Below are 230,686 nucleotides of genomic sequence, written 5' to 3' on the forward strand. Positions count from 1 at the left end.
TTGAATAATTAATGTTCACAGCTATCGAATCTTTAGCCTCATCTGAATCTACATTAATACTGGTTTCATTAATCTCGTTCTGTACCCACAGTGCCCCCCGGGCAAGAGGTCCATCCAGCCATCCCTGAAGAACCCCTTTTTTCAATACGCTTAGCCCGCTCATTGTGACAAGTGCTTTTACTTGAGTTTGCTCCATCCCGGATTTTTTAGTTCCTTCTTCAGCGTCTCCAAGAATTCTGGCTCCGGATATCACCACTGACCCTTCCCCACTGATACCATTAATTAGCTCAAAAACATTGATATCCCGGCTTTCTCCATATATTCTAGCGGTATTTTTACTCTTTTTAATAATCCCAATTGCAGGCAGGCTTTCTACGGGAAGCAATAGTTTCAGAATAGAGGATGCTTCCGTATCTCTGGCTACAATAACATTCGTGTTGAGCCGCAGCTCATGGGATCTTTCAAAGATGTCAAAAATCCCATCAATACCGCTCTTCACTGTAGATTCGCCTAAAACTAATAGCTGCGTGTGTGCAAAAAACATCTGTCTTGCCGCCTTTTTTGAAGTCTTGCGAAAAGCACCAAAGATCGTACGGTCCGTAGAAGAATAAATAGTGACCGTGGGTTGTCCGGTGCTAGCTCCTGCACTTGTGGCTGTTGAGGATGGATTCACAATCTGAAAAGTAACATGATATTCCTCTTTATTCGGCACTTTATCCACACCTATACCGGTCACAATGCCTAAATTGTTTAACTCCCGACTGTTCCAGCAGCTTGTCAGCAACATTAAGCAGCATATACAAATAAATGAACGCATCATCCATCCGACCTTCATTTGCCACTCCCCGGCTTTCCATCATTCACCTTAAGTCGAGTATTATTTTTTTGGCTAATAAGACGCGGCCGAGTTTTCATATATTTCAAGGGCACACGCAAGATCGCGTCCTTCTGATTCTCAGCGATAAAAGGACCAAACGGAGACATATATGGAAAACCCAACGATTTCAAGCTGCACATATGAGCAACCAAAATAAAAGTAAAGATCGTTATTCCATAAAGCCCCATAAAGGCTGCGATAAACATAATGATGAAACGCAAGATGCGTATGGAAAGAGCCATATTAAAAGCAGGAGTAGCAAAGCTGGATATTCCTGTAAGTGAAACTACAATAACCATTGCAGGAGAGACAATACCGGCTTGTACGGCTGCCTGTCCTAACACTAAGCCCCCAATGATCGATACAGTTTGACCTATAGGGGATGGCATACGAATTCCTGCTTCACGTATAATCTCAAAAGTAAATTCCATCAGCATAGCCTCAATAAAAGCCGGAAATGGAACCCCCTCCCTTTGCGAAGCAAAGTTAATAAGTAGGGCTGTTGGGATCATTTCTTGATGAAAATTTAGAATCGCAATAAAGAGTGCTGGGCCAAATAACGAAATAACAAGGCAAATAAATCTCAATAATCGGATCAAAGTCGTAATATCATAACGCTGGTAATAATCTTCTACGGCATGTAAAAACATAAAAAAGGTTGTAGGTGCAATCAGCACAAACGGGGTCCCGTCCACAAAAATAGCAACTCGTCCTTCTAAAAGATTTCCTGCAACACTGTCAGGACGTTCCGTATTATATAATGTTGGGAATGGGGAAAAGGGAGTGTCTTCTAAAAATTGCTCAATGTATCCAGATTCCAGAATCCCGTCTATATCAATGCTTTGCAGCTTAGTTCTGAGCTCCTGTAAGGTATTATCATTGACGATTCCATGAATATACATAATAGATACATTCGTTTGCGTGACGTCACCTATCTTCATCGACTCTACCCAGAGATTAGGGCTTTTTATTTTCCTGCGCACTAGAGAGATATTCGTCCCAATAGATTCTGTGAAACCTTCCTTGGAGCCACGAATGGCTACTTGAGTTGTAGCGTCCGATACCGTTCTAACCTCACCGCCGCTTGTATTCCCTCTGATAGCTTCCCTTATCCCGTTGACCCAAAGAATGGTATCTCCAGAGAATAAAGCCTCAAAAAGCACATCCCAATCTTCAAGCGTCTGTTCTTCTCCGATTCCTCTCGCCACTTCTTTCATATACAAAAAGATATCTTCAGCGGATTTTACCACCGGGTGTTCTTCACTTAGTTTATCAAACGACATCGCATGCTCCACAAACTCGTTGACCCTCAATTTTTCTATTAATCCCTCAATATATACGGCAGCTACCTCAACCTGTGTGGTTATGGATTTAATTCTACGAATAACAATATCAGGGCTATGGCCAAGCCTTTCTTGAAGCTCTTTAAGATTATCGTCCAAAATAGTAGAGTTAAAGGGATCCATCATTAACACCTCCTGCTCATACTATTTGTTCTACACCGCTTTTTTATGCAACAAATGGAATCTATAACCTCGCTTAACTTGGAATATGAACACGCAAAAGGGATGTCCTTGAGCTACTATAGCTCCGTGAACATCCCCTTATACTCTTTTGAAATTAACTTATTGAAGAGACTTCAGCAACGTAACTATCTCATCCAGTTGCTTGTCCAGCGCATAAGCATCGGAGAGATAATACGTTTTAAGATCGTAGGTGAATACATGACCCGCCTTAACAGCAGGTAGGCTTTGCCAGAAGACACTGTCCAGAATGTCCAGCTTATCCTGCTCCACACCACGGCTGAAGCCTTGGAAGATATAATCAGCTTCTCCTAAGTACTCGGGCAACGCTTCGAGTGAGAGGGAAGCCCAGCCTTCTTTAAAGGCTGCCTCTTGGACAAGATCGGGTGCATGCAGCCCCAATCCGTTATATATAATCTCTCCACCACGCCCATATGACGAACCATATAAATACAGCTCTTTACCGGCAATTTCAAAGATCGCCACCTTTTTGTCAGCTGCGATCAGATCAGACAATTCCGCTTTCTTCGCTTCCAGCTTCTGATTGAAATCCTCCACCCACTTTACAGCCTGCTGCTCCTTGTTCAAGATTTTCCCGATTTCGATCAATCGTTCCTTATAGTCGTATTTGCCCCAAGGAATAAAGACCGTTGGAGCAATCTTGGAGATTTGCTCATAGGTATCTTCCTGATAAGTGATAATCAAGTCCGGTTCGAGACTCGTTATTTTCTCCAGGGACACCGTCATGTCATCGCCTACAACTTCTACACCTGTCAGCGCCTCTTTGAAATATGGATGGTTCAGGATGTCATTCCCGGCAACGGCAATGGGCGTCACGCCAAGCGTCAGAAGATCACCAATAAAGTCTTGTACCGGGATCACAACTCTTTGTGGATTGCGCGGGATCTGCACCGGGCCTTTATCGCTTTCGTATGTCCAGTATTCTGCATCAGCAGCCGGCTCAGAGCTGGCAACTACAGAATCATTATTAGTGCTTTTAGCCACTTCAGCCGACGTGCTAGCTGGAGCATTCCCTTGATTAGCTGCTTGTCCACATGCGCTCAACAGCAGCACCAGCGTAAGCATAACGGCTATCATGCTTGTTTTTCCTAACGATATTATTTTGTACAATGTAAATCCCCCTTGAGACTTTATATTATCATGATATTGATAATCAATATCATTTAGATCTTTATTTAATATACCGTCTCCGCGGGAAAACATATATACACGCTAATACATCAATTTTGTTATGGACGATTGTCAGCTTAAATTATGGCCGGTTAACAAATCTGTCTGTATCTCCAATTGGCGTTCGAGCGCAAGCCCTTCGCTGCCCCAAAATTCCTCAAGCTTCAGGTAATATATGCGTCCATTCCTGAATGCTGGAAGATTGCGCCAAACCGCACTTTTACTAATCCGTTTACGCGTCTTCGACATCCAGTCCTCTTGTCCTGATACGACCACAAACATATGGTCAGCCGCATATATTGGCATTTCCGACAGTGAGATGCATAAATGATCATTCCGCTCCAGAACATCTGACCTTACCTTGTCCGGTGGAGTTAACCCCAGCATTGGATACAGATTGTACACCCCTCGGGCTGTATGATTCCAGATATAAATACTGTTATCTTGCCTAATCTCATACACCGCTACCGTTTCACCAGATTCAATTAGTGAGGACAAGCGCTGCTTGGACAAATCTATTTTCAAATGATAGTGCCTTATCCATGCCTCTGCCCGCTCCTCTTCACCCAGCAGTCTGCCGAACAAACGAATCTGTTCCAGGCGGTCCATTTTATCACACTCTACCGTAACTAGTGGCCCCAACTTCTCCATGCATTTAAGCTGACGGGGGCTCAGATAGGTTGGTGCAATAACTAAATCGGCTTCCAGCCCAGGCCATTCCGCTTCCTCCGGACATCCCTGCAGCTCAAATGATCGTACACCCGCCAGTTCCGGCAGCAAAAGCAAGGAGTAATTCATCACATCTTCTTCAACTGCGACAGGCTTCACACCCAGCGCAAGTAAATCCCCTAAAAATTGCAACGCTACTATCCGCTTCGGTTTGGGACGCAAACGGAACTCTGTTGGGGTCATCCCGGTGACTTGCTTGAATTTGCGGCTCAGATATAGTCCATCTGTATAGCCTACTTTTTGCGAAATTTCCTGTATGGTTGCTTTGCTGGACATCAAGTGTTTTTTCGCTTTATTTACTCTTAAATGAGCTACATATTCGGTGAAGCTCCAACCCGTCTGCTTGCGGAACCATACTGAGAAATAACGAGGATTGAAGCCCATTATTCGAGACATCATCTCCCGCGTAATCTCCCTTTGGAAATTCTGGTGGATATAAGAGAGCATTCTGAAATATGAACTATCCGTAATGTCTGCTTCAGCGTCAGCCTCTACGACAAGTTGATGTAGCTGATACAGCAAGGATTGAATTCTATCTGCCTGTGCTTCTAAATTATTGGCAGCAACGTCTTCCAATTCGCTGAATAAGCGGGTTATTTTATTCGTCGTACGTATAGGTAAAATCCCATTGACCGGAAAAATTTCACGGCAAAGTCCATAGACCAATTCTTGCTCCGTGCTATTGCTTAGCCCATATACCTCATAGGAAATTGCTAGAACAGAGATAACAGTCTCTAATGGAGCATTAATTTGATATGTCGCACCTGCGCTTAGAAAAAGAATTTCACCATTTTTAAGAGATACTGTCTCTCCTTCTATGGTTATTTGAATGATAGCTTCTATTGGTGTCAGGAAGAGTGGGGACTGGGCAATTTGGGGTTTACTGATGTGACCGCCGCCGCATTGGCGTTTCCCTACCTCTTTTAACAGATAAATTCTATGAACCGGGTTATTATTTGATAGCTTCATTCCTGCTCCCTTCCAGACTGCTAGACTTAATAACCCATAAAATATAAAGCAAGCGTATAAGGTTTCTCTCCGCTCGAAATGGATAAGATCCCCTATACGCCTTATATAAAACTTCAGATTTTATGGTTTGAGAAGCCTCTATCCTTAGTGGTCGTCAACGACTCCAAGCGCTTTATTCTTCTCTTTGAACCGTTCATTGTGAGAAGATACGTAAGCGACTTTGGCCGCGGTTGGGTCTATGTACAGCTTAGCGCTATTAAGCGCCAGAGCCGCATCAGTGAAAGTACCTGCGATCAAACGAACCTTGCTTGCATAATCCACAAAGTCACCTGCTGCAAATATACCCGGAAGATTGGTCTCCAGCTTATCGGTTACATTCGCACACCACTCGCCCATATCAAGACCCCATTCTTTTAACGGACCAAAATCGCTTTTCAGACCATGATTCACAATGACAGCATCCACTTCAAACTGCTCTGTTTCACCTGTCTCTATATGACTGATCGTAACCTGATCTATCGTTTCACCATTACTGCTGTGTAATTGGCTTACTGCATATGGCGCACGGACATTGACTGAGGATTCCTTCATCCGTACAATGTTTTTCTCATGCCCGCCAAACTGTTCACGACGATGTGCAATCGTCACACTTGCAGCGATAGGCTCCAATTCATTCGCCCAATCTACTGCGGAGTTGCCTCCACCGGAGATTAGCACTCTTTTACCGCGGAACGGCTCCAGCTCTTGAACGGTATAATGAAGATTTGTCACCTCATAACGATCTGCACCTTCAATTTCAAGCTTTGCCATCTGCAGAATTCCGTAACCAATGGCCAAAATGACTGTGCGGGTCCAATGTTGTTCCCCAGTAGAAGAGGTCAGGATGTACGTTCCATCCTCTTGTCTCTCTTGATTCATAATTTGCTGACCCAGCACAATAGTCGGATCGAAGGTTTGAGCCTGCTCCTTGAGCTGACCGATTAGTTGATGACAAAGAGTTGGGGTTACGCCTCCTACATCCCAGATCATTTTTTCGGGATAAATAAGCATTCTTCCTCCGAGCTCATCCTTCGCTTCAATTAACTTTGTCTTCAAGTCTCTCATTCCGCTATAAAAAGCTGTATACATCCCAGCAGGTCCGCCACCAATAATGGTTACATCGTATAATTCCAGTTGTTTATTCATTGTGTCCCTCCAAAATTATATTCTAGTGATCCCTTCAGCTACTTAAGCTCCAAACTGCGCTTCATGCAATCGGCTGTAAATTCCGGCAGTCTGCAGCAGTTCCTCATGCTTACCTTGTTCTGCGATGCCACCTTCCGCAACGACAACAATCCGGTCCGCATTTCTGATCGTTGCAAGGCGATGAGCAATAACAAGTGTTGTGCGTCCCTCAGACAACTCTGCGAGCGCCTCTTGTATAGCGGACTCCGTTTCAGTATCCAGTGCAGATGTAGCTTCGTCCAGAATGAGAATCGTCGGATTCTTCAAGAACATCCGGGCGATGGACAACCTCTGCTTCTGACCGCCAGAAAGCTTGACGCCTCTCTCTCCGATCATTGTATCCAGCCCGGCGGGCTGAGATTTAATCAGTTCTTCCAGCTGAGCGCGCCCTGCAGCCTCCCAGATTTCTTCATCGGAAGCTCCCAATCTGCCGTAAGCAATGTTCTCACGGATAGTTCCGTCAAACAGGAATACATCTTGTTGTACAATCCCGATATGGGAACGAAGTGATTCCAACGTCATGGAGCGAATATCTATTCCATCAATAGAGATGTTGCCTTCGCTTACATCGTAAAAGCGTGGCAGCAAGCTGCAAAGTGTTGTCTTACCAGCACCGGATGGACCCACAAGCGCAACGGTCTCTCCTGCTGAAATCGATAAGTTCACATTGGTTAACACCTTTTCTTTATCACTATAAGCAAAAGCTACATCCTGGAAGGTTATATTCCCTGACAGATGAGACACTGGCTTAGCGTCTTTTGCGTCATCAACATCCGGCTCCGTCTCCAGCAGTTCAAGATAACGTTTGAAACCAGCGATCCCTTTAGGATAGGTCTCAATGACCGAATTAATCTGTTGCAAAGGTCCTAAGAAGACATTAGACAACATCACAAAGGCAATAAATTCACCGTAGGTCATCTGCTTCTGGATTACAAAATAGGTTCCGCACACAAGAACGAATAACGAGACCAGCTTCATGAGCACAAAGCTAAAGGATGAATTCCAAGCCATAATTCGGTAGGTCATTAGCTTCGTAATACGGAAGCGTTCGTTATTAACTGCAAAGCGGGAAATTTCATGATTCTCATTAGCAAAAGCTTGCACAACACGAATCCCGCTTACATTGTTCTCTACGCGTGCGTTATAGTCAGCAATGTCCGCGAACATAATGTGGAACGCTTTGGACATTTTGCGACTGAAGTACATGGATAAATAAATCATCAGCGGGACAATTACAAAGGTCAGAATCGCTAATTGCCAATTAATGCTAAGCATGATACCGAATACACCCAGCAGCGTCATCACTGCTATGAATAAATCTTCAGGACCATGGTGGGCAATCTCACCGATGTCCATCAGATCATTTGTCATCCGTGAGACCAAATGGCCTGTTTTATTATTATCGAAGAAGTTGAAAGAGAGCTTCTGTACACGATCAAACAGCTTTTTTCTCATATCCGACTCGATATTAATCCCCAGCTTATGCCCCCAATAAGTGACGACAAAATGCATAAAGGCGCTGACGATATAGATCCCCAGCAAACCGAGGCAAGAATAGAGAATCCATTTCCAATTCCCACTTGGCAGCATATCATCCACTACCCGGTTAACGGCCAGCGGGAAGACTAGTTCCAGCAGTGCAGCAGCAATAGCACAGGAGAAGTCAAGAATAAACAATCCCTTATAGGGTCTATAGTAAGCAAAAAAACGACGCAACATTGTAAAAATTCGCTCCTTCCGGTGAGTGACCATCTTCTTTCATCAAGATTTAGTACGGGCTAGCAAATACAAAAAGTATGGCGCTCCAATTACAGCAACAACGATTCCAGTGGGGATCTCAGATGGCTGTAAGATCCAGCGTCCAATGGTATCCGCTATAATGACTAGCAGTGAGCCGAGCAGCGCTGAGGTTGGCAGCATGAGCTGATGTTTGGGTCCAACTAGCCGTCGCGCCAAATGGGGGCCGACAAGTCCGACAAAGCCAATCCCGCCACTCACAGCAACACTTGCCGCAGCTAGACCAACCGCAGCGGCAAGAAGCCGGAATTGTTCTTTGGTTACAGCAGCCCCAAGTCCTACGGCTGTCTGTTCACCCAAATTAAGGACGTTCATTACCCTTGCTTTATAGATGACATACGGCACGAGAATTACGATCCATGGTAGTAAAGAAAGTACAAACTTCCAGCTTGTGCCCCAAATACTCCCGGCAAGCCAAGTAGCCACAAACTGATACTTCTCCGGATCCAGCCGAAGAGTCAGCACGATCATCGCTGCACTCATTCCAGCTGCAACCGCTACACCAGTCAGCAACAGGCGCATGGGTTTTATTCCTTCATGCCGTTTATAAGCTAAGACATAAATCAAGGCAGCAGTAATTGCCGCACCAACAAACGCTACCATAGGCAGCAGATACACCGGAGCCGCGGTTGCCGTTGGGTAAAAAGAAATTAACAGCATAACCATAATTCCTGCGCCAGCGTTAATCCCTAAGATGCCGGGGTCGGCCAAAGCATTACGAAAGACGCCCTGCATCACAGCTCCGGATACAGCCAAACCTGCGCCTATCAGAACGGAGATCACAATACGCGGTAACCGAAATTGAAACAAGATTAACTCTTGCTTATCCGTCCCTTTACCGAATAACGTATTAAGCAGCTCCATAGGTGTCAAACGTATGTATCCTGTATTCATACTAATAATAAAAGCAATAACAATCAGTACAGCTAAAATAATCATTATAACTAAGCCACGTTTATTTTTGGCGGCTTGGAAGGAATCGAATGAAGTTTTCTCTATCATTACAGTTCCCTCCTTTCTTTACGTGCAAGATAAAGGAAGAAAGGTACACCGATCAGTGCAATAATGGCTCCCAGCGGCGTTTCATTAGGGGGATTAATCATCCGCGCTGTTAAATCTGCAAATACTGCAAGCAGACTGCCTAGAATAGCTGAACATGGAATGATCCATCTGTAATCCACACCTACAAAAAAACGGGTCAAATGGGGAATAATTAGTCCAATGAACCCAACGGCTCCTACTACGGCAACTGATGATCCAGCCAGAATCAATACAATTAAAGTCCCTGCCAGCTTAACAAGCCCTGTGCGCTGGCCTAGCCCTTTAGCAACATCGTCACCTAGGCTGAGCATTGTAATCGACCGGGATAATACCATAGCTCCTATTAACGCCGCTCCTATCCAAGGGAACATGACTTTAAGCTGAATCCATTTCGTCCCAGCCACGCCTCCCGCATACCAGAAAGCCAAATCTTGCCCAATGTGAAAATATAAAGCTACCCCTTCACTCAGTGCTGACAGCAGTGCACTAAAAGCAGCACCCGCCAACACCAGACGTGCAGGAGTCAGCCCTCCCTTGGCCAATGAACCGACCCCATACACAACCCCAGCCCCTACTCCGGCACCAACGAAGGAATATAGGATCAAATACATAAACGATAGGTTCGGGAAAAATGCAAAACAAAGCGCCAGCGCAAATCCTGCGCCTGAGTTAATGCCCATCAAACCTGAATCTGCGAGTGGATTTCGGGTCATCCCCTGCATAATGGCACCCGCAACTGCAAAGCTGGCCCCTATCATGGCCCCGCCAAGTACACGGGGTAATCGTAATTCTCTAATAATCTGATGATCCATGATCTCCGGATTAAAGTGAAACACGGCTGCCCACACCACAGAAAGTTTAATATCAGCCGCTCCGAAGGAGACTGAAACAGCGATACCTAGTGCTAATAGTACCAGACCGCCAACCAAGATTAACGTGGCAGCCCAAGGACGTGAACGGAACTCTTGTATGGCTGACCCTTTATTAGGTCTAATCTTGGAAGATATCTGTTGATTCATGAATGCCACCTTATTTCTATGAAATTGATTCTCATTATCACTATGCTATTGTAAATGAGCCTTCCTAGGTTTGGCAATAGATAGATTTAATAGGAGGCATTTATTTTATTGCATTGACAGGAAATCTAGGATTTGATAAAGTTCAAATTGAAAATAATAGTGATAATGATTATCATTATTATTTATTGGTACATATATATAGGGAGGTTTATCATGCTAAAAAGAAAGACCCTCTTCCCCATCCTGGCACTCATAATGTTATTGTCTGTATTTGTGACAGCTTGCGGGGGAACGAACAATGCTTCATCTAATAAACCAACAGCAACAACAGAAGCAACTACAGCACCAAGCACTGAGCCAACGGCTGCTCCTGAGGCTTCAACTGCTGAAATGCGTAGCTATGAAACCACTAAAGGTACTGTACAGATACCTGTAAAACCACAACGGATTATTACAGATTATTATGGTGGGGAGTTGCTCTCCGTAGGAGCAAATGTAGTAGGTGTCGAACCTAGTACCTTTGATAATCCCTTCTTGAAAGACCTGCTCACAAATACACAAGATGTCGGTGCTCCAGTTAACGCCGAGAAAGCTCTGGAACTTACACCTGACCTGATCGTCGTTATGTACGATGATAACTACGATGCTTTATCCAAAATTGCTCCAACCATTCATATTCCATACGGAACCGCTACAAATATCTATGAAACTGTTAAACTGTTCGGTGACATTGTAGGTGTGCCTGACAAAGCTGAACAATTTATTGCTGACTTTGAGAAAAAGGCTGCTGAAGGCCGCGAGAAGCTTAAAGGTGTCGTAAATGAAAATGATACTTTTGGAATCTATGAGCTGACTGATAAAGGGGAGCTATGGACCTTCGGAAATAATGCTGGCCGGGGTGGACAAGCCCTTTATAACGCACTTAAGCTAAAAATGCCTACTAAGAACAGCAACGACAACCAAACGTTGCAGCTGTCCATGGAGCTATTGCCAGAATATGCAGCTGACTACATGTTCCTCACCACTTATGATCCTGACAAAAAAGGGGATAAGCTGAAAGAACTGAAGGAATCTCCAGTTTGGAACGGACTTGATGCTGCGAAGAACGATCATCTATTTTACAATGATTTTGATACCTACTACCGCTATGATCCGATTGCGATTACCGCACAGATTGATCTGTTCGTAGATATGATTCTTGAACGCAACGGTAAGAAATAAACATAGGCACATACAAAAACACCCCACTTTAGGCACTGTCTAAAGTGGGGTGTTTGGCTATACATAAGAAGTTTCTGTTGAATTTATATCATCTAGTATATTCATTATACTCATCGGCGTTATTTAGTTTTTTGTACATATACTCATCATTTTTAAGCTTATAGAGCTGCCCCATCCCCGCAAATACGAAAAACAGCACCAAAATTAATCCATACGCATAGGTGAATTCACCAATATAAAAGCAAGTGACTATCGCAACAAGGGTCAAGATCATTAATGCGACTGCAATTCTGGAAAAAATCTTTTTCAAATGGAATCCCCCCACGTTTTGTGCACCAATATTATCATATTTGGGATTAAATTGAAATCTCCTTTTGTTCTATTAAAGGAATATCGAGTAGCTGAATATGTGCCAGCATATTGCGAGTGTATATTTTGGTGTATATACGATAAAAGAGGACTTGAAATAAAAGATACGCTCCGCCTACTAACAAACAAAACCACATCGGCTCCAGAGCTGCAGACATTTCAACCCTGGAAGAACTAACAACATAAAAAGAAGACAATGCAATACCTAATGCATACGGGAGAAAAAACAGCACTTTTAAAGGGCCGCCTATAATGCGGGCCACGTCCTTAGAAGTAATTCCAATCTTGTTCAGCTTCCTGAATTTGATCCGCTCACGCTCTAAATCGGTCTGAATACTGAAATGCAGCACTATCCCGGAGGCGCCGAAAAATATTAAACCAACAAATGAAATTACGAAGATTCCAAATCGGCCAGACTCCTGTAACTGTAGATAGTCACTTATTCTAGACTTCGTAGAGAATACGAGGGCCTCTTGCCGCTCATTGCCATACCAGGACTCTGTATTGTCTTTATTATATTTGGCTAAAGCGGCATTTAACTTAGCATCTATATCCGCAGTTTTTTTCCAATCCTTAAAATTCAGGAGCTGAAGATTACCGATCGCTTGTTTATTTTCCGCTTTTAGCGCCATATAATCCTCTTCGTTTACAATGATATGAAGACCATTCATTAGATTCGGCACAGGGTTAAATACCATGTCAAATAGGATACCTTGTGAATACAGCGTATGCTTCCCGGAAGCAAGCATCAGATCAAAGGTGGGCATTTCCGGTCTTTGATTCTTCCACTCTTCTCCTTGTGCAACTATGGCCAGATTTAGAAAGTGATCTTTCTCCACATGATAATCAGTGCCGATTAATGCGTTTATATTCTGGTCCAGAAATATTTTGAAATTAAACAAGTCGATATACTCCAGCTTTTGGTGTGAAAGCAGCGGCGTGGTGCCATGATCCGTGATCTCGCTTAGTATTTTTGGTGAGATGTTATTTTTTCCGAATACTTCTGAATAGGCAATATCATATGGATTGTTTGCAATCGGAATATCCTCAGCATTCCAGGTCAAATAAAAAATAATCCCGCTTAGAGAAATCGTGATGAAAACGAGGAAGGTGATAAGAGAAAGCACTATTTTGGAACGACCAAGGGTATAGATCAAATTGGAACTAAACAGCAGGTGCTTGTGATATGCTTTGCTTGATCGCGATATAAAAAGTTTCAACCAGTCCCCAAGTCCTGACAGTAGCAAATAAACGCCTAACATACTAATCCCCAGATTTATTAACATCATGCGAGCATCGGAAGGGTTGTAATGAGTGAGCATATTATAAACGGAGATTCCCAAGAGTAAAACTCCGATGACCCCGGTGATTTTCCCATGAATCAGGTTGCGTTCTGCGGTTCTGGACTCTTTTAAAAGACGTAAAATACTGTATCGCAAAGTTAGTAGCAAATTGACTGCAATCACCACTATGTAAATCACCGCGAAGAATTTAATGGTATACAGATAACTATCCGGCGTCAGTATAAAAGCACTGTCCCCAATATTTACAAACAGCGAAACAATAAAGAAAAAAATACCGGAGAAAACTGTCCCTGTGCCTAGACCGGTAAGAATCGAAGCTAAAGCAATCATGCTATTCTCGAACAAAATGATTTTGCGGATATTGTGGCTTGTCATTCCAAGTACCATTAATAGCCCAAAGTCGCTTTTTCTGAATTTTAAAAAGGCCATTTGAGCATATACAATAAACAGAACAGCAAACACCCTTATCACCAAAAAAGGAGCATATAAATTACCTGACACCATCCCATTCACTTGATAAGGGTCATTAAAATCAGGATTACTGTACAGCGAATAAAATGTAAAAAAGATCATGACCGTAAAGCTGCTGCATAGGAAAAATAACAAATATCTTCTAAGATTCGCCTTAAATATCTGAAATGCCATTCTCCTAAAGGTCATCTTCTCCCCCTCCAATAAAGGCCAGGTTCTCCAGAATCAGATCCAAAAATGCTCTGCGCTCTTTATTCTCTCTAGCAATCTCTAGTAGAGCCTTCCCATCTTTGATAAAAAGCACCCGATTACAATAGCTGGCCGCAAAAGGATCATGTGTGACCATCACTATCGTTGCTCCTTTTAGAGTGTTGAGCTTGGCGAAGGTCTTCATCACCGTATTCGAGGATTTGGAATCCAAATTCCCCGTCGGCTCGTCCGCAAAAATCACATCTGGATGATTTATAATCGCCCTGCTGATCGCCGCCCGCTGCTGTTGCCCCCCTGAAACCATATAAGGATATTTGTCCTTCACCTCATCCATATCGAATAGCGATAACATCTCATCTGTCTTGGCATTGATATCTTCTACCTCTTGATCATCCAGCACCATGGGCACCATGATATTTTCCCGTAGGGTCAGACTATCCAGCAGATTGTAATCCTGAAAAACGAATCCCATACGCTGCCGGCGAAAAATCGCAAGCTCGTTCTTGGACATCTCACTTATACTAGTATCTGCAATTCTTACAACCCCACTATACTCCGTGTCTATTCCGCTTAGTATATTTAAAAGTGTTGTTTTCCCGCTCCCCGAGGGTCCCATAATCGCCACAAACTCGCCGCTATCCACACTAAGACTAATCCCGTTCAGCGCTCGAAACCGATTCGTTTTGCCTTTGCCTTTATATTCTTTCGAGAGATTATCTACTTGCAGTATGGACATCCTGGCACCTTCTCATTGATAGGTTTGGAGTGAGTTACATTAAATGGAATTCAATCACTCGGTATTACTATAAAGCTAAGAAGAGCGTTCGTTTGTTAGATTGCTCACAGCGTAAAAAAGCAGGATACCTCCTCTATAATTTCCGCTCCCGCAAAAAACAAAGGCAAAGAAAACCAGTAAAAGCAAGTCCACCGATTGCTGCTAATGAGAAGGAAAACGCCCTTACATAATCCGCTAGATCTGCTTCCAAAAGAGAATGCTTTAGCGAAGCGGAGAATAAAATACCGATTAACGCCACTCCTAACGAATTTGCAAAATACATAAAGGTAGTGATCAAGCCTGAACCCGTACCCGTGATCTTTGTGGGTACTGAACTAAGCGTAACGTTGACTAGAGGTGTAGTAGCCATTCCGAGACCGAAACCATATATCAATAATAGTAGGATATTACGAGGGTCTAGCAGCTGCGTAACGTCCACATTTAGCTCTAACATAAGCAGCAGACTACAGCTCCCCATCATCAGCGCTCCTATCTTAAGTACACTCATCCCCCATCTTTTGACCATTCGAGAAGAGATTAGGGAAGTCAGAAAAAAGCCTATCCCTATAGGCAAGAAAACCATACTGGTATCTTGAACACTATAGTGCAAACCAAATTGCATATAATAGCTCAAAATAAAAAAGAAAGAGAACATACTTAGATAAAGGACAAGAACGGTTGCCAGACCAGCGCTAAATGTTCGATCTCTGAAAATAGACAGATCGACTAACGGTAACGTCCCCTGCTTTCCCTTTCGATTTTCAACCCAGATAAAAGTAAACAACACGAAAAGAGCTAACATTAGACAGCCAAAAATCCACAACGGCCACCCTTGTTTTTGTCCCTCTGACAACGGATAGATCAACAGGAACAAACCGATCAGCAGTAGGAAGCTTCCAGTCCAATCAATACTGCCCGCCTGCTCAGCCCGTGTTTCAGGTACAATCGGCATTAACAGCAGGACGAGAAGTCCAAATGGCACATTGAAAAAAAATACTGTCCGCCAACCGAGATCGAACGGATTCCAATTCACAATAGTACCTCCGAGGATGAATCCGAATGCAAATCCAATGCCAATCATGGCGCCGTAAATGCCGAAAACAAGCCCTTTTTCCTTTGGCAGAAAACTGACCTGCAGCGTAGATAGAACCTGAGGTTGAATAAGCGCCGCAGCCAATCCCTGCACAATCCGAATAACAATCAGAAGTGCCGGATCTGAGGTCAGTCCGCCTAACACTGCCATGACCGTAAACCCGCTCACCCCGATCATCAACATCCGTTTTCTGCCGTATATATCCCCAAGCTTTCCGCTAATAATCAACGCCACAGCTAATCCTAGCGAAAATCCGGTAACGATAAGCTGTGCTTCCGAAAAGCTTGCGTTCAAGCTATATTGCATAGATGGAAGCGCAACTTGAATCATATAAGTATTTAATGAAATAAGTAATGTTGGCAGTAAAATAACCCCCAGCGCATACCACCTGCGTGAATCTACTTGTTGTTGTCCCATTGTATGACCACCTTTTTATCTGCAATCTATGAAATTATTATCATTTAGAGTGGTCTTTTTCTCTACCTGTTAAGGGAGGTTCACTCCTTGATAAGGGAGCAAACACAAAAAAACCTCAAGCATGCAGAAGATAACGTTCGATTCCGAACCCTATGTTCTAACACTTGAAGCTTTAAGCTTTCTGCATTTACAAATCTTCCTACAGCCTGTTTCGTTCCAAACTCTGTTGTTCGATACGTTTTAAGTATTCGCTTGGATTGCAGCCATAATGCTTACGGAAGGTCGTCGTGAAATTGCTGACATTGCTATATCCGACCGAAACAGCTGTTTTCCCTATATTCAAACCTTCAACCTCCATATACCAGAGCGCTTTCTCCATCCTTTTTATACGTACAAGCTCGAAGATCGTCATGCCAAATAATTCGCGGAAGCCTTTTTTCAGCTTGAATTCGTTGATACCTACCCGCTTAGCCAACTCACGTATAGATAACGGTTGTTCGAAATGGATTTGCACCAATTCATGTACCCGCTTCAGATTAGTAATATCATCATGCCGCAGCGTCATACTATCGCTAATAGAACCGTAACCATCAGACTCACCAAACAAAGCAATAAATTCAAGGGCTTTGCTCTCCATATATAAACGTCTCAATGTTCCATGATAGGTACAGTGGATCATTTCGGAGACACATTTTCGGATTGCCGCAGTATCTGGATAACGATCAATATTTCCACGATGATGTCTAAGCCAGGTTTCCATTTGCTGTGTCTCCGATAAATCTCCGGCGTAATTCAGCAGTTCACTAGGAGCAAACCGTATTTCCAGCAATTGATTGGGGACACCTGCTTTTTTCTCTTCATACACCTGAACATCCTCTAGAAAAAGGACATTGCCCATTTGTTTATCCGTGTAACTTTCCTTGCCGTTCCATTCGCAATAGATTTCTCCGCTTAGATTATAGCTTAGTTCAAACAACGGACAAGCTTCTTGAATGTGGAGCTTCATATCCTGTTCGTAAGTTATGTCCGTATACATAATCTCCATACCTGGACGAATCCGTGTACGGGTGACGCTTCCCTTACCAATATGTGAAGGAATAGTAAGCCGCTGTTCCCATTGGTTATGTTCAACATGCCCCTCTATCCGTTCTGTAAATTGATCAAAAAGATCATGAATTTCCATATTCAATATATTTAAAGTCATCGCAAACCTCTCCTTCTTCGCTCCTTGTATACGATGAGTTACATGATCTCTACTCTTGCTTCGTAAATGATAATTGTTATCACTTGAAAGTGTCAACATGAAACACAAAAAAGCATTGGCGGATTTTATCCTGCCAACGCTTTTTTAGTAGTAAAATAAGACCCTTCAAACCGATGGAAATGCATCCCTCCGGTATCTCAGCTCCCCCGTAACCTCCATAATCTTCGAGGCTAACAAATGCGAGGGCAGCTCGTAATCCACACAACCCAGCTTCGCGGCTGCTTCAGGCATTTCACTTTCAATAGAAGTTTCTTGCGATTCTACTAGCGTTGATTGGGCGCCAGCGTGTTTAGCAGCCAGCATCCCTTTGGCGCCATCACTTCCCATTCCGGTCATTAGGATTAAATGCTGCTGTAGACCAGTTAGTGCAGATATAGACTCAAACAAGATATCGACCGAAGGACAGTGTCCATTCACTGCAGGCTTTTTCATAAGTTTTATTCTGAGATCCTGCCCCTCCTGAATAATGGTCATATGAGAATTACCTGGAGCGATATAGACGGTTCCACCGAGCACCGATTGCTTGTCCTTGGCTTCCACCACCCGTACACTTGAGAACCGATTCAGTCGTTCCGCCAATGCTTTTGTGTACTTAGGTGGCATATGTTGAACAACCAGCAGGGGATACGGGAAGCTCGCCGGGAGCGAGGAAATTAAGATTTCTAATGCCTTCGGCCCCCCTACTCCGCATCCAATTCCCACGATCTGCTCAATAACTTCTGTACATCCACTCTTAACGTTGTTTTGTTTCTCTTGTCGAGCTTTCACTTTGGAGATGTTTATATTGTTAAGAATAAGAGTTCTTAAAGGAATTTCAGCGGCTTTCTTAATTTTGAATAATAACTCATCTTTTATGCTGTATAGACCAGGTCCATAAGATTGAGCCGGCTTGGATATGAAATCCACTGCACCATTTTGTAAAGCAGTAATGGTTGCTGTTATTCCATCCTTTGTAGCGGAGCTCAGGATAAGTATAGGTGTTGGCCGCTGAGACATTATGCTTGTGAGTGCTACCAAACCGTTCAATTCCGGCATTTCTATATCTATAGCCACGACATCGGGCCTGAGTTTTTGAACCATGCTGATCGCTTCGGATGCATTTCGAGCTACTCCAATGACCTCGAGGCTTGAATCCTCCGAAATTAGGTTCGAGATCTGTTTACGCATGGTTACTGAAGCAGCTACAACGAGCACCTTTATTTTTTGCACTACTTCTCCTCTCCTATCAATGATAATACCCTGACACTGTTTATTTAACTTTAAAAATAGATACCAGACTATTTAACTCTTCTGCTAGCTGAGCCAAAGCATTGGCGGTCGTTGCCGTTTCACTGCTGCTTGCCGCCATTTCTTCAGTTGCGGCGGATATGCTCTCAATTGAGAACATCACCTCAGACGATTGTGCGGCCTGTTCTTCACTGGCAGCTGCAATTTCTGTTACTTTATGAGCGGTATCGTTCACCATCGTAAGGATATGTTCAAAGGCTTCTCCATTTTTTTGTGAAAAAGCTACTCCTTCTACTACAGCATTTACACTGTGCTGCGTATTCTTCTGCATTTCTTTGATAATGCCCGTGATTTGTTTCGTAGCCCCACTGCTCCGCTCAGCTAACTTTCTTACTTCATTCGCAACAACGGCAAAACCTCGACCTTGTTCACCTGCGCGGGCCGCTTCTATCGCTGCGTTTAGGGCAAGCAGATTTGTTTGTTGGGCAATATCTTCAATCACCGCGATAATCTCACCAATCTTATCGGAGTCTTCCGCAAGTCTAGACATTTGTGTATCCAGTACTGCCATTCCTTGTACGGAGTTCTTAACCACGATCCCTCCATCTTGAGCGATACGCATCGTTTGATCTGAAAGCTCAGAAGCCTGTTCAGCACTCTGGGCTACTGAATTAATCGCCGCAGATAATTCTCGGAACAACTCATTCATCGTTTGTGCTGCACTAGCTTGACTCATACTTCCACTAGCTACTTCCTCTGTACTTGCTGAGATTTGCTGTGCAGCAGCTGAGACACTTTCCGCAGAAGAGGAAATGCCGCTAACAGTGCGTCTTAGGTTCAGAACCATTTCATTAACAGAATAAGCTAGCATTCCAATCTCGTCCTTAGATTCCAGATTCGACGTTTCGCTTAAATCACCATTAGCCACTTTACCTAGCAGGCGCATTACTTGATTTAGAGGCCGTGCTATGATCTGCGATATTAGAAGACCCAGACCAATACTGATGAGCAGCGCAACAATAGTAACGCTAAACGTAATCAAACGAGAGGACTGATAAAGGTCATTGGCATTAACAATCGAACCTTGAGCCTGCTTCATATTGATGTCTATTAATTTTTGCAGAAAGTTAGTCAGCTCTGTTGTGGCTGTTTGCAAATCACTTTCGCGCAAATAATTTGTATATTTCTCATTACTAATATTTGTTTTATCAATTTCAATAGTATCATCAAGACTTGTGATATAACGTTGCCAGATCTCAGGATAATCTTTCATTATCGCCAATTCTTCTTCCCTCAACGCAGTCTTGCTATATTTACCCATGATCTCTTCAATACTTTGAACGTTTTTATGTATTTTATCTTCGTATTCTTTCTTTTCTGCCGCTGTTTTAGCCATCGTGTTTATATCACGGATATTGATTCTATTTGTTAAAAATAGTTCATTCGCTTCTCCTAGATAAGCTATAGGTGTTAAGCGATTTTCGTACATGTCCACGATAGAGCGGTCCATCTTACTCAAATTCGTAATTCCATAGAATCCTACAAAGCACAATATTGCGGATACTAACAGAAATGCGGAGATTAACTTCACTGCTGTCCTTAAATTATAAAACCACTTCATTTTCCTCAGCCCCTCATTGGCGTTAGTCATTTTTTAGTAATTCTTAGGAACTATTTCATCATATACGGTAAGCAGATTAAGGTAACCGAAAAAAAATAGCGCGACCACGCAAAAATATTGCGTCGTCCCGCAAAAAAAGCGCAGACCAAAAAATCCCGCCTCACAGCACCGTGAACGGGATTTTGATCTATTTGTTTGTTACGAATTTTCATAGTGAATTGTTGAAATCGGACTCCTTCAATATGCCCAGTCGTTTAGCTTTTATTGCCGCTTCAATTCTTGATTTCACATTTAGTTTTTGGAACAGACTCGTTAAACTGTATTCCAGCGATCGTTGACTCATAAGTACAATCTCTGCTATTTCCTTGTTGCTTTTTCCTTTTGCAATCTCTGTCAGCATTTCATGCTCTTTTTTGCTTATCTTCGGGTTTGCTTGGTCAATATTAATCTCCATTCCTTTAGGTGATACTTTTCTTAACTGTTTAACTAGGGTATGAGGCAAAATGACATCTCCCCTTAAAGCACAACGCACTGCTGCAACCAACTGCTCTCTATTGGTCGTTTTTGAAATAAATCCAAACAAACCCGATTCGATCATCAAGTTGAATTTGTTTGTAATTTCGTATCCGGTGTAGATTAAGATAATCGCGTCTGCGTTTATTTTTAAGACTTCCTTCGCCAAATCAATCCCATTCCCATCAGCGATATGAAGATCAAACAGCATCACGTCAAACGTATGGCTACCCACCATGTTAAGCGCCTCATGGGCTGAATTGGCTAGGGTAACCTCCATATCTCCCTCTTGTTCCAGTATCATCTTAGTCCCTTCCATGACAGAGGGATGGTCGTCCACTAACAAAATTCGAATCATGCCTAATACACCCCTATCCCCTTATTATGCCCCATGATTAATCTGCAGGTATGGATATAAAGACAGCTAATCCCTTATTCTCTGGCGAAAGAAATCGTATGGTCCCATCCATACTGCGAACCCTTTCTTTCATCCCATAAATCCCCATGCTCTTAAGAGAATCCTCTCCTAAAAGGCTCATTCCAATTCCGTTATCTTCATAATCCAAAAGCACCTGTTGCCCTTCGCTAGCTAAGGAGATACGTACTTCTGTGGCACAGGAATGTTTAGCTGCATTAGCCAAAAGTTCCTGCACAATACGGTACAGACCTATTAGAATCTCGTCTTTTAACTTATGCCTGAAAGCGTTTGACTCAAAATAAATCTGATAGTCGTTCCGCAGCTGAGCAAATTCAAACAACGTCTCAAGTGAGGAAGCAAGCCCCTCATTGATTAATGCTGGTGGCCTAAGCTCATTGCAGATCATCCGCAGTTCATAGATAACATCGAGTAAACCTTCTGTGATCTGTTCTAGCTGTTCCTTTAGTTCCCCCGTAACGGATTTATCACTTAAAAAATTATCAAGCTTACGATACCAGATGATCTGTTCTTGAAGTGCTGAATCATGTAAATCTTGAGCCAGCCGTTTGCGTTCATTCTCGGATAAATTAAACATAAAGCGCAGCAACCATGTCGGAGCTTGCTCGGAAGCCGCTAACTCAAGGTCCTTAGTTAGATCTTCTATGAGCAAAAAATTATCAAATAACACACTAACATAACGGGTAATCGTCTTCAGCCACACTCGAACAGAACTTATTTCTAATAAAATAGACTTCTCATTAATGGATAGAATATAGCTTTTTCTTCGGAACTCTCCGATCTTAAGTGAATAGCCCCGCTCGGTCTCAATAATCTCGCATATTTTATCATGGTTATCATCAACTTCAACCATACAAATATTGGTAACCCGCAAGACCTCTCTAACTTCTTTCAGTAATCGTTGTTCCATGTGACTGATCTTCATCGCACCAAACAAATCTTGCGAGAATTGATCAAGACTCATCTGTAAGTTGAAATACCTTTCCTCGCTGTTCCGAATGATCTGCTCTGTAAGCTGTCTTTCCACCTCAATTTTTTTCCGATCACTGATATCCCTAAAGATAGAGATACATGCAACCTTACCCTTATATAGAATTGAGCTAGCTGTTACTTCTACATCGATAATAGATCCATCTGACCGCACGACCTTTTGTTCAACAGGAGCTAATATCCGATTGGGTCCATAATAGATTTCACGCATCCGATCTCTAGCCAGCGTTATATAGTCCGGGTGGGCCCAATTAAAAATAGAGGTGCCAATCAATTGATCCTCACTGCAAACTCCAAACAATCCTAAACAGGAAAAATTCACATAAAGGAATTTATATTCACTATGGAGTACTACCGCTTCAGGTGACATATCAATAAGCAGCCGATTGAGTTCCTCGCTTTCTCTAAGTTCACTCTCCATCTGGACCCTTTTTGTAATGTCTCTCGCTACGATCACAATACTAACTACTTCTCCATCCTCACCAAGAACAGGTGTACCCAAGCATTCCAGGTCTATAATGTGACCTTTGATGTGAATAAACCGATTGTAAAACATCTTACATACTTTTGTCCGAAAAATATCCAAGATCTGTTCCCGCAACACTTCTTGTTCATCAGGATGAATATACTCCAAAATAGTTGTGTTCTTTATTGAACCTACAGGAAGACCAATAATTTTCTCACAAGAGGACGAAGCAATAATGAAGTTCCCTTGCTGATCCAGAACCCCAATCATATCCTCCATATTCTCTGTAATAAGCCTGTACTCCGCCTCCCGCTGAGCCAGCCGCTTTTCCACCTCCACAGATGCAGTGATATCTCTTGCGATAACAAAGGTACCTACAATTTGATTGTTTTCATGTACAGGGATGTTTTTCATCGACCAATGGTTAACTAATCCATTCTCGCGGACAGAAGTAACCGTGTAATGCTGCAGAACTCCGCCAACCGTTTTCTCAAAATAATCAGACATCATATGCGAATTCTCTGCGCCAAATAAATTCACAATGGATAAGTTCTCTCCGAATCTATTAAAAGCTTCTCCAGTAATTTGCTCTGCCGCTGGATTGATAGCCACAATGCTGCCCTGCAGATCCAATTCACACACGATATCTGGATTATGGTCAAACAGGGATTTGTAGCGCTGCTCGCTTTTTAATAGAACCTCTTGCATCTGCTTTTTTTCCGTATGATCGATTAAGATCCCATTGAGCCGTACCACTGCCCCTGTCTCATCCATACTGGGAATAATCCTGACTTGGACCCATCGGAGTTCACCGCTGGCATGGATGATCCGATATTCACTGAGATTGCTTATTCCTTGCCCCACTGTAGTTATAATCTCTTGAATTAAAGGCCGCTCTTCTTTAGGAGCAATTCTTAGCCAAAAGTCATCTTCCTTCGCCTGTTCTGGTGAATATCCCGTGATATTGAAAATGGCATCCGATATGAATAACATTTTCCGTGATACGTAATCGTAAGACCAAATCGCCACATCGATCGTAGCAAACATCTGCTGATACAGAGAAAAGCTACTCTCTAACTGGGCTTGAGCATTTTTTTGTTCCGTGATATCTATGATGACGCCATCTATTCGACAAACCTTATGCTCTTGATTAAAAACGGGCGTGCCTATACTTTGAACCCACTTCAGCGCTTTTGCAGGTAACTGCATACGATACTCAAGATTACATAGGTGACCAGAGTATAATTTATCTATATAAGCATCAAACCGTTCAAGATCCTCACCGTACACATATTCACGTAAAAAATTGGGGTTATGCGTTAAAGCATGATCTGAACAGTCCACCCATTTCTCCAAAACATTCGACATTGTCAGCAAATTCGCTTCCATGTCAATAGACCATGAGGTCATATCCTTGTCGCCAAGTGAATGCATATTGAGATTCCCTCCACATAAAAAGCCCCCCCTTTTCGGGGCGGCTTTTTCTTCCTATTCGCTATTTCGCAAGCGTCTTTACATTTTAGCCATTATCTACTGAGCAATCTGCTCGCGGATATTCTGCAATATTTTCTTCTCCAGCCGGGATACCTGGACTTGAGAAATCCCAAGGCGACTGGCAACCTCTGACTGCGTTTGGTCACGGTAATATCGAAGATAAACAATCAGCCGTTCACGCTCGCTGAGACCTCCGATAGCCTCATTCAGTGCCAGCTTATCAAACCAGCGTTCCTGTGATTCGTCAGCGATTTGATCAATCAGTGTGATCGGGTCGCCATCATTCTCGAACACAGTCTCATGAATCGAGGTCGGTGGCTTGTTAGCTTCCTGAGCAAATACCACTTCTTCAGGGGTAACCCCCAGTGCCTCAGCAACTTCACCGATGGTAGGCAGACGGTCCAGCGTCTTAGACATTTCATCCTTCATCTTGCGGACCTTATTAGCCATCTCCTTAAGAGAACGGCTAACTTTCAAGGTTCCATCGTCGCGAAGGAAACGCTGAATCTCGCCAATGATCATCGGCACGGCATAAGTGGAGAATTTGACCTCATAGCTGAGGTCGAACTTATCAACGGACTTCAAGAGCCCGATGCAACCGATCTGGAACAAATCGTCAGGTTCATACCCGCGGTTCATAAACCGCTGCACTACCGACCAGACCAACCGGATATTGCAGCTAACTAGTGTGTCTCGGGCAAGATTATCTCCGGCCTGACTGAGCGCGATAAGACGTTTGACCTCCGCATCGTCCAAATAGGTCGGCGGAGCTTTTTTTGACTCTGCATCCATGGCTCCAACCCCTAATTGTATAAAGCTTTTTTCGAAACGATGGTTTTCTTCATTGAGATCGAAGTGCCGTGTCCCGGTTCACTAGTGACTTCAAATTCATCCATGAAATTCTCCATAATGGTAAAGCCCATGCCCGACCGCTCCAGCTCTGGCTTTGAGGTATATAGCGGCTGTTGTGCCAGCTCCAAATCCTCAATGCCCCGTCCCTGATCCTCAATGGTTAAATGTACCGTTTCGTTGTCCAGCGAAGCTGAAATAGTCACAATACCTTCCGGATCACTATCATACCCATGAATAATACAATTGGTGACCGCCTCCGACACGACTGTCTTCAGATCATTCAGCTCGTCCATTGTAGGATCAAGCCTAGAAACGAACGCCGCTACAACTACACGCGCGAATGATTCGTTCTCCGAGAGTGCAGCGAACTGCACGTTCATGAAGTTACCAGCCTTACCATTTGTCATAACGCAACCTCCAAATCCGAGAGTGCAGTGCTCTCGTCGTCATATAGGGGCATGATCTTGAACAGGCCTGACATTTCCAGAAGTCGCTTCACAGGTGCCGTTGCATCACACACCACCATTTTGCCGCCTTTACTATGGATCAGTTTATACCTTCCCAGAATTACGCCGAGACCCGAACTGTCCATAAACTGCAGATGCTTAAGACTAAGGATCAAATGCGATACCTGACCCCGCATAATCGCTTCATCCATATCCATTCTTACAAAATCGGCGGCATGATGATCGAGTTCCCCAGATAAACGGACAATCAGCACACCCCTGTGATGCTCCATTTCCACATTAGAATTCATGCTTGCCACTCTCCTCTTCGTTGCTTTGAAAACTTGGCCTTAAGAGACAGTACCCATTCTCTTCAAGGACAAGGTTTCTACGTGGCAAATCAGGAATCCTGCCTCACGACAAAACTAGAAGAAAACCCCTATGAATCTACAAAGCACATGGGCGCAATCTACAAAAAAGCTCTTTTTAATCCATGCCGAACATCGAGCCTGTTGTACGTTTAAAGAGCTTCCACCAGCCTGCTTTTGCCACAGCTTCCCCTGCTTTAAGTTCATACTCTTTAATCACTTGGGTTCCTTGGTAGACAACCAGCTTGCCTATGGACTGGCCTTCAGCCACTGGTGCCTTCACGCTTTCTGGAAGTACTAGTTCGTGACGAATGCCTTCTTGCGTCACACCTTTTTTCAAAAGAACACTATACGTCTCTTTCGCCATAATCGGCAGCTCGGACTTCACACCCTTCTCAATCTTAAGGGTACCGATAGCGTCCCCTTCTTTGTGAATAGTGTGGATCTTATATTGCGAAAAGAGATAGTCAAACATGCCCGACACTTCACTGTTCCGTGTCTTCGTGTTCGGCTCACCCAGCACAACAGCAACAGCACGCAGACCGTCTCTTGCAGCCGTAGCGGATAAGCAGAATTTTGCTTCAGCGGTATATCCTGTTTTCAGTCCATCAGCGCCTGTATAGAAACGTACAAGCTTGTTCGTGTTTACCAACCAGAATGGTTTGGTGGAATCCTTACGCAGATAATCCTGATAGGAACCGGTATATTTGATAATTCTATCATGCTTTAAAAGCTCCCGGCTAATTACCGCAATATCGTAGGCTGAGGAATAGTGATTAGCAGCTGGAAGACCGTTGCAATTGGCAAAGTGGGTATCTTTCAGACCCAGCTCTTCCGCTCTTTTATTCATCAGATCGACAAAAGCGCTCTCCGAACCCGCTATTTTCTCTGCCATTGCCACAGATGCATCATTACCGGAGGCCATAGCGATGCCTTTGAGCATCTCATCCACCGACATTTCTTCACCAGGCTCCAGGAAAATTTGCGATCCGCCCATCGATGCGGCATATTCACTCGTGCGCACCTTATCCGTCAGTTGCAGTCTTCCTTCATCCAGTGCTTCCACCGTAAGCAGCATCGTCATAATCTTCGTAATACTTGCGGGAGGCAGCTTATCATGGCTGTTCTTTTCATAAATAATAGTGCCAGTGCCTGCATCCATCAAAATCGCTGAACGCGCACCAGGCGCAAGATCTACAGCGGCAGCATTACTGCCAGAATTCTTGCTTTTTTCCTCAGCATAAGCACCTGACATCGGTCCTAGAACCGACACAACGATACAGAGCACAAGCACAGCAAAACGCATTTTTCTCACAATGGTTCCCCTCCTGAACGTTAACCTTCATATCACAGGTACTGTGTTCCAGTTTCGTCAGAAAGGGTGGAAATTATTCCATTTCCAAGTAAATAACTATAATAATTTATCGCAAGAAGTAATGATGTTGTCAATAAAAAAAAGCCCAGCAGCAGTTGCAGAGCATTTTTATTATAGGGGAGATCAAAAGTTAATTCAATTTTTAAGTATTTCCAATTTTTCCGTACTCATTTAACCCCCCTTTAAAGGAAAATGTAATATTTTAACGAATGGTATTTAAGAACTTAACTGCTTATAGAGGAGTGAATATACAGATGAACCACCTTGCAGATTGTATTGAAGCAGAAGCTAAACAGAACAATTTCTCTGGTGTAGTGCTGGTACAACAACCTGATAAAGAAGTCATCAGCAGTTGTTACGGTTATGCCAATAAGTCGGATAAGCGCGAAAACAATATTCATACTCGGTTCGGCATTGCTTCCGGGTGTAAAATATTTACCGCGATCGCTGTCTGCCAGCTGGTCGATCAGGGATTGATTTCTTTTGAAAGTAGACTATTAGATTATCTGAAAAAGGTAGATTTTCCTCTCTTTAGTCCCGACATCACCATACATCAGCTGCTAACGCATAGCTCTGGTATTCCGGATTATTTTGATGAAACAATTATGGATGATTTCGAGGATCTGTGGAAGGCACGGCCTATGTACACCTTGCGACAGCTTGAGGATTTTGTGCCGATGTTCCGAACCCTTCCCATGATGTGGACTCCTGGCGAACGTTTCCACTACAACAATGCCGGCTATATCGTGCTAGGCCTTCTGGTGGAGGAATTGAGTGGAATGACTTTTTCCGAGTATGTAGAGCAGCACATCTTTAAGCCTTGCGGAATGGAGCAATCCGGTTACTTTACGTTAGATGCCTTACCTGCTAACTGTGCACTAGGATACATAGAGGAAGAGAACGGAAACTGGAGAACCAACATCTACTCAATCCCGGTAAAAGGAGGCGCTGACGGTGGAGCTTTCGTCACTGCCCCCGACATGCAGCTATTCTGGAGCGGGTTAATCAACCATACATTATTGAGTCCAGTACTCACTTCATTATTGCTTACTCCCCATATACATGTGGATGGCGAAGGCTATTATGGTTATGGTGTATGGATTACCCTCCGCGAAGAAAAAGTGTTCAAATTTCACATTATGGGCTATGATCCCGGTGTTTCCTTCCGGTCGGCTATCTATCCAGCTAGTGGCGAGACTGTGGTCGTATTATGTAATACAAGCAGCGGGGCTTCGCAGATATTCAATAAGATTAATAATCAGTTATAAATATTGCACCATTGAGCAAAACGCAAAGCAGCGACCTTCCCGTTATGGGAGGATCGCTGCTTTGTTGTTTGTTTAAGGCCATAGCCATGACAATATTTATATTGCCTAGGCTAGTACCGTGTTACCCCATCTTTAGTAACAAGTGCAAATACCAAAGGTTGGGCAGGAACAGGTTCAGAAGTGATACGGTAGGCTTCTAACACCTTACCTTCAGCTTCCTCTACTTTCTTCTCACTGGCATCATTGATATGCAAGACTGCAAGCGTCTCGCCGATCTCTACAGCATCTCCAACCTTTTTAGAAAGTTGAATCCCCACAGCCAGATCGATTACGGATTCCTTAGTTTCACGTCCAGCTCCAAGCAGCATAGCCGCAACGCCAATTTCCTCGGCCTGAATCCCTTCTATGAATCCTTTGGTTTTTGCTTTCACTTCAATGAATCGCTTAGCCGTAGGGAGCTTCTCCGGAGAATCAATTTGCGATACATCTCCACCTTGTGCCTTCACGATTTGTTTGAACTTCTCTAGCGCACTGCCATCTTCAATATGCGTCATAAGAATCGAACGTGCCTCCGCTTCATCCTTGGCTTTGCCGCCAAGAACAAGCATCTGGCTGCCCAGAATAAGACAGACCTCCTGCAGATCCTTCGGACCGTGACCCTTCAAGGTCTCGATTCCTTCCTTAATTTCCAACGCATTTCCGATCCCGTAACCAAGCGGCTGATCCATATCACTGATAATCGCAACGGTATTGCGACCCAGATGCGTTCCAATGTCAACCATCGCCTGAGCGAGTGCTATAGAATCATCCAGCGTCTTCATAAAAGCACCGCTGCCTGTTTTGACATCCAGCACGATCGCATCCGCACCTGCTGCAATCTTCTTGCTCATCACAGAGCTTGCAATAAGGGGGATGGATTCAACTGTTGCAGTTACATCCCGAAGGGCGTACAGCTTTTTGTCTGCGGGTGTAATGTTACCCGACTGGCCGATAACGGCAGCCCCGATCTCCCCTACTTGGTCAAAGAAACGCTCACGAGCCATCTCGATAGAGAAACCACTGATGGACTCCAGCTTATCGAGCGTGCCTCCAGTGTGCCCAAGTCCGCGGCCGGACATCTTCGCTACCGGTACTCCAGCAGAAGCTACCAAGGGTGCCAGTACTACAGTTGTTTTATCGCCCACTCCGCCTGTGGAGTGTTTATCAACCTTAATGCCTGCAATTGGGCTAAGATCTACTTGATCGCCGGACATCGCCATTTCCATCGTTAGATCGCCGGTTTCCCGCGCGTTCATGCCTTGGAAATAAACAGCCATTGCCCATGCAGAGAGCTGATAATCAGGCACTTCACCTTTACTGTAGCCCTGTATTAAAAAGGAAATTTCCTCACGACTCAGCTCTCCACCATCTCTTTTTTTCTGAATAATATCGACAGCTCTCATATTACACCTGCACTTCACGGACAATTGCGCGAGCAAGTCCGATAAATTTTGGTCTAGTCAAATTAGTTACCTTCATTATCTGTTCAAACGTCAATGGCTCAAGCTCATTCACTTGTGTCATAGATTGGACCTCCCAAAAATTCATAATGCAGTACCCGAAATTACATTTTCGGAATAAAGCCCAACACCAGCTTCAGGAAACGCTCACGCACACGATCTGCAGTTTCCATAACCTCTTCATGGTTGAGCGGTTGATCCAGAATTCCCGCAGCCATGTTAGTAATACAGGAGATACCCAATACCTCGATACCTGCATGCCGGGCAACAATGGTTTCCGACACAGTAGACATGCCCACAGCGTCAGCCCCTAGATGACGAAGCATTACGATTTCAGCAGGTGTTTCGTAGCAAGGTCCCAGCAGACCTGCATATACGCCTTCTTTGAATTCGAAATTCTGCTGCGCTGCCGTTTCCTTCGCTACCTTGATCAGGCGGCGGCTATAAGCGGTTGACATATCCGGGAAGCGCACGCCCAGTGCAGGATCATTAGGTCCTATTAACGGGTTCCGTCCCGTCATATTCAGATGATCCGTAAGGAGCATAAGATCGCCCGGCGTGAAATCTGTGTTCACTCCACCAGCAGCATTAGTTACTAATAGGCTGGCTATACCAAGTTCTTTCATAACCCGAACAGGGAATGCCGTAACCTCCGGTCCATAACCCTCATACATATGAAAGCGGCCCTTCATCATCACGACACGGCGTCCTTCAATCATACCGATCAGCAGTTCTCCCTCATGCCCTTCTACAGTGGACACAGGGAAGTGAGGAATCTCATCATATGGAATGCTGATTCCATCGGTGATCAGATCTGCAAGCACACCGAGTCCTGAACCAAGGATCAATCCAATTTCCGGAGCCACCGGACATTTGTCTTTTATATAAATGGCTGCTTCTTGAATTTCTTTTTGAGTTAACATGCTATGAATGATCCTCCTTAATGAATGTTGTGGCGCAACCCACATTCTTTTATTGCAGTTTCGCTAAAAAGCTTGTCCCATACTGCGGCGCCTTCGCACCGAAATTATCAGCAATGGTTGCAGCAACATCCGAGAAGGTCTCACGAATACCCAAGCTATCTGGATGCTTAAGGCGTGGGCTGTAAATAAGCAGCGGCACATATTCACGAGTATGATCTGTTCCACTATGGATTGGATCATTCCCATGATCTGCTGAAATAATCAACAGGTCATCTTCACCAAGCGTGGATAGAATTTCAGGCAACGCCTGATCGAATACTTCCAGTGCATGACCGTATCCTTCCGGATCGCGGCGGTGTCCATATAAAGAGTCAAAATCCACCAGATTCGTGAACAGCAACCCGTTGAACGGTTGGCGAAGCTGCTCAATGGTAACTTCGATACCATGTTCATTGCTCTTCGTAGGGTAAGAAGCTGTAACCCCTTCACCTGTGAAAATATCGTTGATCTTTCCTACCGCGATAACATCTTTTCCGATATCAGCCAGCGAATTCATTACCGTTGGTTCCGGTGGTTTCACGGCATAATCATGGCGATTCGAGGTCCGTACGAACTTTCCTGGTTCGCCAACATATGGACGAGCAATAACGCGCCCTACGGAGAATTCAGGAGCCATAGTTAGCTCACGGGCGATTTTACACGCGCTGTATAGCTCTTCCAGTGGAATGATATCTTCATGTGCCGCAAGCTGGAATACACTGTCCGCAGAGGTGTACACAATCCAAGCTCCGGTCTTCATCTGCTCTTCGCCATATTCAACTAAAATTTCCGTACCGGAAGCCGGTTTATTACCGATCACTTTCCGGCCAGTTGCTGCTTCGAATTTCTCAATCAATTCTGCCGGAAATCCATCCGGATACGTATTGAATGGAACCTCAATTTTCAGCCCCATCAGCTCCCAGTGCCCGGTCATCGTATCCTTACCTACAGATACTTCCTGCATCTTGCCATAATATCCAGTTGGTGAAGCTACAGGTTCAAGCGGCGGCAGCGGAGCAATATTAGCTAATCCTAACTGCTGAAGGTTAGGCAGTTTTAATCCGGGAACACGGTTCAAAATATGGCCAAGCGTATGCGACCCTGCATCACCAAAATTCGCAGCATCTGGAGCTTCTCCGATACCTACACTATCCAAAACAATAAAACCAATTCGTTTAAATGAGGACATATTGTCTTCACTCCTTTTTTAATATAGATCGTTCGTTCATTCGTTTGCACCAACAAGAAGAAACGGCTGTACCTTCTCCCGGAAGTCAGACGCTTCCGTAGCTAGCGATACAATGTATCGCCTGTCAGGTATCCGTTTCTGCCAAAGGATAACCTGTGGAAAATTACCCATTCCCCAGTCTATCCTATAAGTATGATTCCATCATAACTATCTTACTCACAAAAAGCATCTTTGAAGCATGATCAGCGAGCTCTGGGATGATGGCTCTCATATACTTCCTTCATATTCTTACGCGCGATACCGTTATAAATCTGAGTCGTCGAAATATCAGCATGACCCAGCATTTGTTGTACGGAACGCAAATCCGCTCCACCTTCCAGTAAATGGGCGGCAAAGGAATGCCTAAGCGTATGCGGTGTAATATCCTGCTCAATGTTTGCTTCCCGAGCGTATTTTTTTATGATTTTCCAGAACCCCTGGCGGGTTAAACGCCCACCTAGGCTATTCAGGAACATGGCCGGCTCCTCCTGATGATCACGAAGCAGCTTGTCCCGCATAAGAGAAGTGTAAGCTGCTACACTCTCTGCAGCAATGGTTCCAATGGGAACCACTCGTTCCTTGCCCGAAGTCCCTGTACAACGCGCAAACTTCATGTCTATATGCACATCGTCTACGTTAAGAGAAATTAATTCAGAAACCTTTATCCCCGTTGCGTAGAGCAATTCCAGCATAGCCTTATCGCGCATCCCTTGTGCTGTACTCACATCTGGAGCAGCTAGCAGCCGCTCAACCTCCGAAACCGCAAGCACCATAGGTGGCTTCTTATCGGGCTTCATGGTTTCCATGTCCAGTGTTGGATCCTGCTCAATTAAACGTTCCTTCAGCAAATAATGAAAAAAGGCCCGCAGGGACACCGCGTTTCTGTTGAGCGTTGCAGTGGCTCTTCCCGCTCCGCGTAAGGAGCCAAGATATAACATCACATGAGATCTTCGGATTTCTTCGGGCTGCTCAACCCCCCGCTCTTCAGCAAACTCTAGAAACTGCGATACATCCCTACCGTAAGATTCCAGTGTATTCGGGGACAAGCCTTTATCTCCGGACAAATAATGTAAAAAAGGCTGCAAGTGTGACTTCATTATTTCACGCTCCTGTCCTGGCGCAGCTACTCTTAGTGTCTTCCTGCAGCACATTCAGCATGAGGCTTCAGCAGATGTGTACACAACGCTTACTCTGCATAAATCCACCCTAGCTTTCTTCGACATTCTTCTCGCTTGTTCCTGCTTCCTGCGTAGCTTTCATTCTCCGAACCAGTAATAGAAACGCAAGCGCTGCCGTGCATCCAGACCATCATCACCAACCTCGGCGTGATCAAATGCCCGAACAGCGGTGCCTTCAGGAATTCCATAGTTCTCTATCGGACTGAGCCATTCCCCTAACCAGCTCATAGCATAGTAGAGTAAATAGCTCAGAGCCACAAACATGATCATAAAATACAGCTTACGCACTGTTTTGGGCACAGAAACAATCATAAGGACGCCTCCTATTACATATAAATGAATTCTGCTCGTCCTTCATTTTATGCTCCAAAAAAGGCTGATATGTATGGCTCTAATAGACTAATCATTTAAAAAGCCCCCTCCGGTATAGGAACCGGGGAGGACTTGTGAAGTTAATTCTTAATATAAGATAACTTTAGGATGGATTTCCGTCTGTATTGTTCTTATCAGTACAGCGGTAGCAAATCCCATGGAAATCAAGTCTATGATCAAGCACTGTGAAATTAAACTCTTTCTCCAGTCGTTCTTCCAGCGGACCGAGCCAATCCTCGCGAATCTCATCCATACTGCCGCATTGCACACAAATTAAGTGATGATGATGATGCTTCGCAGTATCTGTTCGCAAATCATACCGGGCTACACCGTCGCCGAAATTGATCTTTTCTACGACATGAAGCTCACTGAGAAGTTCGAGGGTACGATACACAGTCGCAAGACCGATCTCGGGAGCTTTCTCCTTCACGAGCATAAATACGTCTTCCGCGCTAAGATGATCTTCCTCATTCTCCAGCAGCACTCTTAAGGTCGCTTCCCGTTGGGGTGTAAGCTTGTATCCTTGGGATTGTAACTGTTGCTTAATCTTGTCTATCCGTGCTTCCACCTGTCTCCCTCCCCCTTGGATAATTACCGCACCGGTCTTCAAACCACTTCTTCCATTATAGGGGGTGTCGCTTTCAGAAGTCAAACGCTTTTACTGCACAGTCAAGGTCGTCACCGCTTGTACAAGTGAAGGCGTGACCCAACGCATCATGGTTGGTGTAACCCAGGTCTCAAAACATGAAATACCCAGGATCAAAAGCGCCATCACAAATGACAATATAGTGTACATGGTAAAAGGACGAGTCACTGGCGTCCGGCGCTGTCCCATCACCCGGCTGCGGATCATCTGCAAGGAAAAAGCTATCGCAGCTGCACTGCTAACCAGCAACACAGGGATCAGCACCAGATTATGTGGAGCCACAGAGACTAACGCGAACAACATCCCATGCCAAGAATATTGACTGACCAGACAGCCAACCGTAAAACCGATCAGTACCCCTTTTAAAAAATCAAGAATCAAAATTCCCGGCAGCCCAATGACCGACAACCCAAGAATCCAGATCAGTCCGATCCATTTCAGATTCAAGGCCGCTATACTCCAGTACGAATCAGGTGCGGCTGGCAGACCTTGCTGATCAACCGTAACAAAGAAATTCCCCAGATAATCCCCCAGCTCCTGCTGCTGATCCATCGTAAGCGCACTAACGATAAGAGCTCCAAACACAACACCTACCAGAAATAATACGCCGACAAAAATATACAGAGGCGTCTGTTCCTTCATCATCAGCCGTAAATTACGCATTTGGGACGTTCCCCTTTCCGGTTACATGTTACACCATATGAGAAAACGTCCCGCGATATGACTTGTCCTTCAGGTAATGACTCTACTTTCTGGGCTGAACCACTTTACCGTACGTCCCGCCACCGCCTGCTGATAGCTCCAAAATTCCAGAGCGGGCCTGGACGATCATCGACGCCAGATCCGCACCTACAACGCTGGCAATCTCCGATTCACCACAACCATGTAAAATGTTCATCTCAGTTCCAAACGCTTGCAGTAACGCGTTCATCTTCGCCTTCCCTAACCCCGGGATAAATTCAAGCGGAACCTGATAATGATAGGATGGGCGGTCAGCAGGTACCAGCGGCGTATTGCGGTCTGCAATATCTAGGATCCGGTCAAATACACCTCTAACCAGCTTAAGACTGCCGCAATACTGGCAACGATCCGAGTTGACATAAGCCTCATCAATAATACTGCCACAGCCCCCGCAATAGCTCCGGTGGTATTTGCCAAGCCGCGGATTAAGTCCGAAATTAGCACTTACCTTCCGCCCATCTTTACGTTCCAGTGCAAGCCGTAGTTCAGCGAACGAAGGCTGTGCCAGCTCCATCACATTATACTCACGCCCTAACTTACCTAGTGAATGCGCATCTGAGTTGGTTAGAAACGTGAAATCATCCAGTTCAGAGAGATATCCAGCCATTTCGGAATCTGCACTCAGCCCAAGTTCAACCGCAGCTATGCGTTCCAGATCAAAGATGTCCGCCATACGCTCGGCAGCACAGCCGTACAAGCCCTTGTGAGGCGTGAAAATATGTGCAGGGATAAGAATGCCTCCCCGCCCGTAAATCTCATCCTGAAGCTCCCTAGCCGGAGCATACAGGCGTTGGGAACTTAGATTCACGTTCCGCATATAGCGGCTCATCCACGCACTAAAGTCAGTCATGCGTTCCACGTCCGGCATGTAAGCGAGCACATGGCACTCTTTTCGCCCAGGCTCGCGGATTTCAATCTCTGTTCCCAGAATGATCGTAGTCCCTCGGTAAGCAATGCCTCCACCTTCAGCTAATGTCATCTCTCCAGATTCCAAAGACCGCTGAATATCCCGCAGGACGCCAGGTGAATGACTATCTATAATACCGATCATTTCTAGTCCCTTGCGCTCTGCAGCTTCTTTGGCAATGCCCGCAAAGGTAAGCTCGCGGCTGCCGCTAATTTTGACAGCCTGACCTTCCGACGTTCGCCCAATATGAACATGCAAATCGCAATAGAAACTCTTCAGTTCAGTTGTTAATTCCATTGGCCTGTCAGCGTGTATAGATGCCAAGCGTACACTGCCATCATCGTTTTTGCATCCGCGATGCGCCCGTCAGCCATATATTGATACGCTTCCTCCAGGGTAAGCTCCGAAACCTCTAGAAATTCATCCTCGTCCAGTGACATGTCCCCTGGTTGAGCGTTAGTAGTCACATACAAATGAATAATCTCATCGGCGAAGCCGGGAGAAGTATAGAAAGATTTAAGCAATTTCAGATCTCCACTGTGAAATCCAGTCTCTTCCTGAAGTTCACGACCAGCCGCAACTAATGGATCTTCACCTTTATCCAGCTTCCCAGCAGGAATTTCCACCTCAGTGCGTTGCATGGGCTGACGGTATTGCTCTACAACAAGCATTTTATTGTTATTTAAAGCAAGCACCGCTACAGCGCCGGGATGCTTCACAACTTCACGTGTCGCAGTATTTCCATCAGGCAGTCTCACTGTGTCCACCTGCAAAGATATAATCTTCCCATCAAAAACAGGCTGTGTAGACAATGTCACTTCATCAAGCTCGGGTTTGCTGTGCAAATGTTGTTCTCCCATAAAGTTTCTGGTCTCCTTTTTCTCTATTGTGCATACGGTGTATTATAGCAAACTTAAAGGGAAAGAAGGAATTTCAGATGAATGAAATCTTCAGCCGTACAAGCTCATCCGCAGTGATGATGGTAGGTAAGCCGGAGGAAATAAAGGCCATCTTGGCTGGATGGATCCAGCAGTATGGGCGCGATATGCCCTTGGCATACATTCTTTCCCTGCACGATCAATCCGCAATCCTTCCGTCCAAGGCAGGATGAATTCATCCTCTCCTTTGGGACTTAGCCATACATGTTCACACAACTATAGGGGTGTCTCAAAAGCCATGAAATGGCTGCTGGGGCACCCCAGTCTTTTTGCGTCGCCCCGATTAGGGGGAATTGCGCTTAGGCCGCTGGTATTGGGCACAGGTTGATTGATTAAGCAACTAATGGGCTTACGATGCTGGCGTCAGACACAACTTGTTGGTCGCTCACGATGCTGGCGTCAGACACAACTTGTTGGTCGCTCACGATGCTGGCGTCAGACACAACTTGTTGATCGCTCACGATGCTGGCGTCAGACACAACTTGTTGATCGCTCACGATGCTGGCGTCAGACACAACTTGTTGATCGCTCACGATGCTGATATCTAGCACAAGTTGTTTGATTAGGTTGCTATTGCGCCTACCTTTGTACGCTATCGGACTCAGCTGCACTTAAACACACCTTTTCCCCACTTTTGCTATGCTATCGGACCCCAGTGACGCTATCGGCACGAAAAACACACTATATGCTCCTCTTATTAAGGAATAGCTGCGCTCGTGTCCGAAACTCTGCTCAATTGGCGATAATTTTGCTTTTAGCGTCATCTGGGTCCTTTCGCCTCAAAAGAGGGGGCGGACTTGGCGCTATCGGACACAGTTGCACTTAAACCCACCTTTTCCGCACTTTTGCTTTGCTATCGGACCCCATTGCAGCTATCAGCACAAAAAACACACTATATGCTCCTCTTCTTATGGAATAGCTGCGCTGGTGTCCGAAACTCTGCTCAAATGGCGATAATTTTGCTTTTAGCGTCATCTGGGTCTTTTAGCCTCAAGAGAGGGGTGGCATCCGGGCATTCCGGAAATTTCTACTTCGAGACTCGCCAAAAGCGGCATTAGAGGTCGCATGACTTTTTTGGGATTACCCTAAATATAGCTGCACTAAACTCCCCATAAAAAAAATACAGAGCAGCGATCCTCCGTTACGGTAGAATCGCTGCTCTGCTGTTTTATAAGGTGGTTAGCCCTTTACGCTCTCTTTTACAATATTCACAACGAGTTCAGCCACTTTAACGATATCTTCGGCTTTAATCCGTTCCTTGGTAGTATGGATATGTTCATAACCCACTGCAAGGTTAACAGTCGGAACATCTAGACCGTTGAACACGTTAGCGTCACTACCTCCGCCAGAGTGGAACAGACGTGGAGTAAGCCCCATAGAAGTAATGGCCCGCTGTGCAAGCTGCACTACCGGATCATGTTCATTAAAGCTAAAAGCAGGGTAGATGATTTCACTGCGGAATTCGCATTCTGCGCCGTATTCCCGCACAGTTGTCTCGAGCGCTTCGCGCATCGAAGCGATTTGATCGCCAACCTTCTCCTGCACAATACTGCGTGCTTCTGCATCCAGCTGGACGTGATCGCACACTACATTCGTTGGGCCGCCGCCAGCGAACTTTCCAATATTCGCTGTGGTTTCGTTATCAATACGACCCAGCTTCATGGCTGCAATCGCTTTGCTAGCGACTTGAATTGCGCTGATGCCGTCCTCTGGGTTCACGCCAGCATGAGCCGATTTTCCAAAGATTTGCATCGTGATTTTAGCCTGTGTCGGTGCTGCCACCGCAATCGCTCCAACTTCACCATTGGAATCTAGTGCAAAGCCGAAGTCAGCGTCCAAGTTACTTGGAACCATCGAACGTGCGCCCAGCAATCCAGATTCTTCACCCGCTGTAATCACGAATTGAATCTGACCATGCGGAAGCTTTTGCTCTTGGATCACACGAATGGCTTCGAACAATGCAGCAAGTCCTGCTTTATCATCAGCTCCAAGAATCGTAGTGCCATCACTTGTAATCCATCCATCTGAACCAAGTGTAGGCTTGATATTTTGTCCGGGAACAACCGTATCCATATGGCAAGTGAACAGAAGCTTTGGAGCAGCTCCTCCATTCTCAGCTGGCCAGGTAATGAATAGATTACCTGCTCCATGTCCGGTTCTTTCCTGGGAATCGTCTTCGAGCACTTCTAAACCCAGTTCGTTAAACTTACTCTTAAGGACATCGGCAATCTGCCGTTCATTTCTTGTTTCACTATCAACTTGGACAAGTTCCATAAACTCCTGAATCAATCGGTCTTGTGAAATCACTGGACTTCCCTCTCTTTCGTGAATACGGTACAATGGTTGTACGGCATTACCATCTTCATGTTAATAACTTAAACTAAATCTAAAGGAGTTACCCATGCAACGTAATAAATGGTTCAAGATATTCATCTACGTCATGTTGTTTGCCATGATTGCCTCTACACTATTTATGGTTATCGAGCCGTTCCTTGCAGGTTAAACATTGCTCAGGAAGCATTAATAATAGCGGCTAGGAACACCTTGCCGCTATTTGGCCTGCACGTTTGTTCTTAATCAGCCTTTGCCATATCACAGAAAGTATCCATCAGCTCTTCATATGGGAAATGTTTCAAGAAGTATGGAACCAGCTCTCTAGCCACCTCTTGAAGCTCAAATCGACGACCTGCACATTCCTCTAGAGAAGTTATCCCAAAATCGGTGATCCCGCATGGAATAATCCCTTGAAACCCGCGCGCCGCAATCCCCTCAGAAATGTTAAAAGCAAAACCATGACTGGTAATAAAACCTCTTCTAAATTTACTCTTATTAAACTTCACACCTATAGCACAGATCTTCTCATCGCCAACCCATACTCCGGTGTACTCCGGTTTACGATCTCCGGCAATACCGTAGGATGCCAAATAATCAATAATAACAGCCTCCAGACTGCGCAAGTACCCATGCAAATCCACTTTGCCATCTTCTCCGAGCTTAAGGATCGGATAACCTACAAGCTGACCGGGTCCGTGATATGTAATATCTCCTCCGCGATCGATTTCAAACAGCGTGATTCCTTTTTCTTCGAGCTGCTCATGATCCAAGAGAAGATGTTCAGGATGATTTTGTGAACCAATAGTATAGGTAGGCGGATGCTGCAAAAGAATAAGTCTCTCCGGCTGCTCGCCAGAATCAATGGCATGCACACTTTCTTTTTGCAGCTCCCAGGCCGTCCCATACTCCATAATAGGGTCATATGAAATCTGCAGCTTACGAATATCCGAATTATTCATACCGTCAGGTCCCCTTTTTCAGTCTCATGCCTGCACAGTTTGGCTCGTTATTATTTTAGTAAAGTTTCGTATCCGGGGTATATCCTTCAATATTATCCTTGACGCGTTGCAAGAAACGACCACAAATGACTCCGTCCAGAATCCGATGATCGAGCGACAGACAAATATTAGCCATTGATCGCACACCTATCATATCGTTAATGACCACAGGTCTTTTTACAATCGATTCAAATGTTAAAATCGCTGCCTGTGGATAGTTAATGATTGGATAAGAAAGAATGGAGCCAAACGAGCCTGTATTATTTACAGTGAAAGTCCCTCCCTGCAAATCTTCCAGGCTCAGTTTGCCTTCGCGTGTTTTTTGTGCCAATTCATCAATCTCACGAGCCAACCCAGCGACATTTTTCTGATCAGCCTTCTTAATCACAGGAGTGATAACCGAATCTTCTGTACCTACCGCTAACGAGATATTGATATCACGTTTGACAATAATTTTGTCTACAGCCCAGACAGAGTTCATAATCGGGTAATCCTTAATCGCACTCACAACAGCCTTCATCATGAAAGCCAGATAGGTTAGATTGATACCTTCTTTACGCTTGAACTCATCCTTATGTTTATTGCGCAGTGCGACCAGATTAGTCACGTCTACCTCAATCATTGTCCAAGCATGCGGAATCTCAGAGACACTTTGACGCATTCTTGTAGCAATTGTATTCCGGATTGGCGTTACATCAATCAGGTATTCAGAACTGCTGCCTCTGCCACCCTCAACTTCAATTGTTGGAATACGAGGAGATTCGCTCAAGTGTAGACCCGAATGGCGAAGTGGCTCTTCTGCCTTCTTCTCTTGGGCTTGAACGAACTGTGGAGCAGGCGGTTGTGACGCCATTGGGGCAGGCTGGCTAGCAGAAATCGAAGCTGCAGATCTAGCTCCGCCGCTTTCGAGGAAGGTCAGCACATCCTTACGGGTAATCCGACCACCCATACCAGTACCAGCAACTAAGGTCAGATCGATGTTATGTTCAGCAGCCAAAGTCTGTACCGCAGGAGAATAGCGTGCACGCATCATATCGCCAGCAGTTGAAGTCGCACTTTGTCCTGCAGCATTATTAGAGGAATTAGCTGCAACTGTGTTAGTGTTAGTCACGTTTGCAGCAGCAGATGCAGTCACAGGCACGGCTATACGACAAATGACTTCGCCGACATTGACAACCTGGCCTTCTTCCGCCAATAGTTCACCCATAACTCCATCTATCGTTGAAGGTAATTCAGCATTTACTTTATCTGTAATAAGCTCACATATTGGTTCGTATTGCTCTACCGGATCGCCCGGTTTCTTCAGCCATTTTCCGATCGTCGCCGATACTAGCGATTCCGCCAGCTGCGGCATGATCACGTCAGTCAACTTTTGGTTGTCAGACATCTTTTCACTCCTTAAAAGTTTTACGAAGCATTGACTCTTAGAAAGACTACATAGTAAAACTTGCTTCGTAAGCATATTCTTAAAGTTTTACGAAGCTTCGTCAGCATCACCTGAGTTTTAGGAAGCTTCGCATCTACTCAACAAATTAATATTGTGCCAGCCGGAGCATTTCCGCCTTCACTTTTTCTTTACTTAGCATGAAAAACTTCTCCATTGGCGGGCTGATTGGCATCGCCGGAACATCGGGACCACAAAGACGGAAGATTGGTGCATCCAGCTCGAACAGACAATGCTCAGCGATAATGGCCGCCACTTCGCCGCCAATTCCGCCTGTTTTATTATCTTCATGCACAATCAATACCTTACCGGTCTGACGGGCAGCAGCAATAATCGCATCACGATCCAGCGGTTGCAAGGTACGCAGATCAAGAATATGTGCTGTAATTCCTTCCTCGCGTTCCAATTCTTCCGCAGCCTGCATAGCAAAATGCAGCGGGAGACTGTAGCCAATCACCGTAATATCCGTTCCCTCACGCAGCAGATTAGCTTCGCCAATTGGAACGGTGTAATCCCCTTCCGGCACTTCTTCCTTGATCAGCTTGTAACACTTTTTGTTCTCAAAGAAAAGCACCGGATCAGGATCACGTACGGCTGCCTTCAGCAATCCTTTAGCATCATAAGCGGAGTAAGGCGCTACAATCTTCAATCCAGGTGTACCAAAGAAAATCGATTCTGGACACTGTGAATGATACAAACCGCCGAACACCCCGCCGCCAATAGGAGCACGAATGACAACCGGGCAACTCCAATCGTTATTTGAACGATAGCGGATTTTAGCCGCTTCACTGATAATTTGATTCGTCGCCGGAAGCATAAAGTCGGAGTATTGCATTTCAGCTATTGGTTTCATTCCGTACATAGCTGCTCCGATGGCTACACCAGCAATCGCTGATTCAGCGAGGGGTGTATCCATAACCCGCTCTTCGCCAAACTGTTCCTGTAGACCTTTAGTTGTGGTAAATACGCCGCCTTTGAGACCAACGTCCTCACCAAGCACGAACACGGAATCATCGCGCTCCATTTCTTCCTTCATCGCGAGCCTGATGGCATCGATATATTCCATTATAGCCATGGTTTATGCCCCTCCTTTGAGGTCGGAATCACTGTATACATGCAGCAGTGTGTCTTCCGGTTTCGGGAACGGAGCATTATCGGCATACTCGATAGCCGCTTTAAGCTCAAGATTGCATTCAGCAGCAAGATCTTGTTCTTGCTCGTCACTCCACAATCCCAGACCGATCAAGTAATTACGGAATCCTGCTACGCCGTCCTTCTTCCAGTTCTCATCAACCTCTTCTTTGGTCCGGTAAGCCAGATCATTATCTGAGGTGGAGTGTGGAGACAAACGGTACATCATCGCTTCAATCAGCGTAGGACCTTCACCCGCGAGGGCTCTTTCCCGCGCTTCCTTAACGACACGATAAACCTCAAGCGGATCGTTTCCGTCTACACGCACACCAGGAAATCCATAACCCAGTGCACGGTCGCTAACCTTGCCGCCTAACTGTTTATGAACAGGAACAGAGATTGCGTACTGATTGTTCTGGCACATGATAATAACCGGCAGCTTATTCACTCCGGCAAAGTTACACGCTTCATGAAAATCCCCCTGATTGCTGGAACCTTCACCGAAGGTTACAAAGGAGACGAATTTCTTCTTCTGCATTTTGGCCGCCAGAGCAAAGCCAACCGCATGAGGGACCTGCGTGGTTACAGGGCTTGACCCTGTCACAATACGCAGACGTTTACTGCCAAAGTGACCCGGCATTTGCCGCCCACCACTGTTTGGATCTTCTGCCTTAGCGAATACGGACAACATAAGTTCGCGTGTAGTCATACCCACTGAGAGCACGAAAGCATAATCGCGGTAATAAGGTAAAAAATAATCATTTTGCCGGTCCAGCGCGAACGCCGCCGCCACCTGACCCGCCTCCTGGCCTATACCGGAGACATGAAAGTTGATCTTGCCAGCGCGCTGAAGCAGCAGACTGCGCTCATCGTATTTACGAGCGAGCGACATATATCTGTACATATCGATGACCTGGCCGTCACTAAGTCCAAGCTGCTTATGTCTGTTAATCGTTTCTACAGTACCTTGGGATTCCATAAAGAGATACCTCCTTATTCATAAAGCCTGAAGTCTTACAGGAATTAAGACCAATTGTGCCCTGATCTTAAAACCTGGTACTAAGACTTGACTTGAGTATATTATAATCCCTTTCTACCCAAAAAGAAAAGCTAAGAAAAACTAAAATCCAATAGATCTTCCATCCACAGCTAACATTGCTTCTCCGATAATCTCCGAAAGGGTAGGGTGAGCATGTATAGCTTCACCAATCTCCCAAGGTGTTGCATCCAGAAGCTGTGCCAAGGCCGCTTCTCCAATTAGATCCGTCACATGAGGACCAATCATCTGCACACCAAGAATATCTCCACTGCTACGATCGGCTACAACTTTGACAAATCCGTCCTTCTGGCCATATACAATTGCCTTACCAATGGCCGAGAATGGGAACTTCCCAATCACTACATCATGTCCAAGCTGTTTAGCTTCCTTCTCGGTGTAACCCACACTTGCTACCTCAGGCCGAGTATAGACACAACGTGGTACTAAATGTGTATGATAAGGATGTAGCTTCTCACCAGATAGATGGTTAACCGCCATTATCCCTTCATGACTGGCTGCATGAGCCAATTGAAGCCCACCGATGCAGTCGCCAATGGCATAAATATGCGGCTCTGCCGTCTGCATACTAGCGTTTACAGCAATAATCCCTTTGTCAAAGCGAATGTCTGTGTTTTCCAGACCAATATTCTCGATGTTGGCCACTCTGCCTACGGATACAAGCAATTTTTCTGCCATTAGGCTTTGACTTTGCTCTCCCTTACGGGCTTCGATCGAAATTCCATCCTCCGTTACCTGGCAGGTTGCAGCATCCACTGTAGTTTCAGTCAGTACCTTAACCCCACGCTTTTTCAACAAACGTTGCAGTTCCTTAGCTATCTCTTCATCCTCTTGAGGCAGTAACTGACCTGCCGCTTCAACCACAGTCACCTGCACTCCAAAATCAGCCAGCATTGAAGCCCATTCGACCCCAATTACACCACCGCCCACAATGATGATAGAGGATGGCAGCTCTTCGAGCATGAGCGCTTCATCACTGCTAAGAATCACTTTCCCGTCTGGTTCGAGACCAGGCAATACTCGTGGACGTGAGCCCGTAGCGATAATAAGATGGCTGGAAACTACTGTTTCCATCTCCCCATCTTCCAGTTCCACAGCTACAGCACCGCTGCGCGGAGAAAAAATAGAAGGACCCGTTACGCGCCCTTTACCTTTGACAACTTGTATTTTATTTTTGCGCATCAAATATTGTACGCCTTGATGAAGTTGCTCAACTACAGCTTCTTTGCGTTTCTGTACCTTTGGGAATACCAGCTGTACACCGCTTGTCTCAATGCCATAGCTCTCGCTCTCATTGATTTCAGCATATACCTCTGCACTACGGAGCAGCGATTTACTAGGAATGCAGCCCCGATGCAGACAGGTTCCTCCCAGTTTGTCCATTTCGATGACGACAACGGACTTTCCAAGCTGTGCAGCGCGAATAGCCGCCACATACCCTCCAGTACCTCCGCCAAGTATGGCCACGTCACATGAAATTGTCATGATATGTATCCTCCAGTCATTACACGTAAGTTCATTTTACTTAGTATATTGTACTCTCTTTTTGCTCTATTACAAAACTTATAAACGTCATATGCAAATGGACTTTTTCTTGCTAAAGCGTTATCATATGGGTGAATCTAAAGGGCTAAGAGGGGTAGGAGACACTTATGAAACTGTTAATTTCACGCTTCATTGCCATCCTTATTCTTGTGTTTCCGGGCTTAATAGCAATGAAGGGCTTCCTCATGATGAAGGATGATATTTTTGATTACATTTCCATGCATGGTGATGATTCTGTAGTGCCCCACTTTGCTTGGCTGCATTTCGGTAGTGGATTGCTGCTCTTCGCAGCTGGCATGACTTTCCTTGGTGGCTGGATTCTGGCTAGGGACCGTAAGAAGAATTACGTAGGTCCAAGGTTCAAGGAGAAGCAAAAGGCGAAACAAGCCGGAACGCAGGAAACGATCTCTTAAGAGGCTATGCTAAACTTAGGATCAGCTTTTTCATCTCATCATTTATTCACCTGATCATCTGAATCTCGAATCGCACACAATCAAGCCTTAATACCCTGCTGATTGTAATTTGTACAATAGATTTCCCCACATTCAAAGCCTCCCAGCTCACCCGATCTGGTGCTCGTTATCTATCATAAATAACATAAAGGCGAGAACTTCATGGACGCAATCTGCGCTCCCTGAAAATTCTCGCCTTTTTCTTAAATTCCCGACTTATCAAGCGCCTCTTTCCGCCGCCCCTGTACCAACTCGCTGTACAGTCCGCCTTGCTTCAGCAGCTCTTCATGAGAGCCTTGCTGCAATAATCTGCCGCCCTGAAGCACAAGAATTCGATCAGCTGCACGTATCGTGCCAAGTCTATGAGCAATGACGAAGCTCGTTCGCCCTTTCATTAGCGCCTGCAGCCCTTCCTGAATCTTGATCTCGGTCACTGTATCAATACTGCTGGTTGCTTCATCAAGCACAAGCATAGAGGGGTTAGCAAGAATCGCTCTCGCAATGGAGAGCAGTTGCTTCTGCCCTTGGCTTATACCGCTGCCATCCGCCGAGAGCATCCGTTCATAACCTTCGGGCATTCGCATAATAAAAGAATGGGCATTGGCCAGCTTAGCCGCCTCTTCAACCTCTTCATCGGACGCATCCAGCCTCCCGTATCGGATGTTATCGCGGATACTCCCTTTGAACAAAAAGGAATCCTGCAATACAAAGGCCATATGACTTCTCAAGCTTTCCCGCCGAATCGAAGTGATATCTAAGCCATCCAGCGTGATTTTCCCCTGATTAGGATCATAGAAACGGGATAACAGCCCAATTAGCGTTGTTTTGCCTGCACCGGTAGGTCCAACTAAAGCGATCATCTCGCCAGGCTTCGCTACAAAGCTGATATCCTGCAGCGTGTTAGAACCTCCATCATAAGAAAAAGCTACATTTTCAAACTTCACCGCACCCTGTACAGTTTCAAGTGATTTGGCTGCACCTTCATCTTTAGCCTCGGTCTCTTCGTCCAGCACTTCAAACACCCGCTCGGCCCCTGCCACCGCTGAGAGCAAGGTATTCCACTGATTCGCTAAATCATTAAGCGGACGAGTAAACTGGCGGGTATATTCCACGAATACGATGATCACACCCACTGTAATCGACCCACGGATCGCAAGCAGACCACCAATTCCTGCAACTATGGCGAAGCTGAGATTATTAAGACCATTCATAAGCTTGGGGATGAAACCAGAAATGGACTGCGCCCAGTAGCCTGACAGCATAATTCGCTTGTTGCGTTCATGAAAACCAGAGATGACGCGTTCCTCTTGTGAAAAAGCCTTGATAATCCGTTGTCCGGATAAGGTCTCCTCAATATAACCGTTAAGCTCCCCTACATTGCGCTGACGTTCTTTAAATAATGGGCCTGTACGGCGTGTAATCCAGCGCATGCCTAACAACATCAAAGGCACTACGAGGAATGTGAGCAGCGTCAACAAGGGACTAAGCCACAGCATAACCCCTACGGTTCCTAGCAAGGTTAAGACACTTGAAAATATCTGAATAGCCGAGCTATTCAACGTAGAGCTGACGTTCTCGATATCATTGGTAAGACGGCTCATAATTTCCCCCTGCTGTCTCCGATTAAAAAAGGAAATAGGCAGACGGTGTAAATGGGAGAATAGCTCCGTACGCATCCGTAATACAGTTTCTTGAGCAATTTCGATCATCCATATGTTTTGCAGCCAAGAAGTCAGAGAATAAAAAATGTACACACAAGCAAGGCTTGTCAGAAAAACAACCCATGATCGCCCGCCGGTACCTTCCAGATAATTATCCACCGCTCTGCCAATCATGTATGGCCCCAGCAGCGCTAGCGCTGAGCTGAAGACAACCATGATCAGTACAAGAACAAGCTTGGCTTTACGCTCAGCTAGATAACTCCAGATCCGGATCAGCGTCCCTGACCAATCCTTCGCCTTTGCTTTGGGTTTGCCGCCAGATGCTGTCCCTAGACTTCGTCCCACGCCAAGTTCAAAATTCGGTTTAGGATGACGAAAAGGTTCAATTAATGCTTTGAACATGCTGCTTCGCCTCCTCTACCTGTGATTCATAAATCTTGCGGTACAGCTCGGAGCTTGCCATAAGCTCCTTATGCGAGCCTTTGCCAATTAATCGTCCCTCATCCAGCAACAGGATCAAATCGGCTGATGCCGTTGAACTGATTTTCTGAGTAATCAAAAAGGTTGTACAGGAGATATCCTTTAACGCCTCCAGCAAAAGCCCTTCCGTAACCGCATCAAGAGCACTGGTGCTGTCATCAAGGATCAACATAGCCGGTTTTCTAACAAGTGCACGGGCAATCGTTAACCGCTGCTTTTGTCCGCCGGAGAGATTAACCCCTCGTTGACCAAGCATCGTGTCATAACCATCTGGCAACCCTTTTACCGTCTCGTGAATTTGTGCAGCTCCCGCTGCTTGTTGGATTTGTTCCAGTGTGGCGTGTTCATTGCCCCATGCAATATTATCGCGAATTGATCCGCTGAAAAGCTGCAATTCCTGAGGCACATAACCTATCGATTTCCGCAGTCTGGAAATATCGATATCGGCACTTTTTTCACCGTCAATCCAAATGGTGCCGTCTGTCTCTTCATACAAGCGCGGAATCAAACTCACGAGTGAGGATTTTCCTGATCCGGTCGCCCCCATAATCGCTACTCGCTCACCAGCAGCTACTTCAAAATGAATGTCCTCCAGGACAGAGATATCACTATTAGGATACTTAAAGCAAACGCCTTCAAATTTAACGTGGCCCTGAATCGGCTCGCCTTGCAAAGTCCCGCCTTCACGAACTCCAGCTCCCGCTTCCATAACTTCTGAAACACGCTGAGAGGAGGCACGAGCGCGGGAAAACGTTACAACAAGACCAGAGATAGCTGATAACGCCCCAATTGTTCGCAAGGAGTAATTAATAACAGCAACAGTCTGACCCAAAGTAGCCTCCCCATTGGAAATGGCTATCCGTCCAAACCATAAAATCGCCAAAATCGCCGCATTCACAATAAGCATAACAAAAGGCATCGTCGTCTCAGTCAAACGCAAGGCAGACACCGTTGATCTCATCAAATTCCCGCTAAATACCGTGAAACGTTCAATCTCATAACCCATACGCACAAATACGCGGATCAAGCGAATACCCGTAAGGTTCTCCTGAATCACGCCATTAACTCCGTCTAAACGCTGCTGGACCGTACGAAATAATAAGGAAGCTTTTCTCATAATCCAGTAGAGGAAAAAAATCAACAAAGGTAACGCCACCGTCAGCAGTAATCCCAGCTTCACATGAACAACTAACGCCATAATCACACTGCCTACCACAACAAGTGGCACCCGTGTCATAAAGCGCAAGCTCATAAAAATAGTATCCTGCAGCTGTGATACATCGCCAGTCAGACGGGTAATCAGTGACGAAGTAGCAAAACGATTAAATACTTCATACGTAAAAGACTGTACCTTTTCGTACAATTTGTCCCTAAGATCGAACGCAAAGCTCTGACTTGCATGGGCAGCAAAAAAAGAACTGAGTACCCCGGCTGTAAACGCAACTACCGCGCTGCCGATCAATACACTGCCCCACAGCCATACTACAGAGGTATCTTTTTCTCGGATCCCCAAGTCAATGATTTTGGAAATGATCAAAGGCTGTGATAATTCTACCGTCAATTCAATGAGCATCATTACAAGGGCAGCTATTGCAGCTACCTTATATTTTTTGAGAAAAGAGAAAATCAAAGCCATTCGCATACCCTCTTTTTCTATTCGTACAGTGCATCCCTTAACCGAGTTGACATCGTGGAAGCCTGTCCAGTTTTCAGTATTGCTCGACGCAGTGCTTTATTACTCCGATTCAATTCCACCAAATCCGCCATCATTTCTTCCAGCAAGCTTTCAGTGTCACTGGATAAATCTCCATTCTGCTGCAAAAGAGCTAACCGTTCCTTATATTCGTCTAATCTTTCAGTCACACTTATTACTTCCTTTCCCATCTCTTATTACCTCTTATCATACCACATCCAATCAATCGCAATGTTTTCACTGGATACATCCGATCCGAATATGATACTCTAATATGGTCGCATTTTTAAGATATAATCAATGTTTTTTACGAAAGGATAGATGGAAGTGGCACAATTGTTTTTCAAATACGGAGCAATGAACAGTGGTAAATCTATTGAGATACTCAAGGTTGCACATAATTATGAAGAGCAGGGGAAATCGGTGCTCATTTTCACTCCATCCATAGACGACCGGGACGAGGTTGGTTTTATTTCTTCTCGTATTGGGCTTCGGAAACAAGCAATCCCCATCGATGAGAACACAGATATTTATAATATCGTCAGCAGTAACCAACCTAAACCACACTGTGTACTTATTGATGAATGTCAATTTCTAAGCAAGGAATGTATTCTCCAGCTAGTGCGTATCGTTGATGAGCTGGGCATTCCGGTAATGGCCTTCGGACTTAAAAATGATTTTCAGAATCAGTTATTTGAAGGCAGCAAATATATGCTGATCTACGCTGATAAAATTGAGGAAATGAAGACGATCTGCTGGTTCTGCGAGCGCAAAGCTACTATGGCTCTACGAGTAGAAAACGGCAAGCCCGTATATAGCGGCAAGCAAATCCAGATTGGTGGCAATGAAGCTTACTATCCGGTATGCCGCAAATGTCACAAGAATCCACCGCTATAGCCGTGTATAAAAAGCATCCCAAAGCCATAAAGGCTATTGGAATGCTTTTTTGATTAAGAAGATATTACCCTAAATATCTTTCTTTAAGAATATTCAAATGATGATGGTCATGTCCAATCATAATGCAGGCCTGAGCTCTCGCAGAAAGAGTAGCCTCGTTAACTATTCCCTTCCGGATCCATGCTTCCTCCGGCAGAGTTTCCATTAAGAGTAATGTCGATTCTCGAACAAGCTTGTAGTGGGCCAGCAATGCTTTTAAAGTGTGCGCTTCGAAATTGGCGGTAAGTACATAGTCTTTCTCTTCAAAACCCGGCAGTGGAGTCGTATCCCCTCTGGCGATGCACAATAAACGGTAGGACATGATTCTTCCGGTATCAGCCAGATGTCCGACCATTTCCTTGATACTCCATTTCTCCGGAGCGTAACGATAGTCCCCTTGTTCTTCCGTAAGATTCGAAATAAAAGTGAAAATCTCATCCGTCTGCTCTCTAAAAATAGTAATGATGTCTCCTTCAGCTGGCACTAAATCGACATATTTTGATAATTCTTTGAGATACTCACTGCTTTCTGGACGTCGATCCATGTCTAAACCCCTCTCATTTTGAATTTTTTTGAAAAAATAGGAGGAAAATTATACTGTAGTTGTTGTATTTTAGCTCATTTTATACGATACTTGCAATAATAGGGTTAGTTAAACTAGAAGTCATCGGGAGTGTCGGCATGCTAGATTTTATTCTTTTTATGATATTTTCAATACTAGAGACTTATGCAATGTTTTTTCTGGCTTTCAAAATCTTCAAAATTGATCTATATCATAAAGAGATGGTGTTTGCTAGTTTTATTATGGGCTTTTGTTCTTATACAATTAGGATCAACTATGGGATTTTTCCATTAGATATTTTCTCACAATTTGCACTAATGTTTTGTTTTATGTGGATGTTATTCCGGATTCATCCCTTCTACGCTTCAATATTAACCGGGATGGCCTATCAAGCTTACTCGGTGATTCAAGCCAGTATTGTGTATCTATTAAACTCTGTAATGTCCATGCCTCTAAATACTTCGGACCCGATTACAAAAAACATAATGACAATGCAGATTTTATCAGCATTAGCCGCGATTCTCATTGGTATGTATGTGGGCTATAAACGTATTGGATTTGACTTTGTACCTGATAAACCCGATGTAAAAGTCAAACCAACAACTAGTGAAAAAATATTATTCGCTCTTAATCTTCCTACAGTAATTGTCGTTACTTTATTCACCTACTTTATTGAATCTAATTTCTTTTTCTTGATCCCAATTTTCTATGGGGTAATACTATGGGGATATCTATATTTCTCATACAAAAAGGACAGAAATAACTATGAGTCATTTAGCACTTAAAATTGTTGAGGTCATTAAGAAAAGTAATCCAGAGCAATCGCATTCAATTGAAATCATGCATTATGCCCTTAGCATTATTCTGAATACTTTATTCATTATTATGACTTCTTTATGCATTGGCGGGCTCACTGGACAGCTAAAGGAAACATTCTTAGCCTTATTCAGCTTCATGCTCCTAAGAATGTCATCTGGTGGTGTGCATTTAAAATCCGCAAGAGCCTGCAATATTGTATCTATCTTTATCTGTTCACTGATCCCTCATATAACTTATCTAATACATAACCATTTGATTTGGATTAATCTTTTTTCTTTACTTGTAATGATCTTATGTGCTCCGAATCCTGATGCTAATGCCCAAATCCCCAAAGAATGGTATTTGGGTTTAAAGCTACTTTCCATAATTCTGGTTTTTTTAAATTTTCGGCTCCATTCGCCTGTCATTGGATTGGCATTTTTAGTTCAATCCTTTACAGTCATAATCCCATTACAAAGGAGGACAATCAGATGAAAAAAAACTTAGCTCGTTATGCTTCTAACATTTTAGGTACTTCTGCTACTGTTTTTGCAACAATTCTGAAACCATTTGCTCACAGCCCTGAGATTCCAAAAGAACTGCGCAAGTAATTAAACAAGGATGGGGAAACGATGCGTGTCTTACAGAAAGACGGTTCCTCTAGTGATATTCTAGAGGAAGATATATTGTATTTCTCGAATTATAAGAATACAATATTCGTCCATACGAAAGAAGGCGAATTTATTCTCCCCACCACGCTTTCCGATCTTTCCGTAGCGTATGAGGGTAAGGGATTCGAACGCCTTGACCGCAGCAATGTCGTCAATATCAACAACATAGAAGGCTATGATCCCGGGCGGAAGATTGTATGCTTTAATCAAGGTACGCAGTTCACTACTGTTTCGGAATCCAATGAACCTCGCCTTAAGAAGTATCTTGCTTCACAAAAGAAAAAACCGTCAGAATAAAATTCAGTTTTTTAATAATCCCGGCATGTTCACGCATGCCGGGATTATTTTATTAAAAATTGAAACTTTTTAGCAATTTCCTCAAAATCGCACATTATGCCATAATAATCCTCAAATGTAAAGATAAATTCGTAGGATGAATGACAGGAGACGGATCCTATTCCAAATGATACCATATAGATAAACCTATAATAAAAACAATTAATGATGGAGGATCATAATGAATTACTATTTTCATCCCTCTCCACGGCCCTCATCTCTGGAATCTATATCTGACGAGGATTTACTAAGAATCTATGAGCTAGCGATTGATGCCCATGCGTTACCGGATTTCATTGAAATTATTAAAGAGATCATGAGAAGTAGAAATCTCATAGATTCTGAAAATATATAACATCCCCTTCCCCATTAAATTCACACTGACGCATGGTACACATTTTTCTTCAGCTTCAACCAACAATAAGCTCCTTAGGTCGCCTTAAGTCAACTACATTAACATAAAAAAGGTAGAGCCTCCGCGGCCCTACCTTTTTTATATGCACATATGATGGTTAATCTGAGATAAAAATAATGCTTTATTCTGTAATTTCTGTTTTAAAAACATTTTCCAATTTGCCGCCGAGTCTTTTCTTCAAGGGAACTTTAATATCTCTGCCCAATTCTTTAAAGAAAGTTTCAACATCACATTTCACATTTTTTGCAGTTGCGATTACCGCACCATCACCAACAATGTTTTGATTCGCTTCAAGAGGAACATCAACTTCGATGTCATACTTTTTGGATAATGTCTTGATGTAACGTGCGAAGATCTCCAGCAATTCCTCGTTATTAAAATTCTCTATAGCGACTTTGCCCTTGCTGGTAAACTTCATGTTAATTTTCATTATTAATATCCCCTTTTCTGTCAAACCATTTTTAGTTGTTAGTTTATGGATCAAGATGAATAGATGGCTGCAAGAAAGGGCAACATTCATTCATTTTTGAGATCATTAGCAAAAGGCATACATTATTTATAAGCACCCTTTATTTGTTGTACTTTAAACTGAGTAAATTCTTTAAGTGCTTGTATGACCTGATCCTGTTCCTCTTCCTTCAGTTCATAAACGCACTCCCGTAGCCACTCGCCAAATAGAAAGGCTTGACGCCCTTTACGGGGGCTCTTTCTTAAGGAGTCGAGGTTACCCTCAAACTTATCGTTCAGGACATCGGTCAGATTGTATTTCTCAATCTTCTCTATTACCATTCCTGCCCCATATTCCGTTTCGTAAACTATAACTTCATTCGAATCAAAGGAAACGTACGATGTTTCTTTCCCTTCCTTCGCTCTGAATTCCTTAAGCTTGTTAAAGGCTGTCTCGTAGATGTAATCTTGAGACTGTTTGAGCTGTGGCAGCTCATATCCTTGCTTCAAGGTCTTGATATATTCAATATCTGGCATATAATCTGCCAAATGGTACATCCGATTCTTCAGATCCGTTCCAAGCGCTTCAATGATCTTGTCCAGATTGTCTTTAAGCGGAATGCTCTCTCCACGTTCGATTTTGCTAAGCTGTGAGTAACTTATACCGCTCTTTTCTTCCAGTCCTCTTAAGGTTAACCCTCTCGTCTTTCTGATGTGCCGAATGAAATTACCCAGCTCATCGGGATAGTTCTCAAAATCATTCATGGGAGTCACCTCCCTACTATCATAACACAACATAACAATTTGTGTTGGCTAATAACAATTATTCCTTGTTTTTACTTGCCTCTGAAGAGTAATTCCCAGTATTCCACGCCCAATATAACCCTATCTTTACAAAATACCGGAAAAAGACTCAGCGCTCGTCTGTAAGGATTTGGAATATGCTCGTTACTCGCCTCAGTTTTACTTTCTGCTTAAGCCCCATTCATCTACTTGGTCTTACCTTCCGCTTTCTGCTCACTTTACTCACCTGGCTCACTTGGCTCAACTAGCTCACCTTACTCACCTTGCTCACCTTACTCACCTTACTCACCTTACTCACCTTGCTTACCTAGCTCAACTAGCTCACCTAGCTCACCTAGCACACCTAGCTCACCTTACTCACCTAGCTCCACTTGGCTCACCTGACTCAACTAACTCACCTAGCTCACTCAATTCTACCTCATCGGACCGAGGAGACCTTATTAAGCTGATTTCAGCCATTCTGCTCATCTATCGGACTCAGATGCAGCTATTCATTAAAATATATTACGATTCCGGGCAAAAGTATGACAATAAGAGCTATGGAGTCCGAAAATTTGGAAAAATGGACCAAAAAGTTAAAATAGCGGCAATACAGTCCGTTACGATCCCAAACCATCGAGGCTATCTGTTAAAACAAACTTTCTTGATAAAAGTAGCTCGTCCGAGCCGAACTTACCAAGTGTGCATCGCTGTTGGCGTACTTTAGCTTTAGCGTACCTCAGCAAGCGTACTTTAGCCTGCCTCAGCAAGCGTGCCTTAACTTTCCGTTCTCCATTTTCCCTTCTCCAATCCTTTGTGTCTCACTACCTGTTTTTACTTTTACTTCGCTTTCCCCTCTGTGTACATGCGTGCGTACCCTGCACATATCCAACTAATCCAATTATCAAAAAAAACAGCCAGTCCCCATCAACCTGAGACTGGCCACAATCATTACTCCATAACACTCAGCAGGTTGAGGATCATCTGTGCACTTTCAGCACGTGTTCCGTTCTGGTTCGGTGCAAATTGACCTTCAGCCCGTCCTTGCATCAAACCAGGTCTGTACACTTCGCTGATTGCCTCTTGAGCCCACTGTGGAGCATAACCAATATCGTTGAATGCCGAAATGTTACGGCTAGCTACAGATACATTACTCTTCGCGTAAGCATATGCACGAGCCAGCATTGCAGCCATCTCCTGGCGGGAAATCTTCGCCTCCGGTTCAAACTGTGAAGCAGTCTGGCCGTTAATCACTCCAGCTTGTTTGGCTAACCCTACTGCTTCTGCATACCATTTATCTGCAGGTACATCAGCGAAACCAGGTTCCGCTTGACCTTTCAAGCCAAGCGCACGAACTAACATCGCTGTGAACTCCGCCCGTGTAACCGCACGGTTCGGATCAAATCGGTCCGCAGCTACACCCTGTACAAGCTGTTTTACCGCAAGCTGCTTCACAGCAAGGTAAGCCCAGTGATCGGACTTCAAATCTTTGAATGTTTTATCAACTTCTAAAACAACGTATTTACTAAAATGACTGACGGCAGCAGATAGATAACCATTCGTCCATGTACTGCTCATATACTCTAATTTACCCACGTCTTCGATAAAATAAATACCTAATAAGCTTCGATCTACATCTGCACCGACCTTATATGAAATCATAATCGGCTCTGCAAACTGTCTTAACGAGAAGGACTGATCATTTTGTGTGAATATGCTAAGCGACCATTCCCGCAGATCACTTTTCGCCCGCAATTGTGCACCCGCAAGTGCACTTGCACGAGCCAACAGATCCACTGCTGTATTATCAGCTACAGGTTTCAGCCGTAGCGAAATCGTACTCTTGGCAAGAGCCTCAGCTGAGATTAGCTTACTTAGTTCTGCCAGTACTGTAGCAGGAATCGTAACGGATAAATCCTGCATAACCACTCTAAGCGGTGCGCGTCCAAGCAGCTCTGCTGCATTGCCTGGCAAAAGTAATTCCGTAACCGCCCCATTAACAGAAACCACAACTTCACCTTGAGCATTCTTGCTCTCTGACAGTTGAGAAGCCGTTATGGTGACTACGCCCGTTTGTGCTGATGCCGACGGAGTTGGTGTAGCGGTTGGCGTTGGTGTCACCGCAGGTCCCGGCACCCAAGCACCCGGCGTTGATGTTGGCTCTGGACTTGGTGTTGGTGTTGGTGTTGGTGTTGGTGTTGGTGTTGGTGTTGGCTCTGGGCTTGGTGTCGTACCCGGCGAGCCCTCAGTCACTATCAGAATATATTCAGTGCTCAAACCGTTATAAACAGCGCTGACTTTTGTTGTACCAGCACTCAAAACATGAAGTTCTCCAGCCTCACTAATCATTGCAATGGAATGATCAGATGTATCAAAGATTACTCCCTCGAACAATTCTTGCTTGCTGCCGTCACTGTATACCGCCTGAACAACAACGGAGCCTTTACTTCCTTGTTCCAGCGAATCTGGCCCATTCATCGTTATTTCTGTAAGAATAGGTGTCTCATCATTTGTTACGACAAGGTTATACTCCGAGGCGAACTCCCTATAGGTTACTGAAATCACAGTGGAGCCTTCCTGATGAGCCTGAACTAAACCCTGATCATTGATCGTAGCAATATGTTCATTCAAGCTGGAATAATGAAGTCCATCTAATATTGCGGTACGTTTCCCAGATGCGTAGACAGCTTCTGTTACAGATTGGTCGACTTCTTCCGGTTTAAGCTGTCTCTTTCCCTGAAGCTTAATTGCTTGCAGCGCATCTACAGTTATCGTACTTTCAGCAAAAATATTCGGGTAACCTGCCACTGTGACTCTTATCTTAGCTGTCCCTGGCTTCAATGCAGTAACCAAGCCATTTTCATTTACAGTAACAACTGATTCTGCCGGATCAGGAACGATGGTCCAAAGCTTTGTCAGATGATTAGCCTCATCCGGCCCCACCTTAGCTTGCAATTGCAGGCTAGCCCCAGGCTCAAGCTCTACAGCAGTTTGATCCAGCGCAATGGATTCCGGAACCAATTTGCCGATTACTAAACGGTCAATCTCAACCCCGTCTACTGTTCTTGCGGTAACCGTAATCTCGTTCTTCTCAATCTCAACAGCCGTATAGATTTGCTCATCTTCGTCATATATTTTTTCCTGCCAAAAACGTGGTGTCAGCGCATAGAACTTAGGACCCGAGGAACCGCCGATAACATACCGAGTGCCTTCGCCTTCTGCAACCTGTTTACCCTCCTTCATCGGAAAAGTTCGCAAATAGATATGATCATGACCGTTCATGACCAAATCTACGTTGTGCTTATCAAAGACCGGAACCCACTTCGCTTGTACCTGCTCATTCGAATAGATGCTGCCGTACGGTCCTTGATGGAAAAAAATCACCTTCCACTTTTTATCTGTAGCGGAAAGATCCTGATCCAACCACTCGGCCTGTTCAGTAAACGGACTACCTGAATGCTCTGTATTCATAACCACAAAGTGCGTATCCTTAATATCAAAAGAATAATTCGTACCTTTTACGCTCGCCGCACCGTTTTGCGGGTTATTGAATTGCGCCAGATAATCCCCATATCCATTGGTTCCCATCACTTCATGGTTCCCGATAATCGGAACAAGTGTGGTATTCATCAGCTGCTTTTGAGCTGCATCAAACCACCAGTTCCACTGCTCTTGTTCAAAGCCCTTATCCACCATATCTCCAGCATGAACCAGCATTTCCGCATCCGGCATATATGCGTAAGCCGCTTCAATCGTATCTCCCCAAAGACCAAAACCCGCCTTAGAATCTGCTTGGGAATCTCCGATAAACAGGAATTTTGTAGAAGTGTCCTCACCACCACTTGTAACAAAAGCTCCTTGCTCACTTACATTTGACTCGCCATCACCCACACGATATACATATTCCGTTCCGGGGGTAAGCGCAGTGGCCTCCGCTTTATGAACTCGCATCGTTCCGTCATTGTTGGTGTTGTAAATTGAACTGCTGCCGGTAATTTTTATTACATTCGCAGCTTGAAAGCTTGTAAACTCCGCTTTTTTCACAAGTTCTACTACAGTATCCATGGTCAACGGTTCTGTCTGCCAAGTGAACTGGCGAGAAGTTGCTGCATCTTGGCCCATCGTAACATTAACATTACGCGGAGCTGCAGTAGCGTCATATGGAGCAACCTTGAACGTCATTACAGGACTATAGGTATTTCCTTTTACCGCCTGCAATTTAAAAGTTCCTTCTGCTGAAGTGACAAAGTCAGTAGTTAGTGTTCCACTTGCCCCTGAAGCAACACCTTGTACCTCCACTCCATCGAACAGCAGCTTTGCTCCTTCAACGACACTTCCATTCAGATCTTTTACCGCAAAAGATGCATCAAAGCCCTTCGCAAGATCATAATGGTTCCAAGTGAGCATCAACTGTGTCTTCACAACAGATTCAACAGCCGCTCCAATAAAAGAAATAGGAACCCCAGTACCCTCTGTAGAAGTTACCGATCCGGATGTATTTTCAATTACAAAAGCTTTGCTAATATCTCCAGCCAACTGCTCCTGAGTGTAGGGACCCACAAAATCATTTCGAACTGTATATTGAATTTGCCCGATGAGATCCGTATCTCCCAGATTGGAAGAATTGATATTCGTTAAGTTAAGACGCACAGTGCCCAATGCCGGATCAATGATGGACTCCACTTGTGTTTCTGATAACATATTCCCCCGAATTACCTGCAAATCTTTAACTGCAGCCGGATTAAAAGCAAACGTAAGATTTCCTTCCTTCAGCTTGCTCGCTTTCTCTGCCGTTACGTCCAAAGTGTAGGTGTTGCCGGCATATACTACTTCTGGTGTTTTGTACACATAGAACGGAGAGCCCAAATTTACTGTAAAATACCATTCTTTTATCGTCTGGTTACCGCTCAAATCGCGGATGGCAACTTTTACTTTATGACGGCCTTCTGTCAGTGGAACCTTTGGTTTATAAGTGATCTGACCTTTTGGAGGATAAAAGCCATGCTCCACTAATTGATCGTCCACATATACTCGTGTTTTGTCAGGATCGATTAAGGTCGTTCCCGGATGCACTACTGGATCATAACCATCATCCTCACCATTGACGGAAAGGGTCGGTGTAGCTGTTTTGACAATTTCGTTCACGCCGGGATATGCATCTTTAAGAATAGGAGGTGTTCTGTCCTCCTCTAGCGGGCCATAAATGGCACGAATATCATCAACGTAAATAGCTCCCGCACTCTTGTTAAGATTGCTTGTCTCCATATAGCGGACAGGCATATCCATCGTTAACGGGGTGGTTTTCCCCTTAGGAACGGATACTTCGACGTATTTCCACCCCGTCCAGTTCACACCATTTACCTGATCAGTAAAATCCACTGGCACTGCCGCATTATTGCCATCCCGAATCTGTCCCCGCAGCCAGTGCTTTTTGCCATCTCCGTAGATCCACATACTGATCTTCTCAGGATACCCCGGAATCTGAATCCGATTGGCGGTTGAGCTTGCGGCTAAATAAGCACCGGATGTGCCTGTTTTATTAACAAAATCATATTCCAGCTTCAAGGCTTTGTCCCCGTTGCGGACAAAATCCAGATCAGACACTTCCTGAATCGCCACGCTGTTAGCTGCTGCACTAGAGGCTATATATTTATCAATGCCATTCTCAAAATCCTCCAGCATTACAGGCGGTAACCCCACATTTACTTCAAAAGAGGTCTCAACGTCCCTGTATTTAGCATAAATCTTTCCGTTTTTCCCGTTCTCACTCGTCGCCTGAAACAGACCCTTCTCGTCCACGGTTCCGATCTCGCCCTCAACCCGCCATTCGAAGCTAGGGTTGTCAGCTTGAATCACTTGTCCATTACGTAGCGCCTTCACAGTTAATTGTGCAGCAGCACCTGAAGAATAAGTTTTGATCTCATCAGGAAACCTAAGCTCTGTAAGCTTATCTACAACCTCAATTTCAGCACTGCCTTTGACTGCCCCAGCCTCTACAATTACATTTCCTGTGCCGGCAGTGATTCCTCCGGTGAAGACTCCGTTCGCATCGACAGTACCAAGGTTAGCGTCCACCTGCCAATTCAGCGTACCCGAATAAGGCGCCGGATGGCCGTTCTCGTCCACTCCTGCCGCTTTGAATATAAAGCTGGAGCCTTGCAAAATACGTTCCGTATTCGGCTGCACAACCAGCTTAGAAGCCGAAGGTTGCTCAGGGGCTGTATTGACAAGCAATAAACCGTTACCGGTTTTACGCTCGTAACCATCTGAGCCCTGATTCATCATTCGGACACCAGATGTACCCGGCATTCTGGCCACAAAAGTAGAAGAACCGCCACCATCCAGATTCATGGCGTTCACTACGCCCATATCCTTCAGAATGTTGCCAAGCTCATCGGTATCTACGCCCTCACTAAAACCTGGCGATCTTCCATCCACTTCGAATAGAACGAGACTTCCATCCGCTTTTGTCCCAATGGCTGTCCGCGGATGAATTCCTAAAGGCCCTACACCTTGTTGAACTACTCCGTCTTTTACCAGCGGCCCTTCGCCGCCAATGGCTACCTTCACATCATTCCATTCTCCGCTAAGCGCAAAGGTTGCAGTAACGTTATCGCCAACCGATAACCCTTGCAGAACAGCACGGGACGTACCCTGGGCAGATAAAACCACTTTTCCTTGGGAAAGCGGCGTATTGCCTTGATTGTTGCGGATTTCAGATACCTTCAGCTTCAAGGTCTGGCCGCTTTTCACTTCTCCCTCGACAATATCTAGAACAACCTCGTCACCCTCATTGGTTGACTTTGTAGTTGTATTATAATCTTCCGTATAAAGAACCAGCTCATTTGTATTTCGGTATCGGTTGATGCTGGTCAGATTGGTTGTTTTTCCATTTATCGTCACGTTTTTGGTCAGCTTCGGCACCCCATAAATCGAGCTGCCATCTTCTTTTAAACCGAAAGTAAAAGCTGAAATCGAACTGTTCAGGATTACACCCTCATCCATAAATAACCCATTAGGAACACCCGTAGCAAAACCGGAGATTTCATAGAAATCACCATTGATTCCTGCGATCACTCGGTTTTCAGGTGAATCCGCATACGTGGCCATTTCTGTAACGCCCTTCATACCGTATACCTTTCCATCCTTCGTACCTGCCCGCAGCTCCAAATTTCCTTGTTGCGGGTTGAACTCCACTGCATGTATCTTTTGTAAACCACGTTCATTCTGGAGATCCATCCAGGTATACATCGCCCCAGGTGCAAGCTCTGTTTGGCGAACATCAATAACGGTTCCGTAGTCTGTTGCTGGTAAATCAGAGATGGAAGCGCGAACAATTGCCCCCGGTTGTAACAACGAAATCAACAAAACAAAGATAACAACAACATTAATTTGCCTTAGATACCTTCTCACTGTGTTGACATCCTCCCCACTTGGCTGTCCTAATATCGATCTGAGCTTGGACAACATCATAGGGTTAATATTAACTAGGAAGCGTAAAGGTTAGATAAAATTTACCAAGGCATACTGTTAACTTCGTCTAATCATTTCATCAAATTCATGCTTTAGCCTGTTGATAAATCTTCGGGCGGTCTGGGAGGTCTGTTTTGAAGCAGAGACAATAGCTCCTGAATATTTCGCACGGGTATCTGGTGATCGTAACTCGATGGTTTTCATGAAGGCAGAAGTCATCTCTGATATTTTTAGAAACGAATAATCCAGACCAATTGTGATGGCCAGTCCTTCTGCAACTGCATTCTCAATCGCCCGTGTGTTGTTACTTACAAAAAGCAAATTGATCGGCCCATAGCCAGATAAATATCGCTCTACATAGTCCTTAATGTAAGGATCATCGTATAAAACTAACGTCTGCCCCACTAAATGATCCGGTGTAAGGATTGAATTCAGGGCTAGCGGTGACTGTGGATGTACACCCACTACAATTTTTCCTTCCATTAACCGTTCAAACTTAACCCCCTTATATGTGTCAGGCATTCCCTCCGGTGAGACCATAAGTCCAATGTCCATTTCATCCTGAAGTACATTATCCAGAATTTCTTTGGGTCCTTTTTCAAAAATCTCTATTTTCACATTTGGAAAATCTGCCTTAAAACTAGAGATTACCTTCACCATCAGATGCATGGGTCCAGGTATCGTAGCAATTTTCAAATGACCACTTAACGTATCGCTGTAAATCTGTGCTTCTTCTTTTAATTCATTTACTTTCATCAGGACTTCATTTGCTTTGCTAATAATGGCATTTCCTTCTGCTGTGGGAACCGCCTTTTGCCCGCGCGAACGGATGAACAAAGTAACTCCCAGCTCAGCCTCCAGCATGGTAATGGACTGACTCATTGCGGATAGAGTGATATGACGATTCTGAGCTGCTTTGGTTAAAGAACCAATCTTTGCGACTTCTACAATATTCTCGCATTGCTCCAAATTCATTTGAATCACCCCTTAAGTTAATCTTTACTTAATAAATATTAAATTTACTTAAATTTTAATTAATTTAGACAAGTGTTACAATGTAAATAAGTTAGTAAGTAACCATTTTTACTATATCAACTTTCATTTCTAGTATAACTATATTTCTTGAGGAGGAAACTCAAATGACAGACAAAAGAGTAGCCGTAATAACAGGTGGAGCCAGTGGAATCGGGAAACAAACCGCCATTAAATTTGCAAGTAAAGGTGATCAAGTTGTCGTTGCCGATTTCAATCAACAATTAGGTGAAGAAACGGTAGCACAAATTATTAAAGAGGGTGGCGAAGCAATTTTCGTCAAAACAGATGTTTCCAAATATGAAGATGTCGAAGCGCTGGTTCAAAAAACTGTAGATACTTATGGAAGAATTGACGTTATGTTCAACAATGCCGGGATCGGCCGCGTCACTCCTGTACTAGACCAAGACCTTAAGGATTATCACAGTGTCATTAATGTCAATCAGCATGGTGTAGCCCATGGGATTATCGCTGCTGGTAAAAAAATGCGTGAGCTCGGCATCAAAGGTGTGATCATCAATACAGCTTCTGTATTTGGATTCCTAGCTTCCCCAGGTACATTCGCATATCACGCTTCCAAAGGTGCGGTCATTATGATGACTAAATCCGCAGCACTTGAACTTTCGGTTCATGGCATCCGCGTGCTTGCCGTTGCTCCAGGCGCTGTAGATACGCCAATTATCCAAGGATATAAAGATCAAGGAATGGTTGACCAAATGAAGAGCAAAGTAATGGGTAACAAACTAACATTACCTGAACAAGTTGCAGACACTGTATACTTGCTCTCCTTACCAGAAGCTAGTGCAATTAACGGTAGTGTTGTAATGGCTGATGAAGGTTATGCTTCATTTAAATAAAGTATAGGGTGAAAAAAATCCAAGGCTTCCCTCGAGGGAGGTCCTTGGATTTTTTTAAAAGTATTCAATAGATACACCCTACTCCCAAGTCCTCTGTTCATTAATCTCCAGCTTACGTTTAAACGCCTGCTCCAGATCAATACCAAGTTTATTGGCCAGATCAAAAATATTCCACACCACATCGTACATCTCGTATCCCAAGTTTTCTTTCCGCTCCGCATCTGGATGAAAAGATACCGACAAAACCTCTTTGGACAACTCCCCAACCTCAGTCATTAAGTACAGCATTCTCTGCTCAATGGTGCTGGTATCAAACCCTTTGATTTCACTAAACTCCTTAACATACTGTTGAAACTCTGCTGCATTCATTTCCTTACGCCTCGCTTTTTGGTATAAAGTTATGCAAAGATTAACACATCTCTTAGTCCCATCAATCTCCACTATACTTATTGACTGTTATGGGATAATAGTAAATTTCTATATCCTTCTTTATAAAACCTCTGCGTTGAGCTGCCAATAAGGTCTCGTACATATCTCTTCTGCCTACAGGATTATCCGTATGATGATAAATCTTATTCGCCCTTAAACCACGCTCACAAAAGTATTTCACAAAATCATACCCGTTCTTTAGTTCAATTCCCTCGGCGTCTTCACCTAAATCATGATCAAGCGTAAGGATGTTCACTTCATTATTTTCGAAAAGTTTAACAGCGTCTTCAAATGTTCTTGCCAAGGTAAACCCTTCTGGACAGTCTCGTAAGTCATCAAGATAAACATTTATCATATCGAACCTCATTTCTTCATGACGTCCTTATCTAGTGAACAGTATCCTCCAGCTTTATGGTACAAAAAAACACTTCGTTGAAGAAGTGTTCTTCAAAAAATTATGTATAATTTACCAAAATCCATCCCCTGAATCGAGGAATTCCATTAATTTTTTCTTAACGTTCTTTAAATCGATTGGGTTTAGTTGACCGATGTAATCAGATGAATTAAAGGAGGAGGCCTCCGCTTGGGCTACGCAATTCACTTTTGCAAATGAACTTTCCCCTAATCCGCAGTCTCTTCCTTTAAATAATGGAATTTTCCACTTATCATACTTTCCTTCAAAATTTTTTATTTTAGAGTGGGTCAATGCAACGAAAACAACAAAAATTGGTAATCCATCAATAATTTCCACTATTGCGACTGGTCTTATTTCGGTTTCTCCTGTTTTTGGATAATCTACTTCATACCAAAAAACTTGCCCGGCTTTTAGATTCATCTATTACTTCTTAAATTCCTCAAACCATTTTTGTTGGAGACGGTTATCAGAGTCAATTTTAGCCTTTCCATCAACTACATTCAAACGCGGTACTTTCGATTTGAAGTTAGGATGTTCAGACAATGAGTTAGGGATATTTTTTTTCTTTTGTACAAGACTCATACCATTTTCCTCCTCCTTCTCACACATTTTAGAATGACACCTCCCAAGCATTTTATTGCTTGGTTTAAGCATATCCGTCTTTGGTATGGTTTAGACCAGTATACCAATGCAGCTGCAAACACTGTAGTTGTGCTCTAATACTATTTAAGTCTATCACAATATTTACCATATATAAACCTTATTGTAGGGCGGTAAACATTTAAAATGTGGCATTTATAGAATGATTTTTTACAATTCAGATTATTCTATTATAACAAAAACACTCCTCTATTGGTTCTTCAAAAACCGATAAAGGAGTGAATCCAACCTTATTTACCAGCCCCTACTTCAGCCACTCTACGATTCTGAAAATGACGAATATCCGGACGCTCCAATCCTAGATGTTCACGAAGGGTACTCCCCGTATACTCAGTGCGGAACAAGCCGCGTGCTTGCAAGATGGGCACAACATGATCCACAAATTCATCCAAGTTGCCCGGCAGTACTGGTGGCATAATATTAAATCCATCGCAGCCGTACTCTTCGAACCACAATTGCATTAAATCTGCCAATTGTTCATAGGTTCCAACAAACTGCATATGTCCGCGTGCACCAAGCAAACGGCGGCCTAATTCTAATATCGATAATTTGTCCTTACGAGCCATATCCATAATCAGCTGAACCCGGCTTTTCATTCCATTTGATGCTTCTACTGGATCAGGAATCTCAGGCAGCTGTCCATCTACTGGGTATTCGGACAGGTCAAACCTCAACATGCCAGACAACATACCAACAACAGCGGCAGGAGGAATCAACTCCTGCAGTTCTTTATATTTACTTTGGGCTTCCTCTTCGGTCGCTCCAATGATCGGAGATAAGCCCGGCATAATTTTTAAGCTACCACGTTCACGGCCATAATCTGCTAATTTGGAATTGACGCTTTCATAGAAGGCCTTAGCCGCTTCAAGCGACTGCTGTGCCGTAAAGATCACCTCTCCAAAACTAGCTGCAAAATCTTGTCCTGGACCAGAAGATCCGGCTTGAATAAGTACAGGATACCCTTGAGGTGAGCGAGGAACATTGAGGGTTCCTTTTGTAGAATACCACTCCCCTTTGTATTCCACTTCTTTGATCTTCTTCGCGTCAGCAAATTGTCCCTCTTCGCGGTTGACGATTAAAGAGTCATCCTCCCAGCTGTCCCAGAGAAGCGTTGCCACCTCAACAAATTCACGTGCCATTTTATACCGAAGTCCGTGCTCTGGATGCTCCGGCTTCCCATAGTTATAAGCTTCCACATCAAGCTGGGAGGTAACAATATTCCAACCCGCTCGGCCTTCACTAATATGATCTAAAGAAGCAAATTTGCGAGCCACATTATAAGGTTCGTTATACGTGGTCGATACGGTAGCCGTTAATCCGAGTTTTTCTGTTTCTGTCGAAAGGGCTGACAACAGCGTCAATGGGTCCAGCATACCCGAAGCTGCTTGATCCGCACCCATCACATACAACAAATCCGCCAAAAACATCATATCGAACTTCCCACGCTCGGCGGTTTTTGCCAATTCGCGATAAAATTTATAATTGAAGATCTTATCCGCTCCCGATTCCGGATGACGCCAGCCATAATGATGATGTCCTGAATAATAAATAAATGCACCTAAATGTAGCTGATCTTTTCTGGTTCCCATAATGACCCTGCCTTTCGAATTCTAGAGTTCGTTAACCTTTGAATGTATCACGCCAATGCAGCCATCTTCTCTCCAGCAATCGAATTGCGGAATCCGAAAGTTTTCCTATCACTGCAAAGATTGAAATTCCAACGAATACTATATCTGTTTGCGAATAAGCTCTGGCATCCTGAATCATATAGCCTATCCCCGCACTTGTTCCCATCATCTCCGCTACGACGAGTACAAGCCACGATGCACCAAGTGATAAGCGAATACCAAGTAGAATATTGGGCATTGCAGCCGGAATAATCATTTTGCTAAGCAACTGCCATCTTGTATATTGGAAAATACGGGATACTTCAACAAGCTTGATATCAACATTACGAATTCCTAGGAAAGTGTTCAGATAAACTGGAAAAAAAGCACCTAATGAAATCATTAGTATTTTAGAAAATTCACCTACACCAAACCACAAAATGAATAACGGAATAAGGGCAAGTAATGGAATCGTCCGAAGCATCTGTAAAGATGGATCCAGTGTACGCTCTACCAACTTCCCAAGTCCTGTAGATAAGCCAAGCAGCAGTCCAGTAGCAGATCCCAATAAAAAGCCAAGCCCTGCCCGATAGGCGCTAATCCCCAGATGTCGAAACAGCTCACCGCTAGCTATTAAAGAAAAGAACTGCGCAATAATGGTAGATGGAGCAGGCAATGTCGTCGCAGAGACTAGATGGAGCGCAGCTGCCACTTCCCAAATCACCACTAGAGCTAGAGGTACAATCCAACCATGCAGTTTTTTTGGAATCCAGCTTAAACCATCGTCGTGACGCTCTATTTTATTACTGGATAGGTGATTGCTCATGATCCTTTATCTCCCCTATAACTGTCCTGCCATCTTAGCAATCTCGATTCCAACAGCTTCACTAATGAATCTGACAGTTTACCTACTACAGCAAACACGATGATCCCAACAAATACCACTGTGGTCAAAGAAAACGATCGCGCGTCATTGATTAGATAGCCAACACCTGAGCTAGAGCCCATCATCTCCGCTACGACAAGTCCAAGCCAAGCTATGCCCACAGACAAACGGATACCTAAAAAGATGTTGGGCAGTGAGGCTGGAATAATTAACTTACTCACCATCTGCCATTTACTGAATTGCAGTACTCTCCCAACATCAAACAACTTGTTGTCCACCGAACGGATTCCTAGAAATGTGTTCACGTATAATGGGAAAAATGAACCTTTGGCAATCAACAATATTTTTGAGGTTTCACCGAATCCGAACCACAAAATAAAAAGTGGAGCGATTGCTAAATGGGGCAGCGTGCGCAGCATTTGCAGCGACGGATCCAGCAAACGTTCTGTTTTGTATGAGAAGCCTACCCACAAACCCGCCGCTAAGCCAAGCCCTCCCCCTATTAAGAAACCAAGCAGTGCCCGCCAAGCAGATATGCCTAAATGTTTCGCCAGCTCACCGGACGCGGTCAAGCTAACCAGTTCCCGCCATATTTCACTTGGCCTTGGCAGCAATATAGGATTTAACTTTCCCATCGCTCCGGCTATCTCCCAAATCAGGAGTAAAGCAATTGGTAAGATAAGTCCAAACAATATATTCGTCGTTTGGATGGAAAGTCCGCGCTTCTTTACTGGATTCTTCTTATGAATTAGTGGCGAGATCACAGCTTTTTCAGCACTGAATTGCATGTAAACAACCTCTTTTCTACATCTGTGGTTTCATCCGTTACTTCAAAGGTTCCTTCAGTGCTGCTTCAATATATTGATTGTCTGTTATTTTAGAAACTTCAATCTCTTTACGAATGTTCTTAATATCAAATTGAAAATCGGCTGTCTTCTGCAATTCTTCAACAACAGCATCACTAATTGGAATGTTGATCATCTGGGAACGTTCAAACGTACCTTCGATTACCGCTGCCGGAATGTTCCGCTCAGCTGCATATCTTTCAGTCGCTTCAGCGCGATTATCTGTCTCCCAAGCTATAGCTTTGTTGGTTACTTTTAAATAAAGCGTAACTAGTTCTGGATATTTCTCTGCGAACGCTGAACGGGAGATCACAAAAGAAGGAGATAAGACACCCAATTGCTCACCATCCGTCAAAACCTTCCCTTTACCGGTCAATGCGTTTAGAGTAATATACGGATCCCATGTAGCCCATGCATCAACGCCACCGGTTTCAAATGCAGGTTGTGCTTCATCAGGCTGTAGCTGGATAATCTCAAAATCTGCTTCTTTAAGACCTGATTCCTCAATACCGCGATAAAGGAAGTTGTAAGCATTGCTGCCTTTTGTAACAGCTATCTTCTTGCCTTTCAGATCCTCCAGTTTCTGAGCAGTACTACTACCAGGTACAAGAAGAGCAACGTTATTCGTACCTTCTAATACTTGTGAGATAATCTTAATAGGAATACCCGCAGCTTGGGCTGCGATCACCGGCATGTTACCAAGAGTCGCTATGTCCAACTTATTAGAAGCGATCGCCTCTGTCATTGGGGGTCCACTTTGAAATTCCGTCCATTCTACTTTTACGCCCAGCTTATCAAATTCTTGCTCATACCATTTTTCCTCACGGGCTTTACCAAACATCCCCCCGCTGCCCTGCACGCCAATCTTAATGGTCACACCTTCATATTTGTTGGCGTCGTTCTTTCCCGCACTCTTTTCATTCGAAGCGCAGCCTGTTGCAAATACAGTCAAAACAAACATAAGAAGTAGTGAATTACGAAATAATTTCATGGATCATTTCTCCCCTTTTTATAAAAAAATGGACTCTCTTTATCTAGATACCAGCTCCAACATCGATTGCCGGTTCTTCTACTTTCTCAAACTCACTCAGAACCAGTCGACGTAATTCTTGGAATGAAGTACTGGATCTTTTTCGCGGAAACGGTAAATCGATGGGAAGAATATTGCGAATATGCCCAGGTCGGGGATTCATAATGACTACCCGCTCACCCAGGAATACAGCTTCATCCAGATCATGAGTCACAAATAACATAGTCGTCTTATTGCTCTGCCAAATATCAAGAAGTACCTCTTGCAGATGTGATCTAGTAAAAGCGTCTAGTGCGCCAAAAGGTTCATCGAGCAATAATACATCCGGATTACGGAGCAACGCCCTAGCAATAGATACTCGTTGGGCCATCCCGCCTGACAGCTCACGTGGATAGGATTTCTCAAAACCCTTTAATCGTACAAGTTCAATCAATTCATCTACTTTTTTGCGAACCTCTGGATTTTTAAGCGATAAATTTGCTGCAATATTATGCTCCACCGTCAACCACGGAAAAAGTCTTGGTTCTTGAAAAATAAATCCCTTCTCAATACTCGGACCGTCGATCTGTTTGCCATTCAGTAGAACCGCGCCGCTATAGCCCGTATCCAGTCCTGCCACAATTTTTAGCAAGGTACTTTTTCCGCAGCCGCTGGGACCTATAATCGTAATCAACTCGCCTTTTTTCACCTTCAGCTGAATATTACTTAATGCGATAACATCACCTGCAGGCGCGGCGAATACTTTATTCAAATGTTCGATAACCAGTGTTTCCTTCGACACTCCATTCACCCTTTCCGATAAATTTAAACTAAACTATACTTATGTATTTAATAGGTATTCAGAGTAAAAAAATAATGAAATCCTCTAAAGAACCTTATCCGATTATTCAACTAGGTTTAATTTACATCATCTTATCAGTGACATTCCTCACATGTCAAACATTATTTGCCAAATGGGTGTATGTTTTGTGAAGTGGGGAGGTTTTGCGAATGGCAAGGACATGGTATTAGTTATAGCCGATAGGGATTTATCTAGTTGGAGTTCAAAACTGCACAAAAAAATACCGCATATTTATTGGTTTTGGACCAATGAATATGCAGTATTTTGAGGGCTGTTCACAACCGCCATCTCTTAAGGAACCTTATGCTAAATTCTGAAAATATCAGCATTGATAATAATTCCAACTGTTACTTTCTAAACGTTCTTTCATAATCTTCAAACCGTATTTTTCTAATTTGTTTACGATCCGTTGTTCTAACAATGATTCCTTCTGATTTGCCTGATGCGTCGATGCCTACTTGCGTGTTTTCGAATCTTTTTAAATAAGAATAAGTACTCTCAAGAGAAATTGGAAACTCGGAACCCTTTGTGGTTTCAAGAAGTGGTGCAGACTGCAAATCAATACTTTCAATAAATCTCTTCTTCTCAATTTCATCATAAAATGGTTGATTTCCGTGATCACGCCACACCGCAATTTTCTCCTGCGATAACTCAAGAAGTCTATATAATTCATCCTTATTCAAGGAGAACACATCAAATACACGATACCCTTGAGTTTTTCTGTCAGAATAGTTCTTGGATGCTTTAGTTTTCCCTCCATAAGATTCCTGATAAATTACGGTTAATGCCCAGTCACCCTCAGGAAGGATATCTGCAATTACTTTTTCTGCTAACGGCTTAAGAAATTCCGCAATGTTCCCATAAGGATTACCGATTCTATCTCCTTTTGCATATAACAATTCTTCTCTGGAACCAATTAGATAATCAACTTCGTTATCATCATTTTTTAATAAAATGATCCTTGAATTTTCACCATCTACTTTTTCGTAAACAAAAACATCATCTAATTCTGCGAAGCCTCTTGACTCTGTTAAAACATCATTTAACCGACCTCGTTCACCTAATTGATGATATGTAAGAATGCTTGGGTACTTTGTTAAAGAATTAATTTTCTTTAAATCCATAAACTATTCTCCCACTTTCAAATTCACTTTATATGACTCTTGTTCTTATAAACATAAACAAAGATAGCCAAGGAATATTTTACCACTGATTACGTGTTCACGTGTTATTCCTGATGAGATTGTCATAAAGAGTTCTCCTTATTTGTTTACCAATTTAACTTTGAAGATAAGTATCATCATAATCTACGTAATTACTTTGTTGATTACGCATGAAGGTTATACGCAAAGAAGGTTCTTATATGTATTTTCAAGTGATACTCATGTAATAGAAAATCAGCAAAATAAGAATATGTAAATAGTAGTAAACACCAATAAATCTTCTTTAATAATCTGATTCAAATATTGTTTCGTTTTTATCATTTGAGAAAATAATTTTTAATTGAGCAGTCGGATTCCAAATCCTACTATCTTTTATAATTAGATATTTTCCACCTGTATATTCATACTCACGAGTCTTACTGTCAATCACCACTGAAAATGTTTTAGCATCTTTTAAAACTTGCGTATTATTAATTACAAGGCCAATTGAACCTTTCTCTAAACCACCAATAGCTATCTCATCTCGTATCATAGCCGTAGATTTAGTATAGTCAGAAGCACTACGATAAATATAAATATAGGGTAAGCTAAAAATGTAATATTCCTCGTCGTTTAGCTTTTGTATAGATACATAATCCAAATTTTCACTTTCGATAAATTGATCTAATTCTTTTTCAGTGATTGCATTCCAGCTACATCCTGACAAAAAGAAGAATACACAAAAAGATAGTATTACATATCTCAAATGAAATTTCATATTCCCTCCATAATTAAATATTACACTTAGATTATTTACATCTGTAGCTATGATTCTCCTTAATAAATTCAAGCATGTACGTATCTAAAATAACAAAGGATTTATCCTACTAACTCCACTATAACATTAAATGGAATATGCTTATCTTCTACCAAGGCAATAAATTCCGAGTTGTAGCCATTAGGTATTTATAGGTTTTATGACCATAATTTATTAGTCTGTAAGATTGTATTATCAGATGATTTTGATACCTTTAATGCGAAATGATTGAAGTTGCTTGTAAACAGTGTTACTCTATCAACGGTAAACTCAAAATCTGTACTCTTCAATACATCTTATAATAGTCACTATTTTTAGTTAAGAAAGGTAACACTATGATAAAAGTTGATAACTTATCCTTCGCATTCCCGCAAAAAGACCTATATAAAAACATTTCATTTACGCTTGAAGAGGCACAACATTGCGCTTTTATAGGAACAAGCGGCAGTGGTAAAAGTACATTGATCGATATCCTTATGGATCCAGAAAAATATTTGTTCGAAGGCACGCTAGAGATGGACCCCACCTGCAAAATCGGGTATGTAAGTCAGTTTTCGCAACTAGACAAATCTAAAGAAACAACCGTTTTTGAATATATAGGAGAAGAATTTATTAAGATACAAAATGAAATAACAGCGATTCTCACTGAAATGGAAACATCATCAGATATTGATTCATTACTCGAAAAGTATCAATTAGCTCTAGATGCCTTTGATTTAATGGATGGAAATGATTTTGAAAGCAATATTAATAAGAAACTAAATTTAGCCAACCTCTTGAAGCTAAAAGATGCTAGGGTATCTGACCTAAGTGGTGGGGAATTCAAGCTTATTCAAGTGATGAAGGAAATGCTGACTAGTCCAGACTTAATGATTATGGATGAGCCCGATGTATTTTTAGATTTTGAAAACCTAAATGCACTTAAAAATCTGATTAATGCTCACAAAGGAATATTGCTAGTTGTTACGCATAACCGTTATCTATTAAATCATTGTTTTAACAAAATCATACACCTTGAAAACATGGAGATCCAAGAGTTCGATGGGCGATATATTGAGTATAACTTCTCACTACTTCAGACGAAAATTGAGTTACAAGAAATCGCAGTCGCTGAACAAGAAGAAATAGAGAGATACGATAACATTATTGATAATCTTAGAGCGATCGCAACCTATAATTCAGAAGCATCTAGAGGGAGAGCGTTAAAAGCTCGGGTTAAGTTTCAAGAAAGATTGGAAGCGCGAAAAATTAAAGCGCCATTCGTTGATATTAAGCAACCAAAAATCAGTTTTGGTGTGGACAATGAAATTGAAGAAGACATCACTGTTTTAAATGTGAATAATTATAGTGTTTCCTTTGATGAGTTGATTTTAGAAAATGTTAACTTTGAGATGAAACCTACAGATAAAGTAGCCCTTATCGGTCCAAACGGTACCGGGAAAACGACTTTACTCCGAGATATCTTTAAAAATAATCATGATTCAATTGAAATAAATGCTGATATTAAAGTGGCTTATCTTTCTCAGCTTCAAGACGAAGTACTAAAGAATTCTAATACCATACTAGAAGACTTCATCGATGCCGGGTTTGCAACTTATGACGAGATTAGAGCACATCTTTCAAACTATGGCTTTGAAGGAGAAATTCTTACTCAAAAGATAGAATCTTTATCTGGTGGCGAAAAAAATATACTGCAATTGGCAAAAGTTTCTGCTAGCAAAGCAAACTTATTGCTTCTTGATGAACCGACAAGCCATTTAGACACCTATACACAAATCGCACTGGAGAAAGCCATTGAAGACTATAAAGGTGCGATTCTCATGATTTCTCATGATTTCTATTCTGTAGTAAATGGGATGGATTATGTACTAATCATTGACGAGAAGACGATTAGAAAAATGAGTATGCGAAAATTCAGAAAGATGATTTATGCCAGTCATTTTGATAAAGATTATTTAGAAAATGAACAAAATAAAAAAGCAGTTGAAATGAAAATAGAATTAGCTTTAAAAGACAATAATTTTGAACTTGCGAAAGGTATGGTTGACGAGCTAGAAGAGCTGATTAAGTTACTTTAAATTCCAACCTTCTGAATGAAAATGATTACAAGAACGATGAAATAAAATGTTGGTGGAAAAGTATCCACATTAAAGACACTGATGAATAGATCTCAGTGTCTTTTTACTGCATTGATTTTATTGATAGCTCATGCCGGGACAGTGGTTCACTTATTATTAAAAATCTTTCCCAACACATTTTTTGCCAAACCTCTCTTCATCTCTCTGGTTGATATAACTATAATGAAGTATCATGAGAAATTTTTATCAAAACAGTCTTTGGTCTCGCATATAATTTTATACCATTGATAACCATAATCCGATAAGTTTGGTAGGATCAATAATTTGTTACCACAGCGGATACAATTATTTTCTGATAAATTTCCGTTCTTGTAGTCCGCTAAGTAACCTTCTGCTAGTTCTACTTCCTTAATTATATTTTCTAGAGCAACATCGCTTATATCAAAAGGGGTCATATCTCCTCTATTTGCATAAATAGAGCGTGAAAAAGCTCCAAATCCACCAACCAGTTCGTGGTGATGGGTATTAATCCGTCCCCCACCTCTCTCAAATAATTTGATCATCGGTTCATATATATCCGGAAACTGTAATGCGATATTGTCGCGCGCATCAAGCAAAGAGCACCAGCGTAAATAATGTATACTTATTAATTTCATAAGCATAATATCAATTTTATTAAAATTCGGACACGTTTCTAAGAAAATGTCCCACTCATTTTCCTCCATCTTAAAACCTAATAACATATCCATACCTATGTATATACTTGCTGCTTCCTTAGAGATAAACTGTAAAAACACGCCGACTCTACGGTAATACTCTGCAATCAAATTAGCATCTGCTTCATATTCACCTCTAGACCTTACTTCTTCGTATCTTTTTTTTGAAATTCCAATGTATAAATTCGCATCAATATTCTTAATTCTTTCAACACCTGATTCGTAATAATTCATGAAGATTCCTCCGACTTAACTCACAAATGTAGTTCTCTATATTCTGATAGAAGAATTGGTTTATCTAACCAGCTCGCCCGATTGTTCTAAGCCCCTGCTTGAGTTTCACCATTTATAAGATGGCTAATCTTTAAATAAAAACAAAACCCAATAAACCATTTAGGTTTATCGGGCGAGATTTAAAAAAGTTTATCGGTTCAAAACAAGTTTATCGATTTTATACTGACTGTACCCCGCACTGCCCCTAACCCTTTCAACTAACCTTATGCTCAATCCGCAGCTTGTCGGCTACCATGGCAATAAATTCCGAGTTAGTAGGCTTAGATTTGGAGATATTAATCGTGTAGCCGAATAAATGGCTGATGGAGTCAATGTTGCCACGGGTCCAAGCGACTTCAATCGCATGGCGGATCGCGCGTTCTACGCGTGAAGGCGTGGTTTTGAACTTCTCAGCGATTGCTGGGTAGAGTGTCTTCGTAATCGCACCAAGGATCTCGATATTGTTATATACCATGGTGATCGCTTCACGCAGGTACTGATAGCCCTTGATATGCGCTGGGACACCGATTTCATGGATGATCGAGGTAATGTTAGCGTCGAGGTTCTTGCCCTTAGAGAGCGGCACTACATTCGATCTGGACGTCGACGAATAATTGTACATGTTGGAGGAGGAGCTCATGCTGCCTTGAGAGCCGACAAGCTGACGTACACGATTTGCCAGGACCTCCATATCGAACGGTTTCAAAATATAATAGGATGCACCAAGCTGTACAGCTCTTTGAGTGATGTTCTCCTGACCAAAAGCAGTCAGCATGATGATCTTCGGTTGAGGATTCAGATCCATATCACGTAGACGTTCCAATACACCTAGGCCGTCTAAATGCGGCATAATGATATCAAGAATAAGAACATCGGGAATTTTACGCGCTTCGCTAAGCATTTGAAGCACTTCTTCACCATTGTAGGCGATACCCGTTACGGTCATATCTTCTTGCTCAGAAATGTACTCGGAAAGCAAATTCGTAAATTCCCTGTTATCATCGGCCAACAACACTTCAATATTCTGCACTGGCTGCTTCCTCCTTAATTATATCTGCTATTCGAAAATAACATTTTTTTCTTGTCTCTTACGTTTTCGACATGGAGATCGAATTCCCTTCTGTCGAAAATTATTTTTCTTTATTTTTTTTCTGTGTTGGATTATAATTAAATATTTTATCTCAATGTTCGAGGTTCTTCGTAATCGTTCGACAAAAAATCTTAAGGCTAAACCGCCTTAAGATTTAATGAATACCTATTCTCCTGTTTGGTCACACCTGAATCTTGAAGCATCCATTCGATGAAGCACCCATAACCGGACTTAGGATCATTTACAAATACATGAGTTACGGCTCCGATGAGGCGGCCATCCTGTACGATAGGACTTCCGCTCATGCCTTGGACGATACCGCCTGTCTTATCGATAAGGCGTGGATCAGTGATCCGCAGCACCATTCCTTTAGTGGCTGGCGTTTGCTGATGTGCTACATGAATGATCTCAACCTTAAACCGCTCCACCTGCTGACCATCAACTACAGTTAGGATCTCAGCAGGACCTTCCTTGACTTGATCGCTCATCGCCACGGGGATCGGTTCTTTGTAAAGACTGTGCTCGGGATTGGAGCTCATTTTACCGAAGATGCCGAAGTCAGTATTGCTCTCCACATTTCCAAGCACTTGGCTTTCTTTCAAAAAATGCGCTCGTTTCTCGCCCGGATCGCCATCCTGGCTTTTGGATATGGAGGTGACACTGGACTGAACGATATGACCACTGCCTACAACAATTGGAGTACCGGTATTCATGTCTGTAATCACATGTCCCAAAGCTCCATATACACCTTGCTCGGGAGCATAAAAAGTTAATGTGCCGACACCCGCTGCTGAATCACGAATGTACAGGCCTAACCGCCACACTTTGTCATGAATGTCATACGCGGGCTTTAACTTAGCTGTATGCTCTTTACCTCCGCGTTTGAAGACAATGGTCAAGGGGTTATTCGCTTTACCAGCACGATCCACCAGCTTGGCCACCTTGGACAACTCGTCCAATTTCTCACCATTCATGGAGATCATCAGATCACCCGGCACTAAACCGCTGACCTCTCCTGGGGAAAGCTTAGTTTTCTCGGATACTTCAATCAGATGATGACCAACAACCAAAACACCTGCTGATTTCACTTTCACACCGATCGTTTGACCTCCCGGGATCACCTTAAGCTCGGAATGAATTCCTTGTGCAGTCACCTTGGCTGGTTCACCTTGCAGTGGTGCAGCAGAACTTAGATTTGTTCCCGTTATGCCCGATAAACTAAGAAAGAAGGCAAATAAAAGGCCTGGCATTAACTTCCTGAGGTTAGGCTTCAATGGCTGTCACGCTCCCTTTTGCTTCTTTCGCTTGACGAAAAAGGTGGTCGCCAATTGCGTACCTATAAGATAACCTTGCCCCCAGGCTTTTATTACTGTCAATCATTGCTCCGCTTAGCTTGTTGCAGCCTTACTTGCCTCGGCCAGATTAAGCATTTCCTGCGAGTGATGCAATGTTTTTTCGGTAATTTCTACGCCACCCAGCATCCGGGCCAGCTCCATTACACGTCCATCGTTCGTTAGGGATTCCACTTCAGTCATGGTTCTTCCATCCTCAACCTTTTTGCGGATTAAGTACTGATGGTCAGCCATACAAGCCACCTGCGGCAAGTGAGTAATGGAGAACACCTGACAGGTAGAGGACAGCTTAAACAGCTTATCTGCGATGGACTGAGCAGCTCTGCCGCTGACACCAGTATCCACTTCGTCAAAAATCAGAACTGGAATTGCATCATGGCGCGCAAAAATACTTTTCATTGCCAGCATAATACGCGACAGCTCACCACCAGAGGCGATTTTGCCAAGCGGTCTCAGGGGTTCGCCCGGGTTAGGGGATATCATAAATTCTGCGCTGTCTATCCCTTGTCTTGTGAGGCGAATACGCCGACCATTGTATTCGACTCCACGCGGGTCCTCCAGCCTGTCCAATTTGACCTGCAACGAGGTTCTTTCCATTTGAAGGTCTTTGAGCTCACCCTCCACTTGGGTGGCCAGATCAGCAGCACAAAGCTTTCGTGCTTCACTTAATTCCGTAGCTGCTTCCATTAATACAGACAGCAACGAATCGCGCTTCGCCGTCAGTTTCTCCAGATATTCATCTTTATTCTCAAGCAAATCAGTTTCCCGGTGAATTTGTTCATAATAAGCCAAAATCTGTTCTACACTTTCTCCATATTTACGTCGGAGTCCAGTGATCAAATCCAAACGATTCTCGATTTCTTCAAGTCGCATCGGATTGAACTCGATATTTTCCCGGTAATCACGAAGCTGAAAAGCAGCATCCTCTAGCTGGTAATATGAGGACTGCAGCTGTTCGAGCACTGTTCGCAGACCCTTCTCATCGTAACGAACTGCATCCTCAAGTCTGGAAATAACATTACCGATCGATTCCAAGCCTTGTCTGTCGTAAAGCAGCTCATATGCACCCGATACGGAATCCATCATTTTCTCACTGTGGGATAGTTTGACCCGTTCTTCGGTAAGTAATTCATCTTCTCCCGGTTTTAATCCGGCGGATGAAATTTCTTCAAGCTGAAAACGATATAAGTCAAGCATTTGGTATGCCTTCTGGCTGGATTCCTGCAGCTCTCGCAGCTCTTTCTCCACCTTCGCGAAGGCAGAATACCTTTCCTGAAAAACTGCCTTTAGCGGACCAATAATCGGTTCTCCGTATGTATCCAGCAGTCCCAGATGCCGTTCCGCCTTCAGCAAGTTCTGGTGCTCATGCTGGCCGTGTATATTAACCAGCTGCTCGCCGATCTCGCGAAGCATGGTAAGATTGACCATCTGCCCATTTACACGTGATGTACTTTTACCTTGAGAGGTAAGCTCGCGTCGTATAATAAGATGCTCCTCGCGCTGGGCCTCAATGCCAAGACGCTCCAAAGTCTCCCAAACGGGATGACCGCCGGGAAGACTGAAGAGCGCCTCCATCTCCGCTTTTTCACAACCATAACGAATGGAATCCGCAGAACCGCGGCCTCCAACAATCAATCCAAGCGCATCAATAATAATGGATTTACCTGCCCCGGTCTCCCCCGTAAGCACGTGGAAGCCAGGATAAAAATGCACATCTACCGCCTCAACGACGGCAAGATTGCGTATAGACAAGGTTTCTAACACTAATAGAGCACCTCCGAGAAGATGACAGGCATCTGATTAATTATAATTAAGAAATATAACCCATGATTTGTGAAATTACGGTCTTGCTGTCCTCAGGTAAACGGCAAATGATAAGGATTGTATCATCACCAGAAAGGGTTCCCATAATTTGCGGCCAGTCAATATTATCAATTAAAGCAGCGACAGAGTTAGCCGTACCTGGTAAACATTTCATCACCACAAGATTAGCCGAGGAATCGATCTGCACAAAATTATCCACAAGAACGCGCTTAAGCTTCTGAATGGGATTGTACCGTTGATCCGTTGGAAGTGAATATTTATATCTTCCATCATCCATGGGTACCTTGATGAGCAACAGCTCTTTTATATCTCGAGATACTGTGGCTTGAGTAACTTGAAAACCTGATTCCCGCAAGGCTTCCACAAGCTCGTCCTGTGTCTCGATATCCTTTTGTGTAATAATTTCACGAATCTTAATATGTCGTTGTCCCTTCATTGTTGCCTCCTGGTATATAAAAAATATGGACTCAGTTTGATTCTCCGTCGTCTTTGCCAAGCTTAATGACATGGATCGATGCTGTTGCTACATTAACATATAGAACGCCGCTGCATTCCGGATAGATCAGCAGGTAGGGAAGCAAGGTATCACGTAAGCCACTGCCAGTGAAATCCAAAGGCTTGCGTGGTCTGGAAAGGATAACTAAATATAAAGATCCTTCCTCTTTTGTCGCCACATAATCTATAAATAACCGGCTATACATCTGCGCCCCATTTACGTTGAAAGACAAGGGGATTTTTAATTTCCCTCCAACGACCTCATATCCTTCATCCTCAAGTATATCAATAGAGGGATGTGGAATAATCACTTTATTGAACGGAATTTGATCCTTCATAAAAGAACGCGGAGAACTCTGCAGCCATACATATATCCGATATATTATAAAAATCGATAATGCTACCCCAATAAACGCCATAACGACCTTGTCAGAGCTACCCGCCACTATCAATCACCTCGGTGATTTATTCGCGTGAAGCCCTGGTAAATCCTGCTTCTAAGCTATCTTTTTATAAGCTTTCCGCATAATTGATATTATTCGCTAATTCAGCAATTTACAATTAAAACGAGCACAGTAAATCCAAAAAAAGATTCAAAATATAAAGACCCGGATTTTATACCGGGTCTTTATTTTAATAAATTCAATCCCTTTGAGCAAATCTGCTCCCTCAATCTTAACAGATGAAGAGGAATTTTCAAGGTTGAACTCTTCAGACTTCCCGCTCAAAAAAAACACCCCGCTGACCATTTGAGGTTGACGGGGTGTTCATAAAGCTCTAACGGCGCGCGGAGTTTCCATGAGTAGAACTCACATTAAAAGTACCCGTAGCCTGCTTAATCACTTCATCAGCAAGGGATGGAAAGTCCTCCACTGGAATGACTGCTGCAACAGCAGCTGCCGGCTGTACGGATGATTCTTCGCCTTCTGCCACTTCTGGCGTCAGTCTCCAATGAGCAAGAAACTCAATATTGCCTTCCCCGCCTGTAATTGGCGAAAAAGTCAATCCATGGAGACCGAATCCTAACTCTGCAGCCATAGTCAGTACATTAATCAAAACCTCTTTATGGACAGCGGAATCACGAATCACACCTGATTTTCCAACCTTCTCACGTCCAGCCTCAAATTGCGGCTTGATGAGTGCAGCGATATCTGCTGGACGTTGCAGCAAGGCTTTGAGGGGTGGGAGAATTATTTTTAAGGATATAAAAGATACATCAATGCTGGCAAAGTCCGGAACAGGACCCTGCAAATCTGTAGGTGTCATATACCGGAAGTTCGTACGCTCCATAACGCTCACTCGCTCATCATTCCGCAGTGACCAATCCAGCTGGTTATAGCCAACATCAATGGCGTACACATGGCTTACACCATTCTGAAGCGCACAATCTGTGAAGCCGCCAGTGGAAGCACCAATGTCCAGCATGTTCCGACCGGTAAGATCAATATTAAATTGGCGAAGAGCCTTCTCCAGCTTTAGGCCTCCACGACTGACATACGGATGCACAGAGCCTTTAACCTTAAGGGTAGACTCCCGCGAGACCTTCATGCCAGCTTTTTCAATACGTTCCTCATCCGCGAGCACCAACCCTGCCATAATAGCAGCTTTAGCTTTCTCCCGGCTTTCATAAAAACCTTGCTCCACAAGCAGTACATCAATCCGTTCTTTACGGTGTTCCATGGTCATCTCCCGATCGTTCAAGGGTTACTAATTTCCGGCTTCCACTTAGGAAGACGAAGTCGTTTTGTAATTATAAGCACTTAGAGCCATCATGGACTTGATACGTGCACATAACGCTTCTACGGTAAGACCTGTTTGCTGACGTTGTTCTTTAATGGAGCCATGCTCCACGAAGATGTCGGGCACACCCATCAGATGTACACGAGCGTCATAAATTTCATGCTCCGCGTAGAACTCCAATACCGCACTGCCGAGACTTCCCGCTTGGCAAGCCTCTTCAATAACAACCATATTGGTTCCAGCATGAGCCAAATCCAGAAGCATGGAATTATCAAGCGGCTTCAGGAAACGCGCATTCACAACGCCCACCTGAATCCCTTCCCGCTTCAGCAAATCAGCGGCTTCTTCAGCCACTTGAACCATAGGACCACATGCCACTACAGCATATCCTTCTCCTGTACGCAGTCGTTCCCATGATCCTATAGGAAGGGTATGCAGTTCAGCGTCCATTGCCACACCTGTTCCATTAATACGCGGATAGCGGTAAGCAATTGGACCGTCATTATATTCAAGTGCCGTCTTCATCATATGACGCAGCTCATTTTCGTCTTTTGGCATCATCATAACCATATTAGGGATATGGCGCATAAAAGCAACATCGTACACACCCTGATGAGTCTCACCATCCGCACCCACAAATCCAGCACGGTCAATGGCGAACATAACATTGGCATTATGGCGGCAAATATCATGGACGATCTGATCATAGGCACGCTGCATGAAGGTAGAATACACGGTGTATACCGGCTTCATCCCTTCCATAGCCAAAGCTGCACACAAGGTTGCTGCATGCTGCTCTGCAATCCCCACGTCAATCATACGATCCGGGAATTCCTTCGCAAAAGGAAACAAACCTGAACCGCCTGGCATCGCAGGGGTAACTGCAATCAGACGCGAATCTTCACGTCCTAGCTCAATCAGTGTACTACCAAATACTTCGGTGTACATTGGAGGACCTACAGCTTTAAGTGCCTGACCTGACTCAATTTTGTAAGGGGAAATAGCATGCGATTTATAAAAATCAGTCTCAGCCGGTTTATAGCCCTTGCCTTTGGTCGTCAGCACATGCACAAGCACAGGACCCGCCACGTTATCTGCTTGATGGAAGGTGTCGATCATTTTCTCCAGATCATGTCCATCCACTGGCCCAAGATACGTAAAGCCAAGCTCTTCAAACAATACTCCAGGAACCATCATATATTTAAGACTGTTTTTTAATTGTTCAGCGGTTTTCGCTAATCGTCCACCGATGGCCGGAATCTTCTTAAGCAGCCCTTCAACCTCGTCTTTGGCACGCAAATAATGACGGTCCGAACGAATTTTGCTTAAATAATTGTGCATCGCCCCTACATTCGGAGCAATCGACATTTCATTATCGTTCAAAATAACCATCAGCTTACGCTTCTCATGGCCAATGTGGTTAAGCGCTTCAAAAGCCATCCCGCCGGTAAGCGCACCGTCACCAATCACGGCAATCACCTTGTTGTCTTCGCCTTTTAGATCACGAGCCATAGCCATCCCCATCGCTGCCGACAAAGAGGTGCTGCTATGTCCAGCCTCCCACACATCATGTTCGCTTTCAGAGCGCTTAACAAAGCCGCACAATCCCTGATATTTGCGCAGGGTATCAAAGCGATCTTGACGGCCGGTCAGTATTTTGTGGACATAGGCTTGGTGGCCAACGTCGTAGATCATTTTGTCACGAGGACTGTTGTAGCAATAATGTAAGGCCAGCGTGAGCTCCACCACCCCCAGATTAGAACCGAGGTGCCCGCCGGTTGCTGTAAGCTTCTCAATCAGAAATCGTCGAATCTCCTCTGCTAGAGTAGTTAATTCTTCGACTGACAGTGATTTCAGTTGTTGTGGATCATTTATTTGTGGAAGCAGCACGAATAGTTCCCCGCTTTCCTAGATGTTGTAAAATATATAAAAACCATTATAACACAAACGAAACGGCTGTCGAAATACAGCCGCTTCGAAAGTTCATACTTAGTGATCACGTGCCATTAAATAATCTGCAATTTCCAGCAGGCGCTGGTTGTCGTAAAAACCGCCATTCAGCACAGCATTTCGGGCTGCTTCTGTAAGCTGCTTCACCTCAGCACGAGATTCCTCCAACCCAATAAAATAAGGGTAGGTTACCTTCTGCTGCTTGATATCGCTGCCTGTTTTTTTGCCAAGCTTTCCTTCATCACCAACCAAATCAAGAATATCATCCTGGATTTGAAAAGCTAGTCCGATGCTTGTACCAAAATCACGCAGAGCTTCAAGCTGCTTCTCTGTTGCCCCTGCGATACGTCCGCCGGCTAACAACGAAAAGATAATTAAATCTCCGGTTTTATGCAGATGAATATACTTCAACTGCGCAAGATCTGTTAGTCCTTGCTCGCCTTCCATATCTGCAATCTGACCGCCGACCATGCCGCGTGGACCTGCCATTTCCGCCAGATCCTCCACTATGGATAAAACATTATCAGCAGGAATGCCAAATTTACGGGAGGCTTGTACCACACTATAAAAAGCATGGGTCAAAAGCGCATCACCCGCAAGAATAGCTGATGCTTCACCAAAGACTTTATGATTCGTCAGCTTGCCGCGCCGATAATCATCATTATCCATGGCAGGCAGATCATCATGAATCAACGAGTAGGTATGTACCATCTCAATCGCGGCTGCAACAGGCAAGGCTGCTTCACGGCTGCCTCCCAGTGATTCACAAGCAGCGATCACAAGCAGCGGCCGGAGGCGTTTGCCCCCTGCCATTAGCGAATACTTCATCGCTTGCTGTAAATTTTCTGGAACCGTCCACGCTGCGGGAAGAATAGTCTCAAGCTCATGTGAGAGCAAATCACTTATCGATGCGATGTAATCCTCCAGCGGCTGCCGCATGCTTTCACTTGCGGAGCTTCCCTCCAGATCATTCTCAAAGCGATTCATCGGCGTCCCCTTCCAGACGTGCACCAAACGGCTTTTTGCGCAGTTCTCCGTCCTCTTGGGTAATCATTTCGATCTTACGCTCTACTTGTTCCAGCTTGCTGCCGCAAAGCTGCGACAGCTTCATGCCCTGCTGAAATAAATCGATGGCCTTCTCCAGAGGAACGTCGCCGTGTTCAAGCTCACGAACGATTTCCTCCAGTCGGTCCATAGCGCCTTCAAAATCAAGTTCCGCTTCCTTCGTCATCGTCTTTGCCATCCTCCTTCATCCCCCATACTTGGCAGTTCAGCTGTCCGTCATTCATCTTTATCACCACAAGATCGCCAAGCTGCACCTCGGTCAGCGATTTGATTAAATGTTCTTCCGCCTCGTCATACACTAAGCTGTAGCCTCGCGACATAACTTTTAGCGGGCTCAGCGCATCCAGGTGACGAATCTCTGCCACATAGCGAGATCGCTTCTCCTGCAAACGAGCCTGCATAGCGCCCATTAACTCACGGCGCATACTGTCCGTGCGCTGACGTGCTGCGGAAACACTGTCGCGCGGATGGAACCGCTGCAGACTGTGATGCAGCACCGCCTTGCGCTCGCGGGAACGGCTGAGCCGTGCATCCGCCGAGCGCTGGAGCCGCTCACGCAGCATGTCCAGCCGCTGCGTGTGCTGAATCAGCGTGCGGCGCGGGCCTGCCAGCGCCAGCGAGCGCTGCAGCACCGAGTGGCGCTCGCGTCCACGCTGGGCGCGTTGTTGCAGCGCCTGGCGCAGCCGCTGCTGCAGCTGGCGAAGCTGCGCAGCTAGCTCGCCGGCATGAGGCACGGCCAGCTCAGCGGCCGCTGTGGGCGTAGCCGCGCGGAGGTCGGCGGCGAAATCGGCAATCGTGAAATCGGTCTCGTGGCCGACGGCCGAGATGACCGGAATCCTTGATGCCGATATCGCTCGCGCGACTTCCTCCTCGTTGAATGCCCACAGCTCCTCCAGCGAACCGCCGCCGCGGCCGACGATAAGCACGTCGGCTTCACCCATGGCGTTCAGCGCACCAATCGCCTTCACTATCGAAGGCGCAGCGCCTTTGCCTTGCACCAGTACGGGATAGATTACAATAGCTACCTGCGGAAACCGCCGCTGAAGCGTAATTACAATATCTCGTACAGCTGCTCCTGTTGGGGAAGTAATCACACCAATACACTTCGGGAACCGCGGCAACGAACGCTTGCGAGCTTCTGCAAAAAGGCCTTCTTTTTCAAGCTTGCTCTTCAGCTGCTCATAGGCCAGATATAAACTGCCAATCCCATCAGGCTGCATATGTGTGGCGTAGAACTGATATTGCCCATCCCGTTCATAGACGGTCACATTACCTCTGGCAATTACCCGAGCGCCTTCTTTCGGAATAAAGGGCAGCCGCTGGTTATGAGAAGCGAACATAATCGCTTTAATGCGGCTGCTCTCGTCCTTAAGTGTGAAATACATATGCCCGCTGCCATGATGTGTAAAGTTGGAAATCTCTCCGCGAATCCACACATCCGAAAGTAAATTATCCGAGTCTAGCTTCATGCGGATATAACGGTTGAGTTCTTTGATCGAATAAACCTGCCGCTCTGCCGCCATGAATCTTACCCCTATTCCAGGCCGTGACGGCGTTTAGCCGCAATCAGCGTGTTGCTCATCAGCATTGTAATAGTCATCGGACCAACCCCGCCTGGAACAGGTGTGATGTATCCGGCAACTTCTTTTGCACTTTCATAATCAACATCACCTGCGAGTTTACCGTTATCCAGACGGTTCATGCCCACATCAATGACAACAGCACCCGGCTTCACATAGGAAGCATCAATGAAATTAGCTCGTCCGATCGCTACAACCAAAATATCCGCTTGACGGCTAATCTCTTGCATATTAGCTGTACGGGAATGGCACATAGTTACGGTAGCATTTTCGCGTTGCAACAAGAGGGAAACTGGCTTTCCTACAATATTGCTACGACCAATTACAACGGCATGTTTACCTGCCATACCTGTTCCTGTACGTTTGATCAGTTCGATTACTCCTGCAGGAGTACATGGAAGAAGACTGTCGGCACCGATGACCAGGTTGCCTACATTGACAGGGTGAAAGCCGTCTACATCCTTTTCCACGGAGATTGCATCAATAACAGCCTTCTCCTCGATATGCTTAGGCAATGGGAGTTGAACCAGAATTCCGTCGATATCATCGCGTCCGTTTAGCTCTGCTACCAGTGCCAGAAGTTCTTCTTGAGAAGTGGATTCATCCAATTTATGCACTTCCGAATGGAATCCTAAGCTGATACAAGATTTCTCCTTATTGCGAACATAAACCTGAGATCCCGGGTCTTCACCTACTAGAATAACAGCCAAACCGGGCTTTACGCCGCGTTTCGCCAGTTCAGCAACCTCTTGGGCAATGCTAATACGAATTTCCTCGGATACTTGTTTACCACTGATGATTGCTGCTGTCATGTTAGTCTCTCCCCTTTTATATACTTTACTATGGTTTATAAATTAAGAATGGTCAGCTTTAATAGTATCTATCTCTTGGATCATCTTGCCGAGTACTCCGTTAACAAACTTCCCGGAATCATCCGTTCCAAAATGCTTGGCCAAATCGATCGCTTCATTCACCGCAACCTTCGCAGGCACATCATTGGCGAACACCATTTCATACGCTGCTAAACGTAGAATCTGACGATCCACACGTGACAGACGGCTCATTTGCCAGCCCTTCAGGTAATGTTCAAGTATATCGTCGATCGCTACCTTGTGCTCCCATACCCCATTCACATGCTCTACCACATAGTGTTTAAGCTGAATCTCGTCCGTGATTACACGTTCGGTTTCATTCTCTTCTGAAGCTTCCTCGAGCAGCATTTCTACGGCTTCCGCGCTTTCCACATCGTTCATTTCCATCTGATACAGGCTTTGGACAATAATCTCTCTAGCTATACGTCTTTTCATGTGTTCCTCCTAAAATCTTATATCGCATTAAAATATTCACTTGTACTGCAACAACGTCTACAACCCAAATATCGCTTCACACTTATTCATTCTTTCCCTAATCCTGTGAGGATTATTGCACAAAGCGAAGATACCTTCAGAGGAAGCTCGCAAATATACCTATCCCTTGTCGCAAAAAAACCGCAAAGCCTTTCTTCCGGGGGCAACGGACAACACAAACTTACGGTTTCCTGCTCCGGGAAAAAGACTATCGCGGTTCACTTAAAGGGACGCCAGCGTCCGGATAATCGCGAAACCAACTCCTGCCATTGAAACAGGGGCGCTTGCGCGGTATCCTTTCTTTTGCCGAGCGTATATCCGATGAACACTACCAGTGCAAAGAACAGCATATCCCAAAAACCGCAAATTAAATAAATCAAACCCAGACCAATGCCGAAAGTCACTCCGGCGATTCTACCCCCGTGACTTTCCCATACTTCTTTCCAAGACATAAGGGAAACTCACCTCTATTCCACTCGACTTTTGAAGCTTGGAGACTGCGTGAGGTTAGCAATATATACAGACACATCAGCAACCGGAATGCCGGTTGTCTCCTGCACGAAATCATGCACCTGACGTTGTACTTCTGTGGTAAGCAGCGGTAATGAATGCTCACCGTCCACTACTGCACGAATTGTAATTTCAAGGCCAGCCTGCGAGACACGAATACGTGACTTGAGATCTCTGATTCCCTTCACTTTACCGGCAGCCTTAAGACTCAGATTCTCAATAGTTTCCATTGAAATCTGGATATCCCCATACTCTGTACGCTGATCGACCGAAGGCAATGAAGCGCGATCACGGCGCAGAGAGATGTAGAAAAATCGGATGCTCAGAAGGAACAAGACAACTGCTACTATTATTGCTGTAATATAAGCTGCTGGTCCATTCTCAATCTCCAAAGTTCTAGGAATCGCACCGCTTAAGAGGAGGATGGCAATAACAGATAGTATTCCGATACTTAAGCTGTAGACAAACAGCAAAAGTCTGTCCAAAATTTTTGCCACGAGTCTCATAACCTCCTTAAATTAGAGTAAACCCTCGACTTTGCTGTCGGGGGTTTATGGAAGAACGATGACTGCTATTTCACACGAAGAATCGTTTCTGTTTCTTCGTTCTTGTCTACAGTGTTGTTGTTCTTGAATTGCACATCATGAATATGCACATTCACTTCCACAACAGTCAGACCAGTCATAGTCTCGATGGAGCGCTTAACATTACGTTGAATTTCAGCAGCCACTTCAGGAAGGCGATTGCCATATTCAATAATTACAGAAACATCCACCGCAGCTTCACGTTGTCCAACCTCTACTTTAACTCCTTTGGACAGATTCTTACGTCCAAGAAGTTCAACAATACCACCGGCAAATCCGCCGCTCATACCTGCTACACCTTTAACCTCAACGGTCGCCAGACCTGCAATAACCTCGATTACTTCAGGAGCAATCTGGATTTCACCGATTTCCGTCCGTTCGTATTCTGTCGGCAATGTACTCATTTTAGACTTCACACCTTTCAAGAAAGATTGTTCATGATTTCAAGCGTAAAGCACGTCTCTTATTAAACATACTATATCATTTGACGAACTTTATGACAAACAAACCGAAGTCGTCCTAAATTTCATACTCTTCAAGAAACTTAATGTCAAAGTTACCATCCAAAAATACAGGATGCTCCAACAGTTTCTGATGGAAAGGGATGGTGGTATGAATGCCTTCCACGGCGAATTCAGCCAAGGCGCGCTTCATCTTCGCAATCGCTTCCTGACGTGTAGGAGCCCATACAATCAGTTTTGCAATCATAGAATCATAGAAAGGGGAAATCGTATATCCTGGGTACGCCGCACTATCTACACGAACGCCAAGGCCTCCTGGTGGCAAATAAAAGCCGATTTTTCCTGGTGAAGGCATGAAATTACGCTCAGGATCTTCAGCATTTATACGGCATTCAATGGACCAGCCATTAATCACGATATCTTCCTGAGTGAATGACAGCGGGTTGCCTTCTGCTACAGAGATCATTTCCTTAATCAAATCCACACCTGTAACCATTTCTGTTACTGGATGTTCAACCTGAATACGAGTATTCATCTCCATGAAGTAGAACTGTCCGTCCGGTCCAAGCAGGAATTCAAGTGTTCCGGCTCCCGAATAATTCACGGCAAGTGCTGCTCGAACTGCTGCATTACCCATTGCTTCCCGAATTTCCGGTGTGAGCACTGAACAAGGTGCCTCTTCAATCAGCTTTTGGCGACGACGCTGCACGGAGCAGTCCCGTTCACCTAAATGCACTACATTGCCATGTTTATCTGCAATAATCTGAATCTCCACATGCTTCATGCCTGTTAGGAATTTCTCCAGATATACACCAGCGTTACCAAACGCCTTTTGTGCTTCCTGTTGTGCAGCAGTAATCTGCTTCACTAAAGATTCCTCGTCCTCAGCAATCCGTATTCCCTTACCTCCGCCACCTGCAGTCGCCTTAACGATGATTGGGTACCCAATATCGCGGCCCAGCATGACAGCTTCCTCTACATCGCCTACAAGACCATCTGAGCCCGGGATAATCGGAACTCCAGCCAGTTTCATGGTTTCCTTCGCCACAGCCTTGTCACCCATACGGTTTATGGCATCTGGAGAAGGTCCTATGAAGATAATATTGCAAGATTCACAAATCTCTGCAAAATCCGCATTTTCAGCTAAAAATCCATAGCCAGGATGGATGGCATCACATTCCGTTAAGGTGGCTACACTCATAATATTTGTAAAGTTCAGATAGCTGTCCTTGGCCGGCATCGGACCGATGCAGTAAGCTTCATCAGCCAACCGGACATGCAGTGAATCCCGGTCGGGTTCCGAATAGACCGCGACGGTGGAAATGCCCAGTTCACGGCAGGCCCTAATAATGCGGACCGCGATTTCGCCGCGGTTGGCAATCAACACTTTTTGAATGTTCATGCGTTTCCTCCCAAAGTTTTGCGAAGCTTCCGCTCCTTAAGTAGTCTGCGGTATTTATTCCGGTTTAACCAAGAATAGTGGTTGACCGTATTCTACAAGCTGACCGTTCTCAGCAAGTACAGACACGATTTCACCTTTAATCTCCGCTTCCAGCTCATTCATCAGTTTCATCGCCTCAATAATGCAAACCGTTGATTTTTCACTTACACGGTCTCCAACATTAACAAACGAAGGCGTTTCCGGAGAAGCGGCACTATAAAAGGTCCCCACCATTGGAGACACAATTTTATGTAGTTTGCCTTCTGCAGCTGCTTGTGGCTGCTGCGCTGGAGGAACTTCACCTACTACCGGATAGGATACTTGCGGTACGCTCTGCGGCTGCGGGGCAGGCGTAAAGGGATAGGCAGCATAAGGAGTCGCCTGTACTGCTGTTCCATCAGCTTCAGGGCGATCCGGTTTGCGAATTGCAAGCTTCATTCCTTCGCTTTCGATCTCCAACTCATGTACAGAGGAGGTCTGGTCCAGCAATTTAATCAATTCCTTAATTTCGCTCAACTTGAACATATATCAGTTCACTCCTTCAGCTTTCTCTCGAAGCCACTTCTTAAGCGGACAAGATAACTTTATGTATTATATCACAATCGGTAAAAATGGAAAGAGCCCGGGGCAACCCGAGCTCTTTCGTCATTTTTCTTTTAATTATACAGCTTATTATTGCTCAGAAACGTATTGTACACTAATTTTATCTTGAGATACACTCAGTTCCTTCATTACGAGATCAACGATGCTGACCGCTTGCTTTACATCCAGTTTGTCGCTGAGAACGACTACTTTATAGCTGTCTCCAGCTTCTTCCTTTACAATCGCTTCGCCATATTTTTGTTGAAGCTGTTCTTCGATACCGGTAATTTTGGATTCTTTTTCTTCAAGATTTAGAAGTTGTTCTTGAGCGACTGCGTTATCAGCAGGTGTTTTGTCCATGTCATTAATCAAAGCAAGCAAGTCTTGTTGGTTCTTAAGATTCTTTTGCTCACGTTCATAAAGGTAGTTAGTGAACATGCTGCTCGCCGATACACTTTGAGAAGCTACTTCATCGAGAATTTCTTTGTCATTTTTGGCTGGAGTCTTGGTTGTTGTATTTGCGGCTGTATCTTTAGCAGATGTATCTGTTTTCGCGGCATCTTTAGCAGCAGTGTCGGTTGTTGCCTTCTCTGAGTCACTGCTATTTGCGGCAGCTTTACTGCTATCGTCCTTAGCAGCTGTAGTTGTACTTTCGTCCGTTTTAGCAGTAGTAGCACTGTCATCCGTTTTGGCGGCAGTAGCGCTGTCGTCCGTAGTAGCGGCGCCAGTAGTGCTATCTACAACGCCTTCATCGGCAACAACATCGCCTTGACTAACAACTTCGTTCACAACAACACCTTTGTCACCAACCGTTGGCAACGCTGCACCTGCTGTGTCTTTCAGGGAATCAACCTGCATTGTGCCAGCCGTGTCTTTTGGAATCGAAGCACCTGAGTCTTCAGTGAATAAATAATATGCAGAGAGGACCACCATCAAGCTGAGCATAGAAACCAACCATATCGTTTGTCTTTTGCCGTTCATTCCTAATTCCTCCTAAAATTTAATCTAGTGGCTGCTTCGGAAGCACTCACTTATTGACTTTCTCCTGCTACTCTTGTTTGCGTGGTACTACTGAAATGCGCTGGATCGGGACGTTCAAGCCTTTTTCTATAGCCTGCTCGACAAGTCCACGAACAACCTTGTTCTCTGCCCCTTTGGCAACTACCAGTACGCCGCGTACCTGAGGTTTGATCCGCTTCGTCACGATGGGTGTCTCGTCCCCTGATTGCGAGTAGGTTACGATTTCGCCATCCCTCGTATATTGTGTCGTATGACGTTTCCCCCCACTGGCATCCGTCTCTTCACTAAGCTGTTGGGAGTCATTCATATTACGCACCACGACAATTTCTTCTGTAGACTCCACTGTAACCATGATGTCAACTGTACCGACGCCAACGATTTTCTCCAAAATTTCCTTCATCCGGTTCTCCATCGCTAGTTCGATGCTGTCGAACGAATTGGTCGTTGTGGTTGGATCACTCTGCACCAGCGCCGTTTGAGAGGACTGATTCACCGGCGGCTCGCGCCCTGTATTCTCGTTATCAATCCTCTTCACATTGACGAAGGAATTGAATAGCATGATCGCTGCGCCCAGCAGACCCAGAATGATCAGCCAGCGAAAGGTATGGCTTCTCTTCGGACTGCCGGCCCCACCCCCAGCCCACTGCTCAAGCTTTTTCAGCCAATTGCCCACTCCCATCCCTCCTAAAAATTATAGTTTCTTAGAAATATCAAGCTTATGATTTGACGTTACTAGCCACGCTGCCATCCACCTGAATGACTTTGGGATCCAAATCCCACTTCAGTTCCAGCAGCTTTACAATGGACTCCATTTCACTCGCGGACGCGCTGTCTTCAGCTACAGTTCCGTTCACTGCTTTATTAGGTTCAGCTGATGATGTTGCTTCACTCTCTACGTTATCTGCCGGATTAGCGCCAATTTTAACTTCTACAGGTGCTACAGGAGAGATTGTAATGGGTGCTGTAGTCGCTGTGCTGGAAGCTCCGGAAGTACCCGGGGAGTTAGCCGTTGTCTGAGGCATAGAGACCCTTACATTGGAAATGACAGGAACGTCTTCGTTACCAGTGCCGCCAGACTTCCCCATGCCCAGCGTTACGGTGACATTAACCCCGCGTTTGCCGGTCTCACTGATAATCTGCTCTTTCATCTGACCCGCCACCTCTTCGGCAGCGAGCTGCAGACTCTGTTCCTGACGGCCTTGTGCAAGCTTTTGCCCATCTGCCAGAATCTGTTCCAAGGATGGGTCTCCCTTCCCTCCGCCAGTGAACAAACCGCCCTCTTTCTCTTGCTGTCCCATAGCGACACTCAGTTCGGAGATTGCATCACCTTTCAGGAGAGAGACGATAGGGCTGAGCATCGTGAGCAGGATTAGGAGACTTAGCACCAATCTTGCATAACGCTCCATGGATTTGCTTGGGAGCAGCAATTCAACAAATGACGCCAACAGCACAACCAGGATGATCTCCCGCAGCCAACCGCCTAACCAGCTCATGGTTTCCCTCCTAAAGGTTTTGTTGCTTCACCTCATCATTACGGTCAAATTGCCCGCAGTCAGCATGATCGTAACCGCCATAAAAAACATTAAGGAAACAGCAGCCAAAGCAGCGAATACGTACACCATGCTTTTTCCAATCGTCTGGAGACAGACTACAATCGGTGTCTCTCCCAGCGGCTGCATCACAGCGGCGGCTATGTTGTAGATAAGGGCAAGCACCAGGATTTTGATTGCCGGAAAAGCACACAGGAACAATATGATAATGACACCCGATAACCCGATCGCATTCTTCACCAGCAGTGAAGCTGAGATTACTGTGTCTGTGGCATCCGCGAACATTTTGCCGATGACCGGAACAAAATTCCCTGTAATATATTTAGCGGCCCTAATGGTGACCCCATCCGTTACTGAGCTTGTTATCCCTCGAACGGAAATTACACCTAGGAACACAGTTAGCAGTACACCTAACAGTCCAGCACCGATGTTTCGCAGCAGGTTAGCCAGCTGGGTTAGTTTATATTTCTCTGACAATGCGCTGACCAGATGCAGCACTGCCGAGAAGAAAAGAAGCGGAAAAACAAGGGTGTGGATCATGGTGCCAACCGTATGAATCATAAAAACAATTAACGGATGGGTGACAGAGACCGTAACGATATTCCCCATCGAAGCCAGCAGCGCGAACAGCAGTGGAATCATCGCCATCATGAAATCGATCATCCGATCGATAGCATCCTTTGCATAACCAATAGCGATATTGAAGCTGTTCACGGCAATTACCAGCACCACCATATAACAGAGCGTATAAGCGACCTTACTGACCGTTTTTCGCTCAAAAGCGGTTTGCAGCGTCTCCAGAATCATGCTGAGCACACTGATCATCACAATCGTCACGAGCAGCTTTCCGTTGTACAGTACCTCATGCCACATAAAGCCTAGAAGCCCAGATAACACACCCTTTAAGCTGAGCCCCTTATCTCCCGGAAGCAGCATGTCCATTAGCGTTGGTGTGGCCCCGTCCGGGAAAAAACCACCATAATCCTTCATCAGCTGATCCCAGTACGACTCGACTTTATCTTTGGGTAAATTATTCACCTGGCTCTTGACCCACTGGTCTACCGGGGAGGAACTGCCGGATTCTGGTGTTGAGGAAGCTTGCACACTCTGTGCTGTACCTGCAAACCATAGAATGAAAAAGAATGGAAGCAGCAGCAGTATTATTTTTAGTTTTGGAGGACGGAAAACACTGTGCTCTTGCATAATTTCTCCTCCCGATCCGTTGCTCAGCTCTCTTCCCGATTGCTTTAAGCAGGCAGTAGTTTCATGACGGTTTCGATAATGATGCTGATAATGGGTACAGCTAGTACCATAATTAGCACTTTGCCGGCGAGTTCTATTTTGGAAGCAATCGATTCCTGACCGGCATCTCGTACAATCTGTGCACCGAACTCCGCGATATAGGAAATGCCGATGATTTTGAAAACAGTCTTCAAATAAATCATTTCCATCCCCGATGACTCAGCCACCCGCTCCAGTGTAGAGAGGATCATTCCGATCTTGCCGATCAGAAACATAAAAATTAGAATTCCTGTTGTAGTAGCAAGAAGGAAGGCGAACATAGGTTTTTGTTCCTTCAGTACGAGAATCAATATGGTCGATATCAGCCCAATCCCAACAACTTGAATAATCTCCATAGCACGCCTATTGAAAAAGAAAGATCGTTTTTATTTCCTGCAGCAACCCGTCCAGCATCCGAATCACCATGAACAGCACGACTACGAACCCGATCACGGTGACCCAATGTGCGAAATCCTCTTTTCCCATCTGTTTGAGCACCGTGTGGATCATGGCGATAATTATGCCAATGCCGGCAATTTGAAAAATCGCATTGACTTCAATATTCATTCCTGGCACCTCGCTAAAAGATCAAAATGACGATCAGTACTCCAAGCAGCAGACCCAGGCTTTTACTTAACTTTTCATATTTGCCTTGATCCTCTCTGGCCACCGACTCCTCCTGCTTCAATTGCTGCAATGCTAACGCGATATGAGTGCTCTGATTCGACCTATCGCTTGTGCCGAGAGTACAGCTGAGCTGGCGAAGAATCTCTCTTTCTGTCCCCTTCATAGCGGTAGACTTCCAATATGCTTCCATCGCCCGCTGGATGGCATCCTGGGCGCTTCTGTCATAGGGAGGACTCATCTCCTCCGCTGTTTTGACAAACAACGATTTCAGCGGGTCCTTCGACTGATTCCCAATCCGCCGCATGGCTTCCGGCAGTGGGGTGAAGCCGTACATGATCTCTGTTTCCAACCGCTGTAGTGCTGCTATTAAACCTCTGATATGTCTGGGCCTGTCTGCATATTGACGAGCAAACTGGAGACCTGCAAGCGTACCAGCCACCACAATGAGCACAGCACCGAACAGCTTAAGCATGCAAATCACCGCCTAGTCGATCCCCGGGAGAGATAAGCAGCATTCCTCTTTTCTGGCCATCCAGAATACGAAACGTGAGGCCTGCTTCTGAACGATGGAGTATGACATATCTCTCGAACATCTTTTGTTCCAGCAGTCCTCCAAGACCCGGCCTACGAGCCAACTCTGTTACATCTTTTCCGTGAGCGGAAGCAATGACAGATATTCCGGCATGCAGTGCCTCGGTAACTGCTTCGGCATCTTCAGGACGCCCAATCTCATCCGCGATTAATACATCTGGCGATAGCGACCGGATCATCATCATCATGCCTTCTGCCTTGGGACACCCATCAAGAACGTCTGTCCGAGGACCCACGTCAAAGGCGGGAACACCACGCCGGCTGCCAGCAATTTCAGACCGTTCGTCAACAATTCCCACCTTCAGCCCCGGTCTAATCCCTTCGCGCTTGCCCAATTCCCCTAAGGAGATTTGTCTTGCAAGATCGCGGAGTAGGGTAGTCTTGCCATGTTGTGGAGGGGAGAGAATCAAGGTGTGCATCATTCGCTGCCGCCCCTTGTCCAGTAAATAAGGCAGCACTCCATCTGCGATTCCAGGTACTTCACGAGCAATACGGACATTAAAGCCAGTGATATCACGAAGATGCTCTACACCTCCGCCACTCAGTACTGTCCGGCCAGCAAGTCCTATCCGATGACCGCCGGGAATCGTAATAAATCCTTTTCTCAGCTCTTCTTCCATCGTATATAGCGAATGGTTGCTGATCAGGTCTAGCAGTCGATGAGTGTCTTCCCGATCCGGCTTGTAAGCTTCTTCAGGCCTCTGCGTCAAACTGCCATTCACTCTTAGAAAGTGATATTTACCAGAGTAGTTAATTTCCAGCGGACGACCTTCACGGACACGAATCTCCTCCACCATTCCTAGCAGCGGAAGGGGAAGGCACTTTAACAGCACTCTTACTTTTTCAGGAAACAATTGCAGCCAATCATCTGCCATACAAAGTACCCCCAAGCTGTCCTCTACTTAATTGCTTTATTCCATATTTATGCTTGTACGCGCCCAATATGCCTATCATCTATCATTTTTTCAAAATCCCGATTAAGAGAAAGGCTACACCGCAGCCCACCCAGCCTAATTTGCTCCACGACAGCTGCTGTGCCATCCCAGTCAGGCCAATAGCTGTCGTCAATATCAATATGGTCGGGCCTACCAAAGCCAGTCCAGAATTGACAGCCAGCGCCTTATCGACCTGATTTAATCTGAGCATTATCAGCGCAGCTATAATCTCTGCACTGCCCGAGAACAACCGCAGAGTTGCCATCCAGCTTACATACTTGTCCAATCTACTCCACTCCTTTTACTAATTCATTCATACCAAAAGAGATCTGAGGCTTGTTTAGCTTTCTATTACTCATGGATATGCGTGGCTTTTTCACTTTAGACAATGAGAAATGACAGATTTGCTGATCAGACTGTGAAAGAATTCATAGTGAGTGGGTTCATAAATAAATATAATCAGTACGATAAAATAATTTTTACGAACGCCTTCATCTGTGGTATCCTTTTTAATTGGAAATATAGTGAGTTTATATTTTCAAAAAAAGGCAAACTAAAAAGACATAAGAAAAAGAGGGGATTTGTGTCATGCACGTACGAAATTACGGGCTACCGCTCAGCATGCGGTCCGTAGTCAGACCAGTAAGAGAAGCGGCAATCATTATTTTTTCAGCTTTTTTAGTCGCCGCAGGGATGAGATTATTTCTAATTCCTCATCAACTGCTAAGCGGCGGGGTAGCAGGGGTGGCTTCAGTCATCGGGTATGTAACTAATCCGAAGTACATCTCAATCATTTATTTTGCGATAAACCTTCCTGTTCTGATCTGGGGATTTATTGCAGTGGGGAAAAAGTACATCTTACTAAGCATGCTTTCCGTTTTAGCTACCACCTGGTTCATGACAATTATTCCTGCGGTAAAAGTGACCAAAGACCCGATTTTGGCTAGTATTTTTGGCGGCGTAATTATTGCTGGCGGGGTTGGATTTTCTCTCCGTGCCGGGGGTTCATCTGGAGGATTTGATATATTAGGCTCGATTATTACACGTAAGCGGGATATTCCTATTGGGAATGTACTCTTCGTAATGGATGGGATCGTTATTCTGAGTTTAGGCTTCTTTAAAAGCTGGGACTCAGCCTTATACGCTATGCTCTGTATTTTTGTGAAAAGCAGAGTGGTTGATATGATTCATATTCGTCATGTTAAGCTAACCTGCTTCATTGTTACCAAGGAACGGGATAAAATGCTGAATCGTCTTAGAGAGCTGCCTCATGGCATCACAGTAGTCAACGCAGAGGGCGGTTACAGTCACGAGGGCAATACAATGCTGATGACCGTAACGACCCGCTATGAGCTGTCAGAGCTGCGTAAGACTATCCTTGAGACGGATCCAAGCTCTTTCGTCAATGTACTTGAGACTGTTGAAATTCTAGGCCGGTTTAGACGTTTAGGATAAATACCCATATAGATGTAAAAAGGAACGCTGCATTCAAACCTGCAGCGTTCCTTTTCATTTATTGCTGATGCCCAAAAAGGAGACCCCGTAGCTAAATAGCTGTAGGATCTCCCTTTTTATTGATTGAACGGCTCTTAACGACGATCCTTAGGACCACCAACAAAGGCCTGCTCAGTTGTATCCAGATTATAAGCGGTGTGAAGCGCCTGAATGATCGATGGCAAATTGCCGGATTCGATTACACAAGAAACCTTAATCTCAGACGTGCTGACCATCTTAATGCTTACGCCCTCTTGGGAGAGCACATCAAACATTTGAGCCGCAACACCAGGATGGCTAACCATACCCGCGCCAACAATAGAAACCTTAACGAGGTTATCCTCGGACGTTACTTCACGGTAAGGTAAAGTTTTATGGATTTCTTTAATGACTTCCTTCGCACGGTCCAGTTCATCAAGTGAAACTGTAAATGAGAAGTCAGCCTGCTCATTCTGCACACCACTTTGTACTATGATATCAACGTTTACGCCTTCTTCAGCCAGCTTACCGAAGACTTGGGCGAGTACACCCGGTACATCAGGTACTCCTAGAATACTGACACGTGCTACATTCTTATCATAAGCAATCCCACTAACTACGACTCCTTGCTCCATGCTTGCTTCCTCCTTCACAACAGTACCTTCATTATGATTAAAGCTCGATCTAACGACCAGCTTAACTTGATGACGCTTAGCATACTCCACTGCACGCGGATGTAGTACCGCCGCTCCCAGATTGGCAAGCTCTAGCATCTCATCGTATGAGATTTCGTTCAGCTTGCGGGCTGTTTTCACAATGCGTGGATCTGTAGAATAGATACCATCAACGTCGGTATAAATCTCACATACATCTGCTTGAATAGCAGCCGCAAGGGCTACAGCTGTCGTGTCCGATCCTCCGCGGCCCAGGGTAGTGATCTCACCATCCAAAGTCATCCCTTGGAAACCGGCAACGATAACGATCTGTTCGCGTTCCAAAGACGCTACTACACGGTGTGGATCAATATCATTGATACGAGCTCTACCGTGGGTTTCGTCTGTACGGAACCCGGCCTGCCATCCTGTATAAGATACTGCATTCCGCCCGATCCCATGAAGAGCTATGGACAAAAGAGCAACGGAAATCTGCTCTCCTGTTGTCATCAGCATATCCATTTCACGTGCAGGCGGCTGCCCGTTTAATTGCTTCGCCGTATCGATCAAATCATCTGTTGTATCCCCCATAGCAGATACAACTACAACGCAGCGATGTCCCTCATCCTGCTTGTCTGCGATGCGCTTGGCAACACGTTGCATGCGTTCTGTGTCGCCGACGGAGCTGCCTCCGAATTTCATAACATAAAGTGACAAAGTCCCACTCACTCCCCATATCGGTCTATGTAGTTGCTTCTAATCGGTTTCCCGCTTTAAACCAGTATAATACGAAAATAGCGTAATGCGTTAATGATTTCATTAAAAAATTATTGATTTTCCAGAAGCTAACAAAAAGATAAGGTCAGCTTCAAGACACTAGCTGACCTCATTTCACTCGTCTTCCAGTTTTTTATTGAGAAGCTGGTCGATAAGTCAAGGCCATCACTCCAGAACTGAATCTTTTGGAGTCCACTAGCTCCAAAGTCTTCTCTTCACCAACGTTTTCGAACAGGCGCTGACCGCTACCCAGCAGAATCGGGAAGACCAGAAGCTGATATTCATCGACAAGGCCAAGCTGCATCAGGCTCTGCGCAAGCGTACAACTGCCAAAAACGAGAATATCTCTCCCCGGCTGCTCCTTCAGCTTGAACACCTCCTGAGCAAGATTGCCCTTGATCAAGCTTGAATTGCTCCATGTTGTTTCTTCGAGAGTTGTGGAGACTACGTACTTAGCGTATCCATTCATCATTTCACCGTACTCACCTGTCTGCTCAACCATATTTGGCCAAGCCTCTGCAAAACCTTCGTAGGTTGTCCGTCCTAACATTAGAGCGTCAGCAGCTTTCAGTTCAGCAAACTTGAAATGCTCCTGTTCTTCACTTCCGAATGAGAAGGTCCATTGTGGATTTTCCATAACACCATCAAGGGATATGAACTCAGATATAATTAATTTTCTCATATGCGCCTCCTTCTAATCCTTTAATTCGTAAGTATAACATTCCACACCCATACTGTTCCTCATGTATCCTCGTTTATATACCAAAAACCCCCCACCGTAATAACGGGGGAGGCTGATTGGTTATAAGTTCGGCAAGTATGATGCTTCCTACGCGCGGGAGATATATTTACCTTCGCGAGTATCAATAAGCAACACATCTCCTTCATTGATGAACAGAGGAACTTGTACAGAATGACCTGTTTCAAGCTTGGCCGATTTAGTAGCGCCTTGAGCAGTATTTCCCTTCACACCTGGCTCAGTTTCAACAACCTTCAGCTCTACGCTGGTAGGCAGGTTAATCCCAAGGATTTCACCTTGGTAACTGATGATGTTTACAGTCATGTTCTCTTTAAGGAAGTTCAATTCCCATTCAAGCTGCTTGCTGGACAATTCGAATTGGTCATAAGTTTCGTTGTCCATGAAAGCATGCTCCGATCCGCTTGCATACAAATATTGCACGCCACGGTTCTCAATAATAGCACGGCCAATAGTTTCACCAGCACGGAAAGTACGCTCAACAGTGTTACCATTGCGCAGGTTTTTCAGCTTAGAGCGAACGAACGCAGCACCTTTACCTGGTTTAACGTGCTGGAAATCAAGAACGGTAAAAATATCACCGTCCACCTCTACGGTCAAGCCTGTCTTAAAATCGTTTACTGAAATCACTAAAAATCCCTCCTGAATTCGATAATTAAACTACTACTTTTCTTACTTACAGTACTGTATATTCTTTGGACGAATGGGTCAGCAGCGATATTCCGCTCTCGGTGATCACAATATCGTCTTCAATACGTACTCCGCCAATCCCCGGCAAATAGATACCTGGTTCTACAGTAACGACCATTCCCGGCTGCATGATATCGTCACTCAGCTTGGACAAACGCGGCCATTCATGAACTTCCATTCCAAGTCCATGACCCGTGCTATGTCCAAATTGATCACCATATCCGTAGCTAGCGATGATATCACGTGCCAGTGCATCACATTCCCGTCCAGTCATACCCGGTTTGATATGTGCCAACGTATGTAGCTGAGCTTCCAGCACAATATCATAGATTTCTTTCAGCTTCGGATCTGGAGCTCCGAGTGCAATGGTACGAGTCACATCTGAGCAGTATCCATCGAGTAATGCACCGAAATCAAGCGTAATAAATTCATTACCTTGAATTACACGGCTGCTTGCTACGCCATGCGGCATGGACGAACGTTCACCTGAAGCAACAATCGTATCAAACGATGACGCAGTTGCCCCGTGGGTACGCATATAGAATTCCATTTCCAAATCGACGTCTCTTTCAGTCATGCCTGGTTTGATCACATTCAGAATATGATTGAATGTAGCATCAGCCAGATCAGCTGCACGTTGCATAACAGCAAGCTCTTCAGCATCCTTGAACATACGGAGGTCTTCCACGGCTTTGGAAACTGGAACTAACACTGCCGGCTTAAGGGCTTCCGCATATGAGGTATAAGCGCTGAATGAGACATCATCCTGTTCGAAACCAACACGTACCTCACTGCCTGTTGGCAGCAACTCGCGTACTGTATCAATAAATTTAGGACCATGCTCTACAACCTTAACTCCTACCGCTTGATCCGCAGCCTGTGTCATGTACCTGAAGTCAGTTAGCAGATAACAATCATCGCTTGTCACCAATACATAACCGGACGATCCGGTAAATCCACTTAAATAGCGGCGGTTATAACCGCTGGTTATCAACATTGCTTCCAATCCTTTATCCTGCAAAACCTTACGCAGCTTGGAGACGCGCTCGTTACCCATTTTCATTCTCCTCTCGAAATAGCCACATTGTATTTTAACATAGGGATATCCCCTTGAGAAGTTTTTTCGAGCCGTTAGGCAAGTGCAGTCGCTTGCTCACGCTTTCGTTCGTCGGTATACTCAATCGCCGCTGTGTATCCAATGAACATCCCCCAAAGTAAAAAAAGGCAGAACTCACTAATCACAGTGTTCCACGGCAGCTTAAAAGGCGGCTGCATAAGAAACATTTGCGAGCCGGGAATAAATATAACTACCCACCACAAAACACCATAAACCAATCCTGGCCAAGGTCCCTTCAGCTTGCGCAGAATAAGCACGTATAGCAGTGAGGCTATCACTGAAAATAAGATGAAAAACAAATAACCCACGAGATGTCCATACATTGTTGTCAGAAAAGTATGTTTAAAAAACGGCTCTGCTAAATAACCAGGACTAACCTTGGTAAAGCTGAACCAGTAGATTAACCAGTGCAGCCCTCCCCAAATCAAACCTGCGAAAAAACCTAATTCGAGCGCAAAAAACCAAATATTAGTATGATCTGATTGTTGTTGATGTGATTTGCTCATAGAATTGCCTCTCTTTCCGTATTTTTAATACCGATTTGTCTCTCCTTGTCCATATAAGGTAGTATGTGCAGCAAAAGGCGATCCAACTAGTAATGTCTTCAAAAATTAGTTACAATGTATTATATAAATCATATTAATTACGGGAAGGTGAATTGGTTGTCCCAGGAAACTCCCAGCTATGGCGGCCAAGCCGTCATTGAAGGCGTCATGTTCGGCGGCAAGCATATTAATGTAACAGCCGTGCGACGAAAGAATCAGGAGATTACATTTTTGGAGGTGCCAAGAAGCGATAAGAGCTGGGTCACTAAACTGCGCAAGATTCCGCTGCTTCGCGGCCTTGTCAGTATTATAGATGCCAGCGCCAAAGGCTCTAAGCACTTGAACTATTCGGCTGAATCCTATGCCGAAGATGAATTGGAACCCGAAGAACTGGCGAAAGAGAAAGCTAAGCCGAAGAAAAAGGACGAAGGCTGGAGCCTCGGAATGATTTTTGGCGTTGCTGTAATGGGTATTCTCTCCTTCTTATTCGGAAAGCTCATTTTTACGCTTGTACCAGTATTTGTCGAAGATTTTTTATTCAAGAATGCATTTGATAACTATGTACTGCACAACCTCATAGAAGGCGGCATTAAAATGGTTCTCTTGCTGGTCTATTTATGGGCGATTTCGCAAACACCTGTGATCAAGCGGCTATTCCAGTATCACGGTGCGGAACACAAAGTCATCAGCGCCTTTGAAGCAGGCGAAGAGCTGACTGTCCAGAACGTTCAGAAATATAGCCGTCTGCATTACCGCTGCGGAAGCAGTTTTATGATGCTGACGATTATCCTCGGCGTTATTATTTACTCCGTAGTACCCTGGGATAATCTTTGGGAACGTGTGATCCAACGGATTATTCTGCTGCCTGTCGTAATCGGTGTTTCGTTTGAGGTTCTGAAGGGTACCAACGCAGTAAGAGAAATTCCAGGTCTCAAATACTTGGGATACCCTGGACTATGGCTGCAGCTGCTCACTACCAAAGAACCAAAGGATGATCAGGTAGAAGTATCCATCGCCTCTTTCAATCGTATGCGTGAGCTTGATGCAGAGATTGAAGCCAGAGGATATACGGAGGCAAGTGTGTCAGGCGGCATATTGGATCCTGCGAAAGGATGAGTGTCCTATGATCAGGCATGCTTTAATTTTTTGGATTTCAGTAATTCTTGCAATATTCGGTTTTGTGATTGGAGTCTTGACTGAGCCTTTCTATACGCTGTCGAAGCTGATTCTCCCCTTAGTACTGTTAGCGATTATCTATTATGCTTACAAAATGGGACCAGGGAAATACGCTCGCAGCAGTAATGGATCTAGAATCAAAGTCAAACCTTCGCAGAAAACCATGACCAAGGTTGCTGGGATTCGCAAGACACAAGCAGCACCAGGCAAACGTAAAAGTTATCCCTTCCAAGTCATCGAAGGAAATAAAGGGAAAAACGATGATCAGCTTCCGAAGTACCATTAACTAAATAAAAACAAACACCAAAAAGCATCTCCACGTTTCAAAATAACGTGTGGGATGCTTTTTTTCTGATATTATAAAGCTTGCTTGTTATCTGGGGCGCCACTCCTTAAAGAAGTCTTCCCCTGCCTTCAGTCCGGCGGCATACAATTCGTCGCTTTGCATCTTCGTAATATTAAATTGGGTCGTGCCGATACCAAGCGTTGGGATGGTTACCGTGCGGACATATTTATCATCTTCAATATATTTCTCATCATGAGCAGACAGCATGGTGCTTACCATAGCTTGCAGCATACTGAACGGCCCCCTAATCCTGTGGGGCTGCGGGTCGGTTTTACCTACTGTTTGATACCCTACCGTAGGGATTCTTTTCCCCCTCACTTTACTATTCTCATTCATCCCGTCAAATAGCCATAAAGGAAAATTGCTTAATAACCCTCCGTCCACAACGTATACAAATTGCTCAATAAAAGACTTCCCTCTCGCGGACTGTCCATTTAACCTGAGCATCACTGGATCAAAAAAATAAGGAATACTGCAGCTCATTCGCACAGCCTTAGCCACCTCAAAATGTTCAGGAGAGATTCCATACTGTTCCAACCCATCTGGTAAGACCAATATCCGGCCATTGGTAATGTCAGAAGCAATTATAGATAGTTTGCCTGGAGGCAGATCACGAAAAGTGATAATTCCCTTTTTTAGCAAAAGCGATCTCATCCACGATTCCAAGGCTTCACCCGAATACAATCCCTTCTTCAATAACACTCGCAGTGCAGGACCTACCCAAGCCGTATTATAGATGGGAGCTCGCTTCATAAACGATGAAAAAGAAGTTCCTTGGATCATCCGACTCATTTCCTCGCCTTCATAACCCGCAGCCAGTAAAGTCGCTACAATCGCGCCTGAGGAGGTTCCAGCGACCTTTTTAAAGGTTCGCCCCGCCCTTTCCGTGGCTTCAACTGCTCCAGCGAGAGAAATCCCTTTTACTCCCCCTCCTTCAAACACAGCGTTAATCTCCATACACAAAAATCCCCCGTTTCCCATAGATTCTATTGCTTATCTATGAGCACGGGGGAGCATTCATGACTCCTTATCTAGAACAGTTATCTTATTTGGACTGAAAATAAAAGGTCAGCAAATTTGATAATCCAAACGGATTGCGGACTACAATGTCATTTGCTCTGAACATAATACTGCCTGCAACCTCTTTATATTTCTCATTATATTTAAGCTGGTTGATGATTTGGTCGCCACTTTGCCATTCTGCTTTCTGATCACTTGCTCCAACCTTATAAGCAGCTTGCCCAATATAGAGCTTAACATTCGTATTCTCTACCTCTTTAACCCACCAATCTACTAGCTTATCATAACGGGCAGTGCTAAAGGACAGACTCCAATAAATTTGCGGTGCGACATAGTCAATCCAGCCTTGCTTGATCCATGTCCGAACATCGGCGTACATATCGTCATAAGCGGTAACTCCAGCTGTGGTATCCGAACCTGTGCTGTCTTTTTTGATATTACGCCATACACCAAACGGACTAATTCCATAAGAAACCTTCGGTTTCACCTTATGAATCTGTTCTCCCAATTGACGGACGAATTCATTAATATTATCGCGGCGCCAATCCGCCTTAGAGGACAGGTTCTTCGTGTTATAAGTCTTATAAGCAGTATCATCGGCAAAAGATACACCTGAAGGATAGAAATAATCATCCAAATGGACACCATCTACATCATAGCCTTTGACGACCTCCAACACTGTATCGATAATGTGCTGGCGGGCTGCTGGGATCCCTGGATTGATGTATTTTTTACCTCCTGCGTCTACAATCCATTCCGGATTTGACTTAGCCACATGATTACTTGCTAATGCGGATGTAGAAGCATCCGTTGTCGCGCGGAATGGGTTGAACCATGCATGGAACTGCATACCGCGTGAATGTGCAGCGCTGACCATATAGCTCAACGGGTCATATCCCGGATTTTTTCCTTGTGTGCCGGTCAGCACCTTAGACCAAGGAACAAGAACAGAAGGGTACAGGCTGTCTGCTGAGGTTCTAACCTGTACAAAAACAGCATTAAAACCAACAGCTTTTAGCTTGTCCAGCAGATTATCAAATTCTTGTTTTTGTTTCGCTTCGTTACCTGCAGAAGCTACTGAAGGCCAGTCCAGATTAAATACTGTAGAGATCCAGGCTCCCTTCATCTCCTTGTTAGCCGACGCACCAGGGATACTTGGAACTGTTGGCGAGGTCGGTTTTGGAGTCGCTGTAGGGGCTGGGGTCGGCGTTGGCGTTACGACTGGAGTCGCTGTAGGTACTGCTGGTGTTTCCGGATCAGCAGCCTGCGGCGGCTCTGTATTAGAGTACAAAGAAATATGTTTGGTTGCCTGATCCCAGATAACCTGTAACCCCAATTGCTCACTTACAAAACGAAGCGGCACCATAACCCGTCCCTGCTTAATCTGTACTGAGGTGTCGAGGGCTACAGAAGCATTATTAACTAATGCACTTTTCTGGCCACTGGTCAGCTTGATCTCTGTATCTCCTTGCGTGATTGTAACTGTCTTACTGCTTTGATTCCAAACTACTCCAGCACTCAACCCTTTACTAATGACGCTAATTGGCACCATCGTTACATTCGAAGCTGTGATATACGGCGGCACATCACTTGCCAGCGCCTCGCCATCCAGTTCAATGGTAATCTGCACAGCTGCCGCACGTGCCCCAGGAGACCATAAAGGCAGAAACAATACTAATACTAGCAATCCCAACATCCATTTACGATAATTCATAATTCCTCCCCAAATCTAAATAATATGTATCCTATAAAAAAAGAAAAAACGGATCAATCCTCCAAGTTGATGTACCGATTCCACCCTTCAAAAGAGTGGTATCAGTCTCAGCCAGAAAAAGGACTTATCCGTTTTGACGCTAAAAACTGGGAAAGGTTGCACTAAACAAAATAGAAACGGCTATACCATCTAGTAGTTTATGCTCACCAAAGCCTTGCTGGGCATAACTTTAAGGACGATATCCGTTTCGGGAAAAAACATTTCAAGAATCGCTTGCCAGTTCATTGTGAATAGCATATAAAGTCTGCAGACGTTCTTCATCGCGGCGGAAATATTCCACCAACGTTTCGATACGTGTAATCGAATCCCAACTCAGGTGGTGCTCGATCCCTTCAACATCATTATAGATAAATTCCTGCTGTACTCCGATCAAACCGAGGAATTCTTCCAATAGTTGATGACGATCAACAAGACGTTTCCCTACTTTTTTCCCTTTGTTGGTTAGGACAAGCCCACGATATTTCTCATAGATGAGATATTCGTCCTTATCCAGTTTTTGGATCATCTTGGTCACAGAGGAGGGGTGTACTTCCAGTCCCTCGGCAATATCCGAGACCCGCGCATAACCTTTCTCATCAATGAGCTTATATATGCGCTCCAAATAATCCTCCATGCTGGGTGTTGGCATTAAAATTTACCTCTTTTCTATAATGAACCTGGCGCCGAGCCAAACCTTGCTCTAACAATGATACATGTTTCTAACGCCCCTTGGCAAGTCCTTCAAGAGAACATACTGCGGAGTTACCCATGATTGCCATGCTTCTAATGAGACTCAGTTAGGCATAATAAACGTACTCATCTTTCAGAAGGAGCGTGAATTCATGACTATAGTGACACCTGAGACCCCTCCCGTAAAGAGAACCAGAAAAGCTACAGCCCTTTTTGTCCCCGAGCTTGTTTTCTTCGAGCCGGATGCTTTAAATTACCCGAAAGGTGAACGAATTATGGAATGGGTGAAGGCTAACAATATTCCCTATCGCATGACTACATCGCATAACCGTATAATGAATTTCCCGGGTGACACAGAGGTCGAGCAATATAAAATTGCCAAAAGAACACTTGTAGTCGGTCTTCGCAAAACCTTAAAGTTTGACCAATCCAAACCCTCCGCAGATTATGCAATTCCGATCGCAACTGGCTGCATGGGTCACTGCCATTATTGTTATTTGCAGACTACTTTAGGGGCAAAGCCTTACATTCGTGTATATGTAAATACCGAAGACATCATTGACGCCGCCAAAAAATATATCGAGGAGCGCAGCCCTGAAATCACGACTTTTGAAGCAGCCTGTACCTCAGATCCGTTAGGACTGGAGCATATTACCGGGTCTCTGTCCGAACTCATCACATTCATGGCAGCGGAGCCCCTTGGCCGCCTGCGCTTTGTGACCAAATACCAACATGTTGAACCTTTACTCGATTTGCGGCATAACGGACATACCAGAATTCGTTTTAGCGTGAATGCTGACTATGTGATCAAAAATTTCGAGCCTGCTACCTCGCGGTTTGAAGAGCGAATTGAAGCGGCTGGAAAGGTTGCCCGCGCCGGCTATCCACTGGGCTTCATCATTGCCCCAATTATTTGGTATGACGGCTGGCAGGAAGGCTATGCGGAGCTGCTGGCCAAATTAGCCAAGACCCTTCCTCCGGAAATCGGAAAAGGTCTAACCTTTGAAATGATTCAGCACCGATTCACCAAAACAGCCAAGACTGTAATTGAGAAACGTTACCCGAAATCTAAACTAGAAATGGACATGGAGAAACGCAAAAAGAAATGGGGCCGCTGGGGACAGAACAAATATGTCTATCCGGATGAACAGCAAACCGCCCTGCGAGAATTTATCACAGAGCGGATTTTTGAGCATTTTCCGGAAGCAGGTATTGATTACTTCACCTAAAAAATCAGCCAATCCGGCGTTACTCCTTGTAGCCACACTGTGATCCTGAACATTTGATCCGTGAACAGCAAAACACCCATAAATACCATAAGTATGCCGCCAATCTTCATCAGCAGATTCGAATACTTGAGGATACGCTTCACTCCGCCTAGGAAAAAGGCTAAGAGAAAAAATGGCAAAGCAAATCCGATGCTATACGCGGTAATCAATGTAAACCAAGTGCCTGGGTCGCTTGCCGAAAGAGCAATAATTGCCGTCAAAATCGGCCCGATACAGGGTGACCAACCCGCAGAAAAACCAATTCCGAAAATAAAGGAGCCCACATAACCCGCCGGTTTCCATTTTAAATCAAGCTTACGTTCACGAAGTAAAAACTGCGGCTGAAAAATCCCAAGCAAAAACAAACCCATTACAATAATTAGAATCGCCGACAATTGCCGGATCAGATCACGCTGGCCATTAAAGAATTGCCCGAATAACCCAGCCCCAAAACCAAGTGTGTAAAAAACTGCAGAAAAACCTAATATAAATGCCAATGTATGAGTTAGGGTGCGTATACGAACCTCTTTAGAGTTGCTGCCTGATTTTAATTGTTGAACGGATAACCCGGTAATGTACGATAAATAAGAGGGGTACAGCGGTAAACAGCATGGCGATATAAACGATGCCACCCCTGCGGCTAAAGCAATTCCTGCATTGATATTAGACAAAATAGCGGCTCTCCTTCCGGCATTCGAGTCACTTCATGGAGCTGCTTATGGCTCCTTTTTTTCGCTTATCGTCCTTACAAGGACACCGAAGGCGTTTATGCTTGCCTAATGCGATACCGATTACTTAATTCGCTGTTTATGCTGGCAAACCCTTTTTACCGATCAAGGTTAATACCAATAATGATATGAGCAAAAGCACAATAGTTGCACCGGGAGCCAAATTCCAGACTCCAGCTACCACTAGTCCGCCTACAACGGCAATCTCCGAAATAATAACCGCCAGGATGACCGAGGATTTAAAGCTACGGGATAGCAATAAGCTGATTGCGACCGGAATAGTCAACAAAGCAGATACCAACAGCGAGCCTACGATCTTGATGGCTGTGCTAATCACAAGTGCTGTCAGAATGGTGATCAGCATGTTAAGCAGTTTCACCGGAAGCCCGCTTACACTTGCTGCATCCTCTTCAAAGCTAAGCAAAAAGAACTCTTTGAAGAACATCGAAACTACCACTACAACAGCTATAGTCACTATGCCTACCACGATCAAATCGGTATTATCGAGCGTATAAATGCTGCCGAACAAATAACTCATTACGTCTGCATTATACCCTTTTCCTAAGGTGAAAAAGAGTGAAGCCAACGCCACTCCGCCCGACATTATAATGGCAATCGACAGCTCCGCATAACTCTTATAAGCCTTGCGAAGCTTTTCAATCGCGAAGGACGCTACCACTGCAAAGATAAGGCCTGCGCCCAGCGGATAAAATCCTGTTAGAAAACCGAGCGCCACCCCCGCTATAGTAACATGAGCCAGCGTATCACCAATCATGGATAATCGTCTAAGCACAAGAAAAACGCCTATAAGCGGCGCTGTTATACCAATCAGCAGTCCGCCCGCAAGCGCCCGCTGAAAAAAATCGCTAAATAGTATTTCCAACTTAAACTCTCCTTCATACAAAACTCAAACCATTTTAAAGCCTTTTTCAAACCTTTTTCAAACCTTTTTCGATCCCTCCCAAACCCTCCCTTCCAAGGGAGGGCCCCAAGGGCTCTGCCCTCTGGACACCCGTTAAGTGCAACTAGCGTAGGAGTTAGTGTTACTGAACATAGTTAGGTCGGGGAAAGATCGCTTTCGTCCCTAAAGGGACACGCTTGCAGACTGGGCGGTGCTTAGATAAGAGAAAACAAGAAATAGGAACAAGGTCGAAATACTCCTAGTAAAAACCCTGTCTACTGACTAACTTCCACACGCAAGTTATGTATGCACTGAGAACAGAGGCAAACCTCTGCTCAGAGTTTAATTATGACTTAAGAGAGCGTGTGCTGCAGATTCTCTTCTGTGCAATTCTGGAGATCATGTGAGTGGCGGGAGTAAAAGTTGATTTTACCATTCGTCTGCACGGGCTCATGACCTAAATAATTTTTGATCATGTCGATATCATGCGACACCATCAGGAAGGTCATATGATGATGAGCATGCATATGGGTAATTAATTCAAAGAATCCCGCTTGCGATTCGGCATCAATACCCACCGTAGGTTCGTCCAAAATCAGCAGGTCAGGATGGTTAATCAGCGCCCGAGCCAGAAAAACACGCTGCTGCTGACCGCCTGACAGCTGGCCTACTCTTTTCTCCGCGATATCTTGTATCCGCATGACTTCAAGTGCATCCTCACATTGACGATGCTGAGCCTTAGATACTCTGCGGATCAGATTCTTGTTATTATATAGACCTGACAGAACTACTTCACGCACCGTTGCTGGAAACAATGGGTTGAAGGCATTCTTTTGCGGAACATACCCGATCCGTTCCCAGTCTTTAAACTTGCGGACAGGCGTTCCGAATAATTTAATTTCACCACTGCTCGCTGGAAGCAAGCCAACGATCATTTTCATCAATGTTGTTTTACCAGCACCATTAGAACCAATGATACCAAGGAAATCTCGTTCTCTTACACTATAGTTAAGATTCGATATCACCTTCTGTTCCCCATATGAAAAAGAAAGATCCTGTATATCGATGATATGCTGATGGCAGTCCAAGGATACCGATTGCATGCTTAAGTACCGCCTTTCCCTTATACTTTCCTTATTATTGTAAGGCCATAATCAGATTTTGCAAATTTTTCTCCATCAGAGTGAAGTAATTATCGCCGTTCTTCTCTTGCTCCGCAGTAAGTCCCTCTACCGGATTAAGCACCATAGTGGAAACGCCCGCTTCGGCGGCCAGAGTCTTAGCCAGTTTATCGGAGACAAGCTCTTCAAAAAAGATATACTTAATCCCTTCATCTTTTACCATTTTCGCAAGCTTCACTAAATCCTGTCCGCGCGGCTCAGCGTCTGGCGAAAGTCCCATAATCGCATGCTGATCCAATCCATAGTCACGGGCAAGGTAAGAAAAAGCCTGATGCGATACTACGATCTTATGGTTGGGCAGCTTAGCAAGCTCCTCTTTGAATTTACTGTCTAACGCCTGCAAACGTTCCGCAAGCTTATTGTAACGCTCTTCATAACCTTCTTTATGCTCAGGATCCACGGACTGAAGGCTTTCTTTAATATTCTGAGCCATGACAATGGCTGATTTTGGACTTACCCAAGTATGCGGGTCTGTATGCAGGCTGTCTCCTGAGGCATTACTGTTATGATCCGTGTCCTCATTTTGATGAGACTCTTCCTCACTTGCCCCATGATCATGCCCGTCATCTTCATCGGTCATGATATAATCAATACCTTGACTTACTTCAACCGCCTTAACTTTACTGCTGCTATCAAGGCCTTTTAAAAAGTTAGGAACCCAGCCTTCTAAGCCTGCACCGTTATATAGAAATAGCTGTGCCTTAGAAGTGTTGATAATATCTTGACTGCGCGGTGTCCAATCATGTGGCTCCACACCCACTGGAAGCAGGTTAATAGCATTGATATCTTCCCCGCCAATCTCCTTAGCAAACTCGTAAATAGGATAAAAGGTTGTAACTACATTTACTTTCCCTTCAACTATACTTCCACTGCTCTTAGGTCCGCATGCACTTAGTGTAAATACAAGTACCAGTGCAAGGACGAGCAAACTTATACGTGATTTCATTGCCGCCATTATATTGATCTACCCCTCAAATCGTAAATTTTACTATTAGTAGTATAATAGTAATCGTTACGATAAGTCAACAAAGAAACCTCACTCAGAAGAAAGACGGTATCGTCCTTTATAAAAAAGAAATGCTCCCACAACCAACCCGGCTGAAGGAGCATTCCCTTGTTCAAGCAACCTCATTAAAAAATTTCTACAACAGTATTGTCTTATTTCACTACTGCTCCGTTTGGCATACTGTCCGGCACGGTAGCGATCGTTAGCTGGTCATCTTTAGAAGCCGCCAAAATCATCCCTTGGGACAACTCCCCACGCAGCTTCACCGGTTTAAGGTTTACGATACAAATCACTTTACGTCCCACCAGCTCTTCCGGTGTATAGAATTTCGCGATACCAGAAACCACTTGACGTTGTTCATAACCCAGATCCAGTTGCAGCTTCAGCAGCTTGTCAGCTTTTTTCACTGGCTCTGCAGCAATAACCTGGGCTACCCGCAGCTCTGCTTTAGCGAAATCGTCAATGCCGATTTCCTCTTTATGCTCTTCCACTGGCTCGGAGTCCGCAGCAGTAGGAGCAGCCGCTTCCGCCACTTCAGCCGCAGCTTTACCAGCGCCCATAGCCTCGGCAATATAAGCTACCTCTTGCTCCACATCTAGACGTGGGAAGATTGGATTGCCTTTCACCAGCTTTGTTCCTGCCGGAATCAGGCCAAAGGTCTTACCGCTATCCCAAGTCGTTAACTCACCAGGCTCAATACCCAGCTGTTCCCAGATCTTTGCTGGTGTTTGTGTCAAGAACGGCTGCAGCAGGATTGAAGCGGTACGCAGACCTTCCACCAGATGTCTCATCACTGAAGCCAGCTCGGCGGTTCTATTTTCATCTTTGGCAAGCACCCAAGGTTGTGTCTCATCGATATATTTGTTGGTGCGGCTAATGAATATTCCGATAGCTGTCAGCGCCACGGAAAACTCCATTTTTTCCATAGCTTCTTCTACTTTGGAATAAGTATTCTCAGCCGCAGCTTGAAGCTCACCATCAAATGCTGTTACATTTCCTTCATATGCCGGAATCTCGCCTGCAAAATACTTTTCAACCATAGCCCCTGTACGGTTCAACAGGTTACCAAGGTCGTTGGCAAGATCATAGTTAACCCGGTCTACAAAGCTTTCCGGTGTGAACGTGCCATCCGAACCAAACGGTACTTCGCGCAGCAGGTAGTAACGTAATGCATCCAAGCCATAACGATCAATCAGTGTCACAGGATCAACTACGTTACCTTTAGATTTCGACATTTTTCCATCTTTCATGAGCAACCAGCCATGGGCAAATACCTTTTTCGGAAGGGGTTCACCAAGCGCCATCAGAATGATCGGCCAGTAAATGGTATGGAAACGAACGATTTCTTTACCAACGATGTGTACATCCGCAGGCCAGAACTTGTCATACAAGGTGCGATCCTCGGAACCATAACCCAGAGCAGTAATATAGTTAGTCAAGGCATCAATCCACACGTACACGACATGCTTCTCGTCGCCCTTAACTTTTACGCCCCAATCAAAGGTTGTACGGGAAACTGCAAGGTCTTCCAGTCCGGGTTTGATGAAATTGTTAATCATTTCGTTCTTACGGGATTCCGGCAAAATAAACTCTGGATTCTCCTCGTAAAATTGCAGCAAACGATCCGCATATTTACTCATCCGGAAGAAATAACTTGCTTCCTTCACCAGCTCAACCGGGTGGCCGCTATCTGGGCTTTTTGCACCAGTAATCACACCGTTGTCATCACGCACTATATCAACTAATTGCGTTTCTGTGTAAAAGGTTTCATCTGGGATACTATACCAGCCTTCATATTCACCTTTATAGATGTCTCCTTGCTGCAGCAACCGATCAAAAATATCCTGTACCACTTTTTTATGACGCTCTTCCGTAGTACGGATGAAGTCATCGTTCGAAATGTCCAGCTTACGCCATAGCTCCTTAATACCAACAACAATGTCGTCTACGAACTGCTGAGGGGTCTTTCCTGCTTCCTCTGCCTTCCGCTCGATCTTTTGTCCATGTTCGTCTGTACCGGTTAGATAACGCACTTCGTAGCCGCGCAGACGTTTGTAACGGGCCATTGCGTCTCCTGCCACGGTTGAATAAGCATGTCCGATATGTAGCTTGTCACTTGGATAATAAATTGGTGTCGTTAGGTAAAACGTTTTTTTCTCACTCATTCAGTAATCATCCTTTCTTATTAAAAAACAAAAAACTCCCGCCCCCATAATGGGGCGAGAGTATAACTCACGCGATACCACCCAAATTTCCTGTCTCTTCACAGAGCGCAGGCTTCGCCAGTTCCCTCGCGGGAACTGTCCATTAACGCTGGATCACGCTGTTATCTTACGTGAACCACAATTGCAGTTCCCGCTCGAACACAGTTCCTCCCGGACCATATTCAATCTAACGCTCCATACCGGATTTCAGCATATTCCGGCTCTCTGTAATGGACGTAACGATTTACTTATCCGTTCTTCGGAATTCATACTATTACTTGTGAATATACCCAATGGTAAGGCCCCATGTCAAGTCGCAGGGGCAGAATCCTTCTCAGCAGATTCATCTTGAAGAGGCGGCACAGGATCAAGTCCTCCAGGATGAAAGGGATGACATCTGGCAATCCGCTTAGCTGCAAGCCATGAGCCTTTCAATGGACCATGGACTTCAATGGCTTCCAGGGCATAGGCAGAGCAGGTTGGATAGAAGCGGCAGGTTGCAGGTTTAATAGGGGAAATGTACCTGCGATACACCCGAATAGGCGCCTGAATCGTTCTGCGTAGGGTCACCATTTCTAAAGTCCCTTTTGTTTATCTGATGCTGCAACTAATTCTTCTTCCCGGTTCTCTTCACATTCTTTGCAATAACCGAACACCTCAAATTTATGCTTGACTACCCGGAATTGATCGGGTGTATCCGTTAAATTCATCGGGCAGAAATTAATCGGGTAGGTCTTTTGGCATTGAAGGCAGATCATATGATGGTGATGATCCTGATGATTGCAGCTTCCCTTGAACTTCACTCCGTCTTCAAAGACAATCTGTTCAAGCACACCAAGCTCTTCCATTACACGAAGATTGCGGTACACCGTATCAAAGCTAAGTCCGCTATACTTACGGCCCATATGCTCATATACATCCTTCGCTGACAAATATCCCTTATTCTCGCCGAATAACTGGGCAAGCGTTTTGCGTTGGTCGGTGATTCGCAGTCCTTGCCCCGACATGACTTCTAATATTTGTTCTGTCGACAGCATACGCTCATCTCCCATAAGATCAGATCAGTTCATTTATATTTCACTCTCTTAATAATGCCCCAAAATAAATGCCCCGTCAATGAAGCACCATGAAGCGCCCCTACGCAACCTCTGAATTATTATATTTAAACAAAAGCCCGGCTGCGTATTCCTTTACGGAATATTCAGCCGGGCCTTTATTGTAGATAATTCCCCAATAGAGCTTATAGGGATATTCCTATTTGTTATTTCTTTGCTGGAAGTGGAGTGATGAGGAAATTGACCGGCAAGTTACTGCCTGAAGCTGCTGTGAACAAAATCTCCACAGAACCTCCATACTCACCACTACGATAAACCACACTGTTCATGTCAGCGTTCGAGAGACTTCCCACGCTTGGCATATGCACGATTTGGTTATTAACCATAACCGGCCCCATATAGTTACCGCCACGTGGATTAAACGTAATCAATGAGTTTGGTGCAACATTTTCGAATCTGATCTTGTATAATACCCCGAAATTACCGGCATTGGATGCTTCCGTACCTGCCATTGGGTCTACGCCAGCCAGGTTCTTATCACTGTAATTATCGCCTAGCAGAAGTTTTGCAGGAGTTTTTCCTACCTCATCGGTAACCGTGATAATACGAGTAGAATCTTCGTAAGTTCCCCGATTATGCACTCCGTCTCGATCCAGAACTGGAAGTGTTGGAAGTGTAGTCAGTGGATCTTTATTCGCATCAATCAACATGACATTATAATCGATTGGATAATCACTAAATAAGTCCGCTTGAAGTGAAACAATTTCACTTGGTTTCATAGCAATTTGGTTTAGATCGGTCAGAATTGAGACACTTTCCCCTGGTTGCAGAACAATCGTTTTATAATGCTCATTTGTAAGCATAGATTTCCAATAACGTTCTACAGACATTTTACCAGTACCTTCAGGATATGTGCTTGGGCCTGCAAAGCCCACATATTCGGTTGTAAGCGTCGTTGGGTACAAATTGTTATTCGTAGCAATCACATACACTTTAGCTTTAATATTCAGGTTATTCTTGTGGTGAATCAAGAAGCGGGTTTTACCCAAAGAAGTCTCACGGTAAGTAACACCTTCTGTATACACCGTTTCTGGGCTGTTGCTGCGAATTAGTTTATAAGGCTCGGAAGAAAGATTATAAGCTACTTGCTGCCAAGTAGGAACCATCGATCCATCGATGCTAAACACACTGCCCGGAGATGCAAATAATCTGTTGAAATCTTCTTTACTGTACAAGATTTCATCCGAAATATTAACGGTTTTCTCAAACGTGCTGATCGCGCCATGTGAATCTTTTACTTGGACAGCAATTGTCGCTGGACCCGGAGTAAAGAAAGCCTCGGCCTTGTTCGTCCAAGTTACGGTAATTTCATCACCATCAGGATCGCTACTTAGATCGGTATAAGTAATCATTTCACCCATCTTGTATGAATCCTTGTCTGTAGTGAAATTAGCAACTGGAGGTGTATTAGGTTTAAGCACTGTGATGGTCATGGTGTAAGGATCACTCCACTGTTGATTCGCATCCATTACGGAATAGGTTACTACATAATATCCTGGTTGATCATAGATATCCTGCTTGTTACCTCCCCAGCTTTCATCCACAATAGCTACACCATTTGGTGACGAGCTGGAGGTTACGAAGGTCACTGGTTCACCGGCGTAAATTTCAGTTGGCACTGTGAAGGAAGCTTTAGGCTTGTTGTTTAATGTAAGGATTACTCGTTTTTGCACATTATCAACAGTATATGGAATGCCCAGTGCCCCAGTTATGGATGTCAATGGAACCATGAAAGTCCCCTTGTATTGGTAAGCTGGACCTTTCATCGTCTTCTTCTCACCATTAACTGTATAGACCTTGCTGTCGGTCTTAAAGCGCATAACGTCGCTTCCCTTGGTAACAATGGTTTCTTTCGTTTTATAATCATAAACGTATTTCACGCCTACACGTTCTACCATAGCCCGGATCGAAACGTAGGATACGCCGTTTTTCACTGCCATAGGCTGATTAGCTAAATATTCCTGGCCGTTCTGATACATTTTGTTGCTGTTCATCATAAGAATAAGCTGACTGTTAGCCGCAGCACGAGCACCATCTGTTGTTGTAGGTTCTGTAGTAACTCCAGGTGTTGCAGTCGGAAGCGGTGTTGCAGTAGGTGCAATTGTTGCTGTAGGTTCAACAGTAGCCGTAGGATCAACTGTCTCTGCAGGAATTGGAGTAGGTGTTGGTGTCGGTGACACTACTCCTCCTGGCGTCTCCGTCGGCAATGGCGGCAATGGATCAGTAGATTCTGGCATTACCTCCGGCGCAGCTGAAACAACTGTCCCAACTACAGTAGTATTACTTGGGGTATTATTGACAGCTTCAGCAAAAGCCGGCACTGCCGCGGCGGCCTGAGATACGGCCAAAACAGCAACTAACGTTAACTTTTTCAAATCCATGATATAACTCCTCTGCTCCTATTTGTAAATATAAGTAGGTCTCTGTCTTTTTCATACTCCTCTTATATTCCCCGCAAAATGCTGCCACCCACGGTAGGGCGGCAAAAAGCTTTTGCCACGATCGTCATAACAAACATAGTATTAGACGCATGCCACCATAAAAAGTTTCATTATTAAGTAAAGAAAGATTAACGCTGTATTAAATATTGTTGGACAACCACGCTGTTTCCCCTGAAAAAAATGAGATTTTTTCTATAAATATGTTTATTTTTCGTCTGACTATATTCGCTTTCATTTGCTTTTGTTACAATGTATGGAAGAATATCTTTTACATGCGAGGGATAACATGTCCAAAAAAATCTCCATCCTCGTTCAATTAATCATGGGCTTCTCTCTAATCATCTTCACCATCGTAGGATTCACCATTTTTTTGTCCTACCGCTCTTCCTCTCAAGCTGTTCTAAACCGCTCCAACCAATATATCCTGGAATCCGTCAAGCAACTTCAAGGTAAAATGGACGCAATTCTTCAGGATAACGATAAGCTTTCTTCTACGATCATGTTCAGTCCCTTGATTCAAGAAACCTTGGGAGACTTAGCGTTGTCACGTTCACCTCGTACAGACGCCATGGAAATTACTCGTTACATAGATCAACAGACACGTTCCATAAACTCTGACATCCAGTTCAAGCTGCTCGGTCTGTCCGATGATCAGGTGTATACCAACAGCAGTTCCTTAAAGGTCATCTGGGACAGCGAAAAGGAAATCTGCGATGCTTATTGGTTTCCGGCTATAGCACAGAATAAAGGCCGAATGGTCTGGTTCGGTGTAGATGTATGGCAGAACGGTAATATCCCTGTGGTGATGGGAGCCAGACAAATTAATGATTGGAATGATCTAAACCGGTTAGGAACCCTGTTTCTTGTCCTCCCTGTCGAGGTTATCCATAACGCTGTCAGCCAATTTCACCTCGGCAAAAACGAGAAAATCCAAGTTGTTGATTCATTTAATACCATTGTCTATTCCACAGATCCAAAAGAAATTGGACTCTATATGAACGACGGGCTTCTAAAACAATTCAGCAATCATAAAGCCAGAATCGTTCCACAAAAAATAAACTCACGCAATCTGTTCGTATCCTATGCCTATTCCGACTATAGCGAGTGGAGCGTTTTTGCTTACATTGATTCTAAAGACGCTGTTAAAGATTTAAATACGATTCGCCGGAATATTATTTTAATTGGCCTGCTGGGGATGGGTGCTGCCCTACTATTCACTTTCTTTTTCTCTTGGACCCTATCCAAGCCCCTTCGTAATCTGGCAACCAAGCTGAGCAATGTCGAACGGGGAACTACTTTACCTTTTGTAAAAACAACCATGAACAAAGAAATGGCTATCCTTTATTCAAGCTATAATTCGATGCTCCAAAACCTGGATCATACTATCGCTGACCTATCCAGCAAACAAATCAGTGAAAAGCAAGCTCAGATCGTAGCACTCAAAGCGCAATTCCGCCCGCATTTTCTTTATAACACTTTGAATACAATCTATTGGTCGCTCGCCAACAAGCGCATGCAGGAAGAGTCCCAAATGGTACTCGCTCTAAGTGATCTGCTCCGCTATAGTATTGACCGCGGATCCGAATTCGTTACAGTTGAGGAGGATTTAAAGCAATTAGAACGATTCATTTTTCTCCAGAAGCTGCGCTACGAGGACAAATTGCAGATTGATCTTTTTGTAAATCCTGAGGTTATGAATGGCCAGCTTATGAAATTAACCCTTCAGCCACTTGTCGAAAATGCCATTACTCATGGACTTGAACCCACACTTCGGGAAGTATGGCTAATTCGCATACGCGCCTATAGTGAAGGAACATCTCTGGTGTTAACTGTAGAAGACAACGGGGACGGCATGAGCGAGGAAAGTATGGCAGACGCATTAGTCGGCGGTGAGGTTAATCCGGAGAAGCTGCTTCATACCGGAATTGGACTATCTAATCTAAATCATCGCATAGAGCTAATCTACGGACAGGAATTTGGTCTACAGCTATCAACAAGCGAGCTTGGTGGCTTATTTGTGAAGGTCACTGTTCCATTACAGTATGATCAAAGTTAAGGGGGCACAACGATGAATGTGTTAATCGTGGACGATGAAAGTTTTGTTCGCCGTTCTCTGTCAGAAATGCTGGGAAGTGCGAATCACAACTTTAGCATTATTGGCTCGGCAGAGAACGGTTTAGAGGCTGTGCAATTGTTAAAAGAGCATATGGTTGATCTGGTGATATCCGATATCCGAATGCCCGGCATGGATGGGCTGGAACTCGCTAAGCATATCCATGAATGTTATCCAGACACTGAAACCGTGCTGCTCACAGGTTATCAGGACTTCACCTATGCCAGTCAAGCCATCCGTTATGGTGTAAAGGAATATTTGGTTAAACCAAATTCAGTAGAACATATTCTTGAAGTCGCAACAGGCGTATATGAACGTCTTCAATTGAAGAAACAGCAGAGGCAATTAACGCAGCTAAGAGAAAAAAACCTTCGGGAGAAACGCTTATCTGATCTTCTTTACGGCATCCCGTTGCCCTATTTTGAAGAACAACTTATTCCTCCTTTTCATTCCTTTGTAGTCGTAACCGTAAACCATCTTGGAGTGGGCATGCCTCAGAACTGGTCGGAACAAGCCATGTATGCAGCAGTTATAAATATATTAGAAGAATGTTTTGCGCTGTACGCCAACGTTGTTGGCATTCAAGAGGAGCAGGAAGCCATCATGCTATTATTCTATCCTCTTGAGCAGCCTAACGGCGTTGATGAGGTATTGACACAAGAGCTGCTGCATAAGCTATCAGGCATTCTGAAATCGCCATTTTGTGCAGGGGTCTCCAACCCTCACTATCAATTGGGGGCGCTCGCAACCGCCTATCATGAGAGTCTGGAAGCTTGTCAGCAGGTCAAAAAAGAGAGTACGCCATCCGTTATCTTTTTCAGAGACCTCTCCATGCATTCGGCTTCTCCACAGCTCACTGAACAACTACAAGTAAAGGCAACGCGCAGGGTAATCTCTATGATGATTGAGGTTATGAATTCCCGGCTCCAAGAAAATCTCTCCCTCAAGATGATCGCAGACGAACTGTATATGAATCCTACCTATCTCGGCCGATTGTTTAAAGATGATGTAGGGGAGCCTTTCTCTAGCTTTCTTACCAAACTTCGTATTCAAAAAGCTACTGAATTATTAGAGAATGTTACTCTCAAGGTATATGAGGTTAGCGAATTAGTAGGTTTTAAGGATCCTGCGTATTTCAGTCTCATTTTCAAGAAATACATGGGGATGACTCCTCAGGAATTTCAGAAGCACAACAAATAAAGCAGAGGTGTGTTTCTCTTGAATGTAAATGGTAAGTTGATTACTGTCCTATTAACATTTGGCTTGTTACTTAATACAAGTGGTTGTCAGCTCTCCCCTTCCAAGGAAGATACCGCTTTACAAGACCCGATACAGCTGAACATCTGGCTCACTGCTGGATCAGGTCTTGAGTCGCTCATTGACCAATATCAATCCCAGCATCCCGAGCTAGAGATTCATATTCAGACCTCCACCTCCACGCAGCTTCCAGCCAAGCTACAGACCTCGTTCGCAGCTGGATATAGTTCGCCGGATGTGGCTGCCATTGATATTAGCTATTTAGATCGCTTCAAACAATTTCCTGATTATTTTTATAATCTAAAAACCTTTGAAGCTGACAATCTGAAGGACCAATTTCTGAATTGGAAGTGGCAGGAGGTGCTGGGTAATGATTTTATTTTCGGATTACCAACGGAAATTGGACCCTATGCCATGTTATATCGAACGGATATATTCGCATTATCAGGCCTCCCTACTAAACCAGAGGAAGTGGCTAAAGAAATCCAAACTTGGGATCAATTCCTTGAAGCGGGCACCAAAGTACAGGAGAGAACAGGAAAAGCTTTTGTAAATGACTTGGAGAACCTCTATCTCACCCTTCTACGTCAGTCCAAGCTTCAATATTACAGTCCCACAACACAAGAATTGATCCTCGACAATAATCCAGCGGTCAAACGAGCCTGGGACTTCTCAATTCAAGCCCTTAAGCTAAATCTGTCCGCCAGTATTGCAGTGGATACCCAACGCTGGGGTGCAGGCCTGCTCAACGGAGATTTTGCAGTCATGCTCTGTCCGGCTTGGATGATTGGTCATATCAAGAGCAGTGCTCCAACTGCCAGCGGTTTATGGAATGTAACACAAATCCCAGAAAACAGTGCTAATCGCGGAGGCTCCGTTCTGACCTTACCAAAGACAGGTAATCATCCTGATGAATCCTTTGCTCTTATTAAATGGCTAACCGAACCAACGCAGCAATTGGTTTCTTTCAAGGTACAAGGGGCTTTCCCTTCCACCCCCGAAATCTATGATGACCCAGAGATCCACGATCTGCACGATCCCTATTTTCCTAATTCAGAGCTTGGTCTGACCCTTTCGTCAGCAGCAAAAGCAGTAATTCCGACCTACTACGGCCCTCATCACGCTGACGTGGAGACAAGCATGCTCGAATACTTGACCAAAGCTGAAAAAGGCGAGCTAACTCCTAAACTGGCTTGGACCCTTGCTGTTCAAGCCGCAAAGCAAATAGACAGCTCCTTCCGCTAAGTACTATCATAAAAAGGCTCTCCCCGGCTAAATTAACCTGCCGGGGAGAGCCTTTTTTGAATTCATTTTCGCTTTATTTTTGCGCAGCCAGGAAAGCATCCAGCTGTTTTTGTTTCTCTGCAATAATCTTATCGAGCCCTGCCTTCTTCAGCTTATCAGCATACTTAGTCAGTACGGTATCAGGATCAACAGAACCCGTATCCAAACTGATGTCGTATTCATCCATTACAGCTTTACAAGCAGCCATTTCAGTCTTCATTGAGGAGGCATCGAAGTTGAAACCAAGCGCTACAGAGGCTTTACCTTTAGAGTTAAAGGCTTTGAATTGTTCCCATTTGTCTGGAGCTTCACTTTCCCACACGGGGTTCAGGAATTGACTTCCAAGCATCCAAGCTGCAGCCGTATTATAATCAGCTGTTTTATCTGTAGCTTTGATCGTATCACCACTTACGACTTCATAGTGCACACCTTTTATACCGAAAACAAGCAGATTGTTGATATCTTTATCTGTGTGCAGAATATCTAGCACCATCATGGCCCGAGCCGGATCACCAGAGGAAGCGGAGATCGCAAGCATCGATCCAGCAGCATCACTTGTAGAAATCGTTGGATCATTGAATGCAATTTGTTTCAGCTTGCCAACCAAGCCGGTAGCATTAGCCAGCTCACTATCTTTACCCGGTTTAAGCGATTGCACTGTCATAAAGACATTGCCAGCCTTCATTGCATCCTGAGTCGAATTCGTAGCAACAGCTGCGTCTTTGTTAATGTAACCTTTCTTCATATACTCACGAGTAAGTTTAATGATTTCTTTATAACGATCCATCTCAATCATCGATTGAATCTTAGTATCTGAGGAATCTTTAAGCAGTACACCAGGAATGGCAGCATCACCAAGGGTATCGTATTGTGCCATGTATTGTGAGTTAAAGGTCTCACCTTGTTTGAAATACAATGGAGTCAGGTCAGGTCTTTTCTCCTTCACTACTTTGAGAACTGCATCCAGATCTTGAATGGATTTCACATTCGACATATCGATGCCCAGTTCATCCGCAATATCGGAGCGATAGACAACCCCACCTTGTGCAGCCAGCTCCTTGTTTGTAGGAACAGCATAATTCACACCATTGATCGCTGAACCTTTTAAGAATTGTGGATCCAGATTTTTTAGAATCCCTTGGCCGTATTCATTTAGGAGATTACCATATTTGCCGCTATCGTCATTAATCGGGAGATAAGCGCCTTTAGCTGCATTCGTTACGTAGTTCTTCCATTGAGCTGTAAAGATGATATCGAATTTTTCCTGACTCGCAATTTTCAGATTGACATCATTGTCCCATGGACCCCAATCGATCGGTGCGATATCCAATTTGGCGTTGATTTTAGGTTCCAATAACTTATTGATTTCATCTTCTACAGCTTTTTCATCCTTTTGCACGGCACCGACATAAATTAACTTGACGGTATAAGGCTCCAATTCTTTTGCCGGTTCGGCAGTAGGATCCGCGGCTGGCTCATCCGTAGCAGCATTGGTAGCGGTTGCATTTTCGCTTGGAGCAGGTGAAGCTGCTTCATTATTCCCGTTATTCCCACCGCAGCCTGCTAAACTAAGACTCAGTACCATCGTTAGCAATAGTGTCATTAGTGCGCTTTTTCTAACAGCTTTCATATACACCATAACCTCCCTCAAAATTTTTATATATGCTGAATCGGCCGTTCACACCTTAGCATAAAGCGGCCGAATTAAGCCATTACAATCATCCTTAACCTTTGACAGCACCCACGGTAAGCCCTTTAATAAAATACTTCTGAAAGAAGGAATATACAAACACGATAGGTCCGATACCAATAACAGCCATCGCCATTCTTACCGTTTCTGTTGGAATATTGATTTCTACACCCTGTGCAGCCAAGGCAGCCATCGCCTGAGGACTTGCTGTCAGGAATTGAACATTCAGCATCGTCTTATACATTAGGTATTGTAAATTGACATGACCTTCGGGTGAGATAAAGATCAAACTAAGGTACCAATCATTCCAATAGGCCAGGGTCTGAAACAAACCTACTGTAGCTAACACTGGCATAGACAAAGGCAAAATAATTTGAACGAAGATCCGGAATTCTGGTGCCCCATCGATCTTAGCAGATTCGATTAAAGCTGGCGGTATGGTATTGGCAAAAAAGGTCCGTAAGATGATAACAAAGAAAGCAGAAACCAGCAGCGGCATAATTAGAATCCATAACGTATCCTTCATATGCATCATTCGCGTGTAGACCAGATACCAAGGCACAAGGCCCCCATTAAACAACATTGTAAAAAACATAAAAAATGAGAAGAAATTACGATGTGGAAAATCTCCACGTGAGATAGGGTAAGCGTACATAGCCATAATGATAAGACTCAGAATCGTGCCCACCACAGTCACAAATAACGAAACGGAAGCTGCATCGATAATTTGCCAATAATCTTTTAACAGAAATTCATAAGAAGAAATATCCCACTTGTTAGGAAAAAAGCTGTAGCCGTTCTGGATAACGGAATTCTCGTCCGAAAACGATACAATAACTACGAGGATCAGCGGCACCACACAAATCGCTGTGTATATCCAAAAGAATATATTAATTAGCAAATTAGATATATTAGATATTTCATTGGGTTGTCTTTGCCGTTTTGTGCGCTTTCCTGTACGCCGTGACGACCCTAATGCTGTTTCTGTCTGGCTCAACACTCCCACCTCCCTTTAAAATAAAGCATCATCTTTACTGATTCGCCGCACTGCAAGATTCGCTAAGAAAATCAATAGAAATCCTACAACAGATTGAACGAGACCCGCGGCTGAAGACATACCTATATCACCGATTGCGAGGAAGGTTTGATATACATATGTGTCGATAACCTGCGTCGTCGAGTATAACGCTCCTGCATTTCTCGTAACCTGAAAGAATAATCCGAAGTCTGCATTAAAAATCCTACCTATCTGCAGCAGCGTCATTACTATAATAACTGGGCTGATTAGCGGCAGTGTGATTTTTCGAATCTGCTTCCATTTAGAAGCTCCATCAATTAGTGCAGCCTCATAATATTCATTATCTATTCCAATAATAGCGGCCATATAAATAACCGTTGTATACCCAATCTCTTTCCATATCTTCACGATTACTAGAATCCCAGGCCAATATTTGGACTGTGAATACCATTCGATAGGATCTACCCCAAAGAACGGGAGTAATGTCTTGTTCATGAACCCATGCTCTGCACTCAGAAAGCCGTATACTAAGTAACTTACGACGACCCAAGAGAGAAAATAAGGGAGAAACATAGCGCTTTGATGGAATTTCGATAGCCATCTGCTGCGCATTTCGTTAAACATAATTGCGAAAGCCAGCGAAAAAAATAGCGTCAGTATAATAAACGCTGTATTATACAATAACGTATTCCTCGTAATGATCCAGGCCGTCTCCGTCGAGATTAAATATTTAAAGTTCGCTAACCCGACCCAATCACTACCCAGAATCCCTTTTTGGTAATTGATATCCTTAAATGCAATTACCGTCCCTAACATCGGTATGTAATTATTGATGATTAGAATCACTATCGCAGGTAACATCATCAAATAGAACACCCAATATTTCTTCATTACTCTAAGAAAATTCGGCGTTCTTCCCCTGCCTGGTTTCTTTACTTCTGACAAGCTGACGGAAGGATTCGTCACACTCATTTTTGGTTCCCCCATTCTCCATCATCCCATTCTTAAGCCCCAATTACTCTTGCTTGCCTAACGTTTTGTGTATCCTCCTTACACTCTAATTAAAACATATGATAATTTATGGGAGTATAGGGAACATATTATATTTCTATAAAAAAAGAGACGATTATCCTCGAAAATCGAGGAAAACCATCTCTTCAGCCTCTAATAGAGGCAAAAAATTTAATTAATCATAGCTTATGTACCTTAATCGCATTTATCACAGCCAAGGGCTGGTTGATAATCTTTTCTCTTCATCACAGCCAAGGCTGGTTGATAATCTTTTCTCTTCATCACAGCCAAGGGCTGGTTGATAATCTATTCTCTTCATCACAGCTAAGGGCTGGTTGATAATCTTTTTCTCTTCATCACAGCCAAGGGCTGGTTGATAATCTTTTCTCTTCATCACAGCTAAGGGCTGGTTGATAATCTTTTTCTCTTCATCACAGCCAAGGGCTGGTTGATAATTTCTGCCTTAGATTAACTAGGCAATCAGTCCTTGTGTTCCCAGAGAGGCCCACATCCGCAGGTGTGGGACGGCCCCTATACTACTACGAAGAGGGGTGAGGGAGAAGGAACGGAAAGGAAGTTTGGAACTGTAGGAGCGTAGCGTTCGCCTTTATCCTCGGATTTCAACCGCTAATAGCGGTTTCTAATCAAGAAATCTGAGGATAACAGCGACCGGAAGTCCAAACATTCCTTGGAGCGACGCTAACCTCAGCACTCAGCAACAAACATTCCTTGTAGCGACGCTAACCTCACCACTCAGCAGCTAACCTCACTGCACTTCGGTCCGGCATCGGTCGCGATACTCCTTAGGCGACATTCCTGTCTGCTTCTGAAATACCTTGGTAAAATAACGCCGCTCCTGATAGCCAACTCCCGAGCCAATCATCGTAATACTCTTATCGCTGTTAGTTAGCATAAACTTAGCAGCTTCAATTCGTTGTAGGGTCACGTATTCCACGAAAGTCATAGCAAAACGATTCTTAAACAAGAGACAGAAATAACTGCCACTAATCCCGATCTTATTCGCCACTTCCTCAATCCCAATATCTGAATGGAGATGTTCTGTGATGTACTTAGCTGCTTGGTTCATCAGCTGATCCGGTGTTTTTTTGCCAGAATCATCTTCACCTTCAGGGATTTCCTGAAAAATTGGAATGCTATTATACAGTTTATTCTTAAACTGCTTACTACGGATCTTAGCCCCAATCTCCCGTACCTTATTGCCAAGCTCTTCATAATGTATCGGCTTACAAATATACTCTTTAACACCTAGCCGAATCGCTTCCCGTGCATAATCAAACTCCTGATATCCGGTAAGAAGCAGCACCTCGCTATCCAATCCCATCTCCCGCAACTTACCGATAAAAGTTAACCCGTCCATCACTGGCATACGGATGTCACATAACACAAGATCAGGCTGTTTCTCCTCGGCAATACGCAAAGCATCCATTCCGCTTCGCGCCATACCGACAACCTCCATCCCCATCTCCTGCCAAGGCAACACCCTGTTCAGATTATTCAGAATTGGGGCTTCGTCATCAACCAATAATACTTTTAGCATAATGATCTTCCCCCTGCTCGTATTTAGGTATGACACATTGGATAATAGTACCATGACCTGGACTAGAACAGATAAATATTCCGTACCTGTCACCGTATTCAATGCGGATGCGATCTGCTACACTGCGAATACCAAGACCTCTGCGTTCAAGATTCATCCGGTTATCCCGTTCAGCCTTAACTTCTTGCTCCACAGGATCATTCACAATATATTGAAAAATAGCCAACTGAGAAGGTGTAATACCAATACCATTATCTTCAATACGTAAAATCAAATCCCCCTGCTTCTCCCAAACCTTCACAGAAACATGACCTTTGTAATCAATGCCCTCAAATCCATGTTGAATGCTGTTCTCTACAAGCGGTTGTAACGTGAGTTTAAGGATACCGCAACTCATCAATTCATTCGGAATATCGATCTCGTATTCGAACAAATCTTCAAAGCGGAATTTTTGTATATCCAAATAATTGCGTAAATGTTTAACTTCTTCATCCAGTGTAATCTCTTCCCGATCCTGAATGCTGATTCGCAAAATACTAGCCAGCCTGTAGACCATCTCACTAACTTTTTTGCCTTCATTCTGTATAGCGAGAACATTGATTGATTCTAATGTATTGAATAAAAAATGTGGTTTAATCTGTGCCTGCAGAACACGCATCTCAGCTTGATTCTTGCGACGCTGCTCCACATGAATTCTGTTAAACAACCCATTGATTTTATCCATAAGGTCATTAAAACCCTTAGCAAGCAGCGTTAGCTCATCATTCCCTTTAACTTCTACCCTAGTGGTCAGATCTCCGTCTTCAACCCGGCGCATAAAACGAACAATGACAGCGATGCCGCCGGTAATCCGGTTCATAAAAAATAAATTGAAGATCACAGCTGCCAATAAGCAAAGGAAAATCACAGCGACGAACCAGCGAGCAAATACTGTAACTTCATGAGACAACGTATCCCAAGAAGTCACAGATACCAGACTCCATGGATAGTCCTTCAAATGATACATGGAAAGAATGCTTTTCTCCCCGTTGTACTCTGTTTTGAAACTCTGAAACCCTTTTTTAAAGGTAATCTCTTTATCCGCGAAAGACTGGAAATCCTGTCCATCCAGCTTTTGATCTGGGTCAAAAAGAATCATTCCATCATCATTTACAAGCATAAAGGAAACATCCTGATTGCTATCCCCAATTTTTAAATTGCGAAATATGGATTCGAACTCCCAATTCTTGATCTGCACAACTAGGATACCTATGTTCTGAAAGAAGCTCAATTCCTTCACTAGCCGAATTTGTGTAAACACAGGTTCAGTACCCGTAAGCTCGGGATACTCGTGAGGAGCCAGCCATTTCGGCACACCATTTAAGTCCATAACTTCCTGGTACAGATCACTTTTTTTGAATGTATCATAGGGTAGCGTTCGGAAATTTTCCTTGTTAAAAAGCGACACGATTTCAGAGTTACCTCTACCGTTAAAATTGTACAAAAATGCATAACTGATCGATGGATGATTAAACAACAGACTACGGAAATTGCGCTGGCTCGCATTCAGATTCAGTTGCTCAGCATCAGTCAAATCCTGGTTGTTAGGATCATCTGCACTAAGGGCCATATGAAACACCGAGGTAGCAATTCCGTTGTCTGTAACGTTATCCATATCTTTTAATACATTAGAAATACTGTAACTAATCGCTTTAAGTGAGTATTCCGACTGCTGGCTGTACTTTTTTTCAATAGAATTATAAGTCACAAAAAACATAAGCATGCCTAGAATAAATAAAGGAATGATAATCAGGCCCAAAAATGCCGTAAATAATTTATAGCGCAAATTCATCGGCTAGTGCTCCTGACTGAGAATAAAGTTATCCTTTTACGCCGCCCGCTGTTACACCTTCAATAATCTTCTCCTGAAGAATTGCATAAATGATAATTACCGGCAGTACGCTGAAGACGATACCGGCTGACATTTGTGCATAGTTCATCTGGTATTGATCCCGGAATTGGACCATACCTACTGGAAGCGTTCGCAGCTCGTCATTCGACAGGAAGTAGTTAGCTAGCAAGAACTCGTTCCAATTTCCCAGGAAATTAACAATGAATACAGTAACCATAGCCGGAACCGTTAGAGGTACAATAATTCTAGCAAAGATACCCGGTGCCTTCAAGCCATCCATGACCGCAGCTTCTTCTATTTCTCTAGGTAAATTTCGCATAAATGCTGCTAAAATAATGATGGTAAATGGAATCGCATTGGCGATATAAGGAATGATCAACGCCCAGTGGGTGTTCAGTATTCCTAACTTACGTACAATCGTATAAATCGGCAGCATTAAAGCATTATTCGGGATGAGCATTCCTACTAAAACCAGTGAGAACAAAATAGTATTCCATTTCCCCTGACGCATCCGCGTAACCGCAAAAGCAAACATAGACGCAAGCAGAATGGACACTACAGAGGCAAGGATCGAAATGTACAAACTGTTGAAAAAGTAAGTACTAATCTTGGCATTTACCCAAGCCTCCACGTAGTTATTGAAGACGAATTCCTTGGGGATGCCAAAAGGATTAAGCGCAATCTCATTATTATCCTTTTTCACAGATGAGAATAATACGAATAGGAAAGGAAACAGGATCACTAACAAATAGAATAAAAGGGCAATATGTGGCAGACTCTTTTTCAGGGCGCGTGGCATCAGTATTCAATCCTTTCTGTACGACGTGCAATCAGCAGCTGATAAAGGACTGTAACCACCAGTGTAAATGCAAAGATCAGGACAGCGATGGCATTTCCGTATCCATACTTAAAGTTCGTGATCGCATATTTAATCATGTATGTTGCCATTACATCGGTTGAACCTGCAGGTCCCCCCTTAGTCATAACGATGACGATATCCGCAGCTTTCATTGCTCCAGCAATGGATAGCATAATTACAACCGAGATGATCGGTACGATTAGTGGGAGCGTGATACGAGTAGCGCGTTGAAATCCAGTTGCGCCGTCAATGGCTGCAGCTTCATCCAATTCACCAGGAATAGCTAGAATCGCCGCTAGGACCATAACGATATAAAATCCAGTCCACTGCCAAGCATTCGTCAACAAAATAGAAAGCATTGCAAATCTTTCATCTGACAGCCAGTAAATAGGATTAATTCCTACTAGACTAAGGAGCTTATTAAAAAGTCCAATGTTGGGCTCATAGATAAACCCCCAGAGAATACCGATAACCGCTGTAGACATAATGGAAGGCATAAAGACTGCTGTCTTATATAAGCCCTTTAACTTCTTCACATTAGAAATCAATAACGAGAAGAATACGATCAACGGTACCTGTATACATACGGAGAAAAGAATAAACCAACCGTTGTTTTTAACGGATATCCAGAATCGTTCATCTCCTAGTGCTTTCTCATAATTACTTAACCCGGCTGATTTAACCGTCTCCGATACACCGTTCCAACTAGTAAAGCTGTAATAAATAGAACTAAAAATGGGGTAAATGAAAAACATCGTGAACAACATCAATGCTGGAAGAACGAATAGGAAAAATACCACTGGATTTCTTAATGCTTTATTCATGACTACCTCCGGTTGCTTTGACATCTGGCGAATAGTGAATGCTTCAGATCAAGTGCAAACACATATTTTCTTTGATTTTAAAAATGTACCCTGGATTTAGCACCAGGGTACATTCAGTTTGCAGCTATTTATTCAACTGCTGCGTTTGCTTCTTCTTGTACCTTTTGCAAAGCTTCGCCCATTTTCTCAGGAGTCGTCTGATCGCCAATCAGTTTTTGAATTTGAATGTTACTGATTTCTGTAGTTACATCAGCTTGAACAAGAGAGTCAAATGCTGGGAACGAAGATTGTGAGTTGTTAAGTACACCTACGATTTCGCTCATCAGATCATCAGTAATATTCTCATTCAATACGTTTTGGTCAATCTTCATTGCTGGCAATACACCATCTTCAACAAGTCCGCGCAATTGCATTTCTTCATTAAATAAGTTTTTAATAAAAGATTTCACAGCAGCCAATTGACGTGGATCTTTCTCAGCAGATGCAGAGAAACCATAACCATTGTTCACATCGCGCATCAATGCAGTTTGGTCACCCGCTCCGCCTTCAACTGCTGGGATGTTGAAGAATCCAACTTTACCGATCAAACCTTCGCCAGATTGGCCCGTTTTAAATACGGAAGATTTCCAAGTACCATCATACAGCAGGATCGCTTCACCACTAGTGAATTGTGTTGTGTATTCAGCATATTCAAAGCCAAGTTCGCCTTTTTTGAAGTAGCCTTTATCAACCCATTCTTTGTATTTCGCAAATCCTTTTACTACATTTGGATCAGACCATTTAGCTTCGCCTGTTGCAAATTTAGCAGTTACATCCGGACCTGCATAACGTGACCACAGGTGGTTAGCTAACATAAGTGGTACCCAACCAGCTTTGGATGCACCAGCCAAAGGTACTTTTCCATCAGCCTTGATATCAGCCAATTGTTGTTCCAATTCAGCAAATGTTGTTGGAGCCTTCCAGCCCTTGCTTGTATAGTATTCTTTGTTATAGAAGAAACCTTCACCAGAACCACCGATTGGCAATCCATAGATTTTTCCTTCATAAGTGAAAGGATCAAGATTTGAGAATTTATCCTTAATTCCAAGTTCCTCAAGGATTGGAGTCAGGTCAAGTAATTTACCTTCTTTAGCATAGATCTTGGAGTCAGGGCTACCGAACAGATCGAAGATTTCCGGTGGATTACCCGCAGCCATTTCACCACGCAATTTTTCTTTACGGTTTACATCTGAATCTACCCCATCGAGTTTAAAGGTCAGACCCGGTACATCCTCTTGTACTTTGTTAACTACTTCTTCGAGAATAGCCAGACGTTTCTGCTTGTCTGCACCGATTTGAGTGTGACGAATCGTCATTTCAAATGGCTCGTTATTTACCGGTTCTTCTGTTGCTGGAGCATTTGTAGCGGCTGAGTTAGTCGCGGTAGCGTTTCCATCTCCTTTGTTAGAAGACGCATTGTTGTTGCCTCCGCAACCAGTCAGTAAAGCTGATGATACGAAAATCAGGGACAATAGCAAAGTCATACTTTTTTTCATTTCTTGTGACCCTCCCTATATATTGATGTGCTTTACACTTCTTATTATAGAAAACAGACTTCATTATCGTAAGGTTAAGATTCATCCACTATAGGGATAAAAATCTCTAATGTAAGCGGAATCAACTACATGATAAGTTATATTTTATAACATAAAAATGTTAAATCGCTTTATTCATTTGTTTTTCTCATCACAAAAGTTTGTTTCTCTTTAAAAACATTTAATTAAAATATAAAAGTAGTCATATTACCTGACATATTCATTTATTATCTACCCCATAAACCACGTGTAACTATAGCATGTCTTTATTAGGAATAATATAAAATTCCCCCTCAGAGGAGATTTAACCCCTCCCTTTTTACTTCCTCATAACAAAAAACCGCACCTTCAGTGATGATCAACCACTGAGGGTACGGTCTCTCTAAAAAATAGATATCTATTATACCAATGCCGTTTGCTTACGACCTTCTTCGACCAAGCGATATGCCCGTTGCACTTCTTCTTCTGTTGGAGAAGGTACTCCATCCAGTTCATAAGCTTTGCCGAGCATTTCCCATTTATAGATACCCATCTGATGATAAGGTAAGATTTCGAATTTCTCGACGCCATTTAAGGTTCCAATATAACGACCTAAGTTAATGAGATCCTCTTCACGATCATGAATACCAGGAACATATACATGTCGGATCCACATCTTACGATTATGGTCTGAGAGCCAGCGTGCAAGCTTCAAAGTTCGATCATTGGATTTACCGGTTAATTTGATATGCGCTTCTTCATCAATATGCTTCAGATCAAGCATAACCAAATCTGTTACATCCAATAAGTCATTAATCTTGTCACCTTCGTTGTAACCATTACTGTCTAATGTGGTGTGCAAATTCCAACGTTTTTTTACTTCCGTGAATAACTGCTTTACAAATTGCGCCTGCAAGGTTGGTTCTCCACCGGATACAGTTAACCCGCCACCGGATGAACGATAATAGTTTATATATGGCTCGATTTCCGAAAGCACTTCTTCTAGAGTCATTTCTTTACCTTCATCTAAAGCCCAGGTATCAGGGTTATGGCAATACTGACATTTCAGCAAGCAGCCTTGCATAAATAAGACAAATCGAATACCAGGTCCATCAACGGTTCCAAAGGTTTCCAAAGAATGTATGCGACCTTTAATCATAGGATGTCATCCTTTCGCCACGCCAGACTAACAGTCCCTTTTTCAACGATGAAGATCCCTGTCCTTGAGACTGTCATATCCCTATATCGCGGCAATAAAATTTAAAATTTTAACAATTCTCAAACAAGATATTACCGCCCTTGAGACAAGGGCGGTATCTTCCTTGCAATTATTTCAATAGTAGTACTAATTCAAAGATCTTCATGACAGGAACAAATTACATCGAACCGTGGAATGTACGGTTGATTACATCCATTTGTTGTTCACGAGTCAGCTTGATGAAGTTAACTGCATAACCGGATACACGGATAGTCAATTGTGGATAGTTCTCTGGGTGCTCCATAGCGTCCATCAGCTGTTCACGGTTAAATACGTTAACATTCAAATGCTGAGCGTTGTTATGGAAGTATCCATCCATCATGTGTACCAGGTTAGACTTACGGGAATCCTCGTCTTTACCAAGTGCCTTAGGTACGATGGAGAACGTATTAGAGATACCATCTTGTGCATCGGAGTAAGGCAGTTTAGCTACAGAGTTCAGGGAAGCCAAGGCACCTTTCTTGTCACGTCCGTGCATTGGGTTAGCACCTGGTGCGAAAGGTTCACCTTTCTTACGTCCGTCAGGTGTAGTACCTGTCTTCTTACCGTACACTACATTCGAAGTAATGGTCAGTACCGATTGAGTCGGCACAGAATCACGATATGTTTTGTTTTTACGGATCATAGTCATGAAGGTTTCAACCAATTCTACTGCGATGCTGTCAACAGCATCGTCATTGTTACCGTAGCAAGGGAATTCGCCTTCGGTTTCGAAATCGATCGCAATACCTTGTTCGTTACGAATAGGTTTTACTTTGGCGTATTTAATTGCGCTTAGTGAGTCAGCTGCAACGGACAGCCCAGCAATACCACAAGCCATCGTACGCAGAATGTCACGGTCATGCAGCGCCATTTCGATACGTTCGTAAGAATATTTGTCATGCATATAGTGAATGATGTTCAAAGTGTTAACATAAGTCTTAGCCAACCACTCCATCATCGGTTTGAAACGTTTCATTACTTCGTCATAATCCAGATATTCAGAAGTGATCGCTGGGAATTCCGGTCCAACTTGTGCTCCGGATTTTTCATCCACACCACCATTGATAGCATACAGTAATGCTTTTGCCAGGTTGGCACGAGCACCGAAGAACTGCATTTGTTTACCGATACGCATTGGAGATACGCAGCAAGCAATCGCATAATCTTCACCCCAGTATGGACGCATTACATCGTCATTTTCATACTGAATTGCACTAGTTTCGATGGAAACCTTAGCACAATATTTTTTGAAGGCTTCAGGCAATTTTTCGGACCACAGTACAGTTAAGTTTGGTTCCGGAGCTGGACCCAAGTTGTACAGGGTGTTCAAGAAACGGAAGCTGTTCTTAGTAACACGAGTTGTTCCGTCTTCAGCCATACCACCGATGGATTCAGTTACCCATGTTGGGTCGCCGGAGAACAGATCATTATAGTCAGGTGTACGCAAGAATTTCACGATACGCAGTTTCATTACGAAATGATCGACGATTTCTTGTACTTGTTCTTCAGTCAAAGTACCTTCAGCAATATCGCGTTCTGCATAGATGTCCAGGAAAGAGGACACACGGCCCAGGGACATCGCCGCACCATTTTGCTCTTTAACTGCTGCCAGATATCCGAAGTATACCCATTGAGTAGCTTCTTTGAAGTTGGTCGCCGGTCTGGAAATATCCATACCATGAGCAGCTGCCATTTCTTTCAATTCGCCAAGTGCACGAATTTGTTCGGACAGCTCTTCACGCAAACGAATGATATCTTCAGTCATGGAATCTACTTCAAGCTCAGTTTGTTGTTGTTTTTTGTCTTTAATGAGGAAATCAATACCGTACAGAGCAATGCGGCGGTAGTCGCCGATGATGCGTCCGCGTCCGTAAGCATCAGGAAGACCTGTAATTACGCCGGATTTACGCACAGCTCTCATGTCTGGTGTATATGCATCAAATACGCCTTGGTTATGCGTTTTGCGAATGTTCGTAAACATGTCAACGATGTTTTGTGGAAGCTCGAAGCCATAAGCCTTCGTAGCATCAACCATCATCTTGATCCCGCCGAATGGCTGGATGGAACGTTTGAAAGGAGCATCAGTCTGTACGCCTACAATTTGTTCCTTGTCCTTGTCAATGTAGCCTGGAGCATGTGAAGTGATTGTGGAGACAGTATCTAGGGAAACATCCCATACGCCGCCTCTTTCTCTTTCTTCCTTGCTCAATTGGGAAATAATCTTCCACAGTTCAGTTGTGTTACTAGTAGGTCCTACGAGGAATTCTTCGTTTCCTTCATAAGGCTTAATGTTGCTTGCGATAAAGTTGTTAACGTCAACTTTTCTGGACCATTTACCTTTTGTAAAACTTCTCCAACCGGATTTCACTTCTTGTACATCTTTTTCAATCACCGACATGCTAAATCCCTCCATCTATATTTATATTATATTTGTAGAGATCGCGGGCTTGAAGGTTGATCCCGTGTCTCGTGATCCCAAGAAAAATATGGTTGTTCGAAAATTCACAATCATTGTTCCATATATGGGACCGTTGTTTATATAAACATTTTAGTTTATTTTCTATAAATAGACTGTGACAAATATCACCTTTCCGGTGATATTTGTCACTTATATCTAATCCACAACCATCCTATTATCTACTTAACCAAATATTAATTATCAAATCTTCCGTAGAAAGCATTACGATATACATCTGCGAGTTCAGATACCAGCGGCAGCTTAGGATTGGCAGTTGTACATTGATCTTCAAATGCACGGTCAGCCAAGTAATCTACATGGGATTCAAAATCCTTAGGATCAAAGCCCAATTGTTGGAAGGATTCTTCGATACCCAGTTTTTTGTTCATGTCGCGAATAGCATTGATCAGGCTAGTTACACCTTCTTCAGTTGTGCGAGCTGGCAATCCCAGAATACGGGCGATTTCTGCATAACGCTCGTCAGCTACGAAGTGTGAATATTTAGGGAACGAAGCGAACTTCGTAGGTTTCTTAGCATTGTAACGAATAACGTGTGGCATAAGGATCGCATTAGTACGACCGTGAGCAGTGTGATATTGACCGCCCCATTTATGCGCCAAGCTGTGGTTAATACCCAGGAAAGCATTAGCAAAGGCCATACCAGCAAGTGTTGATGCGTTATGCATTTTTTCACGGGCAACTCTGTCGCCTTCAAGAGCCGATTTTTCAAGGTATTGGAATACCAATTGGATTGCTTTAATTGCCAGACCATCCGTGTAGTCACTCGCCATAACAGATACATAAGCTTCGATGGCATGTGTCAATACGTCCATACCTGTATCAGCTACAGCAGTTTTTGGCAAGCTATATACGAACTCTGGATCAATGATAGCTACGTCTGGAGTTAGCTCGTAGTCAGCCAAAGGATATTTAGTGTGTTGTTCAGTTGTTTTATCGGTAATAACTGCGAAAGATGTTACTTCCGAACCTGTACCCGAAGTAGTTGGAATCGCTACAAACTTAGCTTTGTTTCCAAGTTTAGGGAATTTGTAAACCCGTTTACGGATATCCATGAATTTTTGTTTCAGACCGTTAAAGTCAGCGTCTGGATGTTCATAGAATAACCACATTCCTTTTGCAGCATCCATTGGGGAACCACCACCAAGTGCGATGATGCAGTCCGGTTGGAATCTGTTCATCATTGCTGTACCTTTTTCAACTGTAGTTGTCGATGGATCTGGTTCAACTTCCGAGAACACTTCGATCGCTACAGGAGTTTGGCGTTGACGCAGGTAATGTTCAACTCTCTCAACATATCCAAGCTTAACCATCATTGGGTCAGTGATAATTGCGACACGTGTGATATCAGGCATTTTGGTCAGGTACTGAGTAGCGCCTTTTTCGAAATAGATCTTGTCAGGTACTTTAAACCATTGCATATTCACGGTACGACGATTCACCCTTTTCACGTTGATCAAATTAATTGCTGTAACGTTTTGCGACACGGAGTTACGACCATAAGATCCGCAGCCCAGCGTCAACGAAGGGATGTTAGTGTTATAGATATCGCCGATCGCACCATGAGTGGAAGGCGAGTTAACGAGAATACGTCCTGTTTGCAGACGGTTGGAGAACTTCATGATTACTTCTTCATTGTTGGAGTGGATAGCCGAACTATGGCCCATACCACCAAATTCAACAACTTGTGCTGCGCGTTCAATACCTTGATCTGCGTTTTTAACTTTGTAGCAAGCAAGCACAGGACTCAATTTTTCAGCGGACAATGGATATTTAGTGCCTACACCTTCAAGTTCTGCTACCAGAATCTTAGTGCCGGCAGGAACTTGAATGCCGCACATTTCAGCAATTTTCACTGCGGATTGTCCAACGATTGCTGGATTAACCGCACATTTATCAACGTTCATAGCGCCGCTAGTAAGTTTGGCAGCTTCTTCTTTGTTAACAAAGTAGCAGCCATTAGCGATCATTTTCTTTTTCACTTGATCGAAGATTGGTTCTTCGATAATAACAGCTTGCTCGGAAGCACAGATCATACCATTATCAAATGTTTTGGAAAGAATGATGTCCGTTACGGCTTGATCGATATCCGCGCTCTTTTCGATGAATGCAGGTACGTTACCAGGACCTACGCCAAGAGCTGGTTTACCACAGCTATAAGCTGCTTTTACCATTGCAGAACCGCCTGTTGCGAGAATAAGTGCAACGTCAGGGTTGTTCATCAAAGCGTTTGTTTTGTCCATCGTTGGCATTTCAATCCATTGGATACAGTTCTCAGGTGCGCCAGCTTTTACAGCCGCATCATGAAGAATTCTAGCAGCTGCTGCACTACACTCTTGCGCAGATGGGTGGAAACCGAATATAATAGGGTTCCGTGTCTTAATCGAAATCAACGCTTTAAACATCGTGGTGGATGTAGGGTTGGTTACCGGTGTGATACCCATTACAATTCCGACGGGCTCAGCAATTTTTTGGAAGCTTTCATAAGCATTGTCTTCAATAACGCCTACTGTTTTATCGTATTTAATTCCGTGCCAGATATATTCTGTCGAGAAGATGTTTTTAGTAATTTTGTCTTCGTAAACCCCGCGGCCAGTTTCTTCTACAGCCAATTTAGCGAGGTACATATGTTTGTCGAGTCCAGCCAACGCCATTGCATGAACGATTGTGTCAACTTGCTCTTGATCCAGCGCCATGAATGCCTCATGTGCTTTTTTCGCTTTATCCACCAAAGTCTGAATATACTCTTCAGCGGTAGTTTGTTTAACTTGGGCGGCGACTTCGTTCTTAACTGCCATCTCCCTCGTCCTCCTGTCAATTTTTAGGTTGTTTTTCTCTACACATTTATCTTATCACATCATTTCCACCTTGTATAGTGAAATCTTTCACAAAGTATAAAGTTTTTTTGATTTGTTTTCAAAGCGCTTTCATTCGATCATATTATAGGTTTTTTACCATTATTTATGCTGTATTATTCCTTAAATCTAAAGTTTATGTTTAAAAAGACAAGAACCGATACCCATTTTCTACCTTTCCGCTCGCAAAAATATTTTAAAAATACAAATCTAATTTTGTTGACACTCTATTTTTCTCATGACCCTCTAAAAAATAGTCGGAAGCCATCCGTCGTGTTGATTTATAAAAATATCAATAATATAAACATAAAAAAACCGACTCCTAAAGGAGCCGGTTCTGTCCTTCCTTGCCTATTCTACTTTAATTGTATCGAAGAATTTCTCTTGCACTGTTTTTGCAGCAGCTTCAAGCTGTGTCTTGGAATCTGTTCCCTTTTTGGAGAACAGCTCTTGAATTACATTGGACATGGTTGCGTAGTAGTCCTGTGTATTGTATTGCGCTTCCGGTTTACCGTCCAGCAAGCCTAAAATATCAGGGCTGTATTGATATACATTTGTATATTTATCATACACAGCTTTTGTTTTCTTACCGAAGTCAGAATCTGCAGAATAGTAATCTAAGAGCGGCGGAATAAAGTATTTGCCATCCGTTGTACGTTGTTGCAGAACCGCATCCAGTGCTTCTAGACCTTTATCGGAGAAGTAATCAAATGTAATATAACGGAATGCCATTTCTTGCTCGTCTGGTGTTGCATTTGGATTGATTACAAGGTAGTCACCACCAAGTACCCCAGTGTGTTTTCCGCCTTTTTCCATCGCAGGCATTGGATACGTAAGTACATCTTCTGGTTTCAGACCGCCTTGATTCAACGCTTGCTCAATAACACCGTCAGATCCAGCCATTACCATTGCTGTACGACTTTGTTGGAATGCGCCTACAGCATCACCCCAGCCCAGTGCCCAGTCCTGAGGAATCGCGTTTGCTTCCCATCTAAGTTTCTTGTAGAAATCCAGCGCTTTAATCCCAGCCTCAGAATTAAAAGTAGCTACAACCTTACCGCCTTCAATCTTCTGAATTTCACCGCCAGCCTCGAACAGGAAGTTGGTCCAGTTCCAGCCTGCTTCATTCCCTTTACCCATTGGAGCAATACCGGAAATCCCTTTTTTGGTATCAGCTACACCTTTCGCGGTATTCAGCATATCATCCCAAGTCCAATCCATAGATGGAACAGCAACGCCTTTTTCATCCAGCATTTTTTTGTTGATCATTGTGGTTGTTACATAACCCTTTTGAGTAACGCCGAATACTTTTCCGTCAATGATAAATTGGTTTTGGAGAACCGGGTTAATTTGATCCTTAAATTCGTATTTATTCCACAGATCCGTAATGTCAGCTACCCAGCCTTTTTCAACTAGGAATTTTGCTTCTGTAGCGTAAGTGTTAAAGAAGGTTGGAGCTTCATTCGCTGCCATTTTGATGCCGATTTCACTTACATTGTACTGCCAATCGTCTTTGACGATTTCAACATTCGGATACTCCTCTTGGAAACGTTTGATCTTGTCATCTTCCTGTGCTCTAACTTCGGTTAGGTCAGGGGTTGGATAGTGAATTTTGATGGTCACTTTTCTTTGTGTGATATCATCAGTTGGCGCTGCTGTAGCACTGCCAGCATTATCTGTTGCAGCATTCGTTGGCGCAGTAGTCGCTTCCCCTTCCTTGTTTCCTGTTGTGTTTCCGTTATTGTTGTTACCGCCGCATGCGGTTAACAATGATCCGGCCACAAGGAGGCTTAGTAGCACGCTAGAGTACTTACGCATTGAAACTCCCCTTTTCAATTCATAGTTATCTTACATATCGATCATAAAAGAGAAATCGTTTACAAACGAGGTGCATTTATATTCCTTTCATGTGCATGTTTACGATCCGTGACTAAATTCGTCGATCCGCGCTTATCCCTTAACTGCTGATAATGCGACGCCACGCATAATGAACTTTTGGAAGATCAGGAAGACAAGGATCGGCGGCAACGATACGATAAATAGGATAGCGAATTTAATATTCGTATTAAGTGCCTTTACATTAATAACGTATTTATAGATTGCTGTCGCGAGCGTATATTTCTCTTCACTGTGCATAACCAGAGATGGCCAGAACCAGTCATTCCATGCAGTAGAAAAGATAAAGATCGCCAGCGTAGCAAATATCGGAACCGACAATGGCACTGCAATGGAGAAAAAGCTTCTCGGCTCAGAGGAGCCGTCAATCCGCGCGGCTTCAAAAATTTCAGGATGTATCCCATCAAAAAAGTTCTTTAAGAGTAGAAAATAGAATGTATTCGCACCAGCCGGCAGCCAAAAGGCAGCGTACTGATTCAATAATCCAAGCTCTTTTAGATTGACAAAGTTGGGAATCATGTAGCTGGTCGCCGGAATAAATAATGTCATCAGGAAAAAGAAATAAATTGCCTTTCTGTAAGGAACATTCATACGAGAAATGCTGAAAGCAGACATTCCCAATACGACTAGTGTCACGACCATATTCCCCACAAAAATATAAATAGTGTTCTTAAGGAACATCAGCAGATCAATGTAGTTCATCGCTTCTTTAAGGTTGCTGAAGTGCCATTCCTGCGGGAAAAAATGCGGTGGGAATGAGTTCACCTCTTGATTCGATTTCAGTCCGTTAAATAACGTCATACAGATCGGATACAGCATGCTAAACACCATAATCAAAATAACCACGCACATCAAGCCATAAACGATCTTATTGCTTGTTTTTTTCAAATCATGTTCTGAGAGAATCCCTCTATCTGCGCTCTTCATCTTAGTTGTCCTCCTTGTTAAGCTTGAACTGTAAAATGCCCAAACCACCTAGGACTATGAACATTAGCATGCCAAGCGCAGTCGCTGTTCCATAATCGAGTCGCGTAAAAGCATATTTTACGATCAGCAGCGCATAGGTAAGCGTAGTATTATTCGGCCCACCATCAAGCAGCGCCATTTGTGACTGATACCCTTGTGAAGTCCCGATAATCTGTAATATAAACATCAAAATGATCAAATTACGTAGCGAAGGCAATGTGATGTACTTTATACGTGCCCACACACCCGCCCCATCAATCTCAGCTGCTTCATACCAATCCCGCGGAATGCTGAGTACAGCAGCCAAGTATATTAACATCCCTGATCCAAACTGCTGCCACGTCTCCATAAAAACAAGGGAAATCATCGACCACCTTGTATCTGTCAGGAAGGCAACCTGGTCCACACCAAGCGAGCTTAATACTGCATTGATTGGGCCCACAGGATCATAAAGCCATCTCCAGAGTCCATATAGCACCACACCAGGCATTACAAAAGGTAGGTAAGCCGCTACCCGCACAAAGCCCCCAAACCTTCTCAGCTCCGAGATCATAATAGCAAAAGCAATCGGAACCCAGAACCCGATAATAAGACATAGAAGCATGTAATACCCTGTATTTTTTAACGCGGTCAAAACATCCGGATCACTAAGGGCTCTAGCATAGTTCTCAAAGCCAACAAAGCTATTCCCTTTTACAAAATCAACATGGTAGAAGCTGTACAACAAGCCTTTAAAAATTGGCACCCACAAGAACATTACAAAAATAATCACAGCAGGTACGAGGAACATATATCCCCAAAAGTTTTTCTTCCAGCGGTTTTGCTTGTAAGGTGTACCCTTCAGCGCCGGCGGATTTTCGGATACAACTGCGGTTTGATTCATCAGGCTCCCTCATTCCATTTTTCTTTCAGCATTTTTCGCAAAATGCTTCCTACCTTAAATTGTAGAAAATGAGGGTTGTACTGAACATGTCTAAATCTACCGAAGTAGTATGTGTTTTTACTTCTTCAATTCACTGGGGCTAATCCCATAATATTTTTTGAAAATTTTACTAAAATGCTCCGGTGATTCATAACCTACACGCTCGGCGATTTCGTATCTGCGAAGATCTGTGTTCAAAATCATCTCCCGACTTTCTTCCATCCGCAGCTTAATTACATATTCCCACAGGTTGTAACCTGTATTTTTCTTAAACAGATAGCTCAAATAATTGGGGCTGACATGGTTTTTCTTAGCCACTTCATGGATGGTTAATCCTTTTTGCGCATAGTTCTCGTCAATATACTCTCTCGCTTTCTCTACAATCAGATTGCTGCGTGTATGAAGCTCTTCTACTGAAGGATCGGTTGTGTAGCTGTTCCAATTAAAATCCCCGTAGTAAAACACATAATGGTCATTGTGTTCATTATTCCAGAGAATGGCTTTGGAGGCTTGACGGTTCAATACAGCCATAAAAGAAAGACCCTTGAGAATCTGGCTGATGCCGATAACTGCATTTAAGTGCAGATATTTTTGAATATTAAAATGAAGACTACGGCCAAGGATATCTAGCCTATTAATTTGGCTGGCAGACGAATCTTCATAGCTTTTTTCATCCCACTGAATAATGATCGTAATCTCTTCATCCTCTGCGTAAAAGGCTGTCGAGTTCCACTCCTGATCCATCAGCTCTTTGGCGATATTCAGCGCGGCATAACAAAGAAGCCGTCTGTCCCGCAGGGTGTAGTGCTTCTCCTGATTCGTTCCAGCCAGAGGTACCTTAATTTTTAAGACGGAAAAATACGGCCCTTGCAGCTTCAGGTTATCCAGCTTTTGCAAGCGTTCTGCATCACACAGTACACCTTCAGGCTCAATGAGCAGCTCATTCAATAACTTGCTGTATTCCGGAAGCGGCTCTTCCAGCCGAAAGCTTTCGTTAATTCCTGACATGAAAATATCCAATTCTGGTGATGGTTTCCCCATCTTAAGCAGCACATTTCGCACCGAATCCAGAAATTGCTCACTATTCAAAGGTTTGATCAAATAATCCTTCGCTCCAAGCCTAACGGCCATTTGCGCATATTGAAACGTCTCGTGTGCAGAAATCACGATGGTCTGTACCCAGGGTTTGGCCAATTTTGCATGCTGCATTAGATCAATCCCGCTCATTGCACCCATCTGAATATCAGTAACGAGCAGGTCTATTTCCTCCATCCGAATGCAGTCCAGCGCTTCAAAACCACTGTTTGCTGTATAAATATGGTCTATGTTTAACCCCGAAGAAGCTAATAAATTGCTCAGCCCTTTACAAATCAAGGGTTCGTCATCCACAACTAATATATTGAACATATCTGTATGCTCCCCTTCCTTAGTCCTGATTCTCTGATTTCGGAAGCTTAACCGTCACCAATGTACCGCCCTCTTTACGAGGGGTATAGCTGATGCCATAATCAGAGCCGAAGTGTAAATGAATACGCTGGTTAATGTTGCGAATCCCGTAACCGCTGGCCGGATTTGGACTGTCGTCATTCAGCACAGCTTCGATGGCCTGATAATCAACAGTCTTATAGCCATTATCTTCAATCGAGATCTCGACGGTATCGTCCACACAAACTGCGCTAATGATGATTTCCCCATCCTCGCCCATATTTTTGACACCATGAATAATAGCATTCTCAATTAACGGCTGCAGGGTAATTTTAGGAATTAGATTTCTTTTCGTATCTGGATGAATCTTCATTACTACACGAAATATATAATCATACCGGTGCTGCTGCAGCTTGATGTAGGCCGTTGCATGCTCCAGCTCTTCTTCAAGGCTAATCAGCTCCCTTCCCCGACTGAGGCTAATCTTCATAAGCTTGGATAATTCCTTGATCATCTCGGCGGATTCAACGTTACCTTCCAGCGAGCTTTTCCAGTAAATACTCTCCAAAGTGTTGTAGAGCAAATGCGGATTGATCTGCTGATAGAGCAGTTGAAGCTGTGATTCCTTCTGTTTTAGCTCCATCTGGTATTTATAAGTAATTAGTCCATTTAGCCTGCGGGCCATGTCATAGGTAGAGCCAATCAGCACACTGACCTCATCGTTACTCCCTCTTTTTGGCGTCTCAGGGACACGATTGCCTGGCTCAAACTTCCGGACGAAAAAAGCTAACTTTTGCAAAGGCGTCATTAATGAACGCCAGAAATAAGTAATCATGATTAATCCAAAAACAGCATAGGCCACAGTTATGTATTGAATCACACTTTTCATTTCGTTTTGTTGCTGCAGCAGCGCTTTTACGGCGATTTTGTAGACTAGCTTCTGTCCTAAGGCATGGTTATTATTGACCACATAAATAAAATCCGAGGTAATAACATCCACGGTTCCTTCCAAATCCTCAGCAACGACCGTCTCCGGCAGCGTAATGATCTCACCAGTATTATTCGTAGTAGAAGCGAGTACACGATTATCCAGATCTGTTAAGTAAATATCACCATCAGGCAACGATATGGATTTAAGGGATTCTCCGATTTTTGCGTCCATTTTGGTAATGACTAAAACCCCAATGGTCTCAGCTTTTCTGGAGATGTTATTGACAGCTCTCATATAGGTAAGAGTCTTCAAGTTTTCCGCTTGTGCACTTAGCTTCCCTGTAAATTTTAGAGATCCGCGGCCCTTTTTCTGGACAACCTCCTCGAACCAATAGGGCTCTTCCGCTTTGGAAAAGAAATATACCCCCGCCTTCTTAACCTGTGGGAAATTGGGTGCAAAAAAATAATAATCCTCGGGATCGTATATATAAAGGGAATAATAGATGCCGTCCCCACGCTCCGCTCCCTGCGAGTAACTGACCAACAGCTTCTCTATCGTCTCATAACGTTTAACCCGCTCCAGAATGGTATCCGAACCCGTCATATTAATCTGTTGAATCAGAGGATTTTGAATTACAGTGGTAGTAATTTTATTTACGGTATCGATATCTCGGTTAATGATGGTGAAGTTTTGCTTGTTCAGCTCTACATAAGCATTCGTCACATGGCGCTTCAGAATTTGCTCAGCCTTCATATTCCCGTAAATGTTCAAAAACAGAATCGGCGAGATCATAATCAGAAACAGCAGGATAAGCTGTTGTTTGACGTTTAGCTTCAAAATCGGCCTAATCAGCCTAGACAACATCGAGATACACCTCCGGGTTCAATAACTATATCAAAGTGATAAACGCTTACATATGTTTATTTTAAAGTTTTTTATGTTCATTTGTATGTAGTTTTTTATGTTGGGCGGATAAAAAGAGCATGATGATATGTTCGCCACTACGTAGAGCGTTTGGGCTTACGATCGCTGTTATCCTCAGATTTCCTGATTTTATACCGCTGAGTGGTAGAAATCCGAGGATAAAGGCGACCACTGGCGTTTCTCCAGCTCCAAACCTCCACTTCGCAACTCCATCAACGGAACTCTTAAAAACCGCAAACAGAAAAGGGGGCGGTATAAAGGACACTGCGTGGGGCTAGGAGAAATGAACTCTATATGGAAGAAGTACCATGTATGTTCTTGAACACTTGAACACTCAAGTACTTCAATACTTGAATGTGCTTTGTTGTTGGGTGTCTGGATTGCTTGATGTGCGATGGTGGTGCTTATTGTGCGTTGGATTGCTTGATGTGCGATGGTGGTGCTTACTGTACGTTGGATTGCTTGATGTGCGACTTACTACTTATTCGGCGTTTTACATTCCCACACACCCTCTTCACGATGAGTTATCGGACTCAGATGCAGCTATTGGGCTGATTTTTGGCTTTTACGGGGAGGTTCGGACTCCAGAGGCGTTATTCGTTCCAAACATGCGCGATACGCGGGCTTTTCGAGCCATTAGCGACTATGGAGTCCGATATCTTCTCAAATGAGCCGAATTATTACTTATAAAGACTATGAGGTCCGATACACTGTCCGAACTTTTGACTAACGTTCTGAATTACTTAATATGCAGCTAATAGCGACTATGGGATCCGATCACCGTCTGAGCTTAAGACTAACTATCTGAATTACTTAATGTGCAGCTCAGCTACTTATTCAGCGTTTACATTCCCACACACCCTCTTCACGTTGAGCGATCGGACTCAGATGCAGCTATTGGGCTGATTTTTGGCTTTTACAGGGAGGTTCGGACTCCAGAGGCGTTATTCGTTCCAAACATACGCGATACGAGGACTTTTCGAGCCATTAGCGACTATGGAGTCCGATATCTTCTCAAATGAGCGTAATTTTGGCTAATAGCGACTATGGGGGTCCGATCTCCGTCTGAGCTTTAGACTAACTATCTGAATTACTTAATGTGCAGCTCAGCTACTTATTCGACGTTTTGCATTCCAACACACACTATTTTCATGATAAGCTATCGGACTCAGATGCAGCTATTTGAACAAATTCCTGCTTTTACGGGGAGGTTCGGACTCCAGAGGCGTTATTCGTTCCAAACATGCGCGATACGAGGGCTTTTCGAGCCATTAGCGACTATGGGGTCCGATAGGATCGCAAATGAGCCGGATTATTACTTATAGAGACTATGAGGTCCGATACACTGTCCGAGCTTTTGACTAACGTTCTCAATTACTTAATATGCAGCTAATAGCAACTATGGGATCCGATCACCGCCTGAGCTTTAGACTAACTATCTGAATTACTTAATGTGCAGCTCAGCTACTTATTCGACGGTTTGCATTCCCACACACACTCTCTTCACGATAAGCTATTGGACTCAGATGCAGCTATTGGGCTGATTTTTGGCTTTTACGGGGAGGTTCGGACTCCAGAGGCGTTATTCGTTCCAAACATGCGCGATACGCGGGCTTTTCGAGCCAATAGCGACTATGGGGTCCGATAGGCTCGCAAATGTGCCGGATTATTACTTATAGCGACTATGAGGTCCGATACACTGTCCGAGCTTTTGACTAACGTTCTGAATTACTTAATATGCAGCTAATAGCAACTATGGGATCCGATCACCGTCTGAGCTTAAGACTAACCTTCTGAATTACTTAATGTGCAGCTCAGCTACTTATTCGGCGTTTTGCATTCCCACACACACTCTTTTCACGATAAGCTATCGGACTCAGATGCAGCTATTTGAACGAATTCCTGCTTTTACAGAGAGGTTCGGACTCCAGAAGCGTTATTCGTTCCAAACATGAGCGATACGAGGACTTTTCGAGCCAATAGCGACTATGGGGTCCGATAGGCTCGCAAATGAGCCGTATTATGGCTAATAGCGACTATGAGGTCCGATAGACAGTCTGAGCTAGCTAAATACAGAGACTTTGCACAAAAAAAGACCGCCCCCAAAGTCATCCGCTACTTTGGAGTCGGTCCCATGTTCATTTAGAGCCTTAGTCTGTCAGCAGCTCATACAATCCTTTAACGACCAGATCTGCTTCCTTCAGCACCTCAGGTTTGCCGATACCTACAACCTTCATCCCAGCAGCTTTACCTGCTTGAACGCCTGCCTCAGCATCTTCAAACACAACACATTCATCCGGCTGCAAGCCTATCTCCTGAGCCGCGATCAGGAACACCTCTGGGTCCGGTTTGGCTAGTGACACTTTGTTGCCGTCAACAACTGCATCAAATAAGTCTGTAATGTTCAGCTTATTCAAAATAAACTCAGCGTTCTTACTGGCTGATCCTAATGCAATGCCAATCCCACGTGATCTCAATCCTGTTAGGTATTCTTTCACTCCAGGCAGCAGCTCCGATTCCTCGAGTCGAGAAATGTATTCTACGTACAGGCGGTTTTTCTTCTCCGCCATTGCCTGCTTCTCTGCTTCCTCAAATTCCAGGCCACCCACTTCCAGCAGGATATCAAGTGATCTCATCCGGCTCACACCTTTAAGCCGTTCGTTATCCTCCTCCGTGAATTTAAAGCCAAGCTCATCTGCAAGACTCGCCCACGCCAAATAATGATATTTGGCTGTATCTACGATCACGCCATCCAGATCAAAGATGGCGCCTTTCATATTTTCCAACATTGATTTGCTTCCTCTCCGTTGTGTATTAATATTTATAATCCCGTTTCGTCAAAGGCCAATCGAAGGATCTCACCTGCAGAGCAGGACTTGCCTTCTCCGCCTTGCACCGAGAATACCAAGTCTCCACTGTAATCAGCAGCTGTGATCACAGTGACTTCATCCTTACTGATCCGCAGTTGGATGGTGTCGCCGCGCAGGGTAACCGGAAGCTGAACGGACTGCCAATGTTGCGGCAGAGATGGATTGATGTGCACAACCCCTCCATCGTAGTCCAACCCAGCGAAGCCAAGAACCGCAGCCATCCAAGCACCACCATTCGCAGCCGGATGAGTCCCTCCGATGTAGAGATCCCCTACATATTGCTTAGATTCGCCGGTGAGATCGACGGTAGCCGTACGCATAAAATACGGATAGCCCCAATCCGGTGAACCAATATCAGCAGCTACCAAAGCGTAGATACAAGGGCTTAAGCTTGATCCGTGTTCCGTACGCGGTTCGTAAAATTCCCAGTTCGCTTGTTTCACTTCCTTGCTAAAGGAGTGCTTGAACAAATTCAGCATCAACACAACATCTGCTTGTTTAAGTATGGTTGTGGTGGTAGCTAAGCCATTGCCGCCGCCAAAATACTCATTTTTATTAAGCACACGTGATTTCAGTTCTGTTAGTTCTACATCCTCCAAGGTGAGGTACCGGTCGAATTGTTCAATAACAAGACTTGCAGGATCAGGCTGTGGAACATAAAAGCTATCCAGCATCGTTTTGAACTCCTCTAGGAATGGCCCTGAGCTAAACTGAGCGGACAATTGACTGTAATCCTCAGGATACTTCTCTTGCAGCAAAGCTGCCGTACGCAAGGCAATCTCAAGCGTCTCTTTAACCAGTGCATTCGTAAAAGCATTATTGTTCACACGCTCATGATATTCATCCGGACCTGTAACATCCAGAATCTCAAACCGCTGTTTAACCGAATTATAGTAAGCGTAAGAGTAGAAAAAGCGAGCGCATTCCCAAATGACCTCTGCTCCTCCACTAGTAAGCAGACTTTCATCGCCTGTGAATTGAACATATTTCCAGATCCCATGCACAACGTCACCACTGATATGAACCTGCTTATCGCGGAAATAGGTGCGCATCGGCCGGCCTGTAAATACATCATTCACATTAAACAAAGTACAGGCATCGTCTCCCGTATCCTGACTTTCCCAAGCATAAAATGCGCCCAAAAATCCATATTCCGCTGCCTTACGGCGAGCACCATCCAATGTATGAATCCGGTACATCATCAAGTTCCGCGCTACCTTAGGATCACTGTGCAGGAAAAACGGCAACATAAACATTTCCGTATCCCAAAATACAGCTCCCTTATATACCTGACCCGATAATCCCCGGGCTGGAATAGACACCTTCTCCGAAACTGTAGGCGCAATGATTAACAGCTGATAGATACTATATCTCAAGGCAAATTGGGCAGCTTCATCACCTTCGATGATTACATCACTGTGTGACCATCTCTCATCCCATATCAGACGGTGAGACTTAAATAACGCCTCATAACCCAGCGCCTCAGCAGCATGGACAGATTTAACAGCTTCCGTCTCCGGCTGATCAGCATCAAGTCCAGTATAGACTGCTACATACTTAAACCATTCATACGTCTCACCCGCACGGGCATCAAAAGAAATCCGGCGAACAGCAGCACCATCTTCCAGTAGCTCCTCACCAAAACTGAATACCGCCCTCTCCGCCACAACCACCGGAATCTTCAATTCTCCGCTAACCGATGAAGAGATCAGCACCTCGTCCTTCAATTGCACCGTTTGTCCGTAGAGATGAGGTCCATTGATATCCCACACATCTACGTCAATTCCCGTCTCAATGGCTACTCGACAGTCTTGTGTGCTGCGAATAGAGTATTTACTAACGAGCAAGTGAAGATTATCCTGGCTTACGAAACGATCTGCGGTAAACGTCAACGTCCCTCCGTCAGATACAGCAAATTCAGTGCTCCGATGATGAATGGCATTTCGGATATTTAACTCCTGAGTATGAGCGACCGGTTCACGGTCAAGCACACTTAAGAGCTGATCATTACAGAAAATTTTGGTCAACAATCCATTAGGGGCATTAACGGGTTCTCTCCATTTGTCTCCTGCTCTGTCATATAGACCTGCGAGGGTGACAGCTGCTAGCTCGGTTTTACTGAATTCCTCCAGTGTGCCGCGATATCCCATGTAGCCGTTGCCTAACATATATTTGTTACCGTTCGTCGTCACAAGCTGTTTATCAAAACAACTATCCTTTACGATCCAGTTCATCCTGCCAGCATCCCTTCACCTAGTGGAAGCGTCTTTCCGGAAGCATCCACTGTAATCGACTGTCCGTACACTATAATTTCGGCACTTCCACCATTAACCGCAGTGATTGTTACGGAATTTTTGTCGACCACAATTCTCAGAAGCACTCCTTCATACAACACTTGGAAGCTATATTCATCCCAGCGTTCTGGCAGGGTTGGCTGAAAGGACAGACGCGCTCCATCCGATCGCATTCCGCCAAAGCCGTAAACAATATTCATCCAAGCAGCAGCAATTGAGGTAGTATGCAGCCCTTCACGGGTATTGCGGTTATAGTTGTCTAAATCCAGTCGAGTAGCAAATTCAAAAAACGAATATGCTTCCTCGGGTTTGCCGATTTCACTTGCCAAAATGGAGTGGATCGAAGGTGACAGCGAAGACTCATGAATACATCTAGGCTCGTAGTATTCGTAGTTCGCCAGCTTCGCTTCTTTAGAGAATTGTCCGCTGTACAAGAACATAAACATAAGTACATCCGGCTGCTTAATCATGTCATAGCGATACAAACGATCATATGACCAGTTCGAATATAATGGGAATTCTGTTACCGGAATCGAATGAATATCAATATGTGGCATATCGAAGAACCCATCATGCTCTTCATAAACTCCTGTCACTTCGTCAACCGGAATCCGCATATGCTGCGCCTTATTTTCCCAATCGGTGAGTTCCTCGTCATGAAGTTCTGTTTTCTCTACCACAGCTGCAAAAGCAGCAGGAGCTTGTTCTTTCATCTCCCGAAGAGTCTCTAGGGTGTATTCAAAAGATTGTTGAGCCATCAGATTAATGTAACAGTTGTTATTGACCATCAATTGGAACTCATCAGGACCCATTACGCCAAAATAACCATATTCCCCGCTGCGTTGCCCCCATTGACCACGTGTAGCATAGAATCTGCTGATCTGAATCAGCATCTCAGCCCCTTTACTATGCAGGAAGCTTTTATCACCGGTATTTTTGACATAATGCCAAATGCCATAAGAAACAGCAGTCCCTACATGAAGCTGAAGATTAGAGTGCTGCCAGAGATCACAGCTTTCTGTTCCATCTATAGTAGCAATAGGATAGCAAGCTCCCTCACAATCCACCTCTTTAGCGCGCTGCATAGCCTGTGGCAATGTTTTATATCTGAATTCCAATAAGCTCCGGGCAGCCTTTGGATTATTGAACATATAGAACGGTAAGCAATAGGATTCTGTATCCCAAAAAGCCAACCCACGATATACTTCCCCCGTCAGCCCTTTGGCACCAATATTAAAACCGGGATGATCGCCATGATAGGTCTGATAAAGCTGGAAGATACAGAAACGAATACCCTGTTGATTCTCAGGATCGCCCTCAATTCGGATATCACTTGTCTCCCAGATGCCCTTCCAATAAGCTGTCTGATCAGCGATTATTTGAGTATCCGTCAATTGGCTTGCGGTTTCAGCAAGAGACAGACCTTTGCTCCACAGCTCTTCAGCTGTATGGGCAGAATCACTATCCGAATAGTTCATAACCAGTTTGGTAAAATAGGAGACTTCTCCTTTCGTAAGGTCCAGGGTGAAATTTTGACCAACAAACTTATCACTCTCGACAGCAGTAAGCTGCAACGGCTGCGAGGATTGTAAGGTAAAGCTTGAGAACAGCTTGTTCCCAGTATTCACGGTACTCGCCATAATAGCAGAGGACGCTCCACTTACTCCGCTGCGGAGATTGTTCCACATACATTCGCCGCGTTCTTCATGAATAATGCCGAAATCAAGACCTGCACAAATGTCCACGCTCCCCGAGAAATTAAGGGGTTCAAATTCCACCCGCTGCAACCCCAAATGAGACATAGTCATACTGACCAGACGTGTAAAGACTACTTTTAGCGACTTGCCATCGTTTAGATGCCAGACTAGCTCTCTCCGATACGTACCCTTACGAAGATCCAACCTACGCACATAATCCGTTACGTTACTTTTTGCTAAATCAAGCTGTTCACCATCTACAGATAGACGTGTATACAGCCAGTCCACCGCATTCACCATATATCTCAGCGAGCGAATAATCCCTTTGTAGTGATTGCCAATATCCAATTGTTCATTTAATCCATTAAAATAACTTCCTTGCAGGGTGTCACCTGAATACCCTTCCTCTGCATATCCCCGTACACCCATATATTCATTACCCAATGAAAAAATAGATTCCGAAGTCCGGTTTCGCTCTGGATCAAAGCCCTCTTCAATAATTGCCCACGGATCAACCTTAAGATATTTGTCTGCTACTTTTGCCATATATGATTTCTCCTTCTCCTGATTTTTGCTCCAATTTCAGGATATCGCTGCATAGCAGTAGAGCCAATGTCCGACCGTAATGAAGATGTGTGCATTTATACGGAGTTGAGATAAAACTAATTTCTTGAACATGAATTTCAACTGTGTTATATGTTACAATCTAACGGGGACGCAAAAAAACAGCGATTAACCCAGTATTTGAGAATAATGGATAGCCGCTGTTCATATATCATAAACGTGAGATCACTTACTCTTTTTTAGTTAAAAAGAATATTACATCGAACACTTTAGAAGTGAAATTTATCACAATGTTGAAAATTCGACACTTTTAAACGATTTTTTATAACCAATTCGAGGGATTTTCAAGGTATAATTAATTTAAAATTTACTGAAAAACTGAGGGAATAAAGGGGATGTCGATTATGCTAAAAGAACATTACAATGTTATCGAAGCCCACGGAAATACAAACTGTTTCTCCGAACAGAATTTCAACAGACTTCTAGTTACAATGAAAGAGCGCATAGTTCCAGAGGGTTCACATCTATTCTGGGAAGGCGACTACTCGGATAAATTGTTTTATATCAAACGTGGACGTGTGAAATTAACTAAATCTACTGATGAAGGTAAAGAACTCATTCTTTATATGTATCAAGCTGGTGATATGGTAGGTCAAGCAGATCCATTCTTCAGCACTAAGCATAGCTTTACAGCCGAAGTGATTGAAGAAAGTGAAGTTGGCGTCATCGAACAAAAGGATCTAGAAATTCTCATCTGCCAACATTGTGACTTTGCTATCGACTTTATGAAATGGATGGGTATTCATCACCGTCTCACCCAAACTAAATTCCGTGATCTAATGATGTACGGCAAACCAGGTGCACTCTGCTCCACGCTCATTCGTCTTGGCAACACCTACGGTGAGAAGAGCAGCGATGGTGAGAATATCCTTATCAACAAAAAAATTACGCATACAGATTTGTCCAACATGATCGGTGCCACTCGTGAAAGTGTTAACCGGATGCTGAGCGACCTGCGTAAAAAAGATGCTGTTGAGTATGAGAACGGTATGATTGTCATCAAGGACCTTGGCATGCTGCAAGAAATTTGCCACTGCGAATTGTGTCCGAACGAAATCTGCCGGATCTAATTCCGTTATAATATACCCTCTATTCACCTCAATGAAACATACATGACCCAATTATTCTGCATAATATAAAATAGAGTGGTCCAAGGCGCCTAATGCAGGTGTCTTTTTTTTATATTCAACAAAAAAAGAGCTAAACCCAAGATCGGTTCAGCTCTAATATAGTTAATTAAAAATGGATCTTAACGGTTGTTGCGAGCACCACGCACTGGTGAGATCACCCAATAGGCCATACCGACGAATACGCCTCCACCAATGATATTCCCCAAAGTTACAGGGATCATATTATGCAGCCATCCAGCTATCGTAATGGTTTCCGGATGATTTGGAAGCAACACAGCAACACTAAGCAGAGTCATATTAGCCACACTATGCTCATATCCGCTTGCGATAAAGGCGAACAGACACCACCAGATTAAAATTAGCTTAGCAGATTCACTTTTAGCGCGTGAGGACATCCATAGCGCTAAACAGACCAGCCAGTTACACAGGATTCCACGAAAAAACAGCTCGGAGAACGGGAGACTCATTTTTTTAGCAGCGGCTGTAAAAATCAAATGCTCCGGCGGCGCAGCACTGAACAACCCAGTCCCACGAATTAAAAGTGCTAAAATCACTGCACCTACCACATTCCCGATGAATACAAGAATCCAGTTCTTAACGGTATCCCAGATACTGGTTCTGCCTGCCAGTGTACTTACAGTAAAAAACATATTATTCCCGGTAAACAGCTCTGAGCCTGCAAATACTACAAGCGTCAGGGCGATGCCGAAGGATGTGCCCATAATAAGCGGTTGGAAAGGAGATTTGGCAGCCGCTAGCGGTGCTCCTAGGGAGAAAATAAGGATAATCCCAATACCTACATAAGCACCTGCCAATAGGGCTGCTAGAAAATATCTTGGTATGCTTTCATTCATTTTGTCCCGCTTACTGACTGCCGTCTCTACGATGCTCTCCACACTTTGCGTAAACATAATACTCCACCCCACCGTTTTCTATTAAATCTATTACTACAAGCTTCGGTGTCTACACGCTCACTGTAACTTTCTCTCCGTCCAGTGTGACTGGATAAGTCACCACACTACCTTGGTCTGGTGCCTGCACCTCACCCGTGCGCAGATCGATTTTCCAATCGTACAGTGGATCGTACAGATAGTGACCTGACACGATCCCTTCAGCAAGCGGTCCCCCCTTAGGATGAGGACTGCGATTCTCTACTGCATAGATGGCTCCGTCAGAGGCACGGAACACAGCCAGTTCAATATTTCCAGCAATCACTACGCGGCCAATTTGCAGCAGGAAATCCTGTACTGATCCTATTGCATACGTTTGTGTGGTCTTATTCATTGGTCTCTCCCCTTCTGTGTGTGTTATATCCGTTAGACTCTTGTTTCTTCAAAAAGCGCAGTACGAGTGCTGCTGTCATTGAGCATTTTTTTCCAAGGATCCGTAACCTGAGTCAGAGCAAAGTCAATCCGTGCGGCCAGCTCTTTGCGGTTATCTTCATTATTCAAAATGACCATTTGAATCTGCTCAAGTCCCATACGCTCAACCCACTCGGAGGTTCTCTCCAAATAATTGCCGGTCTCACGGTAATATTGCATCACAGCGGAGCACACTTCGATCAACTCTTCATCGGTCTTTATTTTGCAGAAGGAGTCAGCGATCCGTGGCTTGATCCCACCGTTACCACCGATAAACACTTCCCAACCGCCATCATTACCGACGATGCCAATATCCTTCGTACAGGATTCCGCACAGTTACGCGGGCAGCCGTTGACAGCTATTTTAAACTTGGCAGGAAAATCAAGACGTTCATACTTACGTTCTATGAGCGCGCCCATTCCCAGCGAATCCTGTGTGCCGAAACGGCAGAACTGTGAACCCACACAAGTCTTAACGGTACGTAGCGACTTGGCATAACCATAACCTGATGGCATATCGAGCTCTTCCCATACTTTCGGCAGATCCTCTTTTTTCACCCCGATTAGATCCAGGCGTTGCCCACCCGTCACCTTCACAACTTTTACATCATATTTAAGGGAGACATCGGCGATTTTCTTCAAATCCTCCGGTGTCGTTACCCCGCCGTACATGCGTGGAATAACGGTATAGGTTCCGTCTTTCTGAATATTGGCTCCCATACGTTCATTAACAAAGCGTGATTCCTTCTCGTCTTGATGTGTATCCGGATTTATCATCCCCAGATAATAGTTAATCGCCGGACGGCATTTAGAGCAGCCTTCCTCTTGTTTCCAACCCAGTACATGCATAACCTCTTTAGTAGTACTAAGACCTTTAGCTGTAATCTCAGCAACAATCTCATCCCGGCTAAGCGTTGTGCAGCTACAAATTCCTTGCTTGGCAGACTGCTCAAAACTATCACCCAGGACAAATTGTAAAATTTGTTCTACAACCGGTTTACAACCTCCGCAAGAGCGCGTCGCTCCTGTACATGCTTTTATTTCGTCCACAGTAGTAAAACCATTTTCTATGACCGCATCCACAATCGCTTTTTTCGTAACCCCGTTACAGCCACAAACGATTTCTTCGTCCGCCATCGCTTCTACGGATGTGCTCTTTTTGGCTCCACTTCCGCAGCAGCCGGTACCCATAACCTCTGTATAAATTTCATCGGTCATTACAGCGCCTTGTTTTACTAACTTTTGCAGGTTAGCCGACTCTGTCACATCCCCGAACAGGACTGCACCAACAATGACATTGTCTTTGAGCAGAATTTTCTTATAGGTTCGCTTCCATTCATCTTTGCTTGAGATTACAGTATGTTCAGGAGAATCCATAAACTCACCTGCAGAAAATACATCCACTCCGGAAATTTTTAATTTGGTGGAGACAACAGAACCTTCATATGGGTTTGTGTCGCTTCCGCAGAGATGTTTAGCTAGAACCATCCCCTGCTCAAAGAGCGGCGCTACTAATCCGTAACAAACTCCGCGATGTTCGGCACATTCGCCAATGGAATATACATTTTGCATAGAGGTCTGCAGATAATCGTCCACTACAATCCCACGATTAACAGCAATTCCGCTTTCTTTTGCCACAGTTATATTCGGTTTGATGCCTACAGCCATAACTACAAAATCAGCCGCAAGTGAAGTGCCATCACTAAATTGTAATCCACTTACTCTCTGTTCCCCGGTCAATTCTACTGTTTGTTTGCCCATAGCAAATTTCACGCCTTGACGCTCTAGCTCAGCCTGCAACATATAGGAGGCATTACGATCCAGCTGGCGCTCCATTAGATCTTCCATCAGATGCACTACAGTAACGTCCATGCCAAGGTTCACAAGACCCTTTGCCGCTTCCAAACCAAGTAAACCCCCGCCGATTACCGCCGCTTTGTTGTATCGTTTAGCCGCAGCCAGCATCGCATCACAATCTGCAATATCCCGGAAACCCACTACGCCTTCCTTATCACAACCAGGTACAGGTAAAATAAATGAATTCGAACCCGTTGCAATAATCACTTTATCGTAAGAAACAGCCATGCCGTTATCCGCAATTACTTGCTTGGAATGCTCGTCAATTCGTGTAACTGTTGTTGCTGTATGCAAGGTAATGTTGTTATCTTCATACCAATTCCAGTCGTTTAGGATGATATCGTTGATGGTTTTGCTGCCTTCGAGAACATAGGACAACATGATCCGATTATAATTGGGATGAGGTTCGCTTCCAAAGACCGTAATGTCATAAGCTCCACCTAGCTTCAATATCTGCTCTAGCGTACCTATGCCTGCCATACCGTTGCCGACTAATACTAATTTTTCTCTCTTCGCTGCCATGGTTAGGTGCCTCCTCAGTCTTATCCGTTCTTGTTGAACTTTGCTTCAACTTCTCTTCTACATAATGGAATTATACATTTCAAAATTTAAGAGAGATTGTGATTACAGTCACATTAAATGTGAATGTTTTCACATAAAAGTAAGGCAACTTTATTAGGTTATAACTTCCAATAAAAAAAGCCAGATCACGGGTTCTGAGCAACCGTTGATCTGGCATTTATGTACTTTTTTTTAACGTATAGCCAATAAAATCTCCAATTCATCCTGCACTCTAAGCTTCATGTCCATTCCATTCTCAAGCAGCTGCTTCCCATTCACCTTCATCTTCCAAACTTCATTGCTAAGAGGAGTATAATCACCAATGGATAACACCTTTTTGTTGTCTTCGGTCAACTGCACCACACTGCTGTTCTTCAACAAACCTCTCACTGTTAAATCTTCAGTAAATCCCATAACATATGAATGATTCAAATTCACTTGCTCACTTCCACCATTCACGGTCAACAACACAATTTGAAGGGGTTCCTCTTGTTCCTTAGACATCGCCGTAATTACTAATTTTGTTTCATGCCCGACTGTTCGACCCCAATCCTCAGGTCCAATGGTCTCCCCATCCATTTGCAGCTCCCAATTCATTCCTGGACCGAGTGAAATATTATTTACCGTTAGAATGCTTGTGTTATCCTCAGAAAAGGTGGCCTTCCCACTACCTTTCAGTAGGTCAAAGATCGTTATCCCTTTTCTGTAGCTCTCGCTAAGCTGCTTGTCCAAAGGGTTGGTAAGCAAGTCATTTCCCGCAACGATAAGCGAAAGCGTAGGCCCGTCTGATCCTGCTAAGCCATTATTCCCTTCATTATTAATGTCAGCAAGAGTGGAACACCCACCTATTATGAATACGATGACTAATCCTAGTAACAACCTCCACATATATTTCGTGGGCATAGTGACACCGCCTTGTCCCGCCTAATGACCACACAGCGTCTCAGGCTTGTAGTAAGTTATGCATACTGTCTATTTAAGAATAACGTAAATAAGCTTTGTTCTCAAATATAAAAAAAGTCCTCTAAGGGACTCTATGAAAACTCATTTTTTCTACTGGAATCTAGGGAACAATATATTATTCTCCAGATGAACATGTTCAAAAGTCATGCTCTCCAGCTCCTCTAGCCGGGCATAAGTCAAACGATAGGTTGTACAAGCATGAGCCGGTGGGGTGAAATCAGCTGTTATTTTGCGTATTTGTCTCAATAGTTCGCCTGCTGTGTCATGTTCACTCTCAAGGTCAACTAATGCCTCACGAAGTATGGTCAGCCCTTCTTCACTTGGATTGGCATCATACGCTAATAATTTTGGAAACTCGTCTTCCTCTTCTTTAGCTGTATGCTGAAGCAGATCTTCCTTAAGTGCATTAAACAAACTATATAACTCTTCTAAATGGGGGGAATCTCCGCCATGAACTCGGTATACCTTGGTTACATTTTGGCTAATTAGGGGCAGCTCTTCCCGCAGGTAATGGTGATGTTTACTCACGATATGCTCGATTAACTCTGCAGAAGGTGCTGTGTTCCATGTGAGTTCTTCTTGAGGTACCGGATATTCCTCGAACAGCTTGTTGAGATCACTAATGATCATCTCTTGATCTAGTCCACGCTCTACAGCTGCTTCAGCAAGAGGTTTGGCGCCTCCACAGCAGAAATCAATCCGTTTGGACTTGAAATAATCCGCAGCTTTTGGGAATTGCAGCACTATATCTTTTACCAGGGCATCTGGAGTAAATCCAGGTTGCACCGATTGCGTATGCTGTAAATCCGAAATTCTATCATTAGGTAGTTTAGTTTCCATAATAGTTCCTCCTCGGGATATGTGATCAGGTTCTGAAAAATCTTTTCTACCTGTTCACCTTAACCCTGAAAGGAGTTTTGACTTGTGATTGTACTCACGAAAATTGTATCTCTTTGTTGAACGAAGTTGGATGGGTTAAGTGTGTTATTGGTTGAATGATGGGTTCATTCGGCACTGGGTAGCCCCTCCGAAACAAGAGCCTTGAGAAAAAACTCAAGGCTCAGTGAAGCTTATTTATAAACTACCTTACAGTGCCAAGAAGGATGTTTTTCATTGAATTTGCGTAATAAATCACTCAGGGTTTGAGAGTCATCAGGAAGGACGGTTGTAAGCTTGTCCCACCCATTAAAACTCAGAGTTTCTGGTAATTCAACTAGCCCTGTAATCGCATCCCAAAAAGCATCCCAATTCATTCCGTAAAAATCAGGAAAATCAAGTTCTCTTTTCAAGAGCAAATGAAGTTCCCTTGAATCCTGAATATTGCTAACTTGTAAGGTCACATTTTCTTTTCTTAAATCATCTTCGTGTGTGCTCATTTGCTTCACTCCTTTACTTATAAGTTCCGATGAAGTTAACTTTCAAATACGTCTCCACCAATTTGACCACCCTGAACGTAGTTATTTAATGCTTTCCCTTGTCTATAACCACTCTGTTCAGCTACAGATTTTGTAATATAGTTAGAAGGCAATTGACCTGTTTGCCTTAAACTATCAACTACTGGGTTTGCGGCTTCTTCTGTTTTTAATAACTCCTTGTACTTAGCATATTGAGCAATGTTATCTGCACCATTACCCGTGCCCTCTTTCGCCTTAACCTCTATCTTATTACTATTAGCAGTATTTGACTGCTTCGGTTTAACTGGCTCTTTTACCTTACTAACAGTACTCGGTGTTGAGCTTTTTTTGATAAACTAAACATGCCGTTTGTGAACCCCATTGCAGCCAAGCCTAATGCCTGTTGCATATTGGGATTTATCACTTCTTGTCTGTACATTTCTTGGGCTTCGGCAAGGGACAGGCCTTTAGTACTTAAATCATAGACCATTGCGACCCCATCCACGGAGCCACCTATTTTAGTCCACAAGAAACCTTTATGCACTTTGAGACCAGCATCTTTCAATATACCTGCTGTTACTTTTCCTTTGTTCTCCTTCACAGCGTCCAAAACATATAATGCCTGCTCCAAACTAGGTATACCTACGCTTGTAAGAAACCTATACTCATCAGCTGTCACATTATAATTCATCTGCAGCGATGCTTTGGCCGTTTCCGTGCCTTTTTGTGTTGATCGTTAATGAATAATTTGTTGTTACAGCTATATTAGTACGGCCGATAACTGTTTTAACCTGATTATAATCGGTTTCTATACTTTTGCCTGACTGAAGTGTATCAGTATGTGAATTAGATGTATAGGTTAGGATTCCTACTTTTTTAAGAGCTTGGTTCCACTCTTTCTCTGACGCAAAACCTCTAGTGGAGACTCCTTGAACTACGATTTTAGTTATTTCTTTGCTTTGGAACTGCAAAGGAGTAGCTGGTGGGGCTGGTGCCTTTCTAACTATGTTAGCCTGGGCAGCTATAGCCTCACGTTCTACTGCTGTAGAAGCTTTATAATACGCATTTGTCAGAGCAATAATTTGCGCTTGCGCTTGTATATTTAGGCCCTCATCGCCTTTGGCCCAATGTCCTGTCGGATCTAAAAATTGTATCGGATCATTATTTGCATACGTATATAGATTCAGGCTTAATGGGTTGTTATCCTCACCCCAATAGCTATATTATGTACATTGACCATCGTCCCTGACATCAATACCTTGTTCCCGGCTATCTTATTTTCTTCTGCTGGCAAAGCGATACGGGGTTGTGCAAGAGTGGGAGTGAACATGTTAACCATAGAAATTTCGATATTATTTAATGCCGTTTCTACATTAGGACTATTAATCTGACTCAATCTTAGCTTTCCATCCCTTACAGTAACACTTTTCTTCAATGTAGAATGCTCTCTAGGGTCTAACGATAGACCATCCCAGAATATAGTGCCTTCCACATCCAGCGCATTCCTACTTCCATATACTGAATCACCCACAGTTACAGCTACTTCATAGATACCATTGTCTAATTGGATCTCCCACATCCCGTCAGGATGCATTAATGTCAATGTATCGAGAGTAGGATTTCCGTACGAGCTCTGACTCATATTAAACTTGTTTTGCAAGTCATCATAAGTAGCTCTTGTAACAGTGGAATTTGTATGATCTGTAGTCCAACCGTAGGCATAGTTGTTTTTCACTCAGAATACTTCTCCGTAATCAGCGAGAAAACCCTCTGGAGTATGCGATTGCATAGGTTGAAATTGAATTTTAATTGTCTCTCCTTGTGCAAGGACTTTCATGGAACTCCCACCAAGGAAAGGAGCAAACAGCTGAATTAACAACAATAAGCATAATAATTTACTTATTAATCTCTTTCTTTTTGTCATAATGTCCTCCGATTTAAGAATAAGTTCAAATGGTATCCATAAAAAAACACACAAAAAAACCACTAGAAGAAGCGGCCCGGCTACCATTCTTTAGCATCCTTAGATGCTCGAATAAGGCCCGTGGCTTTGCGTCCCTGACTTTCGTGCAGGTTTGCCTTTTCTAATTCAAATGGTTATTAAAGGAAATCGAAAACAGATTCATTACTCCACTTACAATGCATTCTCCGCTTGGTAATAATACCCTATAACTGAATCACTGGATATAGTCATTACTGTGAACTTTGTCGTTTTTCATCTAATTCTTTGTTATAGACCCCCTATCAACAACCAAATTTACTAATATATAGCAAAAATACGCTTCTTCATAATAATATCCTAGTACGAAATACCTAAGACATTTTCTGAAGAGGCGCATCTATTTGATCACACCAAATCTGTATCTTCTATTGAACATAAGCCTGCATATACGTTCGCTTCCCCTTTGCGTCCTTCAAATAAGGTCCTAAGCCAGCAAAGCGGGAGTGATCCATATAAACACCAGTCATCCATCTGCCTTCTGTTAGGCCTCCGTTCCATTTGAGGACAAGGTCAGGGGCGGATATCCATTCCTGATAAATCTGTATATTCTGATCTTTGTACTCTTTACAAGGCTTAGACTGCTCCAGAAGACGTAGATCATTAAGGTAAGTTGGCACGAAATAAGAGGATATCGTATGCAAATCATCTTCATCAAAAAAGGGCTCATCCCCTAAAAAGGGTTTGAATAATACGGTATTCTCGTACATGGACCAAATTAGGGCTTGTAGCACCATGCTTTGGCGAATGCCATTATGGAACTTATATTGTCGTTGATTACTCGCCACATTCACTTCTTGAAGAGGTTCCGTCGACTCCAGGCAATGCCGTTCACAGCCGATACATTTCCAGCCAGAAGGACTTTGAATCCATTTTTGAAAAATAGTCCCGCTATCATTGTTGCCTTTGTAGAGTGAAGAGATAATGCTGTAAGGCACGCCAATCCACGCATCCCATAAGGAATCTGGAAGATGGCTATGCAGCATGAACAACGTCTTGTCATAGATGAGCTGTACTTTGATCGAAGCGTTCTCCAGCTCAGCAACATCCTTTTTTCCATACGTTATTTCCCGGGAAAACAGGGTGGTCTTCATCTCCCTCGCCTCCTAATAGTTTTGCTATGCCTGTACTCCAGCTGAGTAGATTTGAGCAAAAACCAATATTGCAAGCGTTTCCACGCAAGGAACATACAACGTTTTTTCTATTATATTACAGATTTTTTCGATCTGTGCAAGGTTTTTATTTAAAAATTGAAAAGCCCTCCTCCGTTCTTCAGGAAAAAGGGCCACAACACGACTTTGATTTCTACTCTACCCAGCTCTCAGCCCAAGACTGAATCTGCTGCATAACAGGCTCCAGCGCACGGCCTTTGTCTGTTAGTTCATATTCAATACGCACAGGTGTTTCCGGGTATACATGTCTAACCAGAATACCCTCACCTTCCAAATCCTTCATCCGCTCGGACAGCATCTTATCGCTCATTGAAGGAATGAGGCCGGAAATATCTTTAAACCGCTTCGGTCCACTCATCAATGTCTGAATAATAAGTCCATTCCAACGTTTGCCTAAGAAAGAGAAGGCTGTCTCAAATCTGGGACACATCGAAATTTGATGTTCTTCCATTGTTCTCACCTCTCACTAGCGAAACTTACTATTAGTTAGTATATATAATATTAACACATTTCATCCCTGATGAACATCGTTTACTAAAAAAAGTTCATCTGACATTATCATTATATCCTCGTTGTCAATCCCCTGTATGTGCTTTAGATTCCCTTTTAGAGATCGCTTCTGTCACGATTTGCGCCAAGTCATCATTTCCGAATAAGGAGAGCACGCCCAGAACTGTGTCATCGGAAATATCCCCTGCTTCCTCCGCAGAAACCGTTAGGGCAAGCGCTTTTCGCAAGGCTTCATTCCCTTCTTGCTGTGGATACGCCTGTAAATACAAACTGTGCGGGTCGAGTCCTTGATTCACGCACCACTGGGCGAATACAAGGATCATCATCTCTTCCTCACGCTTATAGCTTTCGATGATTTGTTCCTCCACTAATTTACGGTTGTCTTCCATATTTTACTCCTTTCTTAGAGACCTCATTCAGCAAGCTGAGCTGCCAATCTATGACTAGGCAGAACTGCTGAAGCAGCAATACTGCATAACTCTGGTGTATTTATATTGTTCAGGAAATGATCTACCACTCCACCAAAACCTCTTCTATCCAGCACCGTATCCCAGCTTCCAAAGCTCTGGGTCCGTGGCAAAGCATTTTTTTCATATAGGATGGCTTGGTCCAGATCTGCCACTTCCACCGAACGTCCATTACCGTGCAGCTCCAGCTTCTCCAAATCAACACCCGCCTCACGAACCATACTATACATCCCCACTGAGCCTTGCTTCCAACCCAGCATTCCAGATGCCTGCACAAGTCGTCCCTCTCCATTGGATTGAAGATTACTGCGAAGCAGCTCATACTGATCTCCACATAACCATAACAGCAGATCAAGCATATGAATCAAGTCGTCATGCACAGTCTCACGGCTGCTGCCTAACTGCAGCTTCGTGCGATGTTTAATCGCGTGGCAATGGCTAATGCCTCCGGCTTCCTCGAGCCAACTCTTGGCAGTGACATACATTGGGGCAAAACGCCGATTAAAGCCCACGCCTAGCAACAGCCCTTTATTTTCTGCCAGCTCTGCCATCCTTCTGGATTCTTCCAGATCATAGGACAGCGGCTTATCTACATACACCGAAATCCCATGTTCGAGACATTTTGTTACTATATCATAATGGGTCGTCGTTGGGCTATGCACAAATACTGCATCCAGATCCCAAGACAACAGCTCGTCCAAATTTGTCGTACCTTTAGGAAAACGGTAGGCTTTAACAGCTTGCTCTACTGTTGTGGATGAGTGACTGAGAACCCCCACCACCTCAACTTGTCCATGCTGAGAGAGCAGTGGCAAATATACTTTGCGGGCGATATTTCCAATCCCGATGATGGCGACTCTTTTGCGTGCAGAAACGATCAATGATTTAACTCCCCTCTTTATAATTCAAGAATTTATCTCTCTCTTTGTTCTCTATAAATGCTATTATACCTGCTTGGCGTTCGCCGACAATGATCTTCACTTCAATATTTACTTTTTATCCCGTATGATGAGATGAATGAGTGGAAGAAAGGGTATATTAGCTATGAGAAAATGGTTCTCGATTATTCTTTATGTTTCGGGCACAATCCTTGCGTTTATCTACAGATATGACATCCTTAGCTGGATGAAAGAGGATCATAATCTTTTCAGCTCTATAGGGATCGCAACTTTACTGGCTCTCTTTCCAGTTGTACCGTACAAAGCGGTCATCGGATTTTTTGGTTATGCATACGGAAGTTTGGCAGGTGCTTTAATTTGCTGGGTAGCTACAACCCTTGCTGCCGCATTCCTTTTTGGCGTAGTGAAATTCTTATTTCAAGATCAAGCGAGAGCTTATCTGACTTCTATTCCCCTACTCGAAAAATTCACAAAAGGCATAGAACGGCGGCCCTTTGCTTCTATTGTCTTAGCACGTCTCTTGCCGATTATCCCGCAGACAGCAGTTAACATCTATGCCGGAGCAGCCGGACTGCCCTTCTGGGGTTATCTTGCTGCCTCAGCTATTGGAAAAATCCCAGGCATCGCCTTGTATGCCTTCCTTGGGGATCAACTGTTCCAGAACCCAGGTAATGCGATTATAGCCATTATTGTTTATGCCATTGTGCTTATTATAGCCGGACTAAGCTTTCGTTACAGTTCACAGGAAGTAAAAAACACTAGGTAACAGAGAGCTTATTTGGCGGAAGCTGGCAGGCTGTGGTTATTTGCTTTATAATTAGATTGTGATCTATTTAATTGCATTACATGAATGGAGGGATATTAATGAGTGAACATCAGACTAACCATATAAATTCCAAGGCGGAAAAAGCAACCTTTGCAGGTGGATGCTTCTGGTGCATGGTCTCGCCGTTCGAGGAATTGCCAGGCATTATTAGTGTCGTCTCCGGCTATACTGGCGGGCATACAGTGAATCCTACCTATGAAGAGGTATGCTCCGAAACTACAGGACATGTTGAAGCCGTACAAATTACGTTCAATCCAGAAATTTTCCCTTATAGCAAGCTGCTTGAGTTATTCTGGCAGCAAATTGACCCAACCGACGCGGGTGGACAATTCCATGATCGCGGCACCTCTTACGGAACGGCTATCTTCACCCATTCTGAAGAGCAGAAGCAACAAGCAGAGGCTTCCAAGGCAGCTTTGCAAGAAAGCGGCCGATTCGCTAGCCCGATTGTTACCCCGATCCTCCCGGCAGCAACCTTCTATCCTGCCGAAGAATATCATCAGGGCTACCATCGTAAGAACCCGGGCCACTACAAACGTTACCGTAAGGGTTCCGGACGAGAGGATTTTATCGAAACCCACTGGACACATAAAGAAGACAAACTAAGCTTGAAAGAACGTCTGACGCCACTTCAATATGAAGTCACTCAGAATAGCGCTACAGAGTCACCTTTCCGAAATGATTTTTGGGATCACCACGGAGAAGGCATTTATGTAGATATCGTATCTGGTGAAGCATTATTCAGTTCGCAGGATAAATACGATTCCGGTTGTGGCTGGCCCAGCTTTACACGTCCGATTCGCGATTACGCCGTGAAGGAAAAGACGGACCTCAGCCATTTGATGGTTCGCACAGAAGTGCGCAGCAAAGTAGCAGATTCCCATCTAGGTCATGTCTTCGACGATGGTCCAGGGGAAAACGGCCTGCGCTACTGCATTAATTCAGCGGCACTGCGCTTTATACCAAAAGAGGATCTGGAGAAAGAGGGCTATGGCGAGTATCGTGTACTCTTCCAGCCTGCCTAATCTTCGATAAAAGCGAAATACTGTACTGTCTTACAGAAAAGAAAAGCCTCCAATTCACGGTATACCATGAATTGGAGGCTTTTTAATTCATAGAAGCTTATTCTTTATTCTCGTCCTCGTTAGCTTTCTTATCCTTTATTGAGGTTGTCACCTTTGGCTCTGCTGGTCCAGGGAGTACCTCCTTGTTCAGTTCCCGATTTTCCTGCCGTATCCGCTGGGTCTGCTGCTCCCGTCGTGCACGGATATTTTTGCGGGCAAACCAAACGATGGCTAAAATAATGCCCGCACCGATTAGAATCGGCAATGCGCCTGCAAGAATTACAAAAATCCACTGAAACATAACAGATAGTGCGTTCAGGCTTCCTTTTAAAGCATCCGATGCCCGTTCTAGCAATGGACCTTGCTCTGCCTTTTCCTTCACGGCTAAGCTCTCATCCGTCTGGTACACTCTAAGCTCTACCGTTGAAAAAGATACGTTCTGATCTATATATCGCATTCTGCCTTTGATCTGCTCAATCGTTTCTTGAATCGAACCAAGCTCGTTTGCAAAGGCGACCAGATCACTTGATTTCGTTGCTTTTTTCATAAACTCTGTGTATTGAGCTTCCATTAACTGCTTTGCCTTTAGACGCGACTCCAGATCAACATACTCCTCCGAGACATCCTGACCTTGAATACTGCGCTGTAGCGATTCGTGTTTTACTTTTTCCAAATTATTCAGAAAAGGAGAGAACCCGGAGGCAGGCACCTTAAGGATAAACGTCCCTCCTTGCTCATATTGCGACATGTTTTCGTTAAACTCTATAATATATCCTTTAGCCATCGTTACCATGTTGCGGATTTCAGTCTGAGCTTTACCGTAATCTTCTACTTCCATAGTCAGATTGGCATGATAGATTAGCTTCTTGTTCAATCCTTCCACGACATCACTGCCCGTGAATCCCGCGTTCCCTTGATCCGTGTTCTCTGATGTCAAACCTTTTTCAACTGGGGCTTCGTTGCCTCCCGCTGCTGTCTCAGCTTCTGCTGAGGTGCTCTTATCCGCTAATGTAGCTTTCGAAGATTGCTCAGTGGTTGCTGCAGCAGAATTACTCGTATTTCCGCCGTCACCAGCTAATTTGTCTGCCGCCGAATTGTTATCACCCGAGCCACAACCTGCCAATACCACCGCAAGAATTAATAAACATAAGTAATGCAGACCCCATTTGCGCATTCTCATTCCTCCAAAAGTGTAGTGGTTATCCCTAGCATTGTAACGTTACGGAATGTCATGTTCTGTACAGATCTCTTCCGTCTCTCATTTCTATAACGCCCCAAAACTTGGAAGGTTGCACTGGAATATGGAATTTCGGTAAATTTCTTTTGGTTTTTCTTGTTGAATACACAAAAAGCCGCATTTCTGCGGCTCTTATTGGACATATTTTTGATGTGGGAAGGTGACCCGAAAGTTAAAGAACTCATTTGCTTACAAACTCATTATTTGGTACAATTACCACGTCTAACCTAGTAAAAAAAGCCAAATACCCTCTATTCATAATGAATGAGGGCGTGACACGGCTTTGTTGAGACAAGCTCCACCTTGCTGAACAGAGCCGTTCATTGAATGATACTATCAATTACTATAAGGGGAGGTGAACCCTCATGGCAAAAGACGTAGTTTGTGAAGTTAACTCCTGCACCCACTGGGCAGAAGAGAACAAATGCAGCGCTGAATCGATCTTCGTAGCTTTCCACAGCTCCCAAGAACCAAAACGCGCAGAAGAAACAGATTGCAAAACTTTCGAAAGTAAATAAGTAAATGCCTGAAGGGACCCTCCACGGTTCCTTCTTTTTCTTTTTCATTCTAACAAGATTGAGAATTATTATCAAGTAGCTGATTATAAAAAAATAAGTGAACTAAAAAGCCAGGGTAAATTACCCTGGCTCTAATTTATTTATGTCTATTTTGATGCAATAACCCCTGACTTTTCCCTCGCAATAGCAGCAGCGCTTACCATGTTACGTAGTGCATCCTCTGTCTCCTGCCAGCCACGTGTTTTCAGACCGCAATCCGGATTAATCCAGAACTGTTCAGGGTCCAGCACCCGCAGCGCACGATCGATATTCGCCGTCATTTCTTCTACAGCCGGAACCCTCGGACTATGGATGTCATACACTCCAAGACCAATTCCTTTATCATAGGCCTGCTCCTCAAAGCTGATAATCAGCTCCCCATGGCTACGTGAAGTCTCAATGGAGATTACATCAGCATCCATAGCCGATATGGAATCGATCATGTCATTGAATTCGCTATAGCACATATGCGTATGAATTTGTGTCGTAGCCTTCACATGGTTCGTAGCAACGCGGAACGACTTCACTGCCCAGTTCAGGTAATGCTCACGGTCTTCTGCCTTAAGCGGAAGTCCTTCACGTATAGCCGGCTCATCCACTTGAATCATTTCGATGCCTGCATCTTCTAGCGCTTTTACTTCATGGCGAAGGGCAAGAGCAATTTGATTGGCTACCTCTTCCCGGCTGAGATCATCACGTACAAATGACCAATTGAGGATAGTTACAGGACCCGTCAACATTCCTTTAACCGGAAGCTTCGTCAACGATTGTGCATAGACACTTTCTTTAACAGTCATAGGCTGTATAAATGCAACATCCGCGTAGATCACCGGTGGCTTAACGCAACGGGAACCGTAGGATTGAACCCAGCCATTACTAGTAAACAAGTATCCGTCCAGCTTTTCTCCGAAAAACTCCACCATATCTGTACGCTCGAACTCACCGTGGACCAGAACATCCAGACCTAGCTTTTCTTGGAAGGTAATTGCATCCGCGATCTGCTCACGAACAAATCCATCATAACGCTCCTGATTCCAGACCCCTTTACGCCATTTCAATCTCGCCTGACGCACTTCTACTGTCTGTGGGAAGCTACCAATTGTAGTGGTTGGCAGAAGTGGAAGCTGCCATTTCTCTTGCTGCACCTTTAAGCGTTCAGCAAAAGGCAAACTGCGTTGGTCAGGCAAAGCTGCAAGTGCAAGCACTTGCTCCGCCACATCCTTACGGCCACGCTCAGGTAGTGCGCGGAATGCTGCAATAGCTTCACGACTAGCGGCCAGCGCTGCTTTAGAAGCTTCTCCTTTATCTGCGAGGGCTGCTCCGAGCAGACTAAGCTCTGCAAGCTTCTCATCGGCAAAAGCTAACGCATTCTTAACTGTCGCCTTCAGCTTCACCTCACCTTGAACGGTGACTGGGACATGCAGCAGACTGCAAGAAGGCTGAAGAATAAGACGATCAAGCGGCACATGAACACTGAGCTTTTCTACCAGTTGCAGCTTAGCGTCTAAATCGGAACGCCAGATGTTCCGTCCATCAATAATTCCGGCACCCAGCCATTTGTCCTTCGGCCAGCCAAGACGTTCGATAGAAGCCAGATTTGCTCCACCATCGTGCACAAAGTCAAGACCCAAGCCTTGAACAGGCAACTCTAGCAGTGCTTCCAACGGTTCAGCAGCTTCAAAATACGTCTGTAAAATAATATTCAAGCCCGGCACGGAGCCGGCAATTTCTGTGTATATCGAGTTAAGCAGTGTTAATTCTTCTTTACTTATGCCTGTAACAATCGCTGGCTCATCGATTTGTACCCAGCTTACCCCTTCTTGCTTCAGTTCCTGTAGCAGTTGAACATAGACTGGAACAAAACGTGCAGCAATCTTGGCGATATCTGCCGCTGCGTAACCTTTGGACAGCTTAAGGAAGGTATACAGACCTAAAAGTACCGGTTTACCTTCAATCCCTGCCTGCGATTTAGCAAAACGATAAGCCGCTAGAGGTTTATTTTCAGTCAGGCGTGGTGTTTGTGTGCCGATCTCTGGAACGATATAGTGATAGTTCGTATTGAACCATTTGGTCATCTCACAGGCAGTAGCCTCAGCATTACCACGGGCCATTGCAAAATAAAGATCAAGCCCGATGTCGCCGCCATCATACGTGTACCGTGGAGGTACAATTCCAAACATAACAGCCGTATCCAACACATGGTCATAAAAAGTAAAATCATTTACCGGAATAAGCTCAATTCCTGCCTCTTGCTGGGTCTTCAAATGCTGCAGCTGAATTGCTGCCATTTCGGAGCGGAATTGCTCCTCATTTATTTTCCCCTGCCAGTAGGCTTCCAGTGACTTTTTCCACTCGCGGTTCTTTCCGATTCTCGGATATCCAAGATTGCTTACTTTTACTTTATTCGTCATCTCGATACACTCCCTCTTCCATCTCTTATTTCAAACTCCAAAGCTACTTGCTTTCCTATAAAAAAGAGCGCCCTTCCCTAAAAAAGTCAAAGGGAAAGACGCCCATGATATACCCATGGTTAACGTCTAACACCTCCCTATCTTCCGTAGGTGAAGCAGTGCTGTTGAAACAGGCAGGTCTCCTGGCTAGCGGCGTCAACATCTTGAGCAGTCTTCCCAGCAGTAGTAAATTGCCAGTGACCTCTGTTGCTCGAGATTCTTCCGTTACAGTGGCGGGACCGCATCGGCTTCGAACCGAATTTCCCTATTAAGCCTACCGAATTACTATTTTCCGGTCAGCACCTGTCTCCGATATCATTCATCATTTGAGTGTCTTAATCTGATGTCATCATACGTGAAAGCCCCAGCAATCTGCAATAGATTACTGGGGCTTCTGTTATATCGATTCCTTATAACGGACTTAGAAAAATACGAAATATACTACAGCAGCAAGAATTATACGGTATATAGCAAACGGTAAGAGCTTGATACGATTGATCAGTTTTAAGAAGAAACGCATCGATAACAGCGCAAATAGGAAGGCACTAATAAAGCCTGCAATAAAAAACGGCAACGCGTCCATGGTGAAATATTGCCAGTTTTTCATCAGTGACAACAGACTGGCACCTGCCATGATGGGTACTGCCATAATAAACGTAAAATCAGCAGCGGCACGATGGCTCATCCCGAGGAGTACTCCACCAGAAATCGTCGAGCCCGAGCGTGAAAATCCAGGCCATAACGAAAAACACTGTACAAGACCTACACCAAGTGCCTGTTTGTATGTAATCTGATCTACACTCTCAGTTCTGATCTTCTTCGGCCCAAACAGATCGGCAATAATCATTAATATAGCCCCAATCACTAGACCAATTAACACTGTTGAGGTAGAGAATAAATGCTCATCAATATAATCATTAAACAGAACACCTAACACACCTGCAGGCACTAACCCTACCAGAACCTGAGTCAGCTTGAGATGCCCGCCCTGCTCCAACTGCGGTAGCTCCTCTGTTACAGGATCCAACTGCTTACGGCTGAAACGCTTTAAGCCTAACAAATCAATGAACCGATTTCTAAAGATCACAACAACCGCTAATATTGAACCCAGTTGAATAACTACTTTGAAGGTATTTGCCGTATATTGTCCAAATAACTCCTGTGATTTCAGCCACATATCATCAACAATAATCATATGACCCGTGGAGGATACTGGAGCAAATTCGGTTAAACCTTCAACAAGCCCCAAAATAATGGCTTTAATAATCGTTAATAGCTCCATGTGTTTCCCTCCTTTTTAATAGTCATTTCTATTATCAGTCCACTACCCGCTTAGCCCTCAGTGTTCATTCTCCGGCTGCGTTTGCGGAAGTACAGAAACCCAAGAATAACTAATCCGCCAGCAATTAGTACATAGACTACATTGGAGTACACGTCCATGTACATAGCAATGTCTTCCCAGGATTCTCCTAAAGCCGCGCCAATAAGCACAAGCAGCAAATTCCATCCCAATGTGCCAATCGTTGTGAAGATCATAAATACTCCAAATTTCATGCCCGACATTCCCGCCGGAATCGAAATCAGACTGCGGACCAGCGGAACCATCCGACAAAACAATACAGTCCAGTAGCCATATTTATCAAACCAGGCGTCAGCCTTGTGGATATCTTTTTTACTGACCCTAATTAGGCTACCCCAGCGTTCAACCAGTTTCTCTAACCGGCTCACATCCAATAATCGGCCAATATAATAGAGAATTACTGCACCCAGTAGTGAACCAGCCGTGGCAGCAATGATTACACCAGGGATCGTCAAGCTCGTCGTAGTCGTCATAAATCCTCCAAAGGGCAGGATCACTTCTGAAGGAATTGGTGGAAATATATTTTCAAAGGCCAGCATCAGAAAAATACCGAAGTAACCAAACTGCTCCATAAAATCTGTAATCCATGCTTGCATCTTGTTACCCCCATTTCTCATATCAAGTTCTTCTTCAGGTTGCGTAAATAGCGGCTGCGAATAAAAAAGAAGTATAGTCCTTGAACAGCCAAATATCCGAGTAACACCGCGCCTGTCTCCGTTGCGATAGATAAGTAGAACAACCGTTGAAGCGCAATAAAGGCAAACACACTGTGTAAAATAGCTATTCCGACCGGCACAAAAAACAACAAAGACAGCTGAATCGTAACTATTCGATTGAGTTCTTTATCCGTAAGTCCCATCTTGGACAAAGTGGAATATTGATTGCGATCATGATCAAGATCGGTATATAACCGGAAGTAAAGAAAGCTGCCTGCCGCGATAAAAAAGACAGTACCCACCAGCAAGGAAGCAAAAAGCATTGTGTTATACAATGTTTTCTGAAGCTCAAACAGCGTGCCGCTGATCACAATCGCATACGGAGAATCACTTTCATAGGACTGTTTGCCTTTATGGGCAAGATCAGCAGCGATACCTACCGTCTGTGGAAAATCCTCTACATAAAAACCTGTATAAAGATCCGTCTGCACGGGATCAATAGCGCTGTAGAGCTCATCACTGATCACGACACCACTAAAATCCCCGCCATCTCTACCATCCAGCTCCGGCAATAAATATTCGGCGATGGGAACTTGCTCGGTATAACCTATTTCTTTAATGGCAAGTCCTTGCTGCAAGGAATAGACCGCTTTTACTCTGCCTTCTGTTAAACTGCGATCCCGCTGTGAACCAATCATCACCAGACCTTCGTTGCCCACCAGAGCACGCTCATCTGTTGGGAACCCTGCACGTTGCAGGGCGAGATTATAATCACTGAAAGCAATCAAGGGAAGGCGTAAAGTGCGATCGGGTCCAGTCTGAGCTTCAACCTCAGCATATTTAATCGGGATACTAAGCGCCTCATAAGGGAGTTCGTGCGTCTTGAGCTCTTCCTTAATTTCGTTCAGATGCTGATCAAAGGGTACACCCGTCTGATTTCCTTTGGCTACATAACCCACTGCTGCGGGATAATCCAATTTCAGTTCTCTGGAAAGTGTATGTATCGATGCAAATACCCCTACGGAAGTGAAGGAGACTGCGGATACAATCGTCACCATAAAAAACATTCGGCCATTCTCTTTCCAGCGGTAGGACAAACCGGATAAAGTGATGATATTCGTACGATGCCAATACAAGTGCCGAATGTCCTTAAGCAGCTTAACCAAACAAATACTTAGCTGGGTATAAAAGAGATACGTCCCGATAACCGTAATCGCAACGACCGGAAACATGACTTTCTCTACGGAAGCAGCTTTTGCAGTAGCCGCCATATAATAACCACTGATCAGCAGTACAGCAGAAATAATAGATAATACAAAGGATACTTTGGGTTCTTCTTCTGCCTTACGCTCTCCCTGAAACAGACGCATCAGTGACTCATTGCCGATAAAAACAAAGGTGCAAAGCGATATCAGAAAAAACAATAACACGAAGCTGCAAATCGTAAGCACAAGTGCCTGCCATGGGAGATGAAAGGTTAACAGGGGAATTCCCAAAAAAGTAGATCCGATCATCAAAAATAATTTGCCCAGAAGTAACCCGAGAAGGGTACCTGTCAGGATGGCAGAGGTGCCGATCATCATATTTTCCAGAAAAACCATGGTGTTCAGCTGTCTCTTCGTCATTCCATGCATCAATAAAATTCCGAACTCCATCTTGCGCGACTGCAGGAAGGATCCAACGGATACGAGTACGAACAAAGAACAAAAGACATAAATAATTGCCTCTGCCACCATCATCGTATGAGCCGCCGTACTATAAATTAAGCTCTTTGAAATATCCGGATGGTAAATAAACAAAGCGCACACGAAAAAGATCATCACCGAAAAAGCACTGACGACAAAATAAGCGGCATATTTGCGTTTATTACGTGTTACATTCCTATAAGCGAATTGCCGAAAGGTCATGGCTGGTTCCCCCAAGCAGAGACAGCATATCAATAATACTTTGGAAGAAAGCGCCTCTATTACTGCCCTTGTACATTTCACTATAGAAACGTCCGTCTTTAATAAAGATGACCCGGTTGCAAAAGCTTGCAGCCACTGCGTCATGTGTGACCATCAGCACCGTAGCTCCTTCTTCCTTATTCACCTCTGTCAACATATTCATGACTTCCCCTGAGGCTTTGGAGTCCAGATTGCCTGTGGGCTCATCCGCCAAAATTAACGATGGACGATGAATCATCGCCCGGGCGATAGCCGCCCGCTGCATTTGTCCGCCTGAGACCTCGTACGTGCGCTTCTTCAGCAAATGTTCGATGCCAAGCAAGGTAGTGACCTCTTTCAGCCTGCTCTCCATCTCTGAGACACGAGCACCTGCAAGCGTCAAAGGTAATACGATGTTTTCCTCTACAGTGAGCGTATCCAGTAGATTAAAATGCTGAAAGACGAAGCCTAGCTCATGACGGCGAAAAAGCGCCTTTTCTTTTCTGCTAAGCAGATTAGGATCTCGGCCGTTGATCAGAATCTGACCGGAGGTCGGTTGGTCGATGGTGGCAATCGTGTTGAGCAGCGTTGTTTTACCGCTCCCGGATGGACCCATTATGCCAACAAACTCCCCCTTTTCTACAGAAAAGCGGATATGATTCAGCGCCTGAGTGGACACTTTACCCTCATATATTTTTGATAAATTATGAACATCTAGAATGGGCAAGTGTTACCTCTCCTTCTTTCGACTGGATTGCCTTCATTATACAAAGTGTACACATAGGCTGCTATTTCTGAAACTTACAATGCCCTTACACATTTGTAAGGTTTGTTATATGCTGCTCCCTAAATACAATCCGCACGGTGGTCCCGCTTCCTTCTTCGGAACGGATACTCACCTCATGTCCAAGCTTGCCGCAGATCTGCTTCACGAGATATAAACCCATCCCCGTAGATTCCTGGAAGGTTCGTCCATTCACCCCGGTAAAATAAGCATCGAACACGCGCGGCAGATCTCCTGCTGGTATGCCTACTCCTTCATCCCGGATCTCAAGCACAGTCTGCTTATCTTCCGTGACCATCCCTTGGAAATAAACATGTTTGCCCTCTTCTGTCGTATAACGTACAGCGTTCGTAATCAGCTGCGTAAGGACAAAAGTGAGCCATTTTTCATCCGTGGTTACGGTAATCTGCTCATCTATTTGTATAGCTGGAAATACTCTTTTTCGAATAAAAAGACGCTTCTGCTCAGAGGTCACACCACGTACGATGGTCTCCAAATTCAGCCGTTCCACATAAAAATCGTGCTCGAAAGTATCCAGACGGGCCGTATAAAGCACGGTATCCAGTCCTTTTTTCAGACGATCCAGTTCATCACCAATTGCCGTAAAAGGAGGGCCATCCTTATCCTGAATGATCAGATGAATGACAGACAACGGCGTCTTCATGCCATGTACCCATTGATTAATAAAGTGAATATGTTCTTCTAATTTGTGGCGGTAGCTGTGCAAATCATTTTTGTAGAGGCGGAATTGCGACCCCAGTAAACCTCGCAAGCTTACGGCTAGCGGAGAATCCTGTGTAGGGCCACCTGCCTCATCGAGAGAGGAGGGCGTAGTCTCCAAACGTTCATAAAACGTGCGATTGGTGACGTAACGGTAAGCGAGGTAGCCAATCAGTAGACAAGTGCTGAGTAGCGCGGCATATAAACTTACATTCAGACCGCTGCCTCCATCCAGCCGATACACTAATGTGATCAGGACTAGCTGGGCTAGATAGACCACGATCAGGGGGAACTGTTCCCGTAATAACAACTTCATTCCTCATCCCCCCAATTCGGAATCAAACGATAGCCTTGACCGCGCACGGTTTGTAGTCCATCTGTGATAGCGAGAGCGGCAAGTTTTTTGCGTACACGTGTAACATATACATTTAAGGTATTTTCATCCACGAAGGCTTGATCATCCCAGATTTTTTCGAGCAGCCTGTCCCGGGTAACGATGGCACCTGATTTTTGCATTAGCTCATCTAGTATCTTGGCTTCCGTGTGGCTTAAGTCCACTTTAGCTTCGCCTCGGGTAAGGATTAGCCGCTCTACATCCAGCGTCATTCCGGCAACGTTTAGTGTGCGTTCATTATTCCCACCGGCATAGGTGCCGTAGGCGCGCCGCAGCTGACTTTTGATTTTGGCCATCGCGATTTCGTAATCAAAAGGCTTAGTGATATAATCGTCGGCTCCATTTTCCAGCGCCATTACTTGGTCCATTTTGCCATCGCGGGCAGATATAAAAAGAATAGGGCAGGTTGAAATTCCGCGAATCTGGCGGCACCAGTAATAACCATCGTATTTGGGCAAATTAACATCAAGGAGTACCAGATGTGGCGTGAACGCCTCAAACTGAGTGCGGACCCGCTCAAAATCACTCACCGCCTGCGTTTCATATCCAAACTTATGTAAATAATCCTGCAGCAAAGCCACAAGTCCACGGTCATCTTCTATAATAAATATTTTGAACATATCATGCCTCCGGTCCAGCCTTAACAATATAAGGGGGTCTGCCAAATAATATATACACCGTGCATAGGGTTAGTCAAATCGGAAGGAAGAAAAAAGAACCCATGAAGCACCTGTTTACGGCACCTTCTAGGTTCTTGGATAAGTTAGGTTTAAGGATATCAACTAGTCCCATTGTTTCTTCTGAATCCCGGCAAGAACTCTCTCTACAGGTGCCCAGCCGATAAGTTCTGGTTGGCTCCAGCCCGGAGCAGCTTGCAGATGGCAAATTTCCATGTAGTGATCTATCCTAACTTTATCCCAGGCATGAATGGCCTCGCCATTCCCAAGGGCCAAAGCTACATGCCCCCAATCCTTAAACTCACCGTCCACCAACCCTGAGCAAGCATAAAAAACAAACGCGCCAGCTGGCGGAGCCCCGGTATTCTTGTGCGCATCGTACAGCTCTGCGGATTCGCGTGCATCGCTGCCTCCCCACATTTCGATCCCATTGCTTCTTTCATAGGCATCTTCAACAAAAGCAAGACAACGCAGCGGATACTCCTGCGACCCCAGCCGCTCCTTAGCCCAACAAATAGCACTCTCAATTTCCTTGCCAAATTCCACGTCCCTTACCAATATACATTCCTCCAAAGTACGATATAGTGTTGAACACATCATACCTGAACCTGCTACTCATGAGCTGGTATTATATAGTTATCAATTAAACTATCCCAATTGTACCTGAGTGGTCATCTACTTCGGCCAACCATTACTTAAAAAACATAAAAAACCGTAAATGAGCATAGCTCATTACGGCTCTAACAAACTATAAATTGGTTTAAAGATACAGGAGTGGTGGTGGTGATAGTGTAGTAGTGGTAGTGGTAGCAGTAACAGTAGTAGTGGTAGCGATAGCGGTAGTGGAGGACAATTTAAAGTTGATATTGCAGACGCCGAACGGTGATATCCTATCGAACATAAGTAACTTATTGCTTGTTGGAGTAGCTCATCTGCGGGATTTATACCGTTCATTTAGCCATATACGCTCCATCGGCTTCATTCTACGGGATTTATACCGCTCATCTGACCGTATACGCTCGATCGCCTCCATTCTACGGGATTTATCCCGTTCATTTAGCCGCAACTGCTCCACCGGCTTCATTCTGCGGGATTTATACCGTACATCTGGACGTATACGCTCGATCGGCTTCATTCTGCGGGATTTATACCGTACATCTGACCGTATACGCTCGATCGGCTCTATTCTACGGGATTTATACCGTACATCTGACCGTATACGCTCTATCGGCTCCATTCTACGGGATTTATACCGTACATTTGGCTATATGTGCCCCATCGGCTCTATCTGCGGGATTTATACCGTACATTTGACAGTGTCGAGTAAATCAAAGGCAATTTCACTCTTCTTTCGCGCCACACTAGCTCATTCGAGTAAATCAAAGGCACTTTTGCCCTTCTTTCGCGCCAAACTAGCTCATTCGAGCAAATCAAAGGCAATTCTGCCCTTCTTTCGCACCACACTAGCTAATACGTGCGAATCAAAGGCATTTTTGCCCTTCTTTCGCGCGATACTAAACCTTTACAGTAAAACAAGGGCATTTCTGCCCTTGTTTCACCACACCCTATAGCGCCACCGCTGAAACGACGCGTCCTCTTGTAATGTTGTATACCTCGTATGTTCCACATTTCGCACGCTCTTTGCTTCATATACTCAGCATTTCCACGCTCACTCCACATTTCGCACGCTCTTTGCTTCATATGTTCAGCATTTCCACGCTCACTCCACATTTCGTATGCTCTTTGCTTCATATGCTCAGCATTTCCATGCTCACTCCACATCTCGCACGCTCTTTGCCTCATATGCTCAGCATTTCCACGCTCACTCCACATTTCGCACGCTCTCTGCCTCATCTACTCAGCACTTCGCACGCTCACTCAACATTCCATTGTCCTCTACTTCCACGCTGTGCAATGCGCTCACGCAGACTTATCTACCATCCAGCAAATTGCCTAGCCCGCCAAGCACGCTTCCTTCTTCTTTCCGACCGCTGTTGCCGGCAGCGGATAGGATGCGATCGGCCATTCGGCTGAATGGCAGCGACTGTACCCACACCTTGCCGGGTCCGCGCAACGTTGCGAAGAACAGGCCTTCGCCGCCGAACAGCGCGGTTTTGACCCCTTTTACAAACTCAATATTATAATCCACCGAAGACGTCATAGCGACTAGACAGCCAGTGTCCAGCTTAAGCGTCTCTCCCGGTTGAAGTGTGCGTTCCATAACATAACCGCCAGAGTGTACAAATGAAAGTCCGTCACCCTCCAGCTTTTGCATAATAAAACCTTCACCACCAAAAAAGCCGGTACCCAGCTTACGCTGAAATTCAATACCGATTGAAACGCCCTTTGCCGCGCAAAGGAATGAATCCTTTTGACAGATGATTTTTCCACCGTATTGCTGCAGGTCGAGCGGGATGATTTTGCCTGGGTACGGAGCAGCAAAGGTGACACTTTTACGTCCATAAGAACCACTGTGTGTAAAGACAGTCATAAACAAGCTTTCACCTGTCAACAGACGTTTGCCCGCGCCCATCAGCTTCCCCATCAAGCCACTTCCACGCGAGCCTCCGCTGCCGTCGCCAAATATCGTCTCCATTGTTATTTCCTGATCCATCATCATGAAGCTCCCGGCTTCGGCAATTACACTCTCTCCTGGGTCAAGCTGCACCTCTACACACTGTATTTCCTCACCCATAATGGCATAATCAATCTCATGAGCACTCATCCCGCAGTTCCTCCTTATAATTAAAGTCAACATGTGACTTATGAATGAAAATATATACGTGCGTGGCGATTCACGGTTTCGCTAATCCTAACTATCCATGAAAACCGCCTATATTCAGCAAAAAAATCAACCAGAGGTTCTGGCTGACCTTAATCCGGTATCGCTGAAAAATGTTATTTATTCCAGCTTTCTTCAGGTTACTGTACCACATCTCTTGTCAATACTTGATAATATGTTACAATACTTTTTATACTTAAATGTTTATTTAGTACTCCAATTCTAATGATAAAGGTGAAATGAATGAATCCACAATCGGAATATGCAATTCTGCTATACTATAAATTTGTAAAAGTGCCGGATGCAGAACAATTCGCCCAGGAGCATTTGGCTTACTGCAAAGAGCTTGATGTAAAGGGACGAATTCTCATCTCAGATGAAGGCATTAACGGAACACTATCAGGTACGGTTGCCCAAACCGAGCAATATATGAAGGATTTGCGCGCAAACCCTCTGTTTAGCGATATCGTCTTCAAGATCGATGAGGCTGAGGGTCATGCCTTCAAAAAGATCTTCGTTCGTTATAAAAAAGAACTCGTGACGTTCCGGGTCGAGGATGAACTGGACCCTAACGTGATTACCGGAAAGCATCTGGCGCCTAAAGATTTCTATGAAATGATGCAGCGCGACGATGTGGTGATTCTGGATGGTCGTACCGGTTACGAATTCGATCTTGGTCATTTCCGCGGCTCCATCCGCCCCGAAGTAGACAGCTTCAAAGAATTCCCGGACTGGATTCGCGAGAATATGAGCGACCTTAAGGATAAACCAATCCTGACCTACTGTACAGGCGGGATCCGCTGCGAGAAATTAAGCGGGTTTATGATGAAGGAAGGTTTTGGACAGGTGTACCAGCTGGATGGCGGCATTGTGACTTACGGTAAAGACCCTGAGGTACAGGGCCAACTGTTTGATGGAAAATGTTATGTCTTCGATGAGCGGATTTCCGTACAGATTAATCATACCGACGAGGATATCGTTGTCGGACGATGCCATCACTGCGGTCAGCCAGCTGACCAATTTATCAATTGTGCTAACGATGCTTGTCATCTTCAGCATATTTGCTGTGAGGACTGTGAAACACAGCACAGTGGTCATTGCTCGGACGAATGCGAAGCTATCACGAATGCTGTGGGCTAAAGAAAAGGACAAGCTGGCCGCAAATGTTTCTGCACGATTCAATTACGAGCACTAGTGAGTCTTAAGTTAACTAAAAGGTGGCGTACAGGATTTTCACTGTACGCCACCTTTTGTTATGAGCGAAACGTCCGAGCAACGCCCCTAAAGACTACACCCTTTAAATTACGTCATATCCAGCAAAAAAAAGTCAACCAGAAACTCTGGCTGACCTTAAATGTAGTATATCCCCGAATAAGCTGTTTATACCAGCCTTCTTCACATTACCGTACCATCATGCGGTTTACGCAGTGTAGATTGAATCTTTGGCGCCTTCACTAGCTTTGGTTTGCCTAAAGAGGTTGTAAAGGTGATCACATAGCCGGCTACGACTACTGCCATCACTGTATACATCGTTTCTTTAACAGGCATATAAAAGAGTGATAGTGCCAGAACGATTACATCCATCATGATGAATACCGTACCTACTTTGATTCCCTTCCATTCACTAACCAGCAGCGACAAAATATCGTCTCCACCGCTAGCCCCGCCACTCCGCAGGATAATTCCCGCTCCTAAACCTGTCAGTACGCCGGACAATAGAGCTGCTAATGCCAAATTGTCCTGCAAGTTGATGACCAAACCGGAATAACGTTCCATGAGACCATAGAAGATTGTAAAAGCTCCTACAGAAACAAAAGTGTTGCACACGAACGCTTTCCCTTTGAACATCCATGCTATCAAGAGTACTGGAACGTCTAGAAGCAGAGTTGAAATCGAAGGTGAAATTCCTAATACGTATTTGCCAAGCAGCGATAATCCTACGAATCCGCCCTCTGACAAATGATTCTGAAAATTGATGTGATAATAAGTAAATGCAAGCAAAAATGTTCCAAACAAAATGACTGTCAATCGGAGCAGTACATTCACTCCGTAATTGTGGTTCCTCATACAGGTCTCCCCTTATCGTATATGGCGGCTAGACGTCCCACCAACCTCTACGACGGGTAAAACCGGAGGTATTGCTCCTTCGCATATATATACTCCTTCCCCTCGCAGAGGCGGTTCGTCAAGTAACAACGGTTTACGCACCTTCTACAGGGAAGCTAAGTATAAGACAGATCATAACGTTTCCAAATCGTCCTTTGGGGAATCGTCCTTCGGGGACACATGGTATCCTGATCCTTTCTCTAATTTGATAAGTTCTGTTTACATTATACCACGGAGCCACCCTACTCTAAACAGTTTGCCAGAAAAAAGCAGGAATCACTCTGTACTCCGCAGCAAACGGTTGATTGTTTCACGTCTTACACCGATCAATTGTCCTATTTCTTCCTGGGTCAATAACTCTGTTAGCGCTGCGCCATGAGAGTAGTCATTAAACCAGCGGGTTAGCAATTCCATACGTTCTGCAGGTGTACCTACAGTAAGATGATCCAGCCGCGTCTGCATAAACCGTACCTTCTCCTGAAGCAGTCTGGCGATTTCCATCGCTTGACCAGAATCATCCCGCAGTTGTTGATACCATTCTGCTGATGGAACTGCCTCCACCTCGCTCTTCATCATCGCAACTGCCGTTCCATGCGCCTCCTTTGGCGAAATGAGTGAATGATGGGGAACCATCTCACCGGGATACAGGATGTTGAATAACACCATGTTCCCATTCTCATGAAGTCTTGTGACCTTGAACAGCCCGCTTTTTACCTTAAATAAAAAATCACAGCTGTCTCCTTGGCGGAACAAGACTTCCCCCTTATGTAATATCATCTCGCTCGCTCCTTTTCCTTCTGATTATATATATTTTCAATTATATAAAATTAAACCTCATTTATGGAGATAAATCTACCTATGGGCGAGGAGGTGGGTGATTAAAATCCATGCAAAAACTGCTGGGTGCCAGAATGAAAATTCTGGCACCCAGCAGTTCAATTTATTTATAAAGTTACTTTGCTTCAAGCGGTTTCTTCCATAATCCGAGCATCAATCCGGAGATGACCGAACCGATCAGAACAGCTAAGAGGAACAACAGCGCGTGGCTTGAAAGGGCAGCTACAAAGATCCCGCCATGCGGAGCCGGCACGTTGATATTCCAAAGCTGTGTAAGACCTCCAGCAACGGCCGAACCAAGAATACAAGAGGTTAGGACACGAAGCGGATCGGCTGCGGCGAATGGAATGGCCCCTTCCGTAATGAACGACAAGCCCAGCACATAGTTCGTTAAGCCTGATTTACGTTCTTCTTCCGTGAATTTATTCTTAAAGAAAGTAGAAGCCAGTGCTATTGCAAGTGGAGGCACCATCCCCCCCGCCATTACAGCAGCCATCATGAAGCCGTTGGTATTGCCACTGGTAGTGAATACACCGATGGCAAAAGTATAAGCAGCTTTATTGAAAGGTCCACCCATATCTATGGCCATCATGCCACCGAGAACCAGACCCAGAATAACAGCATTAACAGTTCCAAGATCATTAAGCCAATCAATCAGTCCTACATTGATCCAGCTAAAGACCGGATCGAACAGGTAATACATCAATCCACCGGTAATTAGAAGCCCGAATACCGGATATAACAGGATCGGCTTCAGTCCGTCAAGTGTTTTAGGCAGTCCTGCAAATACTTTACGTAATCCGATAATTACATAACCCGCCAAGAAACCAGCAGCCAGCCCGCCGAGGAACCCAGCGTTGGAATTCAAGGCCATGTAACCCCCAACCATACCTGGCATCAGAGCCGGACGATCACCAATGCTAAGCGCTATAAATCCAGCAAGGACTGGAATTAGGAAATGGAAGGCACCATCTCCACCACCAATTGTCTGCAGTAACTGGAACAGCGGATGATCTGCTCCACCTACTTGTTCAATCAGGAAGGAGATTGCTAGCAGAATACCGCCACCGACTACAAACGGGAGCATGTGGGAGATCCCATTCATTAAGTCCTTATATATTTTACTGCCGATACTGCCAGATTTCTCTTTAGACCCTTCGTCATTGCCACCGCGACCTTCATTGTGATAAATCGGCGCTTCCCCATTCATAGCTTTACGAATAAGCTCTTCCGACTTACGGATGCCATCACTTACAGGTCTTTGCAGTACAGGTTTACCGTCAAAACGGGCCATTTCCACCTTTTTATCAGCTGCAACAATTACACCGCTTGCACGCCGAATCTCATCAGGGGTAAGTACGTTTTTGGCCCCTTCTGAACCATTCGTCTCTACACGGATATTAACTCCCATTTCCAGAGCTTTTTTCTTAAGGGCATCTTCAGCCATAAAAGTGTGTGCAATGCCTGTAGGACAAGCAGTTACAGCTACGACAAAAGCTTGGGAATCCGGGTTGCCCACGATTACACGTTCAGGCTCTGACTTCGCGGCAGTTTCAGCAGCTTCGTTCTCTTTCTCCTTAGCTTCACCTTCCGCCTGCTTGGCATCAAACAAAGCTGATACCTCGTCAGGAGTCTGAGTATTCATAAGCTGTTCAATGAACTCGCTATCGATCAGTAGTCTGGACAATGAGGCCAGTGTACGAAGATGCATATTGCCTGCTCCTTCTGGAGCGGCAATCATAAAGAAGATACGTGCTGGCTCATCATCAAGGGATTCAAACTCCACTCCCTTTGCGCTCTTAGCAAATACAACCGTCGCTTCATTTACCGCTTTAGTCTTAGCGTGCGGCATTGCAATGCCGCCGCCAATCCCAGTGCTGGACTGCTCTTCGCGCTTCAGAATCATCTCTTTAAAAAGGATCGGATCATTAATTCGGCCACTTGCAGCAAGACTCGCAATCAATTCATCAATTGCAGCTTCCTTAGTTGTAGCTTTTAGATCCATGATCATCGTTTCTTTTATCATTAAATCCGTTATTCTCATCATGCTCAACTCCCTTAAGTACTTTGAATGCTGTCGGCTTACACTTCTGAGATTTGGATCAGCGGTCTCAGCTGTTCAATGAATTCTCTGTCCGCTAAGTCATCAGAGAATGCGGTTGCACTACCCGAGGCAACGCCTGCACGGAACGCCTCCAACAAGTCTCCTGTCAAAGACAGTGTCCCTACAAAACCAGCGATCATGGAATCTCCTGCACCTACAGAATTTTTCACTTTACCTGATGGTGCGTTGGCGTGGTATACCCCTTGCTCCGTAATGAACAAAGCCCCTTCACCCGCCATGGAAACCAGTACATGTTTCGCTCCTGCATCCAGCAGCTTGCGTCCATAAGTAATAATCTCTTCCCTCGTATCTATGGTTACGCCGAACAGCTCTGCGAGCTCATGATGGTTCGGTTTAACCAGCAATGGCTGATACGCCAGTGCTTTTTGAAGTGCAGCACCAGTAGTGTCAATGACGAATTCCGCTCCGCTCTGTTTGCACACAGCTATAAGCTTGTCATAGAAATCTGCACCCAGTGATGGGGGAACGCTTCCCGACAAAATCACTACATCCTCCGCGTTCAGGGCAGCCAGCTTTTGCAATAGTGTATTGGCTTCAGGATCATGAATGACGGGTCCAACACCGTTAATCTCCGTTTCCTCTCCATGCTTGAGCTTGATATTAATCCGCGTATCATCAGAAACAAACACGAAATCGCTTGAAATTGACTCTTCGTGTAACCAATCCTCAATATATCGGCCGGTGAAGCCTCCAAGGAATCCCATAGCCTTATTCTGAACCCCAAGCTGATTAAGCACTCGGGATACGTTAATTCCCTTCCCTCCCGGAAGCTTCAAATCACGTTTCATCCGGTTCAAGTCACCCAGTCTCAAATCTTCCACTTCCACGATATAATCAATGGAAGGATTAAGCGTTACAGTATAGATCATGATTATCCCTCAATTATGTTGGTTTTCTAAGCCATAGATTACCGATCACAAGTACGGCATCTGTAATTTCTCCAAACGATCACACGGTAATTCATAATTGCTTATCCTATATAAAATTTATACCAGCGTGAAATCCACACCCAATTGCGTGATCTCACGGATGAATTTGTCAGACGCTCCTGAATCTATAATGCAATGATCCATTTCCGTCACATCTGCAACCTTGCTAAAGGATATCTGCCCCAGCTTACTGTGATCTGCCAGTAGAATAACTTGCTTGGCGACTGCGATCATTTTGCGTTTTGTAGCTGCCTCTAACATGTTCGGAGTTGTGATGCCTTCCCGCAAATCCAGTCCATTAGTGGCAAGAAAAGTTTTATCTACTCTCACCATATCTAATGAACGTTCTGTCATCGGTCCAACAAAAGCCATCGTATCCGGGCGAAGCATACCGCCTGTAATTGAGACTTCGATATTGCGGCAATCCCGCAGCTCATTCAGCGCCATAATCGAGTTCGTAATGACTTTGATATTCGAAAAGTTCTTCAGCTCTCTGGCAATCTGCAGTGTTGTTGTTCCTGCATCAAGCAGTATTGCGTCCCCCTCCTGAATCATCTCCACGGCCTTACGGGCAATCCGTTGCTTCTCATCCAATAAATGGTCTTCCTTATCAGGATAAGCCGCTTCAAAATTGACGCTCTGCAGGGAAACCGCTCCGCCATGAGTACGCTTTAATAGCTTGGCTTCTTCCAGCTCCTTCAGATCACGGCGCACAGTAGACTCAGATACGCCCATTTCCTGACTTAGCTCCTGTACAGAAGCTCTGGAGTTCTTTTCCACAAAAAGCACGATTTTTTGTTTTCTCTCTTCCTCAAACATCATCGTGGCTCGCTCCTTTATGTGACAGCGCGACCTGTGCAATTCCTTGCGCTCATCTATGAATTTTCTTGACCGTTAATTGATTATATGTGACCGTTATTGATCGTTTGTGCTCGTTTATGATTTTAACAGCGTTTTCATCCTGTGTAAAGTGCTAAAAAGAGACAGTGCAAAATTACATCCGAATTGCCTATCTCATATGCGGCATTTATAACATATTAATAATACATACCGGGAAAAGCGGGTGATCAGAAATGGCCAATGGAAGAAACAGCGGGAGAAATAAAGGCAACAGCAATGCTAATAAGAATGGGACCACCAATAACAATAATCCAGTGGAATCCGCAGAACTTAGCGCTGAGGATTATGAGATCATCGCAGCTGGACTTGTAGCCTTAGGTGAGATTTTTTCCTTTTTATCTCTTGTTAAAGCAAGACAAGTTACCAAAGAAACCGGAGGCGAAGATGTAGTTCCTGAAATCTTCACTTTATCCACTAGAAAATCTCATAGACGAAAGTCAAGATAATCTGTGAAAAAGAAGAGAAATAGTTATATCCCCTTGTTAAATTGCGAACTTTTTACTTGGCGTAACCTTTGTAACTAGAACCTCTATATGGGTATGCCAAGAACTACCTAAAAGGAATTGCCCGCTTTTGAATCAATACTTGTAAATTAGGGTTATTAAACTACATAGACATAAATTTGAATTTTGGGGGATGTTTTTATTGCCACAACAGAAGTATTTTCGGACAAGCCTTGCTATTATCGCCTTTTTACTGATTTTGTACTTAGGCTCCAAAGTAATGTTTCTCTTCGCCCCACTGGGTGCCATTTTCAAATTATTACTTGTTCCCATGATGTTATCAGGGTTCATGTACTACCTGCTGCGTCCGTTAGTAAGAATCCTTGAGAAAAGAAAATTAAACCGGGCGTTCTCCATCCTGCTCATTTATTTTCTGATTGCCGGCTTGTTCGTTCTCTTCTGGATTCTAGTCTGGCCGACACTTCAAGAACAAATTCAGAACTTTATTGATAACACTCCTTACCTCGTACAAGGTTTGCAGGATCAGTTCAATGCATTGAGGGAGAATCCGACACTTTCGCGTTTTTTCAAAGGGGACTCTGACGTCGCGGCCCGTTTATCAGAATTTCTTAGCGATACTATTACCTGGGTTACCAATTCCATGTCCAATTTGATTGGCGTTGTTTCCAGCATTGTAGTGTTAATCGCAACTTTGCCCATCATTCTGTACTACATGCTAAAAGATGACTATAAGCTATCGCCTAAACTTCAAGGCTTAATTCCGAGAAAATATCGTAAGGAAGGGCAAGAGATGTTTGGAGATATCGACAGCGCCTTAAGCAGCTTCATCGTCACACGCGTGGTGCTAAATGTCGTACTCGGTATTATGTTATATATAGGGTTCCTTATCATCGGACTGCCTTACTCCCTGTTGCTCGCCGTAATTTCAGTGCCCCTTAACTTCATTCCATATGTGGGATCATTCTTAGCAGCGATTCCGGTAATTATAGTGGGTTTCATTGAATCACCGACGATGGCCATATGGTCCCTGGTTGTAATCTTCATTGCCCAGCAGATCCAGGATAATGTACTCTCACCGATTATTTACGGAAAATCATTGGATGTTCATCCACTGACTACGGTCATCCTTGTCCTTATAGGTGGAGACTTCTACGGTATTATCGGAGTTCTTATTGCGCTCCCTGTTTATATGATTATAAAAATTGTTTTCCTGCGCGTGTATGAGATTATTATTGCAGACCGGATAGATGAAACTGAGCCTATCAAAAAAGAGGAGCTATAACGGTTGTAATCTACTTCGTGAACGGGCGGAGCTTATCTATAAAATAAAAAAGGGTACGTCTCCAATCACTCGGAGTCGTACCCTTTTTTATTCTTTACAGGTGCCTGAAATCACCCTCGTAAAGAACGAACTACAAAGATGTGATTGCCCTTCATCAGGTTTTGGCCGTTCTGAAGAGTAACTGAACCTTTCGTATGTGAGGTAATAATCGTATTAAAGGCAATAAGCTGATCTTCTTTCCAGACACTAACCGCCGATTTAAAATACACTGCATTGTCAAATTGCTGCCGATCCCTCATCACATAACCCACGGAATGGAGAACTGGAGGCAGCGCTCTTTCTTTTGGAGCCAGAGCCTTAATAACAACAATATCCCGAAACGGCACAGCAATTTCCTGATGGCCAATCACCGCCACCGATGCGGAAAGGTCCCATTTGCGCAGGATTCCCTTCATAATGGTATAAGGTTTCTCTCCGCAGTACATTATAACGGGTTTACCTACCCAATGCTTCATAGCTACCTCCCCTTCGCATCACTCCATAAATTATAAGTCCGGAATGAACCAATCTATTCCTGCCATTCCCTGCGACTCTAAAAATTGATTGGTCTTTGAGAACGGACAACTGCCAAAAAATCCACGATGCGATGAAAGTGGGCTTGGATGAGGCGATTGCAGCACCTTATGCCGGCTTTGGTCGATGAAGGCGCCTTTTTTCTGCGCATGACTTCCCCATAATATAAACACCATGGGCGTAGATCTTTCATTTAGCTTTTGCATAATAGTGTCTGTGAATGTCTCCCAGCCCAGACCTTTATGCGAACCAGCCTCACCCTCACGTACCGTCAGCACGGTGTTCAGCAACAACACTCCCTGCTCTGCTAAGTGCAGTAAAGAGCCGTGGTTCGGAACAGGCACACCGACGTCCTCTTTCAGCTCTGCATAAATATTGCGCAGTGACGGAGGGATACGTACCCCCGGATTGACAGAGAAGCTTAGTCCGTGCGCTTGTCCGGGACCATGATAAGGATCTTGACCTAAAATAACTACACGGGTCTCCTTATAAGGCGTTAATTTCAATGCTGTGAACAATAATTCTTTTGGCGGATAAACGGTATGTTCCTTATATTCTTGTGTTAGTGCGTCCATTAATTTTAGAAAATAGGGCTTTTGCATTTCATCCTGCAATACCTCATCCCAATCGTTGCCAAACATCCCCAAACTCCTCCTTTAACCGAAACCATAGCGATATAGCTTTTTTATTTCCGACCATAATCCGCTTTGATCTCGCCCCACTCTTTGGTCTGCCACTTGAGCACCTTATTGTCATATGTATTGGTTTGCAACCAACGCTCTGCCCGATCAATAAGCACCCAAATTTCCTCTGTTGAAGAATCGCGCGGCAAGGTTGTTGCCACCTTCTTCTGCTTCACCCACTTCATTGCATTTACTGAATCACTGTAGACCGTTTTATCGCTTCCCTCTTTCTTCAACAACGCCAAGGCATGAACAATCGCTAAAAATTCGCCTAAATTATTAGTGCCCTTTTTGATCGGACCACAGGAGAAAATGATATCTCCCGTTTGTGTATCTACACCCTTATATTCAACAGGCCCCGGATTACCACGAGTCCCCACATCTACTGAAATACTGTTGTAATCAATCTCCTCAGAGGTCTCTACTGTAGCACTGCGTTTAAAAGAACTAGTCCCCTTAGACTTTGCTGCTCCAGCTGCTCCAGCTGCTCCAGCTGCCCCTGTTCCCCAATTCCCCTTCCAGCCCGCTTTATATGCCGCATCAGCTGCTGCTTTAGATTCATAGGATTTATATTTTGCACCGGTATAATGATCTGTCTGTGCCTGGCATTCTGCCCAAGTGCTATAGACTCCCGGTTGTTTACCTTCCCAGACTACATAATATTTCTGTTTGGCCATGGATAATGCTCCTTTTCTACTGCCTGTACTTATTGTAATCCATATTGCTCGTGAATTCATCGGATAAATCACATTTTTCAGGTCATACTATACGCCAGAGATGTCCAGGCCTATATTACCATTTGTAGATTGATTGGTAAATTACTAACTAATCACTCTATAGTAAGCTCGAAGGATATCAGTACAATTACTTAGGGAGGTTATACAGATGAGAAAGATAGCAAGTGTTGCTGCGGTATTTGCTTTTGTGTTAATGGTCGGATGTGGAAATGCAACAAACAATGCCAATAATGCTACTGCAACAAGCACTCCTGAGAACACGAATAATGCGGGAACCACTAATAATACAGGCACGGCTAATAATCAAAATAACACCACAGATGCTGTAACCTCAGCTTCCGTAGTAGATAATGAAGAAGCCTTCAAACGCGCCATCAGTCCAGAAGGAACCTGGATTGCTGCTACACTTAAAGACTTAACCTTCACCGAAGATCTCGTGGTGGATGGAGAATTCATGAATAAAGAGGAACCCGCCAGAAAAATTGCTCTATACACACAAGATGCGGATCACAACATCACCAACTCCTTTAAACTGACTGCTCCAAAATTGACCATCAAGAGTAAAAACGCCCGCATCCAAGGCGGCACCTTTATTGGAGATGTATACGTAGAAGCGGATGGATTTACCCTGGTGAACGCAACCGTTGAAGGCAATGTCTACTTCGCAAACGATCAATATAAATCCACCTTTAATTCATCCGATCAAGGAAAAGTAACTGGTGTTACAGAAGTGAAAAAATAAGCTTCAACCCCAAAAAGGTGATCTCAAGTCGTTAAGACTTGAGACCACCTTTTTTATATACACCCTTATTCTTGATAAAAACCATCTTTGAAAAAGTTGTACCATCCCTCGACGGTTTCGATTGGGAAACCCTCTAACTTCTTCATAACTTCCCTTGCAAATTCTAAAGAAGCTGTGCCATTAGCTGTAATAATATATTCACTCGAAACTGCCTGTTTTTCAATATAATTTGCTTCTCCTTTATAATTAGGAGCATTTTGTTTTAAATAATCCAATGAATTTCCGGTATGCGGTATGTTGTCTAAATAGCCATGTTCAGCCAAAAAAGTTGTAGCATCACATATAGCGGCTATAGGTACACTCTCCTGCAGACATTTTTCAATCACTGGAGTAATAGCTGAATTATCTTTCCAGCCTGTGCCCCCGATTAAAATCAACATTTCATACTGAGCAGGTAAACTGTCTAAAGTATAGTCAGGTACAACAGTAAATCCACCCATAGATTTGACATTGTCGCTAGTTAGAGCAACTGTTCTTACTTTATATTCACTTTCCTGCTTATTTAGTTCGGCACTAATATATCCGCTTTCCCAATCAGCGTAGCCATTGGATAGAAACATCAAAACTTCTTTTTTCATATATTAGCACTCCCTTTAAGTTCTAACGCCACTTCCGCCACTTCTCGCCCATTTACCAGCAGCACAATCCGGTGCTCTCCTGGATAATGACGCCGAGTTGTTAAATCAGCCCAACGATGTGTCCGTTTACCTGACAGAATTGTACCTCCAGGTACGGTCTTATCCGATAACAAAAAAGATTTACGGGAGGTTCGACCTGCCGCTTTCACGAAATAGATTCCGTATTCAATCCGAATCCGTGCTGGAGCTCCCTCACGAACTTGAAGCTTATACTGTAATTCAGAGCTTTCGCCAATGGTCAGGATTGAAGGTTCCAATAGAATGAAGGCACTCGTTATAAGTGGAGCAGCTTCGTCCGTCTGCTCTGCGTATCCGAATAAAGCCATAATCTCTGGCTCAGCTTTACGAATCAAAGAACGGCAGCCGTGCCGCACAATCCAGTCTGTATCGGGATGTGTTCCCTTCCAGCGCCGAGCGGTATCGAGCACCACTTCCGGATGATCCTTTGCAATATCATTCAAATGATTAGCGACACTTTTACGTACATACAGGGATGTATCCGCCTTAAGCTGCTCAAGTACAGGTAATACCGGAGCTGGGTCAAGCTTGAACATGGGGAGCGCCTGTCCCCAAGGCAGACGAGGCCGACAGCCCTCACTAGCCAGCCTACGTACATGCTCATCAGGGTGCTTCGCCCATACCAGCATTTGAGCCATCATCCGCTCTGGTTCCCGTAAGAGAAACGGCCTAACTGCAAATTCAGCCGATGATTTCGCTGTGAATCTTTCCAGCGCCTGCATAGACAATTCCCAATGATCGTCTCCCCGACCATATACCTCAACAAAATCCGGAAAAATCAAATAAGGAAATCCTACACAATCGTCAGCAATGGCGAATAGGATAGCCAGCGCTTCCTCATAAGGAAGCTTTAAGTGGTTGCCCAACGTCTCGGTGATCCGCCGCATTCTTGCCTTCAGCTCAAGCGTTTCCCACGGTTCAGTCATGGCTGAGCTTACAAATGCCTCAGTCTCGAAGACATTATGTACGCCACGAATCTTTTCGCCGAACTCACGCAGAAATTGTTCATTGTACATTGCTTTTAAAGGTTCAGCCATTCGATAATCCCTCATTTTCTTCTTTAAATCAGCAGACTTGATTCTGTCAGGAAATCGTAGCACACCCAATTTGACAACAGTATGTCAACTTTGGCAGCTAAGAATTAATAAGTACCTTTACCTCTTCAATCCCTTGTTGGGCTCGACTGTTTAACGCGCGCTTATCTTTAAGGTTATGTTCTTTAAGTTCGTGTCCAGGATCAATGACCAGCGGCTGTGAGATTACATCCTCGAGAATTTGCACAGCAACCTTACAGCCTTGAAATAACAGTTCTTTTGTGATCACTTGGTTATGAGAACAAATGATTTCAAGCATTTTTTCCGCATAAATCAGTCTAACCAAACTATCGGCGCTCATAATATTCCGCGAAGCAAAAGAAGCCACTTTTTCCACAATCCAGCTATCCTGATAATTCCGCGAGATGGATTCCAGTATCGTAATCGCATCCCAGTCCCGTATCGACAACTGCTTGACATGCTCCATAGCCCATTCCTGCAGCCATTCCAGCTCCACTTCTCTTGGAATTTCAAAACTCTTGTACTCCTTAAGTACTCCTGCTTTATGCATATTTAAAAAATGACCCAAAAACTGAATGTACAGCTCCTTGGCTCTTTGTGTCGGTTCTGTCATCTGGCAATCATCCTTTCATTATCCAAATCATATCCATTCCCCGGTTTCTTTTCAAATTAAAAATAAAAAAGGACAGGTAGCGAAATCATCGCAATACCTGCCCTTTAATAACTTTGGGTTATGGTAAATAGTTTGCTTCAACCGGAGGGGTTTTCTCCACTATTTTCAGTTCTAGTCCTCCGAATCTCTTCGCCAGCTTGTTATATACCAGCGCTACCAGCATACCCACCAAACCATAAATGAGTATCAAAATAACCGGCATAATCAAATAAGGGATACCCATAACAACAATAAACGTCTCTTTAATGATAAGCCCGACCACCACCATCCCTAAACCTACTATAAACAATAGCAATGTAGGAATGATCATAAAATAGATAGTTGTTTTAAAAAAACTCTTTTTGTTAATTTCCAGCACTTCATAGTCTTTCATTATGTAATCCCCTTAATTTATTTAGAGTGGTAAAATTACCCCTTCGTTTCATTAAAGACGATCTTAAATACAATTTCAACCAAATTTCTCATATTTTCGACTTTTACCAAAGAATTCTTCCTAAAACTCAACGATAAATCATGGTAAAATAACTCCTATGGTTTAATATATCATCATGTACAAGATGTCACCGGAGGGAATAACATGCCACAAACATTAGTGAAAAATATTGATTTTTTTATAGCTGCCTTATCCCAAACCTATATTTCTGCGCTACAGCTTGATCCTGATGGAATGTATTCAGAGGTTGCTTCAGGAATTGTTGAACTGTTCTCTGACGAACAAGTACGGCTGAGAAGATATGACGGATCAGTATCCCATTATGCAAGAGACAACACCAAATTTCAGCGATGACAAAAGGACGTGAACTGGAAAAAGGTCATTGTGAATGATCCTCTTCCAGCTCACGTCCTTATTCACTCTACACACAACTAATCTAGCACAATCCATTCGCCTTCAGCATCCGCTGACTTCATTTCTGCTTCCACGATTCTTAAAGACTCCGCTGTACTCTCTGGCGTACAAATAATGATAGGCTTATCCTGGATAATAACATCCAGAAAATATACAAGCTCTCTATAGTAGCCAACATCCGGTGAAAGTTCCGCTAAATAGCCTGCCCCGTCATTCGGATTGACCTTGACCTCGCTGCCATCAAACACTATATTTCCACGTTCAAAATTAACCCGGTACCCCATGTAAAAACCAAAATCACCTTCCAGCGTCCAATCCACCTGAGCATTAATTACTTTTGCATCCTTATAAAAATAGTGAGTCGATGCGATATCATATCCGCTACCCGGAAGGACATTACGTCCTAAGGATGATACTTTATCCGGTCTGCCGAACAGATAGTTAATCATATCCGTATCGTGAATATGCATATCCATAATGCCTCCACCGCTTAGTGTCTCATCAAGAAACCAATCCTTAGGAGCACCAGATCCCCTGTAAAAATACCCTTCCGTGACCTGACCGAACTGCCCGCTCTCTATCACTTCTTTTAAATATTCATACCCCGGCCAAAAACGGAGACAATGTCCGATCATCAGTTTTTTCCCACTGCGGGCTGCCGTTTCCACCATCTCCAGCGCTTGTACGGAAGTTCTGGCCATCGGTTTCTCACAAAAAACATGATATCCACGCTCCAGCAGCGAACAAGTCATTTCCGCATGCAGATAAGTAGGAACCGCAATGTCGATCATATCCAGTTCCTCACTGGCTATCATTTTCTCCAGATCATCGTATAGATTGTAAGCTGACAAATCATAGACTTCCTGGGCAGTGCTCATATTCCCGGCTGCTTTTCCATCCTTTAATTCCTCAATTCGCAAATCACAGATGGCTTTAAGGGCAATGGGCTGCCCCTCTTTCGTTAAGCGCACATAATTATCAAAATGCATCCGGCCCATAAATCCAAAGCCGATCAAGCCTATTTTCAACATCGTGAAGTCTCCTTTACTAAAAGTATGGTACTTAACGTATCCGTATCCAGGCCCCTTCCTGATCAGCCGATTGGATTTCAGCCTCAATGATTTCTATGGACTGGGCAGCACTTTCGGGCATACATAGGGTCACTGGCTCATCGTTCTGGATGATTTTCAAGAAATATACCAACTCTCTGTAATATCCGGTATGCGAAGAAAGCTTCGCAATGAACCCCGGTTGACGATTAGGATTCACCTTAACTTTCGCGCCATCGAAGACTACATTTCCCCGTTCAAAATTAATCCGATAGCCCATGTAAAAACCAAAGTCGCCTTCCAGTGTCCAGTCCGCTTGGGCATTGACCACTTTTCCATCCTGATAAAAATAATGAGTGGAGACGATATCATAGCCACTTCCCGGTAAAACCTTCCGCCCAAGCGTTGATACTTTATCCGGTTTCCCAAACAAGTGATGGATGATGTCCGTATCGTGTACATGCATATCCAGCATACAGCCGCCACTTAGCTCATCATTGACCAACCACCCTTTAGGAGCACCGGAACCCCGGTAAAAATAAGCCTCTGTCACTTCACCGAACTCACCGCTAGCTATAACTCCCTTCAAATATTCATATCCCGGCCAGAAGCGAAGACAATGACCAATCAGCAATTTTTTTCCGCTGCTTTGCGCCGCCGCTACCATCTTCCAAGCTTCTGCGGAATGTCTCGCCATCGGCTTTTCACAGAACACATGATACCCTCGTTCCAGCAGCGAACAAGTCATTTCAGCATGCAAGTACGTAGGTACTGCAAGGCTAATAGCATCTAGTTCTTCTTTTTCGAGCATATGCTCCAAATTATCATAAAGGCTGTAAGGGGATAAATCATATACCTCGTGGGCTGTGTTCATATTCCCCGCGGATTTAGTATGTTTAAGGACTTTAATCTGCGGGTCACAAATGGCAACCAGAGAAATCGGATGGCCGTCTTCCTGCAATTGAACATACTGATCAAAGTTCATTCGGCCCATAAATCCAAAACCCACCAGCCCCACTCTGAGCACAGCCTTCACCTCTCTTAAACTTAGTAACTAGTGCGTCCTAAAATAGCATCCATCGCTGCAGAAGTATTAAAAATGATTTGCTCCGAATAATGCGTATATGGCGGTATCATTTCTCCAGTAACATAATTGCTGTAGCCGATCTCTTGCAGTGCTTCCATAACAGCAGGATAATCCACATCCCCAGCAAGTAGATCAACAAATCCATGAAGTCCTCCGGCTGCCCGGCGGTAATCTTTGAAATGCACCTTCTTGATTCTATGGCCTAGAATCCGTATCCACTGCTCTGGATAACCAGAATGAACGATATTCCCTACATCCAGATAGGAACCTACGTAATTGGAGCCTACAGCATCTATAAAAGAACGTAATTCGAGCGGAGACAGCAGGAATTTATTCCACACATTTTCAATCCCAATAGAAACACCCGCCATTTTTGCATCTTGAGCTAGATCACTGATCGCCTTCAAGGCTCGATCATAAGCTTTTTCATAATCGACTATTTCACAGCCCTCAATAAAATCCACACCAACCGCACCAGGAATGACAAGAATCGTATCTACGCCAAGTGTTGCTGCCAGCTCCAATTGTTTTTTACATACATCGATAGCCTTCGTCCGGTTCGCCGCGGATTCACTTGTCATGGCATATGACCAATATAGTCCTGTCGCCAGTCCTGCAATTTCTAATCCCATCTCCTGAATGGAATTTTTGATCTTAATAGCTTCTTTCTCAGTGGTTTGCAGGCCAAGTTCACCCGATTCATTCAAAGATAACTCAATTCCGTCGAAACCTGCCGCTTTAGCCAGACGTGCACATTCTTCGATCTCCGTACCTTCGCGAAACGACCAAATGTTTATTCCCTTTTTCATCTGAATCCTCCTCAAATTTGTTATTTTCCGTTTTTTAATATTTTTCCCTAAATGCGCTTATATCCTTGATTTATTTATATTATAATAGATTGTAAGTTAGATTTATTTAGGTGAACAAGAGATTTGTTGAACGATTCCGGTCTATTTAATAAATCATTTTATACTGTATGGGAGGTTTATTCGTGGCTGAAAAAGAACCCCGTTATCCCCTGAGAAAACAGGTCCCTTCCCGGGAGTGGTCACCTGGCATTCACTACGCACAATTCCAAACTCTCTCACCTTGCCTCTTTCCAAGAAGAAGATTGTATGATTTCGAGCTGCTATACGTTCGCCAGGGGAAATTATCAACAAAGATGGATACGGAGGAATATATCCTGAATTCAGGACAACTGATATTTCTTTCTTCCGGGGTATATCATCAAAATGCGATTGTCTCAGATTCGGAAACCAAACTCATTGGGATCCATTTTGATTTTTTTGGGGAATCGATTATTACAAGCGATGAAGACATGCTGGTCAATGAGGAGGAGGTTATGGACGAGAAGTTTGCCTTGGAAGCTGTGACCGCTCCTTTTATGCCATTGTCACAGGAGCCCATTTATACCCCGCCACCCGAATGTATCCATGCGATGGAACAGCTCGTGCATGAATTTACGATGCGGCCTGCCGGTTATGAATGGGTCTGTCGGGGGTTACTGCTCGGCGTTCTAACCTCGCTGCTCCGAACACAAAGCTCCCGGAATGCAGCTAAATCTTCCGTTCATACCGGGCGGATCAGAGCTTTAATCGATGAGATGGATTCAAAGCTAGCAGACCGCTGGAGCAATAAATCCATGGCTGGTGCCATGAATATGCATGAAGACCATTTCTCCAAGTTATTTCGTGAGGTAGCTGGCATGCCTCCTGGTGAATATCTCCGTTCCATCCGGCATCGAGAAGCACGCAAGCTGCTGCGTGAAACGGATTGGCCGATTGAACAGGTCGGGGATAAGGTTGGTTATCCTGATATCCATTATTTCAGCAGGGTATTTACCGCAAATGAGGGGATTTCTCCGCGGGCTTATCGCAAAATGTCCCGGATACTCTAGAAACGGAAAACTCAAGATATCTCAATCCAAGTAAGAAAAACTCCCAAAAACATTGAGGGTGATGGGTCATCTGCTTTGTGTGATACCTGTGGGGGCCGATAAACAATATACATTGTACGGTGAGATGTGCAATATGCGGGGCGGCGAACGTTCGTGTTTTCTGCGTTAATGCAGTATGCGGGGACGGCTCTAAAACTAATTAGGGAAAAACTCCCTGAAAACAGCCAATATTCGCTCTAAATGAACGAAATCAGGGAATTCCTCCCTAATAATAAGAGGAATAACTATAATTGCTAACGAATCAGCTAAACTTTGGGGAGGTTTTCCCTGATTATTAGTCTGATGACCAGTTATCCCGGAATTTCAGGGAGAAATTCCCCAATCACTCTATCGAAGCAGTACAATTCAGGAAAGTTGGAGATAACAGCAGCCGGAAGTCTAATTATTCGCCGTAGTTACGGCTGACTCTTAATGTGTGATCTTAAATTGAAACCACACACTTTCCATCCCACCCAACTCTATTTCTTGGATCACGGCGTTATCCATCAGGATCGTCGTCTTTTGGATCTCGGAAGTGTTATTTACGGCACAATATCGACCCGTCTCAGGATACGCGTGACATTCAACATTCGGATTCACTGAGAACCATGAATACAATTGCTCCTCTTGATGTGCGGCCCAAAAGATCGCTCGGCTGAGTAGTCTGGTATTCTGAATACTATAGGGAAGCCCCGCGATATAAACGCCCCGCCCCTGACCAAATGAGTTCACGGCAAGATTGCAGCTGCCTTGGTGCACGTCCAATATTTCTGCTCCGGCCTCCGCTTGATAAATCATGGTCATCCCTTCACCATAATTAATCTCACCTTCCAGATCTTCCGTTATGAAATGACCCTGCACAGACGTTACCTTGGGCTTATTGATGCTTGCTGTAAATCCAATTTCCTTCTGAACACCTAGAATATCCGCTAGTTGAAAAAGAACCCCTTGATGTTCATAAGCTGATGGATCACCAATCCCAATAAAACCGCCCCCGTGCTCCACCCACTCACGAAGTGTTGCCACAACTTGCGGATCGCTCCATTGATCTCCACCGCTCCAAGAGGTGTGTACATCACCCGCGTTAATAATCACACCGATACTAGGATCAATCCCACTTAACCTGATGTCATCAAAGCTTATAAACTCAATGTCGAACGGCAAGCCCGCCAATGACTCTAATGCCCCTATGTAGGAGTAACATCTTTGATTCCATAATGAATGAGCCACTTGATGTGTCTGCCAGCTTCGAAGGGAGCCCCAAGTATTCAGAACCGCCACTTTAAAAGGAGCTTTAAAAGGCTGTGTCCCTTCTGCATTGGCATGAATCCCTTTGAACTGCGTCGCAATTTCTGTCACATGATCTATAAAATCCGGAAATTGATGCGCTAGACTTAAATATCCGCCATACCCCATCCTGCCAACTGGTTTACGCATGAGCGCACGCCGGCATTTGATCCAGATCGGCATGGACTCTCCGACAGGGTCTCCCCCTTCAAAAAAGACATCAGGAAAGAAATAAGGATAGAAACGTGCCTCGGTATCCTTAATAGGTATATCCGCAATCATACGGGTTGTAACGCCATCTCCTGCTGCCCCTACCACTGCGTCGAGCCCGATCTCCGGAAAATATTTGCCATAAGGCTCTGTACCAGCCCAGTGATCCCCAAAAAACATAATCGCTTTCTTCCCGAAATCATGCACCATTTCTACACATTGTTTAGCATAACCTGCGATGAATTTCTGATTGAAGTCCATCCAGTCCAGATATCTTTGGGTCGGGTTCTTAAATGGTGTGTTATATCGCCCCTCATCCACAAAATCTTCTGCAGTCAATCGGTACCCATAAGCTTGTTCGAATTGCTCTAACGCAAGTGGACTTACACAACTCAGATAGCCAAACCAATTCACCTGTTTCTCCTTACCTTCCTTGTTAAAAATCAAATCAAAATTATAAAAGAAGGTCGTAAAACGTACGATATCAGTCTTGGGATGTTCCTTCAGCCAATCCTCCAGCACCTTCAAAACATGCTCTTGAGCCTCGGGATAACGAATATCCAACGGTAAACGATGCTCCTCATCCCAATCATTCGTGATGTGGTTGTACATGGAGACCGGCTCCCATTTCTGGTAGGCCAAGAAACTGACCGTATACTTGTGAAATTGTACCGCCTGTTCAAGTGTGACAATTCCCTCTGCGTAACTCCAACATTCAGAAGGTAATACTTCTCCTGTAGTCCGGTTTACAACCTGCCAATATTTTTTTATATCCACATCTGTGTTAGGAATAAATTGCTCGGCAAAATAATCAGCCATAATATCGATGGTCTTCACCTTTGAAGTTACTATTACTGGAGCAGACATCAGATAAATCTGCTGTCTATATTGCGGATGCTGCTTCGCCCACTCATTGTCCTCACGGACAAGACAAAGCGTTGAATAAATTTGCAGACCCATATCGAGAATGTCCTGCGATAGATTCGTGCCATCACTGTCACGTACGGCATCTACACCCCATCTTTCGACGAGATCGGCTATGACCTCTTCCATCCCTGTTTCACCAGGCAGTGTAAATCTTCCTTTGTCCACGTAACTTCCCTCCATATCTTTGTTGTTCAGCCCTTAATTCCGCCTGCGCTTATTCCTTGGAGCAATTGCTTTTGTCCTATCACATATAAAAGAATCGTTGGAATCAGCACTAGGATCAGCGCGGCAAAAAGTGCACTCCAATCAGTAGCATAACGTTGAACCTCAAAAAGATTGGCTAAACCTACTGGCAATGTTTTTTTGCTATCACTTTGAATTAAGACCAATGCCAGCGGATACTCATTCCAAAAGCCCATCGCTGCCAGCATACAGACCGTCACAATGCCCGGTTTAGCAAGCGGCGCAACAATTCTGACGAGCACTCCCGAGTTGCCACAACCGTCAATCTTAGCGGCCTCTTCATAATCTCTAGGGACGGACTTCAGAAATCCACTTAATACAAAGATGGCAAAGGGAAACTGCAGAACAGCATAGATTAAACTGAGCATCCCGCGATTGTCTAACATCCCGAACGAATTCACCTGCAGAAATAAAGGAACCATAATGTAGGAGGCTTGCAGAAAAATACAGGCCATATAAAGGTTAAGGATTAGTTTAGAGCCCCAAAACTTAAATCTCGTTAAGACATAAGCCATAGGAACCACAAAAATAACTAAAATCGCCGTGGATAACACCACAAGAAAGATAGAGTTCAGGAAATAACTCCCCATCTTGGATTTCTGAAAAGCACGTACATAGTTATCGAAGTGTAGGGCTTGTGGAAAGGAGAAGGGGTCGGTCAGAAATTCCGTATTGCTTTTAAATGAGGCTAAGAGATTCCATATAAACGGATATAACAAAACAATGGTGGCTACAATCAGAAACAGCCGCGTGATCCAGTTAGCAATATTCATTTTTAGAAGACTCTGTTGATTGCTTGTCATCCTTCTCCCCTACCCTTCTGCTCGATTTGTAAGTAGTCTGGACAGAAAAGAAAGCACAAAGGCGAACACCAGCGTAAATATAGCTATAGCCATGGCATATCCAAAGTTCGCATTCTGGAAGGCCTGCGTGTACATGTAGTGGAGTAAAACAGTAGTTCCACCTGCCGGACCACCACCAGTCATTACAGTTACAACTATAAAACTTAAATTGATCGTACCAGCCAGAGACAACACAAACGTAATGCCAATAATATCTTTTAGCAGAGGGATCGTAATACTGGTAAGCTTCCGGAAATATCCCGCACCATCAATAGTCGCCGATTCAAACACATCCGCAGAAATCCCATCAATCGCAGCGATATACATGACCATATAATAACCAACCGCTTGCCAAATCAGTGTAACGGCTACACACCACAATGCTGTTCGGCTATCTCCAAGCCAGGGTCTGCTCAGTTGATCTAATCCGATGCTCCCCAGAATATTATTCAAAATGCCCATGTTGGGATGAAACACAAAGGACCAGATAATTCCGACTACCGTCAAAGAGATGATACTAGGAAAGAAAAATACGGTTCGATAAAATCCTCTTTCCTTCAGCTTCGTCTGCGTTAATAGAAAAGCAAGCACCAGCCCAAAAATCAATGTAATTACTGGCACGACCAGCATCAGTTTAAATGTATTGCTCAGAGCTTTGAGGAACATCTCATCCTGAAACATATATTTATAGTTATCCAAAAAGATAAACTTGTTCTCATCACTCATCCCGGTAGCATCCGTAAAAGACATAAAAAATGCCCGAAAGGTTGGAATAATCATAAATACGAGGGTTAACAGGAGCGTTGGAATCGTGCATACCGCTATGAATAGCTTAGGATTTCTGGTTTTCGCTGTCCTAATCTTTGATTTCCTCTGTCTAGGAGCTACTTCTGCCAGCTGCATTTCAGACATCTTTCTCACTCCCCTTCATACAAAATGCATCCCGTTCATAGATAACCTTATCCATTCCTAACAGGATGCATTTGCATGAGATACTATAGATTATTTACTAGCCGCTTTCTCTTTACGAATCTGTGCAAAAGCTTTTTCCACATTATCCATCCATTGATCTGTGGTCATTTGGCCTGTCATCACTGGTGTGACCGTATTCTTGAACATTTCGGTGACTACACTAACCTTGGAACCCTTCGGTAACGATTGCCAGCCCTGTAAAATAGAAATGGAACCATTATAAGCCTCAAACATGTCATAGACACCTTTAGTCAAAAATGGCTTAGACAGCTCCTTCGCATCGTTAAGCGCATACGCCCCATTCGCTTTTTCCGCAAATAGTTTTACAGATTCATCGGTATACAGGAACTTTAAGAATTCCTTAGCGAGCTCAGGATTTTTGGCCTTAGCAGGGATGGAGAATTGCTCGTAGCTGGAAAGCACATACTTCTGATCGCCTTTATTGAACACAGGTACTGTTGTCATCCCAAATTCAAACCCATTTTCTCTAGGTGAATCCTTCATTTCATTTTCCATCCAGTTCCCGTTTACGATAAACAAAGCTTTACCCATCATCATATCGGTCTGCGACTGTGTATGGTTCAAGGCAACCGTGCCGTCCATCAGATAACCGTCTTTAGAGATTTTATAGAAAATATCCAGTACTTTTTTGATCGTGTCGTTCTTAAATGAACCTTCCTCATAAGCAAAGACTTTATCCAGCGTTTCTTTTCCCCCCGCACTCGCAATGGCCGGGTAGAGAATTTCCTCCAAATAATCCGGATAGATGCCTTGGTAAGTGAATAAAGCCCGCTTCGTTTTGGTTCCATCTGCATTAACCAGATAGTTCTCCTCTTTGTTCAGCTCATCCCCTAAAGCAAAGAACTCCTCCCAAGTCTCAGGAACACTCCAGCCTTTTTCTGTGAACAGTGTTTTATTGTAAATCAAGCCCATCGGTCCAGCATTAAAAGGTGCGAGGTACGTCTTTCCATCTTGATAGGGCTGAAATCTTGTACTGTCCAGCATCCCCGGTAGAATCATATCCTTAAGCGTCTCCTCTTTATCAAGCGCTTTGCTTTCAAATACATCGCTGATATCTAGCAGTCCTTTTTCTTTAATCAATGAAAGCACGATGCCACTTTGCTCTGTATCTGTAACGGATAGGAAGTCGGGAGGATTACCCGCAACAATCTGCGGCCGGATTACTTCACCAACTTTAGGATTAATCGTCATGTTCACTTTCACACCTGGATAAGTACTTTCGAATTTGCTGACAATTTCATTCCAATAATCCGCACCATATCCCCCTTGGAATACAGCAATGCTAAGTTCCTTGTTATCAAAATCTTTAGCAGGTTCTTCTTTAGTCTTCTCGGCGTTCGTTGTACTTGTAGCTTGCGCGGTGCTCGCAGCTTTCGTTGAATCTGATTCATTAGAGGCAGCAGGTTTATTATTGCTGTTCCCACAGCCGAGCAACCCCACACCTAGCAGCATCACTGCTAATAATGTACTCATAGTCTTTTTCATAAACGCCCTCCTTAAGATATTCTTGTAAACGCTTTTTTAATAATTTAAGTATAGAAGGATTTACGCTATATTTACATTTACAATACAAACCTACCTATGTATTATCTTATCCATCTTCCAATGCAAGCTCGTATAAGCTTATTCATCAGGGTCACATAACCTGTAAATTTAGCCGTTAACGGAATGGATAATATTATCCATTCCATAGATTATTCTCACTTTTCGCCGCTGCATATATATTCCATTGTTCTTTTTATGTTAACTTGTAAGTAAAAGATAGTGAATGGGAGGTCATCCACCTGAGTCGACGCAAAGGGAAGCTGCATTTTCCTAATCCTCCGCAAATCATGCGCAAGGTTAAAATTCAAAATCGCTTAACCGTCATTTTCTTAATCGTATCCGTGATCCCAATCATCTTTATAGGTTTCTACTCCTACACCATTTACTCCAAATCTATTAACAATAAATTAAGTAAATCCACATTTCAGGCTTTAACGCTGCTTAATCGAACGATGTTAAGTGAACTTAACAACTATCAATATCTTGCAGGCTCTGTTTCTACCAATAGTATTATTCAGGAGCGTTTATCGGCAGCACCAAATGAACCCGCTCCTAGCAATGCTGCCATTAATCATGCCATGGACAATTTATATAGAACCATCTACCCCGGATATGTCCAGAACGTTCGGGTCATCGACGCCAAGAACCAACCTATTTATGAATTAGGCTACGATGGCATCCCCAATCCTAAGTATGAAGAAATTATGAAACAAGTAGAGCTCAATGCCCCTTATGACAGTCTTAACTACGCAAAAAGCTATCGCGCTTACAATACCATTGTCCTGGGCCGGAAAATTTTTGATCAAGATGACATTGGCGTTCCCTTAGGTCATGTGTTTGTTTTTATTGGTGGGGAGTTATTTTCAAAAGTCATTCTTTCCAGTGTGGATTTAGGTACAGGTTCCAGTCTCCTTATTATGAATAGGGAGGGAAAAGTAATGTCCTCGAATCAAAAGGATACTCCGCTAGGAGAACCCTATTATAAAGATGAACTTTTTAAGCAAATCAAGACACAAGAGGCAAAGAAAAACCATTCCTTCCAAGGCATGGTCAATGGCAAAATGCAGCAAATCTCCTATATTAACAATAATCAATTAGGCTGGTACATGATTTCTACCGTGCCCTTCTCTTATATCAATTCAGAGACAAGTAAAATCACCACTGGACTACTTATTGTTGTCAGCATCATTGTAGTCGTGTGTATTCTAATTATTATCGTATTGTATAAAAGCATCCTGAAACCAATCAAACAAATCATCGTCTTCTGCAATCAAATTTTTTATGGTGATCTATCAAGCCGGATCGAAGATCACAGCAACGATGAAATGGGCGTGTTGGCCAATAGAATTAACAGCATGGTCAGTAGAATGGAACAGCTGATGAAGGATCAAAAGAAAGATCTGAAAAGAAGACGTTCGCTCGAATTGCAAATGCTGCAATCGCAGATTAATCCTCACTTTCTTTTTAATACACTTAACTCCTTACGATGGCTGGCGATGATTAACCAGGTTCCCGTCCTTAGCGACGGCATCTCCTCACTAGCTGAATTGCTGCGTAGTACCATTATCGATCAAGATGAGCAAATCACCATCAAGCAGGAGCTGAACAATCTGGATCATTATTTTGCCATTCAAAAAATACGTTATGCCGACAGGTTTGACATTGAATATGACTTGGATGAGTCTTTATTACAGAGCATGATCCCCAAGCTCATCCTGCAGCCGATCGCAGAGAACGCGATTCTTCATGGAGTTACAGATATAGGAGGAAAAGTTCTAATCCAAATTAAGGTATACGCAAAAAATGAATACACCCTTATTATTGAGATCATCGATAACGGAAAAGGGTTTGACACCACCAAATCTGAAAAAGCTGACAATCTGTCGGGTATCGGAATTTCAAATGTGGCCGATCGCATTAAACTTCAATACGGTGAGAGTTACGGGCTGTTCATCACAAGCTCAATGGGTCATGGAACCTGCTGCCGCCTAATTATCCCTAAACAAACATACGAACTTAAGGGGTGATACTATGTATCCTATGTATAATGTAATGCTAGTGGATGACGAACCTATTGTTAAAGTCGCGCTCAGAACCATGATTCCATGGGAAGAGCTTGGATACATGATCTGTGCTACTGCCTCTGACGGAGTTGAAGCCTTAACACTTGTAGACAAGTTTAATCCCCATATCATCATTACAGATCTCAAAATGCCTAATATGGATGGTCTGCAGCTGATAAAAGAACTGAATAACAGAGGGTTTGCAGGAAAAATTCTGGTGGCGAGCAACCACGGGGAGTATGAGTTAGTTCGTGAAGCCTTAGTGCTTGGGGCTATAGATTACATGCTGAAGATTAGTATGAAAACGGGGGATTTGATCCATTTGCTGGAGAAATCTACGAAGCTAATTCAAGAGCAGCTTCAATCTAGGCAGCAGCAGGAGACCCAAACACAGTTATTACAACACAATTTAAAAAGCGTGAAAAATGCGCTGCTAAAAGATTATTTCACCGATCCTTATTACGATGTGCAGCAGCTTGATCAGCATGATGCTATAAGTTTCGCTTTCAGCGAAAGCAGCTGTTATTTATTCTACATTACTTTTGAGCAGAATAACGCCACCCAAAACGAAAGACAAAATCACATCTCCGTATCCTTTATTGAAAACATTATCTTGGATATCTTGGAGACCGTAGATCAGTTAGAAATTATTCAGCTAGAATCTAATGGGCTGCTGCTTCTAATCTCCTGTGATACCTTAGACGATCATCAAATTATCCGCACAGACTTTATCCAGAGGGTCATTCGGTTAATCAAAATGTATATTTCTATCACCCCTACTATTGTTTTTTCTGATCCTGTACGGGGATATGCTGAAGCAAAACGAACCCTAGAGCGATGTAAAGAATCCTTGCAAATCCAATTTTACAACGAAATAACGATTATAGATCCAAAGGATGTTCATTTAAAGGATACGCTGGACTTCGAGGATGTACATGATTTCTCGACGCAATTAATTCAGAACTGGAAGCTTTCAGGGGTTGAAGCCGTTAATCAAGCAACTCAGCAATTTCTCGACATCTGTAAATCCAAGCAAATTAATCCTGCTGAAACCAAAAAGTTCATCGTAAATTGTCTGCATTATCTTCCCTTATGCGATGCCCATCTCATTGTCGAGGATCCAAAGCTTTTGAAGACCTATATAGAAAATATCGCCAGCAGTAAACGTACCACTGACGTTCTATCTATAATGGAGCTTGTGTTCCAACTATTCTCCCATCAAAAGCAACAGATCGTAACTACACACAATAGAGATGTTAAACAAGCGATTGACTATATCAACACACATTATCAGAAGAAGCTCACCTTATCTCTGATTGCCAAGCATGTCAACTTAAGTGAGAACTATCTGTCCAGAATCTTCAAAGAAGAAGTGGGGCAAAGCATCATTCACTACATTAATACTGTGAAAATGGAAAAAGCTGCAGAATTAATACTTAAAGGGAATCCATACATTAAAGAAATTTCCACGCAAATCGGTATACACGATCAATTTTATTTCACCCGGTTATTCAAAAAACACTTTGGTGTTAATCCTAGTGAGTATAAGAATCACGTTCAGGCCACGCTTGGTTCAGAAAATTAAGACCATTCAAACTCTTTTTATGATCCTTTCACAACCTGAATGTTATTGATGAACCCTTCTTTAGGTGCAAATATGGAATTAAACAACAACTCTTTGTTTAACCGCTCCAGCTGCAGAAGATGATGACGATAGTGCATTTCAATAAGTAGGAACCATTCCTCCGCGCATAGTCCACCAAATCGCGGGTGAGATACGGTATTTTGTTTGGACGCTTTTTCAAGAGAGGGTTCGATCTCTCTCATTCTTTGAATGACTGTACGTAACCCTTGAATTAATTGTTCTTTGCTCTCCGGCTGCTCCGGCGTATATTGGGCGGAAGGCGGAACCTGAATACGAATGGGCGGAAAGCTTCCTTGCGCAAATATAGCCGCACCATCCTCAGTTTTCCCCACATGAGCTACTAAGGGATCTTGGTCTAGCACAAGGCATTGATCAATATTACGAAGCTGCATATATAGCGCCGAGTTAATGAGATGCTGAAACATCTGTCCGATGGACCAGGCGTTTTCACTCGGCTTTTGCTTCAACTGCTCCAGATTGAATCGCTCTAATTCTTGAATATAGTATGTCGCAGTTTCTTCAAATCGTTGTAAGACTTCTTTTGTTGTAATCATCATATATCAGCTCCTGTAGTCATTGATGGTCCAAGTATACAAAAACGCTACTGACAGCGTTATGTCAGTAGCGTTTTAACATTATTTCTATTTCATTTCTAACCTGATCACGGAAAGATTCGGGCTCCAGCACAACCATACCGCCTCCCCAGCCAAGCACCCATTGCAGCAATTCCCCTGGCTCGCGAACGCGAAAAGTAACAAGTACCCCCTCCGCATGCTCCTCAATAGTTTCCATATAGAAATTATTTGATTCCCTTACCTTATCGGCTATGTCAGCTTGGACTAAGATAAGCACATGAACGTTGCGATCATCAGGAGGTTGGTATACCTCCAGATGAAAATCTGCTGGCAGTATAAATTCATCTTCCAGATTAATAAGCTCCCTCATTCGGGATAACCGGAAATGACGGATGTCTTGACGCAATTCACACCAGGCGATGAGTACCCATGACCCGTGATGAAGCACAAGTCCATAAGGAGCAACCGTACGAATACTTTGACGGTTCCCATCGGCTTCGGCGATTCTTTTGGAATAACGAAATCTTATTTTCCTTCCCTCCAATATCGCTCCACGAATGGCTTCCAAACATGCCTTCTCTTGTATGGGTGCTATATCTTCTGCGGATGCAAATAAACGAAAACTTTTGCGAATCTGTGATGCTTCACTGCGGATAGCTTCCGGCAGGATGGCTTCTATCTTTGCTTTAGAACTTCTAGCCTTATTACCATAGTGTGCATCAAACCGCTGCTCGATAAAATCAGTTCCTATAAGCAATGTCACTGCTTCGTCCAGCGTGAAACTAACGGGTGGCAGGAAATACCCCTCGATTAAGGAGTAACCCTGCCCTGGCGCTCCTATTATGGAAACGCCCGCTTCACTCAGTGCCTGAATATCCCGATAGATCGTTCTTACGCTCGTTTCAAACGTAGCAGCCAAATCCTCCGCCCGCAACATTTTGTTACGCTGCAGTTCAAGCACTATAGCTAACAACCGGTCCATTTTGTTCATACGACTCCCCCTCCCCGAACAATCTCATCAACAGCTCGTCGATACCCACCCGAGTTCCGAAACGATTCACTGATATTGGAGACAGCTTTTTTATAAGATAAATCGCTTAATATATGATCTACTGCTTCTCGTAGTTGAGTTGCAGTTAAACTTTGCATTTGTAACTTAATGCCTGCTCCGACATGGACGACTTGATCCGCAATTATTGGCTGATCCGCACTTTGTGGAATTACAATTAGCGGAACCCCGTAATAAAGCCCTTCATTGATACTGTTCATTCCACCATGTGTAATAAATAACTTTGTGTATTGCAGGATATCCGTTTGTGGAACATAATTTTTCACGAAAAAGTTTTGCGGAATTTCCCCTAAATCCGTGATTTGGACTTTATCTCCAATTGACATCACAATAGTGTGCTCCGTGTTCCCCAATGCTTCAATACAAAGTTTATAGAATTCAATGGCTTGGTTAAAAACTGTGCCGAGTGAAATGTAAATTGGACTTTTCCCCTTAATTGCCATGAGGTCGAAGTTTTCTGGAGCTAATCGTGAAGAGATGGAGGGTCCTACAAAGATATAAGACGGGTCGAAAGCTTCTCCCTCAGGTTGAAACTCCCTAGTTGTATAAACGATAGTAAGTGGGGCAGGATTACAAAACACTTCATAAGGGGATTCGATGTCCACATCATATTTGCCCTTCACCATTTGCGTCAAGCTTTGGAATTTATCCTTTATAGGATTAGTTACTTCTGCAGGAACTGTAGTATAAAATTGTTCTAACATTTCATCGAATGCTGCTTTTGTCTGCGCAAAAGAAGTACAGGAGCTAATGGCCGGAAGCCTAAGAATTTGAGCTAACAAACGTCCACAACCAAACATAGAATCATGGATGATGTAATCAAAATGCTCCCCTTTGATCTGTTCAAGAACGCTTGGAATAACTATATCTGTCGTAAGTAATAGACCGTTGATTCTTTCGAGTACATAATTTCTTCCACCTGAGATAAAAGCTTGTATAAATTTCTGATCGTCAAATGTTCGTACTGTAACCCCCGTCATCTCCATACGTTCTCTATAAGCTTCTATACAAAAGTACACTACCTCTTCGCCACGAGAAATAAGCTCTTCCACAACGCCAATCGTGGGATTAATATGTCCCTCTGATCCACCATTAATAAATAACACACGCGCCAATTGTAATCCTCCTTAACTATAAATCATTTTTATATTAGATATTATAAACATTAATTTTACTTATATCGCTCTAAAAGGGTATAGTAATATTGGCTTTAAAACCATTTTAATAATATAGAGTATACCCTTATTAGAGGAGAGATCATATTGGAAAGAGTAGTTGGAACAGTTGTACGTGGACTTCGCGGACCTATCATTAACAATGGGGATAACATTGAAGAAATCGTAGTTCAGACGGTATTGAAAGCAGCAACAGTCGAGGGTTTTTCGATCGAAGATCGTGACATTGTGACCGTAACTGAATCCATTGTTGCTCGGGCACAAGGAAACTATGCAACGATTGACAATATTGCTGCTGATATAAAGGGGAAATTCGGCGAAGAAACTGTAGGGGTCATTTTTCCAATCCTTAGCCGTAACCGGTTTGCTAACTGCTTACGCGGTATTGCCAAAGGGGCACAAAAAGTAGTCCTAATGTTAAGCTATCCAGCTGATGAAGTAGGCAACCACCTTGTAGACATCGACGAACTAGATGCTAAAGGTATCAATCCATGGACGGATGTATTAACAGAAGCTCAGTTCCGTGAGTTTTTCGGCTATATTAAGCACCCATTCACAGGGGTTGACTATATTGAATATTATAAAGGTTTAATTGAAGCTGAAGGTGTGGCTTGTGAAGTCATCTTCTCCAACAACCCAAAAACCATTTTAAACTATACAAAAAATGTATTAACTTGCGATATTCACACTCGCTTCAGAACCAAACGCATTCTCACAAACAACGGTGCTGAAAAAGTATTTGGTTTGGATGATATTCTTACACAATCAATCGATGGCAGCGGCTTTAACGAAGCTTATGGTCTGCTAGGATCAAACAAAGCTACAGAAGAAAGTGTAAAGCTATTTCCAAACAACTGCCAGCCTATCGTGGATGGTATCCAAGCAAAAATCAAAGAAATTACAGGTAAAACTGTAGAAGTTATGGTTTATGGCGATGGAGCATTCAAAGATCCAGTCGGAAAAATCTGGGAGCTCGCAGATCCAGTTGTCTCCCCTGCTTACACTGCCGGACTTGATGGAACACCAAATGAAGTGAAATTGAAATACTTGGCCGATAACAACTTCTCTCATCTTCGTGGTGAAGAGTTAAAACAAGCCATTTCTAAATACATCCAGAATAAAAATGATGATCTAGTTGGTGCGATGGAAGCCCAAGGGACTACACCTCGTAGATTAACTGACCTGATTGGATCATTATCTGATTTGACTTCTGGTAGTGGCGATAAAGGAACACCAATGATTTATATCCAAGGTTATTTCGATAACTATACAAAATAAGAGTAGTACAACAAAGGGAGTCTCTAAACGAGGCTCTCTTTTTTACTTTCTGGGTTATAATAAAAGCAAACAGCGTCAGGCGGAGGATACTATGAACATAAGAAGGATTAAATATTTTATCGATCTCGTGGAATGCAGAAATTTTACGGAAACAGCTAAAAAGAACTATGTATCGCAGACCACCATTAGTCAACAAATCGCCGCGCTTGAAGAGGAATTCAACATTCAATTAATTGACAGAAAGCAGATCCCTATTGAGCCAACCAAAGCCGGATGGCTTTTCTATGGCGAAGCTCTCATCCTCTGGAAGCAATATAATCATATGAAGCTGAGCATGGAAAACTTTCAAAAGTATAATACGCAATCCCTGAGTATCGAATATGCGGCGATGACGGATATCCAAAGTTTGTTGAAATTGATTCCCTCGTTTCAGGATCATCATCCGAATATTAAGCTGGAACTGAATAAAGTATTGCTAAAAGATATTGCAGAATACTTGCTAAAAGGGATTTACGACGTGGCTATTGCCTTTGATTCCGAGTTTCAGGGAAAAGAGGACATTGTAACCTATCCCTTATATAAGGGACGTTATTGTGCGGCTGTGAGTCATCACCATCCTCTCTTTCATCATGAATCGATCGCCAAAGAGGAGTTATATGAACATCCCCTAGTCATGCTGAATCCAACAGCTATTGGAAACTCTTATCATCTAATGATCCAGCATGCAATTGAAGACGGCTATCAGCCGAACATTCTTCGAACCGCAGACGATGTGGAGACAGAATTGTTTTATATCATCACAGAGAATTTGATTGGCTTTTTCCCGGATAACTATCAGCTCGCTTATCTTCAAGATGAAGTCCGGCTAATTCCTTTAGATGATTCACACCATACCTTTGCAATCGAAGCAGGTTATCTCAAAAATAATACAAACCCGGCCTTGCCCTCCTTCCTGCAACAAATCCAAATTGGATTTAGCAATCGACCATAAGTTTTATGTGTTAGACTATGTTCTTTTTTTCACATACTATAAGGGTATAAATCATATCCACAAGGAGTGACAACGATCATGGGTAAATTATTGTTGACTGGTGTCGATGGAAATCTAGGGAAGCAAGCGGCGGAATACTTGTTGGAGCTGGTAGATAAAGACCAAATCATTTTTTGCGCTTACGATCCGGCATGTTTGAAAGAATATGCGGAACAAGGGATTGAAACACATGTGACCAACTTTAATAACAAGGAAGGCCTTGCCGAAGCTTTTGCTCATGCCGATAAACTCGCTCTAATCTCCATGCCTTTTGTTGGAGAGAAACGTCAAAATGCACAAAAAAATGTGGTCGATGCTGCCAAAGAAGCTGGAGTCAAACAGATCATTTATACTTCTTTGGTCAACGCAGCCGATGAAAGCAATCCAAGCGTAGAAAAAATTGACCATGTGTATACCGAACGTTATATTCAAAGCGTTGGGCTAGATTATATCTTCCTTCGGAATTCCCAATACGCGGAAGCCATGATAACCAATTACTTTACGTATGTGAAGGGTGACGGGGTATTAACAAACAATCAAGGTGACGGTAAAATGGCTTATATCTCGCGGAAGGATTGCGCAAAAGCCGTTGCGTATGCCCTAGCCTCCAATAACTATCAGGAAGCGATTCTAAATATCAACGGGCTTGAATTGATGACAATTACCGACTTCATTAAGATTGGTAATGAAGTAACGGGCAATCATATCACCTACAAAGAAAATACGGATGAAGAAAATTATGCCGTATTCGAAGCAATGGGCGTGCCTAGAACCACCGATGGTGCATTTAAAGAAGGCTCCGAAGCACCCTTTTCTTCAGAAGGTATGGTTACTTTCGGACAAGCTATTCGTGAAGGAAAAATGGATGTTTATACGGACGACTTCAAACAACTTACTGGTCAAGACCCTCTGACCGTGAAATATATGTTTGAACATGCCGATGAATTCCAGGTTGGCGAAAGACACTCTAAAGACAATTAAAAGCTGTCACTCTTACTTCTTAGGCTAAATCACCCCCGTTTATTAAACGGGGGTGATTTCTTTTATACTGAGCGTGGCACAAAAACTCCGTAAAGCTCAATCATATGCTCGCCCTGGAGATAATCAGGGAAAACCTCCCTAATATTCTGAGGATTCTGGTCACCAGACTAATAATCAGGGAATTCTTCCCTGAAATTTAAGTGATTTGGCTGTAAATCTTGATATTGCTCTGTTTTTAGGGAGTTATTCCTTAATTTCATTCATTTAGAGCAATTATCGGCTTTTATTAGGGAGGTTTTCCCTAATCCTCCGTCACGGTATAGATAGAACTAGCCAAGTATATCGGTAAAATCGCTGTAGAACAAAATACACCTTTAACTGTACGGATAAACATCCGAATGGCTAAAGGTGCATTATCTTTATCTCTGTCTATTTTTAATTAAAGTTAGTTCCAGATCTCTTCAGCAATTTCTTTAATATAAGCAAGCTTACGCCATTGCTGCTCTTCAGTCAGGTGGTTGCCTTCTTCCGTGGAAGCAAAGCCACATTGCGGGCTAAGGCAAATCCGGTTTAGATCAACGTATTGCTTCGCTTCCTCAATACGCTTCAGAATATCCTCCTTGCTTTCAAGCTCACCAAATTTGGATGAGAACAGACCTAACACAACCTGCTGATTGTCTTTCAAAAAGCGCAATGGTTTGAAATCGCCTGCACGTTCGGTATCAAACTCCAGATAATAACCCGAGTAGTTATTGATATTAAGAAGCGTTTGCGCGATAGGCTCGTAGCCTCCACCTACTCCAGCATAAGTCGAAACATAATTGCCCCGGCATACATGGGTCGTTACAACAAGATCTTCCGGCAGACCGGTTACAACTTCCTCATTCAATTTTGCAAGTTCGCTTGCATATTCAGCTACGTTCACGCCAATCTGATTCATAAACGCTATAAACTGTTCGTCGCAAAGCGCTCCCCACGTACAATCGTCGATTTGAATACTGCGGCAGCCCGCTGCATAGAAGGCAAGAATCGATGCTTTGTATGCTTTGGCAATATCCGAGATAAGCTCTTCACGATTCGGGTATAATTCATTTGTGCTTTCTTTGTTTTCCGCCCGATCTAGCTCGAACAGGAATTGTGCAGCCGCAGGAATCGATTGACGCGCAACAACGTCCTCACCAGCAGCATCTTTTAAAAATTCATAATGCGAAACAAAAGGATGGCTGCTGTAGCTTATTTTCCCGGTCAGTCGGGCTGTTTCTGGTCTGGACTCTGCACCGTTAAATTGGTAACCTTGATCAATAATTGTCCGTTCTACACCGTCAAGTCCCCAGAAGAAGTCGAGGTGCCACCAAGAGCGGCGGAATTCACCATCAGTTACCGCTTGAAGCCCCACCTCTTTTTGTTTCTGCACGAGCTTAACGATTTCGTCGTTCTCTACTTCCTTCAACTGCTCGGCAGTAATTTCACCATTCTTGAATTTTAATCTAGCCTCTTTCAACGCTTGGGGGCGCAGGAAGCTGCCCACGATATCATATCGAAATGGAGTAACGGTTCGTTTTTGGGGTTTGGTCTGAATGCTCATATATTAATCTCCTCGTAAACAAATTATTAGAATTAATATAGCATAACCGACTGACTATACCGATCTACCAATGCGCTATGACAGGTTATAAGTATTAACTATAGCTAGATTCAGTGTGATAATTAGAAGGGCATGATAAAAAAAGAAGAGGCGCATGAGTAGCGCCGCTTCCTTAACAAATCATATCGACGGAAATTACATAGTAATTAAACTCCGCAGTCACCTCGAACCCAACCGACTGATAGAGGGATAATGCATTTCTATTTTGAGTGACCACGCTAAGACGAATCTGGGAATTCTTCTGATCTCGCAAGATTTTAACTACCTCTGAAAGAATTTCACGACCGTATCCTCTGCCTTGACACGAAGGAAGCACACAAAAATCATGTATAACCGCAGTATTTGTATCTAAATCATTGACTCTGATCATCCCAACCGGAATCATGTTGTCCACAGCAATGTAAGTAATCCGTGCCGGTTCTCTGGTACGAGTTAAATAATTCCTAGTCCAGGACTCTGAATCACCAAAGGCTTGTGATGAACATTTAACCATGAACTCTAAATCCTGATCTTCTTCCAATCGCACAACTAAACCGGAGTGGCTTGATCCAGCGATTTGTGCCCGATTAAAAACCATGAGGAATTCAGACGGTGCAGCACTTGCCCCTAAATGCCGGATATAATCCATCCCTGATTCAGAATTAGAAGGTATCCTAAAACGGCAAGTTTGTATGCCTTGCATTTGCATATCTGCTGCGGCACTTTTCAGTAAGTCGTGGAATACCCCTTGGCGACGAAAGTCCGGGTGAACCATTCCGTTAATATTAGCTTCGATGCCATCCGAAGTATACCAACTGAGAAATCCAACTAATTGGTTATCGATCTGGCACAAGAATGCCTCATCTCCGTCTATCTCCTTAAGGCTTTCTACACCCACCCTCAAACTTGACCTGTCGGACGTCTTGCAAAGGTGTTCTAATATTCGGATTTGGTCAATGTAATGCTTTGAAAAGTCTTTCATTGTACTAATGTTATATTCTTGCATCTAGTACCCTCATTCAGAAGGAAATACGCAGTTTATGGACGAGTAGGCGTTATCCTTCTAAATTCTGTCCACCTAATGATAGTTACCAATGGAACCGCCTCCTAAAAGTCAATATCTTCATTCTAAACCAGGGTAATCATAAAACAAACCTTATAACTAAAAAAATGACGGCAATTATAGCCACAACGATCAACAGATTGGTTACCTCGCTCCAAAATCCAGGAACGCCTTCAGTATGATATTTTTGCGCATTTACATCATGGTTTGCTTTATGACCTGCAGGGTCCGACAAATTGGGATTAGGTCCTGAATTAAAAAAGTCAGACATAAAAACAACTCCTTTCCATGATTATAAACCATATTATACCAGTCCATTACCATTTAAACGACAAATTAATGCCATATTCAGTAGATCGTTTGTCGGAGGCTCTTGGGAAGATTTTGGACAACCCTATCGTAAGAATGATCAATCATTAAATAGATATCCGACTCTGGTAAGGAGCCATCCAAAACAATCGTATTCCAGTGTTTTTTGTTCATGTGGTATCCTGGCCGAACGCTCTCATGCTGCTCTCGCAAGTTCCCTGCAATCACCGGATCACATTTTAGATTTATGTAAGCAGAATTCCCCTTATTCTCAAAAATAAGCGCGAACATTTTACCGGCAATCTTAATCACCAATGGATCGAATCCGAAAGGATAGTCCTTTGTTGCTCCGTTCTTTTTTAAACAGTATTCAATAATATTATAGGTCAAAATCAGTCCCTCGCCTTCTCAGCCTAACCAATTTGGGAATAAAAATAAGATAAGTGTTCCTTTGATAAGGCTTTATCGATTAGTTCTTTATCATAGCCATTTTTTTGTAATGCAGCGATAATCGCTTGTGTCCTATCTGATCTTTTTCGTCTTAAATTAGATTCCAACTGTATTTCTAACGGAACCGTAGGAATAGTATACGGTCCGATCTCCACGTTTTTGAAATGGCTCCAAATGAATTGTCCACCTTCCCATATCCCCCCACCATCCATAGAATCAGGAATTCCAGCTGAATTGGAAATATGAACAACCTCCACCTTAAATCCATCGATTATCCAACTCCCTTTTGTCCAAGAAAATCCCGAAGAAAAGGTTTGAGTGAATGTAGGTTCTTCTAAAGAAGATAACCAGTTATCCCCATGAGGAAATTCACATTTATCCAAAAGGGAAAATTCTTTAAGAAGTTCTGCAAATTGGTCAGGCCCTTCCTTATTCCTTGTATAAATATCAACGTCTCCTGGGGTCATTTCACAGCCCTGAAGAACCGAACCGACCGAGCCAACCAAGATCCATTCTAAATTCGAATTCATTTTGGATGAAAAATAAAGTTCACATACCTTTGACAAAGCTTTTTTCCAGCTAAACATAACTTCACCCCAAATTAACTAGTAAGTTCAAGTGCACGAAACCTGAATAACCTCAAATACGTTAAAGTATTATACAAATCCACAGGAGGTTTTTAAAATGAGATACAGTGCTGCAGGCGCACCAATAATCTGTCCTTGCTGTCAAAACGATACTTTTGATCTGGATTATAAACTGCTTAACACAAGCGGCGCATCATTTTTAGGCTTTGACTGGGCGAACAAAAACGCTGCCATCCTTATTTGTAAGCGATGCACCCATATTTCATGGTTTATGAAAGAACCAACATCTGATTAGTGTTTGGTAAAAATAAAGTATTAGACTGGATCCATTAAAAGAAGCAGCGGCGGACCAAGACTTGATAAATAAAGTCTTAGACTGCCGCTGTTGTCGTTCCAATAACGTTCCCCGTGAGCAATCACCTTAAGTGGCAAGGTTATCTTACCGTCTGGTAAACGAGACCTATGGCTCCAGAATCAAAGGTCTTGTTCTCGATTAGCTTAAGATTTCTCTTCTCCTTGAGACCTTGGAATAATGGCAATCCCTTACTGATCAGGACGGGAGAAACCGTAATTTTATACTCATCAATTAAATCAAGCTGCATAAGGTGGTGTGCGAATCTAGGACTGCCGAGGATGACCATATCCTTGCCGGGCTGCTGTTTGAGGATATTGATCTCTTTCTCGACAGCTTCTTTCACGAGTCTGGAATTATTCCATTCGACTTTCTCCAGCGTCGTGGAAAAAACGATTTTGGCTGTCTTTTCGATCCACTCGGCGTGATTCCGTTCATGCTGCGAAGCTGATGGGTTCGAAGGGACAGATGGCCAGTAACTGTGCATCATCTGATAAGTCCCACGTCCCCAAATGACAGTGTCGGCAGTACTCAGAATTTCTTTCGCATGGTTCTCCAAATCAGCATCGTAGGAAACCCAGCCAATGTCCATTTCACCATTCGGCCCTTCTACAAAACCGTCAAGCGATGCGTGAAGAAATAGAACGAGTTTTCTCATTTTCAGTTCTCCTTTGTTCATGAGGGATATCTACATTAGACATTAACTACATTTTAGCAGAATTCAACTTGAGTTGTTTCTTATGGATTGCTAATCTCAAACGCTTTTTTCTTCACTTTGGTATTTTTATCCACATTAACATTTTAGCAAACATACGTTCGTTTGTAAATGCACCTTTTTCTAATTTTCAATTCATCTTTCATTTCTTTAGAGCCGGCATTTTCCTGTGTTTCGTTTGTTGTTCGAATGCAAATGCAATCCGAATGAGTGTCGGTTCACTAAATGCCGTTCCTGCAAATGTGATCCCAAAGGCTCTTCTATTCTCTTGAAAGCCTGCGGGCACTGCTATAGTTGGATAACCTGCTCTAGCACTTAAAACAGCTCCGACATAAGCAGGAAACAGGATTGCATCCAATCCATACTTTTCTAAAGCATGATCGATCCCCATATTTTGCGAATAATATAAGTCAGAGATAGACTCTACTATATATTCCGAATGATTCAACGGTTTATCTAGCTGTGATCGATAGTTCAGCATATCTTGTCCATATTTCAAAGCCTTTTCCGAATTCCGCTCGTTCCATTCCATCAATTCATTTAGGTTATGGACAGGAAGTTGAGCCGGAAGGTTATATAAGTAATTTTCAACGGAATGCTTAAATTCAAGATTCATTTTGTTATATTTCCACTCTCTATGGAACGATGGAATATCTATATCTTCTATTATGTTGGCTCCAGAACCTTTTAATTTAGCCACAGCATCATTAAATAAATGTTCATCATATTCACCCATGTCACAATAATTCTTAGGTAGAGCATTTCTAAAAACGCCTATGGTCGCTTTATTTAATCCGTCTTTATCCAAAAATGCTGTGTAGTCCATAGTAGAATATTCATTTTTCCAAGTAGCAGGATCACTTTCATCTTTTCCCGTAAGCGCATTTAATAAGATCGCAACATCTGTCACATTCCTTGCCATAGGTCCAGCTGTATCCTGAGAATATGACCATGGAATTATGCCTGATCTACTTATTAGACCTACAGTTGGCTTTAAACCAACTATTGCGTTTTGCACAGCTGGACTTAAAATAGAGCCAGACGTCTCTGTCCCCACGGCTACTGTTGAAAAGTTGGCTGCAACGGAAGCGGCAGAACCCGTACTGGAACCTCCCGGAAAATGATCACCGTATGGATTTTTGGTTTGTCCTCCTATTGAGCTATACCCAGCCCACATGGATGATGACATCCCATTTGCCCATTCCGTCATATTTGTTTTTGCAAGTATAATGGCCCCAGCATCCCTTAGTTTTTGGACAAGAAAAGCATCGTTCGAGCTAACATGGTTTTCCAAAGCTAATGCGCCCGCAGTTGTATGCATTTTATCATTCGTTTCAATATTTCCTTTCAATAATACAGGCACACCATGTAGAAGACTTCGTGCTCCGCTTAATTTCCTTTCCTGATCTAATGCCTCGGCAATATAAATCGCATCTGGATTCATTTCCATAATAGAGTTTATCATGGGACCACTCTGGTCAAACGTTGCTATCCGATACATGTAATACATAACAAGTTCCCTAGAACTAACATCCCCTCTATCCATTGCATCCTGCAGTTCGAGTATCGTTATTTCTTCACTCTTTATTTTTGTTAATTCGAAGATATGTTCCATGATAACTCCTGCTTTCCATTTGGGTCATTTGGGTCATTTATGTAATAGTGTCATGTTCATATATTTTGGTGGGCCGTCCCCACTCGAAGTTATCCAGACCTATTTCCTTAAATCCATATTTCTCATAATAAAGAATATGATCCGTCGCCAAGTAGACTTTTGCATAACCTAGTTGCCCAGCTATTTTTCTGGCATGCTCCAACAAAACGGCTCCTAGTGCTTTGCCCCTCTCACTTTCGTCAATAAACAATGGCGCAATCCAAGGTGATAAATCTTTTCGAGTTATAAATTCCTGCTCAATTAATTGATAAAACCCGATGATTACATCATGTTTCAACAGCAAAAATGTAAAAGGGAACTCCTCATCTTTTGAGATTAAACTTTCTTGTATATAGGGGAGCACAGCTTGTTGTACTTTTGGCCACCGTTTTTTGACATACTCAATAAGCTCATTTTGACGAAGAGGACATTCTTGTAAGGATTTAATATCTAGCATCTAACCATCCCTTCTTGTAAAAAGAAATTCCTATACCCATGCCTGCTCTCACAATAGTCATCCACCAGCTCTCAAAATGCAGAGCAGCAAGCCCCGAGTGGGGCTTGCTGTAGGTTGTAAATACTAAAGAAGTTTATAACGCTGGTTCACTTCATTACTTGGAAACCGGTGTATAGATCAGGCAACGCAGAGTCTTCTCCGGATAGCGCAGCTCTACCGTGTAGGAGCTACCGTCTTTCAGTTTGACCAAGACCGCTACTACTCCGCTTTTGTCATATGCACTGTCTTTAATGATAGAGGAGCTGGTTATCGCACGGGTCTCGCCCTGCTTGTCCACCACAATGGATTTAGCGGCTTGAAGCCAGCTGGAATCCTGGCTAATCTGTTTATTCATAGCTGCTGTAATCGGCGTTCTCTTATAGGACAGGTCCACTATCGTGGTATCAAGTACGGTCCCGCTCTTTGCATCCACGAACGTATTATACATGAAATAAGACTTATCCTGAGCCCGCAGTGTCTCTGCACGGTAAGGTAGAAAATTAACGAACCATTGCCCTTTCGAATCAGGAAAAGGTTTATAATATGAGGTCTGAGCCTGCAACTTTGAGAGATCGACACCGAATAGACGGCTTACGCTCTCTTCTGCTCTGCGTAGGGCTTCATCCTGACTGATGTCCTTCTTATCTGGCTGTGCCACGACAAGATTGAGGCTTACCACATAATTAAAGCGATAATTCCAGTCGATCAATTGCAGCATTTCTTCATCAGTCAGTTCGCGCTTAGGAATTACATAGGTAAATTTGCTTTGATCCAGATAAAATTCGGAACTCCCTGATTTCAAAGGTAGCTTCTGCTTGGGCCGTAAGCCATCGTACTTGTATTGATCATCCAATAACATCCGCCGCTTATTCTCCTGGTCCGTAAATTGCCGCGTAAGCTGTTCATCCTTGCCAGTGAGCCTGGCCTTCTCTGCATACTCATTAATCTGCTTAATTTCTTCAGCAGTGACTGTGCGCTCAAAATACGACTTGATCGTCGAGACCGGTGTTTTGGTTGCAACCTTAAGTACCGGGATCTGGCTGCTCGCCAGTTGAACAGCTGGCTTCTGGTTGAGTTCTTGCGTGTAGGAAACGTTCGCTTGAGACACATTCTGGTTCACTGTAGTATAAGCGACGATTTTGGGCACTGCCAAAGCAGTGAGGGCTAGCAGACCACCGGAAATCGCGATTACCCCGAGGGCTGATTTCACATTTTTACTCTTCATTTCTCATAACCTCCATAGTGTAAGTGGGCTTGACTTACATGTACTTTAAGATACGAATGTTATAAAGTACGAAGCCCCTTGTTATGAAGTTGTAAAATCATTTACAGACTCGTTTTAAATATTGGAGCCAAGCAACAGATCAAGAATTGGGAAGCATACGCTGCCCATGTTGACATAGTCACAATTACTCATAACAGAAATAGCGATTTTTTTATCGGGAAGCAGGAACAAATTACTCAAGAATCCAGTATCCCAGCCGGAATGTGAGAGAATACGAGAACCCTTATATTCTCCTAGAAACCAGCCTAACCCTATCTGTGCATTTTCCGGATCATAGCCCGTTTGTGCATGAGGTTTCCACATTTCATTATAGCTACCTAGCTGGAGGACTTCATTGCCGTTCCCGGCTGTTCCACCGTTTAGATGCATCAGCAGATATTGGCACATATCTTCGGCATGGGTATATAAAGTGGAGCTAGGTGCATGAGCCCTGTTATATGGAAAAACACTACTAACGCAGCCACCACATTCATGGGTAGCTCCAAGCACATGAGGTGCAGCAATATAAGCTTCAACCTCCTGTTTAAGAAAAGAACTGGACTGCATTCCTGTCGGTTTCAGAATATTTTTTTCCATATACTGCTCGAAGCTCATATCGCTGACTTTTGCTATCATATCTCCCAAGATCTCATATCCTATATTACTATAGGCAAATTTCTCTCCCGGTTGGCTTAACAGCTTGTGGTGACCTATCCCTTTTACATATCGTTCAAGACTTTGCTCGTCGTATTGAGGGCGGTCCCACGCGTAATCTTCCTCATCAGGCATACCGGAGGTATGATTCATAAGCTGTCTTATTGTTATATTTTGATACCGCTCATCCTCTAACTTAAAATATGACAGATATTTAGTGATGGGAGAATCCAATTCTACCTTACCACGCTCAACTAATTGCATAATGGCGGTTGCTACGAAGGTTTTGGAGACAGAGGCTTGGTGAAACAAAGTGCCACGAACTACAGGATCACCCGTCGATAAATTTGCCGTCCCATATTCACCAGTAAACAGAACTTGGTTGTCCTTTACGATTCCGGTCGCTAATCCCGGAAACTTTTCATTTTCCACAAGCTTGATTAGCATTTCATGCAAAATATCCTCTATCTTCTGATTCGTGTACATTTTGACCTCCCCAATGACAATAAAGCACCATTTCCAATAAATTCACCCATACAAATAATAACATCTTATCGATCCTTTATCTGGTAATAAATAATTATAATCAAATAAACAGGTGCTTACTTGAAAAGGCAGCAATTCATTCCCCGAGCTTCCGAGCCAGCCTCCAATTAGAGGACCCACAACGCGTGGTCTTTCTACCTTGCTAATAATATCCATGAATCGTCTTCGCCTGCCCTTCAACAACCATAGATTTTACGGCTGAAACAGACGGCTGCCGCAGCTTGATAACCTCTAAAGCCTCAGTAACGATAGCATCCGCGGCTGATTTCCGGGAAAAGTTCTTCATATCCTGCACCTTTTCATCCCTGTACCCCAGATGCTCCAATCTCTGAAGCTGCTCTACTAACTGCTCCTCGTTTCGGGCAATCTCTATTAAATTGTGCTCAGACAACCATTCTGCATTACCTGCCTCCTGACCGGGGAGCGGACGATAGACAATTACAGGAAGTGCTAGAGCCATCGCCTCAGTCAAGGTAATCCCCCCTGCTTTGGTCAACAGACAGGAGGATATGCACATTAGCTCCTGCATTTCTTCTGTATAACCCCGTATGTGAACCCGAGGATTCTCTTGAAAAAGCTCTTCCGTAGCCTTCTGGAGCTTATGATTATTCCCGCACAATACCATTACATCAAAGTTTGATTGCTGCAGCGCCCTTATTATTAAATGGTTAATATCACTCAACACACCGTAAGCCCCTGCCGCAAGTAATAGATAATGCCGATTTCCATCTAGTCCGTGCTTACGTAAAAGGGCTTCACGTTCCTGAGTCTGTTCAAAAGCTTCACGAATCGGAATCCCGCTAACCACAAGCTTTTCTTCAGCAATACCTAATGACATCAGTTCTTCTTTCATGCTTTCCGTAGCGATAAAATACTTTGTGGTTTGTGGATGAAGCCATCTGCCATGAACCACATAATCCGTCATGACAGTGAAAAGGGGGATCCGTCTCCCCTTTGTTGATGCAAGCTCTGCAGCGGCCAAATAAGGAAAGGTATGAATGATAATATCCGGTCCGATCTCGTCGATGATCCTTTGCACTTTCCGCTTGCCCATAGAATGAATCCATCTGCCCATGAACTGGTCTGGGTTCATCTTGCTCGTCAACTTGTACACTAATCCATAAAATTCTTGAGTATAACCTGTGCTGTTCAGGTAGAATCTGCGGGACAGCTCATTCAGAGTAGGGTAGACTGCAGCGAAAAGATCCAAGGTGACAATCCGGCTGATCCCTCTACGTCTAAAAGAATGATCAATCGCTTCTGCTACTTTGAGATGCCCGTCTCCAAATGCCGAAGTTACAATAAGCACTTTAGGATCTGTGTTCATGAGAAAGCTCCTTTTTCGCTTGGCCTTCTCTAACTCTAACTCTGAATCGTAAACAGATAGTGATGAGATCCTCAACAGAATATTAACTTCAACATTTTCTATAGCGCGAAGCAAACGAAGAAATCCGCAGAAAAAAACACAGTGTATCAACCTCCAGTAACGAGAGGATTAATGTACTGTGTTTAGTTAAAGGCCAACTGAACCTTCTGGTGGGTTATGAGGAGCTACTTATGAAAAGACCATAATTGTTTTTGCGAAAATTTGTGAATGGAGTTTTTGTTTTTCATCCATGTATTTCCTTTCACTATTAAAATATAAACAGCTATGGCAAAATAAATTGCGCTCCAAATCCAGTCTGAGAGGGTTATTAAATGATGCTCATATAAGTAGTTGATGTACCAGATCCCCACCGGCAAATGTACAAAAATTGCGGAGACTAATCCTGGATTATACATGCTTTTTGCTCTTATATTAATGACGACTCCATGGAAAATGATTTGGAAAAAGCCCATTAAAACAGGTGCCATCCCCAGCCATACTACTGACGGGAAGAATACAGGGAGCAAGTAGAACACATAGGCGATGACCACATTAATAATCATTGCCGACTGTTTATTTAATGGATAGTTGTCAGGGGATTCACTTTTAAAAAGGGCTATATTGAATATGCCTGGAAAGTACCCTGGCCAGCGGTATTCCTCAAATTGATGAAGAAGGATCGCCACAAAGCTTAACCATAATATGCTGTTGATCCGCGGTATTGTTTGCCAATTCATTAGAAGATACATGCATATAACAATGCCAATGAATAGTCCTATATCCTGCCAATATTTTCTTAAAAAATTCATTTAATCACCTCAATCTGAGTTTATTAATGAAAGTATCTTGCAAAGAGCAGGTCAATCTGTTCCTCTATAGGTGCAATCTTCACGGAAGCTCCTGTTTCTAGAATAGGACTCATAAGTGCCGGTAGAAAAAGCGCTCCAAAAATCTGCATCGTCATGGTCATCAGGTGCTCTGGCTGCTGCTCATCGGTTAACTCTCTTAAAGTATTTTGTATCTTAGGAAACCCCAATAGATTCAAAAATGATCCATATTCATGCTGGGAGGAGAAAACGGTCTTGCCCATCAGGATGATTCTGGAGAGCAATTCGGGATATTGAAGGATCACTTGCAAATAATCCAGTAAAAATTGCCTCAATCTATCTCGTGAGGATATAGAGAAATCGTCAAGTATGGCAAAGGTATGCTGAAAGCTGTTCAATATCAATTTGATGGACTCGCTAAACAAGTTTTCTTTGGACCCAAAGTAATAGTTAACTAGAGCGACATTCGTGCTTGAGGCTTCTGCAATTTTTTTTATAGTGATCCTTTCAAAGCCTTCTTGT

At 43.8% G+C, this 230,686-nt stretch carries 213 protein-coding genes, 2 riboswitches and 1 other annotated feature (2 of these 216 only partly in view); of the genes, 34 read left to right on the forward strand and 179 right to left on the reverse strand.

Annotation, left to right across the window (positions count from 1 at the left end):
- The 8 genes from MHH50_RS21305 to MHH50_RS21340 form a co-directional block, all read right to left on the reverse strand.
- A protein-coding gene (locus tag MHH50_RS21305) for a Ger(x)C family spore germination protein (protein ID WP_339168922.1) crosses the window boundary here: on the reverse strand, positions 1–835 show its 5' portion. The gene continues 371 nt to the left of window position 1, outside the view; the window shows 835 of its 1,206 coding nt (coding positions 1–835); its start codon is at positions 833–835; the stop codon falls past the left edge of the window.
- On the reverse strand, positions 832–2,346 hold the full coding sequence (locus tag MHH50_RS21310) for a spore germination protein (RefSeq protein WP_139329852.1): 1,515 nt from the start codon (positions 2,344–2,346) through the stop codon (positions 832–834). The genes MHH50_RS21305 and MHH50_RS21310 overlap by 4 nt, the downstream gene beginning before the upstream one ends.
- Before the next feature lie 156 nt (positions 2,347–2,502).
- The gene (locus tag MHH50_RS21315; protein ID WP_248548462.1) at positions 2,503–3,531 is read right to left on the reverse strand and encodes an iron-hydroxamate ABC transporter substrate-binding protein; all 1,029 of its coding nucleotides are present in this window, start codon (positions 3,529–3,531) and stop codon (positions 2,503–2,505) included.
- Positions 3,532–3,663: 132 nt separating this feature from the next.
- Positions 3,664–5,289, reverse strand: coding sequence for a helix-turn-helix domain-containing protein (locus MHH50_RS21320; protein WP_339168925.1), 1,626 nt, complete (start codon positions 5,287–5,289; stop codon positions 3,664–3,666).
- A gap of 144 nt (positions 5,290–5,433) precedes the next feature.
- Positions 5,434–6,474, reverse strand: coding sequence for an NAD(P)/FAD-dependent oxidoreductase (locus MHH50_RS21325; protein WP_076129508.1), 1,041 nt, complete (start codon positions 6,472–6,474; stop codon positions 5,434–5,436).
- 42 nt (positions 6,475–6,516) lie between these two features.
- Positions 6,517–8,232 carry an ABC transporter ATP-binding protein gene (locus MHH50_RS21330; protein WP_076104415.1) on the reverse strand — a complete coding sequence of 572 codons (1,716 nt, stop codon included), beginning with the start codon at positions 8,230–8,232 and terminating at the stop codon, positions 6,517–6,519.
- A gap of 42 nt (positions 8,233–8,274) precedes the next feature.
- Positions 8,275–9,312, reverse strand: coding sequence for an iron ABC transporter permease (locus MHH50_RS21335; protein ID WP_076129507.1), 1,038 nt, complete (start codon positions 9,310–9,312; stop codon positions 8,275–8,277).
- Entirely contained in the window at positions 9,312–10,370 is a 1,059-nt protein-coding gene (locus tag MHH50_RS21340) for an iron ABC transporter permease (RefSeq protein WP_076129506.1), read from the reverse strand. Before MHH50_RS21340 ends, MHH50_RS21335 begins: the two co-directional genes overlap by 1 nt.
- 213 nt (positions 10,371–10,583) lie before the next feature.
- Between MHH50_RS21340 and MHH50_RS21345 the strand changes: the two genes are divergently transcribed.
- Positions 10,584–11,591 carry an ABC transporter substrate-binding protein gene (locus MHH50_RS21345; protein WP_340033354.1) on the forward strand — a complete coding sequence of 336 codons (1,008 nt, stop codon included), beginning with the start codon at positions 10,584–10,586 and terminating at the stop codon, positions 11,589–11,591.
- Between the two features lie 88 nt (positions 11,592–11,679).
- On the opposite strand, the gene MHH50_RS21350 is transcribed toward MHH50_RS21345, so the two are convergent.
- The 13 genes from MHH50_RS21350 to MHH50_RS21410 all read right to left on the reverse strand — a co-directional run bounded on the left by MHH50_RS21350 (position 11,680) and on the right by MHH50_RS21410 (position 27,162).
- Positions 11,680–11,901: a hypothetical protein gene (locus tag MHH50_RS21350; protein ID WP_340033355.1), complete on the reverse strand. Its 222-nt coding sequence runs from the start codon at positions 11,899–11,901 to the stop codon at positions 11,680–11,682.
- A gap of 46 nt (positions 11,902–11,947) precedes the next feature.
- Positions 11,948–13,909: an ABC transporter permease gene (locus tag MHH50_RS21355; protein WP_340033356.1), complete on the reverse strand. Its 1,962-nt coding sequence runs from the start codon at positions 13,907–13,909 to the stop codon at positions 11,948–11,950.
- Between the two features lie 4 nt (positions 13,910–13,913).
- On the reverse strand, positions 13,914–14,681 hold the full coding sequence (locus tag MHH50_RS21360) for an ABC transporter ATP-binding protein (protein WP_340033357.1): 768 nt from the start codon (positions 14,679–14,681) through the stop codon (positions 13,914–13,916).
- 133 nt (positions 14,682–14,814) lie between these two features.
- A complete protein-coding gene (locus MHH50_RS21365; protein WP_340033358.1) occupies positions 14,815–16,230 on the reverse strand; it encodes an MFS transporter in 1,416 nt (471 codons plus the stop codon).
- A gap of 199 nt (positions 16,231–16,429) precedes the next feature.
- Positions 16,430–17,434 carry a helix-turn-helix domain-containing protein gene (locus MHH50_RS21370; RefSeq protein ID WP_076129500.1) on the reverse strand — a complete coding sequence of 335 codons (1,005 nt, stop codon included), beginning with the start codon at positions 17,432–17,434 and terminating at the stop codon, positions 16,430–16,432.
- Between the two features lie 165 nt (positions 17,435–17,599).
- Entirely contained in the window at positions 17,600–18,703 is a 1,104-nt protein-coding gene (gene cheB / locus MHH50_RS21375) for a chemotaxis-specific protein-glutamate methyltransferase CheB (protein ID WP_076129499.1), read from the reverse strand.
- Between the two features lie 40 nt (positions 18,704–18,743).
- A complete protein-coding gene (locus tag MHH50_RS21380; RefSeq protein ID WP_076129498.1) occupies positions 18,744–20,342 on the reverse strand; it encodes a methyl-accepting chemotaxis protein in 1,599 nt (532 codons plus the stop codon).
- A 208-nt stretch (positions 20,343–20,550) separates the two neighbouring features.
- Complete coding sequence (locus MHH50_RS21385) at positions 20,551–21,213, reverse strand: response regulator transcription factor (protein ID WP_076219667.1); 663 nt, start codon at positions 21,211–21,213, stop codon at positions 20,551–20,553.
- 37 nt (positions 21,214–21,250) lie between these two features.
- Positions 21,251–24,181, reverse strand: coding sequence for a PAS domain S-box protein (locus MHH50_RS21390; protein ID WP_340033359.1), 2,931 nt, complete (start codon positions 24,179–24,181; stop codon positions 21,251–21,253).
- Between the two features lie 96 nt (positions 24,182–24,277).
- Positions 24,278–25,033, reverse strand: a complete 756-nt coding sequence (gene sigF, locus MHH50_RS21395; protein WP_036676059.1) for an RNA polymerase sporulation sigma factor SigF — start codon at positions 25,031–25,033, stop codon at positions 24,278–24,280.
- Between the two features lie 11 nt (positions 25,034–25,044).
- Positions 25,045–25,500, reverse strand: coding sequence for an anti-sigma F factor (spoIIAB, locus tag MHH50_RS21400; protein ID WP_036676058.1), 456 nt, complete (start codon positions 25,498–25,500; stop codon positions 25,045–25,047).
- Complete coding sequence (spoIIAA, locus tag MHH50_RS21405) at positions 25,497–25,850, reverse strand: anti-sigma F factor antagonist (protein ID WP_036676057.1); 354 nt, start codon at positions 25,848–25,850, stop codon at positions 25,497–25,499. Before spoIIAA ends, spoIIAB begins: the two co-directional genes overlap by 4 nt.
- 175 nt (positions 25,851–26,025) lie before the next feature.
- A complete protein-coding gene (locus tag MHH50_RS21410) occupies positions 26,026–27,162 on the reverse strand; it encodes a D-alanyl-D-alanine carboxypeptidase family protein (RefSeq protein ID WP_340034631.1) in 1,137 nt (378 codons plus the stop codon).
- Between the two features lie 374 nt (positions 27,163–27,536).
- Here MHH50_RS21410 and MHH50_RS21415 point away from each other — a divergent pair, with 374 nt between their 5' ends.
- The gene (locus MHH50_RS21415) at positions 27,537–28,550 is read left to right on the forward strand and encodes a serine hydrolase (RefSeq protein WP_340033360.1); all 1,014 of its coding nucleotides are present in this window, start codon (positions 27,537–27,539) and stop codon (positions 28,548–28,550) included.
- Positions 28,551–28,660: 110 nt separating this feature from the next.
- On the opposite strand, the gene MHH50_RS21420 is transcribed toward MHH50_RS21415, so the two are convergent.
- The 9 genes from MHH50_RS21420 to MHH50_RS21460 all read right to left on the reverse strand — a co-directional run bounded on the left by MHH50_RS21420 (position 28,661) and on the right by MHH50_RS21460 (position 36,943).
- Positions 28,661–29,992 carry a pyrimidine-nucleoside phosphorylase gene (locus MHH50_RS21420; RefSeq protein ID WP_036676056.1) on the reverse strand — a complete coding sequence of 444 codons (1,332 nt, stop codon included), beginning with the start codon at positions 29,990–29,992 and terminating at the stop codon, positions 28,661–28,663.
- Positions 29,993–30,153: 161 nt separating this feature from the next.
- A complete protein-coding gene (locus tag MHH50_RS21425; RefSeq protein WP_036676055.1) occupies positions 30,154–30,972 on the reverse strand; it encodes a purine-nucleoside phosphorylase in 819 nt (272 codons plus the stop codon).
- A 49-nt stretch (positions 30,973–31,021) separates the two neighbouring features.
- Entirely contained in the window at positions 31,022–32,200 is a 1,179-nt protein-coding gene (gene deoB / locus MHH50_RS21430) for a phosphopentomutase (RefSeq protein ID WP_076129494.1), read from the reverse strand.
- Between the two features lie 242 nt (positions 32,201–32,442).
- Entirely contained in the window at positions 32,443–33,336 is an 894-nt protein-coding gene (gene xerD / locus MHH50_RS21435) for a site-specific tyrosine recombinase XerD (RefSeq protein ID WP_076281406.1), read from the reverse strand.
- A gap of 159 nt (positions 33,337–33,495) precedes the next feature.
- Positions 33,496–33,729 (reverse strand): DUF4227 family protein, encoded by a 234-nt coding sequence (locus MHH50_RS21440; protein ID WP_036676052.1) that lies wholly within the window; start codon positions 33,727–33,729, stop codon positions 33,496–33,498.
- A gap of 163 nt (positions 33,730–33,892) precedes the next feature.
- Positions 33,893–34,357, reverse strand: coding sequence for a Fur family transcriptional regulator (locus MHH50_RS21445; RefSeq protein ID WP_036676051.1), 465 nt, complete (start codon positions 34,355–34,357; stop codon positions 33,893–33,895).
- Between the two features lie 90 nt (positions 34,358–34,447).
- Positions 34,448–35,098 (reverse strand): stage II sporulation protein M, encoded by a 651-nt coding sequence (spoIIM, locus tag MHH50_RS21450; RefSeq protein WP_036676050.1) that lies wholly within the window; start codon positions 35,096–35,098, stop codon positions 34,448–34,450.
- A gap of 82 nt (positions 35,099–35,180) precedes the next feature.
- Complete coding sequence (locus MHH50_RS21455) at positions 35,181–36,380, reverse strand: endonuclease Q family protein (protein WP_076306164.1); 1,200 nt, start codon at positions 36,378–36,380, stop codon at positions 35,181–35,183.
- The gene (locus MHH50_RS21460) at positions 36,371–36,943 is read right to left on the reverse strand and encodes an NUDIX hydrolase (RefSeq protein ID WP_036676048.1); all 573 of its coding nucleotides are present in this window, start codon (positions 36,941–36,943) and stop codon (positions 36,371–36,373) included. Before MHH50_RS21460 ends, MHH50_RS21455 begins: the two co-directional genes overlap by 10 nt.
- A gap of 77 nt (positions 36,944–37,020) precedes the next feature.
- Between MHH50_RS21460 and MHH50_RS21465 the strand changes: the two genes are divergently transcribed.
- Positions 37,021–37,194, forward strand: a complete 174-nt coding sequence (locus tag MHH50_RS21465; protein ID WP_162636775.1) for a hypothetical protein — start codon at positions 37,021–37,023, stop codon at positions 37,192–37,194.
- Positions 37,195–37,353: 159 nt separating this feature from the next.
- Here the strand turns inward: MHH50_RS21465 and MHH50_RS21470 are convergent, their stop codons facing one another.
- Positions 37,354–37,554: a hypothetical protein gene (locus MHH50_RS21470; protein WP_340033361.1), complete on the reverse strand. Its 201-nt coding sequence runs from the start codon at positions 37,552–37,554 to the stop codon at positions 37,354–37,356.
- Positions 37,555–38,200: 646 nt separating this feature from the next.
- On the reverse strand, positions 38,201–39,328 hold the full coding sequence (locus MHH50_RS21475) for a tripeptidase T (protein WP_340033362.1): 1,128 nt from the start codon (positions 39,326–39,328) through the stop codon (positions 38,201–38,203).
- A gap of 94 nt (positions 39,329–39,422) precedes the next feature.
- On the opposite strand from MHH50_RS21475, the gene prli42 reads away from it, so the two are divergent.
- Entirely contained in the window at positions 39,423–39,524 is a 102-nt protein-coding gene (gene prli42 / locus MHH50_RS21480) for a stressosome-associated protein Prli42 (RefSeq protein WP_094872112.1), read from the forward strand.
- A gap of 70 nt (positions 39,525–39,594) precedes the next feature.
- On the opposite strand, the gene lipB is transcribed toward prli42, so the two are convergent.
- From lipB to lpdA, 5 genes are all read right to left on the reverse strand, one after another.
- Positions 39,595–40,314 carry a lipoyl(octanoyl) transferase LipB gene (gene lipB / locus MHH50_RS21485; RefSeq protein ID WP_076308879.1) on the reverse strand — a complete coding sequence of 240 codons (720 nt, stop codon included), beginning with the start codon at positions 40,312–40,314 and terminating at the stop codon, positions 39,595–39,597.
- 55 nt (positions 40,315–40,369) lie between these two features.
- Positions 40,370–41,740 (reverse strand): dihydrolipoamide acetyltransferase family protein, encoded by a 1,371-nt coding sequence (locus MHH50_RS21490; protein ID WP_076184130.1) that lies wholly within the window; start codon positions 41,738–41,740, stop codon positions 40,370–40,372.
- Positions 41,741–41,885: 145 nt separating this feature from the next.
- Positions 41,886–42,872 carry an alpha-ketoacid dehydrogenase subunit beta gene (locus MHH50_RS21495; RefSeq protein ID WP_036676034.1) on the reverse strand — a complete coding sequence of 329 codons (987 nt, stop codon included), beginning with the start codon at positions 42,870–42,872 and terminating at the stop codon, positions 41,886–41,888.
- A gap of 3 nt (positions 42,873–42,875) precedes the next feature.
- Positions 42,876–43,907 carry a thiamine pyrophosphate-dependent dehydrogenase E1 component subunit alpha gene (locus MHH50_RS21500; RefSeq protein ID WP_036676031.1) on the reverse strand — a complete coding sequence of 344 codons (1,032 nt, stop codon included), beginning with the start codon at positions 43,905–43,907 and terminating at the stop codon, positions 42,876–42,878.
- Positions 43,908–44,048: 141 nt separating this feature from the next.
- Positions 44,049–45,470, reverse strand: coding sequence for a dihydrolipoyl dehydrogenase (lpdA, locus tag MHH50_RS21505; protein ID WP_340033364.1), 1,422 nt, complete (start codon positions 45,468–45,470; stop codon positions 44,049–44,051).
- A 167-nt stretch (positions 45,471–45,637) separates the two neighbouring features.
- Between lpdA and MHH50_RS21510 the strand changes: the two genes are divergently transcribed.
- On the forward strand, positions 45,638–45,943 hold the full coding sequence (locus MHH50_RS21510) for a DUF2627 domain-containing protein (RefSeq protein WP_340033365.1): 306 nt from the start codon (positions 45,638–45,640) through the stop codon (positions 45,941–45,943).
- Positions 45,944–46,185: 242 nt separating this feature from the next.
- On the opposite strand, the gene MHH50_RS21515 is transcribed toward MHH50_RS21510, so the two are convergent.
- The 3 genes from MHH50_RS21515 to MHH50_RS21525 are packed head-to-tail and all read right to left on the reverse strand — an operon-like array spanning position 46,186 to position 50,007.
- The gene (locus MHH50_RS21515) at positions 46,186–48,045 is read right to left on the reverse strand and encodes an ABC transporter ATP-binding protein (protein ID WP_340033366.1); all 1,860 of its coding nucleotides are present in this window, start codon (positions 48,043–48,045) and stop codon (positions 46,186–46,188) included.
- Positions 48,026–49,759, reverse strand: coding sequence for an ABC transporter ATP-binding protein (locus MHH50_RS21520; RefSeq protein WP_076308881.1), 1,734 nt, complete (start codon positions 49,757–49,759; stop codon positions 48,026–48,028). Before MHH50_RS21520 ends, MHH50_RS21515 begins: the two co-directional genes overlap by 20 nt.
- 17 nt (positions 49,760–49,776) lie before the next feature.
- Entirely contained in the window at positions 49,777–50,007 is a 231-nt protein-coding gene (locus MHH50_RS21525; RefSeq protein ID WP_036676022.1) for a hypothetical protein, read from the reverse strand.
- A gap of 136 nt (positions 50,008–50,143) precedes the next feature.
- Between MHH50_RS21525 and MHH50_RS21530 the strand changes: the two genes are divergently transcribed.
- Positions 50,144–50,713 (forward strand): thymidine kinase, encoded by a 570-nt coding sequence (locus MHH50_RS21530; protein WP_036676019.1) that lies wholly within the window; start codon positions 50,144–50,146, stop codon positions 50,711–50,713.
- A gap of 64 nt (positions 50,714–50,777) precedes the next feature.
- Here the strand turns inward: MHH50_RS21530 and MHH50_RS21535 are convergent, their stop codons facing one another.
- Positions 50,778–51,296 carry a DinB family protein gene (locus MHH50_RS21535; RefSeq protein ID WP_076193181.1) on the reverse strand — a complete coding sequence of 173 codons (519 nt, stop codon included), beginning with the start codon at positions 51,294–51,296 and terminating at the stop codon, positions 50,778–50,780.
- A gap of 335 nt (positions 51,297–51,631) precedes the next feature.
- Between MHH50_RS21535 and MHH50_RS21540 the strand changes: the two genes are divergently transcribed.
- On the forward strand, positions 51,632–52,099 hold the full coding sequence (locus tag MHH50_RS21540) for a hypothetical protein (protein ID WP_340033367.1): 468 nt from the start codon (positions 51,632–51,634) through the stop codon (positions 52,097–52,099).
- A 267-nt stretch (positions 52,100–52,366) separates the two neighbouring features.
- Here the strand turns inward: MHH50_RS21540 and MHH50_RS21545 are convergent, their stop codons facing one another.
- The gene (locus tag MHH50_RS21545) at positions 52,367–52,540 is read right to left on the reverse strand and encodes a hypothetical protein (RefSeq protein ID WP_340033368.1); all 174 of its coding nucleotides are present in this window, start codon (positions 52,538–52,540) and stop codon (positions 52,367–52,369) included.
- Positions 52,541–52,603: 63 nt separating this feature from the next.
- Between MHH50_RS21545 and MHH50_RS21550 the strand changes: the two genes are divergently transcribed.
- Positions 52,604–52,723, forward strand: a complete 120-nt coding sequence (locus MHH50_RS21550; protein WP_139330034.1) for a cyclic lactone autoinducer peptide — start codon at positions 52,604–52,606, stop codon at positions 52,721–52,723.
- Between the two features lie 21 nt (positions 52,724–52,744).
- Positions 52,745–53,080 (forward strand): LytTR family DNA-binding domain-containing protein, encoded by a 336-nt coding sequence (locus MHH50_RS21555; protein WP_036676016.1) that lies wholly within the window; start codon positions 52,745–52,747, stop codon positions 53,078–53,080.
- 575 nt (positions 53,081–53,655) lie between these two features.
- On the opposite strand, the gene MHH50_RS21560 is transcribed toward MHH50_RS21555, so the two are convergent.
- The 4 genes from MHH50_RS21560 to MHH50_RS21575 all read right to left on the reverse strand — a co-directional run bounded on the left by MHH50_RS21560 (position 53,656) and on the right by MHH50_RS21575 (position 63,212).
- Positions 53,656–53,964 (reverse strand): hypothetical protein, encoded by a 309-nt coding sequence (locus tag MHH50_RS21560; RefSeq protein ID WP_036676014.1) that lies wholly within the window; start codon positions 53,962–53,964, stop codon positions 53,656–53,658.
- Positions 53,965–54,086: 122 nt separating this feature from the next.
- The gene (locus MHH50_RS21565) at positions 54,087–54,746 is read right to left on the reverse strand and encodes a helix-turn-helix transcriptional regulator (protein ID WP_036676012.1); all 660 of its coding nucleotides are present in this window, start codon (positions 54,744–54,746) and stop codon (positions 54,087–54,089) included.
- Between the two features lie 969 nt (positions 54,747–55,715).
- The gene (locus tag MHH50_RS21570; protein ID WP_340033369.1) at positions 55,716–62,177 is read right to left on the reverse strand and encodes a phosphodiester glycosidase family protein; all 6,462 of its coding nucleotides are present in this window, start codon (positions 62,175–62,177) and stop codon (positions 55,716–55,718) included.
- Positions 62,178–62,294: 117 nt separating this feature from the next.
- Positions 62,295–63,212, reverse strand: a complete 918-nt coding sequence (locus MHH50_RS21575; protein ID WP_076129479.1) for a LysR family transcriptional regulator — start codon at positions 63,210–63,212, stop codon at positions 62,295–62,297.
- 164 nt (positions 63,213–63,376) lie between these two features.
- Between MHH50_RS21575 and MHH50_RS21580 the strand changes: the two genes are divergently transcribed.
- Positions 63,377–64,126: an SDR family oxidoreductase gene (locus MHH50_RS21580; RefSeq protein WP_076129478.1), complete on the forward strand. Its 750-nt coding sequence runs from the start codon at positions 63,377–63,379 to the stop codon at positions 64,124–64,126.
- A gap of 78 nt (positions 64,127–64,204) precedes the next feature.
- On the opposite strand, the gene MHH50_RS21585 is transcribed toward MHH50_RS21580, so the two are convergent.
- The 11 genes from MHH50_RS21585 to MHH50_RS21635 form a co-directional block, all read right to left on the reverse strand.
- Positions 64,205–64,495 (reverse strand): MazG nucleotide pyrophosphohydrolase domain-containing protein, encoded by a 291-nt coding sequence (locus MHH50_RS21585; protein ID WP_036676004.1) that lies wholly within the window; start codon positions 64,493–64,495, stop codon positions 64,205–64,207.
- A 61-nt stretch (positions 64,496–64,556) separates the two neighbouring features.
- Entirely contained in the window at positions 64,557–64,910 is a 354-nt protein-coding gene (locus tag MHH50_RS21590) for a cyclic-phosphate processing receiver domain-containing protein (RefSeq protein WP_340034632.1), read from the reverse strand.
- 111 nt (positions 64,911–65,021) lie between these two features.
- The gene (locus tag MHH50_RS21595; protein ID WP_076221035.1) at positions 65,022–65,390 is read right to left on the reverse strand and encodes a type II toxin-antitoxin system PemK/MazF family toxin; all 369 of its coding nucleotides are present in this window, start codon (positions 65,388–65,390) and stop codon (positions 65,022–65,024) included.
- A gap of 3 nt (positions 65,391–65,393) precedes the next feature.
- Complete coding sequence (locus tag MHH50_RS21600; RefSeq protein ID WP_175618933.1) at positions 65,394–65,552, reverse strand: hypothetical protein; 159 nt, start codon at positions 65,550–65,552, stop codon at positions 65,394–65,396.
- A 308-nt stretch (positions 65,553–65,860) separates the two neighbouring features.
- On the reverse strand, positions 65,861–67,219 hold the full coding sequence (locus tag MHH50_RS21605) for an LLM class flavin-dependent oxidoreductase (protein WP_076277666.1): 1,359 nt from the start codon (positions 67,217–67,219) through the stop codon (positions 65,861–65,863).
- A 31-nt stretch (positions 67,220–67,250) separates the two neighbouring features.
- A complete protein-coding gene (locus MHH50_RS21610; RefSeq protein WP_076129474.1) occupies positions 67,251–68,063 on the reverse strand; it encodes an ABC transporter permease in 813 nt (270 codons plus the stop codon).
- Positions 68,060–68,911 (reverse strand): ABC transporter permease, encoded by an 852-nt coding sequence (locus tag MHH50_RS21615; protein ID WP_340033370.1) that lies wholly within the window; start codon positions 68,909–68,911, stop codon positions 68,060–68,062. The genes MHH50_RS21610 and MHH50_RS21615 overlap by 4 nt, the downstream gene beginning before the upstream one ends.
- Before the next feature lie 37 nt (positions 68,912–68,948).
- On the reverse strand, positions 68,949–69,959 hold the full coding sequence (locus MHH50_RS21620) for an aliphatic sulfonate ABC transporter substrate-binding protein (RefSeq protein WP_076310274.1): 1,011 nt from the start codon (positions 69,957–69,959) through the stop codon (positions 68,949–68,951).
- Positions 69,960–70,002: 43 nt separating this feature from the next.
- The gene (locus MHH50_RS21625) at positions 70,003–70,779 is read right to left on the reverse strand and encodes an ABC transporter ATP-binding protein (RefSeq protein ID WP_076281395.1); all 777 of its coding nucleotides are present in this window, start codon (positions 70,777–70,779) and stop codon (positions 70,003–70,005) included.
- A gap of 407 nt (positions 70,780–71,186) precedes the next feature.
- A complete protein-coding gene (locus MHH50_RS21630) occupies positions 71,187–71,963 on the reverse strand; it encodes an RNA ligase family protein (protein WP_340010799.1) in 777 nt (258 codons plus the stop codon).
- A gap of 322 nt (positions 71,964–72,285) precedes the next feature.
- Positions 72,286–72,759 (reverse strand): hypothetical protein, encoded by a 474-nt coding sequence (locus MHH50_RS21635; RefSeq protein ID WP_076310273.1) that lies wholly within the window; start codon positions 72,757–72,759, stop codon positions 72,286–72,288.
- A gap of 374 nt (positions 72,760–73,133) precedes the next feature.
- Between MHH50_RS21635 and MHH50_RS21640 the strand changes: the two genes are divergently transcribed.
- Complete coding sequence (locus MHH50_RS21640; RefSeq protein ID WP_340033371.1) at positions 73,134–74,876, forward strand: ATP-binding cassette domain-containing protein; 1,743 nt, start codon at positions 73,134–73,136, stop codon at positions 74,874–74,876.
- A gap of 230 nt (positions 74,877–75,106) precedes the next feature.
- Here the strand turns inward: MHH50_RS21640 and MHH50_RS21645 are convergent, their stop codons facing one another.
- The 27 genes from MHH50_RS21645 to MHH50_RS21775 form a co-directional block, all read right to left on the reverse strand.
- Positions 75,107–75,826, reverse strand: a complete 720-nt coding sequence (locus tag MHH50_RS21645; protein WP_340010802.1) for a hypothetical protein — start codon at positions 75,824–75,826, stop codon at positions 75,107–75,109.
- A gap of 253 nt (positions 75,827–76,079) precedes the next feature.
- On the reverse strand, positions 76,080–76,895 hold the full coding sequence (spo0A, locus tag MHH50_RS21650; protein WP_036682806.1) for a sporulation transcription factor Spo0A: 816 nt from the start codon (positions 76,893–76,895) through the stop codon (positions 76,080–76,082).
- A gap of 197 nt (positions 76,896–77,092) precedes the next feature.
- A complete protein-coding gene (spoIVB, locus tag MHH50_RS21655; protein WP_081383394.1) occupies positions 77,093–78,205 on the reverse strand; it encodes a SpoIVB peptidase in 1,113 nt (370 codons plus the stop codon).
- 138 nt (positions 78,206–78,343) lie between these two features.
- A complete protein-coding gene (gene recN, locus MHH50_RS21660) occupies positions 78,344–80,071 on the reverse strand; it encodes a DNA repair protein RecN (RefSeq protein WP_076218782.1) in 1,728 nt (575 codons plus the stop codon).
- A gap of 46 nt (positions 80,072–80,117) precedes the next feature.
- Positions 80,118–80,567, reverse strand: a complete 450-nt coding sequence (gene argR, locus MHH50_RS21665; protein WP_036682813.1) for a transcriptional regulator ArgR — start codon at positions 80,565–80,567, stop codon at positions 80,118–80,120.
- Between the two features lie 31 nt (positions 80,568–80,598).
- Entirely contained in the window at positions 80,599–81,072 is a 474-nt protein-coding gene (locus MHH50_RS21670; RefSeq protein WP_232061423.1) for a hypothetical protein, read from the reverse strand.
- 331 nt (positions 81,073–81,403) lie between these two features.
- The gene (locus MHH50_RS21675) at positions 81,404–82,306 is read right to left on the reverse strand and encodes a TlyA family RNA methyltransferase (protein ID WP_076129653.1); all 903 of its coding nucleotides are present in this window, start codon (positions 82,304–82,306) and stop codon (positions 81,404–81,406) included.
- Between the two features lie 45 nt (positions 82,307–82,351).
- Positions 82,352–84,256, reverse strand: coding sequence for a 1-deoxy-D-xylulose-5-phosphate synthase (gene dxs / locus MHH50_RS21680; RefSeq protein WP_340033372.1), 1,905 nt, complete (start codon positions 84,254–84,256; stop codon positions 82,352–82,354).
- A gap of 99 nt (positions 84,257–84,355) precedes the next feature.
- A complete protein-coding gene (locus MHH50_RS21685; RefSeq protein ID WP_076129651.1) occupies positions 84,356–85,303 on the reverse strand; it encodes a polyprenyl synthetase family protein in 948 nt (315 codons plus the stop codon).
- Complete coding sequence (gene xseB / locus MHH50_RS21690; RefSeq protein ID WP_036682818.1) at positions 85,290–85,547, reverse strand: exodeoxyribonuclease VII small subunit; 258 nt, start codon at positions 85,545–85,547, stop codon at positions 85,290–85,292. Before xseB ends, MHH50_RS21685 begins: the two co-directional genes overlap by 14 nt.
- Positions 85,525–86,904: an exodeoxyribonuclease VII large subunit gene (gene xseA / locus MHH50_RS21695; RefSeq protein WP_340033373.1), complete on the reverse strand. Its 1,380-nt coding sequence runs from the start codon at positions 86,902–86,904 to the stop codon at positions 85,525–85,527. The genes xseB and xseA overlap by 23 nt, the downstream gene beginning before the upstream one ends.
- A gap of 11 nt (positions 86,905–86,915) precedes the next feature.
- On the reverse strand, positions 86,916–87,773 hold the full coding sequence (folD, locus tag MHH50_RS21700) for a bifunctional methylenetetrahydrofolate dehydrogenase/methenyltetrahydrofolate cyclohydrolase FolD (RefSeq protein ID WP_036682821.1): 858 nt from the start codon (positions 87,771–87,773) through the stop codon (positions 86,916–86,918).
- A 42-nt stretch (positions 87,774–87,815) separates the two neighbouring features.
- Positions 87,816–88,268 (reverse strand): transcription antitermination factor NusB, encoded by a 453-nt coding sequence (nusB, locus tag MHH50_RS21705; RefSeq protein WP_036682824.1) that lies wholly within the window; start codon positions 88,266–88,268, stop codon positions 87,816–87,818.
- Positions 88,269–88,525: 257 nt separating this feature from the next.
- Entirely contained in the window at positions 88,526–88,759 is a 234-nt protein-coding gene (locus MHH50_RS21710; protein ID WP_036682825.1) for a DUF2273 domain-containing protein, read from the reverse strand.
- A gap of 15 nt (positions 88,760–88,774) precedes the next feature.
- Complete coding sequence (amaP, locus tag MHH50_RS21715; protein WP_036682827.1) at positions 88,775–89,314, reverse strand: alkaline shock response membrane anchor protein AmaP; 540 nt, start codon at positions 89,312–89,314, stop codon at positions 88,775–88,777.
- A 74-nt stretch (positions 89,315–89,388) separates the two neighbouring features.
- Positions 89,389–89,805 (reverse strand): Asp23/Gls24 family envelope stress response protein, encoded by a 417-nt coding sequence (locus MHH50_RS21720; RefSeq protein ID WP_076129649.1) that lies wholly within the window; start codon positions 89,803–89,805, stop codon positions 89,389–89,391.
- 115 nt (positions 89,806–89,920) lie between these two features.
- Complete coding sequence (accC, locus tag MHH50_RS21725) at positions 89,921–91,264, reverse strand: acetyl-CoA carboxylase biotin carboxylase subunit (RefSeq protein ID WP_036682831.1); 1,344 nt, start codon at positions 91,262–91,264, stop codon at positions 89,921–89,923.
- 54 nt (positions 91,265–91,318) lie between these two features.
- Positions 91,319–91,828 (reverse strand): acetyl-CoA carboxylase biotin carboxyl carrier protein, encoded by a 510-nt coding sequence (gene accB / locus MHH50_RS21730; RefSeq protein WP_076098642.1) that lies wholly within the window; start codon positions 91,826–91,828, stop codon positions 91,319–91,321.
- A gap of 147 nt (positions 91,829–91,975) precedes the next feature.
- A complete protein-coding gene (locus MHH50_RS21735; protein ID WP_340033374.1) occupies positions 91,976–92,866 on the reverse strand; it encodes a SpoIIIAH-like family protein in 891 nt (296 codons plus the stop codon).
- Positions 92,867–92,933: 67 nt separating this feature from the next.
- Positions 92,934–93,578, reverse strand: coding sequence for a stage III sporulation protein AG (spoIIIAG, locus tag MHH50_RS21740; RefSeq protein WP_076134498.1), 645 nt, complete (start codon positions 93,576–93,578; stop codon positions 92,934–92,936).
- 43 nt (positions 93,579–93,621) lie between these two features.
- Positions 93,622–94,398, reverse strand: coding sequence for a stage III sporulation protein AF (gene spoIIIAF, locus MHH50_RS21745; protein WP_076278400.1), 777 nt, complete (start codon positions 94,396–94,398; stop codon positions 93,622–93,624).
- A gap of 27 nt (positions 94,399–94,425) precedes the next feature.
- Positions 94,426–95,658 (reverse strand): stage III sporulation protein AE, encoded by a 1,233-nt coding sequence (spoIIIAE, locus tag MHH50_RS21750; RefSeq protein ID WP_076218779.1) that lies wholly within the window; start codon positions 95,656–95,658, stop codon positions 94,426–94,428.
- Positions 95,659–95,702: 44 nt separating this feature from the next.
- Positions 95,703–96,092 (reverse strand): stage III sporulation protein AD, encoded by a 390-nt coding sequence (gene spoIIIAD, locus MHH50_RS21755; RefSeq protein WP_036682847.1) that lies wholly within the window; start codon positions 96,090–96,092, stop codon positions 95,703–95,705.
- A 7-nt stretch (positions 96,093–96,099) separates the two neighbouring features.
- Complete coding sequence (gene spoIIIAC, locus MHH50_RS21760) at positions 96,100–96,303, reverse strand: stage III sporulation protein AC (protein ID WP_036682849.1); 204 nt, start codon at positions 96,301–96,303, stop codon at positions 96,100–96,102.
- A gap of 13 nt (positions 96,304–96,316) precedes the next feature.
- Complete coding sequence (gene spoIIIAB / locus MHH50_RS21765) at positions 96,317–96,835, reverse strand: stage III sporulation protein SpoIIIAB (protein WP_076104383.1); 519 nt, start codon at positions 96,833–96,835, stop codon at positions 96,317–96,319.
- Positions 96,828–97,829 (reverse strand): stage III sporulation protein AA, encoded by a 1,002-nt coding sequence (spoIIIAA, locus tag MHH50_RS21770; RefSeq protein WP_076302718.1) that lies wholly within the window; start codon positions 97,827–97,829, stop codon positions 96,828–96,830. Before spoIIIAA ends, spoIIIAB begins: the two co-directional genes overlap by 8 nt.
- A gap of 82 nt (positions 97,830–97,911) precedes the next feature.
- A complete protein-coding gene (locus MHH50_RS21775) occupies positions 97,912–98,154 on the reverse strand; it encodes a YqhV family protein (protein WP_036683194.1) in 243 nt (80 codons plus the stop codon).
- A 323-nt stretch (positions 98,155–98,477) separates the two neighbouring features.
- Between MHH50_RS21775 and MHH50_RS21780 the strand changes: the two genes are divergently transcribed.
- Complete coding sequence (locus MHH50_RS21780; protein ID WP_081382367.1) at positions 98,478–99,344, forward strand: YitT family protein; 867 nt, start codon at positions 98,478–98,480, stop codon at positions 99,342–99,344.
- A gap of 134 nt (positions 99,345–99,478) precedes the next feature.
- Here MHH50_RS21780 and MHH50_RS21785 read toward each other — a convergent pair whose 3' ends face one another.
- From MHH50_RS21785 to MHH50_RS21805, 5 genes are all read right to left on the reverse strand, one after another.
- Positions 99,479–100,732: an aspartate kinase gene (locus MHH50_RS21785; protein WP_036682855.1), complete on the reverse strand. Its 1,254-nt coding sequence runs from the start codon at positions 100,730–100,732 to the stop codon at positions 99,479–99,481.
- Positions 100,733–100,925: 193 nt separating this feature from the next.
- Positions 100,926–101,474, reverse strand: coding sequence for a dihydrofolate reductase family protein (locus tag MHH50_RS21790; protein ID WP_340033375.1), 549 nt, complete (start codon positions 101,472–101,474; stop codon positions 100,926–100,928).
- 147 nt (positions 101,475–101,621) lie between these two features.
- A complete protein-coding gene (efp, locus tag MHH50_RS21795; protein ID WP_038572538.1) occupies positions 101,622–102,179 on the reverse strand; it encodes an elongation factor P in 558 nt (185 codons plus the stop codon).
- 46 nt (positions 102,180–102,225) lie between these two features.
- Positions 102,226–103,296, reverse strand: coding sequence for a Xaa-Pro peptidase family protein (locus MHH50_RS21800; RefSeq protein ID WP_036682862.1), 1,071 nt, complete (start codon positions 103,294–103,296; stop codon positions 102,226–102,228).
- Positions 103,297–103,370: 74 nt separating this feature from the next.
- Positions 103,371–103,862, reverse strand: coding sequence for a YqhR family membrane protein (locus MHH50_RS21805; RefSeq protein WP_036682865.1), 492 nt, complete (start codon positions 103,860–103,862; stop codon positions 103,371–103,373).
- 156 nt (positions 103,863–104,018) lie between these two features.
- Between MHH50_RS21805 and MHH50_RS21810 the strand changes: the two genes are divergently transcribed.
- Both MHH50_RS21810 and MHH50_RS21815 read left to right on the forward strand, forming a co-directional pair.
- The gene (locus tag MHH50_RS21810) at positions 104,019–105,017 is read left to right on the forward strand and encodes a DUF1385 domain-containing protein (RefSeq protein WP_036682868.1); all 999 of its coding nucleotides are present in this window, start codon (positions 104,019–104,021) and stop codon (positions 105,015–105,017) included.
- Positions 105,018–105,024: 7 nt separating this feature from the next.
- Entirely contained in the window at positions 105,025–105,363 is a 339-nt protein-coding gene (locus MHH50_RS21815) for a hypothetical protein (protein WP_036682871.1), read from the forward strand.
- Positions 105,364–105,450: 87 nt separating this feature from the next.
- On the opposite strand, the gene MHH50_RS21820 is transcribed toward MHH50_RS21815, so the two are convergent.
- From MHH50_RS21820 to mntR, 3 genes are all read right to left on the reverse strand, one after another.
- Complete coding sequence (locus tag MHH50_RS21820; RefSeq protein WP_340033376.1) at positions 105,451–106,380, reverse strand: patatin-like phospholipase family protein; 930 nt, start codon at positions 106,378–106,380, stop codon at positions 105,451–105,453.
- An 88-nt stretch (positions 106,381–106,468) separates the two neighbouring features.
- Positions 106,469–108,157, reverse strand: a complete 1,689-nt coding sequence (locus MHH50_RS21825; RefSeq protein ID WP_076278403.1) for a family 10 glycosylhydrolase — start codon at positions 108,155–108,157, stop codon at positions 106,469–106,471.
- A 262-nt stretch (positions 108,158–108,419) separates the two neighbouring features.
- Complete coding sequence (gene mntR / locus MHH50_RS21830) at positions 108,420–108,845, reverse strand: transcriptional regulator MntR (protein WP_036682880.1); 426 nt, start codon at positions 108,843–108,845, stop codon at positions 108,420–108,422.
- Positions 108,846–109,038: 193 nt separating this feature from the next.
- On the opposite strand from mntR, the gene splB reads away from it, so the two are divergent.
- Positions 109,039–110,115 (forward strand): spore photoproduct lyase, encoded by a 1,077-nt coding sequence (splB, locus tag MHH50_RS21835; RefSeq protein ID WP_076278404.1) that lies wholly within the window; start codon positions 109,039–109,041, stop codon positions 110,113–110,115.
- On the opposite strand, the gene MHH50_RS21840 is transcribed toward splB, so the two are convergent.
- The 8 genes from MHH50_RS21840 to MHH50_RS21875 form a co-directional block, all read right to left on the reverse strand.
- Positions 110,112–110,825, reverse strand: a complete 714-nt coding sequence (locus MHH50_RS21840; protein ID WP_076220439.1) for a cytochrome c biogenesis protein CcdA — start codon at positions 110,823–110,825, stop codon at positions 110,112–110,114. The genes splB and MHH50_RS21840 overlap by 4 nt on opposite strands.
- A gap of 136 nt (positions 110,826–110,961) precedes the next feature.
- Positions 110,962–111,765, reverse strand: coding sequence for a metal ABC transporter permease (locus tag MHH50_RS21845; RefSeq protein ID WP_036682884.1), 804 nt, complete (start codon positions 111,763–111,765; stop codon positions 110,962–110,964).
- Between the two features lie 371 nt (positions 111,766–112,136).
- Complete coding sequence (locus MHH50_RS21850; protein ID WP_036682888.1) at positions 112,137–112,886, reverse strand: metal ABC transporter ATP-binding protein; 750 nt, start codon at positions 112,884–112,886, stop codon at positions 112,137–112,139.
- Between the two features lie 34 nt (positions 112,887–112,920).
- Positions 112,921–113,910: a zinc ABC transporter substrate-binding protein gene (locus tag MHH50_RS21855; RefSeq protein WP_280775955.1), complete on the reverse strand. Its 990-nt coding sequence runs from the start codon at positions 113,908–113,910 to the stop codon at positions 112,921–112,923.
- Between the two features lie 212 nt (positions 113,911–114,122).
- Positions 114,123–116,135 carry a methionine--tRNA ligase gene (gene metG / locus MHH50_RS21860; RefSeq protein WP_076278405.1) on the reverse strand — a complete coding sequence of 671 codons (2,013 nt, stop codon included), beginning with the start codon at positions 116,133–116,135 and terminating at the stop codon, positions 114,123–114,125.
- 47 nt (positions 116,136–116,182) lie between these two features.
- Positions 116,183–116,443 (reverse strand) — a binding site (T-box leader).
- 40 nt (positions 116,444–116,483) lie between these two features.
- The gene (gene yidD, locus MHH50_RS21865; protein ID WP_036682893.1) at positions 116,484–116,747 is read right to left on the reverse strand and encodes a membrane protein insertion efficiency factor YidD; all 264 of its coding nucleotides are present in this window, start codon (positions 116,745–116,747) and stop codon (positions 116,484–116,486) included.
- 2 nt (positions 116,748–116,749) lie between these two features.
- The gene (locus tag MHH50_RS21870; protein WP_036682896.1) at positions 116,750–117,211 is read right to left on the reverse strand and encodes a transcriptional repressor; all 462 of its coding nucleotides are present in this window, start codon (positions 117,209–117,211) and stop codon (positions 116,750–116,752) included.
- Positions 117,212–117,435: 224 nt separating this feature from the next.
- Positions 117,436–119,670, reverse strand: coding sequence for a copper amine oxidase N-terminal domain-containing protein (locus MHH50_RS21875; protein WP_076306153.1), 2,235 nt, complete (start codon positions 119,668–119,670; stop codon positions 117,436–117,438).
- A 346-nt stretch (positions 119,671–120,016) separates the two neighbouring features.
- Between MHH50_RS21875 and MHH50_RS21880 the strand changes: the two genes are divergently transcribed.
- From MHH50_RS21880 to MHH50_RS21890, 3 genes are read left to right on the forward strand one after another with little or no spacing between them, the layout of a single operon-like run.
- Positions 120,017–121,786 (forward strand): sensor histidine kinase, encoded by a 1,770-nt coding sequence (locus MHH50_RS21880; RefSeq protein WP_340033377.1) that lies wholly within the window; start codon positions 120,017–120,019, stop codon positions 121,784–121,786.
- A 12-nt stretch (positions 121,787–121,798) separates the two neighbouring features.
- Positions 121,799–123,043, forward strand: a complete 1,245-nt coding sequence (locus MHH50_RS21885; protein ID WP_076184175.1) for a response regulator — start codon at positions 121,799–121,801, stop codon at positions 123,041–123,043.
- Positions 123,044–123,061: 18 nt separating this feature from the next.
- Positions 123,062–124,345, forward strand: coding sequence for an extracellular solute-binding protein (locus MHH50_RS21890; protein ID WP_076278407.1), 1,284 nt, complete (start codon positions 123,062–123,064; stop codon positions 124,343–124,345).
- A gap of 73 nt (positions 124,346–124,418) precedes the next feature.
- Here the strand turns inward: MHH50_RS21890 and MHH50_RS21895 are convergent, their stop codons facing one another.
- From MHH50_RS21895 to MHH50_RS21990, 20 genes are all read right to left on the reverse strand, one after another.
- Entirely contained in the window at positions 124,419–126,014 is a 1,596-nt protein-coding gene (locus tag MHH50_RS21895; protein WP_076278408.1) for an ABC transporter substrate-binding protein, read from the reverse strand.
- Positions 126,015–126,108: 94 nt separating this feature from the next.
- Entirely contained in the window at positions 126,109–127,071 is a 963-nt protein-coding gene (locus tag MHH50_RS21900) for a carbohydrate ABC transporter permease (RefSeq protein ID WP_081387086.1), read from the reverse strand.
- Positions 127,072–127,086: 15 nt separating this feature from the next.
- Positions 127,087–128,079, reverse strand: a complete 993-nt coding sequence (locus MHH50_RS21905) for an ABC transporter permease subunit (RefSeq protein WP_305953563.1) — start codon at positions 128,077–128,079, stop codon at positions 127,087–127,089.
- Between the two features lie 232 nt (positions 128,080–128,311).
- Positions 128,312–128,497, reverse strand: a complete 186-nt coding sequence (locus MHH50_RS21910; protein ID WP_340033378.1) for a hypothetical protein — start codon at positions 128,495–128,497, stop codon at positions 128,312–128,314.
- A 372-nt stretch (positions 128,498–128,869) separates the two neighbouring features.
- Positions 128,870–129,661 carry a response regulator gene (locus MHH50_RS21915; protein WP_036682908.1) on the reverse strand — a complete coding sequence of 264 codons (792 nt, stop codon included), beginning with the start codon at positions 129,659–129,661 and terminating at the stop codon, positions 128,870–128,872.
- Positions 129,639–131,492, reverse strand: a complete 1,854-nt coding sequence (locus tag MHH50_RS21920) for a sensor histidine kinase (RefSeq protein ID WP_076129629.1) — start codon at positions 131,490–131,492, stop codon at positions 129,639–129,641. The genes MHH50_RS21915 and MHH50_RS21920 overlap by 23 nt, the downstream gene beginning before the upstream one ends.
- Positions 131,493–131,520: 28 nt before the next feature.
- A complete protein-coding gene (locus MHH50_RS21925) occupies positions 131,521–132,351 on the reverse strand; it encodes a carbohydrate ABC transporter permease (RefSeq protein ID WP_036682912.1) in 831 nt (276 codons plus the stop codon).
- Positions 132,351–133,235, reverse strand: a complete 885-nt coding sequence (locus tag MHH50_RS21930) for a sugar ABC transporter permease (RefSeq protein ID WP_340033379.1) — start codon at positions 133,233–133,235, stop codon at positions 132,351–132,353. Before MHH50_RS21930 ends, MHH50_RS21925 begins: the two co-directional genes overlap by 1 nt.
- A gap of 128 nt (positions 133,236–133,363) precedes the next feature.
- Positions 133,364–134,770 (reverse strand): extracellular solute-binding protein, encoded by a 1,407-nt coding sequence (locus tag MHH50_RS21935; protein WP_076129628.1) that lies wholly within the window; start codon positions 134,768–134,770, stop codon positions 133,364–133,366.
- A gap of 439 nt (positions 134,771–135,209) precedes the next feature.
- The gene (gene pflA, locus MHH50_RS21940) at positions 135,210–135,947 is read right to left on the reverse strand and encodes a pyruvate formate-lyase-activating protein (RefSeq protein WP_036682920.1); all 738 of its coding nucleotides are present in this window, start codon (positions 135,945–135,947) and stop codon (positions 135,210–135,212) included.
- Positions 135,948–136,164: 217 nt separating this feature from the next.
- Entirely contained in the window at positions 136,165–138,426 is a 2,262-nt protein-coding gene (pflB, locus tag MHH50_RS21945) for a formate C-acetyltransferase (protein ID WP_076218917.1), read from the reverse strand.
- Positions 138,427–138,680: 254 nt separating this feature from the next.
- Positions 138,681–141,302 (reverse strand): bifunctional acetaldehyde-CoA/alcohol dehydrogenase, encoded by a 2,622-nt coding sequence (adhE, locus tag MHH50_RS21950; protein WP_036682925.1) that lies wholly within the window; start codon positions 141,300–141,302, stop codon positions 138,681–138,683.
- 408 nt (positions 141,303–141,710) lie between these two features.
- The gene (locus MHH50_RS21955; protein WP_076129626.1) at positions 141,711–143,177 is read right to left on the reverse strand and encodes an extracellular solute-binding protein; all 1,467 of its coding nucleotides are present in this window, start codon (positions 143,175–143,177) and stop codon (positions 141,711–141,713) included.
- A 132-nt stretch (positions 143,178–143,309) separates the two neighbouring features.
- Positions 143,310–144,182, reverse strand: coding sequence for a carbohydrate ABC transporter permease (locus tag MHH50_RS21960; protein WP_036682930.1), 873 nt, complete (start codon positions 144,180–144,182; stop codon positions 143,310–143,312).
- Position 144,183: 1 nt separating this feature from the next.
- Positions 144,184–145,104 carry a sugar ABC transporter permease gene (locus MHH50_RS21965; protein WP_076129625.1) on the reverse strand — a complete coding sequence of 307 codons (921 nt, stop codon included), beginning with the start codon at positions 145,102–145,104 and terminating at the stop codon, positions 144,184–144,186.
- Positions 145,105–145,221: 117 nt separating this feature from the next.
- A complete protein-coding gene (locus tag MHH50_RS21970) occupies positions 145,222–146,550 on the reverse strand; it encodes a response regulator (protein WP_076278412.1) in 1,329 nt (442 codons plus the stop codon).
- A gap of 19 nt (positions 146,551–146,569) precedes the next feature.
- On the reverse strand, positions 146,570–148,363 hold the full coding sequence (locus MHH50_RS21975) for a histidine kinase (protein ID WP_340033380.1): 1,794 nt from the start codon (positions 148,361–148,363) through the stop codon (positions 146,570–146,572).
- A gap of 2,210 nt (positions 148,364–150,573) precedes the next feature.
- Positions 150,574–151,212: a beta-phosphoglucomutase gene (gene pgmB, locus MHH50_RS21980; protein ID WP_076280499.1), complete on the reverse strand. Its 639-nt coding sequence runs from the start codon at positions 151,210–151,212 to the stop codon at positions 150,574–150,576.
- A gap of 32 nt (positions 151,213–151,244) precedes the next feature.
- On the reverse strand, positions 151,245–153,527 hold the full coding sequence (locus tag MHH50_RS21985; protein ID WP_076280500.1) for a glycosyl hydrolase family 65 protein: 2,283 nt from the start codon (positions 153,525–153,527) through the stop codon (positions 151,245–151,247).
- Positions 153,524–155,830: a glycosyl hydrolase family 65 protein gene (locus MHH50_RS21990; protein ID WP_340033381.1), complete on the reverse strand. Its 2,307-nt coding sequence runs from the start codon at positions 155,828–155,830 to the stop codon at positions 153,524–153,526. Before MHH50_RS21990 ends, MHH50_RS21985 begins: the two co-directional genes overlap by 4 nt.
- A 422-nt stretch (positions 155,831–156,252) precedes the next feature.
- Between MHH50_RS21990 and MHH50_RS21995 the strand changes: the two genes are divergently transcribed.
- Positions 156,253–156,978, forward strand: coding sequence for a Crp/Fnr family transcriptional regulator (locus tag MHH50_RS21995; RefSeq protein ID WP_036682945.1), 726 nt, complete (start codon positions 156,253–156,255; stop codon positions 156,976–156,978).
- 179 nt (positions 156,979–157,157) lie between these two features.
- On the opposite strand, the gene MHH50_RS22000 is transcribed toward MHH50_RS21995, so the two are convergent.
- The 13 genes from MHH50_RS22000 to MHH50_RS22060 all read right to left on the reverse strand — a co-directional run bounded on the left by MHH50_RS22000 (position 157,158) and on the right by MHH50_RS22060 (position 168,203).
- Positions 157,158–157,949 carry a formate/nitrite transporter family protein gene (locus MHH50_RS22000; protein WP_076280502.1) on the reverse strand — a complete coding sequence of 264 codons (792 nt, stop codon included), beginning with the start codon at positions 157,947–157,949 and terminating at the stop codon, positions 157,158–157,160.
- A gap of 52 nt (positions 157,950–158,001) precedes the next feature.
- Positions 158,002–158,322, reverse strand: coding sequence for a nitrite reductase small subunit NirD (gene nirD / locus MHH50_RS22005; protein WP_076193069.1), 321 nt, complete (start codon positions 158,320–158,322; stop codon positions 158,002–158,004).
- A 32-nt stretch (positions 158,323–158,354) separates the two neighbouring features.
- Positions 158,355–160,778, reverse strand: coding sequence for a nitrite reductase large subunit NirB (gene nirB / locus MHH50_RS22010; protein WP_340033382.1), 2,424 nt, complete (start codon positions 160,776–160,778; stop codon positions 158,355–158,357).
- A gap of 231 nt (positions 160,779–161,009) precedes the next feature.
- On the reverse strand, positions 161,010–161,720 hold the full coding sequence (locus MHH50_RS22015) for a hypothetical protein (RefSeq protein WP_340033383.1): 711 nt from the start codon (positions 161,718–161,720) through the stop codon (positions 161,010–161,012).
- 150 nt (positions 161,721–161,870) lie between these two features.
- Positions 161,871–162,620: an iron-sulfur cluster repair di-iron protein gene (gene ric, locus MHH50_RS22020; protein WP_340033384.1), complete on the reverse strand. Its 750-nt coding sequence runs from the start codon at positions 162,618–162,620 to the stop codon at positions 161,871–161,873.
- Between the two features lie 230 nt (positions 162,621–162,850).
- Entirely contained in the window at positions 162,851–163,156 is a 306-nt protein-coding gene (locus MHH50_RS22025; protein ID WP_076130687.1) for a barstar family protein, read from the reverse strand.
- 331 nt (positions 163,157–163,487) lie between these two features.
- A complete protein-coding gene (locus MHH50_RS22030) occupies positions 163,488–163,865 on the reverse strand; it encodes a hypothetical protein (protein ID WP_076130688.1) in 378 nt (125 codons plus the stop codon).
- Positions 163,866–164,363: 498 nt separating this feature from the next.
- Positions 164,364–164,909 carry a hypothetical protein gene (locus MHH50_RS22035; protein WP_076307447.1) on the reverse strand — a complete coding sequence of 182 codons (546 nt, stop codon included), beginning with the start codon at positions 164,907–164,909 and terminating at the stop codon, positions 164,364–164,366.
- Positions 164,910–165,098 (reverse strand): hypothetical protein, encoded by a 189-nt coding sequence (locus MHH50_RS22040; protein ID WP_076130691.1) that lies wholly within the window; start codon positions 165,096–165,098, stop codon positions 164,910–164,912. It lies immediately after the preceding gene.
- Positions 165,099–165,165: 67 nt separating this feature from the next.
- A riboswitch (cyclic di-GMP riboswitch) is annotated at positions 165,166–165,264 on the reverse strand.
- 277 nt (positions 165,265–165,541) lie between these two features.
- Positions 165,542–166,267 carry a hypothetical protein gene (locus MHH50_RS22045; RefSeq protein WP_076130692.1) on the reverse strand — a complete coding sequence of 242 codons (726 nt, stop codon included), beginning with the start codon at positions 166,265–166,267 and terminating at the stop codon, positions 165,542–165,544.
- A gap of 211 nt (positions 166,268–166,478) precedes the next feature.
- The gene (locus MHH50_RS22050) at positions 166,479–166,796 is read right to left on the reverse strand and encodes a helix-turn-helix domain-containing protein (protein ID WP_036682958.1); all 318 of its coding nucleotides are present in this window, start codon (positions 166,794–166,796) and stop codon (positions 166,479–166,481) included.
- 124 nt (positions 166,797–166,920) lie between these two features.
- Positions 166,921–167,244 carry a hypothetical protein gene (locus MHH50_RS22055; RefSeq protein ID WP_076184188.1) on the reverse strand — a complete coding sequence of 108 codons (324 nt, stop codon included), beginning with the start codon at positions 167,242–167,244 and terminating at the stop codon, positions 166,921–166,923.
- A gap of 23 nt (positions 167,245–167,267) precedes the next feature.
- Entirely contained in the window at positions 167,268–168,203 is a 936-nt protein-coding gene (locus MHH50_RS22060) for a Gfo/Idh/MocA family oxidoreductase (RefSeq protein WP_076218896.1), read from the reverse strand.
- Between the two features lie 163 nt (positions 168,204–168,366).
- Here MHH50_RS22060 and MHH50_RS22065 point away from each other — a divergent pair, with 163 nt between their 5' ends.
- Both MHH50_RS22065 and msrA read left to right on the forward strand, forming a co-directional pair.
- Positions 168,367–168,987, forward strand: coding sequence for a VTT domain-containing protein (locus MHH50_RS22065; RefSeq protein ID WP_076193058.1), 621 nt, complete (start codon positions 168,367–168,369; stop codon positions 168,985–168,987).
- A 98-nt stretch (positions 168,988–169,085) separates the two neighbouring features.
- Positions 169,086–170,072 carry a peptide-methionine (S)-S-oxide reductase MsrA gene (msrA, locus tag MHH50_RS22070; protein ID WP_038572566.1) on the forward strand — a complete coding sequence of 329 codons (987 nt, stop codon included), beginning with the start codon at positions 169,086–169,088 and terminating at the stop codon, positions 170,070–170,072.
- Between the two features lie 97 nt (positions 170,073–170,169).
- Here msrA and MHH50_RS22075 read toward each other — a convergent pair whose 3' ends face one another.
- Entirely contained in the window at positions 170,170–171,285 is a 1,116-nt protein-coding gene (locus tag MHH50_RS22075) for a DUF4349 domain-containing protein (protein ID WP_175619032.1), read from the reverse strand.
- A gap of 428 nt (positions 171,286–171,713) precedes the next feature.
- Here MHH50_RS22075 and MHH50_RS22080 point away from each other — a divergent pair, with 428 nt between their 5' ends.
- Positions 171,714–171,866, forward strand: a complete 153-nt coding sequence (locus tag MHH50_RS22080; RefSeq protein ID WP_076098619.1) for a DUF1540 domain-containing protein — start codon at positions 171,714–171,716, stop codon at positions 171,864–171,866.
- A gap of 146 nt (positions 171,867–172,012) precedes the next feature.
- Here the strand turns inward: MHH50_RS22080 and metE are convergent, their stop codons facing one another.
- The 10 genes from metE to MHH50_RS22130 all read right to left on the reverse strand — a co-directional run bounded on the left by metE (position 172,013) and on the right by MHH50_RS22130 (position 183,596).
- Positions 172,013–174,316, reverse strand: coding sequence for a 5-methyltetrahydropteroyltriglutamate--homocysteine S-methyltransferase (gene metE / locus MHH50_RS22085; protein ID WP_076308949.1), 2,304 nt, complete (start codon positions 174,314–174,316; stop codon positions 172,013–172,015).
- 154 nt (positions 174,317–174,470) lie between these two features.
- Positions 174,471–174,677, reverse strand: a riboswitch (cobalamin riboswitch).
- A gap of 99 nt (positions 174,678–174,776) precedes the next feature.
- Positions 174,777–175,637, reverse strand: coding sequence for an undecaprenyl-diphosphate phosphatase (locus MHH50_RS22090; RefSeq protein ID WP_076130699.1), 861 nt, complete (start codon positions 175,635–175,637; stop codon positions 174,777–174,779).
- Between the two features lie 50 nt (positions 175,638–175,687).
- Entirely contained in the window at positions 175,688–176,311 is a 624-nt protein-coding gene (locus tag MHH50_RS22095; protein ID WP_076218903.1) for a DedA family protein, read from the reverse strand.
- 17 nt (positions 176,312–176,328) lie between these two features.
- Positions 176,329–178,278 carry an FtsX-like permease family protein gene (locus MHH50_RS22100; RefSeq protein ID WP_340033385.1) on the reverse strand — a complete coding sequence of 650 codons (1,950 nt, stop codon included), beginning with the start codon at positions 178,276–178,278 and terminating at the stop codon, positions 176,329–176,331.
- Positions 178,253–179,023, reverse strand: coding sequence for an ABC transporter ATP-binding protein (locus MHH50_RS22105; RefSeq protein WP_076130701.1), 771 nt, complete (start codon positions 179,021–179,023; stop codon positions 178,253–178,255). Before MHH50_RS22105 ends, MHH50_RS22100 begins: the two co-directional genes overlap by 26 nt.
- A gap of 85 nt (positions 179,024–179,108) precedes the next feature.
- Positions 179,109–180,116 (reverse strand): sensor histidine kinase, encoded by a 1,008-nt coding sequence (locus MHH50_RS22110; protein ID WP_076130702.1) that lies wholly within the window; start codon positions 180,114–180,116, stop codon positions 179,109–179,111.
- Positions 180,113–180,814 carry a response regulator transcription factor gene (locus tag MHH50_RS22115; RefSeq protein WP_076280510.1) on the reverse strand — a complete coding sequence of 234 codons (702 nt, stop codon included), beginning with the start codon at positions 180,812–180,814 and terminating at the stop codon, positions 180,113–180,115. Before MHH50_RS22115 ends, MHH50_RS22110 begins: the two co-directional genes overlap by 4 nt.
- A 162-nt stretch (positions 180,815–180,976) precedes the next feature.
- Positions 180,977–181,429 carry an NlpC/P60 family protein gene (locus MHH50_RS22120; RefSeq protein ID WP_340033386.1) on the reverse strand — a complete coding sequence of 151 codons (453 nt, stop codon included), beginning with the start codon at positions 181,427–181,429 and terminating at the stop codon, positions 180,977–180,979.
- 370 nt (positions 181,430–181,799) lie between these two features.
- The gene (locus MHH50_RS22125) at positions 181,800–182,108 is read right to left on the reverse strand and encodes a hypothetical protein (RefSeq protein ID WP_340033387.1); all 309 of its coding nucleotides are present in this window, start codon (positions 182,106–182,108) and stop codon (positions 181,800–181,802) included.
- A gap of 693 nt (positions 182,109–182,801) precedes the next feature.
- The gene (locus tag MHH50_RS22130) at positions 182,802–183,596 is read right to left on the reverse strand and encodes a TIGR00266 family protein (protein ID WP_038572584.1); all 795 of its coding nucleotides are present in this window, start codon (positions 183,594–183,596) and stop codon (positions 182,802–182,804) included.
- Between the two features lie 300 nt (positions 183,597–183,896).
- Between MHH50_RS22130 and MHH50_RS22135 the strand changes: the two genes are divergently transcribed.
- On the forward strand, positions 183,897–184,793 hold the full coding sequence (locus MHH50_RS22135) for a rhodanese-related sulfurtransferase (RefSeq protein WP_076302702.1): 897 nt from the start codon (positions 183,897–183,899) through the stop codon (positions 184,791–184,793).
- 255 nt (positions 184,794–185,048) lie between these two features.
- Here the strand turns inward: MHH50_RS22135 and MHH50_RS22140 are convergent, their stop codons facing one another.
- The 5 genes from MHH50_RS22140 to MHH50_RS22160 form a co-directional block, all read right to left on the reverse strand.
- Complete coding sequence (locus tag MHH50_RS22140; protein WP_076130250.1) at positions 185,049–185,720, reverse strand: YitT family protein; 672 nt, start codon at positions 185,718–185,720, stop codon at positions 185,049–185,051.
- A 315-nt stretch (positions 185,721–186,035) separates the two neighbouring features.
- Positions 186,036–186,536 (reverse strand): Crp/Fnr family transcriptional regulator, encoded by a 501-nt coding sequence (locus MHH50_RS22145; RefSeq protein ID WP_076134543.1) that lies wholly within the window; start codon positions 186,534–186,536, stop codon positions 186,036–186,038.
- 175 nt (positions 186,537–186,711) lie between these two features.
- Positions 186,712–188,640, reverse strand: a complete 1,929-nt coding sequence (locus MHH50_RS22150) for a fructose-specific PTS transporter subunit EIIC (protein WP_076279190.1) — start codon at positions 188,638–188,640, stop codon at positions 186,712–186,714.
- A gap of 38 nt (positions 188,641–188,678) precedes the next feature.
- Positions 188,679–189,590, reverse strand: a complete 912-nt coding sequence (gene pfkB, locus MHH50_RS22155; RefSeq protein WP_076130247.1) for a 1-phosphofructokinase — start codon at positions 189,588–189,590, stop codon at positions 188,679–188,681.
- 117 nt (positions 189,591–189,707) lie between these two features.
- On the reverse strand, positions 189,708–190,472 hold the full coding sequence (locus MHH50_RS22160; RefSeq protein WP_339244350.1) for a DeoR/GlpR family DNA-binding transcription regulator: 765 nt from the start codon (positions 190,470–190,472) through the stop codon (positions 189,708–189,710).
- A gap of 251 nt (positions 190,473–190,723) precedes the next feature.
- On the opposite strand from MHH50_RS22160, the gene MHH50_RS22165 reads away from it, so the two are divergent.
- Positions 190,724–190,996, forward strand: coding sequence for a hypothetical protein (locus tag MHH50_RS22165; protein WP_076130246.1), 273 nt, complete (start codon positions 190,724–190,726; stop codon positions 190,994–190,996).
- A 190-nt stretch (positions 190,997–191,186) separates the two neighbouring features.
- Positions 191,187–192,296 carry an AI-2E family transporter gene (locus tag MHH50_RS22170; protein ID WP_076130245.1) on the forward strand — a complete coding sequence of 370 codons (1,110 nt, stop codon included), beginning with the start codon at positions 191,187–191,189 and terminating at the stop codon, positions 192,294–192,296.
- Positions 192,297–192,406: 110 nt separating this feature from the next.
- On the opposite strand, the gene MHH50_RS22175 is transcribed toward MHH50_RS22170, so the two are convergent.
- Genes MHH50_RS22175 through MHH50_RS22185 form a run of 3 tightly spaced genes read right to left on the reverse strand, consistent with a single transcriptional unit; the run spans position 192,407 to position 194,229 of the window.
- Entirely contained in the window at positions 192,407–192,811 is a 405-nt protein-coding gene (locus MHH50_RS22175; protein ID WP_036683006.1) for a hypothetical protein, read from the reverse strand.
- A 30-nt stretch (positions 192,812–192,841) separates the two neighbouring features.
- On the reverse strand, positions 192,842–193,510 hold the full coding sequence (gene ung / locus MHH50_RS22180; RefSeq protein ID WP_340033388.1) for a uracil-DNA glycosylase: 669 nt from the start codon (positions 193,508–193,510) through the stop codon (positions 192,842–192,844).
- A 44-nt stretch (positions 193,511–193,554) separates the two neighbouring features.
- Positions 193,555–194,229 (reverse strand): ribonuclease H family protein, encoded by a 675-nt coding sequence (locus tag MHH50_RS22185; protein WP_340033389.1) that lies wholly within the window; start codon positions 194,227–194,229, stop codon positions 193,555–193,557.
- A gap of 208 nt (positions 194,230–194,437) precedes the next feature.
- Between MHH50_RS22185 and MHH50_RS22190 the strand changes: the two genes are divergently transcribed.
- Positions 194,438–195,031 (forward strand): hypothetical protein, encoded by a 594-nt coding sequence (locus MHH50_RS22190; RefSeq protein WP_076130242.1) that lies wholly within the window; start codon positions 194,438–194,440, stop codon positions 195,029–195,031.
- 65 nt (positions 195,032–195,096) lie between these two features.
- Here the strand turns inward: MHH50_RS22190 and MHH50_RS22195 are convergent, their stop codons facing one another.
- From MHH50_RS22195 to MHH50_RS22210, 4 genes are all read right to left on the reverse strand, one after another.
- The gene (locus MHH50_RS22195; RefSeq protein WP_076184206.1) at positions 195,097–195,669 is read right to left on the reverse strand and encodes a type 1 glutamine amidotransferase family protein; all 573 of its coding nucleotides are present in this window, start codon (positions 195,667–195,669) and stop codon (positions 195,097–195,099) included.
- Entirely contained in the window at positions 195,666–196,784 is a 1,119-nt protein-coding gene (locus tag MHH50_RS22200; protein WP_340033390.1) for a DNA alkylation repair protein, read from the reverse strand. The genes MHH50_RS22195 and MHH50_RS22200 overlap by 4 nt, the downstream gene beginning before the upstream one ends.
- Positions 196,785–196,881: 97 nt before the next feature.
- A complete protein-coding gene (locus MHH50_RS22205) occupies positions 196,882–197,415 on the reverse strand; it encodes a hypothetical protein (protein WP_340033391.1) in 534 nt (177 codons plus the stop codon).
- A gap of 118 nt (positions 197,416–197,533) precedes the next feature.
- Complete coding sequence (locus MHH50_RS22210; RefSeq protein WP_076130239.1) at positions 197,534–197,848, reverse strand: hypothetical protein; 315 nt, start codon at positions 197,846–197,848, stop codon at positions 197,534–197,536.
- A gap of 204 nt (positions 197,849–198,052) precedes the next feature.
- On the opposite strand from MHH50_RS22210, the gene MHH50_RS22215 reads away from it, so the two are divergent.
- Positions 198,053–198,262, forward strand: coding sequence for a hypothetical protein (locus tag MHH50_RS22215; RefSeq protein ID WP_036683023.1), 210 nt, complete (start codon positions 198,053–198,055; stop codon positions 198,260–198,262).
- A 77-nt stretch (positions 198,263–198,339) separates the two neighbouring features.
- Here the strand turns inward: MHH50_RS22215 and MHH50_RS22220 are convergent, their stop codons facing one another.
- Genes MHH50_RS22220 through MHH50_RS22230 form a run of 3 tightly spaced genes read right to left on the reverse strand, consistent with a single transcriptional unit; the run spans position 198,340 to position 201,267 of the window.
- Positions 198,340–199,353 (reverse strand): Gfo/Idh/MocA family oxidoreductase, encoded by a 1,014-nt coding sequence (locus MHH50_RS22220; protein ID WP_340033392.1) that lies wholly within the window; start codon positions 199,351–199,353, stop codon positions 198,340–198,342.
- Between the two features lie 31 nt (positions 199,354–199,384).
- Positions 199,385–200,398, reverse strand: coding sequence for a Gfo/Idh/MocA family oxidoreductase (locus MHH50_RS22225; RefSeq protein ID WP_340033393.1), 1,014 nt, complete (start codon positions 200,396–200,398; stop codon positions 199,385–199,387).
- Between the two features lie 20 nt (positions 200,399–200,418).
- Entirely contained in the window at positions 200,419–201,267 is an 849-nt protein-coding gene (locus tag MHH50_RS22230; protein WP_076130236.1) for a sugar phosphate isomerase/epimerase family protein, read from the reverse strand.
- 182 nt (positions 201,268–201,449) lie between these two features.
- Between MHH50_RS22230 and MHH50_RS22235 the strand changes: the two genes are divergently transcribed.
- Entirely contained in the window at positions 201,450–202,355 is a 906-nt protein-coding gene (locus MHH50_RS22235) for an AraC family transcriptional regulator (RefSeq protein WP_076281361.1), read from the forward strand.
- Positions 202,356–202,823: 468 nt separating this feature from the next.
- Here MHH50_RS22235 and gnpA read toward each other — a convergent pair whose 3' ends face one another.
- The 4 genes from gnpA to MHH50_RS22255 all read right to left on the reverse strand — a co-directional run bounded on the left by gnpA (position 202,824) and on the right by MHH50_RS22255 (position 208,381).
- Positions 202,824–204,983 carry a 1,3-beta-galactosyl-N-acetylhexosamine phosphorylase gene (gnpA, locus tag MHH50_RS22240; RefSeq protein WP_340033394.1) on the reverse strand — a complete coding sequence of 720 codons (2,160 nt, stop codon included), beginning with the start codon at positions 204,981–204,983 and terminating at the stop codon, positions 202,824–202,826.
- A 26-nt stretch (positions 204,984–205,009) separates the two neighbouring features.
- Complete coding sequence (locus MHH50_RS22245; protein WP_076281359.1) at positions 205,010–205,864, reverse strand: carbohydrate ABC transporter permease; 855 nt, start codon at positions 205,862–205,864, stop codon at positions 205,010–205,012.
- A gap of 9 nt (positions 205,865–205,873) precedes the next feature.
- Positions 205,874–206,815, reverse strand: a complete 942-nt coding sequence (locus MHH50_RS22250; protein ID WP_244886367.1) for a sugar ABC transporter permease — start codon at positions 206,813–206,815, stop codon at positions 205,874–205,876.
- Positions 206,816–206,905: 90 nt separating this feature from the next.
- Positions 206,906–208,381, reverse strand: coding sequence for a carbohydrate ABC transporter substrate-binding protein (locus MHH50_RS22255; RefSeq protein WP_340033395.1), 1,476 nt, complete (start codon positions 208,379–208,381; stop codon positions 206,906–206,908).
- 347 nt (positions 208,382–208,728) lie between these two features.
- Between MHH50_RS22255 and MHH50_RS22260 the strand changes: the two genes are divergently transcribed.
- Both MHH50_RS22260 and MHH50_RS22265 read left to right on the forward strand, forming a co-directional pair.
- A complete protein-coding gene (locus MHH50_RS22260) occupies positions 208,729–210,468 on the forward strand; it encodes a sensor histidine kinase (protein ID WP_076130231.1) in 1,740 nt (579 codons plus the stop codon).
- 4 nt (positions 210,469–210,472) lie between these two features.
- On the forward strand, positions 210,473–212,089 hold the full coding sequence (locus tag MHH50_RS22265; protein WP_340033396.1) for a response regulator: 1,617 nt from the start codon (positions 210,473–210,475) through the stop codon (positions 212,087–212,089).
- A 17-nt stretch (positions 212,090–212,106) separates the two neighbouring features.
- Here the strand turns inward: MHH50_RS22265 and MHH50_RS22270 are convergent, their stop codons facing one another.
- The 3 genes from MHH50_RS22270 to MHH50_RS22280 all read right to left on the reverse strand — a co-directional run bounded on the left by MHH50_RS22270 (position 212,107) and on the right by MHH50_RS22280 (position 214,908).
- Positions 212,107–212,700, reverse strand: a complete 594-nt coding sequence (locus MHH50_RS22270) for a DinB family protein (protein ID WP_076130254.1) — start codon at positions 212,698–212,700, stop codon at positions 212,107–212,109.
- 67 nt (positions 212,701–212,767) lie between these two features.
- Positions 212,768–213,715 carry a YafY family protein gene (locus tag MHH50_RS22275; protein WP_076130229.1) on the reverse strand — a complete coding sequence of 316 codons (948 nt, stop codon included), beginning with the start codon at positions 213,713–213,715 and terminating at the stop codon, positions 212,768–212,770.
- Positions 213,712–214,908: a macrolide family glycosyltransferase gene (locus tag MHH50_RS22280; RefSeq protein ID WP_340033397.1), complete on the reverse strand. Its 1,197-nt coding sequence runs from the start codon at positions 214,906–214,908 to the stop codon at positions 213,712–213,714. Before MHH50_RS22280 ends, MHH50_RS22275 begins: the two co-directional genes overlap by 4 nt.
- A 147-nt stretch (positions 214,909–215,055) precedes the next feature.
- Here MHH50_RS22280 and MHH50_RS22285 point away from each other — a divergent pair, with 147 nt between their 5' ends.
- The 3 genes from MHH50_RS22285 to MHH50_RS22295 all read left to right on the forward strand — a co-directional run bounded on the left by MHH50_RS22285 (position 215,056) and on the right by MHH50_RS22295 (position 218,257).
- Positions 215,056–216,246, forward strand: coding sequence for a coenzyme F420-0:L-glutamate ligase (locus MHH50_RS22285; RefSeq protein WP_340033398.1), 1,191 nt, complete (start codon positions 215,056–215,058; stop codon positions 216,244–216,246).
- A gap of 91 nt (positions 216,247–216,337) precedes the next feature.
- Positions 216,338–217,237 (forward strand): LysR family transcriptional regulator, encoded by a 900-nt coding sequence (locus MHH50_RS22290; protein WP_076194987.1) that lies wholly within the window; start codon positions 216,338–216,340, stop codon positions 217,235–217,237.
- 78 nt (positions 217,238–217,315) lie between these two features.
- The gene (locus MHH50_RS22295) at positions 217,316–218,257 is read left to right on the forward strand and encodes an NAD(P)H-binding protein (RefSeq protein ID WP_076217959.1); all 942 of its coding nucleotides are present in this window, start codon (positions 217,316–217,318) and stop codon (positions 218,255–218,257) included.
- Positions 218,258–218,702: 445 nt separating this feature from the next.
- On the opposite strand, the gene MHH50_RS22300 is transcribed toward MHH50_RS22295, so the two are convergent.
- The 5 genes from MHH50_RS22300 to MHH50_RS22320 form a co-directional block, all read right to left on the reverse strand.
- Positions 218,703–219,842 (reverse strand): 5-methyltetrahydropteroyltriglutamate--homocysteine S-methyltransferase, encoded by a 1,140-nt coding sequence (locus MHH50_RS22300; RefSeq protein ID WP_076104344.1) that lies wholly within the window; start codon positions 219,840–219,842, stop codon positions 218,703–218,705.
- 172 nt (positions 219,843–220,014) lie between these two features.
- A complete protein-coding gene (locus MHH50_RS22305) occupies positions 220,015–220,779 on the reverse strand; it encodes a GNAT family N-acetyltransferase (RefSeq protein WP_340033399.1) in 765 nt (254 codons plus the stop codon).
- 244 nt (positions 220,780–221,023) lie between these two features.
- A complete protein-coding gene (locus MHH50_RS22310; RefSeq protein WP_076104342.1) occupies positions 221,024–221,215 on the reverse strand; it encodes a hypothetical protein in 192 nt (63 codons plus the stop codon).
- Positions 221,216–221,292: 77 nt separating this feature from the next.
- Positions 221,293–221,643, reverse strand: a complete 351-nt coding sequence (locus tag MHH50_RS22315; RefSeq protein ID WP_076281353.1) for an MmcQ/YjbR family DNA-binding protein — start codon at positions 221,641–221,643, stop codon at positions 221,293–221,295.
- 23 nt (positions 221,644–221,666) lie between these two features.
- On the reverse strand, positions 221,667–222,290 hold the full coding sequence (locus MHH50_RS22320; protein ID WP_340033400.1) for a hypothetical protein: 624 nt from the start codon (positions 222,288–222,290) through the stop codon (positions 221,667–221,669).
- 97 nt (positions 222,291–222,387) lie between these two features.
- Between MHH50_RS22320 and MHH50_RS22325 the strand changes: the two genes are divergently transcribed.
- On the forward strand, positions 222,388–222,585 hold the full coding sequence (locus tag MHH50_RS22325; RefSeq protein WP_076130220.1) for a hypothetical protein: 198 nt from the start codon (positions 222,388–222,390) through the stop codon (positions 222,583–222,585).
- A 139-nt stretch (positions 222,586–222,724) separates the two neighbouring features.
- On the opposite strand, the gene MHH50_RS22330 is transcribed toward MHH50_RS22325, so the two are convergent.
- From MHH50_RS22330 to MHH50_RS22365, 8 genes are all read right to left on the reverse strand, one after another.
- Complete coding sequence (locus MHH50_RS22330; protein ID WP_340033401.1) at positions 222,725–223,300, reverse strand: dihydrofolate reductase family protein; 576 nt, start codon at positions 223,298–223,300, stop codon at positions 222,725–222,727.
- A gap of 199 nt (positions 223,301–223,499) precedes the next feature.
- Positions 223,500–224,972: an amidase family protein gene (locus tag MHH50_RS22335; protein WP_340033402.1), complete on the reverse strand. Its 1,473-nt coding sequence runs from the start codon at positions 224,970–224,972 to the stop codon at positions 223,500–223,502.
- Between the two features lie 37 nt (positions 224,973–225,009).
- Positions 225,010–225,468: a GNAT family N-acetyltransferase gene (locus MHH50_RS22340; RefSeq protein ID WP_340033403.1), complete on the reverse strand. Its 459-nt coding sequence runs from the start codon at positions 225,466–225,468 to the stop codon at positions 225,010–225,012.
- A gap of 154 nt (positions 225,469–225,622) precedes the next feature.
- Positions 225,623–226,732, reverse strand: coding sequence for a hypothetical protein (locus MHH50_RS22345; RefSeq protein WP_340033404.1), 1,110 nt, complete (start codon positions 226,730–226,732; stop codon positions 225,623–225,625).
- A 114-nt stretch (positions 226,733–226,846) separates the two neighbouring features.
- On the reverse strand, positions 226,847–227,911 hold the full coding sequence (locus MHH50_RS22350) for a serine hydrolase domain-containing protein (RefSeq protein WP_340033405.1): 1,065 nt from the start codon (positions 227,909–227,911) through the stop codon (positions 226,847–226,849).
- A gap of 202 nt (positions 227,912–228,113) precedes the next feature.
- Positions 228,114–229,298, reverse strand: a complete 1,185-nt coding sequence (locus MHH50_RS22355) for a glycosyltransferase (protein ID WP_340033406.1) — start codon at positions 229,296–229,298, stop codon at positions 228,114–228,116.
- A 224-nt stretch (positions 229,299–229,522) separates the two neighbouring features.
- The gene (locus MHH50_RS22360) at positions 229,523–230,146 is read right to left on the reverse strand and encodes an HXXEE domain-containing protein (RefSeq protein ID WP_076281346.1); all 624 of its coding nucleotides are present in this window, start codon (positions 230,144–230,146) and stop codon (positions 229,523–229,525) included.
- Between the two features lie 23 nt (positions 230,147–230,169).
- Positions 230,170–230,686: the 3' portion of a TetR/AcrR family transcriptional regulator gene (locus tag MHH50_RS22365; protein ID WP_076184227.1), read on the reverse strand. The gene runs 65 nt beyond the window's last position; only the last 517 of its 582 coding nucleotides appear in the window; the start codon falls outside the window, past its right edge; its stop codon occupies positions 230,170–230,172.

The organism is Paenibacillus sp. FSL H3-0302 (assembly GCF_037982245.1).
Classification (GTDB): domain Bacteria; phylum Bacillota; class Bacilli; order Paenibacillales; family Paenibacillaceae; genus Paenibacillus_AQ; species Paenibacillus_AQ odorifer.

What these genes read in the sequence shown, in the direction of transcription:
- MHH50_RS21310 (WP_139329852.1), bottom strand. Translation starts at nt 2,346, where the DNA reads ATGATGGATCCCTTTAACTCTACTATTTTGGACGATAATCTTAAAGAG.
- MHH50_RS21320 (WP_339168925.1), bottom strand. Translation starts at nt 5,289, where the DNA reads ATGAAGCTATCAAATAATAACCCGGTTCATAGAATTTATCTGTTAAAA.
- MHH50_RS21325 (WP_076129508.1), bottom strand. Translation starts at nt 6,474, where the DNA reads ATGAATAAACAACTGGAATTATACGATGTAACCATTATTGGTGGCGGA.
- MHH50_RS21330 (WP_076104415.1), bottom strand. Translation starts at nt 8,232, where the DNA reads ATGTTGCGTCGTTTTTTTGCTTACTATAGACCCTATAAGGGATTGTTT.
- MHH50_RS21335 (WP_076129507.1), bottom strand. Translation starts at nt 9,312, where the DNA reads ATGATAGAGAAAACTTCATTCGATTCCTTCCAAGCCGCCAAAAATAAA.
- MHH50_RS21340 (WP_076129506.1), bottom strand. Translation starts at nt 10,370, where the DNA reads ATGAATCAACAGATATCTTCCAAGATTAGACCTAATAAAGGGTCAGCC.
- MHH50_RS21345 (WP_340033354.1), top strand. Translation starts at nt 10,584, where the DNA reads ATGCTAAAAAGAAAGACCCTCTTCCCCATCCTGGCACTCATAATGTTA.
- MHH50_RS21355 (WP_340033356.1), bottom strand. Translation starts at nt 13,909, where the DNA reads ATGGCATTTCAGATATTTAAGGCGAATCTTAGAAGATATTTGTTATTT.
- MHH50_RS21360 (WP_340033357.1), bottom strand. Translation starts at nt 14,681, where the DNA reads ATGTCCATACTGCAAGTAGATAATCTCTCGAAAGAATATAAAGGCAAA.
- MHH50_RS21365 (WP_340033358.1), bottom strand. Translation starts at nt 16,230, where the DNA reads ATGGGACAACAACAAGTAGATTCACGCAGGTGGTATGCGCTGGGGGTT.
- MHH50_RS21370 (WP_076129500.1), bottom strand. Translation starts at nt 17,434, where the DNA reads ATGACTTTAAATATATTGAATATGGAAATTCATGATCTTTTTGATCAA.
- MHH50_RS21380 (WP_076129498.1), bottom strand. Translation starts at nt 20,342, where the DNA reads ATGAAGTGGTTTTATAATTTAAGGACAGCAGTGAAGTTAATCTCCGCA.
- MHH50_RS21385 (WP_076219667.1), bottom strand. Translation starts at nt 21,213, where the DNA reads ATGATTCGAATTTTGTTAGTGGACGACCATCCCTCTGTCATGGAAGGG.
- MHH50_RS21390 (WP_340033359.1), bottom strand. Translation starts at nt 24,181, where the DNA reads ATGCATTCACTTGGCGACAAGGATATGACCTCATGGTCTATTGACATG.
- sigF (WP_036676059.1), bottom strand. Translation starts at nt 25,033, where the DNA reads ATGGATGCAGAGTCAAAAAAAGCTCCGCCGACCTATTTGGACGATGCG.
- spoIIAB (WP_036676058.1), bottom strand. Translation starts at nt 25,500, where the DNA reads ATGACAAATGGTAAGGCTGGTAACTTCATGAACGTGCAGTTCGCTGCA.
- spoIIAA (WP_036676057.1), bottom strand. Translation starts at nt 25,850, where the DNA reads ATGAATTCTAATGTGGAAATGGAGCATCACAGGGGTGTGCTGATTGTC.
- MHH50_RS21410 (WP_340034631.1), bottom strand. Translation starts at nt 27,162, where the DNA reads ATGTCAGGTGCTTATGCTGAGGAAAAAAGCAAGAATTCTGGCAGTAAT.
- MHH50_RS21415 (WP_340033360.1), top strand. Translation starts at nt 27,537, where the DNA reads ATGAACCACCTTGCAGATTGTATTGAAGCAGAAGCTAAACAGAACAAT.
- MHH50_RS21420 (WP_036676056.1), bottom strand. Translation starts at nt 29,992, where the DNA reads ATGAGAGCTGTCGATATTATTCAGAAAAAAAGAGATGGTGGAGAGCTG.
- MHH50_RS21425 (WP_036676055.1), bottom strand. Translation starts at nt 30,972, where the DNA reads ATGTTAACTCAAAAAGAAATTCAAGAAGCAGCCATTTATATAAAAGAC.
- deoB (WP_076129494.1), bottom strand. Translation starts at nt 32,200, where the DNA reads ATGTCCTCATTTAAACGAATTGGTTTTATTGTTTTGGATAGTGTAGGT.
- xerD (WP_076281406.1), bottom strand. Translation starts at nt 33,336, where the DNA reads ATGAAGTCACACTTGCAGCCTTTTTTACATTATTTGTCCGGAGATAAA.
- MHH50_RS21440 (WP_036676052.1), bottom strand. Translation starts at nt 33,729, where the DNA reads ATGATTGTTTCTGTGCCCAAAACAGTGCGTAAGCTGTATTTTATGATC.
- spoIIM (WP_036676050.1), bottom strand. Translation starts at nt 35,098, where the DNA reads ATGCGTAATTTACGGCTGATGATGAAGGAACAGACGCCTCTGTATATT.
- MHH50_RS21455 (WP_076306164.1), bottom strand. Translation starts at nt 36,380, where the DNA reads ATGGAATTAACAACTGAACTGAAGAGTTTCTATTGCGATTTGCATGTT.
- MHH50_RS21460 (WP_036676048.1), bottom strand. Translation starts at nt 36,943, where the DNA reads ATGGGAGAACAACATTTGCACAGCAAACCCGAGCTTGATGAAGTGACA.
- MHH50_RS21465 (WP_162636775.1), top strand. Translation starts at nt 37,021, where the DNA reads ATGAATGAAATCTTCAGCCGTACAAGCTCATCCGCAGTGATGATGGTA.
- prli42 (WP_094872112.1), top strand. Translation starts at nt 39,423, where the DNA reads ATGCAACGTAATAAATGGTTCAAGATATTCATCTACGTCATGTTGTTT.
- lipB (WP_076308879.1), bottom strand. Translation starts at nt 40,314, where the DNA reads ATGAATAATTCGGATATTCGTAAGCTGCAGATTTCATATGACCCTATT.
- MHH50_RS21490 (WP_076184130.1), bottom strand. Translation starts at nt 41,740, where the DNA reads ATGTCTGACAACCAAAAGTTGACTGACGTGATCATGCCGCAGCTGGCG.
- MHH50_RS21495 (WP_036676034.1), bottom strand. Translation starts at nt 42,872, where the DNA reads ATGGCTATAATGGAATATATCGATGCCATCAGGCTCGCGATGAAGGAA.
- MHH50_RS21500 (WP_036676031.1), bottom strand. Translation starts at nt 43,907, where the DNA reads ATGGAATCCCAAGGTACTGTAGAAACGATTAACAGACATAAGCAGCTT.
- lpdA (WP_340033364.1), bottom strand. Translation starts at nt 45,470, where the DNA reads ATGACAATTTCATGTGACGTGGCCATACTTGGCGGAGGTACTGGAGGG.
- MHH50_RS21510 (WP_340033365.1), top strand. Translation starts at nt 45,638, where the DNA reads ATGAAACTGTTAATTTCACGCTTCATTGCCATCCTTATTCTTGTGTTT.
- MHH50_RS21515 (WP_340033366.1), bottom strand. Translation starts at nt 48,045, where the DNA reads ATGTTCAAAGCATTAATTGAACCTTTTCGTCATCCTAAACCGAATTTT.
- MHH50_RS21520 (WP_076308881.1), bottom strand. Translation starts at nt 49,759, where the DNA reads ATGGCTTTGATTTTCTCTTTTCTCAAAAAATATAAGGTAGCTGCAATA.
- MHH50_RS21525 (WP_036676022.1), bottom strand. Translation starts at nt 50,007, where the DNA reads ATGGGAAAGGAAGTAATAAGTGTGACTGAAAGATTAGACGAATATAAG.
- MHH50_RS21535 (WP_076193181.1), bottom strand. Translation starts at nt 51,296, where the DNA reads ATGGATCGACGTCCAGAAAGCAGTGAGTATCTCAAAGAATTATCAAAA.
- MHH50_RS21540 (WP_340033367.1), top strand. Translation starts at nt 51,632, where the DNA reads ATGTTTTGTTTTATGTGGATGTTATTCCGGATTCATCCCTTCTACGCT.
- MHH50_RS21545 (WP_340033368.1), bottom strand. Translation starts at nt 52,540, where the DNA reads ATGACAGGCGAATGGAGCCGAAAATTTAAAAAAACCAGAATTATGGAA.
- MHH50_RS21550 (WP_139330034.1), top strand. Translation starts at nt 52,604, where the DNA reads ATGAAAAAAAACTTAGCTCGTTATGCTTCTAACATTTTAGGTACTTCT.
- MHH50_RS21555 (WP_036676016.1), top strand. Translation starts at nt 52,745, where the DNA reads ATGCGTGTCTTACAGAAAGACGGTTCCTCTAGTGATATTCTAGAGGAA.
- MHH50_RS21560 (WP_036676014.1), bottom strand. Translation starts at nt 53,964, where the DNA reads ATGAAAATTAACATGAAGTTTACCAGCAAGGGCAAAGTCGCTATAGAG.
- MHH50_RS21565 (WP_036676012.1), bottom strand. Translation starts at nt 54,746, where the DNA reads ATGAATGATTTTGAGAACTATCCCGATGAGCTGGGTAATTTCATTCGG.
- MHH50_RS21575 (WP_076129479.1), bottom strand. Translation starts at nt 63,212, where the DNA reads ATGAATTTGGAGCAATGCGAGAATATTGTAGAAGTCGCAAAGATTGGT.
- MHH50_RS21580 (WP_076129478.1), top strand. Translation starts at nt 63,377, where the DNA reads ATGACAGACAAAAGAGTAGCCGTAATAACAGGTGGAGCCAGTGGAATC.
- MHH50_RS21585 (WP_036676004.1), bottom strand. Translation starts at nt 64,495, where the DNA reads ATGAATGCAGCAGAGTTTCAACAGTATGTTAAGGAGTTTAGTGAAATC.
- MHH50_RS21590 (WP_340034632.1), bottom strand. Translation starts at nt 64,910, where the DNA reads ATGATAAATGTTTATCTTGATGACTTACGAGACTGTCCAGAAGGGTTT.
- MHH50_RS21595 (WP_076221035.1), bottom strand. Translation starts at nt 65,390, where the DNA reads ATGAATCTAAAAGCCGGGCAAGTTTTTTGGTATGAAGTAGATTATCCA.
- MHH50_RS21600 (WP_175618933.1), bottom strand. Translation starts at nt 65,552, where the DNA reads ATGAGTCTTGTACAAAAGAAAAAAAATATCCCTAACTCATTGTCTGAA.
- MHH50_RS21605 (WP_076277666.1), bottom strand. Translation starts at nt 67,219, where the DNA reads ATGGGAACCAGAAAAGATCAGCTACATTTAGGTGCATTTATTTATTAT.
- MHH50_RS21610 (WP_076129474.1), bottom strand. Translation starts at nt 68,063, where the DNA reads ATGAGCAATCACCTATCCAGTAATAAAATAGAGCGTCACGACGATGGT.
- MHH50_RS21615 (WP_340033370.1), bottom strand. Translation starts at nt 68,911, where the DNA reads ATGCAATTCAGTGCTGAAAAAGCTGTGATCTCGCCACTAATTCATAAG.
- MHH50_RS21620 (WP_076310274.1), bottom strand. Translation starts at nt 69,959, where the DNA reads ATGAAATTATTTCGTAATTCACTACTTCTTATGTTTGTTTTGACTGTA.
- MHH50_RS21630 (WP_340010799.1), bottom strand. Translation starts at nt 71,963, where the DNA reads ATGGATTTAAAGAAAATTAATTCTTTAACAAAGTACCCAAGCATTCTT.
- MHH50_RS21635 (WP_076310273.1), bottom strand. Translation starts at nt 72,759, where the DNA reads ATGAAATTTCATTTGAGATATGTAATACTATCTTTTTGTGTATTCTTC.
- MHH50_RS21640 (WP_340033371.1), top strand. Translation starts at nt 73,134, where the DNA reads ATGATAAAAGTTGATAACTTATCCTTCGCATTCCCGCAAAAAGACCTA.
- MHH50_RS21645 (WP_340010802.1), bottom strand. Translation starts at nt 75,826, where the DNA reads ATGAATTATTACGAATCAGGTGTTGAAAGAATTAAGAATATTGATGCG.
- spoIVB (WP_081383394.1), bottom strand. Translation starts at nt 78,205, where the DNA reads ATGCCAGGCCTTTTATTTGCCTTCTTTCTTAGTTTATCGGGCATAACG.
- argR (WP_036682813.1), bottom strand. Translation starts at nt 80,567, where the DNA reads ATGAAGGGACAACGACATATTAAGATTCGTGAAATTATTACACAAAAG.
- MHH50_RS21675 (WP_076129653.1), bottom strand. Translation starts at nt 82,306, where the DNA reads ATGGAACACCGTAAAGAACGGATTGATGTACTGCTTGTGGAGCAAGGT.
- MHH50_RS21685 (WP_076129651.1), bottom strand. Translation starts at nt 85,303, where the DNA reads ATGAATCGCTTTGAGAATGATCTGGAGGGAAGCTCCGCAAGTGAAAGC.
- xseB (WP_036682818.1), bottom strand. Translation starts at nt 85,547, where the DNA reads ATGACGAAGGAAGCGGAACTTGATTTTGAAGGCGCTATGGACCGACTG.
- xseA (WP_340033373.1), bottom strand. Translation starts at nt 86,904, where the DNA reads ATGGCGGCAGAGCGGCAGGTTTATTCGATCAAAGAACTCAACCGTTAT.
- folD (WP_036682821.1), bottom strand. Translation starts at nt 87,773, where the DNA reads ATGACAGCAGCAATCATCAGTGGTAAACAAGTATCCGAGGAAATTCGT.
- nusB (WP_036682824.1), bottom strand. Translation starts at nt 88,268, where the DNA reads ATGAAAAGACGTATAGCTAGAGAGATTATTGTCCAAAGCCTGTATCAG.
- MHH50_RS21710 (WP_036682825.1), bottom strand. Translation starts at nt 88,759, where the DNA reads ATGTCTTGGAAAGAAGTATGGGAAAGTCACGGGGGTAGAATCGCCGGA.
- MHH50_RS21720 (WP_076129649.1), bottom strand. Translation starts at nt 89,805, where the DNA reads ATGAGTACATTGCCGACAGAATACGAACGGACGGAAATCGGTGAAATC.
- accC (WP_036682831.1), bottom strand. Translation starts at nt 91,264, where the DNA reads ATGAACATTCAAAAAGTGTTGATTGCCAACCGCGGCGAAATCGCGGTC.
- accB (WP_076098642.1), bottom strand. Translation starts at nt 91,828, where the DNA reads ATGTTCAAGTTGAGCGAAATTAAGGAATTGATTAAATTGCTGGACCAG.
- MHH50_RS21735 (WP_340033374.1), bottom strand. Translation starts at nt 92,866, where the DNA reads ATGAACGGCAAAAGACAAACGATATGGTTGGTTTCTATGCTCAGCTTG.
- spoIIIAF (WP_076278400.1), bottom strand. Translation starts at nt 94,398, where the DNA reads ATGAGCTGGTTAGGCGGTTGGCTGCGGGAGATCATCCTGGTTGTGCTG.
- spoIIIAE (WP_076218779.1), bottom strand. Translation starts at nt 95,658, where the DNA reads ATGCAAGAGCACAGTGTTTTCCGTCCTCCAAAACTAAAAATAATACTG.
- spoIIIAD (WP_036682847.1), bottom strand. Translation starts at nt 96,092, where the DNA reads ATGGAGATTATTCAAGTTGTTGGGATTGGGCTGATATCGACCATATTG.
- spoIIIAC (WP_036682849.1), bottom strand. Translation starts at nt 96,303, where the DNA reads ATGAATATTGAAGTCAATGCGATTTTTCAAATTGCCGGCATTGGCATA.
- spoIIIAB (WP_076104383.1), bottom strand. Translation starts at nt 96,835, where the DNA reads ATGCTTAAGCTGTTCGGTGCTGTGCTCATTGTGGTGGCTGGTACGCTT.
- spoIIIAA (WP_076302718.1), bottom strand. Translation starts at nt 97,829, where the DNA reads ATGGCAGATGATTGGCTGCAATTGTTTCCTGAAAAAGTAAGAGTGCTG.
- MHH50_RS21775 (WP_036683194.1), bottom strand. Translation starts at nt 98,154, where the DNA reads ATGGCAACTCTGCGGTTGTTCTCGGGCAGTGCAGAGATTATAGCTGCG.
- MHH50_RS21780 (WP_081382367.1), top strand. Translation starts at nt 98,478, where the DNA reads ATGCACGTACGAAATTACGGGCTACCGCTCAGCATGCGGTCCGTAGTC.
- MHH50_RS21790 (WP_340033375.1), bottom strand. Translation starts at nt 101,474, where the DNA reads ATGAGAAAATTAATTATATCTGAGTTCATATCCCTTGATGGTGTTATG.
- MHH50_RS21800 (WP_036682862.1), bottom strand. Translation starts at nt 103,296, where the DNA reads ATGGGTAACGAGCGCGTCTCCAAGCTGCGTAAGGTTTTGCAGGATAAA.
- MHH50_RS21805 (WP_036682865.1), bottom strand. Translation starts at nt 103,862, where the DNA reads ATGAGCAAATCACATCAACAACAATCAGATCATACTAATATTTGGTTT.
- MHH50_RS21815 (WP_036682871.1), top strand. Translation starts at nt 105,025, where the DNA reads ATGATCAGGCATGCTTTAATTTTTTGGATTTCAGTAATTCTTGCAATA.
- MHH50_RS21820 (WP_340033376.1), bottom strand. Translation starts at nt 106,380, where the DNA reads ATGGAGATTAACGCTGTGTTTGAAGGAGGGGGAGTAAAAGGGATTTCT.
- MHH50_RS21825 (WP_076278403.1), bottom strand. Translation starts at nt 108,157, where the DNA reads ATGAATTATCGTAAATGGATGTTGGGATTGCTAGTATTAGTATTGTTT.
- mntR (WP_036682880.1), bottom strand. Translation starts at nt 108,845, where the DNA reads ATGCCAACACCCAGCATGGAGGATTATTTGGAGCGCATATATAAGCTC.
- splB (WP_076278404.1), top strand. Translation starts at nt 109,039, where the DNA reads ATGACTATAGTGACACCTGAGACCCCTCCCGTAAAGAGAACCAGAAAA.
- MHH50_RS21850 (WP_036682888.1), bottom strand. Translation starts at nt 112,886, where the DNA reads ATGCAATCGGTATCCTTGGACTGCCATCAGCATATCATCGATATACAG.
- MHH50_RS21855 (WP_280775955.1), bottom strand. Translation starts at nt 113,910, where the DNA reads ATGAAATCACGTATAAGTTTGCTCGTCCTTGCACTGGTACTTGTATTT.
- metG (WP_076278405.1), bottom strand. Translation starts at nt 116,135, where the DNA reads ATGAGTGAGAAAAAAACGTTTTACCTAACGACACCAATTTATTATCCA.
- yidD (WP_036682893.1), bottom strand. Translation starts at nt 116,747, where the DNA reads ATGGTGACCCTACGCAGAACGATTCAGGCGCCTATTCGGGTGTATCGC.
- MHH50_RS21870 (WP_036682896.1), bottom strand. Translation starts at nt 117,211, where the DNA reads ATGCTGTCGACAGAACAAATATTAGAAGTCATGTCGGGGCAAGGACTG.
- MHH50_RS21875 (WP_076306153.1), bottom strand. Translation starts at nt 119,670, where the DNA reads ATGGATTTGAAAAAGTTAACGTTAGTTGCTGTTTTGGCCGTATCTCAG.
- MHH50_RS21880 (WP_340033377.1), top strand. Translation starts at nt 120,017, where the DNA reads ATGTCCAAAAAAATCTCCATCCTCGTTCAATTAATCATGGGCTTCTCT.
- MHH50_RS21885 (WP_076184175.1), top strand. Translation starts at nt 121,799, where the DNA reads ATGAATGTGTTAATCGTGGACGATGAAAGTTTTGTTCGCCGTTCTCTG.
- MHH50_RS21895 (WP_076278408.1), bottom strand. Translation starts at nt 126,014, where the DNA reads ATGAAAGCTGTTAGAAAAAGCGCACTAATGACACTATTGCTAACGATG.
- MHH50_RS21905 (WP_305953563.1), bottom strand. Translation starts at nt 128,079, where the DNA reads ATGGGGGAACCAAAAATGAGTGTGACGAATCCTTCCGTCAGCTTGTCA.
- MHH50_RS21910 (WP_340033378.1), bottom strand. Translation starts at nt 128,497, where the DNA reads ATGAAGAGAAAAGATTATCAACCAGCCCTTGGCTGTGATGAAGAGAAA.
- MHH50_RS21915 (WP_036682908.1), bottom strand. Translation starts at nt 129,661, where the DNA reads ATGCTAAAAGTATTATTGGTTGATGACGAAGCCCCAATTCTGAATAAT.
- MHH50_RS21920 (WP_076129629.1), bottom strand. Translation starts at nt 131,492, where the DNA reads ATGAATTTGCGCTATAAATTATTTACGGCATTTTTGGGCCTGATTATC.
- MHH50_RS21925 (WP_036682912.1), bottom strand. Translation starts at nt 132,351, where the DNA reads ATGCCACGCGCCCTGAAAAAGAGTCTGCCACATATTGCCCTTTTATTC.
- MHH50_RS21930 (WP_340033379.1), bottom strand. Translation starts at nt 133,235, where the DNA reads ATGAATAAAGCATTAAGAAATCCAGTGGTATTTTTCCTATTCGTTCTT.
- MHH50_RS21935 (WP_076129628.1), bottom strand. Translation starts at nt 134,770, where the DNA reads ATGAAAAAAAGTATGACTTTGCTATTGTCCCTGATTTTCGTATCATCA.
- pflA (WP_036682920.1), bottom strand. Translation starts at nt 135,947, where the DNA reads ATGATTAAAGGTCGCATACATTCTTTGGAAACCTTTGGAACCGTTGAT.
- pflB (WP_076218917.1), bottom strand. Translation starts at nt 138,426, where the DNA reads ATGTCGGTGATTGAAAAAGATGTACAAGAAGTGAAATCCGGTTGGAGA.
- adhE (WP_036682925.1), bottom strand. Translation starts at nt 141,302, where the DNA reads ATGGCAGTTAAGAACGAAGTCGCCGCCCAAGTTAAACAAACTACCGCT.
- MHH50_RS21955 (WP_076129626.1), bottom strand. Translation starts at nt 143,177, where the DNA reads ATGCGTAAGTACTCTAGCGTGCTACTAAGCCTCCTTGTGGCCGGATCA.
- MHH50_RS21960 (WP_036682930.1), bottom strand. Translation starts at nt 144,182, where the DNA reads ATGAAGAGCGCAGATAGAGGGATTCTCTCAGAACATGATTTGAAAAAA.
- MHH50_RS21965 (WP_076129625.1), bottom strand. Translation starts at nt 145,104, where the DNA reads ATGAATCAAACCGCAGTTGTATCCGAAAATCCGCCGGCGCTGAAGGGT.
- MHH50_RS21970 (WP_076278412.1), bottom strand. Translation starts at nt 146,550, where the DNA reads ATGTTCAATATATTAGTTGTGGATGACGAACCCTTGATTTGTAAAGGG.
- MHH50_RS21975 (WP_340033380.1), bottom strand. Translation starts at nt 148,363, where the DNA reads ATGTTGTCTAGGCTGATTAGGCCGATTTTGAAGCTAAACGTCAAACAA.
- pgmB (WP_076280499.1), bottom strand. Translation starts at nt 151,212, where the DNA reads ATGTTGGAAAATATGAAAGGCGCCATCTTTGATCTGGATGGCGTGATC.
- MHH50_RS21985 (WP_076280500.1), bottom strand. Translation starts at nt 153,527, where the DNA reads ATGAACTGGATCGTAAAGGATAGTTGTTTTGATAAACAGCTTGTGACG.
- MHH50_RS21990 (WP_340033381.1), bottom strand. Translation starts at nt 155,830, where the DNA reads ATGGCAAAAGTAGCAGACAAATATCTTAAGGTTGATCCGTGGGCAATT.
- MHH50_RS21995 (WP_036682945.1), top strand. Translation starts at nt 156,253, where the DNA reads ATGCTAAAAGAACATTACAATGTTATCGAAGCCCACGGAAATACAAAC.
- MHH50_RS22000 (WP_076280502.1), bottom strand. Translation starts at nt 157,949, where the DNA reads ATGTTTACGCAAAGTGTGGAGAGCATCGTAGAGACGGCAGTCAGTAAG.
- nirD (WP_076193069.1), bottom strand. Translation starts at nt 158,322, where the DNA reads ATGAATAAGACCACACAAACGTATGCAATAGGATCAGTACAGGATTTC.
- nirB (WP_340033382.1), bottom strand. Translation starts at nt 160,778, where the DNA reads ATGGCAGCGAAGAGAGAAAAATTAGTATTAGTCGGCAACGGTATGGCA.
- MHH50_RS22015 (WP_340033383.1), bottom strand. Translation starts at nt 161,720, where the DNA reads ATGCCCACGAAATATATGTGGAGGTTGTTACTAGGATTAGTCATCGTA.
- ric (WP_340033384.1), bottom strand. Translation starts at nt 162,620, where the DNA reads ATGGAAACTAAACTACCTAATGATAGAATTTCGGATTTACAGCATACG.
- MHH50_RS22025 (WP_076130687.1), bottom strand. Translation starts at nt 163,156, where the DNA reads ATGAGCACACACGAAGATGATTTAAGAAAAGAAAATGTGACCTTACAA.
- MHH50_RS22030 (WP_076130688.1), bottom strand. Translation starts at nt 163,865, where the DNA reads ATGAATTATAATGTGACAGCTGATGAGTATAGGTTTCTTACAAGCGTA.
- MHH50_RS22040 (WP_076130691.1), bottom strand. Translation starts at nt 165,098, where the DNA reads ATGACAAAAAGAAAGAGATTAATAAGTAAATTATTATGCTTATTGTTG.
- MHH50_RS22045 (WP_076130692.1), bottom strand. Translation starts at nt 166,267, where the DNA reads ATGAAGACCACCCTGTTTTCCCGGGAAATAACGTATGGAAAAAAGGAT.
- MHH50_RS22050 (WP_036682958.1), bottom strand. Translation starts at nt 166,796, where the DNA reads ATGGAAGAACATCAAATTTCGATGTGTCCCAGATTTGAGACAGCCTTC.
- MHH50_RS22055 (WP_076184188.1), bottom strand. Translation starts at nt 167,244, where the DNA reads ATGGAAGACAACCGTAAATTAGTGGAGGAACAAATCATCGAAAGCTAT.
- MHH50_RS22065 (WP_076193058.1), top strand. Translation starts at nt 168,367, where the DNA reads ATGAGAAAATGGTTCTCGATTATTCTTTATGTTTCGGGCACAATCCTT.
- msrA (WP_038572566.1), top strand. Translation starts at nt 169,086, where the DNA reads ATGAGTGAACATCAGACTAACCATATAAATTCCAAGGCGGAAAAAGCA.
- MHH50_RS22075 (WP_175619032.1), bottom strand. Translation starts at nt 171,285, where the DNA reads ATGCGCAAATGGGGTCTGCATTACTTATGTTTATTAATTCTTGCGGTG.
- MHH50_RS22080 (WP_076098619.1), top strand. Translation starts at nt 171,714, where the DNA reads ATGGCAAAAGACGTAGTTTGTGAAGTTAACTCCTGCACCCACTGGGCA.
- metE (WP_076308949.1), bottom strand. Translation starts at nt 174,316, where the DNA reads ATGACGAATAAAGTAAAAGTAAGCAATCTTGGATATCCGAGAATCGGA.
- MHH50_RS22090 (WP_076130699.1), bottom strand. Translation starts at nt 175,637, where the DNA reads ATGGAGCTATTAACGATTATTAAAGCCATTATTTTGGGGCTTGTTGAA.
- MHH50_RS22095 (WP_076218903.1), bottom strand. Translation starts at nt 176,311, where the DNA reads ATGCAAGCATGGATTACAGATTTTATGGAGCAGTTTGGTTACTTCGGT.
- MHH50_RS22100 (WP_340033385.1), bottom strand. Translation starts at nt 178,278, where the DNA reads ATGACCTTTCGGCAATTCGCTTATAGGAATGTAACACGTAATAAACGC.
- MHH50_RS22110 (WP_076130702.1), bottom strand. Translation starts at nt 180,116, where the DNA reads ATGAAGTTGTTATTACGGGAACAGTTCCCCCTGATCGTGGTCTATCTA.
- MHH50_RS22115 (WP_076280510.1), bottom strand. Translation starts at nt 180,814, where the DNA reads ATGTTCAAAATATTTATTATAGAAGATGACCGTGGACTTGTGGCTTTG.
- MHH50_RS22125 (WP_340033387.1), bottom strand. Translation starts at nt 182,108, where the DNA reads ATGGAGCCGATAGAGCGTATACGGTCAGATGTACGGTATAAATCCCGT.
- MHH50_RS22130 (WP_038572584.1), bottom strand. Translation starts at nt 183,596, where the DNA reads ATGAGTGCTCATGAGATTGATTATGCCATTATGGGTGAGGAAATACAG.
- MHH50_RS22135 (WP_076302702.1), top strand. Translation starts at nt 183,897, where the DNA reads ATGAATCCACAATCGGAATATGCAATTCTGCTATACTATAAATTTGTA.
- MHH50_RS22140 (WP_076130250.1), bottom strand. Translation starts at nt 185,720, where the DNA reads ATGAGGAACCACAATTACGGAGTGAATGTACTGCTCCGATTGACAGTC.
- MHH50_RS22145 (WP_076134543.1), bottom strand. Translation starts at nt 186,536, where the DNA reads ATGATATTACATAAGGGGGAAGTCTTGTTCCGCCAAGGAGACAGCTGT.
- MHH50_RS22150 (WP_076279190.1), bottom strand. Translation starts at nt 188,640, where the DNA reads ATGAGAATAACGGATTTAATGATAAAAGAAACGATGATCATGGATCTA.
- pfkB (WP_076130247.1), bottom strand. Translation starts at nt 189,590, where the DNA reads ATGATCTATACTGTAACGCTTAATCCTTCCATTGATTATATCGTGGAA.
- MHH50_RS22160 (WP_339244350.1), bottom strand. Translation starts at nt 190,472, where the DNA reads ATGATGTTTGAGGAAGAGAGAAAACAAAAAATCGTGCTTTTTGTGGAA.
- MHH50_RS22165 (WP_076130246.1), top strand. Translation starts at nt 190,724, where the DNA reads ATGGCCAATGGAAGAAACAGCGGGAGAAATAAAGGCAACAGCAATGCT.
- MHH50_RS22170 (WP_076130245.1), top strand. Translation starts at nt 191,187, where the DNA reads ATGTTTTTATTGCCACAACAGAAGTATTTTCGGACAAGCCTTGCTATT.
- MHH50_RS22175 (WP_036683006.1), bottom strand. Translation starts at nt 192,811, where the DNA reads ATGAAGCATTGGGTAGGTAAACCCGTTATAATGTACTGCGGAGAGAAA.
- ung (WP_340033388.1), bottom strand. Translation starts at nt 193,510, where the DNA reads ATGTTTGGCAACGATTGGGATGAGGTATTGCAGGATGAAATGCAAAAG.
- MHH50_RS22185 (WP_340033389.1), bottom strand. Translation starts at nt 194,229, where the DNA reads ATGGCCAAACAGAAATATTATGTAGTCTGGGAAGGTAAACAACCGGGA.
- MHH50_RS22190 (WP_076130242.1), top strand. Translation starts at nt 194,438, where the DNA reads ATGAGAAAGATAGCAAGTGTTGCTGCGGTATTTGCTTTTGTGTTAATG.
- MHH50_RS22195 (WP_076184206.1), bottom strand. Translation starts at nt 195,669, where the DNA reads ATGAAAAAAGAAGTTTTGATGTTTCTATCCAATGGCTACGCTGATTGG.
- MHH50_RS22200 (WP_340033390.1), bottom strand. Translation starts at nt 196,784, where the DNA reads ATGGCTGAACCTTTAAAAGCAATGTACAATGAACAATTTCTGCGTGAG.
- MHH50_RS22205 (WP_340033391.1), bottom strand. Translation starts at nt 197,415, where the DNA reads ATGACAGAACCGACACAAAGAGCCAAGGAGCTGTACATTCAGTTTTTG.
- MHH50_RS22210 (WP_076130239.1), bottom strand. Translation starts at nt 197,848, where the DNA reads ATGAAAGACTATGAAGTGCTGGAAATTAACAAAAAGAGTTTTTTTAAA.
- MHH50_RS22215 (WP_036683023.1), top strand. Translation starts at nt 198,053, where the DNA reads ATGCCACAAACATTAGTGAAAAATATTGATTTTTTTATAGCTGCCTTA.
- MHH50_RS22220 (WP_340033392.1), bottom strand. Translation starts at nt 199,353, where the DNA reads ATGTTGAAAATAGGCTTGATCGGCTTTGGATTTATGGGCCGGATGCAT.
- MHH50_RS22230 (WP_076130236.1), bottom strand. Translation starts at nt 201,267, where the DNA reads ATGAAAAAGGGAATAAACATTTGGTCGTTTCGCGAAGGTACGGAGATC.
- MHH50_RS22245 (WP_076281359.1), bottom strand. Translation starts at nt 205,864, where the DNA reads ATGACAAGCAATCAACAGAGTCTTCTAAAAATGAATATTGCTAACTGG.
- MHH50_RS22250 (WP_244886367.1), bottom strand. Translation starts at nt 206,815, where the DNA reads ATGTCTGAAATGCAGCTGGCAGAAGTAGCTCCTAGACAGAGGAAATCA.
- MHH50_RS22255 (WP_340033395.1), bottom strand. Translation starts at nt 208,381, where the DNA reads ATGAAAAAGACTATGAGTACATTATTAGCAGTGATGCTGCTAGGTGTG.
- MHH50_RS22260 (WP_076130231.1), top strand. Translation starts at nt 208,729, where the DNA reads ATGCGCAAGGTTAAAATTCAAAATCGCTTAACCGTCATTTTCTTAATC.
- MHH50_RS22265 (WP_340033396.1), top strand. Translation starts at nt 210,473, where the DNA reads ATGTATCCTATGTATAATGTAATGCTAGTGGATGACGAACCTATTGTT.
- MHH50_RS22275 (WP_076130229.1), bottom strand. Translation starts at nt 213,715, where the DNA reads ATGAACAAAATGGACCGGTTGTTAGCTATAGTGCTTGAACTGCAGCGT.
- MHH50_RS22290 (WP_076194987.1), top strand. Translation starts at nt 216,338, where the DNA reads ATGAACATAAGAAGGATTAAATATTTTATCGATCTCGTGGAATGCAGA.
- MHH50_RS22295 (WP_076217959.1), top strand. Translation starts at nt 217,316, where the DNA reads ATGGGTAAATTATTGTTGACTGGTGTCGATGGAAATCTAGGGAAGCAA.
- MHH50_RS22300 (WP_076104344.1), bottom strand. Translation starts at nt 219,842, where the DNA reads ATGAGCATTCAGACCAAACCCCAAAAACGAACCGTTACTCCATTTCGA.
- MHH50_RS22310 (WP_076104342.1), bottom strand. Translation starts at nt 221,215, where the DNA reads ATGTCTGACTTTTTTAATTCAGGACCTAATCCCAATTTGTCGGACCCT.
- MHH50_RS22320 (WP_340033400.1), bottom strand. Translation starts at nt 222,290, where the DNA reads ATGTTTAGCTGGAAAAAAGCTTTGTCAAAGGTATGTGAACTTTATTTT.
- MHH50_RS22325 (WP_076130220.1), top strand. Translation starts at nt 222,388, where the DNA reads ATGAGATACAGTGCTGCAGGCGCACCAATAATCTGTCCTTGCTGTCAA.
- MHH50_RS22330 (WP_340033401.1), bottom strand. Translation starts at nt 223,300, where the DNA reads ATGAGAAAACTCGTTCTATTTCTTCACGCATCGCTTGACGGTTTTGTA.
- MHH50_RS22335 (WP_340033402.1), bottom strand. Translation starts at nt 224,972, where the DNA reads ATGGAACATATCTTCGAATTAACAAAAATAAAGAGTGAAGAAATAACG.
- MHH50_RS22340 (WP_340033403.1), bottom strand. Translation starts at nt 225,468, where the DNA reads ATGCTAGATATTAAATCCTTACAAGAATGTCCTCTTCGTCAAAATGAG.
- MHH50_RS22345 (WP_340033404.1), bottom strand. Translation starts at nt 226,732, where the DNA reads ATGAAGAGTAAAAATGTGAAATCAGCCCTCGGGGTAATCGCGATTTCC.
- MHH50_RS22350 (WP_340033405.1), bottom strand. Translation starts at nt 227,911, where the DNA reads ATGTACACGAATCAGAAGATAGAGGATATTTTGCATGAAATGCTAATC.
- MHH50_RS22355 (WP_340033406.1), bottom strand. Translation starts at nt 229,298, where the DNA reads ATGAACACAGATCCTAAAGTGCTTATTGTAACTTCGGCATTTGGAGAC.
- MHH50_RS22360 (WP_076281346.1), bottom strand. Translation starts at nt 230,146, where the DNA reads ATGAATTTTTTAAGAAAATATTGGCAGGATATAGGACTATTCATTGGC.